This window comes from Pantoea sp. X-Soil-ISGK-285 (assembly GCF_059730815.1).
On the sequence record NZ_AP035938.1, the window covers coordinates 1,711,566 to 1,940,694 of the forward strand.

Annotated in this window: 213 protein-coding genes, 3 tRNA genes, 1 other RNA gene, 3 pseudogenes and 1 other annotated feature (2 of these 221 only partly in view); of the genes and pseudogenes, 130 read left to right on the forward strand and 90 right to left on the reverse strand. The window is 55.5% G+C overall.

The window, feature by feature from the left end; translation table 11 throughout:
- The 27 genes from AC6I8B_RS08200 to AC6I8B_RS08330 all read left to right on the forward strand — a co-directional run.
- A protein-coding gene (locus tag AC6I8B_RS08200) for a lysozyme inhibitor LprI family protein (protein ID WP_232526423.1) crosses the window boundary here: on the forward strand, positions 1-112 show its 3' portion. It extends 269 nt beyond the left edge of the window; only the last 112 of its 381 coding nucleotides appear in the window; the start codon falls outside the window, past its left edge; the stop codon is at positions 110-112.
- Between the two features lie 391 nt (positions 113-503).
- Complete coding sequence (tagH, locus tag AC6I8B_RS08205) at positions 504-2,375, forward strand: type VI secretion system-associated FHA domain protein TagH (protein WP_497817694.1); 1,872 nt, start codon at positions 504-506, stop codon at positions 2,373-2,375.
- The gene (locus AC6I8B_RS08210; RefSeq protein ID WP_010246078.1) at positions 2,372-3,163 is read left to right on the forward strand and encodes a PP2C family protein-serine/threonine phosphatase; all 792 of its coding nucleotides are present in this window, start codon (positions 2,372-2,374) and stop codon (positions 3,161-3,163) included. Before tagH (AC6I8B_RS08205) ends, AC6I8B_RS08210 begins: the two co-directional genes overlap by 4 nt.
- A 10-nt stretch (positions 3,164-3,173) precedes the next feature.
- On the forward strand, positions 3,174-4,148 hold the full coding sequence (locus tag AC6I8B_RS08215; protein ID WP_157351898.1) for a hypothetical protein: 975 nt from the start codon (positions 3,174-3,176) through the stop codon (positions 4,146-4,148).
- Between the two features lie 16 nt (positions 4,149-4,164).
- A complete protein-coding gene (locus AC6I8B_RS08220) occupies positions 4,165-4,992 on the forward strand; it encodes a type VI secretion system accessory protein TagJ (RefSeq protein ID WP_157351899.1) in 828 nt (275 codons plus the stop codon).
- Entirely contained in the window at positions 4,982-5,557 is a 576-nt protein-coding gene (tssE, locus tag AC6I8B_RS08225; protein WP_010246069.1) for a type VI secretion system baseplate subunit TssE, read from the forward strand. Before AC6I8B_RS08220 ends, tssE begins: the two co-directional genes overlap by 11 nt.
- 2 nt (positions 5,558-5,559) lie before the next feature.
- A complete protein-coding gene (tssF, locus tag AC6I8B_RS08230) occupies positions 5,560-7,431 on the forward strand; it encodes a type VI secretion system baseplate subunit TssF (protein ID WP_010669908.1) in 1,872 nt (623 codons plus the stop codon).
- Entirely contained in the window at positions 7,428-8,474 is a 1,047-nt protein-coding gene (gene tssG / locus AC6I8B_RS08235; protein ID WP_157351900.1) for a type VI secretion system baseplate subunit TssG, read from the forward strand. Before tssF ends, tssG begins: the two co-directional genes overlap by 4 nt.
- Positions 8,475-8,528: 54 nt before the next feature.
- Positions 8,529-11,138 (forward strand): type VI secretion system ATPase TssH, encoded by a 2,610-nt coding sequence (gene tssH / locus AC6I8B_RS08240; protein ID WP_157351901.1) that lies wholly within the window; start codon positions 8,529-8,531, stop codon positions 11,136-11,138.
- A gap of 27 nt (positions 11,139-11,165) precedes the next feature.
- Complete coding sequence (locus AC6I8B_RS08245) at positions 11,166-12,671, forward strand: serine/threonine protein kinase (protein WP_157351903.1); 1,506 nt, start codon at positions 11,166-11,168, stop codon at positions 12,669-12,671.
- Between the two features lie 16 nt (positions 12,672-12,687).
- Positions 12,688-14,835: a type VI secretion system Vgr family protein gene (locus AC6I8B_RS08250; protein ID WP_497817695.1), complete on the forward strand. Its 2,148-nt coding sequence runs from the start codon at positions 12,688-12,690 to the stop codon at positions 14,833-14,835.
- Between the two features lie 2 nt (positions 14,836-14,837).
- Entirely contained in the window at positions 14,838-15,992 is a 1,155-nt protein-coding gene (locus AC6I8B_RS08255; RefSeq protein WP_010246052.1) for a DUF2169 family type VI secretion system accessory protein, read from the forward strand.
- Entirely contained in the window at positions 15,985-17,247 is a 1,263-nt protein-coding gene (locus AC6I8B_RS08260; protein ID WP_157351905.1) for a Tle-like phospholipase domain-containing protein, read from the forward strand. The genes AC6I8B_RS08255 and AC6I8B_RS08260 overlap by 8 nt, the downstream gene beginning before the upstream one ends.
- Positions 17,244-17,972: an ankyrin repeat domain-containing protein gene (locus tag AC6I8B_RS08265; RefSeq protein WP_232526424.1), complete on the forward strand. Its 729-nt coding sequence runs from the start codon at positions 17,244-17,246 to the stop codon at positions 17,970-17,972. Before AC6I8B_RS08260 ends, AC6I8B_RS08265 begins: the two co-directional genes overlap by 4 nt.
- Before the next feature lie 328 nt (positions 17,973-18,300).
- Positions 18,301-22,218 (forward strand): RHS repeat-associated core domain-containing protein, encoded by a 3,918-nt coding sequence (locus AC6I8B_RS08270; protein ID WP_497817696.1) that lies wholly within the window; start codon positions 18,301-18,303, stop codon positions 22,216-22,218.
- Positions 22,190-22,795, forward strand: coding sequence for a hypothetical protein (locus tag AC6I8B_RS08275; RefSeq protein ID WP_010246040.1), 606 nt, complete (start codon positions 22,190-22,192; stop codon positions 22,793-22,795). Before AC6I8B_RS08270 ends, AC6I8B_RS08275 begins: the two co-directional genes overlap by 29 nt.
- Positions 22,796-23,009: 214 nt before the next feature.
- Complete coding sequence (locus AC6I8B_RS08280; RefSeq protein WP_033786097.1) at positions 23,010-23,306, forward strand: hypothetical protein; 297 nt, start codon at positions 23,010-23,012, stop codon at positions 23,304-23,306.
- 208 nt (positions 23,307-23,514) lie between these two features.
- Positions 23,515-23,880 carry an immunity protein Tsi6 family protein gene (locus tag AC6I8B_RS08285; RefSeq protein WP_157351911.1) on the forward strand — a complete coding sequence of 122 codons (366 nt, stop codon included), beginning with the start codon at positions 23,515-23,517 and terminating at the stop codon, positions 23,878-23,880.
- Positions 23,881-24,461: 581 nt separating this feature from the next.
- Positions 24,462-24,926, forward strand: a complete 465-nt coding sequence (locus tag AC6I8B_RS08290) for a hypothetical protein (RefSeq protein WP_157351918.1) — start codon at positions 24,462-24,464, stop codon at positions 24,924-24,926.
- 539 nt (positions 24,927-25,465) lie between these two features.
- On the forward strand, positions 25,466-28,051 hold the full coding sequence (locus AC6I8B_RS08295; RefSeq protein WP_497817697.1) for a type VI secretion system Vgr family protein: 2,586 nt from the start codon (positions 25,466-25,468) through the stop codon (positions 28,049-28,051).
- A gap of 1 nt (position 28,052) precedes the next feature.
- Positions 28,053-28,832, forward strand: a complete 780-nt coding sequence (locus tag AC6I8B_RS08300; RefSeq protein WP_089414274.1) for an Ivy family c-type lysozyme inhibitor — start codon at positions 28,053-28,055, stop codon at positions 28,830-28,832.
- A 428-nt stretch (positions 28,833-29,260) separates the two neighbouring features.
- On the forward strand, positions 29,261-29,977 hold the full coding sequence (locus AC6I8B_RS08305; RefSeq protein ID WP_232526425.1) for a hypothetical protein: 717 nt from the start codon (positions 29,261-29,263) through the stop codon (positions 29,975-29,977).
- A 221-nt stretch (positions 29,978-30,198) separates the two neighbouring features.
- Entirely contained in the window at positions 30,199-31,044 is an 846-nt protein-coding gene (locus tag AC6I8B_RS08310) for a hypothetical protein (protein ID WP_157351925.1), read from the forward strand.
- A 17-nt stretch (positions 31,045-31,061) separates the two neighbouring features.
- On the forward strand, positions 31,062-31,502 hold the full coding sequence (locus tag AC6I8B_RS08315; RefSeq protein WP_010246011.1) for a DcrB-related protein: 441 nt from the start codon (positions 31,062-31,064) through the stop codon (positions 31,500-31,502).
- Positions 31,503-31,505: 3 nt separating this feature from the next.
- Entirely contained in the window at positions 31,506-36,011 is a 4,506-nt protein-coding gene (locus AC6I8B_RS08320) for an RHS repeat-associated core domain-containing protein (RefSeq protein ID WP_157351927.1), read from the forward strand.
- A 15-nt stretch (positions 36,012-36,026) separates the two neighbouring features.
- Positions 36,027-36,233, forward strand: coding sequence for a hypothetical protein (locus tag AC6I8B_RS08325; protein ID WP_061901529.1), 207 nt, complete (start codon positions 36,027-36,029; stop codon positions 36,231-36,233).
- Between the two features lie 399 nt (positions 36,234-36,632).
- On the forward strand, positions 36,633-36,902 hold the full coding sequence (locus AC6I8B_RS08330) for a hypothetical protein (protein WP_157351929.1): 270 nt from the start codon (positions 36,633-36,635) through the stop codon (positions 36,900-36,902).
- 40 nt (positions 36,903-36,942) lie between these two features.
- On the opposite strand, the gene AC6I8B_RS08335 is transcribed toward AC6I8B_RS08330, so the two are convergent.
- A complete protein-coding gene (locus AC6I8B_RS08335) occupies positions 36,943-37,047 on the reverse strand; it encodes a SymE family type I addiction module toxin (protein WP_080669892.1) in 105 nt (34 codons plus the stop codon).
- Positions 37,048-37,076: 29 nt separating this feature from the next.
- Between AC6I8B_RS08335 and AC6I8B_RS08340 the strand changes: the two are divergent.
- Positions 37,077-38,114: pseudogene (locus AC6I8B_RS08340) on the forward strand (RHS repeat domain-containing protein); the annotation flags it as partial.
- A gap of 2 nt (positions 38,115-38,116) precedes the next feature.
- Positions 38,117-38,404, forward strand: a complete 288-nt coding sequence (locus AC6I8B_RS08345; RefSeq protein ID WP_029519555.1) for a hypothetical protein — start codon at positions 38,117-38,119, stop codon at positions 38,402-38,404.
- Positions 38,405-38,450: 46 nt separating this feature from the next.
- On the opposite strand, the gene AC6I8B_RS08350 is transcribed toward AC6I8B_RS08345, so the two are convergent.
- Entirely contained in the window at positions 38,451-38,528 is a 78-nt protein-coding gene (locus AC6I8B_RS08350; protein WP_430624016.1) for a hypothetical protein, read from the reverse strand.
- A 346-nt stretch (positions 38,529-38,874) separates the two neighbouring features.
- Here AC6I8B_RS08350 and AC6I8B_RS08355 point away from each other — a divergent pair, with 346 nt between their 5' ends.
- The 18 genes and pseudogenes from AC6I8B_RS08355 (at position 38,875) to AC6I8B_RS08440 (ending at position 55,383) form a co-directional block, all read left to right on the forward strand.
- Positions 38,875-39,114: a hypothetical protein gene (locus AC6I8B_RS08355; RefSeq protein WP_064691216.1), complete on the forward strand. Its 240-nt coding sequence runs from the start codon at positions 38,875-38,877 to the stop codon at positions 39,112-39,114.
- Positions 39,115-39,162: 48 nt separating this feature from the next.
- A pseudogene (locus AC6I8B_RS08360) lies at positions 39,163-40,484 on the forward strand (RHS repeat-associated core domain-containing protein); the annotation flags it as partial.
- A complete protein-coding gene (locus tag AC6I8B_RS08365) occupies positions 40,473-40,922 on the forward strand; it encodes a type IV secretion protein Rhs (RefSeq protein WP_232526443.1) in 450 nt (149 codons plus the stop codon). The pseudogene AC6I8B_RS08360 and the gene AC6I8B_RS08365, both read left to right, overlap by 12 nt.
- Before the next feature lie 19 nt (positions 40,923-40,941).
- Entirely contained in the window at positions 40,942-41,247 is a 306-nt protein-coding gene (locus AC6I8B_RS08370; protein ID WP_223564752.1) for a hypothetical protein, read from the forward strand.
- A gap of 141 nt (positions 41,248-41,388) precedes the next feature.
- Positions 41,389-41,827 (forward strand): annotated as a pseudogene (locus tag AC6I8B_RS08375) (RHS repeat-associated core domain-containing protein); the annotation flags it as partial.
- A 29-nt stretch (positions 41,828-41,856) separates the two neighbouring features.
- Positions 41,857-42,153, forward strand: coding sequence for a hypothetical protein (locus AC6I8B_RS08380; protein WP_487345333.1), 297 nt, complete (start codon positions 41,857-41,859; stop codon positions 42,151-42,153).
- Positions 42,150-42,623 carry a hypothetical protein gene (locus AC6I8B_RS08385; RefSeq protein ID WP_050679903.1) on the forward strand — a complete coding sequence of 158 codons (474 nt, stop codon included), beginning with the start codon at positions 42,150-42,152 and terminating at the stop codon, positions 42,621-42,623. The genes AC6I8B_RS08380 and AC6I8B_RS08385 overlap by 4 nt, the downstream gene beginning before the upstream one ends.
- Positions 42,624-43,077: 454 nt before the next feature.
- Positions 43,078-44,040: an Ssp4 family T6SS effector gene (ssp4, locus tag AC6I8B_RS08390; RefSeq protein ID WP_157351933.1), complete on the forward strand. Its 963-nt coding sequence runs from the start codon at positions 43,078-43,080 to the stop codon at positions 44,038-44,040.
- Positions 44,040-44,621: an immunity protein Sip4 gene (gene ssi4 / locus AC6I8B_RS08395; protein ID WP_157351935.1), complete on the forward strand. Its 582-nt coding sequence runs from the start codon at positions 44,040-44,042 to the stop codon at positions 44,619-44,621. Before ssp4 ends, ssi4 begins: the two co-directional genes overlap by 1 nt.
- A gap of 268 nt (positions 44,622-44,889) precedes the next feature.
- Positions 44,890-45,897: an N-acetyltransferase DgcN gene (gene dgcN, locus AC6I8B_RS08400; RefSeq protein ID WP_157351937.1), complete on the forward strand. Its 1,008-nt coding sequence runs from the start codon at positions 44,890-44,892 to the stop codon at positions 45,895-45,897.
- Between the two features lies 1 nt (position 45,898).
- A complete protein-coding gene (gene dgcA / locus AC6I8B_RS08405; RefSeq protein WP_157351940.1) occupies positions 45,899-46,864 on the forward strand; it encodes an N-acetyl-D-Glu racemase DgcA in 966 nt (321 codons plus the stop codon).
- 15 nt (positions 46,865-46,879) lie between these two features.
- Complete coding sequence (locus tag AC6I8B_RS08410) at positions 46,880-48,745, forward strand: ABC transporter ATP-binding protein (protein WP_157351942.1); 1,866 nt, start codon at positions 46,880-46,882, stop codon at positions 48,743-48,745.
- 22 nt (positions 48,746-48,767) lie between these two features.
- The gene (locus AC6I8B_RS08415) at positions 48,768-50,309 is read left to right on the forward strand and encodes a glutathione ABC transporter substrate-binding protein (protein ID WP_157351944.1); all 1,542 of its coding nucleotides are present in this window, start codon (positions 48,768-48,770) and stop codon (positions 50,307-50,309) included.
- A gap of 82 nt (positions 50,310-50,391) precedes the next feature.
- Complete coding sequence (locus tag AC6I8B_RS08420; protein ID WP_060680040.1) at positions 50,392-51,324, forward strand: ABC transporter permease; 933 nt, start codon at positions 50,392-50,394, stop codon at positions 51,322-51,324.
- Entirely contained in the window at positions 51,321-52,205 is an 885-nt protein-coding gene (locus AC6I8B_RS08425) for an ABC transporter permease subunit (protein WP_033786129.1), read from the forward strand. Before AC6I8B_RS08420 ends, AC6I8B_RS08425 begins: the two co-directional genes overlap by 4 nt.
- A 2-nt stretch (positions 52,206-52,207) precedes the next feature.
- Entirely contained in the window at positions 52,208-53,251 is a 1,044-nt protein-coding gene (locus AC6I8B_RS08430) for a DmpA family aminopeptidase (protein ID WP_157351946.1), read from the forward strand.
- Positions 53,248-54,069 (forward strand): M55 family metallopeptidase, encoded by an 822-nt coding sequence (locus tag AC6I8B_RS08435; protein WP_010245956.1) that lies wholly within the window; start codon positions 53,248-53,250, stop codon positions 54,067-54,069. The genes AC6I8B_RS08430 and AC6I8B_RS08435 overlap by 4 nt, the downstream gene beginning before the upstream one ends.
- 405 nt (positions 54,070-54,474) lie before the next feature.
- On the forward strand, positions 54,475-55,383 hold the full coding sequence (locus AC6I8B_RS08440; protein ID WP_157351948.1) for a LysR family transcriptional regulator: 909 nt from the start codon (positions 54,475-54,477) through the stop codon (positions 55,381-55,383).
- 260 nt (positions 55,384-55,643) lie between these two features.
- Here the strand turns inward: AC6I8B_RS08440 and ychF are convergent, their stop codons facing one another.
- Both ychF and pth read right to left on the reverse strand, forming a co-directional pair.
- Positions 55,644-56,735, reverse strand: a complete 1,092-nt coding sequence (gene ychF, locus AC6I8B_RS08445) for a redox-regulated ATPase YchF (protein WP_010245885.1) — start codon at positions 56,733-56,735, stop codon at positions 55,644-55,646.
- Between the two features lie 108 nt (positions 56,736-56,843).
- Positions 56,844-57,431, reverse strand: a complete 588-nt coding sequence (gene pth, locus AC6I8B_RS08450) for an aminoacyl-tRNA hydrolase (RefSeq protein WP_010245882.1) — start codon at positions 57,429-57,431, stop codon at positions 56,844-56,846.
- A 255-nt stretch (positions 57,432-57,686) separates the two neighbouring features.
- Between pth and ychH the strand changes: the two genes are divergently transcribed.
- Complete coding sequence (gene ychH / locus AC6I8B_RS08455) at positions 57,687-57,962, forward strand: stress-induced protein YchH (RefSeq protein WP_010245880.1); 276 nt, start codon at positions 57,687-57,689, stop codon at positions 57,960-57,962.
- Here the strand turns inward: ychH and AC6I8B_RS08460 are convergent.
- The 4 genes from AC6I8B_RS08460 to lolB form a co-directional block, all read right to left on the reverse strand.
- The gene (locus tag AC6I8B_RS08460; protein WP_157351952.1) at positions 57,959-59,110 is read right to left on the reverse strand and encodes a GGDEF domain-containing protein; all 1,152 of its coding nucleotides are present in this window, start codon (positions 59,108-59,110) and stop codon (positions 57,959-57,961) included. The genes ychH and AC6I8B_RS08460 overlap by 4 nt on opposite strands.
- A gap of 214 nt (positions 59,111-59,324) precedes the next feature.
- Entirely contained in the window at positions 59,325-60,272 is a 948-nt protein-coding gene (gene prs, locus AC6I8B_RS08465) for a ribose-phosphate diphosphokinase (protein WP_010245874.1), read from the reverse strand.
- Positions 60,273-60,408: 136 nt separating this feature from the next.
- Entirely contained in the window at positions 60,409-61,266 is an 858-nt protein-coding gene (gene ispE, locus AC6I8B_RS08470; RefSeq protein WP_010669983.1) for a 4-(cytidine 5'-diphospho)-2-C-methyl-D-erythritol kinase, read from the reverse strand.
- Positions 61,263-61,886, reverse strand: a complete 624-nt coding sequence (lolB, locus tag AC6I8B_RS08475) for a lipoprotein insertase outer membrane protein LolB (protein ID WP_010669984.1) — start codon at positions 61,884-61,886, stop codon at positions 61,263-61,265. Before lolB ends, ispE begins: the two co-directional genes overlap by 4 nt.
- Before the next feature lie 216 nt (positions 61,887-62,102).
- Here lolB and hemA point away from each other — a divergent pair, with 216 nt between their 5' ends.
- The 6 genes from hemA to kdsA are packed head-to-tail and all read left to right on the forward strand — an operon-like array spanning position 62,103 to position 67,424.
- Positions 62,103-63,359: a glutamyl-tRNA reductase gene (hemA, locus tag AC6I8B_RS08480; protein WP_010669985.1), complete on the forward strand. Its 1,257-nt coding sequence runs from the start codon at positions 62,103-62,105 to the stop codon at positions 63,357-63,359.
- Positions 63,360-63,401: 42 nt separating this feature from the next.
- Positions 63,402-64,484 carry a peptide chain release factor 1 gene (gene prfA / locus AC6I8B_RS08485; protein ID WP_010245863.1) on the forward strand — a complete coding sequence of 361 codons (1,083 nt, stop codon included), beginning with the start codon at positions 63,402-63,404 and terminating at the stop codon, positions 64,482-64,484.
- Positions 64,484-65,317 (forward strand): peptide chain release factor N(5)-glutamine methyltransferase, encoded by an 834-nt coding sequence (gene prmC / locus AC6I8B_RS08490; RefSeq protein WP_061704036.1) that lies wholly within the window; start codon positions 64,484-64,486, stop codon positions 65,315-65,317. Before prfA ends, prmC begins: the two co-directional genes overlap by 1 nt.
- Positions 65,318-65,340: 23 nt before the next feature.
- On the forward strand, positions 65,341-65,733 hold the full coding sequence (locus tag AC6I8B_RS08495; protein ID WP_022625782.1) for a SirB2 family protein: 393 nt from the start codon (positions 65,341-65,343) through the stop codon (positions 65,731-65,733).
- Position 65,734: 1 nt separating this feature from the next.
- Positions 65,735-66,544, forward strand: a complete 810-nt coding sequence (gene sirB1, locus AC6I8B_RS08500; protein ID WP_010669988.1) for an invasion regulator SirB1 — start codon at positions 65,735-65,737, stop codon at positions 66,542-66,544.
- A 25-nt stretch (positions 66,545-66,569) separates the two neighbouring features.
- Positions 66,570-67,424, forward strand: a complete 855-nt coding sequence (gene kdsA / locus AC6I8B_RS08505) for a 3-deoxy-8-phosphooctulonate synthase (RefSeq protein WP_010669989.1) — start codon at positions 66,570-66,572, stop codon at positions 67,422-67,424.
- A gap of 290 nt (positions 67,425-67,714) precedes the next feature.
- On the opposite strand, the gene chaA is transcribed toward kdsA, so the two are convergent.
- Entirely contained in the window at positions 67,715-68,806 is a 1,092-nt protein-coding gene (gene chaA, locus AC6I8B_RS08510; RefSeq protein ID WP_010669990.1) for a sodium-potassium/proton antiporter ChaA, read from the reverse strand.
- Between the two features lie 373 nt (positions 68,807-69,179).
- Between chaA and chaB the strand changes: the two genes are divergently transcribed.
- Together chaB and AC6I8B_RS08520 are read left to right on the forward strand one after the other, a co-directional pair.
- On the forward strand, positions 69,180-69,410 hold the full coding sequence (gene chaB / locus AC6I8B_RS08515; protein WP_010245846.1) for a putative cation transport regulator ChaB: 231 nt from the start codon (positions 69,180-69,182) through the stop codon (positions 69,408-69,410).
- Between the two features lie 226 nt (positions 69,411-69,636).
- Positions 69,637-70,311 carry a gamma-glutamylcyclotransferase gene (locus AC6I8B_RS08520; protein ID WP_164480396.1) on the forward strand — a complete coding sequence of 225 codons (675 nt, stop codon included), beginning with the start codon at positions 69,637-69,639 and terminating at the stop codon, positions 70,309-70,311.
- Between the two features lie 73 nt (positions 70,312-70,384).
- On the opposite strand, the gene AC6I8B_RS08525 is transcribed toward AC6I8B_RS08520, so the two are convergent.
- The 8 genes from AC6I8B_RS08525 to AC6I8B_RS08560 form a co-directional block, all read right to left on the reverse strand.
- The gene (locus AC6I8B_RS08525; protein ID WP_157351954.1) at positions 70,385-71,812 is read right to left on the reverse strand and encodes a serine/threonine protein kinase; all 1,428 of its coding nucleotides are present in this window, start codon (positions 71,810-71,812) and stop codon (positions 70,385-70,387) included.
- A gap of 44 nt (positions 71,813-71,856) precedes the next feature.
- Positions 71,857-72,810, reverse strand: a complete 954-nt coding sequence (locus tag AC6I8B_RS08530) for a hypothetical protein (RefSeq protein WP_010245838.1) — start codon at positions 72,808-72,810, stop codon at positions 71,857-71,859.
- A gap of 14 nt (positions 72,811-72,824) precedes the next feature.
- Positions 72,825-73,601: a PP2C family protein-serine/threonine phosphatase gene (locus AC6I8B_RS08535; protein WP_010669994.1), complete on the reverse strand. Its 777-nt coding sequence runs from the start codon at positions 73,599-73,601 to the stop codon at positions 72,825-72,827.
- Positions 73,598-74,734: a type VI secretion system-associated FHA domain protein TagH gene (gene tagH, locus AC6I8B_RS08540; RefSeq protein ID WP_010245831.1), complete on the reverse strand. Its 1,137-nt coding sequence runs from the start codon at positions 74,732-74,734 to the stop codon at positions 73,598-73,600. The genes AC6I8B_RS08535 and tagH (AC6I8B_RS08540) overlap by 4 nt, the downstream gene beginning before the upstream one ends.
- Positions 74,735-74,770: 36 nt before the next feature.
- Positions 74,771-75,469 carry a type VI secretion system-associated protein TagF gene (tagF, locus tag AC6I8B_RS08545; RefSeq protein ID WP_010245828.1) on the reverse strand — a complete coding sequence of 233 codons (699 nt, stop codon included), beginning with the start codon at positions 75,467-75,469 and terminating at the stop codon, positions 74,771-74,773.
- A gap of 13 nt (positions 75,470-75,482) precedes the next feature.
- On the reverse strand, positions 75,483-77,597 hold the full coding sequence (gene tssM / locus AC6I8B_RS08550; protein WP_157351956.1) for a type VI secretion system membrane subunit TssM: 2,115 nt from the start codon (positions 77,595-77,597) through the stop codon (positions 75,483-75,485).
- Entirely contained in the window at positions 77,597-78,814 is a 1,218-nt protein-coding gene (icmH, locus tag AC6I8B_RS08555) for a type IVB secretion system protein IcmH/DotU (protein WP_010669997.1), read from the reverse strand. Before icmH ends, tssM begins: the two co-directional genes overlap by 1 nt.
- Before the next feature lie 85 nt (positions 78,815-78,899).
- Entirely contained in the window at positions 78,900-79,391 is a 492-nt protein-coding gene (locus AC6I8B_RS08560; protein ID WP_010245819.1) for a hypothetical protein, read from the reverse strand.
- A gap of 488 nt (positions 79,392-79,879) precedes the next feature.
- On the opposite strand from AC6I8B_RS08560, the gene AC6I8B_RS08565 reads away from it, so the two are divergent.
- The 7 genes from AC6I8B_RS08565 (at position 79,880) to cobA (ending at position 91,819) form a co-directional block, all read left to right on the forward strand.
- Positions 79,880-81,094, forward strand: coding sequence for a nitrate regulatory protein (locus AC6I8B_RS08565; RefSeq protein WP_157351958.1), 1,215 nt, complete (start codon positions 79,880-79,882; stop codon positions 81,092-81,094).
- A gap of 262 nt (positions 81,095-81,356) precedes the next feature.
- Positions 81,357-82,607 carry a CmpA/NrtA family ABC transporter substrate-binding protein gene (locus AC6I8B_RS08570; RefSeq protein WP_010245814.1) on the forward strand — a complete coding sequence of 417 codons (1,251 nt, stop codon included), beginning with the start codon at positions 81,357-81,359 and terminating at the stop codon, positions 82,605-82,607.
- A gap of 11 nt (positions 82,608-82,618) precedes the next feature.
- The gene (ntrB, locus tag AC6I8B_RS08575) at positions 82,619-83,491 is read left to right on the forward strand and encodes a nitrate ABC transporter permease (protein ID WP_010245811.1); all 873 of its coding nucleotides are present in this window, start codon (positions 82,619-82,621) and stop codon (positions 83,489-83,491) included.
- Between the two features lie 10 nt (positions 83,492-83,501).
- Positions 83,502-84,290: an ABC transporter ATP-binding protein gene (locus tag AC6I8B_RS08580; RefSeq protein WP_010245808.1), complete on the forward strand. Its 789-nt coding sequence runs from the start codon at positions 83,502-83,504 to the stop codon at positions 84,288-84,290.
- A gap of 10 nt (positions 84,291-84,300) precedes the next feature.
- Positions 84,301-88,365 (forward strand): nitrite reductase large subunit NirB, encoded by a 4,065-nt coding sequence (gene nirB / locus AC6I8B_RS08585; protein ID WP_157351961.1) that lies wholly within the window; start codon positions 84,301-84,303, stop codon positions 88,363-88,365.
- The gene (locus AC6I8B_RS08590) at positions 88,362-90,980 is read left to right on the forward strand and encodes a nitrate reductase (protein WP_157351963.1); all 2,619 of its coding nucleotides are present in this window, start codon (positions 88,362-88,364) and stop codon (positions 90,978-90,980) included. Before nirB ends, AC6I8B_RS08590 begins: the two co-directional genes overlap by 4 nt.
- Positions 90,980-91,819, forward strand: coding sequence for a uroporphyrinogen-III C-methyltransferase (cobA, locus tag AC6I8B_RS08595; RefSeq protein ID WP_157352874.1), 840 nt, complete (start codon positions 90,980-90,982; stop codon positions 91,817-91,819). The genes AC6I8B_RS08590 and cobA overlap by 1 nt, the downstream gene beginning before the upstream one ends.
- A 406-nt stretch (positions 91,820-92,225) precedes the next feature.
- Here the strand turns inward: cobA and AC6I8B_RS08600 are convergent, their stop codons facing one another.
- Both AC6I8B_RS08600 and AC6I8B_RS08605 read right to left on the reverse strand, forming a co-directional pair.
- The gene (locus AC6I8B_RS08600; protein ID WP_031292988.1) at positions 92,226-92,579 is read right to left on the reverse strand and encodes a DUF6404 family protein; all 354 of its coding nucleotides are present in this window, start codon (positions 92,577-92,579) and stop codon (positions 92,226-92,228) included.
- 109 nt (positions 92,580-92,688) lie between these two features.
- Entirely contained in the window at positions 92,689-93,501 is an 813-nt protein-coding gene (locus AC6I8B_RS08605) for a DeoR/GlpR family DNA-binding transcription regulator (protein ID WP_010245789.1), read from the reverse strand.
- 352 nt (positions 93,502-93,853) lie between these two features.
- Here AC6I8B_RS08605 and AC6I8B_RS08610 point away from each other — a divergent pair, with 352 nt between their 5' ends.
- The 7 genes from AC6I8B_RS08610 (at position 93,854) to AC6I8B_RS08640 (ending at position 101,553) form a co-directional block, all read left to right on the forward strand.
- Complete coding sequence (locus tag AC6I8B_RS08610) at positions 93,854-94,651, forward strand: GolD/DthD family dehydrogenase (protein WP_033771597.1); 798 nt, start codon at positions 93,854-93,856, stop codon at positions 94,649-94,651.
- Between the two features lie 55 nt (positions 94,652-94,706).
- Positions 94,707-95,642: a D-ribose ABC transporter substrate-binding protein gene (locus tag AC6I8B_RS08615; RefSeq protein ID WP_157351966.1), complete on the forward strand. Its 936-nt coding sequence runs from the start codon at positions 94,707-94,709 to the stop codon at positions 95,640-95,642.
- Between the two features lie 45 nt (positions 95,643-95,687).
- Positions 95,688-96,299, forward strand: coding sequence for a DUF2291 family protein (locus AC6I8B_RS08620; RefSeq protein WP_010245779.1), 612 nt, complete (start codon positions 95,688-95,690; stop codon positions 96,297-96,299).
- A gap of 10 nt (positions 96,300-96,309) precedes the next feature.
- Positions 96,310-97,842: a sugar ABC transporter ATP-binding protein gene (locus AC6I8B_RS08625; RefSeq protein ID WP_157351968.1), complete on the forward strand. Its 1,533-nt coding sequence runs from the start codon at positions 96,310-96,312 to the stop codon at positions 97,840-97,842.
- A gap of 227 nt (positions 97,843-98,069) precedes the next feature.
- Positions 98,070-99,137: an ABC transporter permease gene (locus AC6I8B_RS08630; RefSeq protein ID WP_497817698.1), complete on the forward strand. Its 1,068-nt coding sequence runs from the start codon at positions 98,070-98,072 to the stop codon at positions 99,135-99,137.
- Positions 99,138-99,148: 11 nt separating this feature from the next.
- Positions 99,149-99,946 (forward strand): SDR family oxidoreductase, encoded by a 798-nt coding sequence (locus AC6I8B_RS08635; protein ID WP_010245769.1) that lies wholly within the window; start codon positions 99,149-99,151, stop codon positions 99,944-99,946.
- Between the two features lie 173 nt (positions 99,947-100,119).
- A complete protein-coding gene (locus AC6I8B_RS08640) occupies positions 100,120-101,553 on the forward strand; it encodes a YchO/YchP family invasin (RefSeq protein WP_171820329.1) in 1,434 nt (477 codons plus the stop codon).
- A gap of 271 nt (positions 101,554-101,824) precedes the next feature.
- Here the strand turns inward: AC6I8B_RS08640 and AC6I8B_RS08645 are convergent, their stop codons facing one another.
- From AC6I8B_RS08645 to AC6I8B_RS08655, 3 genes are all read right to left on the reverse strand, one after another.
- Positions 101,825-102,025 carry a hypothetical protein gene (locus AC6I8B_RS08645; protein ID WP_194709459.1) on the reverse strand — a complete coding sequence of 67 codons (201 nt, stop codon included), beginning with the start codon at positions 102,023-102,025 and terminating at the stop codon, positions 101,825-101,827.
- A gap of 102 nt (positions 102,026-102,127) precedes the next feature.
- A complete protein-coding gene (locus tag AC6I8B_RS08650; protein WP_157351971.1) occupies positions 102,128-102,622 on the reverse strand; it encodes a MarR family winged helix-turn-helix transcriptional regulator in 495 nt (164 codons plus the stop codon).
- A gap of 321 nt (positions 102,623-102,943) precedes the next feature.
- Positions 102,944-104,488, reverse strand: coding sequence for a methyl-accepting chemotaxis protein (locus AC6I8B_RS08655; RefSeq protein ID WP_157351973.1), 1,545 nt, complete (start codon positions 104,486-104,488; stop codon positions 102,944-102,946).
- Positions 104,489-105,040: 552 nt separating this feature from the next.
- Between AC6I8B_RS08655 and AC6I8B_RS08660 the strand changes: the two genes are divergently transcribed.
- A complete protein-coding gene (locus AC6I8B_RS08660) occupies positions 105,041-106,597 on the forward strand; it encodes a putative bifunctional diguanylate cyclase/phosphodiesterase (RefSeq protein WP_157351978.1) in 1,557 nt (518 codons plus the stop codon).
- 76 nt (positions 106,598-106,673) lie between these two features.
- Here AC6I8B_RS08660 and AC6I8B_RS08665 read toward each other — a convergent pair whose 3' ends face one another.
- The gene (locus AC6I8B_RS08665; RefSeq protein WP_010245750.1) at positions 106,674-107,747 is read right to left on the reverse strand and encodes a porin; all 1,074 of its coding nucleotides are present in this window, start codon (positions 107,745-107,747) and stop codon (positions 106,674-106,676) included.
- A gap of 929 nt (positions 107,748-108,676) precedes the next feature.
- Between AC6I8B_RS08665 and AC6I8B_RS08670 the strand changes: the two genes are divergently transcribed.
- The 6 genes from AC6I8B_RS08670 to spy all read left to right on the forward strand — a co-directional run bounded on the left by AC6I8B_RS08670 (position 108,677) and on the right by spy (position 115,565).
- A complete protein-coding gene (locus tag AC6I8B_RS08670; RefSeq protein WP_010245746.1) occupies positions 108,677-109,897 on the forward strand; it encodes an aspartate aminotransferase family protein in 1,221 nt (406 codons plus the stop codon).
- Positions 109,894-110,925, forward strand: coding sequence for an arginine N-succinyltransferase (gene astA, locus AC6I8B_RS08675; protein ID WP_010245743.1), 1,032 nt, complete (start codon positions 109,894-109,896; stop codon positions 110,923-110,925). Before AC6I8B_RS08670 ends, astA begins: the two co-directional genes overlap by 4 nt.
- A complete protein-coding gene (gene astD, locus AC6I8B_RS08680) occupies positions 110,922-112,391 on the forward strand; it encodes a succinylglutamate-semialdehyde dehydrogenase (RefSeq protein WP_157351980.1) in 1,470 nt (489 codons plus the stop codon). The genes astA and astD overlap by 4 nt, the downstream gene beginning before the upstream one ends.
- Entirely contained in the window at positions 112,388-113,716 is a 1,329-nt protein-coding gene (gene astB, locus AC6I8B_RS08685; protein ID WP_033786170.1) for an N-succinylarginine dihydrolase, read from the forward strand. The genes astD and astB overlap by 4 nt, the downstream gene beginning before the upstream one ends.
- A 50-nt stretch (positions 113,717-113,766) precedes the next feature.
- Positions 113,767-114,762, forward strand: a complete 996-nt coding sequence (gene astE, locus AC6I8B_RS08690) for a succinylglutamate desuccinylase (protein WP_064691251.1) — start codon at positions 113,767-113,769, stop codon at positions 114,760-114,762.
- Between the two features lie 308 nt (positions 114,763-115,070).
- Entirely contained in the window at positions 115,071-115,565 is a 495-nt protein-coding gene (gene spy / locus AC6I8B_RS08695; protein ID WP_010245731.1) for an ATP-independent periplasmic protein-refolding chaperone Spy, read from the forward strand.
- Positions 115,566-115,638: 73 nt separating this feature from the next.
- Here the strand turns inward: spy and cho are convergent, their stop codons facing one another.
- From cho to AC6I8B_RS08715, 4 genes are all read right to left on the reverse strand, one after another.
- Entirely contained in the window at positions 115,639-116,499 is an 861-nt protein-coding gene (cho, locus tag AC6I8B_RS08700; RefSeq protein ID WP_010245728.1) for an excinuclease Cho, read from the reverse strand.
- 67 nt (positions 116,500-116,566) lie between these two features.
- Positions 116,567-117,457 carry an aromatic amino acid DMT transporter YddG gene (gene yddG, locus AC6I8B_RS08705; protein ID WP_061704022.1) on the reverse strand — a complete coding sequence of 297 codons (891 nt, stop codon included), beginning with the start codon at positions 117,455-117,457 and terminating at the stop codon, positions 116,567-116,569.
- A 60-nt stretch (positions 117,458-117,517) separates the two neighbouring features.
- A complete protein-coding gene (gene nadE, locus AC6I8B_RS08710) occupies positions 117,518-118,342 on the reverse strand; it encodes an NAD(+) synthase (RefSeq protein WP_010670018.1) in 825 nt (274 codons plus the stop codon).
- 118 nt (positions 118,343-118,460) lie between these two features.
- Complete coding sequence (locus AC6I8B_RS08715) at positions 118,461-119,663, reverse strand: multidrug effflux MFS transporter (RefSeq protein WP_033757466.1); 1,203 nt, start codon at positions 119,661-119,663, stop codon at positions 118,461-118,463.
- 302 nt (positions 119,664-119,965) lie between these two features.
- On the opposite strand from AC6I8B_RS08715, the gene osmE reads away from it, so the two are divergent.
- Positions 119,966-120,301: an osmotically-inducible lipoprotein OsmE gene (gene osmE, locus AC6I8B_RS08720; protein WP_010245718.1), complete on the forward strand. Its 336-nt coding sequence runs from the start codon at positions 119,966-119,968 to the stop codon at positions 120,299-120,301.
- A gap of 66 nt (positions 120,302-120,367) precedes the next feature.
- On the opposite strand, the gene AC6I8B_RS08725 is transcribed toward osmE, so the two are convergent.
- The 6 genes from AC6I8B_RS08725 to hxpB form a co-directional block, all read right to left on the reverse strand.
- Complete coding sequence (locus AC6I8B_RS08725) at positions 120,368-120,760, reverse strand: DUF6515 family protein (RefSeq protein WP_157351986.1); 393 nt, start codon at positions 120,758-120,760, stop codon at positions 120,368-120,370.
- Positions 120,761-120,948: 188 nt separating this feature from the next.
- Positions 120,949-122,340 (reverse strand): L-cystine transporter, encoded by a 1,392-nt coding sequence (locus tag AC6I8B_RS08730; protein WP_010245712.1) that lies wholly within the window; start codon positions 122,338-122,340, stop codon positions 120,949-120,951.
- A 151-nt stretch (positions 122,341-122,491) separates the two neighbouring features.
- Positions 122,492-123,082 carry a metal-dependent hydrolase gene (locus tag AC6I8B_RS08735; RefSeq protein WP_010245708.1) on the reverse strand — a complete coding sequence of 197 codons (591 nt, stop codon included), beginning with the start codon at positions 123,080-123,082 and terminating at the stop codon, positions 122,492-122,494.
- 140 nt (positions 123,083-123,222) lie between these two features.
- Positions 123,223-123,984: a 2-dehydro-3-deoxy-D-gluconate 5-dehydrogenase KduD gene (gene kduD, locus AC6I8B_RS08740; protein ID WP_010245706.1), complete on the reverse strand. Its 762-nt coding sequence runs from the start codon at positions 123,982-123,984 to the stop codon at positions 123,223-123,225.
- 16 nt (positions 123,985-124,000) lie between these two features.
- Complete coding sequence (gene kduI / locus AC6I8B_RS08745) at positions 124,001-124,837, reverse strand: 5-dehydro-4-deoxy-D-glucuronate isomerase (RefSeq protein ID WP_010245701.1); 837 nt, start codon at positions 124,835-124,837, stop codon at positions 124,001-124,003.
- A gap of 173 nt (positions 124,838-125,010) precedes the next feature.
- Positions 125,011-125,679, reverse strand: a complete 669-nt coding sequence (hxpB, locus tag AC6I8B_RS08750) for a hexitol phosphatase HxpB (protein WP_157351989.1) — start codon at positions 125,677-125,679, stop codon at positions 125,011-125,013.
- A gap of 146 nt (positions 125,680-125,825) precedes the next feature.
- Between hxpB and AC6I8B_RS08755 the strand changes: the two genes are divergently transcribed.
- The gene (locus AC6I8B_RS08755; RefSeq protein WP_010245694.1) at positions 125,826-126,362 is read left to right on the forward strand and encodes a YniB family protein; all 537 of its coding nucleotides are present in this window, start codon (positions 125,826-125,828) and stop codon (positions 126,360-126,362) included.
- A gap of 12 nt (positions 126,363-126,374) precedes the next feature.
- Here AC6I8B_RS08755 and AC6I8B_RS08760 read toward each other — a convergent pair whose 3' ends face one another.
- Both AC6I8B_RS08760 and ghoS read right to left on the reverse strand, forming a co-directional pair.
- Positions 126,375-127,268: a fructosamine kinase family protein gene (locus AC6I8B_RS08760; protein WP_010670024.1), complete on the reverse strand. Its 894-nt coding sequence runs from the start codon at positions 127,266-127,268 to the stop codon at positions 126,375-126,377.
- Positions 127,269-127,346: 78 nt separating this feature from the next.
- Entirely contained in the window at positions 127,347-127,664 is a 318-nt protein-coding gene (gene ghoS, locus AC6I8B_RS08765) for a type V toxin-antitoxin system endoribonuclease antitoxin GhoS (protein WP_010245691.1), read from the reverse strand.
- 350 nt (positions 127,665-128,014) lie between these two features.
- Between ghoS and AC6I8B_RS08770 the strand changes: the two genes are divergently transcribed.
- The 15 genes from AC6I8B_RS08770 (at position 128,015) to AC6I8B_RS08840 (ending at position 141,819) form a co-directional block, all read left to right on the forward strand.
- Positions 128,015-128,776 (forward strand): DUF481 domain-containing protein, encoded by a 762-nt coding sequence (locus AC6I8B_RS08770; RefSeq protein WP_010245689.1) that lies wholly within the window; start codon positions 128,015-128,017, stop codon positions 128,774-128,776.
- Between the two features lie 246 nt (positions 128,777-129,022).
- Complete coding sequence (gene thrS / locus AC6I8B_RS08775) at positions 129,023-130,951, forward strand: threonine--tRNA ligase (RefSeq protein WP_010245687.1); 1,929 nt, start codon at positions 129,023-129,025, stop codon at positions 130,949-130,951.
- A gap of 3 nt (positions 130,952-130,954) precedes the next feature.
- On the forward strand, positions 130,955-131,506 hold the full coding sequence (gene infC / locus AC6I8B_RS08780; protein WP_029519030.1) for a translation initiation factor IF-3: 552 nt from the start codon (positions 130,955-130,957) through the stop codon (positions 131,504-131,506).
- Between the two features lie 99 nt (positions 131,507-131,605).
- Positions 131,606-131,803: a 50S ribosomal protein L35 gene (rpmI, locus tag AC6I8B_RS08785; protein ID WP_010245683.1), complete on the forward strand. Its 198-nt coding sequence runs from the start codon at positions 131,606-131,608 to the stop codon at positions 131,801-131,803.
- Positions 131,804-131,845: 42 nt separating this feature from the next.
- Positions 131,846-132,202 (forward strand): 50S ribosomal protein L20, encoded by a 357-nt coding sequence (gene rplT, locus AC6I8B_RS08790; RefSeq protein WP_003853267.1) that lies wholly within the window; start codon positions 131,846-131,848, stop codon positions 132,200-132,202.
- A gap of 117 nt (positions 132,203-132,319) precedes the next feature.
- Positions 132,320-132,445: a sequence feature (Phe leader region), on the forward strand.
- Complete coding sequence (pheM, locus tag AC6I8B_RS08795) at positions 132,325-132,369, forward strand: pheST operon leader peptide PheM (RefSeq protein WP_106120997.1); 45 nt, start codon at positions 132,325-132,327, stop codon at positions 132,367-132,369. Its footprint overlaps the feature before it by 45 nt.
- A 71-nt stretch (positions 132,446-132,516) precedes the next feature.
- Positions 132,517-133,500, forward strand: coding sequence for a phenylalanine--tRNA ligase subunit alpha (pheS, locus tag AC6I8B_RS08800; RefSeq protein WP_010245680.1), 984 nt, complete (start codon positions 132,517-132,519; stop codon positions 133,498-133,500).
- A 14-nt stretch (positions 133,501-133,514) separates the two neighbouring features.
- Positions 133,515-135,902 carry a phenylalanine--tRNA ligase subunit beta gene (gene pheT / locus AC6I8B_RS08805; RefSeq protein ID WP_497817699.1) on the forward strand — a complete coding sequence of 796 codons (2,388 nt, stop codon included), beginning with the start codon at positions 133,515-133,517 and terminating at the stop codon, positions 135,900-135,902.
- A gap of 4 nt (positions 135,903-135,906) precedes the next feature.
- On the forward strand, positions 135,907-136,209 hold the full coding sequence (gene ihfA, locus AC6I8B_RS08810; RefSeq protein WP_003853259.1) for an integration host factor subunit alpha: 303 nt from the start codon (positions 135,907-135,909) through the stop codon (positions 136,207-136,209).
- A gap of 179 nt (positions 136,210-136,388) precedes the next feature.
- Entirely contained in the window at positions 136,389-137,372 is a 984-nt protein-coding gene (btuC, locus tag AC6I8B_RS08815) for a vitamin B12 ABC transporter permease BtuC (RefSeq protein WP_157351992.1), read from the forward strand.
- 50 nt (positions 137,373-137,422) lie between these two features.
- Positions 137,423-137,968, forward strand: a complete 546-nt coding sequence (locus tag AC6I8B_RS08820; RefSeq protein WP_010670029.1) for a glutathione peroxidase — start codon at positions 137,423-137,425, stop codon at positions 137,966-137,968.
- Positions 137,969-138,718: a vitamin B12 ABC transporter ATP-binding protein BtuD gene (btuD, locus tag AC6I8B_RS08825; RefSeq protein WP_157351994.1), complete on the forward strand. Its 750-nt coding sequence runs from the start codon at positions 137,969-137,971 to the stop codon at positions 138,716-138,718.
- Between the two features lie 68 nt (positions 138,719-138,786).
- Positions 138,787-139,245: a C40 family peptidase gene (locus AC6I8B_RS08830; protein ID WP_010245666.1), complete on the forward strand. Its 459-nt coding sequence runs from the start codon at positions 138,787-138,789 to the stop codon at positions 139,243-139,245.
- Positions 139,246-139,540: 295 nt separating this feature from the next.
- Complete coding sequence (locus AC6I8B_RS08835) at positions 139,541-140,287, forward strand: EAL domain-containing protein (protein WP_010670031.1); 747 nt, start codon at positions 139,541-139,543, stop codon at positions 140,285-140,287.
- A gap of 80 nt (positions 140,288-140,367) precedes the next feature.
- On the forward strand, positions 140,368-141,819 hold the full coding sequence (locus AC6I8B_RS08840) for a protein adenylyltransferase SelO (RefSeq protein ID WP_010245658.1): 1,452 nt from the start codon (positions 140,368-140,370) through the stop codon (positions 141,817-141,819).
- Between the two features lie 7 nt (positions 141,820-141,826).
- Here the strand turns inward: AC6I8B_RS08840 and AC6I8B_RS08845 are convergent, their stop codons facing one another.
- Complete coding sequence (locus tag AC6I8B_RS08845; protein WP_157351996.1) at positions 141,827-142,873, reverse strand: 3-deoxy-7-phosphoheptulonate synthase; 1,047 nt, start codon at positions 142,871-142,873, stop codon at positions 141,827-141,829.
- Positions 142,874-143,024: 151 nt separating this feature from the next.
- Positions 143,025-143,852: a posphoenolpyruvate synthetase regulatory kinase/phosphorylase PpsR gene (gene ppsR, locus AC6I8B_RS08850; RefSeq protein ID WP_010245652.1), complete on the reverse strand. Its 828-nt coding sequence runs from the start codon at positions 143,850-143,852 to the stop codon at positions 143,025-143,027.
- Positions 143,853-144,289: 437 nt separating this feature from the next.
- On the opposite strand from ppsR, the gene ppsA reads away from it, so the two are divergent.
- Positions 144,290-146,674, forward strand: coding sequence for a phosphoenolpyruvate synthase (gene ppsA / locus AC6I8B_RS08855; protein WP_497817700.1), 2,385 nt, complete (start codon positions 144,290-144,292; stop codon positions 146,672-146,674).
- Between the two features lie 69 nt (positions 146,675-146,743).
- Here ppsA and rprA read toward each other — a convergent pair.
- Together rprA and ydiK are read right to left on the reverse strand one after the other, a co-directional pair.
- Positions 146,744-146,851: antisense sRNA RprA (gene rprA / locus AC6I8B_RS08860), an RNA gene on the reverse strand.
- Positions 146,852-147,143: 292 nt separating this feature from the next.
- Positions 147,144-148,262 (reverse strand): AI-2E family transporter YdiK, encoded by a 1,119-nt coding sequence (gene ydiK / locus AC6I8B_RS08865; RefSeq protein ID WP_010670033.1) that lies wholly within the window; start codon positions 148,260-148,262, stop codon positions 147,144-147,146.
- Positions 148,263-148,467: 205 nt separating this feature from the next.
- On the opposite strand from ydiK, the gene ydiJ reads away from it, so the two are divergent.
- Positions 148,468-151,521: a D-2-hydroxyglutarate dehydrogenase YdiJ gene (gene ydiJ, locus AC6I8B_RS08870; RefSeq protein ID WP_157352001.1), complete on the forward strand. Its 3,054-nt coding sequence runs from the start codon at positions 148,468-148,470 to the stop codon at positions 151,519-151,521.
- 33 nt (positions 151,522-151,554) lie between these two features.
- On the opposite strand, the gene AC6I8B_RS08875 is transcribed toward ydiJ, so the two are convergent.
- Positions 151,555-151,959 carry a hypothetical protein gene (locus AC6I8B_RS08875; RefSeq protein WP_010670035.1) on the reverse strand — a complete coding sequence of 135 codons (405 nt, stop codon included), beginning with the start codon at positions 151,957-151,959 and terminating at the stop codon, positions 151,555-151,557.
- Positions 151,960-152,347: 388 nt separating this feature from the next.
- On the opposite strand from AC6I8B_RS08875, the gene sufA reads away from it, so the two are divergent.
- From sufA to AC6I8B_RS08910, 7 genes are read left to right on the forward strand one after another with little or no spacing between them, the layout of a single operon-like run.
- Positions 152,348-152,722, forward strand: coding sequence for a Fe-S cluster assembly scaffold SufA (sufA, locus tag AC6I8B_RS08880; protein WP_010245637.1), 375 nt, complete (start codon positions 152,348-152,350; stop codon positions 152,720-152,722).
- A 7-nt stretch (positions 152,723-152,729) separates the two neighbouring features.
- A complete protein-coding gene (gene sufB / locus AC6I8B_RS08885; protein ID WP_010245634.1) occupies positions 152,730-154,223 on the forward strand; it encodes a Fe-S cluster assembly protein SufB in 1,494 nt (497 codons plus the stop codon).
- Positions 154,224-154,265: 42 nt separating this feature from the next.
- Positions 154,266-155,012, forward strand: a complete 747-nt coding sequence (gene sufC / locus AC6I8B_RS08890; RefSeq protein WP_010245631.1) for a Fe-S cluster assembly ATPase SufC — start codon at positions 154,266-154,268, stop codon at positions 155,010-155,012.
- Positions 154,987-156,267, forward strand: coding sequence for a Fe-S cluster assembly protein SufD (gene sufD / locus AC6I8B_RS08895; RefSeq protein ID WP_052271702.1), 1,281 nt, complete (start codon positions 154,987-154,989; stop codon positions 156,265-156,267). Before sufC ends, sufD begins: the two co-directional genes overlap by 26 nt.
- A complete protein-coding gene (sufS, locus tag AC6I8B_RS08900; RefSeq protein WP_157352878.1) occupies positions 156,267-157,490 on the forward strand; it encodes a cysteine desulfurase SufS in 1,224 nt (407 codons plus the stop codon). The genes sufD and sufS overlap by 1 nt, the downstream gene beginning before the upstream one ends.
- A gap of 21 nt (positions 157,491-157,511) precedes the next feature.
- Complete coding sequence (gene sufE / locus AC6I8B_RS08905; RefSeq protein ID WP_010245623.1) at positions 157,512-157,928, forward strand: cysteine desulfuration protein SufE; 417 nt, start codon at positions 157,512-157,514, stop codon at positions 157,926-157,928.
- Between the two features lie 56 nt (positions 157,929-157,984).
- Positions 157,985-159,010, forward strand: a complete 1,026-nt coding sequence (locus tag AC6I8B_RS08910) for a L,D-transpeptidase family protein (protein ID WP_157352004.1) — start codon at positions 157,985-157,987, stop codon at positions 159,008-159,010.
- Positions 159,011-159,091: 81 nt separating this feature from the next.
- Here the strand turns inward: AC6I8B_RS08910 and AC6I8B_RS08915 are convergent, their stop codons facing one another.
- The 6 genes from AC6I8B_RS08915 to AC6I8B_RS08940 all read right to left on the reverse strand — a co-directional run bounded on the left by AC6I8B_RS08915 (position 159,092) and on the right by AC6I8B_RS08940 (position 163,160).
- A complete protein-coding gene (locus AC6I8B_RS08915) occupies positions 159,092-159,328 on the reverse strand; it encodes a major outer membrane lipoprotein (RefSeq protein WP_009090492.1) in 237 nt (78 codons plus the stop codon).
- Positions 159,329-159,632: 304 nt separating this feature from the next.
- Positions 159,633-161,045 carry a pyruvate kinase PykF gene (gene pykF / locus AC6I8B_RS08920; protein ID WP_010245613.1) on the reverse strand — a complete coding sequence of 471 codons (1,413 nt, stop codon included), beginning with the start codon at positions 161,043-161,045 and terminating at the stop codon, positions 159,633-159,635.
- Between the two features lie 344 nt (positions 161,046-161,389).
- Positions 161,390-161,466: transfer RNA gene (locus AC6I8B_RS08925), tRNA-Val, on the reverse strand.
- 11 nt (positions 161,467-161,477) lie between these two features.
- Positions 161,478-161,554, reverse strand: a tRNA-Val gene (locus AC6I8B_RS08930).
- 3 nt (positions 161,555-161,557) lie between these two features.
- Positions 161,558-161,634: transfer RNA gene (locus AC6I8B_RS08935), tRNA-Val, on the reverse strand.
- Between the two features lie 152 nt (positions 161,635-161,786).
- A complete protein-coding gene (locus AC6I8B_RS08940) occupies positions 161,787-163,160 on the reverse strand; it encodes an MATE family efflux transporter (RefSeq protein ID WP_022625743.1) in 1,374 nt (457 codons plus the stop codon).
- A 202-nt stretch (positions 163,161-163,362) separates the two neighbouring features.
- Between AC6I8B_RS08940 and AC6I8B_RS08945 the strand changes: the two genes are divergently transcribed.
- Positions 163,363-164,022 (forward strand): riboflavin synthase, encoded by a 660-nt coding sequence (locus AC6I8B_RS08945; RefSeq protein ID WP_010245607.1) that lies wholly within the window; start codon positions 163,363-163,365, stop codon positions 164,020-164,022.
- Positions 164,023-164,358: 336 nt separating this feature from the next.
- Here AC6I8B_RS08945 and cfa read toward each other — a convergent pair whose 3' ends face one another.
- Together cfa and punC are read right to left on the reverse strand one after the other, a co-directional pair.
- Positions 164,359-165,507 carry a cyclopropane fatty acyl phospholipid synthase gene (gene cfa / locus AC6I8B_RS08950; protein WP_033786194.1) on the reverse strand — a complete coding sequence of 383 codons (1,149 nt, stop codon included), beginning with the start codon at positions 165,505-165,507 and terminating at the stop codon, positions 164,359-164,361.
- Positions 165,508-165,817: 310 nt separating this feature from the next.
- A complete protein-coding gene (gene punC, locus AC6I8B_RS08955; RefSeq protein ID WP_062757543.1) occupies positions 165,818-167,020 on the reverse strand; it encodes a purine nucleoside transporter PunC in 1,203 nt (400 codons plus the stop codon).
- A gap of 107 nt (positions 167,021-167,127) precedes the next feature.
- Here punC and punR point away from each other — a divergent pair, with 107 nt between their 5' ends.
- On the forward strand, positions 167,128-168,033 hold the full coding sequence (punR, locus tag AC6I8B_RS08960; protein WP_010245598.1) for a DNA-binding transcriptional activator PunR: 906 nt from the start codon (positions 167,128-167,130) through the stop codon (positions 168,031-168,033).
- On the opposite strand, the gene purR is transcribed toward punR, so the two are convergent.
- Positions 168,030-169,055 (reverse strand): HTH-type transcriptional repressor PurR, encoded by a 1,026-nt coding sequence (gene purR, locus AC6I8B_RS08965; RefSeq protein ID WP_010245595.1) that lies wholly within the window; start codon positions 169,053-169,055, stop codon positions 168,030-168,032. The genes punR and purR overlap by 4 nt on opposite strands.
- A 281-nt stretch (positions 169,056-169,336) precedes the next feature.
- Here purR and cydH point away from each other — a divergent pair, with 281 nt between their 5' ends.
- The gene (cydH, locus tag AC6I8B_RS08970; RefSeq protein WP_010245592.1) at positions 169,337-169,426 is read left to right on the forward strand and encodes a cytochrome bd-I oxidase subunit CydH; all 90 of its coding nucleotides are present in this window, start codon (positions 169,337-169,339) and stop codon (positions 169,424-169,426) included.
- A gap of 45 nt (positions 169,427-169,471) precedes the next feature.
- On the opposite strand, the gene AC6I8B_RS08975 is transcribed toward cydH, so the two are convergent.
- Entirely contained in the window at positions 169,472-170,269 is a 798-nt protein-coding gene (locus AC6I8B_RS08975) for a C40 family peptidase (protein WP_010245589.1), read from the reverse strand.
- A gap of 365 nt (positions 170,270-170,634) precedes the next feature.
- Between AC6I8B_RS08975 and AC6I8B_RS08980 the strand changes: the two genes are divergently transcribed.
- On the forward strand, positions 170,635-170,970 hold the full coding sequence (locus AC6I8B_RS08980; RefSeq protein ID WP_170933470.1) for a Grx4 family monothiol glutaredoxin: 336 nt from the start codon (positions 170,635-170,637) through the stop codon (positions 170,968-170,970).
- 42 nt (positions 170,971-171,012) lie between these two features.
- Here the strand turns inward: AC6I8B_RS08980 and rnt are convergent, their stop codons facing one another.
- From rnt to AC6I8B_RS09000, 4 genes are all read right to left on the reverse strand, one after another.
- Positions 171,013-171,681 (reverse strand): ribonuclease T, encoded by a 669-nt coding sequence (gene rnt, locus AC6I8B_RS08985; RefSeq protein ID WP_157352006.1) that lies wholly within the window; start codon positions 171,679-171,681, stop codon positions 171,013-171,015.
- A 120-nt stretch (positions 171,682-171,801) separates the two neighbouring features.
- Positions 171,802-172,209, reverse strand: a complete 408-nt coding sequence (gene gloA / locus AC6I8B_RS08990) for a lactoylglutathione lyase (protein WP_010245580.1) — start codon at positions 172,207-172,209, stop codon at positions 171,802-171,804.
- Positions 172,210-172,325: 116 nt separating this feature from the next.
- Positions 172,326-173,423: an alkene reductase gene (locus AC6I8B_RS08995; RefSeq protein ID WP_010245578.1), complete on the reverse strand. Its 1,098-nt coding sequence runs from the start codon at positions 173,421-173,423 to the stop codon at positions 172,326-172,328.
- A 50-nt stretch (positions 173,424-173,473) separates the two neighbouring features.
- On the reverse strand, positions 173,474-174,070 hold the full coding sequence (locus tag AC6I8B_RS09000) for a TetR/AcrR family transcriptional regulator (protein ID WP_010245576.1): 597 nt from the start codon (positions 174,068-174,070) through the stop codon (positions 173,474-173,476).
- Positions 174,071-174,244: 174 nt separating this feature from the next.
- Between AC6I8B_RS09000 and AC6I8B_RS09005 the strand changes: the two genes are divergently transcribed.
- From AC6I8B_RS09005 to AC6I8B_RS09020, 4 genes are all read left to right on the forward strand, one after another.
- The gene (locus AC6I8B_RS09005) at positions 174,245-174,484 is read left to right on the forward strand and encodes a DUF1289 domain-containing protein (RefSeq protein WP_010245573.1); all 240 of its coding nucleotides are present in this window, start codon (positions 174,245-174,247) and stop codon (positions 174,482-174,484) included.
- A 68-nt stretch (positions 174,485-174,552) separates the two neighbouring features.
- The gene (locus AC6I8B_RS09010) at positions 174,553-175,449 is read left to right on the forward strand and encodes an aldo/keto reductase (RefSeq protein ID WP_033757493.1); all 897 of its coding nucleotides are present in this window, start codon (positions 174,553-174,555) and stop codon (positions 175,447-175,449) included.
- Positions 175,450-175,533: 84 nt separating this feature from the next.
- The gene (gene sodC / locus AC6I8B_RS09015; protein WP_010245567.1) at positions 175,534-176,052 is read left to right on the forward strand and encodes a superoxide dismutase family protein; all 519 of its coding nucleotides are present in this window, start codon (positions 175,534-175,536) and stop codon (positions 176,050-176,052) included.
- Between the two features lie 130 nt (positions 176,053-176,182).
- Positions 176,183-176,650, forward strand: coding sequence for a hypothetical protein (locus AC6I8B_RS09020; protein WP_010245563.1), 468 nt, complete (start codon positions 176,183-176,185; stop codon positions 176,648-176,650).
- On the opposite strand, the gene AC6I8B_RS09025 is transcribed toward AC6I8B_RS09020, so the two are convergent.
- Genes AC6I8B_RS09025 through AC6I8B_RS09035 form a run of 3 tightly spaced genes read right to left on the reverse strand, consistent with a single transcriptional unit; the run spans position 176,651 to position 179,747 of the window.
- The gene (locus tag AC6I8B_RS09025) at positions 176,651-178,651 is read right to left on the reverse strand and encodes an FUSC family protein (RefSeq protein WP_157352008.1); all 2,001 of its coding nucleotides are present in this window, start codon (positions 178,649-178,651) and stop codon (positions 176,651-176,653) included.
- Positions 178,648-179,505, reverse strand: a complete 858-nt coding sequence (locus AC6I8B_RS09030; RefSeq protein ID WP_157352010.1) for an efflux RND transporter periplasmic adaptor subunit — start codon at positions 179,503-179,505, stop codon at positions 178,648-178,650. Before AC6I8B_RS09030 ends, AC6I8B_RS09025 begins: the two co-directional genes overlap by 4 nt.
- Before the next feature lie 5 nt (positions 179,506-179,510).
- On the reverse strand, positions 179,511-179,747 hold the full coding sequence (locus AC6I8B_RS09035; RefSeq protein ID WP_010245554.1) for a DUF1656 domain-containing protein: 237 nt from the start codon (positions 179,745-179,747) through the stop codon (positions 179,511-179,513).
- 150 nt (positions 179,748-179,897) lie between these two features.
- Between AC6I8B_RS09035 and slyA the strand changes: the two genes are divergently transcribed.
- On the forward strand, positions 179,898-180,335 hold the full coding sequence (slyA, locus tag AC6I8B_RS09040; protein ID WP_010245551.1) for a transcriptional regulator SlyA: 438 nt from the start codon (positions 179,898-179,900) through the stop codon (positions 180,333-180,335).
- Positions 180,336-180,375: 40 nt separating this feature from the next.
- Here the strand turns inward: slyA and slyB are convergent, their stop codons facing one another.
- A complete protein-coding gene (gene slyB / locus AC6I8B_RS09045) occupies positions 180,376-180,843 on the reverse strand; it encodes an outer membrane lipoprotein SlyB (RefSeq protein WP_010245548.1) in 468 nt (155 codons plus the stop codon).
- Positions 180,844-181,125: 282 nt separating this feature from the next.
- Between slyB and anmK the strand changes: the two genes are divergently transcribed.
- Entirely contained in the window at positions 181,126-182,247 is a 1,122-nt protein-coding gene (gene anmK / locus AC6I8B_RS09050) for an anhydro-N-acetylmuramic acid kinase (RefSeq protein WP_157352881.1), read from the forward strand.
- Between the two features lie 46 nt (positions 182,248-182,293).
- On the opposite strand, the gene AC6I8B_RS09055 is transcribed toward anmK, so the two are convergent.
- The 3 genes from AC6I8B_RS09055 to AC6I8B_RS09065 form a co-directional block, all read right to left on the reverse strand.
- Positions 182,294-182,527: a DUF4060 family protein gene (locus AC6I8B_RS09055; RefSeq protein ID WP_010245542.1), complete on the reverse strand. Its 234-nt coding sequence runs from the start codon at positions 182,525-182,527 to the stop codon at positions 182,294-182,296.
- A 229-nt stretch (positions 182,528-182,756) separates the two neighbouring features.
- Positions 182,757-183,968, reverse strand: a complete 1,212-nt coding sequence (locus AC6I8B_RS09060; protein ID WP_157352012.1) for a diguanylate phosphodiesterase — start codon at positions 183,966-183,968, stop codon at positions 182,757-182,759.
- Positions 183,969-184,068: 100 nt separating this feature from the next.
- On the reverse strand, positions 184,069-184,590 hold the full coding sequence (locus AC6I8B_RS09065) for a GNAT family N-acetyltransferase (protein WP_157352014.1): 522 nt from the start codon (positions 184,588-184,590) through the stop codon (positions 184,069-184,071).
- 289 nt (positions 184,591-184,879) lie between these two features.
- On the opposite strand from AC6I8B_RS09065, the gene AC6I8B_RS09070 reads away from it, so the two are divergent.
- Positions 184,880-185,113 carry a hypothetical protein gene (locus tag AC6I8B_RS09070; protein ID WP_010670048.1) on the forward strand — a complete coding sequence of 78 codons (234 nt, stop codon included), beginning with the start codon at positions 184,880-184,882 and terminating at the stop codon, positions 185,111-185,113.
- 151 nt (positions 185,114-185,264) lie between these two features.
- On the opposite strand, the gene AC6I8B_RS09075 is transcribed toward AC6I8B_RS09070, so the two are convergent.
- The 3 genes from AC6I8B_RS09075 to AC6I8B_RS09085 are packed head-to-tail and all read right to left on the reverse strand — an operon-like array spanning position 185,265 to position 187,111.
- Entirely contained in the window at positions 185,265-186,413 is a 1,149-nt protein-coding gene (locus tag AC6I8B_RS09075; protein ID WP_157352016.1) for an MFS transporter, read from the reverse strand.
- Positions 186,410-186,949, reverse strand: a complete 540-nt coding sequence (locus AC6I8B_RS09080) for a TetR/AcrR family transcriptional regulator (RefSeq protein ID WP_157352019.1) — start codon at positions 186,947-186,949, stop codon at positions 186,410-186,412. Before AC6I8B_RS09080 ends, AC6I8B_RS09075 begins: the two co-directional genes overlap by 4 nt.
- A 3-nt stretch (positions 186,950-186,952) precedes the next feature.
- A complete protein-coding gene (locus AC6I8B_RS09085; RefSeq protein WP_022625733.1) occupies positions 186,953-187,111 on the reverse strand; it encodes a hypothetical protein in 159 nt (52 codons plus the stop codon).
- A 380-nt stretch (positions 187,112-187,491) separates the two neighbouring features.
- Between AC6I8B_RS09085 and AC6I8B_RS09090 the strand changes: the two genes are divergently transcribed.
- Entirely contained in the window at positions 187,492-187,764 is a 273-nt protein-coding gene (locus AC6I8B_RS09090; protein ID WP_010245525.1) for a hypothetical protein, read from the forward strand.
- Between the two features lie 114 nt (positions 187,765-187,878).
- Here the strand turns inward: AC6I8B_RS09090 and budC are convergent, their stop codons facing one another.
- The 4 genes from budC to treZ all read right to left on the reverse strand — a co-directional run bounded on the left by budC (position 187,879) and on the right by treZ (position 195,214).
- Positions 187,879-188,643: a meso-2,3-butanediol dehydrogenase gene (budC, locus tag AC6I8B_RS09095; protein ID WP_010245522.1), complete on the reverse strand. Its 765-nt coding sequence runs from the start codon at positions 188,641-188,643 to the stop codon at positions 187,879-187,881.
- Between the two features lie 126 nt (positions 188,644-188,769).
- Complete coding sequence (glgX, locus tag AC6I8B_RS09100; protein WP_033779271.1) at positions 188,770-190,845, reverse strand: glycogen debranching protein GlgX; 2,076 nt, start codon at positions 190,843-190,845, stop codon at positions 188,770-188,772.
- Positions 190,846-190,904: 59 nt separating this feature from the next.
- Complete coding sequence (gene treY / locus AC6I8B_RS09105; protein ID WP_497817701.1) at positions 190,905-193,433, reverse strand: malto-oligosyltrehalose synthase; 2,529 nt, start codon at positions 193,431-193,433, stop codon at positions 190,905-190,907.
- Positions 193,430-195,214: a malto-oligosyltrehalose trehalohydrolase gene (gene treZ, locus AC6I8B_RS09110; RefSeq protein ID WP_497817702.1), complete on the reverse strand. Its 1,785-nt coding sequence runs from the start codon at positions 195,212-195,214 to the stop codon at positions 193,430-193,432. Before treZ ends, treY begins: the two co-directional genes overlap by 4 nt.
- Positions 195,215-195,639: 425 nt before the next feature.
- Between treZ and AC6I8B_RS09115 the strand changes: the two genes are divergently transcribed.
- Positions 195,640-195,936 carry a hypothetical protein gene (locus AC6I8B_RS09115; RefSeq protein ID WP_033767119.1) on the forward strand — a complete coding sequence of 99 codons (297 nt, stop codon included), beginning with the start codon at positions 195,640-195,642 and terminating at the stop codon, positions 195,934-195,936.
- 54 nt (positions 195,937-195,990) lie between these two features.
- On the opposite strand, the gene AC6I8B_RS09120 is transcribed toward AC6I8B_RS09115, so the two are convergent.
- Entirely contained in the window at positions 195,991-197,247 is a 1,257-nt protein-coding gene (locus tag AC6I8B_RS09120) for a mechanosensitive ion channel family protein (RefSeq protein ID WP_010245507.1), read from the reverse strand.
- Between the two features lie 222 nt (positions 197,248-197,469).
- Between AC6I8B_RS09120 and AC6I8B_RS09125 the strand changes: the two genes are divergently transcribed.
- Positions 197,470-199,128: a methyl-accepting chemotaxis protein gene (locus AC6I8B_RS09125; RefSeq protein ID WP_157352025.1), complete on the forward strand. Its 1,659-nt coding sequence runs from the start codon at positions 197,470-197,472 to the stop codon at positions 199,126-199,128.
- 69 nt (positions 199,129-199,197) lie between these two features.
- Here the strand turns inward: AC6I8B_RS09125 and katE are convergent, their stop codons facing one another.
- A complete protein-coding gene (gene katE / locus AC6I8B_RS09130; RefSeq protein WP_157352028.1) occupies positions 199,198-201,462 on the reverse strand; it encodes a catalase HPII in 2,265 nt (754 codons plus the stop codon).
- Between the two features lie 389 nt (positions 201,463-201,851).
- Between katE and zinT the strand changes: the two genes are divergently transcribed.
- Positions 201,852-202,499, forward strand: a complete 648-nt coding sequence (gene zinT / locus AC6I8B_RS09135; RefSeq protein WP_157352883.1) for a metal-binding protein ZinT — start codon at positions 201,852-201,854, stop codon at positions 202,497-202,499.
- Positions 202,500-202,592: 93 nt separating this feature from the next.
- Here the strand turns inward: zinT and AC6I8B_RS09140 are convergent, their stop codons facing one another.
- The gene (locus tag AC6I8B_RS09140) at positions 202,593-202,958 is read right to left on the reverse strand and encodes an MmcQ/YjbR family DNA-binding protein (protein WP_010245482.1); all 366 of its coding nucleotides are present in this window, start codon (positions 202,956-202,958) and stop codon (positions 202,593-202,595) included.
- Positions 202,959-203,059: 101 nt separating this feature from the next.
- Between AC6I8B_RS09140 and AC6I8B_RS09145 the strand changes: the two genes are divergently transcribed.
- Positions 203,060-204,070 (forward strand): apurinic/apyrimidinic endonuclease family protein, encoded by a 1,011-nt coding sequence (locus tag AC6I8B_RS09145; protein ID WP_157352030.1) that lies wholly within the window; start codon positions 203,060-203,062, stop codon positions 204,068-204,070.
- Here the strand turns inward: AC6I8B_RS09145 and AC6I8B_RS09150 are convergent.
- From AC6I8B_RS09150 to AC6I8B_RS09160, 3 genes are all read right to left on the reverse strand, one after another.
- On the reverse strand, positions 204,063-204,926 hold the full coding sequence (locus AC6I8B_RS09150; protein ID WP_157352032.1) for an SDR family oxidoreductase: 864 nt from the start codon (positions 204,924-204,926) through the stop codon (positions 204,063-204,065). The genes AC6I8B_RS09145 and AC6I8B_RS09150 overlap by 8 nt on opposite strands.
- A gap of 89 nt (positions 204,927-205,015) precedes the next feature.
- Complete coding sequence (locus AC6I8B_RS09155; protein WP_010670061.1) at positions 205,016-205,864, reverse strand: manganese catalase family protein; 849 nt, start codon at positions 205,862-205,864, stop codon at positions 205,016-205,018.
- A gap of 289 nt (positions 205,865-206,153) precedes the next feature.
- A complete protein-coding gene (locus tag AC6I8B_RS09160; protein ID WP_022625723.1) occupies positions 206,154-206,411 on the reverse strand; it encodes a biofilm development regulator YmgB/AriR family protein in 258 nt (85 codons plus the stop codon).
- A 540-nt stretch (positions 206,412-206,951) separates the two neighbouring features.
- Here AC6I8B_RS09160 and AC6I8B_RS09165 point away from each other — a divergent pair.
- Positions 206,952-207,176, forward strand: coding sequence for a hypothetical protein (locus tag AC6I8B_RS09165; RefSeq protein ID WP_010245468.1), 225 nt, complete (start codon positions 206,952-206,954; stop codon positions 207,174-207,176).
- Positions 207,177-207,285: 109 nt separating this feature from the next.
- Here the strand turns inward: AC6I8B_RS09165 and AC6I8B_RS09170 are convergent, their stop codons facing one another.
- Positions 207,286-207,537, reverse strand: a complete 252-nt coding sequence (locus AC6I8B_RS09170; protein WP_010670062.1) for a hypothetical protein — start codon at positions 207,535-207,537, stop codon at positions 207,286-207,288.
- Between the two features lie 335 nt (positions 207,538-207,872).
- On the opposite strand from AC6I8B_RS09170, the gene umuD reads away from it, so the two are divergent.
- From umuD to AC6I8B_RS09195, 5 genes are all read left to right on the forward strand, one after another.
- Entirely contained in the window at positions 207,873-208,292 is a 420-nt protein-coding gene (gene umuD / locus AC6I8B_RS09175; RefSeq protein WP_010245460.1) for a translesion error-prone DNA polymerase V autoproteolytic subunit, read from the forward strand.
- A gap of 2 nt (positions 208,293-208,294) precedes the next feature.
- Positions 208,295-209,563, forward strand: coding sequence for a translesion error-prone DNA polymerase V subunit UmuC (umuC, locus tag AC6I8B_RS09180; RefSeq protein ID WP_157352035.1), 1,269 nt, complete (start codon positions 208,295-208,297; stop codon positions 209,561-209,563).
- Between the two features lie 151 nt (positions 209,564-209,714).
- Positions 209,715-209,990, forward strand: coding sequence for a hypothetical protein (locus AC6I8B_RS09185; protein WP_033767133.1), 276 nt, complete (start codon positions 209,715-209,717; stop codon positions 209,988-209,990).
- A gap of 186 nt (positions 209,991-210,176) precedes the next feature.
- Complete coding sequence (locus tag AC6I8B_RS09190; protein WP_157352037.1) at positions 210,177-210,791, forward strand: TetR/AcrR family transcriptional regulator; 615 nt, start codon at positions 210,177-210,179, stop codon at positions 210,789-210,791.
- A gap of 145 nt (positions 210,792-210,936) precedes the next feature.
- Complete coding sequence (locus tag AC6I8B_RS09195) at positions 210,937-211,077, forward strand: hypothetical protein (protein ID WP_223563798.1); 141 nt, start codon at positions 210,937-210,939, stop codon at positions 211,075-211,077.
- A 265-nt stretch (positions 211,078-211,342) separates the two neighbouring features.
- On the opposite strand, the gene AC6I8B_RS09200 is transcribed toward AC6I8B_RS09195, so the two are convergent.
- From AC6I8B_RS09200 to AC6I8B_RS09220, 5 genes are all read right to left on the reverse strand, one after another.
- Complete coding sequence (locus AC6I8B_RS09200) at positions 211,343-211,615, reverse strand: hypothetical protein (protein WP_022625718.1); 273 nt, start codon at positions 211,613-211,615, stop codon at positions 211,343-211,345.
- Positions 211,616-211,751: 136 nt separating this feature from the next.
- The gene (locus AC6I8B_RS09205) at positions 211,752-212,024 is read right to left on the reverse strand and encodes a hypothetical protein (RefSeq protein ID WP_111533763.1); all 273 of its coding nucleotides are present in this window, start codon (positions 212,022-212,024) and stop codon (positions 211,752-211,754) included.
- Between the two features lie 34 nt (positions 212,025-212,058).
- The gene (locus AC6I8B_RS09210) at positions 212,059-212,289 is read right to left on the reverse strand and encodes a YgdI/YgdR family lipoprotein (RefSeq protein ID WP_010245445.1); all 231 of its coding nucleotides are present in this window, start codon (positions 212,287-212,289) and stop codon (positions 212,059-212,061) included.
- 15 nt (positions 212,290-212,304) lie between these two features.
- Positions 212,305-212,538 (reverse strand): YgdI/YgdR family lipoprotein, encoded by a 234-nt coding sequence (locus AC6I8B_RS09215; protein WP_010245442.1) that lies wholly within the window; start codon positions 212,536-212,538, stop codon positions 212,305-212,307.
- A 367-nt stretch (positions 212,539-212,905) separates the two neighbouring features.
- Complete coding sequence (locus AC6I8B_RS09220; RefSeq protein WP_003848989.1) at positions 212,906-213,109, reverse strand: hypothetical protein; 204 nt, start codon at positions 213,107-213,109, stop codon at positions 212,906-212,908.
- Positions 213,110-213,298: 189 nt separating this feature from the next.
- Here AC6I8B_RS09220 and AC6I8B_RS09225 point away from each other — a divergent pair, with 189 nt between their 5' ends.
- The 4 genes from AC6I8B_RS09225 (at position 213,299) to pdxY (ending at position 216,627) form a co-directional block, all read left to right on the forward strand.
- Positions 213,299-213,613, forward strand: coding sequence for an MliC family protein (locus tag AC6I8B_RS09225; protein WP_010245432.1), 315 nt, complete (start codon positions 213,299-213,301; stop codon positions 213,611-213,613).
- Between the two features lie 25 nt (positions 213,614-213,638).
- On the forward strand, positions 213,639-214,295 hold the full coding sequence (pdxH, locus tag AC6I8B_RS09230) for a pyridoxamine 5'-phosphate oxidase (protein WP_010245431.1): 657 nt from the start codon (positions 213,639-213,641) through the stop codon (positions 214,293-214,295).
- A gap of 140 nt (positions 214,296-214,435) precedes the next feature.
- A complete protein-coding gene (gene tyrS / locus AC6I8B_RS09235) occupies positions 214,436-215,710 on the forward strand; it encodes a tyrosine--tRNA ligase (protein ID WP_010245429.1) in 1,275 nt (424 codons plus the stop codon).
- A 56-nt stretch (positions 215,711-215,766) separates the two neighbouring features.
- Positions 215,767-216,627, forward strand: a complete 861-nt coding sequence (gene pdxY / locus AC6I8B_RS09240) for a pyridoxal kinase PdxY (RefSeq protein WP_010245428.1) — start codon at positions 215,767-215,769, stop codon at positions 216,625-216,627.
- 32 nt (positions 216,628-216,659) lie between these two features.
- Here pdxY and gstA read toward each other — a convergent pair whose 3' ends face one another.
- On the reverse strand, positions 216,660-217,265 hold the full coding sequence (gene gstA / locus AC6I8B_RS09245; protein WP_033757533.1) for a glutathione transferase GstA: 606 nt from the start codon (positions 217,263-217,265) through the stop codon (positions 216,660-216,662).
- Between the two features lie 151 nt (positions 217,266-217,416).
- Complete coding sequence (dtpA, locus tag AC6I8B_RS09250) at positions 217,417-218,913, reverse strand: dipeptide/tripeptide permease DtpA (RefSeq protein ID WP_010245419.1); 1,497 nt, start codon at positions 218,911-218,913, stop codon at positions 217,417-217,419.
- Between the two features lie 669 nt (positions 218,914-219,582).
- Here dtpA and AC6I8B_RS09255 point away from each other — a divergent pair.
- Positions 219,583-220,278 (forward strand): CTP synthase C-terminal region-related (seleno)protein, encoded by a 696-nt coding sequence (locus tag AC6I8B_RS09255; protein WP_497817703.1) that lies wholly within the window; start codon positions 219,583-219,585, stop codon positions 220,276-220,278.
- A gap of 39 nt (positions 220,279-220,317) precedes the next feature.
- Here the strand turns inward: AC6I8B_RS09255 and AC6I8B_RS09260 are convergent, their stop codons facing one another.
- The 8 genes from AC6I8B_RS09260 to rsxC all read right to left on the reverse strand — a co-directional run.
- Positions 220,318-221,661 carry an enolase C-terminal domain-like protein gene (locus AC6I8B_RS09260; RefSeq protein ID WP_033767139.1) on the reverse strand — a complete coding sequence of 448 codons (1,344 nt, stop codon included), beginning with the start codon at positions 221,659-221,661 and terminating at the stop codon, positions 220,318-220,320.
- The gene (locus tag AC6I8B_RS09265) at positions 221,639-222,982 is read right to left on the reverse strand and encodes an MFS transporter (protein ID WP_010670073.1); all 1,344 of its coding nucleotides are present in this window, start codon (positions 222,980-222,982) and stop codon (positions 221,639-221,641) included. Before AC6I8B_RS09265 ends, AC6I8B_RS09260 begins: the two co-directional genes overlap by 23 nt.
- A 257-nt stretch (positions 222,983-223,239) precedes the next feature.
- Positions 223,240-223,959: an HPP family protein gene (locus tag AC6I8B_RS09270; RefSeq protein ID WP_010670074.1), complete on the reverse strand. Its 720-nt coding sequence runs from the start codon at positions 223,957-223,959 to the stop codon at positions 223,240-223,242.
- 206 nt (positions 223,960-224,165) lie between these two features.
- Complete coding sequence (gene nth, locus AC6I8B_RS09275) at positions 224,166-224,798, reverse strand: endonuclease III (RefSeq protein WP_010245402.1); 633 nt, start codon at positions 224,796-224,798, stop codon at positions 224,166-224,168.
- Positions 224,795-225,499 carry an electron transport complex subunit E gene (locus AC6I8B_RS09280; protein WP_010245400.1) on the reverse strand — a complete coding sequence of 235 codons (705 nt, stop codon included), beginning with the start codon at positions 225,497-225,499 and terminating at the stop codon, positions 224,795-224,797. The genes nth and AC6I8B_RS09280 overlap by 4 nt, the downstream gene beginning before the upstream one ends.
- Positions 225,492-226,124 carry an electron transport complex subunit RsxG gene (gene rsxG, locus AC6I8B_RS09285; RefSeq protein ID WP_010670075.1) on the reverse strand — a complete coding sequence of 211 codons (633 nt, stop codon included), beginning with the start codon at positions 226,122-226,124 and terminating at the stop codon, positions 225,492-225,494. Before rsxG ends, AC6I8B_RS09280 begins: the two co-directional genes overlap by 8 nt.
- Positions 226,125-226,127: 3 nt before the next feature.
- Positions 226,128-227,186 carry an electron transport complex subunit RsxD gene (gene rsxD / locus AC6I8B_RS09290; protein ID WP_033786237.1) on the reverse strand — a complete coding sequence of 353 codons (1,059 nt, stop codon included), beginning with the start codon at positions 227,184-227,186 and terminating at the stop codon, positions 226,128-226,130.
- Positions 227,187-229,129: the 3' portion of an electron transport complex subunit RsxC gene (gene rsxC / locus AC6I8B_RS09295; RefSeq protein ID WP_497817704.1), read on the reverse strand. 760 nt of this gene lie beyond the right edge of the window; 1,943 of the gene's 2,703 nt are visible here — the last part of the coding sequence; its start codon lies off the right edge, out of view — the gene reads right to left on this strand; its stop codon occupies positions 227,187-227,189.

The following is a 229,129-nucleotide window of genomic DNA, read 5'->3' on the forward strand; positions in this document are numbered from 1 at the left end:
GGAAGCTTTTGCCGCTGAAGAAGGCAGCAATGCGAATGCGGTTGCCACCAACCTCTGTGTTATCCGCATCGACAAAGAACGCACTGCTATTCTGAAGCAACTGCCTTACTGATTATGTCGTCGTGCTTAGGGTTTACAGGCTGGGCACGACATTCTCTATGAATATCACTCTCTGCATTACGCTGTAATCCCGTTTTTTCAATACTGGTAAATAATTCTGTATAAATGATATTTCAGCAGAGTGGTTTCTGGTGATTGTAATGCAATCATCTTTGCAACTATTTTAATTTTTACTCTGTATATTATTTAAAAATAAGCCGTTAACGCAGCTTCATCTTTTTAAATAAATATAAATTTTCTCTGTTTAAAGAATTGAATTAATCCAGTGACACAGTATTTAAAAAACAACTCCCAAAATTAAATCCCCCCGCTTTCTATACCCCGCGCCTTTCCCCGAGAGGTGCGCGGTATAGATGCCGAACCGCTAACCGCAGGAATCCGTTATGCGCTTTACGATAATAACGACTAAACCCGGCCAACAGCCGCCGCAAACTCATTGTGATTTCTTTCCGCCTGGCGGCACCATTGGTCGTGGTGTGGATAATAACCTGGTGCTGCCGGATGACGATCGCACACTCTCCCGCCTGCAGGCGATTGTGCACATCACGGCAAATGGCGAATGTCGCCTGACCAACCGTGGCAATGTGACGCGCGTGTTACTCAACGATATTCCGCTGGAACGCGGACGTCAGGTTGAGCTGCAGGATGGAGACATACTGGGCATCGATGATTACCAATTGCTGGTCAGCGATCTCAACAGTGCACAGCAACCGCAGAGTGAAAGAGCTGTTCCGCGTCCTGAGCCGGTGCAGCCCGTAGCACCCGCTCGCGAACCGGCAGCGGAAAAAGCCAGCACCACCGCCGCCATTCCCAGCGAAATCTGGGACAGCCTGGCGAAAGAGTTTTCGATTTCGGACGATCTCTCTAAACGCAAAGCTGCGCCAGAGATGCCTGAGGCCCATCCGCTGACTGCGCCCGCTCGTCCTGACCGAAATCCGGAAGATCCGCTGGCTCAGCTGATTAACGACGCGCCGCTGGATTATGGGCAGCAGCCAAAAAACAGCAGCCTGTTTGATGAAGGCGATGCGCTGTTCGGGCAGCAGAGTATTTTTGACGACCGGACGCCAAGCACGCTGTCTGCTCAGCAGAACACGGCGCCACCGCAGGCTGAAACGCCTGCCGCTGAACTTGATCCGCTGAGCCTGTTTGACGGCGAGAGCAGCGTGGATGCGCGCAACCATGATGATCCGCTGGGTCTGATGATGGGGAATGCGGTGCCGCTGGCCCAGCCGGAGCTGACGACGCCGAAACCGGCCACGTTGCATGTGCCACCTCAACCGGTGGCAAAAACTGAGCCGATGGCCGCACGTTCACCGGAGCAGGCTCCCGCCAGCCTGACCGACATGGATCACTCACCGCTGTTCAGCTTCGACGAATCACAGCATGAGACTCACAGCCAGCCTCACTCTGAGGCACAGCAGCAGTCGCCGCTGATTGACGAGGCGCTGCCCGGCCAGTCTGACGCGATAAATCCACAGATCGACTACGGCGGAATTACGCTGCCCACGCCGCAGGCGGTAGAGCGTACGCCATCCCCGACGCCGAAAGGGCGGTTGCGCATCGATCCCGTTGCTTCCGGTCGCCACCATGCCGCCGCTGCGCACCCGACGACACCCAGCGAGAGCAGCGGTGATGCCCTTAAAGGCGAACTGCTGGATGCGTTGCTGGAGGGAATGGGTCTGCGCGACCTGCAACCGACGCCGCAATTTGACCGTGAGCAGATGCTGCAATTCGGGCAGATGCTGAGCATGTTTTCGCAGGGTACGGTGGCGCTGCTCTCTTCGCGTTCGATCCTCAAGCGCGGGGTAAAGGCTGACATGACGGTGATCCTCGACGACGCCAACAACCCGTTCAAGCTGCTGCCTTCAGGCAAAACCGTCTTAATGCAGATGTTTGGCAGCCGGATGCCGGGCTTTATGCCGCCGCGTCAGGCTGTGCGTGATGCGCTGATCGATCTGCAGGCGCACCAGCTGGGCATGATCGCCGGTATCCGCGCCATCATCGCCTCAATGCTGCAATCCTTTAACCCGGAGCAGCTGGAGGAGGAGGCGCGTCAGGCGGGATCGGTGTCACGTATCGGCCTGCCGGGCAGCCGTAAAGCGGCGCTCTGGGAGCATTTTGTTGAGCGCTACGGCGAGACGGCAGGCGAGATCGAAGACGATTTCCACACCCTGTTCGGCGAAGCGTTCCTGCACGCCTATGACCTGGAAGTTAATCAGTACAAAGACTCACAAACCCACACGGATGACGCATGAATATCACTATTGCCTCGACGTCGAATCAGGGCGATCGCGCCAGTAATCAGGATCAGATCGGTGATGTCATCGGTAAGCGCTCGGCCTGCTTTGTGGTCTGCGACGGTGTAGCCGGATTTCCCGGCGGGGATATCGCGGCATCGATTGCCCGTAGCAGCCTGCTGCAGTCGTTTGATGGCGATGCGCATCTCAATGCGCAGTCGATTCGTAACTACGTCAATCAGGCGAATCACGCCATCCGTCAGCAGCAGAAAGCCAGCAGCGAACACAGCCGGATGGGCACTACGCTGGTCAGCCTGTTTATTGACCGCGACTACCATCTGGCCTGCTGGGCCCATGCAGGCGACAGCCGCCTCTATCTGTTCCGTCGCGGCTATCTCTATCTCGTGACCACCGACCACAGCCTGGTGCAGCAGATGAAAGATGCCGGACATCGCACCGAAGGCATCAACAGCAATTTGCTCTATTTTGCGCTGGGGATGGGCGATGAGCAGCGCGACGCCAGCTACAGCGAGGTGGTCGGGATTGAAGATGGCGACGCCTTTTTACTCTGCACCGATGGTTTCTGGCACGGCGTGACGCTGGAACAGATGCAGCAGTCGCTGCACATGGTGAATACGCCGGAAGAGTGGCTGACGCTGATGCAGCAAATCATCAGAAACGATCAGCCGGATCAGGGGCAGCAGGATAATTTCAGTGCGCTGGCCGTCTGGATTGGATCACCTCAGGACACCACCTTGCTGCACTCGCTCTCTGAAGCGGCGCAGTTCTTCCCTCTGCGAGATTGAGAACGCCAACATGAAATATGGATTACTGGGTCTGGCTGCGCTGCTGCTCAGCACGCAGGCTTATGCTGAAAACTATCGCATCGTACAGTCCCCGGCACAGAAACTGGATGTCTGGATTGATGACGTAAAAAACAATCAGCTGTCGAGCTGGTGTAACAGCACCATTAACCTGCGCATCGTCACTCTGGGCGAAAAAAACGCCGCGGTGCTGAAAGATTTTCTGCCGCGCGTTGCCGGACTGATGGCGTCGCAGTGTAAACCGCTGCAACAGTTGCACTGGCAACTGACCGATGCGCAGGGGAGTGAAATTGCTACTGGCAGCGCCGCCCGTGCGCAGCAGTGGAAAACCGTGGTGACGCCGCCCGCGACGCAGCCGGTCCAGCCGACGGCTATAGCGGTCCCCGCAGATGCACTGCGCAACGCCGCTCAGGCCGACACGTCGCCGTGGCTGCAATTCAGCCTGCTCGACGGCTGCCATTTCCGCACCTGGTGGCAGCACCCGGCGCAGGGCAGCGCGCTGTTTGTTCCGGCAAATCAGGGGCTGGTGTGTGGTTCCGATGGCTGGCTCAGCGGACACAGCCGACTGACGCAACAGGGTAACGGCGCACCTGCGGCAGTCGGCGTGACCTTCCTGCAGGGTTTTCCGGTGATGGGGTTGAGCAATCAGTCGCCCACAGCCGAACTGCACATCACCACGGTCAACAGTGAACGCATGGTGCTGAGCAATGAAAAATCCCCGGACAGCTGGCTGATTCTGCCGTTCAGCAACCGCTTTAACGGCTGGCAGGCAACGCGTCAGGTGGTGGTGCAGATGCCCGTCAGCGAAGCCGCCGATCAGAGTGCGCTGCAGGCGCGTCTGCAGGAAGTCCGTAAAGTCTGGTCGCCGTGGATCAGCGGCGATGCCGCGCTGAGCGTGCAGCTGGTGGAAAAACTGCATCCTGAACTGAAAGATCCCGCCGCTGCGGTCTACCGCACCCTTAACTGACGCAAAAGGAGTTTGCATGGAATCCTTACAACACCGTCTGGCCAGCGCCACCCTCGGCGAGACGCTCGCTGACGTGACCCGCCAGATTCAGGCGAATCCGGCGAATGCTGACCTGCGGGCCGCCTTTGTGCAGCTGCTCTGTCTTTCAGGCAACTGGGCGCGCGCGCAGACGCAGCTGCAATCCTGGCTGGCGTTAAGCCCGCAGGCGCAACCGACAGTTAATCTGCTGCAACAGGCGATCGCCGGTGAGCTGCAGCGTGACGCGGTGCTGCGTGGCCAGGCCGACCCGGTGCTGCCGGGCAGCGCCTGGCACTGGTGCGACACGCTGCTGGCCGCCTTGCAGGCCGAAACGGCGGGTGATGTCGCGCGCGGCAGCACGCTGCGGGCTGAAGCGCTTGAGCTCGCGGCGGCCAACCCCGGCACCGCGACGCAGCAGGATCAGCCCACCGCATTCAGCTGGCTGATGGATGGCGACAGCCGTTTCGGGCCAGTGTGTGAAGTCATCAGTCAGGGCCGTTATTACTGGATCCCGTTTGCCGCCATTCGTGAGATGCAGTTTCAGGCACCCGCCAGCGTCACCGATCTGGTGTGGCGTCACACGCGTGTGCAGCTGGTTGATGGCAGTGAGCAGGTGTGCCAGATCCCGGCGCGCTATCCGTTGCTGGCGGCATCTGACGAACGTTTTCTGCGCGCCAGCGTCACCGAATGGCAGCCACTGGGCGACGATCCGGACCAGTTCATCGGTCAGGGGCAAAAAATGTGGCTCAGCGACAGCGCGGAATTTTCGCTGCTGAGCCTGCAGCAGATCGCGTTTGACAGCGTTGAGTCCGCCGATGAGCCATGATTCAGGCGCGCAAAACGACGGCTATGCCCAGCTGCATGGCGGCTTTCGCGCGCGTAAAAAACGCGATGCGTTAACCGCCCGCGACAAGCTGCAATCCTCGCTGTTGGATCGCCTGACCGACAACGCGCCGGATAAACAGCAGGAAGCGGACAACAGCATGCTGATCACTCACAGCACGCTGCGCCGCCACGTACTGCGCGATCTGCAGTGGCTGTTCAACACCATCAACAATGAAGCGCAGCAGGATCTCAGCGGCTTTGACCAGGTGCAGCGCTCTGTCTGGAACTTCGGTGTGGCACCGCTGGCCGGGCAGAACGTCTCCGATATCGAATGGCAGGATATGCAGCGCAAAATGACCAACGCCATTCTGCACTTCGAGCCGCGCATCCTGCCGCAGGGTTTACAGGTGCGCTGCGTCAGCGATCTCGGCTCGCTCAGCCTGCACAACGTGCTGTCGATTGAGATCAAAGGGCGGCTCTGGTGCGTGCCTTATCCGCTGGCGTTTCTGTTCCGCACTCAGGTTGATCTGGAGAGCGGCCATTTCGAACTACAGGATGCAGGGTAATCATGGACAGCAATCTGCTCGACTATTACAACCGTGAACTCGCCTACCTGCGTGAGATGGGGGCCGAGTTCGCTGCGCGCTACCCTAAAGTGGCAGGACGTCTTGGCATGCGTGGCATTGACGTGGCGGACCCCTATGTCGAGCGGCTGATGGAAGGTTTTGCCTTCCTGACGTCGCGCGTGCAGCTGAAGATGGATGCGGAGTTTCCGCGTTTCTCGCAGCGTCTGCTGGAGATGATTGCGCCATCCTATCTCTCGCCAACGCCGTCAATGGCGATCGCTCAGCTGACGCCGGACAGCCGCAAAGGCGACATCACCCAGGGCTTTCGCGTGCCGCGCGGCACCATGATGGAGAGCCAGAACCTGAAAAAAACCGGCGTGACCTGCAGCTACACCACCGCGCACGATGTGGTACTGCATCCGCTGCGCATCAGTGAAGCCAGTCTCGGCGGCGTGCCCGGCGATCTGCCCTCTGGCGAGCTGAAACTCGGCGGTCTGGGCGCGGTCAGTGCGCTGCGTATCCGCATCAGCTGCGAAGGGATCTCCTCGCTCAGTCAGCTCAGCGTGGACGATTTGATGCTGTTTCTCAGCGGCCCGGATATCCAGGCGCTTAAACTGCTGGAGTTGCTGATGCAGCACCGGGTGGGCATCGTGCTGCAGTCGGTAGAGAAGCGGCCACAGCGTCAGGTGCTGACAGATGACGCGTTACAGCAGCAGGGCTTTGCGCCCGAACAGGCGCTGCTGCCGGACGATCTGCGCAACTTTGACGGCTATCGTCTGTTGCAGGAGTATTTCGCCTTTCCGGCGCGCTTCCAGTTTATCAGTTTGAGCCAGTTGGCCCCGTTTCTGCGCCGCTGCGACAACGCCATGGCGTTCGACATCATCATTCTGCTCGATAAAGCGGACAGCGCGCTGGAAAGCGTGGTCGATCACAGCCATCTGGCGCTGCACTGCACGCCTGTCATCAATCTGTTTCCGAAAACCGCCGAGCGCCTGAAGGTCAGCGACAGCCAGCATGAATATCATCTGGTGGTAGATAACATCCGGCCGCTGGATTATGAGGTGCACTCGGTACAGCGGCTGTTCGCTACGGTAGAGGGCAAGCGGGAAGAGCAGGTTTTCCGTCCGTTCTGGAGCACCTTCAGCGGTGACCAGGGCGATTACGGTGCCTATTTTTCACTGCGCCGCGAACAGCGCACGCTGTCAGAGCAGGCGCAGCGCTACGGTACGCGCACCGGCTATATCGGTTCAGAAGTCTTTCTGTCGCTGGTGGATGAGCATCACGCGCCGTGGCACGACGAGGTGCGCTATCTCTCCGCTGACGTGATGTGCACCAGCCGCGATCTGCCGCTGATGCTGCAGCAGGATCAGGGTAATTTCGTGATGCCGGACTCCATTCCGGTATCGGAGCTGAAGCTGTGCAAAGGGCCGACGCCTCCGCGTCCGGCGCTGGCCGAGGGACTTTCCGCGTGGCGGCTGATCAGCCATCTGCAGATGAACTACCTCAGCCTGATGGACAGCAGCGACGGAGAAGGCGCGGCGGCGCTGCGCCAGCTGCTGAGCCTCTACGCCAACCTGGCGGAAGCGCCGGTCGCACGTCAGATTGACGGCATCCGCCACTGTACGCTCAGCGCGGTCAACCGCCGCGTGCCGGAACCGGGTCCGGTGGTGTTTGCGCGCGGCGTCAGCATCACGCTGGAAGTAGATGAGCAGGCGTTTTCGGGTGCCAGCCCGTGGCTGTTCGGCAGCGTGCTGGAGCGGGTCTGTGGCCGCCTCGTGGCGCTCAACAGTTTCACGGAGTTCACCCTGAACAGCCAGCAGCGCGGAGAAGTGGGCTACTGGCCGCCGCGCATGGGCCGGAAAGCGCTGATATGAGTGGCGAAAAGGTGATTTCGCTGCCCCGGCTCACCCGTCTGCCGGATGATTTCTGGCAGCGGGTGATGGCCGCGCCGTGGCGCTACGATCTGTTCCAGCTGCTGCGGCGGCTGGATGCGCAGGGCGGTCAGCGCTATCCGCTGGGCCGTGCGCCGCTGCCGAAGTTCGAATCGGTGCGTATTGGTCAGACGCCGTCACTGGCGTTTGCGCCCGCCACCGTCGCCAATGCCACGCCGCGTGACGAGGCGGGACGTCATGAGCTCTCCATCTACAGCTTCGGCCTGTTTGGCCCCAACGGCCCGCTGCCGACCCATCTGACCGAATATGTGCATGAACGTATCGTGCATCATCAGGATCACAGCCTGTCGGCGTTTGCTGACCTGTTTCACCATCGCGCCACGCTGCTTTTTTATCGTGCCTGGGCCGATGCGCAGCCGACCGTGTCGCTGGATCGCCCCGACGACAGTCGCTTTCTGAACTATCTCGCCTGCCTGGCGGGCATCGGCTTACCGGCCCAGCAGCAGGCCAGCTCGCTCAGCCTCCATGCCCGGCTGATGCTGGTGGGTCACCTCAGCCGTCACGGCCACGATGCCGAAGGGCTGGTGCGCATTCTGCGCCACTACTTTGGCGTGCCGGTCAGGCTGACGCAGAACCTGCCGCACTGGCTGACGCTGGACAGCCGCGATCAGGCCCGGCTGTGCGCGGGACGCCATATGCCCCGGCTGGGCGCTTCTGCGTTTCTCGGCGTGGCGGTGCGCGACGTGCAGCACCGTTTTCGCCTGCACCTGGGACCGCTCAGCGCCGCGCAGTATGCCCGTTTTCTGCCCGATGCCCCCGGCGCGCGTGAAGTACGCGACTGGGTGCGTCACTACCTCGGCATCGAAATGCAGTGGGATCTCAGCCTGATCCTGGCCGCTGACGAGGTACAGGGTGTGGCGCTGGGTGGCACTGCCCGACTCGGCTATACCAGCTGGCTGGGGCATGCGCCGCAGCCGCAAGATCGTGAAGATTTTATGTTTGAGGTTGAGGCTGCTTCGCGCTAGCCCAGCCGCTTTTCCTGTTACACAGCCTGCGTCTTTCATTGAAGAGAGCCCCCTATGTCAGAAATCAGCCGTGCCGTGCTATTCGGCAAACTGGATACGCTGTTATTTACCTCGCTGGAAAGCGCCACCGCCTTTTGCAAACTGCGCGGCAATCCCTATGTTGAGCTGGTGCACTGGCTGCATCAGCTGATGCAGCAGCAGGATGGCGACTTACAGCAGGTCATCACACATTTTTCACTGGATGAAAAGGCCCTGACTCAGGACATCGTTGCCGCGCTGGATCGCCTGCCGCGCGGTGCCAGTGCGGTCTCCGACCTCTCCGAGCATATCGACAGTGCCGTTGAACGGGCGTGGGTTTACGCCTCGCTGAAATATGGCGCGACCCGCATTCGCGGCGGCCATCTGCTGATCGGCATGCTGAAAACCTTCAACCTGGCCAGCGTGCTGAAAGGCATCTCCGGTCAGTTCAGCCGCGTCAACGCCGATGCGCTGCTGGCGGAATTCGACACGCTGCTCGGCAATAGCAAAGAAGCGCAGCAGGCGCTGAGCGCACCGGCGGATGCTGGCGGTGCACCGCCCGCCGCCAGTGGCAGCACGCTGGCACAATATGCGCAGGACCTGACGGCGCGCGCCCGTGAAGGCCGCATTGATCCGGTAACCGGACGTGACGACGAAATCCGCCAGATGGTCGATATCCTGATGCGTCGCCGCCAGAACAACCCGCTGCTGACCGGCGAAGCGGGCGTCGGCAAAACCGCGGTGGTCGAAGGCCTCGCGCTGCGTATCGCGGCGGGCGATGTGCCTGCGCCGCTACGCGATGTGCAGCTCTGGCTGCTGGACATCGGCATGCTGCAGGCGGGTGCCGGCATGAAAGGGGAGTTTGAAGCGCGACTGCAGGCGCTGATCAATGAGGTGCAGTCCAGCCCGACGCCGATTGTGCTGTTTGTTGATGAGATCCACACCCTGGTCGGGGCAGGCGGTCAGCAGGGCACCGGTGATGCCGCCAACCTGCTGAAACCGGCGCTGGCACGTGGACAGCTGCGCACCATTGGCGCGACCACCTGGGCCGAATACAAAAAGTACATCGAGAAAGATCCAGCGCTGACCCGTCGCTTCCAGACCGTGCAGGTGCAGGAGCCGGATGAAGCCAAAGCGATTCTGATGCTGCGCAGCACCGTCAGCGCGCTGGAGAAACATCATCGGGTGCTGCTGCTGGATGATGCGGTCAGTGCGGCGGTGAAACTGTCGCATCGCTACATTCCGGCGCGCCAGCTGCCTGACAAAGCGGTGGCGCTGCTGGATACCGCCTGCGCCCGCGTGGCAGTTAGCCAGGGCGCGCAGCCCGCGGCGCTGGAAGATTGTCTTCACCGTCTGGCGGCGCTGGAGATTGAAGCGGAGATCATCGAACGTGAAATCCGGGTGGGCCTGGGCGACGCCACCCGCCAGCAGGCGATTGCAGCGCAGCGCACTGCGCTGGAAGCCGAGCGGGAAGCGCTGCAACAGCGCTGGCTGCAGGAGCGCGAACTGGTCGAGACACTGATTGCGTTGCGCGCCCGCTGTGTGACAGAAGAGGATGCGGCGCTGCGTGAACAGCGTGATGCGACGCAGCAGCAGCTTACTGCGCTGCAGGGCGACACGCCGCTGCTGTTTGCCGCCGTCGATGCGGGCGTGGTGGCTGCCGTGGTGTCGGACTGGACCGGCATTCCGCTGGGCAGAATGGTGAAGAATGAGATCGACGCGGTGCTGAATCTGGCCGACACCCTGAACCAGCGGGTCATCGGCCAGCGTCACGGTCTGGATCTGATCGCCAGACGGGTACGCACCTCGCGCGCGCGTCTTGATAATCCCAACAAGCCGGTCGGCGTGTTTATGCTGTGCGGCCCTTCCGGCGTCGGTAAAACCGAGACCGCGCTGGCGCTGGCCGAGTCGCTGTACGGCGGCGAGCAGAACATCATCACCATCAACATGAGTGAGTTTCAGGAAGCGCACACCGTCTCGACGCTGAAAGGCGCACCGCCGGGCTACGTCGGCTACGGCGAGGGCGGCGTGCTGACCGAAGCCGTTCGCCGTCGTCCCTACAGTGTGGTGCTGCTGGATGAGATTGAGAAAGCCCATCCGGATGTGCATGAGCTCTTCTTCCAGGTGTTTGATAAAGGCTGGATGGAGGATGGCGAAGGCCGGCACATCGATTTCCGCAACACCATCATCATTCTGACCTCCAATGTCGGAACGCAGTTAATCAGCGCGATGTGTGCCGATCCTGAACTGATGCCCGATCCCGATGCTCTGAGCACCGCGCTGCGTAAGCCGCTGCTGGAGGTGTTCCCGCCTGCGCTGCTGGGCCGCCTGCTGGTGGTGCCTTACTACCCGCTCAGCGATGCGATGCTGGCGGAGATTGTGCGGCTGCAGCTGGCGCGCATTGTGCGTCGTCTGGCCGAGAACCACGGCATTGAAGCGCAGATCGACGAGTCGGTGGTGAGCCAGATCGTTCAGCGCTGCACCGAGGTAGAGTCGGGCGGTCGCATGGTGGATGCCATCCTTACCAACACGCTGTTGCCACAGATGAGCCAGATCCTGCTGAGCGCCCACGCCCGTGATGAACGCTATCGCCGCGTCGATGTGCGTTGTGAGCAGGGTGAATTTGTCTGCCAGTTCGCGGTTTAAAGCCTGGCTATCAGAGAGTAATCGAATATGTCGGAACATGATCAACCCCTGAATGTCCCCAACGCCTTGCCGCTGGGTTACCGCTTCAATGAGTTTGAAATCAAAGAGGTCATCGGCGGTGGCGGCTTTGGCATCGTCTATCGCGCCTGGGATCACCAGCTGGAACGTGATATCGCCATCAAAGAGTTTATGCCCGCCTCACTGGCAGTGCGCAGCGATGACCTCAACCTGGTGCTGCGCAGCGAACGGTTCAGCAAAACCTTTCACGCCGGACTGAACAGCTTTATCCAGGAGGCGCGGCTGCTGGCGCGCTTTAACCATCCCAACCTGCTGCACGTACTGCGTTTCTGGGTGCAGAACGACACCGCCTACATGGGCACGGTGTTCTACAGCGGCACCACACTCTCGAACTTCAGCGAACGTAATCCGCAGTCGGTAAATGAGGCCTGGATCCGTCGCATGTTGCCACCGCTGCTGGGCGCGATCAAAACCATCCATGAAGCGGGCTATCTGCACCGCGATATCTCGCTGGATAACATCCAGATCCAGAGCAGCGGGGAGCCGATCCTGCTGGACTTCGGGTCGGCGCGTAAAACCATCGGCAATCTGTCGGATGAGAGCGAGACGATGCTGCGTCCCGGCTATGCGCCGATTGAGCAGTACAGCGACAATGATGAGAGTGAGCAGGGCGCGTGGACCGATATTTACGCGCTGGGCGCGGTGCTGCATACCCTGATCACCGGTGCGCCACCGCCGGTCAGCGTGGTGCGCAGCATCGAAGATAACTACCAGCCGCTGGTGCAGCGTCGTCTGGCAGGCTACTCGACTGCACTACTCAGCGCCGTCGATCGCGCGCTGGCGCTGAAACCGGAAGATCGTCCGCAGAGCATTGATGATTTTGCTGCGCTGATGGCGCTGCCGGAACGTGAACCGGAACCGCTGCTTAGCGCAAAAATCAGCGGGCCGGGCACCATGCTGGTGCCGATTGAAGAAGAAGAGGAGGTGATCAAACCCGCCTCGAAACTGAAAACGCTGCTGGAACACCGCTTTGCACTGCCAGGCCTGGTTGCCGCTGGCGTGCTGGTCGGCCTGGGCGCCGGTCTGCTGATGTCACGCGGTAACGAACAGTCACCGCCGGCTGAGACCGCACAGAACGACGCGCCTGCCGTCACCGTCGCGCCGGTTAACCAGCCGGTTGCCGCGCCACCGACCCAGGCTGACGCCTCACCGGATACGGTTGCCAGCACTCCGGCTCAGACTGCTGAGCCGGTGCAGACCGCCGCACGTGAACCCGATCCACAACCGGCACCACCGCCCGCGCCGGTCGCCCAGGTCTATATCCGTCTGCAGCAGGGTGAACGCGTTCAGGTGAACGGTCAGCCGCAGGCGCTGGTGCCGGCGGTGAATGGCTTCGCCACGCTGCAACTGGCACCGGGCAACTACACCTTTGCCATCAGCGGCCAGAGTGGCACCCGCGAACAAACGCTGAACATCAGTGAAGAAGGTGTCTGGTTGCTCGATCCACACAGTTAATAGTCAGGGATTACTTATGTTCTCACGCATTACCGCACAGCTGCCGGCGGACGGCCTGCTGTTCCATACGCTTAAGGGCACCGAGACGCTGTCCCGTCCGTTTGTGCTCACCGCTGAACTGCTGGCCACCGACGCGCGCATCGACCGCCACGCCCTGCTGGGGAAGCCGGTGACGTTTACGCTGCCGACCGACGGGCTGATGAACGCGCTGAGCCCGCGCTACCTTAACGGCAAAATCACCCGGGTGGCGGTGCGCAGCCAGGAGCTGAGCGGCACCCGCTACGCGATCTATGAGCTGACGGTCGAGCCTGATCTGTGGCCGATGAAGCGCGACCGCAACCTGCGCATCTTCCAGAGCCAGACGGTGCCGCAGATTGTGCAGACGCTGCTGAAGGAGTACGGGGTCAATGTGGAGACGCGCCTGGCGGGCAGCTACCGGGTGTGGGAGTACTGCGTGCAGTATCAGGAGAGCAGCCTGGACTTTATCAGCCGCCTGATGGAGCTGGAGGGGATTTACTACTTCTTCCGCCACGAGGCGGACAAACACACGCTGGTGCTGTGCGACGCGCCGGACCAGCATCAGGCGTTTCCGGGCTATGAGACCATTGCCTATCACGTCACCCCGTCGGGCGGCGTGGTCACTGAAGAGGGCATCAGCCAGTGGTCGCTGGCGGAAAGCGTGACGCCGGGCATCTACAGCACCGACGACTACGACTTCCGCAAGCCGAACGCCTGGATGCTGCAGGCGCGGCAGAATCCGGCGTCGCCGGTGCCGGGCTCGGTGGACGTTTACGACTGGCCGGGCCATTTTGTCGACCACAGCCACGGTGAGTCCTACGCGCGCATCCGTCAGGAAGTGTGGCAGGCCGAGCACCACAGCGTCAGCGGGTCGGGCACGGCCACCGGCATCGCGCCGGGCTTTACCTTCTCGATCATCAACGCGCCGCACTTCAGCGACAACGGCGAGTATCTGGTGACCTCGGCGACCTATGACTTTGCCGAAAACAGTTACGCCAGCGGCGACACCGGCGACAGCCGTCACAACATCCACTTCACGGTGCTGCCGTCGTCAGTGACCTACCGCACGCCGCCGGAAACGGCGTGGCCGAAAACGCACGGCCCGCAGACGGCGAAGGTGGTGGGACCCAAAGGCGAGTCGATCTGGACCGACCGCTATGGGCGGGTGAAGGTGAAGTTTCACTGGGACCGGCTGGCGAAGGGCGACGATACCAGCTCCTGCTGGGTGCGCGTCTCCAGCGCCTGGGCGGGCCAGGGATTTGGCGGGGTGCAGATCCCGCGAGTGAACGACGAAGTGGTGGTGGACTTCATCAACGGCGATCCGGATCGTCCGCTGATCATCGGCCGGGTTTACAACGAGGCAAGCATGCCGCCGTGGGCGCTGCCGGCAGCGGCGACGCAGATGGGCTTTCTGAGCCGGTCGAAGGATGGCACGGCGGACACCGCGAACGCGCTGAGGTTTGAGGATAAGTCGGGTGAGGAACAGGTCTGGCTGCATGCCGAGAAGAACATGGACACTGAGGTTGAGAACAATGAAACCCACAGCGTCGGCAGCAACCGGACTAAAACCATCGGCGGCAATGAAACCACCGAGGTGAAGAAAAATCGCACAGAAACGGTTGATCAAAATGAAACCATTACCGTTCATCAGAATCGTACTGAAACGGTGGATGGTAATGAAACAATCACTGTACACAGTAACCGCACTGAAATAGTCGATCAGAATGAGAAAGTGCGGATTGGTCAGAATCAGTCGGTAACGATTAATGGCAACCAGACACTGAAAGTGGATAGGGCGAAAGCTGAAACCATTGCACTGGCTTCAATGCTCAATGTCGGTCTGGCGCAGAACACCAATATTGGCGCGGCATACATGCTAAACGTTGGTGGCGGCTGGATGACTAATGTCGGCGGAATGCAGGCACACCATGTCGGCATGAAATATTCGCTCAATACCGGGCGGGATATGGCATTGACTGCCGGGACTACTGCGGAGTTCAGTGCCGAAGACAAAATCACCATGGTATGTGGCGAATCGATGATTGTGCTTGAGCAGAATGGCACCATCACCATCAGCGCGAACAAGATCAAGCTGGTCGGTGAGAAGGTGATTGATATCGACGGAACACAGATAGACATCAACTGATTATGGAAAACTTTGCCAATTTAACTGCCTTTCCTGCATTACTCTTTGATTCCTTAGATCAACACGACCATGGCTTTTCAACAGTCGTTGCCCGTCTTAGCTATGATCTGGATATAAAAAGTGGTGAACTGGTTCTCTGTGAGGATCAGGGGGAACTGGTTGAGCAGGATAGTTATTTTGCTGAGCAGGGCCGGAGTAGTGTCCGATTTGAAAGCGATTTAGCTCCCTATAAACCACGCCTGGATGTGGTCATTAATGCGACGGCCTGGGCACCTGAAGATAAGCCGGTGAAAAGTTTTACCGCTGGCGTTCAGTTGGGGGATTTTACCCGTCTCATTAAAATTAATGGACCGCGTGAATGGCGAAAGATGATTGCGACCTGGCAGCTAAGTGAATCTCAACCGATAACATCGCTGGATCTTCGCTACGAATACGCCGCGGGGGGATTCTACTCCTTAGAAGGTGAAAAAATTATTGCCTCTCCGGTAAACAGTGTTGGGATGGGATGGTATCCTCCCGAAGTACTGAAAAACCTGAACGCCCAGCGCCTGACAGCCCCACAGATCGAGTGGCCAACACAGCCAGTACAAAAAATTGATCAAAAGTCATCACCTGCGGGTTTTGGCTTTTTTGGCCGGGGCTGGCAAGGAAGGATTGAACTGGCAGGACGTTACGATGAAAAATGGCGAAAAGAGCGTCATCCTTTGCTGCCGCAGGATTTTAACTTTGCTTACTGGAATGGCGCGCATCCCTTAATGCAATTTCCCTTACCGGAACCACTCAAAAGTGTACCTGTAACGCTGCGTTATTTTATTTCATCCCGTGTGATTGAGAATCAGCAAATTCATTTGCAGGTACCCGTGGAGTCACTTTTTGTATTTATTACCACGGAGAAAGGGGCTGGAGTGGCAAAAGATATGGTCCTTGATACGTTGGTTATCGACCTAAATGAGCGAAAAGTACATTGTAGCTATCGTACTGTAATTTCGGAACTTATGGAGTCGGTGATGACCGAACTGCGTTTCATCAAAGCGGAACAACGCCAGCAACAGCTTGAGCTTGCCGCAAGCCATAATAGTCACTCTGCTTCACGCCAGTTTGTGCCTTTACCACCGAGTCTGTTGGCGAAATTACACCAGGTGAAAACGAATGGCTGAAAATTACGCTGCCCGTAAAGATGGTGCATACAAAGTAGTAGGCATGGCACCTGATCTTTGTTTTACGCCGGGATCGCAATCTCCGGTTCCCTATCCCATACAGACCACGCTTGACTCATCTGCATCCACAATTAATTCTGTCAAATTTAATGGTCATCCAGCCTTTGTATTCAATCAAAGTTTTGTGCCCAAAACGATTGGAGATGCAGCAGGAACGAACAAGGGTGTTACCAGCGGAACGGTAGAGGGGAATTGTTGGCCGATTGAACACAGTCCTGATACCAACATAGGCGGTTTCAGAATTATCAGAGTTCAGGATATGTTTTTCATGAATGGCAGTTTCTTGCCAGGCATGCTCGGCATGTCCAAAAGTGAAAGATGGAAATACCGTAAGCATCTTATCGAATTGGGAAAGAACAGTAGCGACAAGGATGTGCAGGCTGCAGCAAATCGTCTCGAACTGGATAACACTGCCGTTGAAAAAGCCCGTTTAGCCTCAGTAATCTATGACGGAGGGGAACCATCTGAACCAACCCCCGGTATGCCTGAAGGATGGACTGATATAAGTAATGATTCAGAGGCTTTAAAGAAGATAAATTTGAAACCTGAAAATCTTAATGCTGACGGCTCTCCTGGTTTCAGAGCCAGAGTTTATGCGCCGGATCCGGCTGTATTTGGCGATGATATGAAAACATCTGTGGTTTTTCGAGGTACAAGGCAGAGTGAGATTGAAGACTGGAAGGCAAATTTCAATCAGGGAGTTGACAAAGAAACGGGCTATTATAGTCAGGCGGTTAAGATCGGCTCGCGTTTATCTACAACGGATAACGTTGACGTTGTCGGGCACTCTCTGGGCGGTGGGTTAGCGTCTTCTGCATCAGAAGCGGGAAAGGTTAAAGGGTGGACATTTAATGCTGCAGGATTAAACAAAAATACCGTCTCACGATATTCCGGTTCACCGGGTTCCGGGGATGCAAAGAATATCGATGCATTCAGAGTGAAAGGAGAGATACTGACTGATGTTCAGGAGAATAGTCCTGGAAGGTTGCTGGAATTTGGAATGAAGTATGGCCCTGGGCTGACTGCATTGAAGGCGTATATTGCAGGAAAGGCGCCCGACTCTTTAGGTATCAGGCACAATCTATCCGGCGGAGAGGGCAATCCTGTCACGTTGCACGGCATGGAGCAGGTGATACATTGTCTGGAGTTAGAAAAGAGCCACGATATAGCAACGATTACAGGAGGAAAAATTTGAACATTCTAAGAAAGATGATTTTTTTGCTTTTTTTATTTTCGTTTTTAACATTACAGGCTTGTGGTGATATGAAAAAGATCCATCCGGAAGAATATTTCTCAGGAAGCCAGTTACAACTCGCGCAGGCAATTGAAGATGGTAATGTTGATGAGGTGGAGAAATTATCAGCTCAGACTGATCTTAATAAACCTGGTGAGAAGGGATTGACGTTTTTGTATTATGCCCTCAGTGAAGCTTCAAAAAAGGACGTTAACAGACTCAATGTAATGAGTGTTTTAGTAAAGCATGGCGCTGATCCTCTACAATACGTTGCCGATATGGGATCTGTGGCAACTAATACAGCGGGATATTCAGACCCTATTTTTATCAAGGCATTGATTAAGGGAGGGATGGATAAAAATGCGAGCTTTAAAAGCACGCCAATAATATTTTATGCAACTAATGAAAAAGCCTTCCCGACTCTAAAATATCTTGTAGAGATTGGTACAGACGTCAATGCCAAAGATGGTCTTGGACAAACGGCAATATTTGAAGGGATATATGGCGAGCAATATGATCAGGTTGAATACCTTCTAAATCATGGCGCTGATGCAAATATTACTGATGTTAACAATGTAACTTTTAATCAGCTACTGGATAAAGTAATGAGTAATACAAATAAAGATAATGTAAAAGCTATTGATAAGCTGAAAGAGATAAAAGCGCTGGCACAAGCAAACCCATAGGGTTTTGGGACAGGCTGAGTGGTATGGGTTAGTTGCACTAAAATCGTCAGACGATTTTAGTGCAACTAACCCATACCACTATAGTCAGACTAAAAAACAGCGTCACTGTCACTATTCGGAATAAGTTCTTTGAGTCTGCATCGGCTAGCCTTTGTGACAAACCCTGGTTACTGCGCTTTTATTCTCACCTCACTCCCGCAATGATCAAGTTCAGACTGGGCTGACTTTTCATATTATTGCGCCGCCTGATGTGATCACTTATTTCCGGGTAAATTCGTTTTATCAATAACTTTATTTTTCATCCTGTAAATGTTCGCACGGAGCTCCAATGGCAACCGGAAATACGATTGGTAAATTACAATATGCGCCTGCGCCACAAGGCCATGTGGCGGCGGGCAGTGCCAACCCGCCGAAAAAGAAAAGCTGGTGGAGCAGTTATGGCGACTGGGTCCATACCGGTCTGGACGTGTTAGGCGCAGTTCCGATTGTCGGCACGGTGGCTGACGGCGCGAACGCGGCCATTTACACCGCAGAAGGCGATTATGGTAACGCAGCACTTTCAGCTGCTTCGGCGGCAGCTAACTTTGTACCCGGTGGTGGGGCGGCATTTAAAGCCGGTAAGCTGGCAGCAAAGGCTGGCAAAGCAGTAGAAGCCGCGAAAGTGGGCAAAGGTATTGCAAAAGAAGGTGCTGAACTGGCAGAAAAAGCAGCCGTCAAGGCTGAAACAACCGCCGCTCAAGCTGAAGCTAAAGCCACCAAAAAAGAAGCTGATGAAGTTATCAGTGCTAAGAAAGCGGGCAGTGAAAAGGGAGGCAGTGACAAAGGACATGCGCAGAAAAAGACTGAGCCATGCAAAATTCCGGCAAGGCCTCTGCCGCAGGTCGATATGGCGATTGGTAGTCCGGTTAACCCTGTACTGGGGATCAAACTGCTGTTCGGCCCTGAAGATAATGATTTCTCTTTTCCAGCCTCGGTCCCCCTTAACTGGCAACGCTACTATTTTTCCGATGAAATCGGCAATGGCTGGCTGGGACAGGGCTGGTCACTGCCCATTTCACAGGAAGTACGCAGGAAAGCGGGTCTGCTGGTCTTAATGGATGAACAGGGTCGCGAAATTGAGTTCCCCTATCCGGAAGCGGGCCGCCAGCCTCAGCTTCATCGCTATGAGCAACTCTACCTCTCGCAGCCGCAGCCTGAGGAATTTTGTATTTCGGCCGCGGATGAAAGCCAGCACTGGCACTTCAGTCATAAAGTTGAATCTGACCGCTGGTTGTTGTCTGCCATCAGCGATCGTCATGGCAACCGGCTGATGCTCCGTTATGATATCCGGCATCTGCCGGTGCAGATTGAAGATAGCGCTGGCCGTCGATTCAATATCAACTTCTCACGTTTTGAATCGGACGCGGGCATCGCTTTTTTCCGCATCACCAGCGTCAGCGTCTGTTATCCCTCCGATCCTCTGAATGCTGAAACCCTGTGTCGCTACGATTATTCAACTCAGGGTGACCTGATTGCCGTGCGTAACGAGCTCAATGAGGTGCTGCGTGAATTTCGTTACCGTAACCATATTATGGTGGCGCATCGTCGTGCGGGCGAAATGGAGTGTTTTTATCATTACGATAAATATTCCCCTGGAGGAAAAGTTCTGGCACATCGTGACAGCCTCGGCGGGGAATGGCGTTTTGAGTATGGCGGTCAGACCACAACGGTTGTTGACGCTCTGGGACGCGTGACACGTTACGACTTCGACGATAACCAGGAACTTATCGGCTATCGGGATGCGATGGAAGGAACCATTCGTATCAAACGTAATGTCCGCGGTCAGATGACACAACTTACTGATCAGTGTGGCCGGATAACGCGTTACCGCTATGATGAACGCGGCAACTGTACGGCAGTCATTGAGCCGGACGGTCAGACTACACGTTTTGATTATCACGAACGCTGGAACACACCGGTCCGTGTGACCAACATGCTGGGCGGCTCGCGGGAATTTATCTACGACACAGCAGGAAACTTAATCCGCTTTACGGATGAGATCGGACGCATCACGGAATACAACCATGACGACCGTGGCAATCTGGTCAGGGTGCGTGATGCTGCGGCGGGCGTACAAAAGTTTTGCTGGAACCAGTCCAACTTCCTTATCAGTCATACCGACTGCTCTGGGCGCACAGCGACATTTGACTATGACAAATATGGCTGGCTGAAGCAGCAGACGGATGCCGCAGGCAACCAGACGCTGTTCTATAACCGATGGAATGGCCTGCCTCAGTGTATTGTGCAAGCCGATGGTGGAACGGAAAGCTTTGAGTTTGACCGCTGGAAACGTCTGATTGCCTGGCAGGATCCTCAGGGGCAGGTTACGCGCTGGAGGCTTGCCGCTGATGGCTTGCCGTTATCACGCACTGATGCACTCGGCCATAGCATTGGCTACGAATACGATCTGGCCCGTCGCCTGACCGCACTGATTAATGAGAACGGTGCGCGATATAAATTCCGCTACGACGCCCGGGATAACCGGGTGGAGGAGCGTGGCTTTGATGGTTGTAAAACGCGTTATGAATATGATGACAGTGGCTGGCTGCTTGCTCGTATTGAAGAAGGCGATGGCAGCGTGTCAGTAATTCACTCGCACTATCAACGGGATCCGGCCGGACGATTGCTGGAAAAACTGGTGTCGCGCGGCGGAGATGCTACATGGCAACGTACCCGCTATCGTTACGATGAGCTGGGGCGCCTCAAGGCCGGTGTCAATCACGGCGGACGCTCTGAACTCGAATGGGATGATGCCGGACAACTGCTCGCAGAGCGGACGCTGGTTCGGGGTCATCGTTATGAACTGCGCCACAGCTATGATGAGCTGGGTAACCGGACGCACACCACTTTACCCGATGGTCGTGAACTGAAGCAGTTCTACTACGGCAGCGGGCATCGGGTGCAGGTGAACTTTGGTAACCGTGTCATCAGCGAAAGCGAACGTGACGTCCTGCACCGTGAAGTGCGCCGCACTCAGGGTGCAATCACCAGTGAATATCTTCACGACGAAATGGGACGGCTGATAAGCCAGCGGGCGGGTCGTGGAGCGCAGTCAGCGGTGGCACGCGAGTACGTCTGGCGGCGCGATGGCCAACTGACGCAGATGACAGATAAATACACGGGCGATTATCGTTACGAATATGACGCGCTGGGACGGATGACGCGGGCGCGTGATGAGCATTTCGCCTTTGACCCGGCGCATAATCTGCTGAGTGAGGCTCAGACGCAGCCCTTACAGGATAACCGACTCAGGGTTTATGAAGACAAGCGCTGGACCTATGACGGCTTCGGTAATGTGACGCGCAAACAGAGTGGCCGCCACACAGATCAGCTCTTTATCTGGAACGCTGAACATCAGCTGACCGAATCAGTAAGCGCCCGCAACGGGACCGAGCAGCGAACCACCTACGGCTATGATGCGTTTGGCCGCCGAAGCTGGAAACGCGATGCCTTTGGTATCACGCGCTTCATCTGGGAAGGCAATCGCCTGCTGAGTGAGGTGAGAGGCTCGCGTCAGCACATCTGGGTTTATGAGGATGACAGCTTTGCTCCGCTGGCGCAGCTAAGTCTGCAGCAGGGTGAAACGGAGCATGAAGCTCAGATCTTCTGGTATCACAACGACGTGTCTGGCCTGCCACGGGAGTTGACTGGTGCTGATGGGAGTGTGGTCTGGCGTGCCGTCTATCGTGCCTGGGGCAATACGCTGCGCACAGAGCAGGCAGCAGTGGAGAATGCAGAACCGTTCTATCAGCCGCTGCGCTATCAGGGTCAGTACTTCGATGCGGAAACAGGTTTGCACTATAACCGCTTTCGCTATTATGATCCGGATGCGGGCAGGTTTGTGAGCCAGGATCCGATAGGGCTTGCTGGTGGGGTTAACCTTTATCAGTATGCGCCGAATCCGTTGAGTTGGGTGGATCCGCTGGGGCTCTCCAAATGCCATCTGGATAACCCTAAGAAAAAAGTAAATAGCGCTGAAATAGGAGATATTGTCAGAACCCCAACATCGCATCCGGAAGACTTTATTAAAGTTAAAGGAGGAGATTATAAGAACAACCACACTAACGAAATTTGGAGTAAAAGTAATACTTCGCATAGTGACAAGCAAGGTGAATGGAAAGTTGGTATAGGTAAGTCAGCACCAAAACCAAGGCATAAAATAACTATAGGTATGAGTGATGGTAAAATTATCAAAGTTGACAAGTAGTTTTTCACTAAGTGATATCAATTTTTCTGGTTTTAGTCAGTCAGAAAATTGGGTTGGTTATTTTGAAAAAAAAGGTGCTTTTTCATATGACTTAATTGATAAGGCAATCAATTTATTTGAGGGGTTTTTCGGGGCTAGTGGTGATGAGGGTATTATTCTGGTTGCACTTTCATTCAATGATGAAAGAGAGGATGACGTTGATACTATAAAAAAATATGGGAAGTTATACGAGGATGTAAAAGATAAAGGGTTAGTATTTCCTATGAATGATGATTTTGAAAGCTATCTATATGGGGACTCCTGTTTACCTGCAAGTTCTTTAAAGTTGAGTTTTGATGCTAATGACTTCAAAGATCTTTCTCGATTGTTAATGTGTCACGCGGGAGTAATTGGCCAGGTCTGTTTTTATATTAATTTATCAAAAAATGTGGCTATTTATCCTCATGATGATGTTGGGTTCGGATGTATTGCTCTCAATTCTGATACGAACACAAGCAAGTCTTTCCTTAGTTATTGTTCGAAAGATATGGATTTTGAAGTTTTCCTTAACGAAGATGATGTGGTGCAGAAGATTTAAAATAAGGATGTCGTGAATCATCAGTGAAGAGATTACAGGAATTGTTTAACTTACTATCAAATCCGTGGAGATAAGAATGAATTTAGATCAAGAGTTCTCATTGAATATGGATAAGTTTCATCCCAAGCCAAGAATAATTAATGAATGGGAGCAAATTGCTGATGTGCTCTCTGAGTCATTTAATTGGAAAGGCTAAAAAATAGACTGGAAGTGTTTGGGATTACATATTGAAAAGCCGATTGATTTCAAATCTACACAAATTGAAAAAGAAGTTGAAGGGTTCATTAAGGAAAGTGGGTTATATGAATTTATAAATGAGGGTGAGATAGTTTATTATGTTAATGATTCGTCGCTTGATTTTGCAGTTTCGCTTGATTCGAAAATATTCTTGTCTTTTGTAATTTATGTAATAAATAACACCCCTCAGCATCATTATTTTTTTGATGAGGAAGTGAGTTGGTGTTTTGCTATTACTGCAGAGGGTTATCTTGACTTTGGTATTAAGGGTTAATTTTTTTGTTGATATTTAAAAAAGTAAAATCTTGAGGTTGTTATTAACTTCGTTGCGACTAATCACCTCTTTAGAGAGTTAATTCTCATGTGTTTTCTATTAAAGTTACTATAGAGTGCGTTTTTGGTTGGTCTCTATATATAAATAAGGTGGGTCCAATAAGTTCTAATTTAGATCTGCCTTTGCTCTCAAACGAGAATGATGCATTTTGGTTATAATAAATAAAGACGAATATAACGCTCTTGACTACATTAATGATGCTATTGATATAACTAATCAAAGAGCCATGGAAAAGCCGGAGTTTACAGTTTTTCAGGTTGCTCTGAAGCAGCTTATTTATGTAAAAAAAATACTAACTGGTGAAGAGAAAGATAAAAGTGTCCTGCATAGCATGAGTCTGGGAAGTTTGGCTTCCAAAGAGTTTGATACAACTGATCCAGAGCTTGCTAAACATCTTTCAAACGCAAATTATATTGCATCTCAAATAGGTGCGGGACTCAAGGTTATTCTTCCTCATCAAACCGATCCTGAATATGAAAAGCGTAAAAAAAGATATTTAAAATTTCATAAGTAAATGGGTGTTGGCCTATTTTACTCAGTCTTTATTGGTTGATATCCAGATCACATATTAAATGAAAAAGTTACTCTATTAACTATGTCCATAGATTTTGCTTTTTTTAGGCAGGAGTCTGTGTAGAAAGATAATTTCATCCTGACACCTGTTACTTCTAATCATAAGATACTTTTAGTAAAAATCATTTCCCTTCAACTTTAACTGGCTCGCTTCACTGGCTGTACGGATGAACCATGTTCCCGCGCATTACTTCACCGCAGCTGGCCTGCTGTTCGATACGCTTATGGGCACCGAAATGCTGGTTGTCCGTTTGTGCTCACCGTCGAACTGCTGTTCACCTACGCGCGTATCGACCATCACGCTTTGGTGGGCAAGCAGGTGACTTTTACGCTACCGACCCATGGCCTGATGAACGCGCTTAGTCTGCGCTAACTTAACGGCAAAATCACCCGCTGACGGTGCGCAGCCAGGAGCTAAGCGGCACACGATATGCGGTCTATTAACTGACGGCCGAGCCTGACCTGTGACCGTTGAAAAGTGACCGCTATCATTAGCGCTTCTAAAACGATTCTGGCTGGCAAATGATTTTTAAAAGAGATGACAATAGCGTGGAAATCATTGCATTTTTATTGTTTTTATTAGTGACGGAGTTTTTTATCTGGAGCAGTAAGATTTCCTATGGGAGAAAAACGCTGGCTGGTCTAGGTAAAGCTTTTGTCGGTGTTTTTATCGCCATTATCGCTATCGGGTTCGTGCTTAAAGGACTGGCAGCGATAATGCCAGGTTTTACCAGGGACGCCGCAGGGGATTTAATGGAGGCGTTAGGTTCGTCATTATTTTTTATATGGGGTATGAGGTTTATACTTGTTGGGTTGTGCAATATATTTGGCAATATTATGGATTTTCACAAGAAATATAATGCTGATAATTACAGGAGGTTTTCACCAGCTATCAATAAACTGGCGCCAGGGCTGTTCGTTTTTTCAAAGGTCATTCTTTCTCTTGGATCTATAGTGATTTATTATGGTATCTGGCTGGCTAATTAAATTAAGAAGGGAAACAGGCTGTAAATTTTGATACGGACTTTGGTTTGCCCCTTAAGCCGGGTTTCTCTAGAGAAACGATCGAACAGCGCTTCTGGACATGCCTCTATACTCCGGCCAGAAAAAAATGCTGCATTACTAAGTTGTGTTATCAAAAACCCCAAGCTAGCGGAACTGATACCGGTTGCCTTTCCAGATATCTGTTTAACCCATATCGGACACTACTTAACCACATATGACTCATCCTGTCCGGGAGTTTGGGCCGCGTATGAAGGTTGCCAGTGTGAGATAAATGCGTCTGACTGGCTGTTAAAAAAGCCTGCCATGACGGGCTTAAAGTCCCGCACCGCCACAGGAGCTAATACGGGACGGTGCGCTGTCTGTATAGCGGGTTGTAAAAGGTGGGTGAAAGCAGCAGCGCGACACGCATTACCTGTCGACCGCGGGGGGTGGCTGGAAGCCGCTGGTGCACATCGATACGCTGGATGACAGCGCCATGATGTACTGGTACCCATTCTCTAATATAAGCACGGAATCTGATTATGTTCTCACGCATTACCGCACAGCTGCCGGCGGACGGCCTGCTGTTCCATACGCTTAAGGGGACCGAGACGCTGTCCCGTCCGTTTGTGCTCACCGCTGAACTGCTGGCCACCGACGCGCGCATCGACCGCCACGCCCTGCTGGGGAAGCCGGTGACGTTTACGCTGCCGACCGACGGGCTGATGAACGCGCTGAGCCCGCGCTACCTTAACGGCAAAATCACCCGGGTGGCGGTGCGCAGCCAGGAGCTGAGCGGCACCCGCTACGCGATCTATGAGCTGACGGTCGAGCCTGATCTGTGGCCGATGAAGCGCGACCGCAACCTGCGCATCTTCCAGAGCCAGACGGTGCCGCAGATTGTGCAGACGCTGCTGAAGGAGTACGGGGTCAATGTGGAGACGCGCCTGGCGGGCAGCTACCGGGTGTGGGAGTACTGCGTGCAGTATCAGGAGAGCAGCCTGGACTTTATCAGCCGCCTGATGGAGCTGGAGGGGATTTACTACTTCTTCCGCCACGAGGCGGACAAACACACGCTGGTGCTGTGCGACGCGCCGGACCAGCATCAGGCGTTTCCGGGCTATGAGACCATTGCCTATCACGTCACCCCGTCGGGCGGCGTGGTCACTGAAGAGGGCATCAGCCAGTGGTCGCTGGCGGAAAGCGTGACGCCGGGCATCTACAGCACCGACGACTACGACTTCCGCAAGCCGAACGCCTGGATGCTGCAGGCGCGGCAGAATCCGGCGTCGCCGGTGCCGGGCTCGGTGGACGTTTACGACTGGCCGGGCCATTTTGTCGACCACAGCCACGGTGAGTCCTACGCGCGCATCCGTCAGGAAGTGTGGCAGGCCGAGCACCACAGCGTCAGCGGGTCGGGCACGGCCACCGGCATCGCGCCGGGCTTTACCTTCTCGATCATCAACGCGCCGCACTTCAGCGACAACGGCGAGTATCTGGTGACCTCGGCGACCTATGACTTTGCCGAGAACGCCTACGCCAGCGGCGACACCGGCGACAGCCGTCACAACATCCACTTCACGGTGCTGCCGTCGTCAGTGACCTACCGCACGCCGCCGGAAACGGCGTGGCCGAAAACGCACGGCCCGCAGACGGCGAAGGTGGTGGGACCCAAAGGCGAGTCGATCTGGACCGACCGCTACGGGCGGGTGAAGGTGAAGTTTCACTGGGACCGGCTGGCGAAGGGCGATGACACCAGCTCCTGCTGGGTGCGCGTCTCCAGCGCCTGGGCGGGCCAGGGATTTGGCGGGGTGCAGATCCCGCGTGTTAACGACGAAGTGGTGGTGGACTTCATCAACGGCGATCCGGATCGTCCGCTGATCATCGGCCGGGTTTACAACGAGGCAAGCATGCCGCCGTGGGCGCTGCCGGCAGCGGCGACGCAGATGGGGTTTTTGAGCCGGTCGAAGGATGGCACGGCGGACACCGCGAACGCGCTGAGGTTTGAGGATAAGTCGGGTGAGGAACATCTGTGGATTCAGGCGCAGAAGAACATGGATACGCATGTTAAAAACGACGCCAGCCATTCAGTCGCCAACAATCACAGCCATTATGCGGGCGGCAATGAGCTCTACCGTGTCGAAACCAACCGTGTCCACGGTGTAAAAGGGGGCGAAGAGCGGCTGACCGGTAAAGGCAAACTCGATGCGGTGGTCGATACCTATGTAGTGGGTTCGGGGACTAAACTTCGCCTTGAATGCGGAGAGAGTGCTATCGAACTGAATGCGAACGGCCAGATTAATATTGTGGGCAAGGGGTTCAATATTTTCGTGCAGGGCGATGGCCATATCACCACCTCTGGCGGCAAACTGAACCTGAACACGGATGGCGCCAAGCCGGGCACAAGCGCACCGGGATCCAGTCATAAACAAAACATCAGCCAGGCCTTAGAGAATCTGTTCCCGCCAAAACAGAAAGGACAGGCGGCTCCGGCTGCGCCAAAAGCTGCGGCGGCACCGGCGAAAGGGGCGGCTGCACCGTTAAAACAAACCGCTAATTCGGATGACGCTAAGAAACTTGATGACAGTGTTGTTCGATCAATTATGAAGTCAGAAGGAGCGGGTGGTGAACAGGGCGGTGTTCCGGAAATGTACGGTTTCAGAAAAGGATTTGGGCCTGCATATAAAGATATCGCAGCCGCCAGGAAGAAGTATGGTCAGGGGAGTGATGAAGAATTTGAGGTGGTGTCAAAATATATGAACCAGACAGCCCAAAAAGCCGGGGCGCTTAATTTTAGTGATCCAGGAAAACAAGCAGCCGTTATGTCATTAGCACACATGAGAGGAGTGGGAGGTGCTCAGGCTATACTCAATTCTATGAGTGGTGATGATATCGTCAAATCTTCACAACTCACTGAAAAATCTATTGACTATGTTGAAAAAATGGGTTCTTCTGAATTCCAAAATGACCTTGTCAGCGCCAGATTGAATTATGACAAGGCTATATATGGTTCAACCACTACGGTGAAAAATGGTGTTTCATATAACTGGTGGGATCATTATTCAACCGGTTTGACTAAGCGCTATACCAATGAAGCTGCTGAATTTTTGAAGTTTTCAGGTGAATGAAATGAATCTATTTATTAAGTTATTTTTTCTGGTTGTTTTTACAGGTGGCTCAATAGGTGTTGCAACAGCATCGGATACTCAGACGGCTTATTCTCAGTATAATAACCTGAATAGTGTTTCAGCTATTTTTAATGACCAGAAAGTAGTTTCCAGTTTAAAATCTGTTTTAGGCAGCGAGTACAGTGACTTTAGCCAGAATTTTGATGTATTTGGCGAGCCTCACAAAACAGCTAAGGGGGGTATATTTGTCGAGGGCTGGTTAAAAGATCTTTATCTTGAGCAGGCTTCAGCATTTGTTATACAGCCTGACGGTAAAGTGTATGCTGCATGGATGCTGCCTGAAGATAATAAAATACATTATGTAAGCAATGATCGTGCAAATAATAAAATGCAGGAAGATATTGCGAGTTGGGCAAAGCGTTTTGATAAAAAACAGTCAGTTACTCCTGCTAAAAACCAAAAAGAAATGCAAAGCAATGGCGAGAAAGTTTTCGAGACGGAAAAATTCAAAATCAGAATAACGTCGCTTTGCCCTGTGGGTTCGGAGTGTAATGACGTTAGTTATGAGGGTGTAAGGAAATCAGATGGGGCAGTTGTCAGATTAAAAGGCAAAGCCATGAAAAGTGATTGTGGTCAAGCATCCTGCCCGGTGTTGAGTTATAAATTCCGTAATCATGATGCAACCTATATTATCAATAATGTAATTAGTAATCTTACTGTTGTTGTTAATAATAAAATCGTACTATCTGAAGACGGAAAATGGAAGAGTGATTCCGAGTAATTAAATTTCTGTGTGATGGTGTGCTAATTTTACGCACTATCACACACGATTTTTGCACATCATATATAAATGGATTTTTAAAGTGGCAGATCTTAAATATAATTTATTTTTCGATTAGGTGTGCTGCTGTCTGTTATTTTTTTTATGCTCATTGTGTAATGGCGGATTATTTCACTACTGAACTAAATGCCTCTGACTTTCGTGTAATTATTAATCATCATTGTTTTGCTTTAGGTGAAGATTGTAGCAGTTAAACTCAGAAGCAGGCGGGCACGCAGATAAGTGAAAACTTTGACAATGACAATAACCTAATCTGTGAAAAGCGTGATGACAACTCGCTCAGTCAGGCGCTGTAACTCTAAATTTACCTAATCTTAACGGCTGGATTAATAGGGTTAATGATTTTCTGGATTTTAAAGGTTAATCAAATGAATAAAGTTGGATTTAGCTTGGCGGTTTTGTTGTCAATTTCTTCATTATCCTTGTTTGCTTCTGATAATTTTACTGGTCAGTGGAGTGGGCAAGAGAAAAATGATAATGGATCATTATATTCCACTCTAACATTAAAATTAAAACAGAATAATAATAACATAACGGGTATTTATTGTTATGTGACAAGGGGCGGAAACAAAATAGATTGCCCTGATGATAATGACAGCAATCTCAAAGGTACTGCAAACGGTAAAAATGCTTTGATTGAATTTGATTCTTCATTTGGCGGAGTGAAGGGTAAAGCAAATTTAGAACTTAAAGATAATAAAGTTTTATGGGAATTAATCAAAGACCCTGAGAATAGGGGGTTTTATGCGCCAAAAACTTATAATCTTGACAAAGATGTTAGTGAAGGGGATTTAAAATCAGATATGAAGGTTTTGTCTACATCTGATTTTACGATTACTTTATTGAATAGCTGTGGGGGTTTTTATACTGTGTGTGATAAGGTTAAATACATAGGCCTCAGAAATAAAGATGGAAAACAAATTACTCTTGAAGGTAAAACTACGCAGCCTGTAAACTCAAATAAAGCTGAAGGGATGCTTTTCAATAATAGCGGTGTAGATTATGTTGTGAGCTTTAATCCGCTTGAATTGAAGGTGGTACAGGGTAATAAAACGCTTGTTAAGCAAGGTGGCAAGTGGGAATGATAATTTTCATTATCACTCAAGTGAGATTTTTACTGTATTTCAAGTAATAAGAATGACATTATAATAATGTTATGGGTTTTATTAGGGTGGTGATATGTACTCTCCACCCCACATAATGTTGAAGTGTGAGTAATTTTTTAATTTAAAAGATTTTAATTACGTTGCTCTTAGTGATTAAATACCCTTCTTGTTTTCTATTGTCAACCCCCGATAAAAACACAATGATTGTAAATCGTTTTTTCACCAGCCTTATATTTGTGTCTGTTCTCATGGTTTTATCCTGCATTGCAAGGGCTGAATCCAGCACGGAATCGACCATTCCTGCCCTTAACGAGGGCGATTTTTCCGTTCTGCTAAACGACTATGCTTTCACTCCCGGAGACACATGGAGCAATGAAAGCTTCGTACGGGCTGGTAAGGCTCTGAGTTCAGTTCTGGCCGGAGAAGTGGCTATCAATAACCAGCAGTACAACTACTTCCAGCATAGCTATGACGGCTTTGAGTTGTTCAGCGCGGCGGCGGTGGGAGATGCCAGCCACACGGTTCTGGCTGAGATCCTACTGGAAAATGCCAATGTGCCGACGTCCCGAAATATAAAGGTAGGCGATAGCCTGGAACAGGTTCAGCAAGCCTATGGACCCGGAAAAGAAGATAACAGTGATAATCAGCATTGGCTTGTCTACCCGTCTGGCGGAAAACAGTTGATGTTTCAGATTGACCAGGGAAAGGTCAGTTGCATCATGTTGAAAACAGACATGGGGGCAGAGCAAAGCGAAATCAGCGCTGACCAGGCTATCAGCGCTGCAACCGAAGCAATTCATACCTGGCAACTGACCACCCTCGATGATAAATGCCTGCGATACGATCTTGACGACAGCAGTGATGAAAGTTTCTTTGTTATTACGGTTCGTGAAGATAATCACGACGCCAGTTGCGGTGGCGATCCTGATATTACGCATCGACTTTTCGACATTAAAGTTGCGCGTGATAATACACAGATACTCACTAATGCCGATAGCGTTGATGGCGAATACCATAACCTTATTCCACCCGCCACAAACAATTAATAAAACGGATACCCAATATGCATTACCAATTCAATGAGGGCGCCTTTGCGCTTTTTCCTGCTGCCTGGCAGGACACCACCATGAATATTCTCCGCGATGAAGCCAGTGGGCTGGCCTGGGTTGTGAGCCGTGGTGTTATTTCTGAGGGCAGTGATGCGGAAAAAGAGTTCCAGCGTCAGTGGGACACATTGCGGAGTCAGATGGGCCATATCCAGCAGACTGAATTTGTACGTTTGATGGCAGGTGTGGATAACACATTACACGCGGTAGAAGTTGAAACCGTATTTGACCGTAACGGGCAGGCAGTGTGGCAGAAACAGCTGGCTACACAGGTGCCTGACTCGAACATCTTAATGATTTTTACGCTCTCAGCCATGCGTCCATTCAATGAAGAGGATGGACAGCGCTGGAGTGCATTTAAACAAAGCCTGAGTCTGAACAATCCACGGAAAGCATAACCTATGGATAACCCTGCTGCCCGCGTGGGCGACGAGATCATTCACTCCAGCATTTTCGCTGATATCACGAGCATTGTTGCGGAAGGTGCGGCCTATGCCGTCATTGGTGCCGCAGTGGGTGCTGCTATCGTCTCGGCAGCGCCCCTGCTAGGCACAGGGGCGGCAGCGGCGAGTGTGGCAGCCGTGGGTAACAGTTGCCTGCTCAGCGGTATTCTGGGTGGTGTACTGGCCAATGCCGTTGGTCTGTCACAAGAGATCAGCAAAGCGGCCGATGGGCTGGGAAACATGATATTCCCGCCGTCACCTGCCGGAGTAATCGCCACTGGATCAGTGAATGTCTACGTTAATGGTCTTTTAGCCGCACGCGCGGCCGGGATGCTCACGCCCGGCGAGACACCGCCACCGGAACCACAATCGCCGCAGAGCTTCGCCGACTATGGCGGCATGTTGCTCTCTGCGGTCGGCCAGTTTGGCAGTGCAATGTGGCAGCCCACGGTAGCCTCCGCTGATGCGGGCACCTCTCCGCTGGAGCAGGACAAAGTGGCTTGTGAAAAACACAGTGCACCGCAATATCTGGCTCAGGGGTCGAAAAGCGTCTTTATCAATGGCCAGCCTGCGGTGCGCGCAAAGGATAAAACCACCTGTGACGCCACCGTGAGCGACGATGTTTCCCCCAATGTCATCATTGGTGGTCAAACCGTCACGGTCAGAGAGATCAAAAGCGGCAAGGTGCCAGGCCTGGCCGTGATGATGATCGGCCTTTCCCTCATCCGTGGTCGCCCCAGTCAGATCCTGAAAAACATGCCCTGCGCGCTGGCCGGTGCCGTGGGCGGTATGGCGGCGGACATGGCTATCAATGCGGCCTTCTCGTCGCTGTTTCCGGTTCATGCGGCGACCGGCGTCAAAGTCCTTAATGATGATGCCGAGCGTGATTTTTCCCTCCCCGGACGTTTCCCGCTCAGTTTTCAGCGCAGCTATAACAGTCTGACCCAGCGCGCTGGCCTGTTTGGTCAGGGCTGGGCCACGGTGTTTGACAGCTACCTGACGCTGGAAGGGAATCGGGCAACCTGGTTTGATGACAACGGGCGCGAACTGAGTTTTGACGTTCCCGGTGAAAAAGAGGTGCTCTACAGCATCAGCGAAGGGCTGATGGTGCGCCGCAACGAGTCTGGCGATATCGCCATTGCCGATGATGACGGTGCGGTATGGCGTCTTTACAGGCGCACGGCCGCTGATCCGCAGGTGCTGCGCCTGGCTTCACTGAGCGACGAGTACGGTAATGCGCTGGAGATGGGCTGGGATGAACAGGCCCGCCTGGTGCGTATCCATGACGCGCCGCTGGCGATTGACGTCACGCTGCACTACGACGACAAACAGCACGCGCGGCGTCCGACATCAGCCAGCCATTTTGATGGCGATCAGCACTGGCCTCTCACGCGCTGGACCTACAATGATCGGGGCCAGCTTACCAGCGTTACTGATGCCGCAGGCGTTGTCTCACGACGCTTCCGTTACAACGACGATGGATTGATGGTCTGGCACCAACTGCCGGGCGGGCTGGAGAGTGAATATCGCTGGCAGAAGCTGGATCACTGGCGCGTTATAGAAAACCGCACCAACAGCGGTGATGGCTGCCACATGCATTACGATCTTGAGGCGGGCATCACGCGCGTGTCGACCTATGACGGTCAGCAGCGCGAACACCACTGGAATGCCGCGGGCCTCATCACCTGTTTTATCGACGAGCGCGGCGAGAAGTGGCGCTACGAGTGGGATGAAAACGAACTCCTGACGCGTCGCATCGATCCGCTGGGCAACGCGGTGAGCTTCACCTATGACGATCTGGGCAACCGTGTTGAAGAGAAGGATGCTGACGGTGGTGTGCAGGCGGTGCAATGGCTGTCACACCGTTCGTTGCCCACGGTTGTTGCCGGAGCAGACGGTTCCACAACGAAATACTATTACGATCCCCATCACGGCCTTAAACGCGTTGTTGATGCGCTCGGGCAAAGCACGCTCTATCAGCGGGATGAGTTCGGACTGGTTGTCGAAGAGACTGACGCAGCAGGTAATAGCTACCGCCGTGAGTTTAATGATGCCGGCCAGGTTATCCGTGAAACCGACTGTTCAGGGCTGACCACGCGCTACCGTTATCATCCCCTGGGCTGGCTCAGCTGTGTCATCGCGCCGGATGGTGAAGAAACCCGTTATCACTATGATGCAGCAGGCCGTCCTCTTCAGCTGGAACGTGCAGAAGGATGGGAAGAGCGGTTGCACTGGAGTGAAAACGGACTGCCGCTGGCCTATGAGTCGGCTGATGGTAAGCGCAGTGAATTCCGTTACGACAATGTCGGGCGATTGATCGCCAACCGTAATGCGCAGGGTGAGACGGTACAGCGAAGCTGGGACAGCCGTGGCCGGTTGACGGCGCTGCAAAATGAGAACGGCGAGCAGTATCAGTTCGAGTGGGGCGCAGATTCTCTGTTGCTGGCCCAGGTCGGGCTGGATGGTGTTGCCACGCGATATGACTATGATGCGGCGGGCCGCACGGTATTACGCACCTTTGCCGCCGGGCATCCTCAGTCCATTACCCATAGCTATCACTGGAGCCGTGCGGGGCAACTGCTGGCGCGGACCACGCCGGAAGGCCAGACGCGCTATCACTACAGCGGTGGGGGACAACTGAGTAAAGTGTCGCAGCATCTGCCGCTGTCTGACACCGAGTGGAGCCAGCAGGCCGAGCAGGAGATTACCTTTAAGTATGATGCGCTGGGCCGCATTGTTGCTGAGCAGGGGGAGCAGGGCGAACTGGCGTGGGAGTATGACGCGCTGGGTAACTGTACTGCCCTGACGCTGCCGGATGGCCGCAACCTGAAGCAGCTTTATTACGGTAGCGGGCATCTGCTGAGCATTGCATTAGACAACCTGCCGGTTACGGAATTTACCCGTGACACGCTGCATCGGGAGCTGAGCCGGACGCAGGGCGGCCTGACCATGCGCAGTGAGTATGATCGCTTAGGCAGACTGCGCCGACGTGACGTGTTTAAGGGTGACTCACAGCGACCTGCACCGCGCGTCTGGTCCCGCCGGCGCGACTTCGATTACGGCAACAACCTGATTCGTGAAGAGCGCGACGATAATGCGTTCAGCCAGACATTATGGAACTACGATAACGCCGGCCGGCTGTTGTCACAGGACGGTGCGCAGCCGGGTAATGAACAGTGGCGCTGGGATGGCGCAGGCAACCCGCTGGATCGCCATAGTGCCGCCCATGTCATGCATAACCGTGTCACAGAACTGAACGGTATCCGCTGGCAGTACGATATTCATGGCCGTACCACTGAGAAAGATGACGGCCATACCCGCTGGCGTTATCGCTATGATGGGGAGCATCGCCTGACGGATGTGATCAGCGAGCCGCGGGACCGCAATAGGCCGCGCACTAAGGTGAGTTTCCGCTACGATCCGCTTGGGCGCCGCATCAGTAAAACCAGCCAGCAGCTGTTGCAGGGAAGACCGTCGGGGAACGCCGTCACGACGCGCTTTGTGTGGGAAGGCTACCGCCTGCTGCAGGAAATCCATGACGGGATCCCGCTGACCTACGTCTACAGCGACAGTCAGAGCTATGAGCCGCTGGCCCGTATTGATGGTGTTGAAAGCCCGGACATTTACTGGTTCCATAATGCGGCCAACGGAATGCCGGAGCTGCTGACTGACGGTGAAGGGCAAAAAGCCTGGGAAGGTATCAACAGCCCGTGGGGCAAGCTGCTGCGTGAATCCAGCCAGCGGATGCCGGTCGTTCAGCAGAACCTGCGTATGCAGGGCCAGTACCTGGACCGGGAAACCGGACTGCACTACAATCTGTTTCGTTATTATGACCCGGACAGCGGACGATTTATCCAGCAGGACCCGATAGGGCTGGCGGGCGGGATCAACCTTTACCAGTATGCGCCGAACGCGCTGGGTTGGGTGGATCCGTGGGGGCTGAGTTGTAAGAATGCGTGGAATGCATTCCAGAAAAACACTAAAGGTGTATTCTCAAGTAGAGGGTGGGCGGCAAAAGCTTATAAGGCAGTTCGCGGTAGGGATAAAGTTAACAATCCTTTCCCTAATCCTAAAACTTACCTTGAACCTGCTTATGTGGCTGAGCATTTATCAAAGTTCGAAGGGGGTGTGTCAAAAATCGCGTGGGGAGTAAATCCAAAGTATTCAGAGATTGGACCGCAAGGAGGGCATTTTGTTATGCCTAAATCAGTTGCAGATGATGTAATTAGTCGAGCTGGCGGTCATGTGCCTACAATTGAGAAATTGTTAGGATTGCCGAAAGGAGAATTGGGAAATGCGCCAGTGAGGATCGACATACCCAATCCAACAGGATTACGTATGCCATCTGGCAATGAGTTGGGTGCAAATGATTTTTGGGTGCCTGGTGGGTATACATCAGGAGGGATTCCGGAAGCAGCTATTGATCCTACACCACTCGCGAAGGCAATAATTAGTAAAATATAATTTAAGGGGGAAGTCATGGAAAAGCTTATATTTAGTGGTTATGGTATGTTTATCACTCATGAGGATGGGAGATACTATATAAATTATGATGCAGGTGGAATTGTCAATAAAGATGTTAAATATGAAATAAGTGAAGAAGAATCACATAAAGCACAACAAAGCGGGCAAGATGCATATGATGTTATGTTACTTACGCAAGTAAGAGAAAAAAATCGTAGGTAATGATCTTTTTGTTTTACATTTCATAACATCATTAATCCTAAAGGATTTTTGTCGGGTTAATAGAGCGCAGAGGAAATAATTATTTGACTCTGTAGAATTTGAAAATTTATCCATGTAAAAGGTTGGAAATAATTAGTTTGGGACACAGTCCCATGATTATGGAAAGGCAGCCAAAGCTAAGGAGCAATATTTTTTAAACCTTTACTTCGCAGATGAATAGAGCTGGTTTGGCATTGCCTCCAGAATGAAATGGTATGACTGCAATAAAAAATGGCAGATAGCTCCAAGTATAACAATAATCAAAGGTAGAGCAGCTGCGCAATCTGAATATGGCACTCAGTACAATGATAGTGCAGATTAATTTTTTATTGTTCAATCTTGGAAATATGGGAATTTATTGTGAAGTCTACTTCTGAATTATTATTGAATGACGCCCTCAAAAAGGTAGTTGACGCTATTAGTCGGCATGAACGCAATGAGAAAGCACCTCTTTCTATCCATGCGTTGACTCAGGTAAAAAAAGAACTGGAAGAAATGATTAGGGTAATGAATCCAAAGGTTTATATGCCTGCGTATCCACGTTTTATTATCGATTGGCCAGGCGAAGATATACTGATAAAAGAATTAGTTCATATTGCCGGTCTATACGAAAAAATAAGGAAAAACTAAAAAACCGGAAGTGATCCCAGCGATCCTTACGGCTTTTACTTTAGCAGTCCGCCGCCAGGGTAATACAGCCTGCTCCAACCCTAACTCTGACCGCCTGCCCCGTCTCAAACCCTGCCTCCCTTAGCCACTTACCGGACAGGACCATCGACGGCGTGTAACTGTCAGTATTATCACCAGCCCCGCTGGCGATATCGCTACGATGGTGAGCATCGCCTGACGGACGTCATCAGCGAGCCACGGGACCGTAATAAGCCGCGCACTAAGGTGAGTTTCCGCTACGATCCGCTTGGGCGCCGCATCAGTAAAACCAGCCAGCAGCTGTTACAGGGAAGGCCGTCCGGGAACGCCGTCACGACGCGCTTTGTGTGGGAAGGCTACCGCCTGTTGCAGGAAATCCACGACGGCACTCCGCTGACCTACGTTTACAGCGACAGCCAGAGCTATGAACCGCTGGCCCGTATTGATGGTGTTGAAAGCCCGGAGATTTACTGGTTCCATAATGCTGCCAACGGAATGCCGGAGCTGCTGACTGACGGTGAAGGGCAAAAAGCCTGGGAAGGTATCAACAGCCCGTGGGGCAAGCTGCTGCGCGAGTCGAGCCAGCGTGTTCCTGTGGTGGAGCAGAACCTGCGTATGCAGGGCCAGTACCTGGACCGGGAAACCGGACTGCACTACAATCTGTTTCGTTATTATGACCCGGACAGCGGACGGTTTACCCAGCAGGATCCGATAGGGCTGGCGGGCGGGATCAACCTTTACCAGTATGCTCCGAACGCGTTCAGCTGGATTGATCCGCTGGGGCTGAGTAAATGTAAGGGCCGCAGCAAGTCAGATCCATATAAAGGTGTAAAGGATGCGTCGGCTTATTTAAAAAAAGTCGGCACTCCGAGAAAATTTAGAAAGCAAACGTTGGAGTCATTCGAAATAGATTCAATCAGAGTTCGTAAAGCGACTGACTCAGAATACGGGTTAAGATATTATGATGGTGTCGATGCTAAGGCGAGAGGTAGATATATTTTTGAGACATTCCCTGCTACCCGAGAAAGCCTGGCAGTGAAGACACAATGGAATCAGATGACCAATGTGTCTCAGTTTAAAGTTAAGCCGGGTTCTGTCATTCTTGAAGGAAGGGCATCATCTCAGGGAGTCGGTTTGCCCGGTGGGCAGATACAAAAATACATAACTGATCTCAATAACTTATTAGATTTATGAAAATGACAAAAGTAAAAAAAGCAGTTGTAAAGATACAAAAAGCTATAGATGAGCTTGAGAAAGCTATTATCACTCAAGATATAAAAGTGTTATCTGTAAGTTCCGTATCTCAACTTACAAAATTTAAGGAAACTTTTTCTAATATATTAACGATAATTAAATCGGATAATCTTCCTCCTAAGAATGAAAGGGTTATAGGTATATCAAGGGTTATAGTTGATCAATGGCCTTTTGATCTTGAGTTGGGAGTTATAATTATCGATGCAGAACAAGCTTATAAGGAAATATAGTTAAAAAAGCCGGAGGTGGTCTGAATGATACTTTCGGCTTTTAACTTCATCCGCCCGTCGTCAGTGTAAGACAGCCCGCCTCCCCTCGGACGATAACAGCCTGGCCGGTCTCAAGTCCCGTCACGGCCAGCCACCTACCCGCGATGCTGCACTGAGCGGTAATAAAGGGTGCCCGCCTTTCATCACCGAGTTAAAACCGGCTTAGCCCAGCACGCGCTTTGCTTGGTGCTGCAGTACATCGCGTCAAGGAACGATGCCATCGGCATCTGTTCTTCTTAGTCCCTCTACCTGACTGCTTCCAACCTTCAAACCTCAAAAAGGAACATGGGTCACTGAGGGTACTGCTGCTCCGCAAATAAGTACTAATAGATTGGAAGTTCTGGAAGGCGGAGGCTATTAAGGACTGATAAGTATCAAGGAATTAGCAAAATCCACGATAATTAGAACAGACAGAGTGAGTTTCTAATAATATGAATATACAAAAAGCTATTGAAATTTTAATTGAACTGATCGACTTAGTAGAAAGGAAAAATAAATCACAAGGAAAGGAATTGTATAAGTCAGCATTGGATGTTTTAAAAAATGAAAATTGTTCAAATATTGATTTAGAGCTTTTGTACAGGAATTTTTGTGGGTATCTGGCTCATGGTGAGTTTGATGAAGAAGAATATCAAAAGGTGTTGCAACTGATCAGTATTTTAAATAAATAAAATCTCATTTACTCATCGCTGTCACTACCCTGATGAGGGTGACAGGGCCTGAGTAAAGTATCGCAGTATCTGCCGCTGTCGGACACGGAGTGGAGCCAGCAGGGCGAACTGGCCTGGGAGTATGACGTGCTGGGCAACTGTACTGCCCTGCGCTGCCGGATGGCCGCAACCTGAAGCAGCTTTATTATGGTAGCGGCCATCTGCTGAGCATCGCGCTGGACAACCTGCCGGTCACGGAATTTACCCGCGACACGCTGCACCGGGAGCTAAGCCGGACGCAGGGCGGCCTGACCATGCGCAGTGAATATGACCGGTTAGGCAGACTGCGCCGCCGTGACGTGTTTAAGGGTGACTCACAGCGACCTGCACCGCGCGTCTGGTCCCGTCGACGCGACTTCGATTACGGCAACAACCTGATCCGTGAAGAGCGTGACGATAATCCGTTCAGCCAGACATTATGGAACTACGATAACGCCGGGCGGCTGTTGTCTCAGGACGGTGCGCAGCCGGGTAATGAGCAGTGGCGCTGGGATGGCGCAGGTAACCCGCTGGATCGCCATAGTGCCGCTCATGTCATGCATAACCGCGTCACCGAACTGAATGGTATCCGCTGGCAGTACGATATCCATGGCCGTACCACTGAGAAAGATGACGGTCACACCCGCTGGCGTTATCGCTATAGTGGTGAGCATCGCCTGACAGACGTCATCAGCGAGCCGCGGGACCGTAATAAGCCACGCACTAAGGTGAGTTTCCGCTACGATCCGCTTGGGCGCCGCATCAGTAAAACCAGCCAGCAGCTGTTGCAGGGAAGACCGTCGGGCAATGCCGTCACGACGCGCTTTGTGTGGGAAGGCTACCGCCTGCTGCAGGAAATCCACGACGGGATCCCGCTGACCTACGTTTACAGCGACAGCCAGAGCTATGAGCCGCTGGCCCGTATTGATGGTGTTGAAAGCCCGGAGATTTACTGGTTCCATAATGCGGCCAACGGAATGCCGGAGCTGCTGACTGACGGTGTAGGGCAAAAAGCCTGGGAAGGCATTAACAGCCCGTGGGGCAAGCTGCTGCGCGAGTCCAGCCAGCGTGTTCCTGTTGTGGAGCAGAACCTGCGTATGCAGGGCCAGTACCTGGACCGGGACAAATTTGCATAAGCAAATTTGAACATCGCTTCAGCGATGGCCCCAGGGAGGTGAGGCACCGCAGGGGCCGAATCAACCGGACTGCACTACAATCTGTTTCGTTATTATGATCCGGACAGCGGACGGTTTACCCAGCAGGACCCGATAGGGTTGGCGGGCGGGATCAACCTTTACCAGTATGCCCCGAATGCGCTGGGTTGGGTGGATCCGTGGGGGTTGAGTAAGTGTAGTGTTAAGCAAGCTCGTAAACGCCAGCATGATATGCTAAAAAACTCTAATGAAGGCTACAATATAAGCCCCACATCTTGGGATGCTTATCCTGCTATAGGTAGAGACGGTACTTTCATTAGTGACAAACAAGGTGTAATGAAATATTTTCCTGATGCCGGAAACGCCCAAGAAATTACAATAACAAGAGCTAAAGCTAGAGTAATTGAAAGGGACATGGGGCTTTATAAAGACTCGTTATTAGGCGGTTTTAAAGTTAGAAGAATAAGTGGTATCAGAGACCTTGAACCACGTAGCCCTCTGGGCGGGAATGATTACTTTAAAGGGCCAGGACAGCATTTACCAGGCGGAGCACCTGAGATGGTGATAAATTCCCAGTCTACTACTGATAATCCCGTAGTTAATACCATATTGAAAGTTAATGTAGGAAATATTTAGAATGTTAAATTGCATCTTAGTGACGATCTTAGAGCCGAAAAGAATTGTAGTTCAATTGAAAGGGGTGGTTAATGAAGAGTCTAAATTGAAAAGCCTCGGTTTTTCTAAAAAAGGAGATTGTTACAATGTTGATTTTGAAGATGAAAAAAAACAGTTTTTTTTGATAGAAAAACTGGCAGGAATGGGAGCATTATTTTCATATGGACAGGGTTGGGCACCTTCTCAGGTTATGGATTACTTGAAAGAAAAAGGGAAAGTTAATTTTTCATATAAAGAAATCATGTGGCGCTCCCCAGATAATTACGAAATTATAGAGCATAAATGAAAATGCTTGTAACTAATTAAATGATTTCATTACTTTTTGAATATCCTTCTAAGCTTTGAAATCAAAGATTACTCATGAGTTTTTATCTTCGATAAATATAGTTGTTCGAAGATCTGAGATAATAATTATAGATTAATGTCCTTACTGACTGATAGTGAAGGCCATAAAAGCTTGGGAAGATATCAATAATCCGTGGGGCAAGCTGCTGCGCGAGTTGAGCCAGCATGTTCCTGTGGTGGAGCAGAACCTGCGTATGCAGGGCCAGTACCTGGACCGGGACAAATTTGCATAAGCAAATTTGAACATCGCTTCAGCGATGGCCCCAAGGGGGTGAGGCACCGCAGGGGCCGAATCAACCGGACTGCACTACAATCTGTTTCGTTATTATGACCCGGACAGCGGACGGTTTACCCAGCAGGATCCGATAGGGCTGGCGGGCGGGATCAACCTCTACCAGTATGCGCCGAACGCGCTGGGTTGGGTGGATCAATGGGGGTTGATGAAATGTAAAGACCCTGTGAAAGAAGCGACGAAGTGGCAGGGACCAGGGAATAAAACTTATCCAGGCATCGATGTTTAAGAGAATACAGTGATAAAAAAAAAGGGACGATTCTTTATGCCCTTTATCCTAATGGAGATCAGTTACCTGCTTATACTGTAAGTCATCCTACAGTCAAACAACATAAAGGTGATCCACTTGGCTACCATGAAGCTTTGCAAGTTGAGTTGAACCCAGCATATCCAATGCGTTCAAAGGTGAGAGCTTATTACGTTACAGAAGATATATTTGTAGCCAGAGGACGTGCTGAAGCCAATCCTAAACATGGGGAAGGGGGAGGGCTGCAGTTCTTTATACCGGAAGAAGCTCGGCTTAAACTGAAACCTGGAAAAGTAATTGACATATGAAAATAATGAATTTAGACGAGTCAAATGGAGCTTTACATATTGATGGGAGTGAAATAGATCTTTCATCTTACGAGGCTTTTACTAAATCCTTGTTTTTTAATTCAGTTGATGATCTGACACCAGTTGGAAAATATCGTTTTTTTTCAGAGGACGTCAGTTGGCACGATGAACCATTTACTGTGGAATTCAATCCGGCTGTTTTTTCTTTTAAAGCGCTTGTTTTCCTCACCAGTAAAACAGGTGATTTTTATAAAAGTCTATCTGATTGGGAAAAAAGAGCAAATGTAAAGGCTTTAAAGGAAGAAGAAAAAAGAATGTTTGCATGGATGCTAAATAGATATCCCAATAATTATAAGGGTGAATTAAAGGATCCCCCTTATGGACACGTTTGGGGTTTTGAATGGGGGAAAGTAACGGTACAATCGGAAGAGAGATCATTTAATTGTGGGATATATATTGTGTGGTATTGATTGTAAATCATCAGTTCTATGAAGAAGTTATTTTATAATTTTAGCTAAATGGCATTTTAACAAAGCTATAACATTTATATGTTAGTCGTAGATAATGAATGTGGATTTATGATATCAATGTATAATTTATTCCCGTACTGCTGGCAGAAATGATAAAAGATCCGCTGGTGATATTTTCACGATGATGAGGATTTTCTGGTGAATGTTATTTCATATGGTAATTAATCTGCTAAAGACTTTTTCTTTTTGAATGTGGTTCTGCTATTAATTATCATTATTGATGTGTTGATAAATGGTATGGTTGATATTTTTCGGTTAATCAAAGGATGATGATTTTTTCGTGTATCACCTGCATATTGATATATTGTTCTGATGCGATAATAATGGTTTTTCCATTTCGAATTTCAATGTATTAAAACTCTATTTTATCATTATGAGCCTATAAGGAGATAAAATGAACATGCCACGAATGAATCCCGAGAATAACTTACCGGGTTATGACATCGCGAGGATGACCGGTTATGGGGCACCTGATTTTGATTTCAAAGCGCTGGGTGCAGCAATGGATTGCACTCGGGAGTTTTATCAGGCTGGCATCATCTATGCAGATGGCGCACAGCGTTATCTTGTTCGGCCTGGCCAGCGTCATCCTAATGGTCAAAGTGGTATCGTTACACATCTGATTGTGACCAAAACGCCTAAGCAAGCCACAGCGTCTAATACGGGCAAGTCACTTAGTGAAGCAGTAAGCGTAACCTCAATGGGAACGGAGATTGCCTCGACCGTGCTTTCTTGTGGTGCAATGATTATCACCGCTGGCGTAGCGGTTATCGGCGCTTCAGCAACGCCTATAACCGCTGGCAGTAGCGGCGTGCTTGTTGCTATTGGTTATGCTGGCGCTGCCGCAACAGGCGTGCAATGTGTCAATGGTATTTACCGGGTTTATGATCTCGTCGAAAACGGTGGTGAAAACGTAGCGTGGCTGGACTCTCAGGATTGGTACGTTGCCACTTCAACGTCCCTTGACCTTATTTCACTAGCCAGTGTGGGCGGTGCGTTAAAAGAAGCCCTGGCAACATGGCGAGCGATGAAATCAGTCTCTTCTTTAAAAGCAACGGAGTGGCTCCGGAACTATCCAAGGCAGGACCGGGCTCGCCTTACTGAATTAATCATTAAGGCACAAAACCCAGGTATAAGTAATAAAGAGCTTAAAGCCGCCATCCGTGCAGGACTTTATCCAAAGCGTTTCCCTGTAGAGTCGGTGCAAAAAGAACTTGTTAAGCAACTCGCGCAGGTCGTTACGAGCGCAGCGGCTGTGGCAGGCAGTGCTGTCAGTGGTATCATTGCTGCTCCAGGTAATGTGCCGCGCTCCGGGCGTTATATTGTGGGAACAATTCAATCACTGGCGGTATTTTAATGCAATTTCTATCATGGCTTGTCGGGCCAAATATCACTGAACTACTGCAACATGGACGCGAAATAGATCAGGCAATCGCACGGCAGGATGATTCGATACTTGCCCGTTCCACTTCAGAGCTCGAGCGCTATTTTAAACAGCCTTCTGAGGCGCTGCCCCGGCAAAATGGCTTCCCCGTTGCAATCGTGCTGATGCTGTTGCTGGCTGCATTTGCATTTAATTTGCTGACGTTTCTGCACGCTCTACCTCCGCTCAGTCCACAGATACATGCGTTGAGTTTTTTTGTTCCCTCAATCGTCGTTATAGGCGTGATACTCACGGCCAGTTACCTGCTTGCGCGAGGCCATACAGCCGGTGTGGCGGGGCTGGCTTACGTCTGTGCGATGTTGCTTATATCGACCGTTTTACTCTTGAGCTACAGCGTAGTTATGGGTAGCCACTCGGGTCTGTGGCTGATTCTGGCACTCGCGGCTTTGGTGGGTGCGCGCTGGATACTTAATGGGCAGGCTTTCATCCTGTTTGCCATTTACTGCCGGACACAACGTCTCGCCAGCGTCGCCCGGCAGCGTCGCATGAAATAACCCATACTGATCTGTAGTACTATTATCGCGGAATACCCATTCCGCGACTCTCTTTTATTTTTCTCTCAACACGATCTTTTTCCTATGACCCACTCCTTCTTTTAATCCATACCCTGTCCAAACCCCCTGAAAAACCCATCCATCATCACTATTACCTCTGGCTATAACCTGCCGTTATACCCTCCTGCTAAACAAGCATTCGTCACCTTTCAGAACGCATGAAATAGTGGTTTCAGAACCTGATCTTTTGGCTGAAACGAGAGACAACATGCTAATCCCACAACCCTATTTACTCTTTCTTGGCGATGTTACCGATCCCCTTGCGGCAAAAACGGCGCGCGGTATTCATATCTGGCGGCCGGAGCAGTGCGTTGGCGAAATTAAACTGCCGGGCTGCACGGTCAGTCTGGGTCTGGATGAACTGGATATTCCCGGCGCCAAAGCGCGCGGCGCAAAAACGCTGGTGCTTGGCACTGCCAATGCCGGGGGTTATCTGCCAGCGCACTGGCTGGAAACGATCAAAGGTGCCATTAAAGCAGGCATGAATGTGGCCAGTGGTCTGCACCATCGGCTGGTAGACGAACCGGAACTGGTGACGCTTGCACAGGCTTCGGGCGTTGAGCTTTTTGACCTGCGTCATATGCGTCCAGCGCTCAGTGTGGGCAGCGGTAAGAAGCGTTCAGGTAAGCGGATACTGACCGTCGGTACGGACTGCTCAGTGGGCAAGATGTACACCTCACTGGCGCTGGAAGCGGCGATGCGTGCACGCGGCCTGAAAGCTGATTTTCGTGCCACGGGGCAGACCGGCATTCTGGTCGCAGGGGAGGGCATCGCTGTCGATGCGGTCATCGCTGATTTTATTGCCGGTGCAGCAGAAGCGCTTTCACCGGCGAATGACGAGGACCACTGGGATATCGTTGAAGGCCAGGGCTCACTGTTCCATCCCTCCTATGCGGGCGTGAGTATGGGGCTGATGCACGGTGCGCAACCACACTGGCTGGTCATGTGCCATGAAATGGGACGACCCCATATGCGTCATTTGCCACACCAGCCCATGGTCAGCCTGCAGGCGTGCGTTGAAGCCAATCTGCGAGCCGCGCAGGTGACCAGTGAGTCTGTTCAACTCGCTGGCTTTGCTATCAATACCTCCAATTACAGCGAAGAAGAGGCGCTCGCTTATTGCGCCGAAATCAGCGCTGAGTTCGGCTTACCGGCAACGGATCCTGTGCGTTTTGGTATTGATGAGATCGCCGCACTGCTTCAGGAGCGTGGCTGAAATGAGAAAGTTGCAGATTGATGTGGTGGAGCTGCCGCTGGCGCGACCCTTTGCTATCGCACGCGGTACCCGTACCGCCGTGACGGTCATCCGTGTCACCCTGGAGCAGGAGGGATTCATCGGGCAGGGCGAATGCACACCAACGGCCCGCTACGATGAGACGCCGGATAGCGTTCAGGCCATGCTCGAAGCGGTACGCACTGACATTGAGTCGGGCCTCAGCCATCATGATCTGCAACACCGCTTACCCGCCGGTTCAGCGCGCAACGTGCTGGACTGTGCGCTATGGCGACTTGATGGCGCACGGGCTAATCAAACGCTGTGGCAAAAGAGCACCTGCTCTCAGCCTGAGTCAGTCATTACGGCAGAAACCCTTAGCCTGGATACGCAGGAAAATATGGCTCTCGCAGCGGCGGATGCCGTGTCACGAGGCGCCATCCTGCTCAAAATTAAGCTCGACCGTAATGCGATTCTGGAAAAAGTAGCAGCGATTCGCGCGGCGGCACCCCATGCCACGCTCATTATCGATGCCAATGAAGCCTGGGCGGGTCTGGAACTGGAAAGCCTGCTGGTGGCACTGAAGGCATTCAAAATCGCGATGGTGGAGCAACCCCTTCCCGCCGGACAGGACCATGACCTGTTACGTTTCAAACATCCCATACCGGTCTGTGCCGATGAGAGCTGCCATACGCGGGCGGATATTGCCGGATTACGCGATCGCTACGAGATGATCAATATCAAGCTGGATAAGTGCGGTGGCCTGACTGAAGCGCTGGCGATGGTGGATGAAGCCCGGACGCTCAATATGCGCATTATGGTCGGTTGCATGCTGGGCTCGTCACTGGCCATGGAGGCCGCATTGCCCGTCGCGGTTAACGCTGAGTTCGTCGATCTGGATGGCCCCATCTGGCTAGCCGCCGACAGTTCTCCTTTCCTGAGCTACTCCCAAGGCCGTATCTGGCTATAACTCTGTGAGGCGACGATGACGGACACACAACGTACTTCCCCTGCAACCCGCGCTGCCTCTGCCTCTCCCGTGCTGGCGATTCAGGATCTCAGCGTCTCGTTTCATGGACGCAGCGGTGAGAATCAGGCACTCAAAGGCATCAGTTTTGCCATTCATCCAGGTGAAATCGTCGCCGTCGTGGGTGAAAGCGGCTCAGGTAAATCTGTCACGTCGCTGGCTGTGATGGGCTTGCTGGCAAACAACGGCCGTGTCGATGGCGGCAGCATGCAGTTCCGCGAACGCAGCGGAAAAATGCATGCGTTAGAAAAGCTGGATGACGCTCAGCGCCGCACGTTGCGTGGCCGTGAAATGGCGATGATCTTTCAGGAGCCCATGACCTCGCTGAATCCGGTGCTGCGCATTGATGATCAACTTACCGAGGCATTACGCGATCATCAACAGTGCGACAGAAAGCAGGCCCATGCGCGGGTGCGTGAATTGCTGCGACAGGTGCGTATCGCCGATGTGGATCGCGTCATGAAAAGCTATCCTCACTCGCTGTCAGGCGGCATGCGGCAGCGTGTGATGATTGCGCAGGCCCTTGCCTGTGACCCACAACTCCTGATTGCCGACGAGCCTACCACAGCGCTGGATGTCACCGTACAGGCGCGCATTCTCCATATTCTGCGTGAGCTGCAACGTGAGAAACAAATGGCGGTGCTGTTTATCACTCATGATATGGGCGTGGTAGCGGAAATCGCCGATCGCGTGGTGGTCATGCTGCGTGGCGAAGTGGTAGAGCAGGGAACCGTGTCTGAGATTTTTGCCGCCCCGCAGCATGCGTATACCAAAGCGTTACTGGCGGCAGTACCAAAACTCGGTGATATGCGGGAACACATGTGGCCGCAACGCTTTCCTCTGCCCGGTGCCCGCGAGGCTGTGCAAGGCGAACAGCATACCGCTCGCTATGACGTGGCGCCGCTGCTGGATGTGCGCGGATTAAAAGTCTATTACCCGATTCGCAGCGGCATCTTATCGAGCCTTACGCATCACGTGCATGCGGTTGAGCAGATTGATTTCAGTCTGTGGCCAGGTGAAACCCTGGCCATCGTGGGTGAAAGCGGCTGCGGCAAATCGACAACCGGACGGGCGCTGATGCGCCTCATCAACAGTCAAGCTGAAAGTATTCACTTTGAAGGGAAGGAAATCTCTGACCTGAAAGAGGCAGAATTCCAGCCGCTCCGCCGTGAAATTCAGATGGTGTTTCAGGATCCCTATGCGTCACTGAACCCCCGCCTGACAGTGGGTTTCACCATTGCCGAGCCGTTGCTGTTACATGGCATGGTCTCTTCGCTTGAACAGGCTTCCCCACAGATAGATGCGCTGCTGAAGAGCGTCGGTCTCCTGCCAGAGCACGCGCGTCGTTATCCGCACGAATTTTCTGGCGGTCAGCGTCAGCGTATTGCCATTGCCCGCGCGATGGCGCTGAAACCGAAAGTGATTATTGCGGATGAAGCGGTATCGGCCCTTGATGTCTCGATTCAGGCGCAGGTGGTCAATCTGATGATGGACCTGCAGCAGCAAACGGGCGTGGCATGGATTTTCATCTCTCACGATATGGCGGTCGTCGAGCGTATTGCTAATCGCGTCGCGGTGATGTACCTCGGCCAGATTGTGGAGCTTGGACCGCGTCAGTCGGTATTTAATCAGCCGCAACACCCCTATACCCAACGACTGCTGGCCTCCGTGCCGGTAGCGGATCCTGAAAACCGTCAGCCCCGTATTTTCGATGACAGCGAAATCCCCTCGCCGTTGCGTAAGGTGGGTGAAACGGTCACTAAAACCCGATATCGGCAGGTTGCCCCCCAGCACTGGGTAGCTGACGGCATTGCATTGCAATAATCCTTAACGACCAGGAGAATTTATGAAAACGCTGTTTCGCCGTACTTCGTTCGCCCTCGCATTGACGACGACGCTGGTCATGACTGCGCAGGCACAGGATCTGCGCATTTCAATGTATGCCGATATCACGGGGCTGGATCCGCACGACACCTCGGATAATGTCAGCTACTCGGTTCAGAGCGGCATCTTTGAGCGCCTGTTCCAGTTTGATTCCCGGATGAAGCTGCAACCCTGGCTGGCGACCGGTTATACCTCTAATGACAGTGCCACCGAATTTACGCTGACGCTGCGCAAAGGCGTTACCTTCCAGGACGGTACCCCTTTTGATGCAGACGCCGTCAAAGCGAACCTTGATCGTCTGGCAGATCAGAAAAAAGGGCTGAAGCGTAACAGCCTCTACAAAATGATTGATAAGGTCACGGTGCTGGCACCCGACCAGGTAAAAATCGATCTGAATCAGTCGTTCGGAGCCTTTATCAACACCCTGGCGCATCCTTCCGCGGTGATGTGGAGCCCGTCAATTCTTAAGCAATATCCGGACGAAGCGCAGTTGCGACTGCATCCGGTGGGAACCGGTCCGTTTACCTTTGTCGACTGGAAACCGGGCAAAGCGGTTACGCTGGTCAGATATGCAGGTTACTGGCAGCAGGGATGGCCTAAAGTCGACCATGTCATCTTCTCTCCAAGTCCCGAAGATGCGACACGGGTGGCAGCGTTGAAGTCGGGGCAGGTGGATGCCATCTGGCCATTGCCTTCAGACCTCATCGCAGCCGTTCAGCAGGACAGCCACCTCTCCATTCAGCGCGATCCGAGCATTTATCTTTATTACATGGCGATCAACACGCAGCACAAGCCGCTGGCCGATGTTCGGGTGCGTCAGGCAATCAACTATGCGATTGACCGTAATCTGTGGCTGAAAGTGGCCTTTGCCGGTCTGGGTAAACCTGCCACATCCGCGATCCCGGAAGGCGTACAGTTCTATCAGAAACAGGGCGATCCTGATTACGGCTATGCGCCGGATAAGGCCAAAGCCTTGCTGAAAGCGGCGGGTTATCCGGAGGGACTGGATCTTAAGCTCTGGGTGACCAACGCCACGGCCAGCGTCCGTGCCGCTCAGGTGCTGAAAGCGCAACTGGCCACGGCAGGCATTCGAGCCACGGTAACACCGATGGATTCCGGCACGCGCAACGCTAAGTTGTGGGGCGTTCAGGACCCGAAAAAGGCGGAGTTTGACCTCTATTATGGCGGCTGGTCGACCTCTACAGGGGATGCCGACTGGGCGCTGCGTCCGCTGTTTGCTACCGAGTCCTGGGTTCCGACCTCGTATAATGTCTCCTACTTCAGTAACCCTGATGCAGACAAAGCGATTGCTGCCGGGCTGGCGACGGCCGATCCGGCAAAGCGTGGCATCGCCTATGCACAAGCGCAAAAGGTGTTGTGGAAAGAAGCACCGGTGGCGTTTCTTGGCACGCCAGACAATCTGGTCGGCAAACGCAACACGCTGAGCGGCGTTTCGATGCTGCCTGATGGCAATTTACTGTTCACTCAGGCGTCCTTTAAATAAGACGGTCTCTTCTTCCTCGTCCCCTGTCCGGAACGGATGAGGGACGCGAGGAGGCCAGTCGCATCTCATTTCAGGGAATGGCATGTTTGCATACATCATTCGCCGATTGCTGGAGATGATCCCGGTTTTGCTGGTGGTCTCGTTGCTGGTTTTCGGATTTATCAAGCTCATGCCGGGCGACCCGGCGCGTATTTATGCCGGACCGGATGCGCCAGTTGAGGCGATCGAAGCGGCGCGTCAGCACCTCGGGCTTAACGATCCGCTGCCGCAGCAGTATCTCCACTGGATCGGCAGCCTGCTGCAGGGCGATCTGGGCACCACGTATCGCACCCAGCAACCGGTGCTGGAGGTGATCAAAGAGGGCTTCATGCCGACGCTGTGGCTCGCCTTAGCGGGTTTTACCTGGTCCGTCATTCTCGGTTTGTTATTCGGCGTTATGGCTGCACTGAAACGTGGAAGATGGCAGGACTGGACGCTGATGAGCGTGGCGGTCGGCGGCATTTCGATGCCAGCCTTCTGGCTGGGGCTGTTGCTCATCCAGTTCGTTGCGATGCCTTTTGGGCTGTTCTCGGTCAGCGGCTTTAACAGGGCCAGCGATATAGTCCTGCCCGCCATCACGCTGGGTTCTTCGGTTGCGGCGGTAATGGCGCGCTTTACCCGTTCGGCCTTTCTTGAGGTGGCGCAGGAAGATTACGTGCGTACCGCCAAAGCCAAAGGGCTGCGTAACCGCCTGGTGACGTGGAAACATGTGATGCGTAATGCGCTCATTCCGGTGATTACCATGCTGGGCTTGCAGTTCGGTTTTCTGCTGGGCGGATCCATCGTGGTGGAGAGCGTTTTCAACTGGCCAGGATTAGGCTGGTTATTGATTGAGTCGATCAAAGCGCAGGATCAGCCGGTGATTCAGGCGCTGGTGATGCTGTTCGTGTTTGAATTTATTGTGATTAATCTGCTGGTCGATCTGCTTTACGCGGTGGTTAATCCGGCCATTCGTCTGCGACAGGAGCCAAAATGAGTATTCAATCGCTGACTGAAAATCCGCCTCAGATTATTCGTTCGCCGTGGCGCGATTTCCTGCATGCTCTTGTGCGTAACCCTCTGGCGCTGGTCTCAGGCGGGTTTGTGCTGCTGTTGATTGTGGTGGCGATTTTTGCGCCCTGGCTGGCGCCATGGGATCCCATGGCTCCGGACTGGATGGCGTTATCGTCACCGCCAACGGCGGCACACTGGATGGGGACCGACGAACTGGGGCGCGACCTGCTCAGCCGCATTATCTATGGCGCGCGGATCTCGCTCTATATCGGCGTGCTGTCGGTGACGATCGGCATGCTGGTCGGGGTCATGCTGGGCTTACTGGCGGGCTATTACGGCGGTTGGGTCGATATGCTGATCATGCGCGGTGCCGACGTATTATTCGCGTTTCCCGGCATGTTGCTGGCCATTGCGGTGGTGGCGCTGCTGGGGACGGGTCTGAACAATGTCATTATCGCAGTCGCGGTATTCAGCGTGCCGGTATTTGCCCGCATCGTGCGGGCTTCGACGCTCTCTCTGAAACAGGCTGCCTATGTTGAAGCCGTGCGCTGTGCCGGTGCACCAGACAGCGTCATTATCCTGCGGCATATTCTGCCCGGCACGCTTTCCAGCGTGATTGTCTATTTCACTATGCGCATTGGCACCAGTATTCTGACAGCCGCGGGCCTGAGTTTTATTGGACTGGGTCCGGAGCCTGACGTGCCTGAATGGGGCAATATTCTGGCGATGAGCCGAAGTATGATGATGGCCGGATCGTGGCACATGAGCGTATTTCCGGGACTGGCGATCTTTATTACCGTGCTGGCATTCAATCTGCTTGGGGATGCGCTGCGCGACACGCTCGATCCAAAACTCAAGGGCTGACTATGGATTTCCAACAATTGCAGCGTGAACTGCTGCTGAACCGCTGGCGTGATCTGCGTCAGCTCGGGCAGCCGCGAAGCGCCTGCGGACCCACTAATCGAATCAGCGATGTTTCGGGCGTGCGTGTCGGACATTGCACGCTGAATGAAGGCGAAAAGCAGACTGGCGTAACCGCTATCGTACCGTCGGGCGGCAATCTGTTTCTCACGCCGCTGCCGTGTGGGGTGGAGGTCCTGAACGGCTTTGCGAAACCCATCGGACTGGTTCAGATAGAGGAGCTTGGCGTGCTTCAGACGCCGATTCTGCTCGGTAACACGCTGGCGGTCGGCACGCTGTTTACCACGCTGGTGCGGGATGCCATCCGTCGTAACCCGGAACTGGGACGAACACTGCCCACGGTCAATCCGCTGGTGCTGGAGTGCAACGATGGCTGGCTGAATGATATCCAGGCGCTGGCCATCACTGAAGCGATGGCGCAGGAGGCATTGCAGACGGCCTCAGCGGACTTCGCGCGCGGCAGCGTCGGCGCGGGGCGCGGGATGAGCTGTTTCAGCCTGAAAGGGGGCATCGGAACCGCCTCGCGGGTTATTTCCTCGCTCAACGCCACGCTTGGCGTGCTGGTGCTGGCCAATTTCGGCGCACTGGAGGCATTAACGCTCGATGGCGTTCGGGCTGGCGAGATGATTGCGCCGCTGCTGGCCGGGGAGACGCCGCAGCTGGATGCCGGTTCTGTCATCATCATCATGGCGACGGATGCACCGCTGGACGCACGTCAGTTAAAGCGCATCGCGAAGCGAGCCGGTGCCGGCCTGGGACGGCTGGGCAGTTACTGGGGCCACGGCTCAGGCGACATTGCAGTGGCGTTTTCAACGCAACCTCTGCCGCAACCGCCACAGGACGACACGCTGGAGCCGCTGCTTGCTGCAGCGGCAGATGCAACTGAACAGGCTGTACTGGATGCTTTGCTGAGCGCTGAGGCTGTTACCGGCTTTCGCGGTCATCATCGCCCCTCACTGATGCAGATTCTGGATAGATTAACGACATGAAAATTTTTATCTCGGCCGACATTGAAGGCATCGCGGGTGTCATGCGCCCGGAGCAATGTACACCCGGCCACCCGGAACATCAGCTGGCCCGTGGTCTGATGGAGCAGGAAGTGAATGCTGCGATTGAGGGGGCTTTTGCAGGTGGGGCAACGGAAGTGGTGGTGGCAGACAGCCATGCGCAGATGACCAATTTGCGTGCGGAAAATATCGATCCCCGCGCCCGGCTGGTGCAGGGAAAACCCCGTGTCCTGTCGATGGTGGAAGGGATAGAGCAGCAGACGTTCGACGGGCTGTTTCTGGTGGGATTTCACAGCGCAGCAGGTGAACCCGGCGTACTGGCGCATACCATCAACGGCCGGGCATTCTGGCGTATCCATATCAATGGTCTGGTGATGGGAGAAACCGATATTTATGCGGCCGCCGCTGCTGAGCACGGCACGCCATTGCTGCTGGTCACCGGCGACGATCAGTTACAGAGCTGGATTGCGGAACACTACTCAGCAGTTAATTACATCTGTGTAAAACGCGCCATTTCTCATACCTGCGCGGAATCAATCAGCCCACAAGCGGCACAGCGTGCGATCGCTGCCGCAGCAAGCGCCGCACTGCAACATCCCCCTCAGGTGAGCACGAGCCGCCTGACGGCACCTTACGCTATGCGCCTTCAGGCCACTAAACCGGTGCTGGCCGATCTGTTCAGCCTGATCCCCGGCGTCACGCGCCTGGATGCCGTTACCGTGGCGTATCAGGCGGAGAATATGGAGACGTTAATCAGCTTACTCAGTGCATTCTCCTATCTGGCGAGCACACAGTCATAGCGAAATTATCCCGGGCTGCATGCAACGTCAGCCCGTTAAGCCCGCCTTTACTGTTCTCCTGAAACCACGCTGCCAGGCACACGCCTGTAGTGCGGGCTGTGCATGCGCATCCTCCCTCTGGCGAGTCAGAATCGTTGCTGGCTTAAATCCGCTCAACCCACGCTGCTGACCAGCGCTCCTTTAACTGCACCACGGCAGCGCGAGACCCGCTCCCTGCAGAGGCTTCAGTCAGGACTACCGGGTGCGGATAGGAGCGAGACAGGCAACTGAGCCTGCACCGGTTTTGCGGTACAGTTTTTGCAACAGGATAATGATTGCTCTCTCACCCTCCGCCTGCACCTGCACCTGATCGTACAGCCTGTCGGAGAGGCCTTCGTTTTCGGTATTCATCCAGGGTAAATAGTCATGCGGCTCCGCCATATAGAGGTCTTTCAGGCCATCGTACAGACCGGCAGCATCAGCGCTGCGGCGCGCTTGCTCAATGTCTCGCAGCCGAATATCAGCCGTGTTCTGAATCATGCTGAACAGCAATTGGGATTTGCGCTGTTTGAGCGACGTATACAGGGAATGAGTGTGACGGCAGAAGGACGACGTCTGCTGCCTGAAATAGACGATCTCTGCCAGCGCCTGCAATCTATCACCCAGCTTACCGAACAGCTGCGGCGGGGCGAAGGGCAATTAGTTCGCGTCGGCGCGGCTCACGCTTTTGGTCAGATGGTTTTGGCGCCCGCATTGGTCACCTGGCGGCAACAGATGGCCTCGGTCAGTGTCGAACTGGTCACCGAGCACTTTAATACCTTATGCCAGATGATTCTGGATAATCAGCTCGATTTCGCGCTGGTTTTTGGTCAGCAGGTCGATGCGGATCTTCTGGCTGAACCACTGTTTCAGTCTTCGATGGTCGCGTTGTTACCGCTCAATCATCCCCGTAATGAACCCGTTACGCTTGCGTGGTTATGCAACAATAATTTACTGATGATGCAGGCTCAGGATCCGCTTGGACGCGTACTTCACCGAGCGTTGCGCGATAAAAAATTGAATCCCGCCGTGTCGTTGTCGATTAAAACCTATTCGGTCATTGCGGATATGGTGCTGGCAGGCGGCGGTACGGGCGTCGTGGATCTCTTCACCGCCTGTCGCTATGCCGAACAGCTAAAGCTGCTACCCATTGCGCAACCCTTGCCGTTTGAAGTGATGCTGATTAGCCGCCGTGACCAGCCACAGTCGCAGTCCACTCTGCAACTTAAGCAGGTCATCCGTAACAGACTGTGGGAGATCGCCCGGCAGTGCGAAACGCAGTTTATGGGTGGCTGAATAAGCGCCGCTTTCAGGTGAAGAGCAGGGGAAAGGGGGTGCTCAGGCAGCATCAGATTCGTTCGCTGACTTTTGCACCAGAAAGAGCGGAGCTCGAGCAATAAACCTTTTTAAGGTAATGATTGCGGCATTGTTGAAATGTGCTGACAGAGACTATTGAGACGGCGTTGAAATGAAAAATCCACGCAAATGCGTGGATTTAATTGTTTTCTGTGATGGTCATGAGATTCAGTAAAACCCCATGAGACAACAATTTTTAATCAGACGTTGAACAGGAAGTTCATCACATCGCCATCTTTCACGATGTACTCTTTACCTTCTGAACGCATCTTGCCGGCTTCTTTAGCACCTTGCTCGCCTTTATAAGCGATGAAATCTTCAAACGCGATGGTCTGGGCGCGGATAAAGCCTTTCTCGAAGTCAGTGTGGATTTTACCGGCTGCCTGCGGAGCTGTCGCGCCAACCGGGATGGTCCAGGCACGTACTTCTTTTACGCCAGCGGTGAAGTAGGTCTGCAGGTTCAGCAGGGAGTAACCGGCGCGGATAACGCGGTTCAGGCCTGGCTCTTCCAGTCCCAGCTCTGCCATGAACTCGTCACGGTCTTCATCTTCCAGCTCAGCAATGTCCGACTCAACGGCGGCGCACACTGGCACCACGACTGAACCTTCCGCTTCGGCGATAGCGCGCACCTGATCCAGGTACGGGTTGTTCTCGAAACCATCTTCATTGACGTTAGCTATGTACATGGTAGGTTTCAGAGTCAGGAAGCTCAGATAGCGGATTGCCGCTTTGTCGTCCTCATCCAGATTCAGTGAACGCAGCATGCCCGCTTCAGAAAGATGCGGCAGACACTTCTCCAGCGCAGCCAGCTCAGCCTTAGCATCTTTGTCGCCGCCTTTGGCTTTCTTCTGCACGCGCTGAATCGCACGTTCACAGGTTTCAAGATCGGACAGCGCCAGCTCGGTGTTGATCACATCAATATCTTCAGCCGGGTTAACTTTGCCCGCCACGTGGATGATGTTGTCGTTTTCAAAGCAGCGCACCACGTGGCCGATCGCTTCGGTTTCACGGATGTTGGTCAGGAACTGGTTGCCCAGACCTTCACCTTTTGACGCGCCTTTTACCAGACCGGCGATATCGACGAATTCCATGGTAGTCGGCACCACGCGCTGCGGCTTAACAATCTCAGAAAGCTGGTCGAGACGCAGGTCAGGCATCGGCACCACGCCCGTGTTTGGCTCAATGGTGCAGAAGGGGAAGTTAGCCGCTTCGATGCCCGCTTTAGTCAGCGCGTTAAACAGAGTGGATTTACCGACGTTCGGCAGGCCCACGATACCGCATTTGAATCCCATGGTTTGATACCCTTTATAACTGGATGGACAGTGCGCCAGAAGGCGGACTGTCGGAGACGAATTGAAAAATTTCGCGCATTATACACGGAATCACGACGATTCGGGCGTTTAAGCAGGCTTGAAGGCGTGCAGCCGGTTCATCGCCTTGATACGATCCTCTTTCAGCCACAGTTCGGTGCAGCGCGCCGCCTCATCAATGGCATCATCAATCAGCTTCTGCTCACTGGCGGGCGGCTTGCCCAGCACAAATCCGGTCACCTTGTTGCGATCGCCGGGATGCCCGATACCGATGCGCAGCCGATGGAAATTGTTGTTGTTGCCCAGTTTGCTGATGATATCTTTCAGCCCGTTATGGCCGCCATGCCCGCCGCCCTGCTTGAACTTCGCCACGCCGGGTGGCAGATCGAGTTCATCATGCGCCACCAGGATCTCTTCTGGCGCGATGCGATAAAAGGTCGCCATCGCCGCCACGGCTTTCCCGCTCAGGTTCATAAAGGTGGTCGGCACCAGCAGGCGCACATCCTCTCCGGCTATCGCCAGGCGCGCGGTATAGCCATAGAATTTGCCTTCCTCTTTCAGTGACTGATTGTGGCGCTCAGCCAGTAAATCCAGATACCAGGCACCCGCATTGTGGCGCGTGGCGGCATATTCAGCGCCTGGATTGGCAAGGCCCACAATCAGTTTAATGCTGCTCACAATGATTATCCTGCTGTTATCGCGAAAGGGCGTTAGTTTACTTCGCCACGGGCGAGATGACAAAGTACAAGCATCGAAATGGTTCATGACGGTGATTAATCATTTTCTATCGAAATCAACAGGCTGCAATCAGGGCCAGTTAATTATTTATGGCTGATGTGTGATCCAGTCCGCAACGTTATCTTCACCCATTGCCTAAGCTTATGGCACTTAACATTGTGTGCGGTTATTGACTCATATGGATGGAGGTGCAGCATGAAACATCAACACTGCCGCGTAGCGGGTAACAGCTTGATGGTACTGGGATTAGTCACAATGGTGCTGGGCGTGGGTTTCTCAATTATGAACCAGCTTCCCTCGCTTGATCTGCCAGATGCGCTGGCGCAGGGCGCAATCCTCGGCATCTTTGTTGGTGCAATGATGTGGCTGGTCGGGGCGGGTCTGAGTGGTCGTGAAAAGGTTGAAGATCGTTATTACTGGCATCGTCACTATGACAAACGTTGTCGCCGGTCACACAATTCTCACCATTAACTGATGCCAGCAGTGACCGGATGCTGCGCGATGCGGTTCCGGCCGCTGGCCTTGGCGTGATAGAGCGCTTTATCCGCCAGTGCGAGTAAATCGTCAAAACCCTGCTGCTGATGTGTGACCGTGGCAAACCCAATGCTTACCGAATAGGCAATTGAATTGGGTTGTGACGCACAGACCTCCCGCCGAATCGTCTCGCACCAGGCCTCTGCCTCTGTTGCCGCCGCCGGAATTATCGCCGCAAACTCCTCTCCGCCCAGTCGTGCAAAACGCCCCTCAGCCGGTATCAGCCCTCTGACAATGTCGCAAAAGTGAATCAATATCTGGTCGCCCTGTTGATGGCCATACCGATCATTAATGCTCTTAAAATGATCCAGATCGAACAGTATCGCGCTAAAAGGTCGGTTCTGACGGCGGCATCGCGCCACAATCTTCTCTGCTTCATTAAATAAAGCCCGACGATTCCAGACGCTGGTCAGAGGATCGTGCATCGAGGCATGCTCTAAGACTGACTGCATCCGTTCATTCACCATGGCCAGGATAGTAAATGTCAGACCGATGACAAACAGAATCGATTCCAGGATGACGTAAATCGAGAAGTTTGATCCGCCAATGGCGCCAGGCAGCGTGCTGGGAATCGCGCTGTCCAGAAACAGGCGAGCCAGGTGAAACAGCAAATGGATCCACAGCAGCAGCTGTGCAGGCCAGAAGGTCACCTTTAGCGTGGCACGCGCCAGCCAGACCAGCTGGATCAGTGCCGCGGTATAGACGATGCAGGCGATGCAGAGCACCAGCACCCGTTTGGGTAAGCTGTAATAGAATGCCGGGAAACAGCAGAGGAGTGCCCAGAGCAGGGCGCCCAGCAGCCAGTGAGTGCCGATGGGCTTACCGCAGAAGCGCCGGAACGCATTTAACAATCCGCCGTAAGCCAGCATCACTAAAACGTTACCCACTGCAACGGGCAGGAAATGCAGGCCACTGCTGCGCAGGCTACTTAAGAATACGGCAATCAGGGTGAAAACCAGCGACAGGCAGGTGAAGCCGAGAACGCGATCATACTGCGATCCGATCCAGGCAAAAAACATGATGATGCTCAGAAAACCCAGCACATAAAGCTCGCAGACAAATAACGTATAGATATCGAGGCTCATGGCGGTCAGGGTTCTTATGAGAAGTGCGCTGCAAATTACCACTTAACGGCACAGGGCAGAAGCGGGGAACGCGGCGTTTTATCAAAAGAGTGGGTGGCGTTGAAAACAGGCGATTTTGGGGAAATTTATCGCGAAAATATCAGAAAAAGAAGCGCGTTAATCGGGCGCCCGGCAGGCATAAAAAAACCGGGCACAGGGCCCGGTTCCGCAAAGATTAATGCTCGAACATTGCCGAGATTGACTCTTCGTTACTGATGCGGCGAATGGCTTCGGCCAGCATGCCAGATAAGGTCAGCGTGCGCACATTCGGCAGTGACTTAATCTCCTGAGAGAGTGGGATGGTATCGCAGACGATTACCTGGTCGAGCACAGATTTACGCAGGTTTTCAACCGCATTGCCGGAGAAGATCGGGTGGGTCGCGTAAGCAAATACGCGTTTAGCACCACGCTCTTTCAGCGCTTCAGCCGCTTTGCACAGCGTGCCGCCGGTGTCGATCATGTCGTCGACCAGCACGCAGTCGCGGCCAGCAACGTCACCAATGATGTGCATCACCTGAGAAACGTTCGCGCGAGGGCGGCGTTTATCGATGATGGCCATATCGGTGTCGTTCAGCAGTTTAGCGATAGCACGGGCACGTACTACGCCACCAATATCGGGAGAAACAACAATCGGGTTTTCCAGACCGATCTGCATCATATCTTCCAGCAGGATCGGACTGCCAAATACGTTATCAACCGGGACGTCGAAGAAGCCCTGGATCTGCTCGGCGTGCAGGTCAACCGTCAGAACACGGTCAACACCGACGCTGGAAAGGAAGTCTGCCACTACTTTAGCGGTGATAGGCACACGCGCGGAACGCACGCGGCGATCCTGACGGGCATAACCAAAGTAGGGGATGACTGCGGTAATACGACCAGCAGAAGCACGACGCAGCGCGTCGACCATCACAACCAGTTCCATCAGATTATCGTTGGTGGGGGCACAGGTGGACTGGATGATGAAAATATCACCACCGCGTACATTTTCGTTGATCTGTACGCTCACTTCACCATCACTGAAACGTCCTACAGCGGCGTCTCCCAGGCTGGTGTAAAGGCGGTTGGCAATACGTTGTGCTAGTTCCGGGGTGGCGTTACCAGCAAATAGCTTCATATCAGGCACGAGAAGAACCTCAGGCTTTGCGTCCAGAGAATGAACGGCATGACTGTAACCGGCGCGTACGGTCATGTGCGTTCACACGGGTGTGTTGATGCGAAACGTGCAGTGTCCGGAACGTGGTGACACTGTCACGCATTCGCTAATCGCCTCGCAGGGTACGCTGTAGCGGCGAAACATTTACGCCCCGGGCTACAAATGCGCGTACCCCATTCGGGGCAAGCTCCAGCACCTGGCGGGCAGCAGACTCGGTGTCGAATTCAGCAAACACACAAGCGCCCGTGCCAGTCAGGCGTGACGGCGCGTATTCTAGCAGCCAGGAAACAAGCTCATCAACCTCACGAAAACGTTTTCTTACCACTGCTTCACAATCATTGGTGAAGGGTGATGCTAAAAGCGTCGATAAACTGCGCGATGGAGTATCTCGCGTCAGTTCGGGGTCGTTGAATACTACTGGGGTGCTGATATTCACGCCGGGATGGGCGACAAGATACCACTTTTCTTCCGGCTCTGCGGGATGAAGTTGTTCACCCACCCCCTGGGCGAAGGCCGCGAAGCCTTGGACAAACACCGGCACATCCGCGCCCAGCTTCACGCCCATCGCTGCCAGCTCATCCGGCGTGAAGCCGGTTTGCCACAGATGATTCAGCGCCACCAGTACGGTTGCCGCATCAGAGGAGCCGCCACCGAGACCGCCACCCATGGGCAGGTTTTTCTCAACGGCAATCTGCGCGCCCGCGTGAGCGGACAGGCGATTGTTATCCTGCGCCGCCTGTTTCAGCATGTTTGCGGCGCGGACAATCAGGTTATCCGCATCCGCAACGCCTGCCACGGGCGTTAACAGAGTAATCGAGCCGCTTTGATCGACAGTAATCTGCAGCTGGTCACCGTAATCAAGAAACTGAAACAGCGTCTGCAGGTTGTGATAGCCGTCGGGACGACGGCCGGTGATGTAGAGAAAAAGATTCAGTTTTGCCGGGGCAGGCCAGTGGGTGATCATTGAACGGTCCAGCCGTCCATACGCAGTTTAATCCGCTGGTCACCCTCTTTCAGCTCCAGGCTCGAAGGCAGCGGCGGGGTGACTTTGCTGTCGTAGCCCGCAATAGAGACCTGCCAGTTCTGACCGTCGCGGCTGTAGTTCAGGCTGCTCAGCTGATAGCTCTCATTGAGCTGATAGTCGGTGGCATCGCCTGGCAGACCCATCATCCACTGGCGCAGATTCGCCAGCGGAATGTTCATGCCGGTCAGCTGCGAAATCATTTTCTGCGCATCGTTGCTGACGTAACGCTTGCCTTTGTTATCGACGATCTGTACCACCGAGCCCTGCGCATCCAGCTGCAGTTCGGTGCTGCCCAGCGGATTGGTCAGCAGCAGGCGATAGCGATCGGGCGCGGTCTGCTGCCAGTTGAAGCGGGCATAGACTTTCTGCTTGTCAGAAAGATAGGCAAAGGCGCCGCGGGTCTGATAGTGCGTGACCTTTGAGACCGCCTGCTGATGCTGTTGCCACTGTGGCGCGGTAACGCTGGGGCCCGGGCCTTGCGGTTTGTTGACGCTACAGGCTGCCAGCAGCACGCTGGCAAGGGGCAAAAGGCGCAACAGATTGCGTGGTGAATTAAGCATCAAGTGGTCATCTCCTCGGACACATTTATTATTCGTAACGGATAACGCTAACCGTCCCGGTTTTAACCGTCAATGCTGTTATGCAGCAAATTGAGCACGATCGGGTTAATCTTATTACAGTCATAGGCTTTGTATGGCTTTTCTTGATCTGCCGCATCTTGTAGAATGCGCCTCACAAAACCCTGACATTATTGGGACATCCCAACCAAAACCGCTATGACGCTGCTCGCTCTCGGAATCAATCACAAGACAGCCCCCATTGCTCTGCGCGAACGCGTCTCGTTCGGGCCGGAGACGCTTGAGCAGGCGTTAAACAGCCTGTTATCACAGCCAATGGTGCAGAGCGGCGTGGTGTTGTCCACCTGTAACCGGACTGAACTCTACCTGAGTGTAGAGCAGCAGGCCGATTTACAGGCGCGTCTGGTGAGCTGGTTATGCAATTATCATCAGCTGGATGAAGAGGATGTGCGAAACAGCCTCTACTGGCATCAGGATAACGAGGCGGTCAGCCACCTGATGCGCGTCGCCAGCGGACTCGACTCACTGGTGCTGGGCGAACCGCAAATCCTCGGTCAGGTCAAAAAAGCCTTTGCCGACTCCTCACGCGGTCAGGCGCTGAGCAGTGAACTGGAACGCATGTTCCAGAAAACCTTCTCGGTTGCCAAACGCGTACGTACGGAAACCGATATCGGTGCCAACGCGGTGTCGGTGGCGTTTGCCGCCTGTACGCTGGCCCGTCAGATCTTCGAATCGCTCTCCTCCGTCAATGTCTTACTGGTTGGCGCAGGTGAGACCATTGAGCTGGTGGCGCGTCATCTGCGTGAACATCAGGTCAAAAATCTGATCATCGCCAACCGTACCCGCGAACGCGCCGAAACGCTGGCGTCGGAAGTGGGTGCAGAGGTGATCACCCTGGCGGAGATCGACGCCCGTCTGGCAGAAGCCGACATTATTATCTCGTCAACCTCCAGTCCGCTACCGATTATCGGTAAGGGGATGATGGAGCGCGCGCTGAAAGCGCGACGTAACAAGCCAATGCTGCTGGTCGATATTGCGGTTCCGCGCGACGTAGAGCCGGAAGTGGGCGACCTGCCTAACGCCTATCTCTACAGCGTGGATGACCTGCAGGCGATCATCGAGCAGAACCTGGCGCAGCGCAAAGCGGCCGCGGTTCAGGCCGAAAGCATCGTGGTTCAGGAAAGCAGCGAATTCATGGCGTGGCTGCGCTCACAGGGCGCGGTGAATACGATTCGTGAATATCGTTCTCAGGCGGAAGAGATCCGCGCTGAGCTGGAAGGCCGTGCGCTGCAGGCGCTGCAGCAGGGTGCCGATCCGCAGAAAGTCATGCAGGAACTGGCGCACAAGCTGACCAACCGTTTAATACACGCTCCAACTAAATCACTTCAGCAGGCCGCCCGCGACGGCGATAATGAACGCCTGCAGATTTTACGCGACAGCCTGGGTCTCGATTAGGCACACTGCTGTCGCCACCTGTTACGGGAATCCCACATTTAAATGAAAACCTCTATAGTTGCCAAACTGGAAGCCCTGCAGGAGCGCCACGAAGAAGTGGAAGCGATGCTGGGCGATGCAGGCGTGATCGCCGATCAGGAGCGTTTCCGTGCGCTGTCACGCGAATATGCTCAGCTGACCGATGTGACCCGTTGCTTCCGCGACTGGCAGCAGGTGCAGGAAGATATCGAAACCGCGCAGCAGATGCTCGACGATCCTGAAATGCGTGACATGGCGCAGGAAGAGTTACAGGAAGCGCGTGAGAAGAGTGACGTGCTGGAGCAGCAGTTGCAGGTTCTGTTGCTGCCGAAAGATCCCGACGATGAGCGCGCCTGTTTTATCGAAGTGCGCGCCGGAACCGGCGGCGATGAAGCGGCGATTTTCGCCGGCGATCTGTTTCGCATGTACAGCCGCTATGCCGAAGCGCGTCGCTGGCGCGTGGAGATCATCAGCGCCAATGAAGGCGAGCATGGCGGTTACAAAGAAGTGATTGCCCGCGTCACCGGCGAAGGTGCCTATGGACGCCTGAAGTTTGAGTCAGGCGGCCATCGCGTGCAGCGCGTGCCGGAGACCGAATCCCAGGGCCGCATTCACACCTCAGCCTGTACCGTTGCCGTGATGCCGGAAATCCCGGAAGCGGAACTGCCGGAAATCAATGCGGGCGATCTGAAGATCGATACTTTCCGCTCATCCGGCGCAGGCGGTCAGCACGTTAACACCACCGACTCCGCTATTCGTATTACCCACCTGCCAACCGGTATCGTGGTGGAGTGTCAGGACGAACGTTCACAGCATAAAAACAAAGCCAAAGCGCTGGCGGTGCTGGGCTCGCGTATTCATGCTGCAGAGATGGCCCGCCGTCACGCCGCCGAAGCCAGTACCCGACGCAACCTGCTGGGCAGCGGCGATCGTTCTGACCGTAACCGCACCTACAACTTCCCGCAGGGCCGCGTGACCGATCACCGGATCAACCTGACCATCTACCGTCTGGATGAAGTGATGGAAGGGAAACTCGACAGCCTGATTGAGCCGATTGTTCAGGAGTACCAGGCCGATCAGCTGGCGGCGCTGGCTGGTCAGGATTAATGGATATTCGTCACTGGCTGAAACAGGCGATCGCCACGCTGTGCGGTGGTGACAGTCCGAAGCGTGACGCAGAGATCCTGTTAGGTTTTGTGACCAGCAAATCACGCAGCTGGTTAATCGCCTTTGATGAAACGGTGCTCAGCGATGAGCAGCTGACGCAGCTGGATAGCCTGCTGGCGCGTCGCGCCCGCGGTGAGCCGGTGGCGCATCTGGTGGGCGAACGCGAGTTCTGGTCGCTGCCATTGCGCGTCAATGACGCCACGCTGATCCCGCGCCCGGATACCGAACTGCTGGTTGAACAGGCGCTGGCGCATCTGCCCGCGACACCGGCAACCATTCTGGACATGGGCACCGGCACCGGAGCGATTGCGCTGGCGCTGGCCAGCGAGCGTCCCGATTGTCAGGTCACCGGCGTGGATCGCATTGAAGCCGCCGTTGAGCTGGCGAACAGTAATGCGCAGCAGCTCAGCCTCACCAACACCACCTTTCTGCTCAGTCACTGGTTCCAGGCGCTGACGCCACAGCGCTTTACCCTCATTGTCAGCAACCCACCCTATATAGATGCCAGCGATGTTCATCTGGAGCAGGGCGATGTGCGCTTTGAACCGCGCAGCGCGCTGGTGGCGGATGAAGCGGGACTGGCGGATCTGCGTACGCTGATCGAGCAGGCACCCACGTGGCTGCTGCCGGGTGGCTGGCTGCTGCTGGAACATGGCTGGCAGCAGGGCGAGGCGGTGGCCACGCTGATGCGGCAAAAAGGCTATCACGCCGTGGAAACCGTCGATGATTACGGTGGCAATCCGCGTGTGACCTTAGGTCAGCTCCCTTCATAAAAGCGCTTTGAAAAGGATTCATGATGTTCGCCTTTTATCCCCTGATTAAAAATCTGCACATCTTAACGGTGGTGCTTACCGTGACGCTGTTCCTGCTGCGGTTTTACTGGCTGCGCCGTGGATCGGCAATGATGACGAAACGCTGGGTGCGCATCCTGCCGCACGCTAACGACACCCTGTTACTGGTGACCGGCGTCTCGCTGGTGATGATTACCCACTTCTATCCCTTTACACCGCAAGGAAGCTGGCTGACGGAGAAGCTTTTAGCGGTTATCATCTACATCGCCTTAGGATTTGTGGCATTGAGTCGCCGTCCACGCACTGATCGCACCCGCTGGATCGCTTTTCTGGTAGCGTTAATCGCCCTGGTGGCCATCATTAAGCTGGCGCTGACCAAAATGCCGTTATGGGGATAGCATGACCTCGACCGAACAATTAGATTTCAGCCAGACACCGCTGTGTGAAGCGGTGATTGGTGCCACGCTTGCCATCCGCGCCGATTTCCCGGCGTTGTCGGTGGAAGCACAACTTGCGGCGTTAGTCGCCGAAGCACGTGACTATGTCAGCCATACCGAAGATGCTGACATGCAGCTCGAAAAGCTGCTGGAACTGTTCTATCGCCAGTGGGGATTTTGCGGTGCCAGTGGCGTCTACAATCTTTCTGATGCCCTCTGGATCGACAATGTGCTGAAGACCCGTCGGGGCACGGCGGTGTCACTGGGCGTTATCCTGCTGCACATCGCCGCCGAGCTGGAACTGCCGTTGATGCCGGTGATCTTCCCGACGCAGCTGATTCTGCGCGCCGACTGGATTGATGGCGATAAGTGGATGATCAACCCGTTTAATGGCGAAACCCTTGACCGGCACACGCTGGAAGTGTGGCTCAAAGGCAATATCAGCCCGACAGCGCGTCTGTATGACGACGATCTCGACGAAGCCAAAACCGTCACCGTGATGCGCAAGATGCTCGACACGCTGAAAGCGGCGTTGATGGAAGAGAAGAAGATGGAGCTGGCGCTGAACGTCAGTCAGGTGCTGTTGCGTATCGATCCTGACGATCCCTACGAAATTCGCGATCGCGGTTTGATCTACGCGCAGCTGGAGTGCGAACATATCGCCCTGAATGATTTAACGTACTTCGTTGAGCAGTGTCCTGAAGACCCGGTCAGCGAAATGATCAAAGTTCAGATTCACGCAATCGAACAAAAACAGGTCACGCTGCACTAAGCGGACCCACTGAAAAGGAAAGGGCATGACACAGAAAGTCGTGAGTATTGGCGATATCAAAGTTGCAAACGATCTGCCATTTGTACTGTTTGGCGGGATGAACGTTCTGGAGTCGCGCGACCTGGCGATGCGCATCTGCGAACACTACGTTACCGTCACCAGTAAGCTTGGTATTCCTTACGTATTCAAAGCGTCATTTGATAAAGCGAACCGCTCCTCTATTCACTCCTATCGTGGCCCTGGCCTGGAAGAGGGGATGAAGATTTTCCAGGAGCTGAAGCAGGCTTTCGGCGTCAAAATTATCACTGATGTGCATGAAGCGTCCCAGGCGCAGCCGGTCTCTGAAGTGGTTGATGTGATCCAGCTGCCCGCGTTCCTGGCGCGTCAGACTGACCTGGTGGAAGCGATGGCGAAAACCGGCGCGGTCATTAACGTCAAGAAGCCCCAGTTCGTCAGCCCGGGTCAGATGGGCAACATCGTTGATAAGTTCGCTGAAGGTGGCAACGAGCAGGTCATCCTGTGCGATCGCGGCAGCAATTTCGGCTACGACAATCTGGTTGTCGACATGCTCGGCTTTAACGTGATGAAGAAAGTCACCAAAAACAGCCCGGTGATTTTCGATGTCACCCATGCGCTGCAGACGCGCGATCCGTTTGGCGCAGCATCAGGCGGTCGTCGTGCTCAGGTGGCTGAGCTGGCGCGTGCCGGTATGGCGGTCGGCATTGCCGGTCTGTTTATCGAAGCGCACCCGGATCCTGAACACGCCCTGTGTGACGGCCCGTCCGCGTTACCGCTGGATAAGCTGGAGCCATTCCTGGTGCAGATGAAAGCGATTGACGATCTGGTGAAAAGCTTCCCGGAACTCGATACCAGCAAATAAGTTTGCAGTAAAAAAGAGCACTGAGTCGCTTAATAAGATTGTGGGAAAGTGCTGCTGGATTCGCTGTGAAATTGAGCCAGTTCAGAGAACAGGGGCAGATCGAAAAGACGCTAAAGCCATCCATGGCCGCTCGGCCCGCGCCGTCCCTGGCGCGGGACGCTTTTCTCCTCTGCCCCTGTTCCCTTCACGTCGAGTTCATCTGTTGCTGCCAGATGTATTCTGACCTGGGTTTTCAACGACAAAAAAAGAGCGATGATTCGCTCTTTTTTTTCGCCTGAAATCCGGTGACGTTACAGCATGATGGTCATCAGATAACCGATAAACAACGCCAGATGCGCGGCTCCATTTAGTACATTTGTGCGTCCGGTCGAGAAGGAGAGCTGACAGAGAATCAGCGACGCCATCATAATCACCATCTGCGGCGGCTCCAGACCAAATATCAGCTCCTGTCCGGTCAGGGTGGCGATAATGGTTACCGCCGGTACCGTGAGTGAGATGGTCGCCAGCACTGAACCAAAGAAGAGGTTCATGGCGCGCTGCACCTGATTCATCAGCACGGCCCTGATCGCCCCCAGGCCTTCCGGTGAGAGGATCAGCAAGGCCACCAGGAAACCGGTAAACTGTGCCGGTGCATTCAGATCCGTCAGCAGGCTTTCCAGCGTATTAGCATTCATCTTGGTCACGGCAATGACCGCAATCAGATGCACGATCAGCCAGCTGGTATGCCAGAAGCTGCTGTGGGCAGACGGTTTGCCATGATGCGGGTCGCCATCATCGCTCTCATCTTCATGCTCATAGACAAACAGGCTCTGGTGGGTTTTGGTCTGAATCAGCAGGAACACGCCATACATCGCCGCTGAAATCGCCGCGATCAGCAGTGCCTGAGTGACAGAGAAATTACCGCCCGGCAGTGCGTTGGGAAACACCAGCACCAGAATCGCCAGTGGAAAGATAGCGATCAGATATTGCTTCACGCCCGCCAGATTCACGTATTGCGTCGCAAACTTATTACCGCCCAGCAGCAGCGCAAAGCCAACCAGTCCACCGGTTACAATCATCACGATCGAATAGAGCGTATCGCGCATCAGCCCGGGTGCGGCATCGCCGGTCGCCATCAGCGCCGAGATCAGGCTCACTTCCAGAATCACCACGGACAGACTCAGGATCAGAGAGCCATAGGGCTCGCCCAGCCGGTGCGCCAGCACGTCGGCATGCCGTACAACGCTAAAGGCGCTGCTCAGAATGGCAACCAGCGCCACTAAGTTGATACCGACTACAATCGGAAATGATGTGGTTGCACCAAAAAAATAGAGTATACCCAGCGTGATAAGGGGAAGTATCAGCGAGAATTCCTTGTGACGTGTTTTTTCATGTGAAGGCATTCACCATCCTCTCTGGTTAATGATTATCCGGACACAGCGAGTGCTGCTGTTAGAAATATAATCAGTTTTAGGGCAGGGCGCAGTTTATCTTTTCACCGGTCCGAACGGGAAAAATTTACTGCTTTTTACTTAAATGCAATAAATGGTCGAAACGGTATTAACCTGAAGTTATCTCAAATATTGCAATATTAATCAGGCCACAACAATTTCTCTTTACCCACCTATCTGACCGTCAAAAGCCGGAAAATCTGCTTATCATTGTAACTTGTGTGGCCTGTTTCTGGTTTTTAATTTGAAGGGGAGATAAGTGGCTGTTTGTATTTTCGTTCTGTTGCGCCAGGCTTAACAGGAATCCATAAACTGAGGAGCCGTTATGCCTTACTCTAAACGAACCGACTTACCTGACAACGTAAAACACGTGCTTCCCGCGCATGCGCAGGATATCTATCAGCAGGCATTTAACAGCGCGTGGGAAGAATATAAAGAGGCTAAGGATCGACGCGGCGATGATTCGCGGGAAGAGGTGGCGCACAAAGTCGCCTGGGCAGCCGTGAAAAAAGAGTATGAGAAAGGTGATGACGATAAGTGGCATCCTAAACGTTAACGCCGTCGCTAGCCTGTTCACGCCAAAGGGCCAGGATTATCTGGCCCTTTTTTTCATCTTCGCTATAAGGTTTATCTGGTTTTTTTTAACCTGCGACCGGAATCACGCTTGTAACCCCGCGCGGAAATAGATTAATGTCAATTTGATGAACGAAACGCAGCGCCGTTTTGGAGATCATGTTACAGGAGCCATTCTGCAGGACGCCGTTGATGTTGAGGAGGTCGCATTGCTTACCCGGGAATTTCTATTAAAAGCGGATTGTAAAACGTCGTTCGGGGATATCGAAGAGGCGTTGCTCTGGAGTTGCGAGCAGCGCGCGGCCTCGCTGGCAGCCACGCTGGCCTGTCGTCCCGATCACAGCCCGGTATGGATCTTTGGTTACGGCTCTCTGATGTGGAACCCGATTTTTGAGGCGGATGAAGTGGCGTCCGGTTCGCTGGAGGGCTGGCACCGTGCTTTCTGCCTGCGGCTGATTGCCGGACGTGGCACCGCCACGCATCCCGGCCGCATGCTGGCGCTGAAGCAGGGCGGCAGAACCACGGGTCTGGCGTTTCGTCTGCCGGAAGAGCGGCTGCATGAAGAGCTGGCGCTGCTGTGGAAGCGTGAGATGATCACCGGCTGCTATCTTCCAACCTGGTGTGAATTACAGCTGGAGGATGGTCGCAGCGTCACTGCGCTGACCTTTATTATGGATCCGCGTCATCCGCTGTATGAATCGGACTCCTGCCCGGAGGCGATTGCGCCATTAATCGCCGCGGCCAGTGGCCCGCTCGGCTCGAATGCGCAATATCTGTTTGCTCTGGAAGAGGAGCTGACCCGGCGCGGCATGGAGGAGGAAAGTCTGAGCCGGCTGGCCCATCAGGTGCGGACACTGCAGCAAGCCTGCCTGAAGCAGGCCTGAACCGGGGCTTAACCAGAATAAAAGGGCGCGACAGGGTCGCGCCCTTTTACGATCCGGCTGCAGTTTACCGGGCTTAATTACCCGGATTAATCAGCCAGGTGCCGGGCTTATCGATGGTCAGGGATTGTGTATGCGTCTCACTGCCATTCTTAACATCAATTTTGTACTGTCCCGCCGCCAGATTCAGCGCGGCAAATCCACTGCTGCCCGGTTTTACCTCGACCGGCTGTCCGTTAAGCACCACGCTTTCACCGCTCTCCAGCTTAAGATAGACGGTCGCCAGCGCGGCCGGAACGGCAGCGGCTGACGGAATCGATGCGGGCGCCTGCGTCATGGCTGAGCTGTTGTTAACCACCTCTGGTGTGGCACTGTGGCGATTCGCCAGCCAGGTGGCGACAACCACGGCCAGAATGGCCACGGCAGCCAGGCCCAGCAATCCAGGCGACAGTTTACGCACCGTGCGCGGTGTCACCGGCTCGGCGGACGCGGCGGCATGATTCATCGCCATTATCACCGGCGCAGCAGCCTCAACCGGCTCCTCGACCGGCAGAGCAGGCGGCTCGCCCGGCACCGGGAAGCTGTTTACCACCGCTTCCACATCACTGACCGGCAGATCAATCAACGCGGCAAAGGCATCAATCGTTTGTGGGCGATCGCCTGGCTTCATTGCCAGCGCGCAGTCAATGGCATGCAGCAGCGGCAGTGAGTAGCCTTCGGGCTGGCGTTCCACCAGCGGCTGATAATTATCTTCAATGCAGCGCACCACGCTGACCGGCGGCGGATTACCGGTAATCAGGTTATGCAGCACCGCGCCCAGGGCGTAGATATCGGTCCACGGCCCCTGTTCAACTTCACCCTCTTCGCTGTACTGCTCAATCGGCGCAAAGCCAGGTTTAAGCATGATTTCCGTTTCGTCAGAGAGGTTGCCAATCTCTTTACGCGCCGAGCCAAAATCGAGCAGAACCGGCAGCTGGTTCTCCTGAATCTGAATATTGTCGAGCGAGATATCGCGATGCAGATAGCCGGCCTGATGGATGGTGCTGATGGCACCCAACAGCGGCGGCAGCAGGCGGCGGATCCAGGCTTCAGTGATCGACGCCGGGCTGGTGACCTGCCACTCTTTCAGCGTCATACCGCTGTAGTAGAGCGTGCCCATATAGGCTGTGCCGTTCTGCTCCCAGAAGCGCAGCACGTGCAGCAGTCCCGGATGATTAAAGCGAGCCAGCAGACGCGCTTCCTGAATAAAGCTGGTGAGCCCGGCATTAAACAGCTTCTGGAAACGCTCACCGCGCAGCTCCAGCGTTAAATCGGCGGCACGGACTGCCAGCGACACCGGCATGTACTCTTTGATTGCAATAGTGCGTTCAAGCTGGTGATCCCACGCGCGATAGACGATGCCGAAGCCGCCGCCTCCGATCACTTCCTTGATCTCAAACTCATTGAAACGGTATCCGTCAGGCAGGGCATTCGGAACGGTTTTCGGATTATCATTTGCCGACATAGTGAACTCTCTGTACACGGCCTGCTCGCCAGGCTGCGCGGTAATTAATTGATGTTACGCCAGGCACCAATGGCAGGATCAACCAGATCCGCGTGCAGGGTGTCGATGAGTAACACATTCACTTTTTGCTGTGGCATGAAATAGGGCGCCCAGTGGCTGCGCAACGTATCAACTCGCGATTTCACAGCGTCAGCATCCTGCTGCGCAGCATTCTTATCCATCTTTATCAACAGGGCACCATTGAAGCGCCAGACATGTTGTTTGGCATCAAAGGGCAGCACCAGCCAGCTATCATTCGCATCCGGGCGTGTCACAATCATGCGCTGATTGTTCGCGGCGATAACCTCCAGCTTGCTGTCCGGGATCGTCAGATTGGCGATGGGATAGCCCTGATAAAAGGTGACTGCCACCGGCGTTGGGTGGTCAGGGGTCGCCAGCATCAGCTCACTTTTGCCTTCTGCCCAGCCATCCGGTGAGCACTGCTGCTTGCTGACATCCGGGATAAACAGGGTCTGGGCATTTTCATCCCAGGCGGTGCGAAAATGGCAGCCGCTGGGGAGATCAAAATGTTGCAGCGGCGTACTGTTGGCGGGCCGAGACAGGTCAAGCGGTGCAGCATTACTCTCACTTGCGCTGGCGGTGGCATCTGCCATCACGATAGGACGCCAGTTCTGCAGCTTACTGGCGCTGCCGCTGGCCAGTACGCCACCCTCTTTACTGGTCATCTGCCAGGGCAGCTCGTCCAGTAATCCGCACTGATTAGCGAGCAGGGTGCCGACGCGCGGTAAAAAGGTGGTCAGCACCGCCGAATCCTTACTTTTGCCGGAGACGATGCGCAGTGGCAGCGTCTCTTTGCACCAGTCGTCAGGCGCTTTACTCACCACATTATCGATATAGACCTCCAGCGCCAGGCTGGGGGAGTAGACAACCCGATAATTTTCAGCCTGGGCGTGAAAGGCAATCAGCAGGGTGATGATGCCGGGCAACCACAGTTTCATAAGGATCCTTGGAATCAAAAACGAGGCGGCAGAAAGCGCGCCGAATCAGCCAGTGAATAGAGCAGCGTTGCCTCCTCCGGCTCACCAATCCAGACCGCCAGTGCGCTGAGATTATCTTTCTTAACGTTGCGGCTTACCGCCTGTTCCATCAGAGCCAGCCACTCTTCGCAGGCATTCACCATGCGCAGCGCCTGTTCCATTTCATGACTGGCCAGATTCAGCCAGAAGCCATCGGTGCAGACCAGAAACGCGTCGCCATCCTCCAGCGCAATCTCCTGCGAAAAGCTTACTAAGCGAGGCGGTTCAGCGCCGAGCGCATTATAGAGTAAATTACTGTTAATGCCGGTATTTTCATAGCCCGCTTCTTTAAGCTGCTGGGCCAGACTGTGATCGCGAGTGACCTCATGAAGCACGCCGCGGCGGAAGTGGTAAACCCGGCTGTCACCGGCATGCGCCCACCATGCGCGCTGTTTTTCGCGGTCAATAAACAGGGCCGCCAGCGTGGTGCTCATGCGTGAATATTTCGGATTTTTACCCTGTGCCTCATGCAGCGCTAAGCGGCACTGTTCAATCGCCTGATGGGTTATCTCCGGCGTCAGGTCGGCGTGCGCCTGTAACTGGCTCAGCAGGGTGTCACGCACCAGCTGTGCCGCCATCTCGCCGCCGGGCAGACCGGCCACGCCATCGCAGACCACAAAGCAGGCTTTACGCTCATCCAGCTCTGCGCCGGTGCGATCCTGATTCTCATCGCGTAGCCCCTGCTGGCAGCGGCTGGCAAAAACGATTTTCATGGTTCATCTACCCGCGTCTGAGAGTCCTTATACTGATTCACCTCCATGTCATAGGCATGGAGAAAGGCCTCGCCAAACAGCGTATGGAAATCATCTTCGATCTCTCCGGCCGTACGCTGATAATTACGGGTGAAGTAGTCCCACAGCGCCGCCTTCTTCATGGCGGAAAAGGGCATTTTTGACACCACGCCATCGGCACGCGCCTGCTCCTCCAGCCGCTGCGGATTAAAGGATTGCAGCATCGCTGCAATAATGGCGCGGATACCGGCAATCATCCCCAGCTGGTGGGCCTGCAAATCGACCAGGGCATCGCGTACCGCCTGTTCCGGCGGCATAAACCCGGGCATCTGGCTCTGGTACATCTGCATCAGCACGGTTTTGCCGGAGGGCAGGATCTTGAACGGATTGTTGGCCTCATTCAGGATCATCGTCATGTCCGCTTTGACACCACGCTTGAGAATGGATCGCGAAGAGAGCAGCGCGACGGTGCCCTGGGAAAAGAGGCTCAGCATCCGGCCAGTAATGCGCATCTGCTCTTCATCCACCGGCGTGGCGTGACCGTTGCTCAGCCCCATCCCCTCCAGCAGTGCGGCGATCAGCCGATCCTGATCCACCGGCTGCGCCGTCAGCGCCCGACGCGGTTCGCTGGCCTGGGGGTCGATAGCCAGTCGCGCATCGTTGTGGCGCTCGTGGCGTGAGGGCGTGACCTCACTGACCAGCAGCCGGTCCTCAACCTCATGATGTTCGTGAATGCCCAGCGGATTCGCGGGCTGAGCGCTGTCGCCAGCAAACAGCGCCAGCGGATCGCTCTGCGTGTCGTGGCAGGCGGGGTCTCGTACTTCCAGCGCATAGTCACCGATGCGCAGCGCATCGCCATGCTTCAGCACGACCTGCATGCCGCGACCCAGGGTAATGCCGTTATGCTCCACCGGGGTCACGCTGCCCTGGTTCGTCAGACGGCACTCCCCGTCATGCGACAGGTGAACCAGCGCCTGCAGACGCGAAATGGCCCGAGTCTCATCTGGCAGCACCAGATCGTTGTCCTGACTGCGGCCAATGGTGCCGCCAGGCGGTTGAAACGCGACGCTTCTGACCGGAACATCCGTAGTGCATTGCACAATGGTAAATTGCATGAGTTATCCCAGATTGAACGGCAAACGCTTCCGGCCTCACTCGAACATGGGAGGATAGAGGCCATTACGTCCCGGCTGTGAACCTGCCGCCGGGTTAAACAGTAACGAAAACAGTTGCGCGGTGAGGTTGCCGCTGTGCTTGTGGGTCGCGTGGGCAAAACCATCACTGCGGTTACTCCACCAGTAGCTCATATGCTGCTGAGGGTCGAAACGTTCAGCCACTTCACGCCAGCTCAGCGTGCAGGGCAGATCCTGAAAACCGATCACATCCATGATTTCAGAGGGCTTCCTGGCCGGCACCAGCAGCGGTGGTAAAGCCTGTATCTGCTGCTCTAACTGCTCGCCGTTCAGCGGTGTCTGAACCGCCCGTAACAGTGTCGCGCCCAGATCCTGAAACCAGTCGCCGGAAATGGTCAGCTGAGCAGGATGCCACTGAGCCAGCGTGAAGCTGTGCAGGGCCAGCAGCGGCCAGGCGCGTCCGACGCGGTCACAGGAGGGCAGCAGACAGCCCATCTGTATCTGCGGCCGGGTCGCGGTAACCGGCAGCACAAAGTTCCACACCGGCGCATGGAGAAAGTCCGCGCTGTAGGAATACGCCTGCTGATGCCAGTGCATTAATCCCTGCTGGAACCAGTGATTCCACGGGCTAATCTGTTGCTCGCTCAGTCGATGGTGCAGAAAGTCACCGGTCGACGGCAGCTTGCCATACCAGCCGGGGGCCGTGTAAGCAGCCATGTTCACCTCACCATTACTCGCTATGCGAGTTTGATTGCGGGGCCGGGTGCCGCGGCGCTACCGCCAGCATGCCGCCCGCCTGGTCCGCAATTTTCAGATTCTCTGCAAGCTTGCGCATCATCAGTGCATTATCACGTGCATAAGGCGACGACTGAATCTGCTGATCCAGCAGCTGGCTCAGGTGCCAGTCAAGCTGCTGCAGGTCACGGGCGCTTACCGTATCGGGCAGTGAGCGCTGTAAATTTTGCAGCAGCCAGGCCCGTAAAAATTCGCCATCATAATTACGCGGTTGATAGAGCATCTGATAGGCGCGCAGCGCATTGCGGCTGTAGGCGTTATCATCACCCGGGTCGTTGCGCAGGATATTCGTGATCTGCTGCGCCACACGCGGCAGCAACAAAGACTTAAGCGCATTTTGATAAAGCACCCAGGCGGCATCGCTAATCTGATTACCCCGGTATAAGCCCGCCCGCATAGTAAGCGGCGGATTATCGAGGGAAAAGCGCGCCGAGAGCGGCAACTTCACCAGGTTATTCAGAAAGGGTAGCAGATCAAAAATATTATCAGCAGGCTGATGAATCACCTGCTGACTTTGCTCACGGATAAGTGGTACCCGTGCGGCAACCTGCTGCAGATACTGTTGATTCTGGTAGTAACTGATGCCCCACAGGCTGGAGGCGATCAGCAGGGCGCCTGCCAGCACGCCGTAGCCAATCCAGTGGAACAGCTGATTACGGTACTCCCAGCGGCGATTACTGCCGGCCAGGCCGCTCTCTTTGAATATCAGATCGCTGAGCAGGTCACGAATAAAGAAGCTCTGGCCTTTGTTGCCGGGAATTGGACTGTTGCGATTAACGCTGTCCCAGGCCGCAATTGAGTGATCGCCCGCCTGACGCAACTGCAGTTTGCGGCTCAGTTCACCCATCACCCGATCAAACGGCAGGCCTTCCTGGGTGCCGCTGGTGAAGAAGAGGCCGCGCGGGCTCCAGGCGACCGCATCCTGATGATCAGAAAAAACGATATCCAGATATTCGTTCAGCAGTGGACGCAGCGAGGCGAACTCCTGCGGGAAGAGGAAGCACTCAGCGCGCTCGTTCAGGTCGCGCTCATGGGTCATCTGCTCCGCCAGTTGCTGCTGGAGCTGCAGTTCCAGCCGCTGAAACTGCTGGCCAAAATGGCGATGCCAGTCATCTTTGTGCGGCTTGCCCAGCTCCCAGTTAAACGTGAAGCCCCAGATAGCATCTCGCCGCGCTTTATCAATCGAGCCGAAGTAGCTCATAAAGCCTTTCAGCAGATCGGTTTTGGTGACCATCACATAAACCGGGAAGTGAATACCGGTCTGCTGATGCAGTTCTGCCATGCGCTCTCGCAGCGCGCTGGCCTGGGCGAAACGCGCTTCGGCTGAATCACTCAGCAGATCGGCGACGCTGATGGTCATGATCACACCGTTAATCGGCTGGCGGGTGCGATAGCGTTTCAGCAGATTGATAAAACTGTGCCATTCCGCGGCATCTCGCACGCGCTGGCTCTCCTGCAACGCATAACGACCGGCGGTATCAATCAGCACCGCGCTGTCAGTAAACCACCAGTCACAGTTGCGGGTGCCCCCGACGCCGCGAACCGCATTTTTGCCCAGCGTATCGGTCAGCGGGAAATCGAGGCCGGCATTAAACAGTGCGGTGGTTTTACCAGCGCCGGGCGCACCCATGACCAGGTACCAGGGCAGCTGATAGAGATAATTAGCGTTAAAGCGTGAGAGCAGGTTCCCGCTGTGACGACGGCCAAACTGGGTGCGTTTCAGCTGCATCGCAGCTTCGCTGAAGCGCTGGTTGAGCCGCTCTTCGGTCATCTGACGTTCCGCCGGGTCGTCGTTGCCCGACAGCTGAAGCTGGGTCAGTAAGCGGTTGTTGAACCAGGCACGATAGAGCGACGGGATCAGCTGGAACAGGATCCAGAGAAAATAGAGGGCGCTCACGGTGAGCTGGCGAGGCAGCACGGGTTCCAGTGGGCGCGATTCGCCCCATGACCAGAACGGCCCCAGCATCCAGACCAGACAGCTCAGCGCCGTGACGCCAATAAAGCTCCACAGCAGGCGATGCGTTAGCAGCAGGCGAAGGGAGGCGCGCATTATTGTGCTCCTTGATGATTACTGAGCGTTTCAGGCGCGGCAAACAGGGTGATTTCAACGCGGCGGTTGCGGGTCCGGTTTTCGCTGCTGTCGTTGGGCAGCAGCGGATCGCTGTCGCCGCGGCCTTCAGAGCGAACCGTATGACCGTCAGCCAGTTGCAGTTGTAACAACTGGGTGATGGCGCGGGCGCGGGCAAATGAGAACTCATAGCTGGAGGCAAAGCGGCTGTTATCCACCGGATGATCATCGGTAAACACCGACACCAGAATGGTCCCTTTGACATCTTTCATCGCGGTTGAGACGCGGGCCAGCAGGGCGCGCCCCACCGGATTGATCACCGTGCCCTGTTCGGCGAACAGTTTGTCTGCGGGGATGATCACTTTGCTGCCAAAGGCACCATCGCTGACCTCGAGCTGCCCGGCTGCAATCACATCATTCAGGCGCTGACGCAGATCGAGCAGCGCCTGCGGGGAAGAGGGACGACGGCCCGCGGTAATCTGCGGCAGCGGCGTCTGATAGATGGTACGCAGCAGCGGTTCGGCGGCATTGCCGAGACGCCAGTTCAGGCCGCTGTAGATCAGGCAGCCGATCAGCGCGACCAGCATGGCACAGGCCCAGAGCGGCACCATCGGGCGGGCGAGGGTGCTAACCAGCGGATGCACTTCAACCAGTGGCGGTTGCGCTGTCTGGCGCTGGGCACGCGTTTCGTCAATCAGGGTTTTCAGGCGTTTACGGATACCATCGCACTGGGCGCGACCATTTTCACTGCCGCGATAGCGGCCTTCATAGCCCAGCAGCAGGCAGTATTGCACCACTTCCAGCAGCCAGAGGTGTTGTTGCGGGCTTTGTGAAATGCGCGACAGCAGTTGAAAGAATTTCTCGCCGCCCCAGCTTTCATTATGGAAGGTCACCAGCATGCCGTTGCCAGACCAGACGCCGCGCGTGCCCCATGGGGTTTGCGCCGCCGCTTCATCGAGCGCGCTGCAGATGCAGTAACGCGCGCCGATAATCATCTCAAACGGCAGCCCTGCCTGTTTACAGCGTTGTTCAAACTGGCGGATTTCATCGATCAGAGACTGGCGCAGACCCGCAGGGTCATCGTGGGTGGCTGCCTGACGAATTTGCACCACCGCGTTCAGCAGTGGCGCCGCAGCCTGAAGTAAGAGATTCTCATTGCCTGAGGGGGTCGCCTCACGCGCAGGGGATTCCACAGTCATTAATTCGTGATCTTCCAGCCAATGGCAAATCCCTGTACCCGCAGCCCGGGACGGTTCTGCGGGCAATATGCGCCGGATTTCATATTCAGTCTAAGATCCAGGTCGCGGTATCGTTAGTCCGGCAGGCTTTGCTGGCGCCGCCGACGGCCACACAGACCTGTTTCGTTTTGCGGGGACGGGGACGATCGCTCTGCACGGTGGCATCATAACGGCTGCTCTCTACACCCGCTTTTAATGGCACATAACCGATCAGTGGGCCGTCAGCCTGGTCAGCAATCGCCAGCCAGCTGTGTTCCACATTACCTAATACTTCGAACGGTTTACCCGTTTCGAGATAGCGAACCACTTTGCCGCCGTAATCAGGCGAGGTCATGACGGATGCGCCATAAAGCGCCCGCCAGGTCTGATTGACCGGCTCAAATTCAGTCGGTGCCGCGACAGCGTGTCGATGGACCAGTTTGACGCCGTTAATTTCGCTGGTAACCAGCGTATCGTCAGTGACGGGCGGCGGCGGGGCCTTACAGCCTGCCAGGGTAAGAACCGCCAGCAGCGTTAACGCAAGACTCTTTTTCACCATGTTCCTCGTGATCTCATCAAAGTATCTGCATATTGCCAGGCCCGATGCCAGGAGGCGATCTTTATCGCGCCGCATCGTGCCGAAATTCTGTTTTTAAAAAAAGGGTCAGATTACATCGGGATAGTAACGCATTCAGTTTACCTAAGACTTTTGAGAATTCAAACCATTGCACCCGCGGCTGATGCGTGATAGCAGGCGCTTTACGGGCGGGTTTCGGTATAAGAAAAGCGCCAGGTAATGTGATAGTTAAATCGAACTGAATTATCGCAGAGACAAACTGGTTGAGAACAGTGCCGCGCATTCTGACACGCAATGAATCCGATTGGAAACTATTAAGATTTACTAATAACTTGTTGCCGAAAAAATTTATCAGTTTGCGTTAAGAAACTTATCAAAATCAGATTTTACGCCCCTGCTCAGACCCTCTTTTTTCAGGAAAGCGGCACGCCTTTTGCTTCTGAAAGGTTTTAACCGCACTGAGGTGAGCAATGAGGGACGCCCTGACCTGGCTGCAGGCATCACGCGCGAGCGATATCGCCAGCCTGCAACGTCTTCTGGAAACCGGCGAGCTGATGGCTGCCGTCAGTGAACTGGTCCATCGGTTGCAGCGGGAACGTGGCGCAAACAATCTCTGGATCTGCTCTGACGGAGCGCTGTTCAGCGCCGAACGTCATGCCCGCCAGCAGGAGGTCAGCGCCGGCCTGGAGCATTTTTATCAGGCGCTGCCGCCCGCCATAGCGCAGCCCGGCTACAGCCGCTTCTGCAACCTGATTGCCGCTGCCCTACAGGCGCTGGCCGGACTGCCTGCGCTGCGTCAGCAAATCAGCCAGCATGAGCTTGATCAGGCCGCGGCGATGGCCGCCTTTAACCAGGTCATCCGTACTTTACTCAATCTGGTGTTTGAGGCGGCCGACACCGCCAGCTATCCCGGCATCTCCCGTGCACTGATCGCTCTGTTCAGTTTTATGCAGGGCAAAGAACTGGCCGGGCAGGAGCGGGCCATCGGCTCAGCCGGCTTTGCGGCGCGTCAGTTCACCCCCGACCAGCGCAGCCAGATGGTCGCCCTGATTGCGGCACAGGAGCAGAGCTTTATCACCTTCCGGGAGTTTGCTGACAGCGCCGCGTGTGAATCCTGGCAGCCGCTGGCTCAGGCCAGCCGCGACATCGAACGCCTTCGTCGCATCGCCTGCACCGGCGGCCGTTGTGATGAGACCGGCGCGCTGCACTGGTTTTCCCTGCTCTCTGAGCGGCTGGATCAGATGAAAATGCTGGAGGATGCCCTGACGGCGACATTGATGCAGCGCTGCCGGGCTGCCATTGATCAGGCACAACAGCAGGCGGCAGGAACAGTGGTGCAGGGCGACAGCAATTTTTCGCTTTACGTCTCCGGGGCGGACTGGCTGCCTGGCGCGGCGGCGCTCGACAGCGACGGTCTGGCCCCGCAGCTGGGGCGCTCGGTGCTATCGCTGATTGGCGAACAGTCGCAGCGTTTGCAGCAGCAGGCGGATGAACTGGCGGCGATGCGCGCCTCACTGGACGAGCGGCGGGTGATCGATCAGGCCAAACACTGGCTGATGCAGCAGCAGGGTTTCACAGAAGAGGCCGCCTGGCAGGCATTACGCAAAAGTGCGATGAATCAGAATAAGCGGGTACTGGAGATCGCGCAGGCGGTACTGGCGGTAGCGAAGACCCTGAGCAACTAACCCGGATGAGGTAGCTGCACAACCTTTGTGCGTGATCTGCGTCAGAAACGTGCAAAAACGGTTAATTTTTCAACAGTGCGTCACCGCAGATCGGCATTAAGGCTGTTTCGGCGATCTGGCACATCCTTTGCTTAATCCCTATAGAGAGTACGCATTGCTCCCGCCAATGGCGGTGGGGTCAGTGCTTTGGATAAAGGCGTCCATCCGCAGGCTTCGGCTTGTCGGAGGACGCCTTTTTTTATTTCTGTTCAGGGGCAACAAGATGAGCAAAACGCCATTTTCACTGACACGACGTCAGGCGCTGATCTCCGGCGCCGCGCTGGGTGCGGCCTGGATCGTTCCGGGATTACGAAATGCGGTCTGGGCAGCGGGATCAGATGCGCCAGAAAAAGCGCAGGTGCGGGTCGGCTTTATCCCGCTCACTGACTGCGCGCCGGTGGTGATGGCCTCTGTGAAAGGCTTCGACAAAAAGTATGGTCTCACATTGCAGGTCAGCAAAGAGGCGAGCTGGGCGGCGGTGCGCGACAAACTGACCTCCGGTGAGCTGGATGCGGCGCATGTGCTCTACGGCATGATCTACGCCCTGCAACTGGGCGTAGCGGGTCCGCAGCACGACATGGCGAACCTGATGACGCTCAACCATAACGGCCAGGCGATCACCCTGTCGAACCAGCTGAAAGCCAGTGGGGTCACCGATGCGGCCAGCCTGAAAAAGGCCATTGATGGCAGCGCCAAAGGCAGCTTTACCTTCGCCCATACCTTTCCGACCAGCACCCATGCCATGTGGCTCTATTACTGGCTCGCCAATGCGGGCATCCACCCGTTTGATGACGTGCGCACCGTGGTCGTGCCGCCGCCGCAGATGGTGATGAACATGAAAATTGGCAACATGAGCGGCTTCTGCGTTGGTGAGCCGTGGAACCAGCGCGCCATCAGCGACAACATCGGTTTTACCGCCGCCACCAGCCAGCAGATCTGGCCGGAGCATCCGGAAAAAGTGCTCGGCACCCGCGCAGAGTGGGTGAAAGAGAACCCCAACACGGCCCGTGCACTCACCGCCGCTGTGCTGGAGGCCGCGCGCTGGATTGATGCCTCGGACGACAACCGCCGCGAAACCGCGCAGGTGTTAGCCGGCCGCGCCTGGATCAATACCAAAGTGGAGACGTTACAGGGTCGGATGCTCGGTCAGTATCAGAACGGCCTGGGGCAGTCGTGGCAGGACGCTCACCCGATGCGCTTCTTTGACAACGGCAACGTCAGTTTTCCCTGGCTCTCAGACGGCATGTGGTTCCTGACCCAGATGAAACGCTGGGGCCTGCTTGCCAGCGATCCCGACTACCTCGCGGTGGCGCGCCAGATCAACCGCATCGACATCTACAAACAGGCCGCCAGCGCAGTCGGACAGGTTGCACTGCCCGCCAGTGAAATGCGCAGCAGTACCTTCATCGACGGCAAGGTCTGGGATGGCAGCGATCCTGCCGCCTATGCCGCCAGTTTCGCTATCAAACGTTAAGAGAGGTTGCTATGAAAACTGACGCGCGCGCCCTGGCGCAGCCGGTGCAGAGTCACAACAGTGCCACCGTTATTCCGTTACAGGTCACCCCGAAAGCCGCAGCCCGTCCGGCGCGTCTGCGTCCGCTGTTGCAGCGCGCCATTCCCGCCACCGGTGGCCTGTTATTAATGCTGCTGGTGTGGCAGATCGCGGCGCTGTCGCAACCGGGTTTCCCTTCGCCTTACGCCACCTGGCAGGCCGCTCAGGTCCTGTTCGCTGACCCGTTCTACAGCAACGGCCCCAACGATCAGGGCATCGGCTGGAACGTGCTGGCGTCGCTGCAACGCGTCGGCATTGGATTCGGCCTGGCCGCGCTGGTCGGCATTCCGGCGGGCTTTTTAATCGGTCGCTTTAGCTTTATGGCGCAGATGTTCAATCCCGTCATCGCCCTGCTGCGGCCGGTGAGTCCGCTGGCCTGGCTGCCGATTGGCCTGCTGCTGTTTCAGCGCGCCGAGCCTGCCGCCAGCTGGACCATTTTTATCTGTTCGATCTGGCCAATGATCATTAACACCGCCGAAGGGGTACAGCGTATTCCGCAGGATTACCTCAACGTGGCGCGGGTGTTACAGCTTTCTGAGTGGACGGTGATGCGCCGGATCCTGCTGCCCGCCGTGCTGCCCGCGGTGCTGACCGGGGTCCGTCTCTCTATCGGCATCGCCTGGCTGGTGATCGTCGCCGCCGAAATGCTGACCGGCGGACTGGGCATCGGCTTCTGGATCTGGAATGAGTGGAACAACCTCAACGTGGAAAACATTCTGGTCGCCATTCTGGTCATCGGCGTAATCGGGCTGCTGCTGGAACAGGGGCTGATGCTGCTGGTCCGTCGTTTTAGCTGGGATAAATAAGGAGAGCACGATGCAACAGATCATTCGCGTCCAGCAGGTCAGCCAGCGTTTTGCCACCGCCAGCGGCGAGTTTCTGGCGCTGGACAATGTCAGTTTTGATATTCACGAAGGGGAAACCCTGAGCCTGATCGGCCACTCCGGCTGCGGCAAATCGACGCTGCTGAACCTGATTGCCGGTTTAACCCGGCCCAGCAGCGGCGTGCTGCTGTGTGATAACCGCGAAATCACTGGCCCCGGTCCGGAGCGCGCGGTGGTGTTTCAGAACCATTCGCTGCTGCCGTGGCTGACGGCATTTCAGAATGTCGAGCTGGCGGTGCAACAGGTGTTTAAAGGGCGCTTCAGCAAAGCGGAGATGCGTGACTGGATCGAGCACAACCTTAACCGGGTGCAGATGAGCCATGCCATGCACAAGCGGCCCGGCGAAATATCCGGCGGTATGAAGCAACGCGTCGGTATTGCGCGGGCGCTGGCGATGAAGCCACGCGTGCTGCTGCTGGATGAGCCGTTTGGCGCGCTGGACGCCTTAACCCGCGCCCATCTGCAGGACAGCGTGATGCGCATTCAGCAGGAGCTGAACACCACCATCGTGCTGATTACCCATGACGTGGATGAAGCCGTGCTGCTGTCAGATCGGGTGCTGATGATGACTAACGGCCCGGCGGCGCAGGTTGGCGAGATCCTCACTGTTGATCTGCCACGTCCGCGTTCACGGGTGGCACTGGCGGATGAGCCGCGCTACCACCAGTTGCGACAGAAAGTGCTGCATTTCCTCTATGAAAAACAGACCACTGCGGCGTAAGGAACAGACCATGAAGCAACGGTTGCTGGTGATAGGTAATGGCATGGCGGGAATGCAGATGGTGGAAAGCCTGCTGCAACGTGCGCCGCAGTGCTTCGCCATCACGGTCATTGGCCGAGAGCCGCACGGCAATTACAACCGTGTGCTGCTGTCGCCGGTGCTGGCGGGTGAAACGCCGTTCAGTGAAACGCTGATCCACGATCGCGACTGGTATGAGCGGCACGGCGTCACGCTGCTGAACGGCGAAACCGTGCTGCAGGTCGATCTGGCGGCACGTACAGTGCAGACCGATTATCGCCAGCTGGGCTGGGATCGGCTGGTGTTTGCCACCGGTTCACAGCCCCGTTTGCCCGCCATTCCCGGCATCAACGCGGATTGCGTACTGGGTTTTCGCAATATTGCCGACGTCCGGCAACTCCTGACGGGCCAGGGACCGGTGGTGGTGTTGGGCGGCGGTTTTCTCGGCATTGAAGCGGCGGCGGCACTCTGTGCCCGTGGGCGTGAGGTTACGCTGGTTCATCACAAACCCTGGCTGCTGGATCGCCAGCTGGATGCAAAGGCGGGCGAGCTGTTGCTGACGGCACTCCAGCAGCGCGGTATCCGCTGCGTGCTGAACAGCGGACTCACGGCGATTAACGAGGCGGGTGTGACGCTGACCAGCGGGCGTCACTGCGCCGCCACGCAGGTGGTGATTGCCATCGGCGTTCAGCCGGAGATAACGCTGGCGCAGGCGGCGGGTCTGCCGTGTCAGCGCGGCATTCTGGTCGATGGGCAGTTACGCACAGCGGTCCCGTCGGTGTACGCCGTAGGCGAGTGCTGCGAAATTGCCGGCGAAACCTTTGGCCTGGTCGCACCCTGCCTGACGCAGGCGCAGATTCTGGCCGCACAGCTGGCGGGGTCGCCACTGGCGGATTTTGTCAGCCAGCCGCAGGCGACGCGGCTCAAAGTCAGTGGCATTTCGCTGTTCAGCGCCGGGGATGTCAGTGAGGCACCCTCCATCAGCAGTTTTGATCCGATCTCCGGCGACTACCGCCGTCTGTTTCTTCGTCAGGGCCGCCTCTGTGGCGTATTGCTCTCTGGCGACACCCGGCAGGGTCCCGCGCTGCTGGCGCGTCTGCTGCACACCGAAGCTGTCACGCTCGAAGCCCTGTTCGATTCCCGTCAACCTGAACCGCAGCCGCAGGCTGCAGAGAGTCCTGAGATGAGTAAACCGGTATTAGCCGTGGTGGGTCACGGCATGGTCAGTCACCACTTTCTTGAACAGCTGGTTGCCCGCGAACTGCATCAGCACTACCACATCGTGGTTTACGGCGAGGAGCGTCAGCAGGCTTACGATCGGGTGCATCTGTCGGACTATTTCAACGGCAAAACGGCCGACGATCTGTCGCTGGTCAGCGCGGACTTTTTTACCCTGCACGGCATCGAACTGCGCAGCGGCTGCGCAGTCGTAGCGATCGATCGTCAGCAGCGCAGTCTGCGTGACAGCGCGGGCAATGAGCTGGCGTGGGATAAGCTGGTGCTGGCCACCGGCTCGCGTGCTTTTGTGCCGCCGGTACCGGGCCACGACGAGGAACGCTGCTTTGTCTACCGCACGCTGGATGACCTTGATGCCATTGCCGCATGCGCCCGCCACAGCCAGCGCGGCATCGTGATTGGCGGCGGCCTGCTGGGTCTGGAGGCGGCGAATGCGCTGCGGCAGCTCGGACTCGAAACGCATGTGGTGGAGTTTGCGCCACGCCTGATGGCAGTGCAGCTCGATGAGGGCGGTGCGCTGATGCTGCGCCAGAAGATCGATGCGCTGGGCGTCACGGTTCACACCTCAAAACAGACCGAACTGATTGAGCGTCAGACCGACGGTAGCGTGGTGCTGCGCTTTGCTGACGGCAGCAGTTTACCCGGCGATCTGGTGCTGTTCTCCGCCGGTATCCGGCCGCGCGATGAGCTGGCACGTGAAGCGGGCCTGACGCTGGGACCGCGCGGCGGCATTGAGATTAACGATCGCTGCCAGACCAGCGATGAAGAGGTGTTTGCCATTGGTGAATGCGCACTGTGGAACGGTCAGATCTTTGGTCTGGTCGCGCCAGGCTATCAGATGGCACGCGTGCTGGCCGGGCATCTGGCGGCTGAATCCACCGCCTTCAGCGGCGCGGACATGAGTACCAGACTGAAACTGCTGGGGGTGGAGGTGGCGTCGTTTGGTGACGCGCATGGCCGCACGCCGGGCAGTCAGCACTATCACTGGACCGACGGGCCAAAAGGCATCTACAAGAAAATCGTGGTTTCTGCCGACAGCACCCGGCTGCTGGGCGGCGTGCTGGTCGGTGACAGCAGCGACTACGCCACGCTGCTGCAGATGATGCTCAATGAGTTACCGCTGCCCACCGCGCCAGAGAGCCTGATCCTGCCTGCGCTGTCGGGGGCACCGAAAGCGCCAGGCGTCGCGGCATTGCCTGACAGCGCCCAGGTCTGCTCCTGTCACAACGTCAGCAAGGGCGAAATCTGCGCGGCGGTGAAAGGCGGATGCGGTGAGATGAGCAGCATTAAGAGCTGCACCAAAGCGGCCACGGGCTGCGGCGGCTGTGCGGCACTGGTAAAACAGGTGATGGAGTTTCAGCTGGAAAATCTCGGTGTCGAGGTAAAAAAAGATATCTGTGAACATTTCAGCTATTCGCGCCAGGAACTTTATCACCTGGTGCGGGCCGGTGAGTTCAGAACCTTTGATGCGCTGCTGGCGTCGCATGGGCGGGGGCAGGGCTGCGAAGTGTGCAAACCGCTGGTGGCGTCACTGCTCGCCTCATGCTGGAACGACTATCTGCTAAAACCGGCGCATCTGCCGTTGCAGGACACCAACGACCGCTATTTCGCCAATATCCAGAAAGATGGCACCTATTCGGTGGTGCCGCGCGTCCCGGCGGGCGAAATCACGCCGCAGGGGTTGATCGCGATTGGCGAGGTGGCGGCGCGTTACGATCTTTACACCAAAATCACCGGCGGTCAGCGTATCGATCTGTTTGGCGCGCGGCTCGATCAACTGCCCGATATCTGGCAGACGCTGCTGGCGGCGGGTTTTGAAACCGGTCACGCCTACGGCAAGTCGCTGCGCACCGTGAAGTCCTGTGTGGGGTCGACCTGGTGCCGCTACGGCGTGCAGGATTCAACCGCTTTCGCCATTGCGCTGGAGAACCGCTACAAAGGGCTGCGCGCCCCACACAAGATCAAGATGGCGGTATCGGGCTGTACCCGCGAATGTGCGGAAGCGCAGAGCAAAGATATCGGGGTGATCGCCACGGAAAAGGGCTGGAATCTCTATGTGTGTGGCAATGGCGGCATGAAGCCGCGCCACGCCGACCTGTTCGCCAGCGATCTCGATGATGCCACGCTGCTGCGTTATGTCGACCGCCTGCTGATGTTCTATATCCGCACCGCAGACAGGCTGCAGCGCACCAGCGTCTGGATGGACAATCTGGAAGGCGGCCTGGACTATCTGCGTCAGGTGGTGATTGAGGATAGCCTCGGTCTGGGCGAGACGCTGGAGCAGGAGATGCAGCGGGTGGTGGACGCGTATCAGTGCGAGTGGCAGACCACGCTGGCGGATCCTTCACGACTTGCGCTGTTTACCCCTACGGTCAACAGCGATCGCCCGGATGAGACGCTGCACTACAGCCGGGTGCGCGGTCAGCGTCAGCCGGAGGCCGTTACCGATCGTCCGCTGTTACCGCCGCCAGCCGAGCCGTGGAGCGCGGTGTGTACACTGGAGGCGATTCCTCAGCAGGCGGGGATCGGGGCGCGACTGGGTAGCGAACGTGTTGCGCTGTTCCGCTTTGGCGATGCGCTTTTTGCGCTGGAAGACCGCGAACCCGGCAGCGACGCCAGCGTGCTCTCACGTGGGATCCTTGGCGATGTGGGCGGCGAGCCGGTGGTGATCTCCCCGCTCTATAAGCAGCGGATACGGTTGCGTGACGGACAGAGCCTGGATAACCCGCAGCATCAGCTGCGCTGCTGGCCGGTGAAGTTGGAAGCGGGTCAGATCTGGCTGGCAAATCGTCCGCTGGATCAGCTGGCGCAGGCATCATGAACAGTACCTGTCCCTATTGCGGCGTCGGCTGTGGCGTCTGCGTCACCCCGCAGGGGGCGCATCAGGCAACCGTGATCGGCGATCCGCACCATCCCGCGAATGCAGGTCGGTTGTGCGTAAAAGGCGCAGCGCTGGGCCAGACCCTGACGCCGCAAGGGCGTTTGCTGAACGCCGAGGTTAACGGGCAGCGCGTCAGCCTGGACGCTGCGCTGGATGCGGCGGCGGCGGGATTGCGGGCGGTTATCGATCAGTATGGCCCGCAGGCGGTGGCGTTTTACGGCTCCGGCCAGCTATTGACCGAGGATTACTACGTCGCCAATAAGCTGATGAAGGGCTACATCGGTGCAGCCAACATCGATACGAATTCGCGGCTCTGCATGGCGTCGGCGGTGGTCGGTTATAAGCGGGCGCTGGGGGCCGATGCGGTGCCCTGCTGCTATGAGGATCTGGAGCAGGCCGACCTGGTGCTGCTGGTGGGGTCTAATGCTGCCTGGGCGCATCCGGTGGTGTGGCAGCGGCTGATGCAGGCGAAGCTGCAACGTCCGGCGATGTGTATTGTCGTTATCGATCCGCGGCGTACGGCGAGTTGCGATCAGGCCGATCTCCACCTGCCGTTGCGGCCCGGCAGCGATACGGCGTTGTTTTCCGGTCTGCTGCACTGGCTGGCGCAGCAGGATGGCATTGATGCCAGCATGTTGCCGCACCTGAATGGTGTGGACGAGACGCTGACCGCCGCAGCGCAGTGGGGTGTGGCGCGAGTGGCAGAGGCATGTGACTTAACCGTGCAGCAGGTCGCGCACTTTTTCCAGCTTTTCAGCCAGCACGATCGGGTGCTGACGCTATGGTGCATGGGGATTAATCAGTCCGCCACCGGCAGCGACAATAACCAGGCGATTCTTAATCTGCATCTGCTGACGGGCAAAATAGGCCGCGCGGGCTGTGGTCCTTTTTCGCTGACCGGACAGCCAAATGCCATGGGCGGACGGGAGGTGGGTGGCCTGGCGAATCAGCTGGCGGCGCATATGAATTTTACTGAAGCGGATTGCGAACGGGTGCAGCGTTTCTGGCGCAGTCCGGCCATTGCCCGGGAACCGGGACTGACTGCACTGGATCTTTTCCGGGCACTGGCGGATGGCACGGTGAAAGCAGTGTGGATTATGGGCACCAATCCGGCGGTGTCGATGCCTGAGGGCAACCGCGTCGCGCAGGCGCTGGCGGCCTGTCCGCTGGTGATTGTATCAGATGTGATGGCGCAGACCGATACCAGCGCCTTTGCCAATATTCTGCTGCCCGCCCAGGGGTGGGGCGAGAAGAACGGCACGGTGACCAATTCCGAGCGGCGTATTTCACGTCAGCGCGCTTTTGCCGCCGCACCCGGTGACGCCCGGCCTGACTGGTGGTTGCTGTCGCAGGTGGCCAGGCGTTTAGGGTTTGATGAAGGCTTTAACTGGCAGCATCCGGCAGAGATTTTCCGTGAGCATGCGGCGTTGTCAGGTTTCGAGAACCGGGGCGCCAGGGCGTTTGATATCAGCGGCCTGGCGCAATTGAGTAATGCTGACTGGGATGCGCTGCGTCCGGTGCAGTGGCCGGTTAACGCGGCCTGTCCGCAGGGCTGCGCCCGGCTGTTTGGCAATCGTCGGTTTTTTCATCCGGATGGTAAGGCCCGGTTGCGGGTGCCGGCCACGCCGGTTGTCGCCCCGCGCGAACCGGCGTATCCGTTGTTGATGAATACCGGACGGGTGCGCGATCAGTGGCACACCATGACGCGTACCGGGCTGGTGCCGCGTCTGATGCAGCATTGCGATGAACCGTTTGTCGCGCTGCATCCGGCGGATGCGGCAACGTATGGCGTGACGGCGGGCGGACTGGCGCGGGTGCAGTCTGTTCAGGGCTGGATTAGCGTGCGGGTGCGTGTCGATGCCGGGATGCGGTGCGGCGAGCTGTTTGTGCCGATGCACTGGAACCGGCAGTTCAGTCAGCAGAGTCACGTCGATTTACTGGTGGCCGCCCGCGCCTGTCCGTTTTCGGGGCAGCCCGCGCTGAAGCAGACGTCGGTGCGGATTCTGCCGTTGAGGGTGAGCTGGCAGGGCTGGCTATGGCAGCGCGAGATAGCGCAGCCCACAGGGTTGCGTTACTGGGCGCGTACCCCCTATCCGGCGGTGCAGCGTTATGCGGTGGCGGGCGAGGGCTCGCCGCAGGTCTGGCTGGACGGGCAGGTTGTTCTTTCAGGCTGTCACAGGCAGGTTGCGACCGGCAGCGGCAATGATTACCGGTTGCTGGCATGGCGTGACGGCGAGTTGCAGCTGGCGTTTTATGCCGGCTCCGTGTTGCCGTCGATTGATAGTGCGTGGGTCGCCGAGGCCTTTAGTCATGCGCCGCAGGATGCGGCAGGGCGGCACAGTGTTCTGGCAGGACAGCCCGCGCAGGGCGCGGCCACGGGACGGATTATTTGCAGTTGTATGGCGGTGGGTGAGCAGACGATTTTACAGGCGGTGGCGCAGGGTTGTCGTACAACTCAGGCGTTGGGCGAAAAGCTAAAGTGCGGCACGCAGTGCGGCTCCTGTATTCCGGAGCTGAAGCAGTTGTTGCTGTCCGAAGTGATGTCGGAGGAATGATGACACGAGCAATTGATTCTCTGGATAAGTTACTGGCCCCGGTGGATGCCGTGTCGCAACAGGGCGCGGTGTGGCTGGTGGGTGCGGGCCCAGGCGATGTGGAACTGCTGACCGTTAAGGCGTTGCGGTTGCTGCAGCGTGCTGAGGTGGTGGTATATGACCGGCTGGTGAGTGACGCGGTGATGGCGGAGGTGCCGGAGCAGGCGTTGTGTATTGATGTGGGTAAGCAGCCGGGGCAGCATGGTCTGAAGCAGGCGCAGATTAATCAGTTGCTGGTGGAACTGGCGCGCAGTGGACGCAATGTAATCCGGCTGAAGGGGGGCGATCCGTTTGTTTTTGGTCGCGGAGGCGAGGAGATGGTGAGCGTGCAGCAGGCCGGGATTCGCTGTGAGGTCGTGCCAGGGATTACGGCGGCTGTGGGCTGTGCGGCAGCCAGCGGAATTCCGTTGACGCATCGGGATTGCGCGCAGTCTTTGCGGTTGATTACCGGGCATGGGCGGAACGGCGAGCCGCAGCTGGGGGCGGCTGCGCTGACGGCGGTGAATCAGACGCTGGTGTTTTATATGGGGTTGAGCTGGAGTGCGTCGATCAGTGCGCAGTTGCAGGCGCAGGGACGTGATGCGGAGACGCCGGTGGCGATTATTGAGAATGGGACCCGGCCCGATCAGCGGGTGTTGATTACCACGCTGGGGGGATTAGCGGAGACGGTGGCGCGGGATAAGCCGGTGTCTCCGTCGTTGCTGATGGTGGGTGAAGTGGTGCGGTTTTATCGGGCGGATTTGCAGGTGCGGGGTGGGGAGACGGTGAGCCGGTGCGTCGTGCAGGAAAGACCTGCCTGATCGCAAAGGGATCCCGCATCCCTGCGGACTGAGCTCGCCATCCCTGGCTCGCACACTTTGCTCTTCAGGCAGGGCTTACCTGCACTGTTGGCATTGGTGCGGTTTTTTTTGGGATCAGATCTGGATTGAGTGCGGTTGATGAGAGTGGAAGTGCCCGAGCAGGACGAAAAGAGCAGTCCAGTGTGGGAAGGCAGGTGAGGGTTGGTAAGACGGTGCGTCGTGCAGGAAAGGCCTGCCTGATCGCAAAGGGATCCCGCATCCCTGCGGACTGGGCTCGCCATCCCTGGCTCGCACACTTTGCTCTTCAGGCAGGCCTTACCTGCACGATTAGCGATAGTACGTGCTTACAGTGGAGGCACCATCGTGCAGGTGCACTGTATAAAAGACGATGGAGCTTTAGCTGGCTTTAAAGCTCCTCCCACACAGGCAGGTTGTGAACCTTTTTTCGATATGCGTGAAACAGTGCCATTGTCGTACCGAAGAACAGACCTGCGATCAGATTGGGTATCAGCGAATAGTTGTCGTCAGACACGCCCGGAAGAGAAGGCAATAAGAGCAGCAGTGGCATCATAAGCGTGTACATGCTGGCAAACACCACAAGATTGAGCCAGAAAGGAGTGAAACTCGGGGGTGGAAGATGGATATTCATTTTCCATAACAAACGATGTAATGGCGGAGCAGAGTTACTCGGCCATATTTTCTTCGCTGCCATCAGGGCTAAAGCCCGCGCTTTCCTGCGCTCGAAAATCTCGTTTTTCATCGTTTTATCATCCGTTACATCCCTGCTTAGCATTCGCTCTGGAGCGTAACTTAATCCTGTGGCTGTCTGATGACAGCGAGTGGCTGAATCGATGTTGTTTCAACAAGCATTACATCGCCCGCTTCAGCGGCAGCGGGGCCACCAGCACTTTCACGCCTAGTGCTTCAAACGCTTTGACCTGCGCAGTGCTGATGCCGCTGTCGGTGATCAGGTAGTGGATATTGCTCCAGTCACAGGGCAGCGCGAACATCGAAACCTTGTCGATTTTGCTGGAGTCAGCGACCACGTAAACCGTGCTGGCGGATTTGATCATCGCCAGCTTTACCTTGATGTCGGTTTCACTGGGGAAGCTCAGGCCCAGACGCGGTGAGATGCAGGCGGTCGCCAGGAAGAGTTTACCGGCCAGCACGTTTTCGAAGAAGCTGGCCGCCTTTTCGCCGGAGGTAGAGAGCGTCGGAAATTTAAAGGTACCGCCGGTCAGCAGGATGTTGATCCCCGGCTCGCCGCCCAGTTTCAGGGCGATATTCACCGCGGTTGTCACGACCGACAGGCGGCGGATGTGGCTGATGGCATCGGTGATCGCGGTGGTCGTGGTGCCGGAATCGAAAATCACCGTGTCGCCATTTTCGATATGCTGCGCCGCCAGCCGGCCAATCGCCTCTTTCTCTTCCAGATGTGTCTGCCGCTCCAGCAGCATCGCCCCGGTATTCTGTTTGCCCGTCATCAGCGTCGCGCCACCATGGTAGCGCTGCACAAAGCCCTGTTTTTGCAGCATGCGAAGGTCGCTGCGTAAGGTGGCTTCGGTCAGTCCAAAGGTCTCCGTCAAAGCTTTCACCGTGACCGTGCCATCCTCACGGATCATCTCCAGAATTTTCTCGCGGCGTTGCTGCATGTCAGCGAACTGCTCACTTTTGCTTTTCAATCGAAATGCTCCCTTTTCCAATAACCTGAGAAGTCGGGCGAACAAGGTCTTTGTGGCTGAGTTTAACGCGCCATTTTTATGAATGCGAGATAGCCTGATCTGCCTTTGGTTTTCGAACGAAAATATAAAATGTGCAGGTTATTGAATCTCTCACGCTTTCCGGATTGCAACCAGCTGCCTTTATTTCGGGACTGGAAGCCAGATCACGTCTTTTCAATCAGATAAGCCGCTTTGCAGGGCAGATGGTCGAAATTTGATCTGCTCCACACAACATTTCTTTTCGATAGCTTATATTTTTGTTCGAAAATGAGTGAGTCAACGGCATCGGCAAAAATCTGAGGGGAAGAGTGGGATGAGTGGTGAATATGACGTAAACCTGCGCTACGGCGTGGATACCGCAATGAATCTGGCCGGCAAAGTGGCCGTCGTGACCGGCGGGCTGGGCGGTATCGCGATGGCGACCAATGGCATGTTGCTGGAGAAGGGCGCGAGTCTGGCACTACTCTATCCGCCGTTTGAAGCAGAGAAGGTGGCCAGCCTGAGGGCAGATTTCCCCGTCGAGCGGGTGCAGTTTGTCTGCTGTGACGTTACCGATCCTGCGTCGGTTGAACAGGCTTTTGACGATGTGGTTTCCCACTATGGCCGGATCGATATCCTGGTGAATTGCGCAGGCTACGTGATGCTGCAGCCGGTGATCGAAACCGATTTTGACGAGTGGCAGAAGCAGATTGCGGTGAATCTCACCGGGCCTTTTCTCTGCTCACAGGCCGCCGCACGGCTGATGATCCGTGCCGGTGCGGGCGGCAAAATTATTAATATCGCCTCCCAGGCGGCATCCATCGCTATCGACAACCATGTCGCCTACACCTCAGCCAAAGCGGGCCTGCTGGGCATGACCAAAGTGATGGCCAAAGAGTTTGCCCCGCATCGCATTAACGTTAACACCCTGTCGCCCACCGTGGTGCTGACGCCGATGGGCGAAAAGGCCTGGCGCGGCGAGAAGGGCGAGCAGATGAAGAAGCTGATTCCGCTCGGACGCTTTGCCTATACCGATGAGATCGCCGCTGCGGTGCTGTTTTTCGCCAGCAACGGCAGCGACATGATCACCGGCGCCGATTTGATGATCGATGGGGGCTTTACTATCTGGTAAGGCCAATCCAGCACCCGGGAATTCATACCCTGCCATAACGATAAGAGAGAACATCATGAAAAACCGTACCTTGCTGTGCACTGCCGTGGCTGCCTGTCTGGTTTCGCAGGCGGCGTTTGCCGCCGAAAAGGGCACCATTATGATTCTGGTTAACTCACTCGATAATCCCTACTACGCCTCCGAAGCCAAAGGCGCCAATCTCAAAGCGCAGGAGCTGGGTTACAAAACAACGGTGCTGTCGCACGGCGAAGATGTGAAAAAGCAGAGCGAACTGATCGACGCCGCTATCGGTAAAAAAGTACAGGGCATCGTGCTGGATAACGCCGACTCCACCGCCAGCGTGGCGGCGATTAAAAAAGCCAAAGATGCCGGGATCCCGGTGGTGCTGATCAACCGCGAAATTCCGGTGGATGACGTGGCGCTGGCGCAGATCACCCACAACAACTTCCAGGCGGGTTCAGACGTTGCCAACGTCTTTGTTGAAAAGATGGGCGAAAAGGGCAAATACGCCGAACTCGCCTGTAACCTGGCGGATAACAACTGCGTGACACGCTCGAAATCGTTCCATCAGGTGCTGGATCAGTATCCTGATATGCAGAGCGTGGCGCGTCAGGATGCCAAAGGCACGCTGATCGACGGCAAGCGCATTATGGACAGCATCCTGCAGGCGCATCCGGATGTGAAAGGGGTGATCTGCGGTAACGGCCCGGTGGCGCTGGGCGCCATTGCCGCGCTGAAGGCGGCCGGTCGCAACGATGTCATCGTGGTGGGGATTGATGGCAGCAACGACGAACGCGATGCAGTGAAAGCGGGCACGCTGAAAGCCACGGTCATGTTGCAGGCGCAGGCGATTGCCGCTGAAGGGGTGACCGATCTCGATAACTTCATTCAGAAGGGCGTGAAGCCGGAAAAACAGCGGGTGATGTTCCGCGGCATTCTGATTACCCCGGAAAACGCTACAGGTGTACAGGACTTTAACTACAAGTCGTAATTAAACGCTGTCGCGCCTGCGAAAGCGGGCGCCAGGGAGAAGATGATGTCCCGAAGAGTCTGGCTGACGCTGGTGGTCTTGCTGTTAAGCGGCTGCAAAATTGTGTCGCAGCAGGAGCTGGCTGCCCTGAAAAATCCCCCCAATCCGAAAATGGCAAACATCGACCAGCTCTGGCAGCAGAAACTGGTGCCGCAGGTTCAGGCAGAGGCTAAACCGCTGGCGACGCTGATGAAGTCGCTGCAGTCTGCTAAAGACTTCGACAGTGCCTGTCAGAGCTACGGCTATCGCAGTCAGGCTGAGAATCCCTGTGTCTTCAGCGTCTCGGTTAGCGGCGAGGTGACCGCCGTAAATACCACGTCACGCAGCGGGAAGATGACCGTGAAAGATGAATCAGGTGACAGCGTCACAATTCAGGTGGGGCCAATCATTCGTGGCACCGCTTTGCGGGATGTCTACAAAGGCGTGAGCTATCAGGACTTCAATGACCAGGTGCTGTTTGGTGATTACGGCAAGGCGATTAACCAGCACGCCTCCACTCTGATGCAGCAGTTTGCGCCGAAGGTGGGCGATAAAGTGAGGGTTTCCGGCGTGTTCAGCAGCTGGGACATTCCGCAGCAGCTGCCGGATATCACTCCGGCTGCGATCACCCGGCAATAAGGAGCGGCAGATGCAAAATCCTCAACCGCAACAGTCCGGCGACGTGATTATCGAAACGCGCAACGTGTCGCGTCTTTATCCCGGCGTGACCGCGCTCGATCAGGTCAGTTATCGGGTCTACCGCAATAAAGTTAACGTGCTGATCGGTGAGAACGGCGCCGGTAAGTCCACCATGATGAAGATGCTGGCGGGTGTAGAGACGCCGTCGTCGGGCGAGATTCTGCTGGATGGCAAGGTGGTGTCTCTGAACTCCACGCATCAGGCGGAGAAGCAGGGGATCAGCATCATTTTTCAGGAGCTGAATCTGTTTCCCAACATGAACGTGATGGACAACATCTTTATCGCCAATGAGTATTTCCAGCGCGGGGTGATCAATGAAAAGTATCAGTACGCGCTGGCAAAGTCGCTGCTGGAGCGGCTGCAGCTGGATGTCGATCCTTACGCGCCGCTGGGTGAGTTGGGTATTGGTCATCAGCAGCTGGTGGAGATTGCCCGGGCGCTGTCGAAGGATACCCGGGTACTTATCATGGATGAACCGACCAGCGCCCTGAGCCAGTCTGAAGTGAAAGTGCTGTTTAACGTCATCGATCAGCTTAAGCGGCGTGGGGTCACCATTATCTACATCTCTCACCGGCTGGAAGAGCTGATGGAGATTGGCGATCACATCACCATTTTCCGCGATGGCCGTTTTATCAGTGAGCGCGAGGTACGGGACGCCAGCGTGCCGTGGATTATCGCCCAGATGGTGGGTGACAAGAAAAAGCAGTTCGACTATCAGCCTGCGCCACAGGGGGAAACGGTGCTGGAGGTAGAGGGCCTGACTGCGCTGCATCAGAACGGCGGTTACAAGCTGAATGACGTCAGTTTTACGCTGCGCAAAGGCGAGGTGATCGGCATTTATGGTCTGCTGGGTGCCGGACGCACCGAGCTGTTCAAGGGGCTGATTGGCCTGATGCCCTGTCAGTCGGGCCGGGTACGTTTAGCGGGCAGGGATCTGGTGAAACGCAGCTTCCAGCAGCGGCTGAAAAGTGGCATAGCGCTGGTGCCCGAAGATCGCAAAGGCGAAGGGGTGATTGAACTGATGTCGGTCACCGCCAACATGACGCTCTCTGACTTCAGCCTGCGCGGTTTTCGACGTGCGCTGGGGCTGTTAAATCCTGCCAGGGAGCAGCAGCGGGTCAGTGAGATGATCGGCCATCTGGCGATTAAAGTCAGCGATCCCGATCTGCCGGTTACGGCGCTGAGCGGCGGTAATCAGCAGAAGGTGGTGCTGGGTAAAGCGCTGATGACCGGGCCGCAGGTGGTGCTGCTGGATGAGCCAACGCGCGGTATCGACGTGGGTGCCAAAACCGACGTCTATCACCTGATTGGCAGTCTGGCACAGCAGGGGCTGGCAGTGATGTTCTCCTCCTCTGAACTGGATGAGGTGATGGCGCTGGCGGACCGCATTTTAGTGATGGCCGATGGCCGGATAACTGCCGATCTGCCGCGCGCAGCGGCGACGCGAGAACATCTGATTGCGGCATCAACCCCGCAGGATTAAGAGCCTGACCCATCAGGCTACTTTATTTGTCCGTCTGAACCTGGGCAGTGGTCACACAGGCTGCTTTAGCAACCTGAACGCCCGTCAGGGCGGCCCTGAAGGGGCGAGCACAGCGAGTAATCCTGACGTACTGCGTGTACGTGCCGGTTGTTCCGCGCTGTCCGTGTCCAGACTGCCTGAAACCATTACGCCTGGCGGGCCAGGCTCTAAGCTGGCCGGAGAATTTCATGAACCAAAAATATCTGCTCTATATGTACCTGCTCAAGGCCCGCACCTTTATTGCGTTGCTGATTGTGGTCGGCTTTTTCAGCGTGATGGTGCCGAACTTTCTTACCCCCTCTAACCTGCTGATCATGACGCAGCACGTGGCGATTACCGGCCTGCTGGCCATTGGTATGACGCTGGTGATCCTGACCGGCGGTATCGATCTCTCGGTGGGTGCGGTCGCCGGGATCTGCGGCATGGTGGCGGGCGCACTGCTCACCAATGGCATCCCGTTGTGGGGCGGCAATACGCTGTTTCTCAACGTGCCTGAAGTGATTCTGGTGGTGGCCATCTTTGGCGTGCTGGTAGGACTGATTAACGGCACGGTGATCACCCGACTGGGCGTCGCACCCTTTATCTGCACCTTGGGCATGATGTATGTGGCGCGCGGTGCGGCGTTGCTGTTCAACGACGGCGGCACTTACGCCAACCTGGTGGGAGTGCCCGCGCTGGGCAACACCGGCTTTTCGCTGCTCGGCTCCGGCACCGTACTGGACGTTTATCTGCCAATCTGGCTGATGCTCGGCTTTTTACTGCTCGGCCTCTACCTGACGCGCAAAACCCCGCTGGGTCGTTACATCTACGCCATTGGCGGCAATGAGTCCGCCGCGCGACTGGCGGGCGTGCCGATTATCAAGGTGAAAGTCTTTGTCTACGCCTTTTCCGGCCTCTGCGCGGGACTCGTCGGGCTGGTGGTGGCCTCTCAGTTGCAGACCGCGCACCCGATGACCGGCAACATGTTTGAGATGGATGCTATTGGTGCCACCGTGCTGGGCGGCACGGCGCTGGCAGGTGGACGTGGTCGGGTTTCCGGCTCGATTATTGGCGCTTTCGTTATCGTCTTCCTGGCGGATGGCATGGTGATGATGGGCGTCAGCGATTTCTGGCAGATGGTAATTAAAGGTCTGGTGATTGTGACTGCGGTAGTCATCGACCAGTTCCAGCAACGTCTGCAAAGCAAAGTGGTGCTGCTGCGTCGCCATGAAAAAAAGCAGCAGGCAGCCCCCCTTACTGATGTTCGTCACAGTTAACAGGAGCGATTATGAGCCGCGAACAACGTGGAAAAACAGTGGTGATAACCGGTGCCTGTCGTGGCATCGGGGCCGGGATCGCGGCGCGTTTCGCCCGCGACGGGGCCAGGCTGGTGATGGTGTCGAATGCTGACCGGGTGTTCGCTACAGCCGACCAGCTTCAGCAGCAGTATGGCAGTGAGATTCTGGCGCTGCAGGTCGATATCACGGATGAAGCTGCGGTGCAGCAGCTCTATCAGCAGGCCTTTGAACGCTTTGGTCAGATCGACGTCTCGATACAGAATGCGGGCGTGATCACCATCGACCGCTTCGACACCATGCCGAAAAGCGACTTTGAGCGGATTCTGGCGGTTAACACCACCGGCGTCTGGCTTTGCTGCCGTGAAGCGGCGAAATATATGGTGCAGCAGCGCAGTGGCAGCCTGATCAACACCTCATCGGGGCAGGGACGACAGGGCTTTATTTACACGCCGCACTACGCCGCCAGCAAAATGGGGGTGATAGGCATTACCCAGAGTCTGGCGCTGGAGCTGGCGCCGTGGAACATTACGGTCAACGCTTTTTGCCCTGGCATCATTGAGAGTGAGATGTGGGATTACAACGATCGCGTCTGGGGCGAGATCCTCAGCAGCGAGGAGAAAACCTACGGTAAAGGGGAGCTGATGGCGGAGTGGGTGAAAAACATTCCGCTGAAGCGTGCCGGTCAGCCGGAAGATGTCGCCGGACTGGTGGCCTTTCTGGCATCAGAGGATGCGCGATACATCACCGGGCAGACCATCAATGTGGATGGCGGGTTGATCTTCTCCTGATGCGGTGAGAGATCGCAGGCCTGCTGTAAACGCAGGCCTTTTTCTGACCCGGACTTTTCTGTTATATGCACAATTCGCCGCTGCTGTCCTGCATCGCCGTCACAATATGTTAAGGTAATAGCTGATGATTTTTGTTTAATTGCAGCTACGAACTAATCAATGTGCCGGGTGACATGATACGGAAAACAGGGGTTCTCTCTTTGATTGCGCTGTCGCTGACTGCCACGCAGAGCGCCCGCGCCTTCCAGACTGAAACAGCGGTGTCAGAGACGCCATTCGACAATCCTGCGCGCTACAGTCAGTCGCTGCCGACGCTCGGCGGTGCCAGCGATCAGGATGAAGAGTGGAGCAAAAAGCTGGCGGCCGTGGCCAAAAGTATCGGTGAAGCGAGTAACAACAGCGACAGCAATGTCACGTTTGGTCAGCAGGCGGGCGTCTGGGCGTTCAATCATCTGCGCGATGAAGTGGCCGATCGGGTTGAGAGCGAAGGGCAGTCACTGCTTTCCCCTTACGGCACCGCGCAGCTGGATCTGAAAGTCGACATGAACGGAAACTTTACCGGCACCGGCGGCGATCTCTTCAGCGCACTGGCCGACGAAAACAGCCGGCTCACCTTCAGCCAGCTTGGTCTGCACGATACCGGCGATGGCCTGGTTGGCAATGCAGGACTGGGGCAACGCTGGGATGCCGGTGACTGGCTGCTGGGTTACAACGGCTTTGTTGACCGCGTGTTCAGCAGCGGCCTGCAACGCGCCTCTGTGGGCACGGAAGCGTGGAGCGATTCAATGCGCTTCTCGGCCAACTACTATCAGCCGCTTTCCGGCTGGAAAAATCTGGGCGATTCGCAGCAGCAGCGCATGGCGCGCGGCTACGATATTACCAGCCAGAGCTATCTGCCCTTTTATCGTCAGCTGGGCGTTTCGGTGAGCTATCAGCAATATCTGGGTGAGAATGTCGATCTGTTTAACAGCGGCAACCGCTATCACAATCCCTCCGCCATGTCGTTTGGCCTCTCTTACACTCCCGTGCCGCTGGTGACGCTGTCCGCTACCCATAAAACCAGCAGCGCCGGTGAGAGTCAGGATCAGCTGGGGCTGAAACTCAACTATCGCTTTGGCGTGGCGCTGCGACGTCAGCTCGATGCCGGAAACGTCGCGGAGGCGCACTCTCTGCGCGGCAGCCGTTACGATACCGTCACCCGCAGCGATACGCCGGTGCTCGCCTTCCGTCAGCGCAAAACGCTGTCCGTGTTTCTGGCAACCCCGCCCTGGCAGTTAAGCAGTGGCGAGAGTCTGCCGCTGAAGCTGCAGGTGCGCGCCAGCAATGCTATCAAGGCGGTAAGCTGGCAGGGCGATACGCAGGCGCTGAGCCTGACACCTCCGGCCAATAACGCCGATCCGCAGGGCTGGAGTGTGATCTTACCGCAATGGGATCCGTCGCCAGACGCCAGCAACGAATATCGCCTGTCGGTAACGCTGGAGGATAGCAAGCAGCAGCGTGTGACCTCTAACTGGATCACCCTGAAAATTCAGCCACCGATGACCGTGGACGAGGCCCCGCAGAACGATCGTTATGATTTGATGGCACCCGGCGGCACCACACTTTAGTTGGGATGCTTTACTGCACAGAAAGGATTGGGGGGAGTGAATAGCGGTGGTGGTGTGCAGACGGCGTTGTTAACGTCTGCAGGCCCGACAGCGGTTACTGGCAGAGATAAGTTGTCGGGATGACGAAGGCGCGGCAGAGTGACATCACTATTGATCCTGAAATGAGAGCGGGAACCACTGGGTGAAAGCAGGAACGACGCTGCGCTGCGGGCAGGGTATTGATATTAAGAAGGCGCGGGCAGCGCCGCCATTTAGCACAGCGGCCCGGTTATCAGTTAACCATGCTCATCACAATACGCACCGCTCTGGCGTAGACTTCTCGCTGACCGTTTACCGACCGTGCCTGCTGATGCTGCAGGAATGCAATTATGTCCTGTAAGCCTGCCGTCTTGCCTGACTTCAGCAGGCTCGACACGGCCTGCCCTACAACGGCATGGACGTCAGCCATATCTGCCGGTTTATCGGTACTCAATTGAAACTCCAGCGCAACCGTTCTGTTGAATAGCACCTGAAGAGGCAACACTCAGGCGATTCAGCTTTATCAGCCTGGTCACAGGTTTTTTATAAGCCAGCATCATGGCAGGGCCTTAAGCAGCTTTTCACGCAGCGTTGCCACCTGGGTTGTCAGGTCACCAAGTTCACTACAGGCGGTATCCATCACCGAGATCATATCAGCCGGGACGCCAGCCGCCGCGACTTTAAGCTGGTGGCCCTGTTCTGTCAGGGAGATCAGTACCCGGCGCTCATCATTTCCCGTGTCACGCTGGCGGCAGATAATGCCCCCGCTTTCAAGCCGCTTCAGAAGCTGGCTGAGCGTGCCGGAATCAAGCCGGACACGTGCACCAATATCAGAGACGGTCAGGCAATCTTTCTCCCACAGCACCAGCAGCACCAGATATTGCGGATAGGTCAGACCCAGCGGTTTTAACCGCGACTGATAGAGCTTTGTCATGGCAAGTGAGGCGGAATAGAGCGCAAAGCAGAGAAACTGGTCGATGGTTTCAGGCGCTGCACTGGCGGGAGGCGTATCGGAGATCCCCGCGGGTTCGTCATTCATATCTTTACTCATTCTGAGTCCGGGGTGGGACAGCCAGACCCCAGGCTGTTGGTCAGCCGTGAAGTCTCGCGAATAGTATCTCGGGGAGATGTTGATTTCGGCAGCATCTCTTTCTGGTGTAAGACACCAGACTTTTAAGCGCTATCGCAGCGGGAGAAAAAGCCTTTAGCTGCGCCGCCGATTGAAAGTCGGCACAGTATTGAGTCAAATTAAATTGAAGTCAACATAACCGGTCGCAACCCTTGCGCACAACGTGCGCCGGGTGCAACGCAGCTAAGATCGGCAGGACAATTTCAGCATTTAACCCAGGCTGAAGCCGCCCGCCGATACGGCTTATACGGTGAAGGTCTCTACCATACCGCGCAGGTCGCGCGCCTGGGCCAGCAGTGACTGCGATGCAGAAGAGGACTCTTCCACCAGCGCGGCGTTATTCTGCGTGACGCCATCCATCTGACTCACCGCAATACTGACCTGGGAGATGCCCTGCATCTGTTCACCGGAGGAGAGGGAGAGGTTGTCCATAGCATCGGCCAGTTCACCGACGCGGCTGACAATCTTCAGGATGCGCTCACCCGTTCCGGCCGCTACGGTCACGCCATCCTCGACCTGCGTCACGGCCTGCTCAATCAGCTGCTTAATGTCGCGTGCTGCGGTGGCGCTGCGCTGGGCCAGTGAGCGGACTTCACCCGCGACCACGGCAAATCCGCGGCCCTCTTCACCGGCGCGCGCCGCTTCGACGGCGGCGTTGAGCGCCAGAATATTGGTCTGGAAAGCGATGCCTTCAATCACCGACGTAATATCGCGTACCCGAACGGCACTCAGCGAAATGTCATGCATGGTTTCTGACAGGCGCTGGACATCTGCTTCGCCCGCCTGGGCCAGGGTGGCGGCCTCGCGCGCTGAACCGGCAGTCTGCTGCGCGCCCGCGGCGTTGCTTTTTACCGTGGCGGTGAGCTGCTCCATGCTGGCGGCCGTTTCCTGCAACGCAGCAGCCTGCTGCTCGGTACGGGATGAAAGCTCGGTATTGCCCTGCGAAATCTCATCGGCCGCTAGCGCCACCGAGGCGGATGCCCCTTTGATCTGCGTAACCAGTTCGCGCAGGTTGGTCTGCATGCCGCTGAGCGACGCAAGCAGGCTGGTGCTGTCGCCACGGCGCAGCGTGACCGGCGAGGTGAGATCACCGGCGGCAATCGCAGCAGCCAGCGTCTGAGCCTGCACCGGTTCGCCGCCCAGCTGGCGCATCAGTATCCGCACAATAAACGCGCAGGTGACGACGGCAGCCAGCACGGAGAGCACCGCCAGGATGATCAGTATCCAGGTGGTGCGGGCGATAGCGATGCCGTTATCCACTACCGCATCACGGCTGCTGCGCATCTCAAGCTCGGTCAGATCGTTTATCGCCTTCAGCAGGCTCTGCTGAGCCGGACGCGCCACCTTTAACAGATAGTCGGTGACCTCCTGCTGACGATTTTCCATCCCCAGTTTCCCGGCGGTCATCAGCGTGGAGAGAGCGGCTTCTTCAGTGGACTCGATTCTGCTCATCGCCTCCCGTCCTGCCTGTCCGGGGTCGGTCTGCATCATGCCTGAGAGTACTTCGCGGTTGCTGATGTAGAGCGTCCGCTGTTTTTGCAGACGTTCCCATTCTGGCTTCATGGCAACGGGATCGGTCAGCAGAGCAAGGTTACGCACCGCGATTGCCATATCCCGCACGCCACCGCGCATATCCAGCACCGTCTGGTACTTTTTCAAACGGACATTAACCACCTCGTCCATACCATCGCGAGCGCTATCCAGCGCGTGAATCGCGGTGCCGGTACAGATAATAAACAGCAGAATAAGCAAGCCAAAACCTGCGCTAAGGCGCGTTGAAATTTTCATCTCTCGTTCCGAAAGAGTTCATTGGGTAAACCGGTATCGGCAGGAGAGAGAACTTCTGGAGAGTTACGTTTAACTAAATTGTTCGCTATTTAATTTAACGAAATTAAAAATTGCACGTATACCCACCCCGTTATGCCACAAAAATCGTAACGGGAGTGATAACGAAATTCCGGCCAATATCCTGATAAATCGCTTTTTATCGCCTGACGAGTGTGCGCCTTTTCGCGCGGTGCAGCCGCGCGATACGCCAGCGTCATAACCCGTCAAAAACACCGGAATGCACAAATTTAACCGGACGGGCCTGTTAATCTGGCTGCTGCTGCCGATAGAACACTATTCGACATTGATGACGTAACCGACACGCATCGGGCTCCGCAGAACGTCTGCCTCATTGCCGTAAGGCGAGTGAGAACGTGCGAATGCGATGAGTAAAAATAGCGGAGGGGTGATAATTGTCGGCAGCTTAGCAGACATTGTATGAGAAGTACGCCCCGGTTTTTTACTGAAAATTAAAACAAAACTCTGACACTTTCCATCACCGGGAACTAACGCATGCGCCTGAAACTTTTCTGGCTCGCAATGCTGAATATTGCGACCATCATTTTACTCTCCACGCTGTGGGAATTCGGGCTCGAGGCGTGGATCTCCAGCCTGCTGGGCCTGAGCTATGATCCCGATTTTGAAACCAGTGAGCGGCTGCGGTTTATCCTGACCTCCACCTCGTTTGCCGGACTGGCAATGATTATTCCGGCGCTGCTTATTGCGGGTCTGATCCGCAACACGCTGCGTGCGGAAAAAAACGCGCTCAGGCTGGCCGGAACTGATGCGCTGACGGGGGTCATGAACCGCCGATCGTTCACAGCACACATTGCTTCGCTTGATGCCGACGGGACGCCCTACACACTGACGCTGCTCGACATCAATGACTTTAAGAATATCAATGACCTGAACGGTCATCGTCAGGGCGACGCCACGCTGGTCGCGCTGGCCAATCTGCTGATCGCTTCGGCGGGTACCGGGAGTCAGGTGTTTCGCATCGGTGGGGATGAATTTGCCATTGTTGCCCAGGCTTCACAGGCAGAGCAGGCACTGGCCGCCGCCGAAAGCTTCTGCCAGCATGCGGCATCCATCCGGACCGGTCCGCACACCTTCCTCAGCCTTTCAGCAGGCATTGCCAGCTCAGCCTGCACGGGTCAGGCTGATGTCGTGCGGGCGGCGGATCTGGCGCTGTACGAGGCGAAGCAGGATAAGTGCGCCTGTCTGGCACGATTCTCCCCGGACATGGAGCTGCGCTTTCGCCAGCGGGAAAGGCTGGAGCAGGAGGTTGTTGCCGCTGTAAGCGGTCACGCCATCGTTCCCTTTCTGCAGCCGCTGGTTTCACTGCGCACCGGTAACATTACCGGCTTTGAGATACTGGCGCGCTGGATCACTGCGTCCGGTCAGACGGTTTCACCTGCAGAGTTTCTGCCAGTGGTGGAGCGGCTGGGGTTGATGGACAGCATGACCGTGGCGCTGCTGCAGGATGCTGTCAGTGCAACCCGGGCATGGCCAGCCGGGCTCTGCCTGTCGCTGAACATTACCCCGGAGCAGTTGCTGAGACCGTCGCTGACCAGCTGTTTGTCCAGCATTATGCAGCATGCCGGGCCGGTAATGCTGGAACTTGAAATCACCGAACAGAATGTCATGGCCATTTCTGACGATGCCCGCCAGGCGATCCGTCTGCTGAAAGAGGCCGGTATCGGAGTGGTGCTGGATGATTTTGGCACCGGCTACTCCAACCTGTCGGTTTTGCTGGGGCTGGGTATTACCAAAATCAAAATTGACCAGACGTTTATCGCCGGAATCGTGACCGGATCTGAGCAGCGAAAAGTGGTGGAAACGCTGCTGGCACTCTGTCAGGGGCTTAATGTGATCATTACTGCAGAGGGCATTGAGGATGTCGCCACGCTGAGGTGGCTGAGAAAGCGCGGCTGTGATTACGGTCAGGGATATCTCTTCAGCCGTCCGGTTCCTGCCGGGCAGGCCACCACGTTGCTGGCGTCCGCTAACGTGGAGGAATTGATGCAGGAAGAGGCGATGGCCGTTAGCTTAGTCAGGTCGCTGGGCTGAAAGCGCGCAACACTCTCTGTGGCCGGGATTAAAACAATAAACGGGCCCGGCGGTCAGAGCCGGGCCCGCTGTCACATCAGAACTGGTAAATCAGACCCAGGGCTGTGATGTCGTCGGTCGGCAGGCGAAGCGGATTGTTATCTTTCAACAGGTTGATGCGGTATTCACCATAGACCGACATGTTCTTGTTGAAGTAGTAAGTGGCACCCACGGCGGTGTATTTAATGATGTCGGCATCGCCGATATTCTCAATTTCCTTGCCTTTGGATGAGACGTAACCCACGGACGGACGGAAGCCGTTCAGGAACTGATACTGCGCCACGGCTTCAAAGTTCTGCGCTTTGTTAGCGAAACCGCCAGTAATTGGCGTGGCGTTCAGAGTTTCACCGTACATGGCAGCCAGATAGACCTGGTTCGCATCATATTTCACCGAGGTCGCCCAGTGCTGGGCTTTTTCGCCTTCTCCGCGTGCGGCAGCATTCTGCGCCGTTGTGCGATCCAGGCTGGCAAACGCGCCGGCAAAGCTCAGGCCGAAATCGAAGTCATAGGAAGCGGAGAGGGCGAAGCCGTCGCCGTTGGAACGACGCACGCCGTCAATGTTACTGCTGCGATCGTTTTTGCCCTGATACTGCGCGGCAAGGTTTAAGCCGTCGACCAGACCAAAGAAATTGCTGTTACGCCAGGTCAGTACACCGGTTGAGCGGCCAGAGAGAAAGGCGTCGGTATAACCGGAGTCGCCGCCGAAGAACGGCAGCATATCGGTATAACTCAGCACGTCATAGACCAGGCCGTAGTTACGTCCGTAATCCAGCGAACCTGCCTCGCCAAACTTCAGGCCAGCATAGCCCAGACGGGTACGGTTGGTGGCCTGGGCGTCACTGCCCTCGGAGTTATGCAGACTGTACTGATACTGCCAGAAACCGTAGCCGGTAAGCTGGTCAGTAATCTTTGTCTCGCCTTTAAAGCCAAAGCGGGCATAAGAGGAGGTATCACCATCGTTGTTGTTATCGTCAGAAAAGAGGTGTGACACGTTAATCTTGCCGACCAGATCCAGCTTATTGCCATCCTTGTTATAAACTTCTGCGGCCTGCGCGGAGGAGAGACCGATCAGTAACGGCATGACAGCCGCCAGTAAAGTGCGCTTCATCATTTAATTATTACCCTGTATTCATTAATTATTATTCCCCTGATGTGGGGTGAAAAGAAAATGACACAAAAAGGTAAAACTACAAAGTGCAATAAAAGTAACAAAATGTGATGTCTATATTCAGCTGATGGATAACAGCGAGGAACAGAAGATTAAATTGTAAAGTAATAAGATTTTCTTCTAATAAGTAATTATGAGTTATCTGATTTTATATCTCTATTTATCAATGCATTATGTTTGTATGTAGTGATCTTAAATGGGCTTTTTTTGTACATTTTTAAATCAATATAACCCCTGGTTTAATTATGGCTGATTATCTGCTAAGAATAGCCTTATAAGGCTTTTATCCTAACCATTAGTCTGCGTATTAATATTTGTTCATCTTTCTGGAATATTCTTTCTGGCCCGATGATCACCTCCGGAATAATAGTCAGAGTCGCTGATTAAATATTGATCAGCCTGTTTATAAAATAGCCTGAAAAAGATACGCAGATTAATGTGTCTGCAGGGGGAAATGAAAAACATTTGTTAAATAAAGCCAGGGTGTTCTGACATTTTCGGGCGAGTTCCCCGCGTAATCGCTGCACCAGCGCGAGGCAAACTGCGCTAAAACAGGGCAGTGGAGGGGCTTTTCTGGAGTGATAATTTATCAGCGATCACAAAAGCGATATTTCATCCCGTGAATGCATAATTCTGCTGTTTAAAACCCGGTTCTGGCGCTGCAATCAGACAACTATTCACTATATATGCAAATTAAGTGAATATTGTCAGCATCTAACTCATTGATATTACGTCGTGAAGACCATTTTATGCATTAATTCTCTGGCTGGCACGTTAACTGCAATCTACAGTAGGGCTGCACTACAACATCTTTTAACAATTTTAAAACATAAGCTTTACCCGGCCGGTAAAGTAAAGCAGGAGAGTGGGTTATGGCACTGCACGTTTCACGTCACGATTTCGATCAATGGATGATGCCGGTTTATGCGCCTGCGACTTTTATACCGGTTCGCGCGGAAGGCTCCACCGTCTGGGATCAAAACGGCAAAGATTATATCGACTTCGCCGGTGGCATCGCCGTCAATGCGTTAGGGCATGCGCATCCGGCATTACAACAGGCGCTGCAGGAACAGGCCGCACGTTTATGGCATACCGGTAATGGCTACACCAACGAACCGATCCTGCGGCTGGCGAAGCAGTTGATCGATGCCACCTTCGCTGACCGGGTGTTCTTCTGTAACTCCGGGGCGGAGGCGAACGAAGCGGCGCTGAAACTGGCGCGCAAGGTGGCGCATGATCGTGTGGGTCCGCATAAAAGTGGCATCGTGGCGTTTAAGAATGCATTTCATGGCCGCACCCTGTTTACGGTAACAGCCGGTGGTCAGCCCGCTTACTCAAAAGATTTTGCGCCGCTGCCGCCAGAGATCCAGCATGCCCCGTTTAACGATCTGGCGGCGGCGGCTGAACTGATTAATGACCATACCTGCGCAGTCATTGTTGAACCGATTCAGGGTGAAGGTGGCGTGCTGCCTGCCGATCCGGCGTTCCTGCGTGGATTGCGAGAACTCTGTGATAAGCATCAGGCTCTGCTGATTTTTGATGAAGTGCAGAGTGGCGTTGGCCGTACCGGTTCGCTTTATGCCTACATGCATTATGGCGTCACGCCGGATGTGCTCACCAGCGCCAAAGCGCTGGGCGGCGGCTTCCCGATTGGTGCGATGCTGACGCGCGAAGATCTGGCGCTGGTGATGGGCGTTGGCACCCACGGCACCACCTATGGCGGCAATCCGCTGGCGGGCGCAGTGGCAGGTAAAGTCATGGAGCTGATCAACCAGCCTGAACTGATGGCGGGTGTAACAGAACGTCACCAGTGGATTGTTGCGGCACTGGATGAGATCAACCAGCGTCTGCATCTGTTCAAAGAAGTGCGCGGTCTTGGCCTGCTGATTGGCGCGGTGCTCAGCGACGATTTTGCCGGTAAAGCCAAAGCGATCAACCTTGCCGCCGCGGAAATGGGCGTCATGGTGCTGATTGCGGGTGCCAATGTGGTGCGTTTTGCCCCGGCGCTGAATATCAGTGAGCAGGAAGTGAAGCTGGGCATGGCCCGCTTTGCCGAAGTGTGTGAAAGCCTGGTGCGAGGGTCAACATCATGATGGTAATCCGTCCGGTTGAACGCGATGACTTAAGCCAGCTGATGGCGCTGGCGGGCAAAACCGGTGGCGGGCTGACCTCGTTGCCGGTTGATAGCGCGACGCTTCAGGCGCGTATCGATCGATCGCTGCAGACCTGGGAGGATTCTCTGCCACGTGCCGAACAGGGCTATGTCTTTGTGCTGGCCGATAGCGAAGATAACCGCGCCGTCGGCATCTGCGCCATTGAGGTGGCGGTGGGGCTGCAGGATCCCTGGTACAATTTTCGCGTCGGTACCCAGGTGCACGCCTCAAAAGAGCTGAATGTTTATGCCGCGCTGCCTACCCTGTCGCTGAGTAACGACCATACCGGCAGCAGTGAGCTCTGCACGCTGTTTCTCGATCCCGATTACCGTGATGGCAAAAACGGCTATCTGCTGTCGAAGTCACGCTTCCTGTTTATGGCCAGTTTCCGTGAGCGTTTTACCAACCGGGTGGTGGCCGAGATGCGTGGCGTCAGCGATGAGCAGGGCCATTCGCCGTTCTGGGAGAGCGTCGGCAGCCGCTTCTTCTCTATGGAATTCAGCAAAGCGGACTTCCTTAGTGGCACCGGACAGAAATCGTTTATCGCTGAACTGATGCCGAAACATCCGCTCTACATCGACTACCTGACACCGGAAGCGCAGGCGGTGATTGGACAGGTCCATCCGCAAACCGCGCCTGCACGGGCGGTACTGGAAGCAGAGGGCTTCCGCTACCTCAATTATGTCGACATTTTTGATGGCGGCCCGACGCTGGAGTGCGATATCGATCATATCCGCGCCGTGCGTAAAAGCCGTCTGCGCAGCGCAGAACGGGGCGAAAACCCGGCTGATGCACCGCTCTGTCTGGTTGCCAATAGCGATTATCGCCAGTTCCGTGTAGCGCTGATTCCGGCAAAGGCTGACAGCGACAGCGTGCAACTCACGGATGAACAGATGCGGGCGCTCCATTGCCAGCCGGGCGACAGCCTGCGCGTGGTGACGCTCTGCAAAGAGGAGAAAACAGCATGACACATCTGATAAATGGACAATGGCTGAACGGTGAAGCTGAGATTCTGACGAAAGCGGATCCGGTCAGCGGCGAGACGTTATGGCAGGGTCACGCGGCATCAGCCGCTCAGGTCACCGCAGCCTGTGAGGCGGCGCGCGACGCATTTCCAGCCTGGGCCAGACGCCCGCTGGCGGAACGGCAGGCGATCGTTGAGAAATTTGCCGCCGGGCTTGAGGCGCATAAAACGGCGCTGGCGGAAACCATCGCCCGTGAAACCGGCAAGCCGCGCTGGGAAGCGCTGACCGAAGTGGGCGCGATGATCAACAAAATCGGCTTTTCGGTGAAGGCATACCATAGCCGCACCGGTGAACAGCATGAAGGCGAAAGCTCGCTGCGCCACCGCCCGCATGGGGTACTGGCGGTGTTTGGTCCCTATAACTTCCCGGGACATCTGCCAAACGGCCATATCGTTCCGGCGCTGCTGGCGGGCAACTGCGTGGTATTTAAACCCAGCGAACTGACGCCGCTGACCGCCGAAAAAACCGTTGAGCTCTGGCTGGCTGCGGGCCTGCCTGCCGGCGTGCTGGCACTGTTACAGGGCGGACGTGAGACTGGTCAGGCGCTGGCCAACTGTCAGCAGATTGATGGCCTGCTGTTTACCGGCAGCGCCCATACCGGCTATCAGCTGCATCGCCAGTTTGCCGGTCAGCCTGAAAAGATGCTGGCGCTGGAGATGGGCGGTAACAATGCCCTGATTGTTGAAGATCCGGCGGACACTGATGCGGCTGTCAACATCACGTTGCAGTCAGCCTTTATAACCGCCGGTCAGCGCTGCACCTGCGCGCGGCGTCTGCTGGTCAAACGCGGCGATGCAGGGGATGCGTTTCTGCGGCGGCTGGTGGAGGTGGCGGGGCGACTGCAACCCGCCGCCTGGAATGCTGAACCGCAGCCGTTTATGGGCAGCGTGATCTCCACCGGCGCGGCAGAGAAGATTATGGGTGAGTGGCAACGGCGGGTTGAGGCGGGCGGCGAGGTGCTGCTGGCGATGCGCTGGCCGGATCGCCACAGTGCCATCCTGACGCCAGGTATTATCGATTTAACCGGCGTGCAGGGCATTCCGGATGAAGAGGTCTTTGGTCCGCTGTTAGGCATAGTCCGCTATGAGACATTTGAAGAGGCGATAGCGCTGGCTAACCAGACCCGTTATGGCCTGTCGTGCGGATTGATCTCGCCTTCACGCCAGCAGTTTGATCAGCTGCTGCTTGAAGCGCGTGCCGGTATCGTCAACTGGAACAAACCGCTGACCGGCGCAGCCAGTACCGCACCGTTTGGCGGCATTGGTGCCTCGGGCAACCATCGCGCCAGCGCCTGGTATGCGGCGGACTACTGCGCCTGGCCGATGGCCTCGCTGGAGACGCCTGACCTGACGCTGCCCGCCACGCTGTCGCCGGGCCTCGATTTCTCCACCCAGGAGACGACGTCATGAAGGCAACCGAGGCCAACTTTGATGGGCTGGTGGGGTTAACACACCACTATGCCGGGCTGTCGTTTGGCAACGAAGCCTCGACCCGCAATCAGCTGCAGCCGTCGAATCCCCGTCTGGCGGCAAAGCAGGGGTTGCTCAAGATGAAAGCGCTGGCCGATATGGGCTACGTTCAGGGGGTGATTCCGCCGCATGAGCGGCCCAATATTGCGGCGCTGCGCCAGCTCGGCTTTGGTGGCAGCGATGAGCAGGTGCTGGCTGCGGCCGGCAAAACTGCGCCGGGATTACTCTCCGCCGTCAGTTCAGCCTCGGCGATGTGGGTCGCCAATGCTGCCACGGTCTCGCCGTCAGCGGACAGCCTTGATGGCCGGGTTCACCTGACGGTGGCGAACCTTAACAACAAATTCCACCGTGCGATAGAAGCGCCGGAAACGGCCTGGCTGCTGCGTTCCATCTTCCGCGACGATCGCCATTTTGCGGTGCATGATGCCTTGCCGCAGGTGGCGATGTTTGGCGATGAAGGGGCGGCGAACCATAACCGGCTGGGCGGCGCTTATGGTGAGCGCGGCGTGCAGCTGTTTGTCTATGGCCGCGACAGCAGCCATGAGGGCAAAACCCCGCAGCGTTATCCGGCACGTCAGACCCGGGAAGCCAGCGAGGCGGTCGCCCGTCTGCATCAGCTCTCACCGGAAAGCGTGCTGTATGCGCAGCAGAATCCTGCGGTGATCGATCAGGGCGTGTTCCATAACGATGTGATTGCGGTGAGTAACCAGCAGATGCTCTTCTGTCACCAGCACGCCTTTGTTAATCAGCCTGAACTGCTGGCGCAGCTTCGGTCGCGCGTTCCCGGTTTTGTGGCGCTGGAAGTGCCGGAAAATCGGGTGTCAGTGAAAGATGCGGTAGAGACCTATCTGTTTAACAGTCAGTTGCTGAGCCGTCCCGACGGCACCATGATGCTGGTGCTGCCGGAGGAGTCACGTCAGCATCCGGGTGTCTGGCGCTACCTGTGTGAACAGGTTGAGGCTGACACGCCACTCAAAGCCCTGAAGGTGTTTGATCTGCGCGAAAGCATGTATAACGGGGGTGGTCCAGCCTGCCTGCGTTTGCGGGTGGTGCTGACACCACAGGAGCAGCAGGCAGTGAATCCGGCGGTGCTGATGAACGATCGGCTCTTCAGCACGCTGAATAACTGGGTTGACCGTCATTACCGCGATCGCCTGACCCAGGCCGATCTGGTCGACCCACAATTGCTGCGTGAGGGACGCGACGCGCTGGATGAACTGACGAAGCTGCTAGACTTAGGAAATGTATATGCATTTCAGCAGTGAAGGAGGGGGCAGCACAGGCTGCCGCCTGCTCAGGGCGAAAAGGAGGAACGATGCAGGACTTTTTACAGCAAACGCTCTCCGGCGAGGTGCCGCGTAAGCGTAGTGGTGAAACGGCGCATCTTCGCTGGCAATGGTTGTATCACGGCATACTGTTGATGGAGCCGACGGTGCCGGTTAAACAGGCGCTGGTGCTCTCTGCCGGGATCCACGGCAATGAAACGGCCCCGGTAGAAATGGTGAACCAGCTGGTTAATCCGCTGCTGCGGGGCGAAAAGCCATTACAGCAGCGCATGCTGGTGATTCTGGGTAATCCCTCAGCGCTACGCGCCGGTAAGCGCTATGTGCGTTATGACATTAACCGGCTGTTTGGCGGACGCTGGCAGCAGATTGATGATGGTGATGAGGCCCGCCGCGTGCTGCGGCTGGAGCAGACGCTGGAGACCTTCTGGCAGCTGGGCGAGTGCGATGAGACGCGCTGGCATCTCGACATGCACACGGCTATTCGTGGCTCTTATCATCCTCAGTTCGGCGTAATGCCGCACAATGAACGCCCCTGGCCGCCCGCGTTTCTTGACTGGCTGGCCGCTGCCGGGCTGGAAGCGCTGGTGTTCCATCGCTCGCCGGGCGGCACCTTTACCCACTTCAGCTGCGAGCACTTCGGTGCGGCCAGCTGTACCCTGGAGCTGGGCAAAGCGCTGCCGTTTGGCGAAAACGATCTCAGTCAGTTCAGTGCGGCACAGCAGGCGCTGGCGTCTTTACTCTATGGCGAAGCGCTGCCTGCGGCGGCGGTCAGACCGCGTCACTATCGGGTCGCGCAGCAGATCACCCGACTGAGTGAGCACTTTACGCTGCATATGTCGCCGGAAACGCTGAACTTTACCGCGTTTCCACAGGGGACGTTGCTGGCGGAAGATGGTAGCACCCGCTATTACGTGCAGCAGGCGCGGGAGTATGTGCTGTTCCCTAACCCTAACGTGGCCGCCGGGCTGCGTGCCGGACTGATGCTGATTGAAGAGAGCGAACAGACTCAGGCGCTGCCGGTCTGATAGCGGTTGTTAACAGCGCAGACCATCGGCGCTAAAAAACCGACAGGAAAAGTGGAAGATCGGCTTCCGCTTTCCTGTCGTAACCCTTACACTCCTCCATGATTTCTGCCAAATTCGCTTTAAATTCATAAACATTTTCAATTCCTCACGCCTTTCTTCTTATTCTCTTCATGATTGCCCGATTTTTATCTTTTATGCTTTCACGGCTTTACTCAGGCTCTGAGTAGTTGACGTTCAGCGTCGTATGCTTGTTTCCGAAGACGCGACAGAGTGCTGTCGTCATTATCATGAATTATAAGGACACTATTATGCGCAAACTGACTTCCCTTTTACTGGCTTCCTCGCTGGCGTTTGGTGCAGCCAGCGCCGTCCATGCAGCCGCTGACAACCTGACTCCACCGCCAGCAGGCAGCGAAAAAGCGATGCACAAGCCGCCAATGCGCCACGGCATGGAGATGATGTTTAAAGGTCTGAACCTGACCGACGCGCAGAAAACTCAGATGCGCGACATCATGAAAGAGAGCCACAAAGATATGAAACGCCCGTCACTGGACGAGCGTCGTGCGGCCCACAGCATTATTGCCTCTGACAGCTTCGACCAGAGCAAAGCAGAAGCACAGGCAGAGAAGATGTCCGCCAATGCCAAAGAGCATGCGCTGAAGATGCTGGAAACCCAGAACAAGCTCTATAACGTGCTGACGCCGGAGCAGAAGAAACAGTACAACGCTAACTTTGAAAAGCGTCTGACTGAGAAAGGCCCGCACGAGGGCAAAATGGCACCGCCAGCAGAACCGGCTGAATAACACTCGTTAAGCGAACGGTCTGAGACCGCCGGCGCTGTCCACTGAAGGTGAGTGGGCAGCGTCGGCGGTTTTTTTATAGCGGCAGAATAGGGTAGGCACCTGACAGAATCGGGCGGCAGAGGATTTTGTAGCCGTCGTGATCAAAACCGCCTTTGGGCCGCTGCAGTTTTCTGGCCTCATCCATGCTGCTGACCGAACCGAGATAGAACCAGTGGTCGATAACGTGGATCTGCGTCATCTCTTTGCCTTCCTCCACCAGCCCCACGGCACCCTGCCATGGCCAGCAGAACACCCGCACATTTTCCAGCGCCTCCAGCAGTCGATCCTGATGATCGCTGACCGGCTCTTTACCACAGCAGGCCCCGGCGCAACGGCGCAGTGCCGAGCGGAAGCAGCCTCGCCCCGCACTCAGCGCTTCCAGACCCAGCAGGCCATGACAGAGCTGATACTCATCCGCGAGCTGCTTGAGCCGTTCCAGCGCGGCGAAGCGACTGCGATAGAGCCCAAACAGGTTGGGGGACTGGCTGAAATCGAGGTCTTTTGCGTAGACCACATTCGGTTTGCCGTCGGTAATCTGCAATGAACAGAGCTGCCGGTTTTTGCGCAGTCGCTTATTAAACAGTGGCTGCTGGGTTTTGATCATCTGCGCTTCCAGCAGCAGCGCGCCGAGGTCGCCCGCGGTAGGGATCCAGCTTACACGCCGCGACTGGCGTAGCATTTTCGCCTCATCCGGGGTGCGGAAATGGGACATCACCCGCGAACGCAGATTCACACTTTTACCGATATAGAGCGGCAGCGACTCACTTTCGCCATGAAAGGTATAGACGCCAGGATGATTTGGCAGGCCTTCCAGCCATTCACGCAGGTGTTCGGGATATTGATAAATTGCATTCGCGTCGGGTTCGGGGCGAAGTATGGCAGAACGTCTGACCAAGATGGACTCCATTTACTGGTTGTCCATACAGCATAACAGGCAGGTGAAATGATCGCCAGCCGTCTGGTTACAGAGACCGTGTTGCCCGCCAGCAGATCAGCGAGCCGAGCGTGATCATCGCCACGCCCTGCCAGAAGGCCAGCGGCGGCGTCAGGCCGAGCCACAGTGATCCCATCAGGGCCGACAGCACCGGCGTAAAGTAGGAGGCGGTGGCCAGCAGCGTCAGATTGCCCTGCTGAATCCCGTGATTCCAGGCGGAATAGGCGATGGCGGTGGAGAGCCCGACAAACAGCACCTCCAGCAGCGGCACCAGCGTAAAGGCCATCGGCACAGTGTGATCGCTGAAGGCATATTTCAGCCACAGCGCCAGTGCAGTCAGGATAAAAAACAGCGTGACGCCATTGGAACCACGGGCAAAGCGGCGGGTGAGATTATTGTAGAGCGCCCAGGTCAGGGCGGCGATAAAGGCCAGTGCATAGGCGACCGGGTTGCGCAGCATATTCTGCCACAACAGCGCCGGCGATCCGCTGCCGCTGCCTTTCATTACCCAGACGATCCCCAGCAGCGACAGCAGCAGTCCTGGCCACAGCCAGACACGGAAACGCTGCTGATTAAATGGGATCGCCAGCACGATGGTCAGACAGGGCCAGAGATAGTTAATCATCCCCAGCTCCAGCGACTGGCTGCGATCGCTGGCCAGCCCGATGGCCAGTGCCAGACAGATTTCATAGCCGACAAAGAGTACGCCGCCCAACCACAGGTAGATGGCTGGCATCGCGCCGGGTCTGGGCAGGCCCCGGGTCAGGCAAAGGAGACACGCCGTGGTGGTGTAGATCAGCGCCGCACCACCGGTGGCGCCAAAGGCTTCACTGACGCTGCGCAGCAGGCCAACGGTCGTACTCCAGAGCAGAATGGCGACAAGCCCGATGAGGGTCGCGCGCGAAACGGTGGCAGGCATGCAGCGATCAACAAAGTCAGTGAGAGAAGCCTCCCTTGCCGCGGCAAGGGAGGGGCAGGATTACTTCCAGAAGTCGTCGAATACCGTGATCGGCGGACGACGTTTGTGCTCGGTTTTCTGATACCAGCCTTCGATGATACGGGCGCTGTCAGGATTGATGCTTTTGCCTTCCAGGTAGTCATCAATCATCTCATAGGTGACGCCCAGCGCCACTTCATCCTGCAGGCCTGGACGATCATCTTCCAGATCGGCAGTCGGTTTCTTCAGATAGAGATGCTCCGGGCAGCCAAGGTGTTTCAGCAACTGCTTGCCCTGACGCTTGTTCAGGCGGAACAGGGGATTGATGTCCGTGCCGCCATCGCCATACTTGGTGAAGAAACCGGTCACAGCTTCAGCCGCGTGATCGGTGCCGACCACCACGCCTTTGGTCATGCCGGCGATGCTGTATTGCGCTTTCATCCGCTCGCGGGCTTTTTCATTGCCGCGGACAAAATCGGAAAGCGTAATACCCGCCTCTTTCAGCGCGCGCTCACTGGCCAGCACCGACTCTTTGATGTTTACCACCAGCGAACGGTCGGGTTTGATAAAGGCCAGCGCGTCCTGACAATCCTGCTCATCCGCCTGCACACCATAGGGCAGACGCACGGCAATAAAGGTGTAGTCGTTATCACCGCTCTCCTGACGCAGTTCGGTGATCGCCCGCTGCGCCAGCGCGCCCGCCAGGGTTGAATCCTGACCGCCGCTGATCCCCAGCACCAGCGTTTTCAGTCCGCTGTGGCGTTTCAGGTAGGCTTTAAGAAAATCGATGCTGACACGCACTTCCTGGTCAGCGTCGATAGTGGGCTTCACACCCAGGGCTTCAATAATTTCCTGCTGCAGTGACATGAACTTCTCCTCAGGTCAGTGGCCTGTCGGCTCGATGCGAACGTTTTATTAAAGCTAACGTGCCTTAGCGAAAACAACAAGCCAAAGCGGTAACTGATTGCCGTGAAACGTTGCGAAATCAGTGAGTTTTTACCTGCGGCAGCGGTTTTTTCGCCAGCACGGTAAACATCAGAATCGCCGTCATAAAGCAGCCAAAAATGGTGGCGCACATGCTCAGCACCGAGGTGCCGCCGATGCCGGTAATCGGCACGGTAATCGCACCCAGCGTGAACATCGTGACGCCAATCACCGCGGAGGCGCTGCCAGCGCGATGGCCCTGACTCTGCATCGCCAGGGACGAGGCGGTGGTAGCGATAACGCCGTTGCTGGCAATGGTAAAGAACAGTGCCACCAGCAGCAGCGCTAAGGGAGCATGCAGCAGCGCGGCCAGCAGCAGCAGACTGGAGGCGACAAAGGCCAGCGTCAGTCCGCCTTTCAGCACCCGATATTCGCCCCACAATGGACAGAGGCGGGCGCTGGTCTGTGAAGCAATCACCAGGCCAAACCCGTTGGCCGCAAAGCAGAAGCTAAAGGCCTGGGGGGAAAGACCATAGAGTTGCTGCAGCACGAACGGCGAGGCACCGATGTAGGCGAACATGCCGGACATCATAAATCCCTGGGTCAGGCAGAAGCCCATGAAGGGGCGATGGGTAATCACCTGACCCAATGCCGCGTAGGCGGAGAATATTGATCCTTTACTGCGGCGTGCCTCAGGCAGGGTTTCATGCAGCTTCCAGCGCGCCAGCAGGATCAGCAGAATGGCAATGCCGCCCAGTACCATGAAGATGCCGCGCCAGTTTAAAATCGTCATGAGCACGCCGCCTAATACCGGTGCGCCGATCGGTGCCAGACCGTTGACCAGCATCAGCAGAGCGAAGAATCGCGTCAGCTCATGGCCACTGTACATATCGCGTGCAATCGCCCGTGACAGCACCGCGCCGCCCGCACCTGCTAACCCTTCGAACAGCCGCGCCAGCAGCAGCTGGTTAATATCCTGCGCCAGCGCACAGCCCATCGAGGCGATAAACAGCAACACCAGTGACAGGGTCAGCGGGCGCAGGCGGCCGAACTTATCGCTCATCGGGCCAAAGAGCAGCTGGCCAAAGCCGAGACCTAACAGGCCAGCGGTCAGACTCAGCTGCGCGGTAGCGGTTTCGGTATGCAGGTCCTGGGCCATTTGTGGTAGTGCAGGCAGATAGAGGTCGATGCAGAGCGGGCCCAGCGCGGCCAGCAGGCCCAGCGTAATGGCATAAACCAGGCGATTGGAGTGTACAGGGGTCATTTATCCTCGGGATTGTCAGCGATGGGGTAAACAGAAAGCGGGTAAGGCTGCGAAAAACAGCGTCCGGTAACGCGACATTCACGCCGATCTGCGTCTGCGCGGATGACGGTGCGGTCTCTGAAAACGGGGCGCTATCGGGTGCCTGTTTTGCCGGGCAGTATACGTCTGCGTTGACAGCAAAACAGCCTTCTTTACGAAATCCTGACATTTGACAGGCCACTAATTGTTCGTCATAAACTTGATAAATCAGCATTTATGTTCCAGGCTTGTTTCCACATGGACAATAAATGAGGAACAACAAGATGAATAAAGTGATGGGATGTATCGCTGCGGCGCTGACGCTGGCTGCACTGTCTGGTTGTACGACTTACGATCGTGCGGAAAGCTACGTGACTAAGCCAGTGGTAAAGGATGTTAAAAAGGGTATGACCCGTGATCAGGTTCGTCAGATCGCCGGTACGCCTTCTACTGAAATCACCATGGTTCACGCGCGCGGCACCTGCCAGACTTATGTACTGGGTCAGCGCGACGGTAAAGCTCAGACTTACTTCGTGAGCTATAACGACACTGGCCGTGTCATGAACTACGGCTTCCAGAGCTGTGCGGAATATGACACCGATCCGCAGGTTCAGCAGTAACTCATAGCACCCCTGAATAGCAAACGGCCCGTCATTATGACGGGCCGTTTTTCGTTGTGGCGCTGACTACAAACCTGCCGGGCGCGGCACCTCAACATAATCGCCATCTATCTGTCGCTGGTAGAAGTGGCCAGCCTGCACATAGAAGCGTTTGCCGTTAAAGTCGAGTACCCGCATTTCACTGCTGACCCGCGACTCTGCAGGCGGCTCTGTCACCACATACTCATCGCCGTGACGCTGATAATAATTGCCGTTGAGCAGATAATAGGTCAGTCCGCCTATCAGCACCGCGGTTGCGGCTTCAGGCAAAAAGCGCACCGGCCCGGGTCCGCCCCAGTGTGGCCCGTGGCCGCCATGTCGACCCCATCCACCCGGCGTGCCCCAGTCGCCAGGATGAGCGAAAGCCAGAGTGGGTGTCAAAAGCGTCAGCGTCAGAAGCGAGGCGATTATCTTTTTCATCAGGTGTTCTCCTCATAAGACTGGATGCAGAATTCGCTTTTTACCCGGCAAAGACAAGCACTAAAGCGGCGATTTTTCGCCTGTTTACCATGCTTAACGCTTTCTTAACGGCGTTGCCATTAATGGGGGAGATTATGGAGAAGAAGGGCGGGAATAACCTGGCGCGTGCGCGCCAGGTTCAAAGCAGATTAGCGGTGCGCCAGTTCGGCGTTGTCGTCGCTTTCCAGGACGCGCTTATCGGTCATACCTAACCAGCGACTGGTGAGAGAACCGGCGGTCATGGAACCGTTGACGTTCAGGGCTGTACGACCCATATCGATCAGCGGCTCAATGGAGATCAGCAGCGCCACCAGGGTGACCGGCAGGCCCATCGCAGGCAGGACAATCAGTGCCGCGAAGGTTGCACCACCGCCGACACCGGCAACGCCTGCTGAGCTCAGCGTTACGATCCCGACCAGTGTCGCAATCCACAGTGGGTCAAACGGGTTGATCCCGACGGTTGGCGCAACCATCACTGCCAGCATAGTTGGATAGAGACCGGCACAGCCGTTCTGGCCGATAGTGGCACCAAAAGAGGCCGCGAAGCTGGCAATCGACTCAGGCACGCCAAGACGACGGGTCTGGGTTTCCACGCTCAGCGGGATGCTGGCTGCGCTGGAGCGGCTGGTAAAGGCGAAGGTAATAACCGGCCACACTTTACGGAAGAAGCGCATCGGGTTGATACCATTTACCGACAGCAGCAGGGCGTGGACACCAAACATGATGGCCAGACCGAGGTAAGAGGCGACCACAAAGCTGCCCAGCTTGATGATGTCCTGCAGGTTAGAACCGGCAACCACTTTGGTCATCAGCGCCAGCACACCATAAGGCGTCAGCTTCATCACTAAACGCACCAGCTTCATGACCCAGGACTGCAGCGTATCGATCGCGACCAGCACGCGCTGACCTTTAACTTCATCATCTTTCAGCAACTGCAGTGCAGCCACGCCCAGGAAGGCGGCGAAGATGACGACGCTGATAATCGAGGTCGGACTGGCTCCGGTCAGATCGGCAAACGGGTTTTTCGGGATAAAGGAGAGCACCAGTTGCGGCACGGTCAGGTCAGCCACTTTGCCGACATAGTTGCTCTGGATCGCACTGAGACGCGCAGTCTCCTGCACGCCCTGAACCAGACCTTCAGCGCTCAGGCCAAACAGGCCGGTCACGAAGACGCCGACCAGCGCCGAGATCGCGGTGGTAAACAGCAGTACGCCAATCGTCAGTACGCTGATTTTTCCCAGCGACGAGGCGTTATGCAGACGGGCAACCGCACTCAGAATGGAAACGAACACCAGCGGCATTACGACCATCTGCAGCAACTGGACATAGCCATTACCGACGATGTTAAACCAGCTGATAGACTCTTTGACCACTGCGCTGTTTTCGCCGTAGATCAACTGCAAAACCAGGCCGAACAGTACGCCGATTACCAGACCGGTCAGCACTTTTTTCGACAGGCTCCAGTTCTGACGGCTGAAGCGAGAGAGCAATACCAGCAGCACCACAAAGGCTACGATATTAAGCGTAAGAGGAAGGTCCATACTGAAACTCCAGAGTAATGCGGCCTTTCGCTCTGGAAAGGCCGCATAATGTTAATCACGAATTAAGACAGCAGGAATGGTAACAGCAGGCGAAGAGGGTGCCTTATATCCAAATGGCATGGTTTATAACTTAAAGGCGTTTTGTGCTGATTTATTGCGCAGTATGACTGGAAATCAACCGTCCGACGCCATTTTGTAGCGTATCGAACAGCTGTGACGGCCAGCCGTTTGCACCAAAAGATGGCATGCCCACCGGAAACCAGAGCGCATATCCCACCAGTCCCAGGCACAATGCCCGTTCAAGCTGGTTGCCTTTCTGACTGCGCAGAATCGGCAACCGGAAGCGCCAGCGGCAGGGCCACAGCAGCGGAACCCCGGCAGGCGTCAGCATATCGGCCACAATATGGCTAAGGTAGCCCAGCGTCAGACCCTGCAGGACATCAGGCGGTATCGGCGACGACTGGGGCAGGTTTATCTGAAAAAGCCATAAACCGGCGGCTATCGCCAGCAAACTGTGGGTAAAGCCGCGATGGCCGAACGCGCGCGCAATAGGATGAGAGAGCCAGCGCAGTCGCTGTCCCAGCAGAGATTTAGGGTGATCGATATCGGGCAACAGACATGTCAGCAGCGCTGAGGGAACAAGATGCCACCAGTCGGCCTGCGCCAGCACCGGTGTCAGCTCAGCACGCTTCGCAAAGATAGCGCTGGCAATGGCAAAAATGATGTGGCCTTCGCCCGTCATGATAGAACCTGGTTGCAAAGAAAACTGTCGATGCATCCAGTATAGGGATTTATCCAGTAAATGAGAACATGTGACGCTGTAACGAAGCATGAATATTATTAACAAGGCGGACAGCGATGAAACACTGTCCGCCAGTAAGATTAACGCGCCAGCCAGCCGCCATCCACCGCCAGGGTGTAGCCATTCACGTAGTCAGACGCGGAAGAGGCCAGGAAGACTACCGGGCCCATCATGTCATCCGGCACGCCCCAGCGGCCTGCCGGAATACGCCCCAGAATCTCTTCACTGCGCGACTCATCATTACGAAGCTGTTCCGTATTGTTGGTGGCCATGTAACCGGGAGCGATGGCATTGACGTTAATGCCATGTTTTGCCCACTCGTTCGCCATCAGACGGGTCAGCCCCATCACGGCACTTTTCGACGCTGTATAAGAGGGCACCCGGATACCGCCCTGGAAGGAGAGCATGGAGGCGATATTGATGATCTTGCCGCCATTACCCTGCGCGATAAACTGACGGGCAACCTGCTGCGACAGGAAAAACAGGCTCTTGCTGTTAAGGTTCATCACGTCATCCCAGTCCTGCTCGCTGAAATTCAGTGCGTCCTCACGGCGGATAATGCCGGCATTGTTGACCAGAATGTCAATTTTACCGGCAGCGGCCAGCGCCTGTTCAACCACTGAGGCCACCACGCTGGTCTGCATCAGATCGGCCTGCACCGGCCAGAACCGGCGACCCAGCGCCTCCACTTTACTTTGGGTATCATCCGGGCCATCACGGTTAACGCCGACGATATCACAACCCGCCTGGGCCAGACCCAGCGCCATACCTTGCCCTAAACCGGTGTTACAGCCGGTCACCAGCGCGACTTTACCTTCCAGGTTAAACGTACTCAGTACCATGGTATTTCTCCTCTGCTCAGCGCAGTTCACTGATTTTGACGTGGTCCATGTCATCAAAGACCTGATTCTCACCCACCATGCCCCAGATAAAGGTGTAACGCTGGGTGCCGACACCGGCGTGAATTGACCAGCTGGGTGAGATCACCGCCTGCTCGTTGTGTACCAGCAGATGGCGGGTTTGCTGCGGTTGCCCCATCATGTGGAAGACGGCGCACTCTTCGCTCATATCGAAGTAGAAATAGACTTCCATGCGGCGTTCGTGGGTGTGGCAGGGCATGGTGTTCCACAGGCTGCCTTCATCCAGTTTGGTTAAGCCCATGGTGAGCTGGCAGGTGGGCAACACATCCGGCACGATAAATTTGTTAATGGTGCGGCGATTGGAGGTCGCGGCATCACCCAGCGTCGCGGTGGCCGCTTCCTGCAGCGTGATCTTCTTGTCCGGGAAGGTGCTGTGTGCTGGCGCACTGTTGTAATAGAATTTGGCCGGCTGTGCCGGGTTCAGGCTGCGGAACAGCAGGTTGCGCGCACCTTTGCCGATGTAAAGTGCCTCTTCGTGACCGATTTCCCACGCTTTACCGTCAACTTCTACCAGACCCGGGCCGCCAATATTGATCATACCCAGCTCGCGGCGTTCAAGAAAATAAGCGACGCCCAGCTGTTTTCCCATCTCATCACCGATAGTGACCGGATTATTCACCGGCATGACGCCGCCAATAATGATGCGGTCGATATGGCTGTAGGTCAGGGTGTAATCATCGGCAGTAAATATCTTCTCAATCAGGAACTCGCGGCGCAGTGCTTCAGTATCGAGTTGCTTAGCGTGATCGCTGTGAATGCTTTGACGAACGTCCATCTCAGGCCTCTCTGCAGGTCAGGTTATTCATGCCCCAAACGGGGACGCTTTTGGCATCTTAGGCAGAGCGGGATGGGAATTCAATAAAAATGAAACGTTGTTTTATTTTTTGCGGGTCAGATCAAGTGGCAGGTGCAACAGGCAATAAAAAGCCCGCCATAAGCGGGCTGTTATTATCCCTGCAGATGCTGCAGGCTAAGCTGGGTCAGATTGTCCAGCCGGACATCCGCCAGCGCCCAGCGGGGATCGGCACGGTGTTCAGCGGCGGGCACCACAATCGATCGCATACGCGCTGCTTTGGTGGCGATCATGCCGTTAAACGAATCTTCCAGCGTGACGCAGTTGAGCGGATCGATCGCAAGGCTGGCGGCGGCGTTGAGATAGACCTGGGGATGGGGCTTGCTGTAGGGCAGCGCTTCTGCTGAAGCCAGCACATCGAAATAAGGACGCAGATTGAAGATCTCCAGCACCTGTTCCAGCATCTTTAGCGGTGATGCGGAGGCAAGGCCGATTTTCAGCCCCTGTTCCCGGCACAGTTGCAGCGCCGTTTCCACGCCCGGCAGCAGTGGCCGCGTCTGATCCACCAGCGTCATGGCGCGCGTAATAATCCGCTCAGTGACCTCCTGCTGAGAGGGGCCATGCCAGGGCAGCGTTTCGTACCACATCCGTACAGTCTGATCGATGCGCAGACCCAGGGTATCGGGCATTTCACTGCGACGTGACAGGTCAACATCCAGCGTTGAAAAGATATCCAGCTCAGCCTGATCCCACAGAGGCTCAGAATCGATCAGTAAGCCATCCATATCAAACAGGGCAGCAAGGACAGGGCGGTGATAAGGCATCAGGGGGTCTCCTTTTAAAGTCAGCTTTACCTTAACATCATTCTTTGCTGGCGCACGCTCTGCCCGACAGGCCACGCTTTATTTGGGAAATTTCACCGTTGGCAGGTAAACTGACGGCAAATTGGATTCCGGGTTCAGGAGATATTATGACCTATCAACAGGCTGGCCGTATCGCCATCCTCAAGCGAGTGGCAGGCTGGGTGCTCTTTTTAGTGGCGCTGCTGTCGACCATTATTTCTGTATTGAGCTTTATGTTTAAGCACAGCGAAAAGCAGCCAGGCATTGATGCCGTCATGCTCGATTTCGTCCACGTCATTGTCGATATGCTGCGCTTTAATACGCCATTCCTGAATGTCTTCTGGCATAACTCGCCGGTACCGGAATTTAACGGTCAGATGAACCTGGGTTTCTGGCTGATCTATATTCTGATTTTTGTCGGGCTGGCGCTGGAGTCGTCAGGCGCGCGGATGGGACGTCAGGCGCGTCACGTCAAAGAAGGCATTGAGGATCAGATGATTCTGGAGCAGGCAAAAGGCAGTGAAGGGCGTAGCCGTCAGCAACTGGAAGAGAAGGTGCGCGTACCTCGCCACACCATCTTCCTGCAGATCTTCCCGCTCTATGTCCTGCCGGTGGTGATTGCGATAGCCGGTTATTTTGCGCTGTCGCTGCTGGGCTTTATCTGACCGCGAGCTTTGTCAGGCCGGTCTGGCCTGACTGGCGCCCAGCGCATCCTCATCCAGCAACTGGCCAATGGCGAACTGTGCATCGCCTGGCCAGTGTCCGCCAAAGACGTTAGCCCGGTTGAGCAGATAATAGAGCTGGTAGACCGGCAGACGCTGCGAAAAACCATCCGGTAGCGGCCACACCGATTGATAACCGTCGTAAATCTGGCGAGGCAGGTCAGGGTACCAGCTCAGCATGGCTAAATCGCACTCACGGTCGCCCCAGTAGCAGGCAGGGTCGAACAGCCAGGGGCCACTCTCACTGCTGGCGCAGTTAGCCGGCCAGAGGTCGCCATGCAGCAGCGACGGTTGCGGATGATGTGACGCGAGCACCCGCTGCACGCAGGCAACGATCAGCTCTGTATCCCCGTACTGAATTCCCTTTTCCGCTGCCAGTTGCAGCTGCCAGCCAATGCGCTGTTCAGCAAAAAAAACCGACCAGCGTCGCAGCCAGCTATTGGGTTGGGGCGTCGTGGTGATGTTATTGTCGAAATCGAGGCCGAACTGCGTCTGCTCGCTCCACTGATGCAGATGCGCCAGTTGCTGACCGAGCTGATATGCACTCTGCTCATCAAGCGGCTGTGGCCTGATATATTCCAGCAGCAGAAAGCTCTCCTCGCGATGATGACCCACACCATAGACTTTAGGCACCCGAACCGTGCCGGTGCGCGCCAGCAAATCCAGCTGGTCTGCTTCCCAGGTAAAGAGCGACAGCATATCGCGGCTGTTACTTTTGACGAAGACGTCGTGATCACCGTAGCGGATCTGCCAGGTGGGATGGATATCACCCCCCGCGAGGGCGTGACGTTGAGTGATTTCGGCGTTGCCTAACTGCTCGCTTAACAGACGACTAATGGCTGACCACATTGGGCTATCCTCGTTATTCGCTGCGTAAGTTCGATTGTATTGCGTAAATATTCACCAAAAACCGCGCAATTGCACCCTTTATTCTGGCGCTGAGGTGGCAGGGCGATGATCGGCAGCATCGCGCAGATACTCTTCGAAGGTCGTGACGGTCACCTCGGGTTCCTGACCCAGCGCGCTTTCACCGGCCGCAGTGACCTGCTGCCGCAGATCCTCAGCCTCCAGCGTGCTGACGATGCCATAGCTGTTCGTACCGAGTTCATGCGGATGGCCGTCGTCATCTGTCATCGTGGTCGTGAAACCTGCGGCGGTCATTGCGCTGGTCAGTTCCAGGATGTCACTTAAGCCCGACTCCTGATAGTGAAAGGTCACGATATAGCGGGTTAAGGTGTTGCTCATGAGGCACCTCCGGGGAAGGGAAACTGAACTGAGCGTAGACCATGGTGAAAAATCAGGCGAATTATGAAGGAGATGCTGCGTGTGTGACGTGATGCATAGCGTAAATTCGTGTCAGGAGCCAGCAGCATAACGTAAAAATCTTCTGCCGTTGCGTCTGGCTTTTCATTTGGGCAGCACTATAATGCGCCACGTTAATAAGATGAGTCCCAATTAACAGGGGTTGTCAGGGCGATTCCAGGCATTTTGTGTAAGTTAATAATTTTTTACAAAACTTACCGTAAATTGCATTGAATGCCCGGCAAAACGCTTCAGACTCTCCGTTTTTTAAACAGTCGCACGGATCACATTTAATGAAAGCCTATAACAAGCTGTCTGCTGTTCTTTTGCTCTCCGCCGGAGCTTTTTGTCACCAGGCAATGGCCGATAACGCCGTATTTACGTCAATGGATGACCCTTCAACAGCTAAAAAGCCGTTTGAAGGTTCTGCTGCTGCGGGATATCTGGCGCAAACCGGTAACACCACCAGTTCATCAATGACGGCTCAGACCAATATGACCTGGTATCAGTCATCTATGGCTTACAGCTTGTGGGGTAACGCAGCCAACACCTCGTCAAACGATGAGCGCTCTTCTGAAACTTACAACATCGGTGGTCGTTCACGTTACAACCTCAACTCGTATGACTACCTGTTTGGACAGGCGAGCTGGTTAAGCGATCGTTTCAATGGTTACGATTCACGCGACGTGCTGACAGCCGGTTACGGTCGTCAGATTCTGAATGGACCGGTGCACTCGCTGCGTGCGGAATTGGGTCCGGGTGTACGTTATGACGATTATCACGCGGGTGGTCATCAGACCAAAGCGCTGGGCTATGGCGCAGTCAGCTATCAGTGGCAGCTGACCGACACCACTAAATTTATTCAGGGCGTGTCAGTGCTGAGCAGCTTTGGAGAAGACACCACGGTGAACTCCGAAACTGGTCTGCAGGTGGCGATCAATAGCCACTTCGCGCTGAAGCTGGCTTACAACGTCAGCTGGAACAACAATCCGGCGGAATCTGCGCCTGATCGCACCGATACCAAAACCTCAATCATGCTCTCTTACGCTATGTAAGCGCATTTTTGCAGCAGCATTCACAGCGGCCTGACAGTGTGTCAGGCCGCTTTTTTTTGATTTCTCCAGGGCTTAGCGAAAAAGGCATGGGTTTTTCTCGCCGGGGAAAACTGCTATCATCAGCCCCGCACTGAAATCCTGGCGACATTCCGACAATGTGGGTCTGATATCACGCCAGGTCACTAATTTTACATTACGTTGCATGTAGGCTTTCGTGTGGCTTACCACTGCAAATAAGGATATGAAATGCCTGTAATTACGCTTCCTGATGGCAGCCAGCGCGTGTTTGACCGCCCTGTCAGTGTGATGGATATTGCGCTGGACATCGGTCCTGGTCTGGCGAAAGCCTGTATCGCTGGCCGTGTTAACGGTGAACTGGTTGATGCTGTTGATCCCATCACTGAAGATGCCGCCGTAGCGATCATTACCGCTAAAGATGAAGCGGGTCTGGAAATCATCCGTCACTCCTGTGCGCACCTGTTAGGGCATGCGATTAAACAGCTGTGGCCGGATACCAAAATGGCGATTGGCCCGGTCATTGATAACGGCTTCTATTATGATGTCGACATCGATCGTACCCTGACCCAGGAAGATATCGACCTGCTGGAAAAACGCATGCATCAGTTGGCTGAAACCAACTACGATGTGGTGAAGAAGAAGGTCAGCTGGCAGGAAGCTCGCGACGTCTTTGCGGCGCGCGGCGAAATTTACAAGACCACCATTCTTGATGAAAACATCAGCCATGACGATAAGCCTGGCCTGTATCATCACGAAGAATATGTCGACATGTGCCGCGGTCCGCACGTGCCGAACATGCGGTTCTGCCATCATTTTAAACTGCAGAAGATCTCCGGTGCCTACTGGCGCGGCGACAGCAACAACAAAATGCTGCAGCGTATTTATGGCACCGCATGGGCAGACAAAAAGCAGCTGGCAGCCTATCTGCAGCGTCTGGAAGAGGCGGCGAAGCGTGACCATCGTAAGATTGGTAAGCAGCTGGATCTCTACCACATGCAGGAAGAAGCACCAGGCATGGTCTTCTGGCATAATGACGGCTGGACCATCTTCCGCGAGCTGGAAGTGTTTGTCCGCAGCAAGTTAAAAGAGTACCAGTACCAGGAAGTTAAAGGTCCATTCATGATGGATCGCGTCCTGTGGGAAAAAACCGGGCACTGGGAAAACTATAAAGAAGCAATGTTCACCACCTCATCTGAGAACCGTGAATATTGCATCAAACCGATGAACTGTCCTGGGCATGTTCAGATCTTTAATCAGGGTCTGAAATCCTACCGTGACCTGCCGCTGCGTATGGCAGAGTTCGGCAGCTGTCACCGTAATGAACCCTCAGGCGCACTGCACGGCCTGATGCGTGTTCGTGGCTTTACCCAGGATGATGCACACGTCTTCTGTACTGAAGAGCAGGTGCGTGACGAAGTGAACAGCTGTATCCGCATGGTTTATGACATGTACAGCACCTTCGGTTTTGAAAAGATTGTGGTGAAGTTATCCACCCGTCCTGAGAAGCGCATCGGTACGGATGAGATGTGGGATCGTGCCGAGGAAGATCTGGCTGCGGCGCTGAACGAAAACAATATTGAGTTTGAGTTCCAGCCAGGCGAAGGCGCGTTCTACGGTCCTAAAATTGAGTTTACTTTGTACGATTGTCTTGATCGCGCCTGGCAGTGCGGAACAGTTCAGCTAGACTTCTCCCTGCCAAAACGCCTTGAAGCAACCTACGTGGGTGAAAACAATGATCGTCAGACGCCAGTGATGATTCACCGTGCGATTCTGGGGTCAATGGAGCGTTTCATCGGTATTCTGACCGAAGAATTCGCCGGTTTCTTCCCAACCTGGCTGGCACCGCTGCAAGTCGTGGTAATGAATATTACCGACGGACAAGCAGAATATGTTGAGTCTTTGACGCGTAAGCTGCAGAATGCTGGCATTCGTGTGAAGGCAGACTTGAGAAATGAGAAGATAGGCTTTAAAATCCGCGAGCACACATTACGTCGCGTCCCTTATATGTTGGTCTGCGGTGATAAAGAGGTGGAATCTGGCAAAGTTGCCGTTCGCACCCGCCGTGGTAAAGACCTTGGGTCGATGGATGTCGATGTGTTTGTTGAGAAACTTCAACAAGAGATTCGCAGCCGAAATCTTCAACAATTGGAGGAATAAAGTATTAAAGGCGGAAAACGAGTACTACCGACGCGTCCGAACAAAATCAACAGTGAAATCCGCGCAACTGAAGTGCGCTTAACAGGCATGGATGGCGAGCCGATTGGCATTGTCACATTACGCGAAGCTTTGGAAAAAGCCGAGGAAGCGGGCGGCGACTTAGTCGAAATCAGCCCGAATGCCGAACCGCCGGTCTGCCGCATCATGGATTACGGCAAGTTCCTCTATGAAAAAAGCAAATCTTCTAAGGAACAGAAGAAGAAGCAAAAAGTTATTCAGGTTAAGGAAATCAAATTCCGTCCTGGAACCGATGATGGCGACTATCAGGTCAAACTACGCAACCTGATTCGCTTTCTGGAAGAAGGCGATAAAGCCAAAATCACGCTGCGTTTCCGCGGTCGTGAGATGGCGCACCAGCAGATCGGTATGGAAGTGCTTAACCGCGTCCGTAAAGACCTGTGTGAAGATCTGGATTTGGCCATTGTCGAATCCTTCCCTTCGAAGATCGAAGGCCGCCAGATGATCATGGTGCTCGCTCCTAAGAAGAAACAGTAGGCTTTCAAGTAACACTAACCGCGCAGCGTTCGCGCTGTGCGGTTAACTGTTCGCCTGTCTGGGTCATGTTATTAACAATGCGAAGTGGATATTTTTAAAATGCCAAAGATTAAAACTGTACGTGGTGCGGCTAAGCGCTTCCGCAAGACCGCTTCTGGCGGCTTCAAGCGTAAACACGCAAACCTGCGTCATATTCTGACCAAAAAATCTACTAAGCGTAAACGTCACCTGCGCCCTAAAGGCATGGTGTCAAAAGGCGATCTGGGTCTGGTAATTGCCTGCCTGCCGTACGCATAAGTAATTTTTTCATTAAATCAGAATATTAAACAGGAGAGCTAAATGGCTCGTGTAAAACGTGGTGTAGTTGCTCGCGCACGTCACAAAAAAATCTTAAAACAAGCTAAAGGCTATTACGGTGCACGTTCACGTGTTTACCGCGTTGCCTTCCAGGCTGTTATCAAAGCTGGTCAGTATGCTTACCGTGACCGTCGTCAACGTAAGCGTCAGTTCCGTCAGCTGTGGATCGCGCGTATCAACGCAGCGGCTCGTCAGAACGGCATGTCTTACAGCCGTTTCATCAATGGTCTGAAAAAAGCAGCCATTGAGATTGACCGTAAGATCCTGGCCGACATCGCGGTATTCGATAAAGTGGCATTCTCTGCACTGGTCGAAAAAGCGAAATCAGCCCTGGCGTAAGTCAGATGGAAAAGGGAGCTTGCTCCCTTTTTTATTGCCTGTAACTTACGCAAAAGATTGACATTTTCGTCGCTGAGCATTTCAATAGACCCCCTGTATCGCATGACAAGGTAACCGCAAGCATGAACGCTGCTATTTTCCGTTTCTTTTTTTACTTTAGCGCCTGACATCCAGGGGCTTTTGCGCATAAGAAAAGAAACGAAAAATCGCGCTAAAAGCCTCCCTCGTGGAGGCTTTTTTGTTTCTGGCGCTAGCATATTGGACCGGCAGGTCCCAACGAGAACTGACCAGCCTGACTGGAAAAAGAGGAAACTATGTCCCAACTCGCAGAACTGGTGGCCAGCGCCACGGCGGCCATCGACGGGGCGACGGATATCGCCGCCCTTGACGCGGTGCGCGTCGAATACCTGGGTAAGAAAGGACATCTGACACTGCAGATGACTACGTTACGCGAGCTGCCAGCCGAAGAGCGCCCGGCAGCGGGTGCGGTAATCAATGAAGCGAAGCAGCAGGTGACTGAGCGTCTGAATGCGCGCAAAGATGCCCTGGAAGCTGCGGTGCTGAATGCCCGTCTGGCTGAAGAGACCATTGATGTCTCTCTGCCTGGTCGTCGCATTGAGAATGGCGGCCTGCATCCGGTAACCCGCACCATGGATCGCATTGAGACCTTCTTTGGTGAGTTAGGCTTTGGCGTCGTAACCGGTCCAGAAATTGAAGATGATTATCATAACTTCGATGCGCTGAATATTCCTGCCCATCACCCGGCCCGTGCCGATCACGATACCTTCTGGTTTGACGCCACGCGCCTGCTGCGTACCCAGACGTCCGGCGTGCAGATCCGTACCATGAAGGCTCAGCAGCCGCCGATTCGCATTATTGCGCCAGGCCGCGTCTACCGTAACGATTACGATCAGACCCATACCCCGATGTTCCATCAGATGGAAGGGCTGATTGTGGATAAAAATATCAGCTTTACCAATCTGAAAGGCACGCTGCACGATTTCCTGAACAACTTCTTCGAAGAAGATCTGCAGATTCGTTTCCGTCCTTCCTATTTCCCGTTTACTGAGCCATCAGCAGAAGTAGACGTCATGGGTAAAAACGGCAAGTGGCTGGAAGTGCTGGGTTGCGGCATGGTTCACCCTAACGTGCTGCGTAATGTCGGCATCGATCCGGAAGTCTACTCCGGTTTCGCCTTTGGTATGGGCATGGAGCGTCTGACCATGTTGCGCTACGGCGTGACCGATCTGCGTGCCTTCTTTGAAAATGATTTACGTTTCCTCAAACAATTTAAGTAAGGGCAGGATATCCAATGAAATTCAGTGAACTCTGGTTACGCGAATGGGTAAATCCAGCCCTGGACAGCGCTGCGCTGTCTGAACAAATCACTATGGCCGGTCTGGAAGTTGACGGCGTTGATCCGGTTGCCGGTGCGTTCCACGGCGTCGTGGTCGGGGAAGTGGTGGAGTGCGGCCAGCACCCGAATGCAGACAAGCTGCGTGTGACCAAAATCAATGTGGGCGGCGATCGCCTGCTGGATATCGTCTGTGGCGCGCCGAACTGCCGTCAGGGACTGAAAGTCGCGGTTGCCACCGTCGGCGCCGTGCTGCCAGGTGATTTCAAAATCAAAGCGGCCAAACTGCGTGGCGAGCCGTCTGAAGGCATGCTCTGCTCTTTCTCCGAGCTGGGGATTTCCGACGACCACAACGGCATCATCGAACTGCCAGCCGATGCGCCGATTGGCACCGACATCCGCGCCTACCTGCAGCTTGATGACAACACCATCGAAATCAGCGTCACGCCTAACCGCGCTGACTGTCTGGGTCTGATCGGTATCGCCCGTGATGTCGCCGTCCTCAACGGTTTGCCACTGAACGTGCCGGAGATGCAGCCGGTCGCTGCGACGCTGAACGACACTTTCCCGATTCAGGTTGACGCGACAGAAGCCTGTCCACGCTATCTGGGCCGTGTAGTAAAAGGCATAAACGTTGCTGCTGCCACGCCATTGTGGATGAAAGAGAAGCTGCGTCGTTGTGGTATTCGTTCTATCGATCCGGTGGTGGATATCACTAACTACGTTCTGCTGGAGCTGGGTCAGCCGATGCACGCCTTCGATCTCGACCGCATCGACGGTGGTATCGTGGTGCGTATGGCGAAAGAGGGCGAAAAGCTGACGCTGCTGGATGGCACTGAAGCCAGCCTGCAGAGTGATACCTTAGTGATCGCCGATCATCAGAAAGCGCTGGCGATGGCTGGTATCTTTGGTGGCGAACATTCGGGCGTGAACGGCGAAACGCAGAATATCCTGTTCGAGTGCGCTTACTTTGATCCGCTCTCTATTACCGGCCGCGCCCGTCGTCATGGTCTGCATACCGACGCGTCACATCGCTACGAGCGTGGTGTTGACCCGGCGCTGCAACACACCACACTGGAGCGTGCTACCCAGCTGCTGCTGTCAATCTGCGGCGGTGAAGCGGGCCCGATCATCGATCAGACTCATCAGGCAGCCCTGCCTGTGCCAGCGACGATCCCGCTGCGTCGTGAAAAGCTGGACCGTCTGATTGGCCACGTGATCGCGGATGAGCAGGTGACTGACATTCTGACGCGTCTCGGCTGTGAAGTGACCGTGGGAGAAGGGCAGTGGCAGGCCGTCGCCCCGAGCTGGCGCTTCGATATGGCGATTGAAGAAGATCTGGTTGAAGAAGTGGCCCGTATTTATGGCTACAACAACATTCCGGATGTGCCGGTACAGGCGGGTCTGGTGATGACTCAGCATCGCGAAGCGAATCTGTCGCTGAAGCGCGCGAAAAACCTGCTGGTGGATAAGGGCTATCAGGAAGCGATTACCTATAGCTTCGTCGATCCGAAAATTCAGCAGCTGCTGCACCCGGGTGAAGAGGCGCTGTTGCTGCCGAGCCCAATCTCCAGCGATATGTCGACCATGCGTCTCTCACTCTGGACCGGCCTGCTCAGCGCGGTAGTCTACAACCAGAACCGTCAGCAGAGCCGCGTGCGCCTGTTTGAGAGCGGCTTACGCTTTGTGCCGGATACCCAGGCAGATTTGGGCATCCGTCAGGATCTTATGCTGGCTGGCGTCATCAGCGGTAACCGCGTTGAAGAGCACTGGGATCTGGCGCGTCAGACAGTTGACTTCTATGATTTGAAAGGCGATTTAGAATCGCTGCTCGATTTAACCGGCAAACTGGATGACATCAGCTTCCGTGCTGAAGCGAATCCGGCGTTGCATCCAGGACAGAGCGCGGCGATTTATTTGCATGATGAACATATCGGATTTATCGGCGTGGTTCATCCTGAGCTGGAACGTAAGCTTGATCTCAATGGCCGCACCTTAGTCTTTGAACTGCTTTGGAATAAGGTCGCAGACCGCGTCCTGCCTGACGCGCGCGAGATTTCTCGCTTCCCGGCGAACCGTCGTGATATTGCCGTTGTGGTGGCTGAAAACGTCCCCGCAGCAGATATCATCGCGGAGTGTAAGAAAGTTGGCGTAAATCAGGTAGTTGGCGTAAACTTGTTTGACGTGTACCGCGGTAAGGGCGTTTCTGAGGGCTACAAGAGCCTCGCAATCAGCCTGATTTTGCAGGATACCAGCCGGACACTCGAAGAAGAGGAGATTGCCGCGACCGTTGGCAAATGCGTTGCGGCATTAAAAGAGCGATTCCAGGCAACCTTGAGGGATTGAACCTATGGCGCTTACAAAAGCTGAGATGTCAGAGTACCTGTTTGAGAAACTCGGGCTGAGCAAACGCGATGCCAAAGAGTTAGTTGAGCTGTTTTTCGAAGAGGTACGTCGCGCTTTGGAGAATGGAGAACAGGTAAAACTGTCTGGGTTTGGTAATTTTGACCTGCGTGACAAAAACCAGCGTCCTGGCAGAAACCCGAAAACGGGTGAAGATATTCCGATTACTGCGCGTCGCGTAGTAACGTTCCGCCCAGGACAGAAGCTGAAAAGCCGCGTAGAGAACGCTACACCCAAAGAGACTGACTGAATTTCAGCGTTTCAAAAAGGCCGCGCAAGCGGCCTTTTTTCATGGTTTCAGTACGCAGTAATCCCGCTTCCCGCGCCCGTTAATCTCCCTGACGGCAAAGAGCAAACCGCCTCATCTGCCTTTCTTTTTTCTGCAATCCCTCTACAATCAAATCTCTGTTTTCTCAGCTAATCCCGCTTATGTCTCTGCTCGACCAGCTCGCGCGCCAGGCCGACCAGCGCGGCCAGAAATGGCTTATTGTGTTAGCACTTATGCTCTCGGCACTGCTCTGTCTCAGCCTGTGTGCCGGTGACAGCTGGATCGCGCCCTCAGACTGGTTCACGGAAAGCGGCAGGCTCTTTGTCTGGCAGTTGCGGCTGCCCCGCAGCCTGGCGGTGGTGCTGGTCGGTGCGTCGCTGGCGGTATGCGGTGTGGTGATGCAGGCGCTGTTTACAAATCCGCTGGCGGAGCCCGGCCTGCTCGGCGTCTCGAACGGTGCCGGTATTGGCCTGGTGCTTGGCGTGCTGCTGGGCAGCGGCTCGCTGTGGAGCCTTGGGCTGGCGGCGATGGCCGGTGCGCTGATTATTACGCTCATCCTGCTGCATTTTGCCCATCGTCAGCTCTCGGTCACCCGACTGTTGCTTACCGGCGTGGCGCTGGGGATTATCTGTAGTGCCATCATGACCTGGGCGGTCTACTTCAGCACCAGCCTCGATCTGCGTCAGTTGATGTACTGGATGATGGGGGGATTCAGCGGGATTGACTGGCGCTATGGCTGCATGATGCTGGCGCTGCTGCCGGTGATGCTGGCCCTGGGGGCGACCGGGCAGATTCTTAATCTGCTGGCGCTGGGCGAGACATCTGCCCGCCAGCTCGGACTGTCTCTCTTCTACTGGCGTAACCTGCTGGTGCTCGCCATGGGCTGGCTGGTCGGCATCAGCGTCGCGATGGCCGGTGCTATTGGCTTTGTCGGACTGGTGATCCCGCATCTGCTGCGTATGAGCGGCATCAGCGATCACCGTTATCTGCTGCCGGCATCGGCGCTGGCTGGCGCCGGTGTATTACTGGCAGCCGATATTGTGGCACGCCTGGCGCTGACGTCGGCGGAATTACCGATAGGCGTCGTGACGGCGACCCTGGGCGCGCCGCTGTTTATTATTTTACTGGTGAAATCTTCACGCTAGTTTCGGCTGGCGACTCTGCATCCACAACAGCATCCACAACAGGAAACAGCATGAACATTTATCAAACTGAACTGGTTACGCTCGATGGGGAAAAAACCACGCTGTCACAATGGCAGGGCAAGGTACTGCTGGTGGTCAATGTTGCCTCGAAATGTGGTCTGACGCCGCAATATGAAGAGCTGGAGAATCTGCAGAAAGCCTGGCAGGATCAGGGCTTCAGCGTACTCGGTTTTCCCTGCAACCAGTTTCTGGAGCAGGAGCCGGGCAGCAGTGAGGAGATTAAAACCTTCTGCAGCACCACGTATGGCGTCACGTTCCCGATGTTTGCCAAAACCGAGGTGAATGGCGCAGGCCGTCATCCGCTCTATGCTCAGCTGATCGCTGCCCGACCTGACGCGGTGCGCCCGGAAGGCAGCGGCTTTTACGAGCGTATGGAGAGCAAAGGACGCGCGCCGAAAGAGCAGGGCGACATTCTGTGGAACTTCGAAAAATTCCTTATTGGCCGTGACGGCAGCGTGATCCAGCGTTTTGCACCTGACATGACGCCGGAAGATCCGATCATTCTGGAAACCATTAAGCAGGCGCTGGCAAAATAGATGCTGTTGCGCCTGCAACAGGCCGCCGTCCCCGGACGGCTGCTGCCACTGACCGGTGAGCTTGCCGCCGGTCAGCTGCTGCACGTGGCAGGCCCGAACGGTGCAGGCAAAAGCACCTTACTCAGTGTGATTGCGGGACTGCAACCCGCCTCCGGCACGGTGCTGCTGGACGAACAGCCGCTGAGTGACTGGAACGGCGCGGCGATGGCCCGGGTTCGCGGCTGGCTGCCTCAGCAGCAGGCACCGCTGAGTCAGATGCCGGTCTGGCACTATTTGCGTCTGCATCTGAAACAGGCGGCGGGGCAGACAGACGATCGCCTCAGCACGCTGCTGAAACGGCTTCAGCTGCAGGATAAGTTATCGCGTTCACTGACCCGGCTCTCCGGTGGTGAATGGCAGCGCGTCAGGCTGGCGGCGGTCTTTATGCAGATTGATCCTCACATCAATCCACACGGGCGGCTGCTGATCCTTGATGAGCCCATGACCGCGCTGGATATCGCCCAGCAAAAAGCGGTGGACGATCTGATTGCCGACCTGTGCGCGGCGGGCATCAGCGTTATCGCCAGCAGTCACGACCTCAACCACAGCCTGCAACAGGCGGATCGGGTCTGGTTGATGGATCAGGGAGCGTTGATAGCCCAGGGTGAACCGGCTGAGGTTCTGACGCCGCAGCGCCTGACACCGCTCTACCAGATTGCTTTCCGGCAGCTTGAACTTGAAGGACGCACGCTGCTGACCGTATTGCCCTGACACTTGCTACCCGGCGGGCTTTACCGCTACATTAAGCCGGTTGCAACTTCTGATAAGGACATTTGGCGATGCGCCTGGGTTTGCTGATTTTAGTTCTGCTGCTGACGGGATGCAGTCATCACGCTCCGCCGATTAATGGCCGTCTTTCCGATTCGATCACCGTGATTGCGGAACTGAACGATCAGCTCGGTAACTGGCGTGGTACGCCTTATCGCTATGGCGGCATGAGTCGTAACGGGGTTGACTGCTCCGGCTTTGTCTATCTGACTTTCCGCGATAAATTTGCGCTGCAACTGCCGCGCACCACCTCAGCTCAAAGCGATATCGGCACCCGAATCAGCAAAGACGAGCTGCTGCCAGGCGATCTGGTCTTCTTCAAAACCGGTCGCGGGGAGAATGGCCTGCATGTGGGCATTTATGACACCGATAACGCCTTTATTCATGCCTCAACCAGCCAGGGCGTCATCCGCTCCTCGCTCGACAATGTCTACTGGCGAAAAGTGTTCTGGCAGGCGCGTCGTATTTAAACGCAGGTCCGGGGAATCAGACTTAAGTCCAATTTTAAATAGAGTTAAAACAGAGAGTAAAAGGTTTATTTTAAATGACAGTTATTGAGCGTGGGTTTTAATAAACATAATAAACGCTTATTTAATTCCACTAATAACCGCTGTTTTATCGCTACTATTTGGCTTAAGGGTGATCGCCTGCTGCCAAACGGCAATGGAAGAGTAAAGAAGTTCGTCTCTTCAATGATTTGGCACTATTGCCTGCGCCTGACCATTACTATACGATATCCCCATCGCCGCATATTCTGGCATTAAAATGAAAATTCATCTTTCGGCCGACTATCAGTCGGAAATCTGGTTTTATCCTGTCTGTGATGTTAATGGGCGACTGACTGCTGTCGAGCTGGTCACGCAGTTTGTGCATGAAAGTGCCCCCATCACCCTGCCGCAGGATCTGTTGCTGCCGCAGCTCGATGAGTCGCAGCAGCTGCGCCTGCTGCAAAGTCAGATTGGATTGCTGGAGCAGAATCGCGGCTTTTTTGAAGCGCATTCCGTGTCAGCATTTATACGTATTGATGAAGGCATGGCCCGGACGCTGCTGGCCAGCGAATTAGTGATGCGCAAAATAAAGCAGTTGCCATTCATTCTGTTGAATATCACTGAAACGTTTCCGCAACTAAAACTGGGAAAAAATAATCCCCTGCTGGCAAGCCTGCATGCTGAGTTTAATTTAGCGATTTCTCATTTCGGCGCGGGTAAGACCCCCTCTAATGCAGTCTACGATAATTTATTCAGCTGTATCTGCCTGGACAAAGAGTTTATTCATTCGCTGGCAAAGCGCGCTTCATTCGTGCCATTTATTCAGAGCATTATCGATAATTTCCGCGCCCATTGTGACCGGCTCATTATTTGTGGCATTGATGACGACGTGCTGCTGGATAAAGTCAGCCAGCTGAGCGGTGCTGAGTTTCAGGGTGCGCTCTTCCCGGTGGTAAAATCTGACGCGCTGCGTTCGCTGATCTGCGCCGACGATCGTGTGCCATCCGCGCAGCATCCCGGCTGATACTTCCTGTTAATCCCCGCTATCAGCGTTACACTAGAGGACTAACCTTAAGTAACGCTGAGCATCGCATGGGAGAAACAATGTCCTCAGGCAAGGCCTCTTTTGACAACACCTGGTTCCGTGAACTTACCGGGTGTTACACCGCGCTGAACCCCACGCCACTGGCAGGCGGACGCCTGCTGTATCATAACGCACCGCTTGCAGCCTCAATGGGGCTGGATAGCGCGCTCTTTGCCGATAAGGGGCATGCCGTCTGGCACGGTGCCGCACTGCTGCCCGGCATGCAGCCGCTGGCGCAGGTCTACAGCGGCCATCAGTTTGGCGTCTGGGCGGGCCAGCTTGGCGACGGGCGCGGCATTCTGCTGGGTGAGCAGCGTCTGGAGGATGGCAGCAAGCTGGACTGGCATCTCAAGGGCGCAGGCCTGACGCCTTATTCCCGCATGGGGGATGGTCGTGCCGTGATCCGTTCCAGCGTGCGTGAGTTTCTCGCCTCGGAAGCGCTGCATCATCTGGGCATTCCCACCACGCGTGCGCTGACGCTGTCGATAGGTGATGAGCCGGTCTACCGCGAAACAACAGAGCGTGGCGCGATGCTGATGCGCATTTCACCGAGTCATCTGCGTTTCGGTCATTTCGAGCATTTCTTTTACAGCCAGCAGCAGGAGAAAGTGCAGCAACTGGCCGACTACGCCATTCGCCATCACTGGCCGCATCTGGACGCTGAAGCAGACCGCTATCAACAGTGGTTTACCGACATTGTGTTACGCACTGCGCGTCTGATTGCGCTGTGGCAGAGCGTGGGCTTTGCTCATGGAGTGATGAACACGGACAACATGTCGATTCTGGGCCTGACCATCGACTATGGCCCCTTTGGTTTTCTGGATGATTATCAGCCTGACTTCATCTGTAATCACAGCGACTATCAGGGGCGCTACAGCTTTGAAAATCAGCCAATGATCGGTATGTGGAATCTTAACCGGCTGGCACATGCGCTGTCGGGTCTGCTGACCACCGAGCAGTTGCGGACGGCACTGAGCGCCTACGAACCTGAACTGATGCGGGTCTGGGGCGAACGGATGCGGGCGAAACTCGGTCTGCTGACGCAGCAGAGCAGCGATAATGAGATTCTGACCGATCTGCTGGCACTGATGACGCAGGAGCATAGCGATTACACCCTGACGTTCCGCCTGCTCAGTGAGACGCAACAGGCTGACAGCCGTTCACCGCTGCGGGATGAGTTTATCGATCGTGAGGCGTTTGATAGCTGGTATCAGCGCTACCGCAGCCGTCTGATGGATGAGCAGGTCAGCGATGCAGAACGTCAGGCCGTGATGAAGGCGGCCAATCCGGCGGTGATTCTGCGCAACTATCTGGCTCAGCAGGCGATTGAAGAGGCGGAGCGGGGAGAGCAGGGGGCGCTGGCACGTCTGCATCAGGCGTTACAGCAACCCTTTAGCGATCAGACAGCCGCTGAATATCGTCAGCGGCCGCCAGACTGGGGCAAAACCCTGGAAGTGAGCTGCTCCAGCTGATGCAGACTCAGAGGCGGTGAGAAACCGCCTCGGCCAGCAGGGCGAGCACCTTTTCGCTCTCCTGCCAGCCGAGGCAGGGATCGGTAATCGACTTGCCATAGACCAGCGGTTCGCCGCTGACGACTTTCTGATTGCCCTCTTCCAGGAAGCTTTCAATCATCACACCGGCAACGGCCTGCGATCCCGCTTTAATCTGTTCTGCCACCTCTGCCGCGACATCCATCTGACGACGATGCTGCTTCAGGCAGTTACCGTGACTGAAGTCGATCACCAGCTGCTGAGGCAGATTAAACGCCCACAGACTTTCGGCTGCGGCGGCGACATCACTGGCATGATAGTTAGGCTGTTTGCCGCCACGCAGGATCACATGACCATGCGGGTTGCCGCTGGTCTGATAGATAGTCATCTGGCCCAGCTTATCGGGCGAAAGGAACATGTGGCTGGCGCGCGCGGCGCGAATCGCATCCACGGCAATCTGTACGTTACCATCGGTGCCGTTTTTAAAGCCGACCGGGCAGGAGAGGGCCGATGCCATTTCGCGGTGAATCTGGCTTTCGGTGGTGCGTGCGCCAATCGCGCCCCAGCTAATCAGATCGGCAATAAACTGGCCGATCACCATATCCAGGAATTCCGTGGCGGTAGGCAGGCCCAGCGCGTTGATATCAATCAGCAGCTGGCGGGCGATGCCTATGCCGCGGTTCACATCGTAGCTCCCATCCAGATCCGGATCGGAGATTAAGCCTTTCCAGCCCACTACGGTGCGCGGCTTTTCAAAGTAGGCGCGCATCACAATCTCCAGCCGATCTTCATAGCGGCTGCGTAACGCGTTCAGACGCTCAGCATATTCCAGCGCCGCTTTCGGGTCGTGCAGCGAGCAGGGGCCAATCACCACCAGCAGGCGGGGATCTTCACCCGTCAGAATACGGGCAATACGTTTACGGGCAGCGGTGACATTGTCGGCAATTGCCGGAGAGACAGGATGCTCAGCCGCCAGGCTGGCGGGGGTAATCAGACTACCAATGCGTGCGGTACGCAGTTCGTCGGTTTTGTTCATGGGTTTCTCGAAAACGGTTCTTCGCAGCGGTGAAATACCGGGAAGTGATGGTGGTCACAATAAACCATTAGTCTGCGAATTCAACCCGGAATTTAATAATGAAATCAAAAGCGACGGCAGCGCCGCTTTACAGTTCAGCGCCGGTTACCCATCAGTACATGCGGCGAGTCAGGCCCATAATGTCGAGAATTTTGGTCGCAATCTCCTCCACGGAGTAGTTGGTGCTGTTGAGATAGCGGATCTGATGAGTGCGAAACAGCGCTTCCACTTCGCCCACCTCCAGCCGGCACTGACGCATCGAGGCGTAACGGGTATTTTCCGCCCGCTCCTGACGTATCGCAGCCAGCCGTTCCGGGTCGATGGTCAGCCCGAACAGTTTATTCTGATGCGCGCGCAGCGCGGGCGGGAGTTTAAGGTTATCCATATCGTCGGCAATGAATGGATAGTTGGCGGCGCGAATACCAAACTGCATTGCCAGATAGAGGCTGGTGGGGGTTTTGCCACAGCGCGAGACGCCTAACAGAATCACCTGCGCATCTTCCAGCCCGCGCAGCGAGATGCCGTCATCATGCGCCAGGGTGTAATCGATGGCCGCGATACGTGCGTCATATTTACCCAGGTTACTGGCATCCAGTCCATGGGTACGGTGTGCCACCGGCGCGGGCGATAACCCCAGCTCCTGCTGAAGCGGGGCGACCAGCGCCTGGACGATATCCTGACAAAAGCCGTCACTCTGTACGATGATGTCGCGCACTTCCGGCGTCACGATGGAGAAAAAGACCAGCGGCCGGACACCGCTCTGCTGATAGAGCGCGTTAATCTGGGCTTTAACCGCCAGCGCCCGCTGAACATTTTCCACAAACGGCAGCGTCAGGCTGGTGATATTGACCGGAAACTGCGACAGCACCGCATGACCCAGCACCTCAGCCGTAATGGCCGTACCATCGGAGATATAAAAAACGCTTCTGTCAGTTGTCATAACGAAATCAGCCTCAGACAAGAGTGAGCATTCAGCATGGGCCATGCGATTAAATAAATCATCTCTGATTTTAATTTCTGGAATGTCTGTCCGGATTATTTGTCTGTCGTTTCATCACGATACTAAAAATGAAAGGGTGGCTCGTTGAGCCAGCATTCTTTTTAATCTGTCGTTAAGCCGCAAGTAGCCACGCAGTTGTTGCGCAACAAAACAGAATGCTTAAGTGGCTGAAAATCTGCCATTTCCTGTGGCATCAATCATTTAGAGAAAAAAGGCGACTTTGCGCAACAGCAAAATAATGCGCTCACAATTCCGAAACTGTGGCTGAAATTCTGCTTTAACGATTCAACAGATCGTTATTGAGAGGGTGATATGCCAGGCTGAAGACAGATTACTCCCTGTGTCCATTCATTGATAATTGATAAAGGATAAGCTCAATGTCCAGTAAAGGCGAACAGCCACTCGTGCTCTGGTATAACCAGCTTGGCATGCATGATGTTGACCGGGTGGGGGGCAAAAATGCCTCTCTGGGTGAAATGATTACTAATCTGTCGTCGCTGGGCGTTTCCGTGCCCAATGGTTTCGCGACCACATCCTACGCCTTTAACCTGTTCCTCGATCAAAGCGGGCTGAATCAGCGTATTTATGCGCTGCTGGATGAGACCGATATTGATGACGTTGATGCGCTGGCAAAAGCGGGTAAGCAGATTCGTCAGTGGGTCGTGGAGACACCGTTCCTGCCCGAGCTGGAGGCCGCCATTCTGGACGCCTATAAGCAGCTTTCTGCTGATGATGATGCCGCGTCGTTTGCCGTGCGCTCCTCTGCAACCGCAGAAGATATGCCTGACGCCTCTTTTGCCGGCCAGCAGGAAACCTTCCTGAATGTACAGGGCATCGACGCCGTCATGGTGGCGGTAAAGCATGTCTTCGCCTCGCTGTTTAATGACCGCGCTATCTCCTACCGTGTGCATCAGGGCTATGACCATCGTGGCGTTGCGCTCTCAGCGGGAATACAGCGCATGGTGCGTTCAGACCTGGCCGCCTCGGGTGTGATGTTCACCATTGATACCGAGTCCGGCTTTGATCAGGTGGTCTTTATCACCGCCGCACTGGGGCTGGGGGAAATGGTGGTGCAGGGTGCCGTTAACCCGGATGAGTTCTATGTGCACAAGCCAACCCTGGCAGCCGATCGTCCGTCGATTGTGCGCCGCAATATGGGCTCGAAAAAGGTTCGCATGGTCTATGCCGATTCCCAGGCGCATGGCGAGCAGGTGCGGATCGAAGATGTGCCTGAGGCCGAACGCGACCGTTTCTGCCTGAGCGATGAGGAAGTGCAGGCGCTGGCGAAGCAGGCGGTGCTGATTGAACAGCATTATCAGCGCCCGATGGATATTGAGTGGGCCAAAGATGGGCACACCGGCAAACTGTTTATTGTTCAGGCGCGCCCTGAAACCGTACGCTCAAATGGTCAGGTAATGGAGCGTTACACGCTGCAGGGGCAGGGCAGCGTCGTCGTGGAAGGTCGTGCTATCGGTCATCGTATTGGCGCAGGCGTGGTGAAGGTCATCCACGATATCAGCGAAATGAATCGCATTGAAAAAGGCGATGTGCTGGTGACCGACATGACCGACCCGGACTGGGAACCGATCATGAAAAAAGCATCAGCGATTGTGACTAACCGTGGCGGACGGACCTGTCATGCTGCGATCATCGCGCGTGAGCTGGGCATTCCGGCAGTGGTGGGCTGTGGTGACGCCACCGACCGGCTGAAAGAGGGGCATAACGTCACGGTCTCATGTGCCGAAGGTGATACCGGCTACGTCTATGATCAACTGCTCGACTTCGACGTCACCAGTTCGCAGGTCGATTCACTGCCTGAACTGCCGCTGAAGATCATGATGAACGTGGGCAACCCCGATCGCGCCTTTGATTTCGCCTGTCTGCCTAACGAAGGCGTGGGTCTGGCGCGGCTGGAATTTATCATTAACCGTATGATCGGCGTCCACCCTAAAGCGCTGCTGGAGTTTGACCAACAGACGCCGGAGCTGCAGCAGCAGATCCGTAAAATGATGAAAGGATTTGATGATCCGGTGGAGTTTTATATCGCTCGCCTGACTGAAGGAATTGCCACGCTTGGCGCCGCTTTTGCGCCGAAACGCGTAATTGTCCGACTTTCTGACTTTAAAACCAATGAATATGCCAACCTGGTGGGTGGAGAACGCTACGAGCCGGAAGAGGAAAACCCGATGCTGGGATTCCGGGGTGCGGGTCGCTATGTCGCTGACAGCTTCCGGGACTGCTTTGCACTGGAGTGCGAAGCGGTGAAACGTGTTCGCAACGAGATGGGCCTGACAAACGTCGAGATTATGGTTCCGTTTGTGCGCACCGTTGAGCAGGCGAAGGCTGTGGTGGAAGAGCTGGGGCGTCAGGGACTGAAGCGCGGCGAGAACGGGCTCAAGATCATTATGATGTGCGAGATCCCGTCCAATGCCCTGCTGGCGGATCAGTTCCTGGAGCACTTCGATGGCTTCTCTATTGGCTCAAACGACATGACTCAGCTGACGCTGGGGCTGGACCGCGACTCTGGCGTCGTCTCCGCGCTGTTTGACGAGCGTAACGAAGCCGTGAAGATGCTGCTTTCAATGGCGATAAGGGCGGCGAAGCAGAAGGGGAAATATGTCGGAATCTGCGGGCAGGGACCGTCAGACCATCAGGATTTCGCCGCATGGCTGATGGTAGAGGGCATCGACAGTCTGTCACTGAACCCGGACACGGTGGTGGAGACCTGGGTGAGTCTGGCACAGTTAAATAAAACAGCCTGATACGGGTTGTTAGCACTCTTCAGGGCCCGCTATGCGGGCCTTTTCTGTTTATATCTGGTCAGATTCAGGCAAAAAAAAAGCCCATCACAGGGGATGGGCAAAGACTACACACAGCAATTCTTTACTCTACTCAGGGGAATGAGATTGTCTGAAAATCATCAGGTTGATTTCGAACATAGGAAACATGTTATTCATACGGCTGGCTGGCGTCTTTAAGAATCCTCTTATTAGTTTAAAGCCAATAATCTTTTGTGACCTTTACTTCGCCATTTGGCTTAAGAAACAGTGCAGAAAGTAATCTTTTTTGGCCCGAAAAGGTCACTTTCAGGCCAAAGGTGGCTTTTTTCTTAAAAATCGCTAATGGAAAACAGAATTTATCTGATCTGAGAGAAGGGGTGCGGTTAATCATCATTAACCGCACTAATCAATGCTTATGGGGGGTAGCGGCGCAGCGGGTTATTGCATCCCATCATACAGCAGGCGGGGTATCATCGTGATCCGCCAGGGCATCAGCCACGGCCAGTTGGTCACTATCCGGGGCAGGCGCTTCATGAACCCAGACGGAAACCAGACGATAAGAGACCGCCAGAACCACTGGCCCGATAAACAGACCAATCATCCCGAACGCAAACAGTCCACCAATAACACCAGAAAGAATCAGGATCATCGGCAGATCGGCACCCATACGGATCAGCATCGGGCGCAGCACGTTATCCATCGTGCCGACCACACAGCTCCAGACCAGCAGCACCGTTCCCCATGTCGTATCTCCGCTCCAGTAGAGGTAGATAATGGCGGGAACCAGCACCAGTAGCGGGCCGAGCTGTACCAGACAGCAGAGGATCATCAGTACCGTCAACAGCGTGGCGTAAGGAATGCCGGAGATCGCCAGACCGATACCGCCCAGCACGCCCTGCACCAGCGCCGTCACCACTACGCCAAGCGCCACGGCACGAATGGACTGCGCCGCCAGCAGTACGGCGGCATCACCGCGCCGTCCCGCCATGCGGAAAGCAAAGTGACGAATGCCCTGGGCAGCCTGTTCGCCACGCCAGTAAAGCAGCACGCTGAACAGTAACATCACGCCCAGATGGATCATAAAGCGTCCGAAATGACCGGCCTGCGCGACAAAAAAGCCGGTGGTACGGCCGATATAGGGCTGTATTTTCGCCATGACGCCGGCACCGCCGCTCGCCACCAGCGTGTCATAACTGACATAAAGCTTCTTGCCGACCATCGGGACATCGTTGAGCCATAACAGTCGCGGCATCATATGCCCCTGGGTAACCCAGGCAATCACCGGCGCGCTGTTATCAATCAGGCTGCTGACCAGCAGGGCGATAGGGATAATAAACAGCAGCAGCAGCAGCAGTGTCATCACGATCACCGCCAGGGAACGGCGTCCCCATAACAGTCGCTGGAATTTCAGCATCAATGGCCAGGTGGCAATCACCACCATGCTGGCCCAGGCAAAGCCCAGAATAAACGGCTGCACGACCCATAAACAGGCGACAATCAGCAGCAAGATGAACATCAGGGTGAAGAGTATTTGCGGTAAATCCATATCCCGGTACTGGCTTTTCATCATTGACTCATAACCTCGTCTTAATCCTTCATTTTCAGGCATTCGGATGCCCGTTTTTATCATGATCTATTTGCTGAGGTTTAAACAGAGTTGCGGAGAAAGGTTTTTGCCTTTTCTGAAAAAAGGGCAGGCGCAGGAAAAATATGATAAAACGAGAAATCGCTAATCTATAAACGCAAACGTTTACAACACCTTCGGTCAGACAATCATGATCCCACAGATTTCGCAGGCACCGGGCCTCGTTCAACTGGTGCTGACGTTCCTTGAGTCGTTGAAAGAGCAGGGTTTTACCGGTGACATGGCAACCAGCTATGCCGACCGTCTCTCACTCTCCACCGATAACAGCATCTATCAATTGCTGCCCGACGCGGCGCTCTTTCCGCGCTCGACTGCGGATGTTGCGCTGCTCGCCCGCGTGGCCGGAGAAGCGCGCTTTGCCAGTCTGGTATTTACCCCGCGCGGCGGCGGTACCGGCACCAACGGTCAGTCGCTGAATCAGGGGATTGTGGTGGATATGTCGCGCTACATGAACCGTATCCTGGAGATCAATACGGATGAGGGCTGGGTGCGGGTTGAAGCGGGGGTGATCAAAGATCAGCTTAACGCCTGGCTGAAGCCATTCGGCTTTTTCTTCTCGCCGGAGTTATCCACCAGTAACCGTGCCACGCTGGGCGGCATGATTAATACCGATGCGTCCGGCCAGGGCTCACTGGTCTATGGCAAAACCTCGGACCATGTGCTGGGCCTGCGCGCCGTGCTGCTGGGCGGCGATATCCTTGATACGCGTCCAATGGCCACCGCGCTGGCTGAAACCCTGGCGCAGACGGCGACGCCCGAAGGCCGGCTCTATCAGCAGGTGCTGACGCGCTGCCGCGAGCATCGTGCGCTGATTCTGGAAAAGTTTCCAAAGCTGAATCGGTTCCTGACCGGATATGACCTGCGCCATGTCTTCAGCGACGATATGCAAACCTTTGACCTGACGCGCCTGCTGTGCGGCGCAGAGGGCACGCTGGCCTTTGTCACGGAAGCGCGGCTTGATATCACGCCGCTGCCTAAAGTGCGCCGACTGGTAAATATCAAATATGACTCCTTTGACTCCGCTCTGCGCAATGCGCCTTTTATGGTGGAAGCGCAGGCGCTCTCGGTAGAGACCGTTGACTCTAAGGTGCTGAACCTGGCGCGCGAAGACATTGTCTGGCACTCGGTGCGCGAATTGATCGCCGATGTACCCGACAAAGAGATGCTGGGTCTGAATATTGTTGAGTTTGCCGGCGACAACGCCGCGCTGATCGATCAGCAGATTGAACAGCTTTGTGGCCGCCTTGACGCACTGATGGCGCAGCAGCAGGGCGGTGTGATTGGCTATCAGTTCTGTAACGACTTGGATGGCATTGAGCGTATCTATAACATGCGTAAAAAAGCGGTGGGTCTGTTGGGAAATGCCAAAGGCCGGGCTAAACCGATTCCCTTTGTGGAAGATACCGCGGTTCCACCGGAAAAACTGGCGGACTACATCGTCGAGTTTCGCGCGCTGCTCGACAGCCACGGGCTGAGCTACGGCATGTTTGGCCATGTCGATGCAGGCGTACTGCATGTGCGTCCGGCGCTGGATATGTGTGATCCGCAGCAGGAGATGATGATGAAGCAGATCTCCGACGAAGTCGTAGCGCTGACAGCGCGCTACGGCGGCCTGCTGTGGGGTGAACATGGCAAAGGGTTTCGAGCCCAGTACAGTCCGGCATTCTTCGGTGAGACGCTGTTTAACGAATTGCGCCGCATCAAAGCGGCCTTTGATCCGCTCAATCGCCTGAACCCGGGCAAGATCTGTACGCCATACAACAGTAATGATGAAATGATGCAGGTCGATGCGGTGAAGCGCGGAACCTATGATCGTCAGATCCCGTTAACGGTCCGGGATGAATGGCGAGGCGCGATGGAGTGTAACGGCAATGGGTTGTGTTTTAACTTTGATGCCCGCAGCCCGATGTGTCCCTCCATGAAGATCACCCGCAACCGCATTCACTCGCCCAAAGGGCGGGCAACACTGACGCGGGAGTGGCTGCGGCTGCTGGCCGGGCAGGGCGTCGATCCGCTCACCCTGGAAAAGCAGCTGCCTGAAAATCGGCTGTCGCTTCGCACCCTTATTACCCGTACCCGCAATAGCTGGCACGCCAGCAAAGGGGAGTATGACTTCTCGCACGAGGTGAAAGAGGCGATGTCGGGCTGTCTGGCCTGCAAAGCCTGCTCCACCCAGTGTCCGATTAAAATTGACGTGCCCGCTTTCCGCTCGCGCTTCTTACAGCTTTACCATACCCGTTATCTGCGTCCGGTCAGCGATCACCTGGTGGCTGCAGTGGAGGGCTACGCGCCGCTGATGGCAAAAGCACCGAAAGTGTTTAACTTCTTCCTGCGCCAGCCGTGGCTGAAAGAGATAAGTAAAACCCATATCGGTATGGTCGATCTGCCTCTGCTTTCGGCCCCAAATCTGAAACAGCAGCTCAGTGGTCATCCCGCCATGAACATGACGCTGGAGCAGATGGAAGGGCTGTCAGCCGCTGAACGCGCAAACTGTGTGCTGGTGGTGCAGGATCCCTTTACCAGCTTCTATGAGGCGCAGCTGGTTAACGATTTTGTCAGGCTGATTGAGAAACTGGGCTATCGGCCCGTGCTCCTGCCATTCTCGCCAAATGGCAAAGCGCAACATGTGAAAGGCTTCCTGCAACGTTTCGCCCGCACGGCGTCCCGCACCGCCGATTTCCTGAATCGGGTGGCAAAACTGGGGTTGCCCATGGTCGGTGTCGATCCGGCTACGGTGCTCTGCTATCGTGATGAGTATCGTCAGACGCTGGGCGAATCACGCGGCGACTTTAACGTCCTGCTGGTACATGAGTGGTTAGAGCGTGCACTGGCAGAGCGTGACGTGCAGGCCACGGGCGGAGAATCCTGGTATCTGTTTGCGCACTGCACCGAGGTGACCGCGCTGCCCTCCACCCCGAATCAGTGGCAGGCGATCTTCTCCCGTTTTGGCGCGAAGCTGGAGAACATCAATGTTGGCTGCTGCGGTATGGCTGGCACATACGGTCACGAAAGTAAGAACCTTGAAAACTCGCTGGGGATCTACGCGCTCTCCTGGCATCCCCAGCTTCAGCGCCTGCCACGCCAGCGCTGCCTGGCCACTGGCTATTCGTGCCGCAGTCAGGTCAAGCGTGTAGAGGGCAACGGAATGCGTCATCCACTTCAGGCATTGTTAGAGCTAATGTAAAAAAATTGTGCGCGACGTCACGCCCTGGCTGGATTAGAATATCCAGCCTGCGTGACGCATGAAGTCACTTTGCAGCGCAGTGGCCTGGTTCCACTCCCCGACCATTGCCAGTTGATGGCAGAGGCGGGTCAGGGACAATCGCGCCAGTTGATAAGCCTGAAGGCGAAACAGGCGATCGCGATCGCTGTTTCCCATCTCCTGCACCAGTCGGTGATGCAGTTTACCCATGGCATGCAGGTAACTCTGGTCGTCACCGTTCAACTGGCAGATTTCTGCCATATCCTGACAGGCATCGTTAAACTGACGTAGCTGATGAATCGTGCAGTCGGCCCGGTCGAGCTTTGCCTGCGCCATATAAAAGTCGACGGTGATATCACGCACCGCAAACTGATATTCGTCGATTTTGTGCTGCAGCCAGGCTGAGACAGAAAGCGTCATAACGCCACCCTGAATGTGAATGATAATAATTATCATATTCAATTGAGCTGTGATTGCAATTGGCGGGCAGAAAAATTTATCGATTTATCCTGCCTGTCGGTATAATCGGAAATAACAATCTGTTTACATCGCAGAAAGGCGTAACCTATCAATAAGCATTTTTATCAAAAATAGTTATTTAAAAAAGAGTGATTTATTAATAGGTTAACACTGGCTTATTTATGCTGACGCGCTCACCACAAGGTGAGCTGAAGAGGCTATGCTTAATAATTAAGCAAATAAAACCGCACAAGATGATTATCCCTGCAAAACAAGAGGTTGAAGTGATTGGTCAGATCACTACCATAGGGGGATAGCCTGAAAAGGTCCGGACTCAAGAGGTATCAACATGGCATCCGTTAATACAGACTCTTTCTCACCCGACGATTTTGTCTGGAAAGGGCTGACGCTGACTGAAACCGCAGCGCAACAAATTCTCAATCTGGCGGCTCAGGACCCCGATGTCAAGGGTCTGCGGCTCGGCGTAAAACAATCCGGCTGCGCCGGGTTTGGTTACGTCATGGATCTGGTGAAAGAGCCAGTCGAGGATGATTTGCAGTTCTCATTCCATGGCGCAACGCTGTTTGTGCCGCTACAGGCGATGCCATTCGTTGATGGCACCGAACTGGACTACGTTCGTGAAGGCCTGAATCAGATTTTTAAATTCAATAACCCTAAAGCTCAGCACGCCTGCGGGTGCGGTGAGAGCTTTGGCGTCGAGTAAGTGAAATATGTCACGACACAGCGAAACATCTGACGATGTACAAATCTGGGAAGGCAAGCTCAACTACAAAGAGGGCTTCTTTACCCAACTGCAAACCGAAGAATTTGCCAACGGCATCAATGAAGATGTGGTGCGGGCGATCTCGGCCAAGCGTAACGAGCCAGAGTGGATGCTGGAGTTTCGTCTTAAAGCGTTTCGTGCCTGGCTTGAAATGGAAGAGCCACACTGGCTGAAAGCGCACTACGAAAAACTCGACTACCAGGATTACAGCTACTACTCCGCGCCTTCCTGCGGCAACTGTGATGACAGTTGTGCGTCAGAACCCGGTGCACTGCAGGCTTCAGGCAGCGCGCCAGCCAGCGATTATCTGACGCAGGAAGTGGAAAACGCCTTTAATCAGCTGGGTGTCCCGGTGCGCGAAGGCCGTGAAGTGGCGGTTGACGCCATTTTTGACTCCGTTTCGGTGGCGACCACCTATCGCGGCAAGCTGGCGGAGCAGGGGATTATCTTCTGTTCCTTTGGCGAAGCGATCCAGGAGCACCCGGAGCTGGTGAAGCAGTATCTCGGCACGGTTGTTCCGGCGAACGATAACTTCTTTGCGGCGCTGAACTCGGCGGTCGCCTCTGACGGCACCTTCGTTTATATCCCGAAAGGGGTGCGTTGCCCGATGGAGTTGTCGACCTATTTCCGCATCAACGCAGCGAAAACCGGTCAGTTCGAACGCACCATCCTGATTGCCGATGAAGACAGCTACGTCAGCTACATCGAAGGCTGTTCAGCGCCAGTGCGTGACACCTATCAGCTGCACGCGGCCGTGGTGGAAGTCATCATCCACAAAAATGCCGAAGTGAAATATTCGACGGTTCAGAACTGGTTCCCAGGCGGCGAAGGTGAGGGGGGTATCCTGAACTTCGTAACCAAGCGCGCGCTGTGTGAAGGCGACCATAGCAAGATGTCCTGGACACAGTCTGAAACCGGCTCTGCTATCACCTGGAAATACCCAAGCTGCATTCTGCGCGGGGACTATTCAGTGGGTGAATTCTACTCAGTGGCACTGACCAGTGGTCGTCAGCAGGCCGATACCGGCACCAAGATGATCCACATTGGTAAAAACACCAAATCGACCATCATCTCCAAAGGGATTTCGGCCGGTAAAAGTCAGAACACCTATCGCGGGCTGGTGAAAATCATGCCAACCGCGACCAATGCCCGTAACTTTACGCAGTGTGACTCGATGCTGATCGGTCCTGATTGCGGCGCACATACTTTCCCGTATGTGGAGACCCGCAACAATACTGCTCAGCTTGAGCATGAAGCTACGACATCACGTATCGGCGAAGATCAGATGTTCTACTGTCTGCAACGCGGTATCAGTGAAGAAGACGCCATCTCGATGATCGTGAACGGCTTCTGTAAAGACGTATTCTCGGAGTTGCCACTGGAATTTGCTGTGGAAGCCCAGAAATTGTTAGCCATCAGCCTTGAGCACAGTGTGGGCTGATGCCGTCACACGCGTTGCCGGAAGCAATGTGAAGGAATAAGTATGTTAAGCATTAAAGATTTGCAGGTCAGTGTTGAAGATAAAGCCATTCTGCGTGGCCTGAATCTCGAAATTAAACCCGGCGAAGTACATGCCATCATGGGCCCGAACGGCTCAGGTAAAAGCACCCTGTCAGCGACGCTGGCAGGCCGTGAAGATTATGAAGTAACCGGCGGTTCGGTCAGCTTCAAAGGTAAAGATCTGCTGGAACTGGCCCCTGAAGAGCGCGCCGGTGAAGGCATCTTTATGGCATTCCAGTATCCGGTAGAAATTCCGGGCGTCAGCAACCAGTTCTTTTTACAGACCTCGGTCAATGCGGTACGCAAATATCGTCAGCAGGAAGAGCTGGATCGCTTCGATTTCCAGGACTTCATTGAAGAGAAAATTGAGCTGCTGAAGATGCCCGCAGATCTGCTGACCCGCTCAGTCAACGTTGGTTTCTCCGGCGGTGAGAAGAAGCGTAACGACATCCTGCAGATGGCGGCACTGGAGCCAGAGCTCTGCATCCTGGATGAGACCGACTCAGGCCTGGATATCGATGCGCTGAAAATCGTGGCGAATGGCGTAAACAGCCTGCGCGACGAGAAGCGTGCCTTTATCATCGTGACCCACTACCAGCGTATTCTGGATTACATCAAGCCAGACTTCGTTCATGTTCTGTATCAGGGCAAAATCGTGAAATCTGGCGACTTCTCGCTGGTGAAACAGCTGGAGGAGCAAGGTTATGGCTGGCTTACCGACGAAGAGTGATTCTGCGCTGCAACAGTGGCATCACCTGTTTGAGTCGCGTGGCGACGTGCGTTCTCTGCAGGCACAGCAGCACTGGCAGCAACTGATGCGCGTTGGCCTGCCAACCCGCAAGCACGAAAACTGGAAGTACACGCCGCTGGACACCTTACTGTCACAGCAGTTTGTACTGCCTGACGCGCCGCAGACCCTGAGCGCTGAACAGGTTGATGCACTGGCGCTGCCGCTGGATGCGATCCGTCTGGTCTATGTTGACGGTCAGTTCCAGCCAGCCTTCAGCAGTCGCGACTGCGAACTGTTTGAGGTTCAGCACAGCGTGGCCGCCGAGCGCCGTCCGCTGCCTGCTGCGGTTCAGCCTGAAGTCTTCCTGCATCTGACAGAGAGTCTGGCTGAAGAGGTGACGACCCTGCGTCTGGCACGCGGTAAATCCGCTGCGCGTCCGGTCTATCTGCTGCATATCACCAGCGGTCAGCAGACGGGTATGAACACAGTTCACTATCGTCATCACCTGCAGCTGGAAGAGAGTGCCGAAGCGGAAGTGATTGAGCACTACGTTTCACTGGATGAGCGCGCCCATTTCACCGGCACGCGCTTTACCTTTGCGGTAGGCGACAATGCAAAACTGACGCACACGAAGCTGGCCTTTGAAAGCAGCGCCAGCTATCACTTTGCGCATAACGATCTGGTCATTGGCAACGATGGCCAGGTCAGCAGCACCAGCTTCCTGCTGGGTGCCGGACTGTCGCGTCACAACACCAGTACCCAGCTGAACGGCGAAAACACCACGCTGGCGATCAACAGCCTGGTGCTGCCGGTGAAACAGGAAGTGGCGGATACCCGTACTTACCTGGAGCACAACAAGGGCCACTGCGTCAGCCGCCAGATGCATAAAACCATCGTGCGCGACAAAGGCCGTGCGGTGTTTAACGGCCACATTAAAGTGGCACAGCATGCGCTGAAGACAGACGGGCAGATGACCAACAACAACCTGTTGCTGGGCAAGCTCTCAGAAGTCGATACCAAACCGCAGCTGGAAATTTATGCGGATGACGTCAAGTGCAGCCACGGTGCCACCATCGGTCGTATTGATGATGAGCAGATGTTCTACCTGCGTTCGCGCGGTATTGAGCAGGATGCTGCACAGACCATGATTATTCATGCTTTTGCCGCAGAACTGACCGAAACACTGGAAAATGAGGTGATGCGTCAGGCCGTGCTGCAGCGTATCGCGCAACGTTTTCCCGGAGGCGACATATGATGAACTTCGATCTCGAACGCGTCAGGGCTGATTTTCCTATCCTGAAGCGTGAGGTCAACGGTCATCCGCTGGCCTATCTTGACAGTGCGGCCAGCGCACAGCGTCCACTCTCGGTGATTAACGCCGAGAGTCATTTCTATCAGCACGGCTATGCGGCCGTGCATCGTGGTATCCATACGCTGAGCCAGCAGGCGACCAGCGACATGGAGAACGTGCGCGATCAGGCTGCCCGTTTTATCAATGCGCAGTCACAGGAAGAGATTGTCTTCGTCAAAGGCACCACCGAAGGCATCAATCTGGTGGCGAACACCTGGGGCAGCAGTAACCTCCAGGCTGGCGATAACCTGATCATCACTGAGATGGAGCATCACGCCAATATCGTTCCATGGCAGATGCTGGCCCAGCGCACCGGCGCAGAAGTGCGTGTCCTGCCATTAAATGACAACGGTGAGCTGGCGCTGGAGCAATTGGCGGGGCTGATCGACAGCCGTACGCGGTTGCTGGCGGTGACGCATGTTTCAAACGTGCTCGGCACGGTTAATCCGGTTAAGGCGATCGTTGCTCAGGCAAAAGCCGCTGGCGTGGTAACGCTGGTGGATGGTGCCCAGGCGGTGATGCATGACAAGGTTGATGTGCAGGATATCGGCTGCGACTTCTACGCCTTCTCCAGCCATAAACTCTATGGACCGAACGGCGTGGGTATTCTCTACGGCTGCAAAGCGCTGCTGGATGAGATGCCACCATGGGAAGGGGGCGGTTCAATGATTGAGCGCGTCATGCTGCCTACCGGCACCACCTGGAACAGTGCGCCGTGGCGCTTTGAAGCGGGTACGCCGAATACCGGCGGTATTATCGGCTTTGGTGCGGCGATGGCCTATGTGCAGGCGCTGGGACTGGATACGATTCATCAGCGCGAGACGGCACTGATGAACTATGCGCTCGATAAGCTGGGCACCGTTCCGGATATCCAGATCTACGGTCCGCAGTCACGAGCTGGCGTTATCGCCTTCAATCTCGGTAAACACCACGCCTACGATGTTGGCAGCTTCCTGGATCAATATGGCATTGCCATCCGCACCGGACATCACTGCGCGATGCCGCTTATGCAGCATTACAATGTACCGGCGATGTGCCGTGCCTCCTTCACGTTCTACAACAGTGAAGAGGAAGTAGATCGTCTGGCTGCCGGTTTGACGCGCATTCATCGTCTGCTGGGCGGCTGAACAGTTTTAACGGAGTCCCTGATGGCGAATTTGCCTGAAAAAGAGAAACTGGTTCGCAACTTCAACCGTTGTGCTAACTGGGAAGAGAAGTACCTCTACATTATTGAGCTGGGTTCAAAGCTTCCGGAATCTTCTGAAACCTTACACCAGCCGGAGAACGTGATTTCGGGTTGTCAGAGTCAGGTGTGGATCAGAATGACCCCGCAGGCGGATGGTTCCATTGCGTTTGAAGGCGACAGCGATGCCGCTATTGTTAAAGGTTTGATTGCTATCGTATTTAGCCTCTATCAGAACCTGCCGCCCGCCGATATCCTGGCGCTGGATGTGCGCCACTGGTTTGGCGAACTGGCACTGATGCAGCACCTGACGCCCACCCGGTCGCAGGGGCTGGAGGCGATGATTCGGTCTATTCGCCATACCGCTCAGAACCTCAGCTAAGTTACACTCCACAGACGCCATCCGGCGTCTGTTTTTTTATCTGACGAGAAAATTGCATGAAACCTGCTTTACGTTTAGCCGGTGCATTGCTGCTGACCTGCTTTGGGCTCTCTGCACCCGCGTTCGCCACCGAATATCCGCTGCCACCACCTGACAGTCGCCTGATTGGCGAAAACGTCGTGACTCAGGTTCCTGACAATAATCAACCTCTGGAAGCGATTGCGGCGCGCTACCAGGTCGGCCTGCTGAGCATGCTGGAGGCAAATCCCGGTACCGATCCCTGGCTGCCCAAAGCGGGCACCCAGCTGACGGTGCCGCTACAGATGATCCTGCCCGATACGCCGCGCGAAGGGATTGTGGTGAATCTGGCCGAGCTGCGTCTCTACTACTATCCCAAAGGGGAGGATAAGGTCATTGTCTATCCCATCGGCATTGGCCAGCTGGGTGCGGCCACGCCAGTGATGGTGACGCAGATCAGCCAGAAGATCCCTAATCCCACCTGGACGCCCACGGCGAACATCCGCAAACGCTACGCCAAAGAGGGCATTACGCTGCCTGGCGTGGTCCCCGCCGGACCGGATAACCCGATGGGGCAGTTTGCCATGCGTCTGGCGCGCGGCACCGGCCAGTATCTGATCCATGGCACTAATGCGAAATTCGGCATCGGCATGCGCGTCAGTTCAGGCTGCATCCGTCTGCGTTCAGAAGATATCGAAGCGCTGTTTAACTCAGCCCCGAAAGGGACGCGGGTACAGATCATCAATCAGCCGGTGAAGTACGCTGTAGAACCGGATGGGAAACGCTACGTGGAAGTGCATCAGCCGCTGTCACGCAACGACAAGGACGATCCACAGACCATGCCGATTGCACTCACTGCCGGAGTGAAGCAGTTTATGAAAAGTGAGAAGAGTGATAGTGCGCTGATTAAAGCCAGCTTAGCGCGACGCTCAGGCATGCCTGTGCTAGTCAGCAGTGGGGAGCCGGTGCAGAGTGATACGGTGCCGCCTGCAGGGCTGGAGAGCGCGTCTGTGGGGGCTGATAGCCCGGTGACACAGGCTGAGGGCAACGCGGTTCAGCCCTGAACGGATAAGTGCCTGTGAAGGGCACTGAATTCGGAGCAAAAAAAATGGCGCCATAAAGGCGCCATTTTTAAACCAGAACTCTTACTTACGGTAAGAGTGAGCCTGGTTGTCCAGACGCTGGTTAGCGCGTGCTGCGTCATCTTTAGCAGCCTGAACGTCTGAACGCACTGCGTTCACGTCGTTGCTCAGCTGGTCAACTTTAGCGTTCAGAGTCTGAACGTCTGAAGACAGCTGGTCGATTTTAGCGTTGCTTGAGCAACCAGCCAGCAGAGTTGAAGCCAGAACTACCGCGCCCAGTACCAGTTTAGTACGATTCATTATTTATACCCTCTAGATTGAGTTAATCTCCATGTAGCGTTACAAGTATTACACAAAGCTTTTTAAGTTGAGAATAAATTTTTGATGAGAAGATGCTTAAATTTGATCGTTCGCTCAAAGAAGCAGCGAATCACAGAATATGATAAAAAAATTTAGCGAAAACAGAGAGATTTAATCGGATTAACCTTAATATTAAGAGTATTTGAATAGTTATTTTCGATTGGAATTTTCTGACATTTGGTTTAAGTAGAAATAAAAAAAAGCGCCCGATAAAGGCGCTTCAAAATAATGGTCAGAGAGCGTTTTACAGAACGTGTACAGAAGCAGTGTTGGTAGTTCCGCTTGGTACTAATGCACCTGACACCAGCACCACGACATCGCCTTTCTGGCCGTAGCCACTTTCCAGCGCCGCTTCTTTACCCAGACGATAGAAATCGTCGGTTGAAGCGATCTCAGTCACCAGACGTGTCTCAATCCCTTTGCTCAGGATCAGCTGACGGGCAGTCATCGGATTGGTGGTCAGCGCCAGGATGGTCGCGTTCGGGAAGTATTTACGCACGGCTTTAGCAGACTTACCCCCTTCGGTAGCAACCACAATCAGTGGCGCTTCCAGCTTCTCAGCGGTCTCTACCGCACCACGGCAGACGGCTTCTGTGATACGCATTTTGCGGTTATCACTCTGGCTGTCGATGCGGGACTTCATCACGCGATCGGTACGCTCACAGATGGTCGCCATGATGGTGACTGACTCCAGCGGATAACGGCCTTTGGCACTCTCACCTGACAGCATGACAGCATCGGTACCGTCAAGAATGGCGTTTGCCACGTCACCGGCTTCTGCGCGGGTAGGGCGCGGGTTCTTGATCATGGAATCGAGCATCTGGGTAGCCGTGATGACCACTTTGCGTGCTTTATTACATTTTTTGATCATCATCTTCTGCGCGAAGATCACTTCTTCAACCGGGATCTCAACGCCCAGATCGCCACGCGCAACCATGATGCCGTCTGAGGCTTCGAGGATTTCGTCGAAGTTGTTCAGGCCTTCCTGGTTTTCGATTTTGGAGATGATCTGGATATGCTCGCCGCCGTTCTGTTTCAGGTGCTCGCGAATTTCCAGCACGTCTGAACGTTTACGGATGAAAGAGGCGGCGACGAAGTCTACGCCCTGCTCACAACCAAAAATCAGGTCGCGCTTATCTTTTTCGGCCAGTGCTGGCAGCTGGATAGAGACGCCTGGCAGGTTAACGCCTTTGTTTTCGCCCAGATCGCCATTGTTCAGGACTTTACACACCACGGTATTTTCAGTGACTTCGGTCACTTCCATACCAATCAGGCCATCATCGACCAGCACCGTGTTGCCGATTTTCAGGTCAGCAGTGAAACCCGGGTAGGTCACCGCAACGCGCTCGCTGTTGCCAATCACGCTCTGGTCTGTAGTAAAGGTAAAGGTCTGACCCGCTTTCAGAGCCGCATCGTTGCCGCCTTCCAGTTTCATGGTGCGGATTTCAGGGCCTTTGGTATCCAGCAGAATAGCGGCCTGACGGCCGGTTTTTTGCATAACGGCACGCATGTTGGTGATGCGTTGGCCATGCTCAGCGTAGTCGCCGTGAGAGAAGTTAAGACGCATAACATTCATGCCAGCTTCAAGCAGCTGAGTCAGCATCTCTTCGGATTCGGTTTTCGGGCCGATTGTACAAACGATTTTAGTCTTTTTCATGACGGATTTTCTGTAAGTTGTGATGGATGAATAAGGGCGGAATCCGATGGCAGCGCATCGAAGTGAAATTTCTGATTGAGACTGAAAAGGGCAGTACTGAGTAAGAATAGGTGACGAAGGCCAGGCGTGCAGGGAAGTTGTGCGGTTACGGTTGGTAACCACCACGCTGTTGTTGCGCAAATCATTTGAGTTATCGCAGTAAGCACGTGATCGCTGAAACCTTTCAAGTAAGCAACGCGGAACAGTATAGACGCTAAGTATGCGAAAACCAATCAAAAAGCAGAAGGGGGAAGCGATGCAGATCAATAAAAGTGGAGTTGCGCAAGCTGAAGGAATTCTGAAAGTGGTGCGCTCTAATGGACTCGAACCATCGACCCCCACCATGTCAAGGTGGTGCTCTAACCAACTGAGCTAAGAGCGCATACTGAATATTGGTGCGTCCGAGTGGACTCGAACCACCGACCCCCACCATGTCAAGGTGGTGCTCTAACCAACTGAGCTACGGACGCACTTGGTGCGCTCTAATGGACTCGAACCATCGACCCCCACCATGTCAAGGTGGTGCTCTAACCAACTGAGCTAAGAGCGCAACATGCTGTCAGGGCGACAGCGGGGACGAATATTAACGGCAGCGTGTGAGGCTGGCAAGGGGAAAATAGTTTTTTCGCCATGACTGCACAGCAACTGTGCTAACCGTCGTTTTTTTCGTCATTGCGGGCCATGAATGACCCGCCTCGAACGTTATCGCGCTGCACGCGTCAGGATAATTTCCGCCGGTGATTGCTGTAACCGTCTGATGCGCCATATCATCATCACCGCAGCCGAGGTCAGGCCGATAATAAAGCCGCACCAGAAGCCCGCAGGTCCCATGCGCGGCACCACCCAGTCGGTCAGCGCCAGCAGATAACCGGCTGGCAGCCCCAGCAGCCAGTAAGCAATAAAGGTAATAAAGAAAATCGACCGCGTATCTTTATAGCCGCGCAGGATCCCGCTGCCAATCACCTGTATCGAGTCTGAGAACTGATAAATTGCCGCCAGCAACATCAGCTGTGCCGCCAGCGTCACCACTTCAGGGTTGTCGTTATAGAGCAGGGCAATCTGATGACGGAACGTCACGGTAAAAATGGCGGTTAGCGCCGCCATGCTGATGCCTACACCCTGTGCGGTCCAGGCCGCGACCCGTGCCTGCTCGGTGGAGCCCTGGCCCAGACGATAACCGACGCGGATGGTGGTCGCGACACCCAGCGACAGCGGCAATACGAACATCAGTGAACTGAAATTGAGCGCAATCTGGTGACCGGCCACGTTAACGATGCCCAGTGGCGAAACCAGCAGGGCGACAACGGCGAACAGCGTGACCTCAAAGAAGAGTGCCAGCGCCACCGGCAATCCCAGCGTCATCAGGCGGCTCAGAATCGGACGGGAAGGGGGTGACCAGCGGCTCTCCATACGGATATCGCGCATGCTACCCATCCGGCGCACCCAGAAGCGCATGCAGATAAACATCACCCAGTAGACCGAGGCGGTCGCCACGCCGCAGCCGACACCGCCCAGGGCTGGCATGCCGAAGTGGCCATAGATAAAGACATAGTTAAGCGGGATGTTGAACATCAGGCCTAAAAAGCCCAGCACCATGCCGGGTTTGGTTTTCGACAGCCCCTCGCATTGATTGCGGAGCACCTGGAAGAAGAGGTAGCCAGGCGCGCCGAACAGCAGGGCATGCAGATAGCCTTCTGCCTTCAGCGCCAGCACTGGATCAATGTCATGCATCGCCCGGATAAGATAACCGGCATGCCACAACAGCACCATAATCAGCAGGGAGACGAAAAAGGCGAGCCAGTATCCCTGGCGGATCTGTTCACCGATGCGTTCGCGGCGGCCAGAACCATTGAGTTGCGCAACGGTGGGCGTCAATGCAAGCAGAAGACCATGACCAAACAGGATGGCCGGTAGCCAGACAGAGGTGCCGACAGCAACGGCGGCCATATCCGTGGCGCTGACTGCGCCGGCCATAATGGTATCCACAAATCCCATTGCGGTTTGAGCCACCTGAGCAAGGATGACCGGAATCGCAAGGGCCAGCAATTGACGCGCTTCTGTTAAATACTTCTGCACGTTAACACCTGACTTATTGAATGAATTAAAAGGGGCAGGAAGCCCGGGGAATTTCGCGAGCTAGTGTAACTGGCGTAACAGAATTCGCCAATCTTTGTCACACAATGCGGTTTGCTCCGCTATAAAGCGGCGGTGCGGGCTGAAATCTAACAGCCGACCTGAGCTGTGATAAACTAGCGTAAACTTCGCAGAGGCAAAGACTATGTTTACCGGTATTGTGCAGGGCACCGCAGAAATCGTGTCCATTGAAGAGAAAGAACTGTTTCGCACCCACACTGTCCGCCTGCCGGAAGAGCTCTTACCGGGTCTGGCGCTGGGCGCATCCGTAGCCCATAACGGTTGCTGTTTAACCGTAACGGCAATTGAAGGCGACCGCGTCAGTTTTGATTTAATTAAAGAGACATTGCGGGTGACTAACCTTGGCGATTTACGTCAGGGCGATGTGGTCAATATTGAGCGTGCAGCGAAATTCAGCGATGAAATAGGCGGACATCTGATGTCTGGTCATATTATGACCACCGCTGAAATCTGCAAGATTATCCAGTCAGAACATAACCGCGAGGTCTGGTTTAAAATCCAGGATGCGGCGCAGATGAAATATATTCTGCATAAAGGGTTTGTCGGCATCGACGGTATCAGCCTGACGGTAGGCGATGTGACTAAGACTAAGTTCTGCGTCTATCTGATCCCGGAAACGCTTGAGCGTACCACGCTGGGGGCGAAGACCTTTGGCGATCGGGTGAATATTGAAATCGATCCGCACACGCAGGCAATCGTGGAGACCGTTGAGCGGGTGTTAGCACAGCGCGATGCCGCGGCGGCGATGAGCATGCTGACCGGCCAGTCAAAGACAGAGAGTTAATAAAAGGCGCGTAAGCACCGCAGACAGCCCAATCGGTTTTACTCTGTCAGCATTATAAAAGCGCAGGGCGCCGGCTCAGAAGAGGAAAGCGTCCCGCCGCCCGGATAAAAACGCCGGGAGCGTTTTTGAACAACGCAAAGCGTTGGCCCGGCAACGGGCGTACCTCAGGGATGAGGTGCGTAATCGCGTGGGCCGGGCGTGTCAGGGATGACGGGTTTTGCGACTTTCCGATCTGACCCCGTTCCTTGCGCAACGCTCCCTGTTAAAGCAAAACAGGCCCTTCTTTTCAAGTGTTCAGCCGGGGCAGCGCCTTCTTAATTGCCCGCTTTTTAACCCCTACCGCGCCACCCGTAATCCCCCCTCAACACCGCGACTGAACACGATCTGCCACAGCTGAATATCACGCGCCCGGAAGGCACCGGCACAGGCATTCAGATAATAGGAGAACATCCGTTTAAAGCGTTCGCCATATTTATCGGCCAGCTCTGGCCAGGCCTGCAAAAAGCGTTCATGCCAGGCCATCAGTGTTTTATCGTAGTCTGCGCCGAAGTTGTGCCAGTCTTCCAGAATAAAATGGGGTTCGCTGGCATCGGCCACATGGCGCACCGAAGGCAGGCAGCCGTTGGGGAAGATATATTTATCGATCCAGGGATCGACACTCATATCGGTTTTAATCGCGCCGATGGTGTGAAGCAGGAAAATACCGTCAGGCTTTAAATTACGATCGACCACGTCAAAATAGGTCGCGTAATTTTTCGGTCCGACATGTTCAAACATACCCACCGACACAATACGATCAAACTGCTCATTCAGATCGCGATAATCCTGCAACAGAATCGTGACGTCTAATCCGCTGCAGCGCTGCTGCGCCAGTTTCTGTTGTTCGGCGGAAATCGTCACGCCATGCACTTTAACGCCATAATAACGTGCGGCAAATTCCGCGAGTCCGCCCCAGCCACAGCCGATATCCAGCAGTGACATTCCGGGTTCCAGCGCTAATTTACGGCAGATCATATCCAGCTTGGCTTCCTGCGCCGTCGCCAGTGTCGTCGCCTCTTTCCAGTAGCCACAGGAGTATTGCATATAGGGATCGAGCATCAGTGAAAAGAGGTCGTTGCCCAGGTCGTAATGCTCTTTACCGACAATCCACGCCCGTTTTTTTGACTGCAGATTGGTTAAGCGTGCGGCGGCAATGCGCAGCGTATCTTTGAAGTGATGAGGCAGCTGCTGATCGAGTTTATGTTTAAGTACCTGGTGGAAGAAAATATCCAGCCGGTCACACTCCCACCATCCATCCATATAGCTCTCACCGAGCCCAAGAGAGCCCTCCTGCAGAACACGTTTAAAAAAACCAGGATGATTAATATGAATATCCCAGGGACGTGAACCATTAATTTCGATATCCGCTTTTTCCAGCAGTTCATGAACGATGCGATACCAATGGTTTTCTTCGAGGCTCACTTCTTCTGCATAAGATGAACTCATAGATTTTCCACCACCTGTCCAATCTGAACCTGAACAAAGAGTAGCCAATTTATTCAGGCAATGAGAAACGATGCGGATGGCTCCGCAAACCGGTTATCTGTGTGATACAGAGGACTGGAACAGCCTGCAGCAGGTCGGGTAAGGTGAGAATAACGCGCGCGAATACCATCCCGGCAGCAAGGTGCCAATCAGATTATTACGTTATTATATTGTTGATTTATTACAGATTTGTTGACCCGGATGAGTATATGCTCACGCGGGTCAATATTCAATAACTTATTGTTAGGGCGCTAACTAAAAAGTCAGTGTGTCACTGATTATCCTGGCAGGCAGTTTGCGCAGAGGCAACAACAGTTTGTGCGCTTGCGGCACGCTGCATGGCGTAACCCATCAGCGCCAGCACAATTGTCACCGTCATCATCAGTGTGGTGGTAAATAGCGCCTGAGTTAAGCCGGCCGACACCGCCAAACTGGCAGCGAAACAGAGTCCTAACTGCAGTGTATTCTGCAACGCGGCGGCTTTACCGGTAGCGGTCGGAAAGGGCATCAGCGCACTGGACACCACAATCGGATAGATCGCGCCGTTAGCCAGCGCCATACCGCAGAACGGTACCATCAGACTCACCAGCGTGCTGCTGCCAGCAAGCGCAACAGCAAACAGCGCCAGAATGCTCAGGCTGTAAACGGCCAGCAGCCAGGGCAGCAACTGTGCGCCGTTAAAGCGGTTGAGCAGGGTGCGACAGCCGAAGCCGCCAATTAAAAAGGCGAGCGTCTGGGGCACATAACTCAGACCGATATCGGCGGGCGACAGACCCAGATCCGCCAGAATAAAGGGCGATCCGGTCAGCCAGGCAAAGAAGCTGGCTGAGCAGGCGGAGTAGATCAGCACGTTGCCGCTGTAGACCCGGGATTTAAGCAGCGTGAAAAAGCCGGGCTGCGCACCTTTTTCTCCCGCGGCCTTGCGCACGGTGGGCAGACGCAGCGTGGTCAGAATCAACGCCACCGCAATCAGGGTCAGCACCAGGAAAATCGAACGCCAGTGGAAGTGGCCGATCAGCCAGGCACCCAGTAGCGGAGCCAGCGCCGGAGAGAGCGCAACCAGCGGCATAATGGTGGCAAAGACTTTGTTAGCGCGCGCTGCAGGGTAGCGATCCACCACCAGCGCCTGCCAGCTTACGGCAGCGGCACAGACGCCAATCGCCTGGACAAAACGCAGCGCCAGCATCAGATAGATATCATTCACCCACAGCATGCCTGCGCAGCCAGCGCCAAACATGGCCAGTCCGGACAGCAGCACCGGTTTACGACCGATGCGATCGGAAAGCGGTCCCCAGAAGAGCTGACCCACGGCGAAGCCGCCCAGGAAGAGACTCATACTGGCGCTGATCAGACCGGGTGAAGTGTTAAAGGTTTGCTGCATCGCACCAAAGGCGGGCAGGTACATATCAGTGGCTAAAAAGCCCAGCATGCTCAGCAGGGCAAGGTAGGGCATAAACCCTTTATTCGACAGCATCTGATTCTCATTTTTGCAGGATAAACGCGGCAGAGTGTAAAAGGTGCGTTTGCTGCTGTGAAACGGTAATATTTGCCGATTGCTGTTAAAATTTTTGAAGGCAGATTATGTGGTCAGAATATGCATTAGAAGTGGTTGACGCTGTCGCCCGTGGGGGGAGCTTCAGCGCCGCCGCGCAGGAGTTGCATCGGGTGCCCTCTGCCATCAGCTATACGGTGCGTCAGCTGGAAAACTGGCTGGCGGTACCGCTGTTTGAACGGCAGCATCGCGAAGTGGTTCTGACCCCGGCGGGTGAGCATTTTGTCCGGGAAGGACGCAGCGTCATCAAAAAAATGCTTGCCACCCGGCGACAGTGTCAGCAGCTGGCTAACGGCTGGCGCGGCCAGCTAAGCATAGCCGTTGACCGTATCGCTAAACCTCAGCGCACCCGGCAGCTGGTCAAAGATTTCTATCGCCACTTTCCTGATATGGAGCTGATCATCAGCTATGAAGTCTTTAACGGCGTCTGGGATGCGCTGGCCGATGGCCGGGTGGAAGTGGCGATTGGTGCCACTCAGGCGATACCGGTGGGCGGACGTTTTGCTTTTCGGGATATGGGCACGCTTAACTGGCGCTGCGTGGTTGCGCCCGACCATCCTCTGACACAGGCGAGCCAGATAGATGATGACACGCTGCGGAGCTGGCCATCCCTGGTGCTGGAAGATACTTCTCGCGCACTGCCGCGTCGTATGACATGGACGCTGGATAACCAGCGCCGGCTGGTGGTGCCGGAGTGGCAAACCGGGCTCGAGTGCGTGCAGGCGGGATTGTGTGTGGCGATGGTGCCGGGCCATCTGGCCAGGCCACTGCTCGACAGCGGCGAGCTGGTTGAACTGACGCTGCCGGTGGCGTTTCCGGACAGCCCATGCTGCGTCAGCTGGGCAGAGGATCGCGCATCACCGGCGACAGGCTGGTTGCTCAGCTATCTGGGTGATGCGCAAACGCTTAATCAGGAGTGGTTAAGCGAGCATTAACGGCGATAGTCGCGGAACGGGCCATCGGCCACGGAACGGCGCTCAATCAGCGTGGGATGGACCTCAATCGTTTGTGACACTTCGCGTTTACTGGTAATGCGGTCCAGCAGCATTTCCAGCGCTTTCTCACCCAGCTGGGCTTTAGGCTGATGCACTGTGGTCAGGGCCGGTGCAAAATAACGGGCGTTGCGCACATTGTCATAGCCGATCACCGAAATATCCTGGGGGACGCGTAAACCCATCTCGTCGGCGGCGCAAATCGCGCCCATCGCCATGATGTCACCGCCACAGAACACCGCCGTGGGACGCTGCTTCTGCGACAGGATCTGCTGCATCGCCTGATAGCCCGACTCCGGCTCAAAGTCACCCTGCACAATCCACTCGGCGCGTGGCTGAATACCCGCTTCTTCCATCGCCTTCAGGAAACCGGCATGACGTCCGCCACCGGTGTTACGCTCCATCTGGCCGGGGATTGCACCAATATCCCGGTGTCCGCGTTCAATCAGATAGCGTCCCGCCAGATAGCCGCCCTGGAAAGCATTATCCAGTACCGTGTCGGTGAAGTCGGCGCGCGATTCACCCCAGTCCATCACCACCATCGGGATATTGCGGTTCTCTTCCAGCATCTGCAGCAGATCGTCCGGATATTCAGAGCACATCACCAGCAGCCCATCGACGCGTTTCTGCGCCATCATGCTGAGATAGGCGCGCTGTTTTTGCAGATCGTTATGCGCATTACCCAGAATCAGCGTATAGCCTTTGTCAAAGCAGTGATTTTCAACCGCTTCGATAATTTCAGCGAAATAGGGCGCTTCGCTGGAGGTGGCAAGCAGGCCCAGCGTTTTGGTGTGGTTCACTTTCAGGCTGCGCGCCACGGCGCTCGGCGAGTAGTGCAGTTCTTTAATCGCCTGCCAGACCGCGTTGCGCGTCTCTTCAGCCACAAAGCGGGTTTTATTGATGACGTGCGAAACGGTGGTCGTTGAGACGCCAGCGCGTTTCGCCACATCTTTAATTGTTGCCATGAAAATCGGACTCCAGTGCTTATCTAACTCTATGATAAGCGTAGTGTTAAACGTTTGCGTCTGTTCAGGTTTTTTTCCGCAAAAATGCAGCATTCATGGCCAGGAAACAGGCCGCTGGCGGCGTAAAAGCGCCTGAAAACGTGCGCAAACGGAATCAGGGTTGCGCGCGTTGCGCAACAAAGGCGGGATTCTAACAAGGCTGAACGGATAAAACGAGATTTTTACCGGGCCCTGTGGGAAAATGCGATACCCCTGCTAATTGTGTGACTAAGGAGCAAGCAATGAGTACCGATCTTAAACTGGCTTTAATGACCACCGCGGGCTGTCTGCTGATGATTGTGGCCTTTAGTTTTACCGCTATTCTGCACTAAAAAAAAGCCGGGATTATCCCGGCTCTCTTCTGGTTGTTCTGCTGCTCAGCGTATGGTTTTTGGCGTCATCACCCGACGGGCACCAATATAGTGGCGCTGCCAGTAATCTTCTCCTAACGCGCTGATCTGAATATCTTTGCCGGTGCGTGGCGACTGGATAAACTTGCCATCACCCAGGTAAACGCCGACATGGTCCGCAGTACCGCGTCCATTGATACGGAAGAAGACCAGATCGCCTTTCTCCAGCGACTCACGCTTGATCGGCGCGGCATCACGCAGGTGGTACATCTCGTTAGCAGTACGTGGGATCTTAAACTTCACCAGATCTTTATAGGCGTACCAGACCAGGCCGCTGCAATCGAAACCGGTATGGGGAGAGGTGCCGCCCCACTGATAGGGTTTACCCAACTGACCCATCAGCTTGGTCATCGCGGTTTCGCGGGCCTTCTGGTAGCGCTGACGGTGAGATTTGCTCATCTTAATCGTGCCGGTCTCGCTGGTGGTGACCTCAGCGGTTTTCAGCAGGCGCTGATGACCATAACGTTTTTTCTCTTTGTTCTTACTGAGACGGGCGGTTTTTAGCGAGGTCTTTTTAGCAGGCGTCTGTTTCGCGGTGAGTTCGACTTTTTTCAGTTTTTTTGTTTTTAGTTTTTGAACCGGGCTGAGGCGAGTCTTTTTCGTCACCGTTTTGACCGGGCGACGCTTGCGACGCTCATCGTCGCGCGCACTCTTTTTCTCTGCTTTATGCGTACTGACGTTCACCGGCGCGTGAGGCGACGCAGCGGCGATGTTGAAAAACAGTTGCGCAAAGGCCAGCATGAAAAACGTAATGATTAAACGCATAGTCCGTTGATTAGTTAAGTTGTCAGGGCCACTACGCACCGCGACAAAGTTGAGATTAATCTGATCCAGGATCAGCGCCCAGGCCATTCTAGTCCAGTTCTTTTAAAAACTGTAATGCCTTTTAATATTAATCTTTGCAACCCACGCAATTGTGCTGAAAATGAACATTTTCAGCGTCTTATATCAACGAAATTATTACGAATTATTAATCTGTTACCTGCTGTTAATAATCAGGAATTCAGGTGTCCCGGAGCAGGACTTAACAATGATGGCGATTTAATCGGGCAGCGATCAAAATCTCGTTTTCAGTCACGCTGCGAAGTCGCTACAATAAACAAACACGATGTGACGAATTAAGGAAGGCAATTATGAGTACTGTAGAAAAAATTCAGCGCCAGATCGCAGAAAACCCGATCCTGCTGTACATGAAAGGTTCCCCGAAACTGCCAAGCTGCGGTTTCTCTGCACAGGCGGTGCAGGCGCTGTCAGCCTGCGGTGAGCGTTTTGCTTACGTGGATATTCTGCAGAACCCGGACATTCGTGCCGAGATGCCGAAATTCGCTAACTGGCCAACTTTCCCGCAGCTGTGGGTTGATGGCGAGCTGGTCGGTGGATGCGACATCATCGTTGAGATGTTACAGCGTGGTGAACTGCAGACGCTGATCAAAGAGACCGCAGAAAAATTTAAAGAAGCAGAATAAAAAAAGGCCGACATCACGTCGGCCTTTTCATTGCGGCATCCCTTATGCGGATGTCGTGGCTTCTGCATCGCCTTCCGTGAAGGGCAGTGGCCAGCCGCCTAACCGCTTCCAGCGGTTCACCAGCTCGCAGAACAGCGTTGCCGTCTGCTGAGTATCATAAAGCGCCGAATGCGCCTGCGTGCTGTCAAACTCCATTCCCGCCGCAATACAGGCCTTCGCCAGCACCGTCTGACCCAAAACCAGTCCGCTCAGGGCCGCGGTGTCAAAGGTGGCAAACGGGTGAAACGGGTTGCGCTTCAGGCTGGCTCGTTCCGCCGCCGCTGACATAAAGTTCAGGTCGAAGGTGGCATTGTGCGCCACCATAATGGCGCGATTGCAGCCGCTGTCTTTAATGCCCTTGCGCACCATTTTGAAAATGGCGTGCAGCGCCTCATATTCACTGACCGCGCCGCGCAGCGGATTGCTGGGATCGATGCCGGTAAAGGCCAGGGCTTCGGGATGCAGCAGCGATCCGACAAAAGGTTCGACGTTGAAATGCAGCGTCTGGTCAATCTGAATCCATCCCTCTTCATCCATTTTCAGCGTGATAGCGGCAATCTCCAGTAACGCATCGGTTTGCGCATTGAAACCCGCGGTTTCAACGTCGATCACCACCGGATAGAAGCCACGGAAACGTTGATTGAGTGCATTAGGGGAATTCGATTCAGACATCAGGATCTCGTTGCAGAAAAAGGGCAGCGCGTATTATGGCAAAAAACGGGGCCGGGTGCAGCAGATGAAGCGCAGAGAAGGGGATTCAGCCCACCCGACCGGGCGGGCTGACAGGCAGGTTTAGTTGCCGAGGCCGTTACCGGCATCTTTGTTTTCGATCAGCTCGATTTTGTAACCATCGGGATCTTCAACAAAGGCAATAATGGTGGAGCCGCCTTTAACCGGGCCAGCTTCACGCGTCACGTTGCCGCCATCTTTGCGGATACGTTCGCAGGCCGCTGCTGCGTCATCAACGCCCAGCGCAATATGACCATAGGCATCACCGAGATCATACTTATCGACGCCCCAGTTGTAGGTCAGTTCGATCACCGCACCTTCGCTCTCGTCGGTGTAGCCCACAAATGCCAGGGTATATTTGTATTCGGTGTTTTCGCTCTGACGCAACACGCGCATGCCCAGCACACGGGTGTAGAAATCGATTGAACGTTGCAGATCGCCAACGCGCAGCATGGTATGAAGTAAACGCATAACATCCTCTTTTAAATAAAACGCCATCGCCCGATGACTCAGGCGCTAAGTATAGCGATGAAAATCGCTATTGAATAATGGCTGCCGTCATCATCCCGGACGGCAGCCCGAACCGGTTACAGCGTCGGGTAGTCGATATAACCTTCCGCGCCGCCGCCGTAGAAGCTTTCCGGACGCTGTGGATTGAGTGGGGCGTCCTGCTGCAGACGCTCAACCAGATCCGGGTTAGCAATGTAATCGCGACCAAACGCAACCGCATCGATCAGACCGCGACCAATCAGGTCATCCGCTTTCTCAACGGTATAGGCACCGGCACCAATGATGGCACCCGGGAAGAGATCACGCACTTTCTGACGGAAAGCGTCGGTATAAGGCTGACCGCCGGCCCAGTCTGGCTCAGAGAGGTGCAGATAGGCGATGTTGCGTTTTGCCAGCTCGCCGATATACCACAGCGCCGCTTCCTCTTCATCCGGGCCGTTGTCCAGATTCTGGAAGCTGCCGATAGGTGAGACGCGAATACCAATGCGATCGGCTGACCAGTTAGCGATCACCGCATCAACCACTTCCAGCGCAAAGCGACCGCGTTTTTCGATGCTGCCGCCATATTCATCAGTACGCTGGTTTGAGCCAGGAGCCAGGAACTGGTGCATCAGGTAACCGTGCGCCGAGTGCAGCTCAAGCAGGTCAAAGTCCGCTTCACGCGCGTTGGCCGCAGCCTGGCCAAAATCTGCCACGATCTGCTTAATCTCTGGCACTGTCAGCTCACGCGGCGTTGAGGTATCTTCGCGATAGACGCTGCCATCTTCAGCACGCAGTGAGGTACGGGTGCCAGCGGCAATCGCCGATGGCGCAACCGGTGCTTTGCCTTCCGGCTGCACGCTGTTATGTGAGATACGACCGGTGTGCCATAACTGTACTGCGGTGTGACCGCCAGCCTGATGCACGCCTTCGTTAATCGCTTTCCACGCTGCAATCTGTGGCTGAGTATGTAAGCCTGGCGCACCGGCATAGCCTTTCGCCTGGAAAGAGATCTGGGTCGCTTCGGTGATGATCAAACCGGCGCTGGCGCGCTGGCGATAATATTCAGCCATCATCGGGGTAGGGATGTCGCCTGGCTCAATGCTGCGCAGACGGGTCAGCGGTGCCATAAATACGCGGTTTGGGACGGTAATTGCACCGACTTTTAGCGGACGAAACAGCTGGGTACTCGCCATAATAGCTCCTGATTAGTAGACCAGTCGTCTACAAACATGTTTTTTAAAAATCAGCGGCGTTCAAGCCACTGTTCGATGGTACTCAATGCCAGACGCAGTGGCTGCGCCTCGCGGGAAATTTTGCTCTGCAGGCTGGCACCTAGCCACAGCAGCGACAGCAATTCCGCCATCTGCGCGGGGGGCTGCGGCAGGCTCAGCGACTCCTGCTGCTCTGCGGCAATCAGGGTCCGGGCGTAGAGTGCCGTGATCTTTCCGGCACCCTGCTGCAGTGCATCACGCATCGGCTCTGAGAGATCGCACACCTCCGCGGAGACTTTGACGCCCAGACAGCCTACGATGTGGCCCTGCTGAACAAACAGATCAACGGCAGCACGAAAGTGGTTAAGCAGACGCTCACGCGGCGTGCCTTCGGTCTGGTTAAGCTGCAACGCTACATCCTGCAGGAAACGCGCAAAATAGCGCTCCAGTAACGCCACGCCAAACGCCTCTTTAGAACGGAAGTAGTAGTAGAAGGAGCCTTTCGGCACCGCCGCCTGCGTCAGCAGTTCGCTGAGGCCCATTCCGGTAAAACCGCGTTGCAGACAGAGTTGCTCACCTGTCTGGAGCAGGTGTTCGCGGGTTTCGTTGCGTTGTAGCGTCTTATTCATGGCAGTGAGATTAGTAGACCAGTCGGTCTAATGCAACGCAACCCTCTCTATTTGGCACAGAGTGTTCACTCCTGAGTCAAAGAACAGGATAATTCTGGCCGGGTGGGGCTTACTTCCTGCGCAACCAGGCTACGCTTTTTACTGGACTGTTTATTCTGTGAATCCGGAGGCGTGGTGGCCGAGCAGCTTGAGTTTTTCCCGGTTCCCAGCCCCTGTCGCGGCATCTGCCAGACGGATGCGCGCGGCTACTGCCTGGGATGTTTACGCAGCCGCGATGAGCGGTTCAACTGGCTGCGCTTCAGCGATGCGCAAAAGCGTGAGGTCATTCGTCTTTGTCAGCAGCGGCGTCAGCGTCTGCAACGGCAACAGAAAGGTGAGGAGCCACACGCGCCACAACAGCCGGAGTTATTCTGACGACTTTGCGCTTTCCGTTATACTCTCTGACACGCTAATTTCAGCCAACGCGCAACAGGGAGAACGTCATGTTAGAACCGCAAGCCATCGCTTCACAGGGGCCCGATTTTTCACCGCTGGTCATGGGGTACTGGCGTCTGATGGAGTGGGGGATGTCGCCACAGGAACGGGTCGCCTTTATTGAGCACCATGTGAGGCTCGGCATCACCACCGTTGACCATGCGGACATCTACGGTGACTACCAGTGTGAGGCGGCGTTTGGCGAGGCACTGAAACTGGCACCCGGCTTGCGCGACCAGCTACAGATTGTCACCAAGTGCGGCATCGCCACCCGCGCCCAGCCTGAGCATCAGATAGGCCACTACATTACCGACAAACGTCATATCCTGCAGAGTGCTGAAAACTCACTGCGCCATATCCATACCGATCGTCTCGACCTGCTGCTGATCCATCGTCCCGATCCGCTGATGGAGGCTGACGAGGTGGCCGAAGCCTTTATGGCGCTGCATCACAGCGGCAAGGTTCTGCATTTTGGCGTCTCTAACTTCACACCATCACAGTTTTCCCTGCTGCAATCCCGTCTGCCGTTCTCGCTGGTGACAAATCAGCTGGAGATCTCACCCGTGCAGCAAAGTGTGCTGCTGGATGGATCGCTGGATCAGTGTCAGCAGCTGCGTATTCGTCCGATGGCCTGGTCCTGTCTGGGTGGCGGTCGCCTGTTTAACGATCCCCATTTCCAGCCGCTGCGAGACGAACTGGAAGCCGTGCGGCAGGAAACCGGTGCCACCAGCCTTGAGCAGGTGGTCTATGCCTGGATACTGATGCTGCCATCACGCCCGCTGCCAATCATCGGCTCAGGTAAAACGGCGCGGGTCAGCGAAGCCGCCGGAGCACTGAACTTATCCCTGTCGCGTCAGCAGTGGTTCCGTATTCGCAAGGCGGCGCTGGGATTTGATGTGCCCTGAAGCGTAAAACTGCGTCAATCTCCGGCAAAATAGTGCAACAGCGACCAGACTTATCTCAAACCCTGGTATGCAAATGGAGTCACCATGAAAATGAAAGCAGTTGCCCTATTCGCACTGATCGCCTGCGGCTCAGCACAGGCTGCCAGCGAGCAGGTTACGATCCATCAGGTTACCGCTGAAGGGATTGGGAAATCGCTGGGCACCGTTAAGATTGACGAGACACAGTATGGTCTGCAGTTCACGCCGGATCTGCAGGGCCTTCAGCCGGGCATTCATGGTTTCCATGTTCATGCTAAAGGCAGCTGTGAACCGGGCGAGTCTGAAGGCAAAGTGGTCGCCGCCGGTGCGGCGGGTGGTCACCTTGATCCGGCCAACAGCGGCAAACATCTGGGGCCTTATGCAGAGGGGCACCTGGGCGACCTGCCCGCGGTCTATGTCGATGACAAAGGCAGCGCCACTTATCCGGTGCTGGCGCCGCGTCTGAAATCGTTAAAAGAGATCAAAGGCAAAGCGCTGATGGTGCACGTCGGCGGTGACAATCATGCTGACCATCCTAAACCGCTGGGCGGTGGCGGGGCACGCTACGCCTGCGGTGTAATCTGAGTTTCCGGGCGGCAGGCGATGGCCGCCCGCTTTTCTCCTGCCTGTTTATGAATTGTTGTACCATCCCTGACATTTCCCCCCTATGATATTGATTCAGGTAAGAAAGCGTGATGGGGAAAGGAGCAGGAAAATGAAATTCAAGGGCGCATTACTGCTGTGTCTGCTGCTGGTGGGATGCGATAAACCCAATGATACGCAACTGGTCACCGAAACCGGACGCGAACTGCAGCGCACCATCGATACCAACCCAATGCGTATCACCTGTGAAAAGATCGCGAAGGGTCGTGAATGGCTGAGCCGCAACATGGTGCGTAAGCTGGAAGCGCAGGGTTGCGATCAGGTCTTTCGCAGCGCCACCGAAACCAATTTCACGGATAGCACTATTTATCGCCGTACCATGACTATGGTGTGCGGTGGCATTCATGGTCAGAGTTTTACCGGTACCGAACTGACACGCCGGTTTATCTTCTCACCCGATGAGAAAGTGCTGGTGATTGAACCGATGACCGAAATGGATAAAACCCGCTTCGAAGGCCATAAAACGCTGCAACAGCTGCAGGATGATTTTAACCGGCAACAGCAGCAATATTGCCAGTGATCACTCCGGCACCGCCTGCTTCAGCTGTGCCAGTGAACAGCGTAACCGCCAGATAATCCCCGCCAGCTCGCTGGCCTCGTTGCTTTCCAGTGCCAGTAACGCGGTGATGGTCTCCTCCAGTTGCGTCAGCATTCGATCCAGCGAGCTGTGGCGCACGCCGCGGCTGCTGATAATCTGCTGTAAGTCTTGCAGGCAGTGATCGCGAAACCCCATCAGTGCGGCTGAACCGGCGCGCCATTCACGCAGCTGCCAGACGATATGCGAGCAGTTGAGCAGCACCACGCCCCAGCGCAGTAGCCAGACGCGTGCCTGCTCGTCCCGGCTGTGACTGAGCTGGCTGATACGGTGGTAAATCTGCGATTCGAAGCGGCTCTCGCTGAGCCGGGGCCGCTGCCGCAGCTGATCGAGAAACGCCAGCCGCAGCGCCCGGATATGCCGTCGGCTGCGCCGCGCATCGGAGCTGGGTCGCAGAATCTGGAACGCCAGCCAGGCGAGCAGCACCCCGCAGACTTTGGCGATGTTATCGTTAAAGAAATCCTGATAATCCCAGGAGGGCGGGTTAGTCACCGCAATAAACGAACCCATAAAGACGATGAACTGTCCCCACATCCCGGCGCGCTGCTTCTGCTGCAGCTTAAAGAGTTGCAGCGTCACCAGCAGCGGGAACAGAAACAGCAAAAACTGCCACAGCTGACTGATCTGCACCATCAGCCCAAACTTCATCACAAAACTAAACGCAAACAGCCACAGCAGGGTCTTCAGCAGCAGCGTGACGCTGCCGCCAGGTGAAGGTGATGAAGCGTAGAGCACACAGGCTATGGCGGTTAAGGTGAGCGCGGCTGCACCTGAAGACCATTGCGTATTGATCCAGAAGGCGCAGCCCAGCACGATAACGCTGAAGGTACGCAGGGCGCTCCAGCCCGCCTCGGCGCTGTCACTGTCGCGCGCCAGCGCCGGAACCGGCGGTGGCTGAAAACGGGTGTCGGCATCGGCGCGATCCAGCAGGCGGATCCAGCGCTGCACGTTGAGGTACATCCAGCAGAAGTAGCGCAGCCGCTGACAAAAAGCGCGCTGCCGGTAGTCGCCATCCGCTGCCGGGGTCACGCTGCGCAGGATTTGTGCCAGACGATATTTATCACACGCCGGTTTCGCCAGCTCCGCCATCAGTTGTTGCAGCGCCTCAAACAGCGCCTCAGGCGCGTCGGGCCAGTTCAGCAGCATGCGTCGCAGGCTGGAGAGCACGCTGGTGAGTCGCAGCTGCTGGTGCAGCACATAGTTCAGCACGTTGTTCTGTCGGCGAAAGCGGTAGTGGCTCCAGAACGCCTGAATCCGCAGCAGATTCATGGTCAGGATCTGGCTGATGACATTTTCATGCGCGGTCCGGATGGTCTCGCTGGCTGAGGGCTGCAGCAGTAACACCGCATGTTCCAGCAACCGGGCATGCATCTGTTTCAGTGAGGTAATCAGCGTCTCACCATCGGAGGTACTCGGCAGTACCATCATCATCAATCCGGCGCAGAGAATGCCGGAGATCACCTCGCAAACCCGTGCCTGAGCGATAGTCCATAGCGAGGTGATATCGGTGATATTAACGCTGCTAAAGGCGATGATGGCGGCGGTGTAGCCCGCCAGCGAAAAGGCGTAGGCAACGTTATTCTGGTAGTGATTCGCTATGCCGGTACAGAGCGCCAGCCAGCCGGCAATGGCAAAGGTAAACAGCCACGGCTCATTAAGCGTATGTCCGGCGATCAGCAGCGCAGCGCTGGCCCCCACCAGACTGCCAACGATGCGCCCCAGACTTTTACTGATCGCGCCGCCGACGGTGGGAAAACTAATCACGGCGGCAGAGGTCATTGCCCAGTAGGGCTCATCCAGATCCAGTGCGTAGGCGATGCTCAGCGCCAGGCACATCGCAATAGCGTTGCGCAACGCATAACGCCACTGGCCGGCGTTCGCCTTAATCCAGGGCAGTTGATCCCAGGCCAGCCACTGAAAATTCATGGCTGGATGGTGATGGTGCAGCTGGTTCCCGCCACCAGCTCTGCATCGGCAGGGAGCGGATCGAGACGAATGCGCACCGGCACCCGCTGCGCCAGCCGCACCCAGGGCACGTTAGGTTTGATATCGGGCACCAGACCGCTGTCGGTCTCAATGCTCTGGTCATAGATGGCGCGGCCAATGCTATCCACCTGACCCTGCAGCCGCATACCATTGCTGTAGAGCACCACCTGGGCCGCTGCGCCTGGGTGAATGTGGCGCAGTTTGGTCTCTTCGAAGTAGCCCATTACGTAGTAAGAGTGGCTGTCGACCAGGGCAAACAGAGGCGAACCCGCGGTGGCATAGTTGCCGGGACGCAGCGTCAGATTGGTGATCCAGCCATCCGCCGGTGCGGTCAGCGTCGTCTGCTGCAGATTCCAGCGCGCCCGTTCCCACTCCGCCTGTGCCGCTTTGGTGCTGGCGGCCGCCGCGCCGGCGCTTAATCGCGCGGCATCAAGGTCCTCTGCGGAGATGATGTTGCGCGGCAGGCTGCTGCGACGGTTAAATTCATGCTGCGCTTTCGCGAGATCCGCCTGCGCTTTGCTGAGCTGGGCGGCGGCATTGTCGAGCGCGATCTGCCACGGCACCGGGTCCAGCGTTAACAGCTGCTGGCCCTGATGCACAAACTGATTGTCTTTGACCTTCAGTTGCGTAATTCGTCCCGACACCTGAGGCGTGATATCCACCAGCTCTGCCCGTACTTTCCCGTCACGGGCCCAGGGCGACTGCATGTAGTAGTTCCAGAGCCAGCCAGCGGCCAGCAGCGCCAGGGCAAACACGATCAGCGTGGAGAAGTATTTTACCGCGTTAAATTTCATATCGATTATCCGTGACCGATGAGCCAGAGTGCGGCGGTAACGCACAGCACAAACAGGGAGAGATCAAACAGGGTGGGATGCCAGACATCGCCGGAGTAGATCCAGCCACGCACCAGAGGGTGGATCAGCAGCCAGAAAAAGAAGCCGAGGATCACCGCTTTGAATATCGGCGGGAAAAACAGTGAGGCGCCCACCACCAGATCGGTCAGCGGATTCGCACCTGAAAAAGCAGGAGTGAGCACGTGATAACATCCTTCGTTAACCCAAACAGCAGAGTGAAAGCGCTGCCACGTTATGGTGGCCTGGTCCGGGATTTGTAATTTGTCCTGTAAACTCGCAGAATAGTGTAAAATCTGGCTTGATAGCTAGCAAGCTAATTATAAGGAGATGAAATGGATACGCCCCTCGGAACGGATTTATCTCGCCTGGTGCGCATCTGGCGCGCGTTGATTGATCAGCGGCTGAAGCCGCTTGAGCTGACTCAGACTCACTGGGTGACGTTGCACAATATTCATCAACTGCCGCCCGAACAGTCCCAGATTCAGTTAGCCAAGGCGATTGGTATTGAACAGCCTTCGCTGGTGCGCACGCTGGATCAGCTGGAAGAGAAAGGATTAATCACCCGTTCGACCTGCGCCAACGATCGTCGTGCCAAGCGCATTAAGCTGACGCAGCAGGCCGAGCCGATTATCGAACAGGTTGAGAGTGTGATTGATGAGACGCGGGATGACATTTTGTCCGGCATCAGTCGGGAAGAGATCAGTCAGATGGTGACGCTGATCGCCCGGCTTGAAAAAAACATTCTCGAACTTCAGCATAAAGAGAAATAAAAAAACCGACGCCCAGGCGTCGGTTTTTTGTTTAGCTTCATTAGCGAGGTGAAACCGTCACCTGGCTGCCGTTGGATGCCATCACAACACGCTGGCCAACAGAGTAACGCGTGGCGGCCTGTTTCTGAACCACCATGATGGTGTTGCCATCATCCTTACGGATTTCCAGCTCAACGCCATCGGTTTTATTGACTGCGCCCTGTACGCCCTGGCCTGCTACGCCACCCAGAACCGCACCACCGGCTGTCGCCAGGCTACGTCCGCTGCCGCCACCAATGGTGTTACCCAGGAAGCCACCCAGCACCGCACCACCGATAGCACCGATGACATTGCTCTCATCGCCGCCCTGGATTTTCACCGGACGTACCGAGACTAAGGTACCGTACGAAACGCTCTGCACCTGCTTAGCTTCACTGGCACTGTAGGTATCACCCGACAGCGTACTGGTATTGCTACAACCTGCCAGCATCACACCGGCCAGAGCGACCACAATTACACGCTTAATCATTTGAAACTCCTTTAGTCGAGAAGGTGCCACGTTTACCGCTGTATCCTGCTCACAGTATAAGACACAAACCTGGCAAATTAATCCCTGTCCGAATAAAACACGGCTGGACGAAGCATAGACTATGCAGGATCAACAATAATTCAATCGTGGATTAAAAATAGTCCCATTACGTTATCAGTCAGCACGATTGGATAAAAAGAATTTAATCATAGAATTAGCGATCATTATTTGTCAGGCTAACCGCAGATGAATCGCACTTCCCGCCGGAAGTAAGGAATGGCTATGAAATCAGGACGCTATATTGGGGTAATGTCAGGCACCAGCCTGGATGGAGTGGATGTGGTGCTGGCTGCCATTGATGAAAATATGGTGGCGCAGCAGGCGAGCTACTGCCATCCGATGCCACCAGAACTGCGTCAGGCGATTCTGGCGATATGTCAGGGACAGTCCCTGACGCTGTCGCAGCTCGGCCAGCTTGATACCCGCCTCGGCCAGCTGTTTGCTGAAGCGGTAGTGACATTAATGAAGCGCGAATCGCTTGAAGCCAGCGATATCACGGCGATTGGCTGTCATGGTCAGACCGTCTGGCATGAGCCACAGAGTGACGCACCCAATACGCTGCAGATTGGCGATAATAATCAGATCGTGGCGGCCACCGGCGTCACTGTGGTAGGAGATTTCCGCCGCCGTGACATGGCGCTGGGCGGGCAGGGCGCGCCGCTGGTGCCTGCCTTTCATCAGGCGCTGCTGATGGATGCTACTGAACGCCGCATGGTGCTGAATATTGGCGGCATCGCCAATCTCTCGCTGCTGATCCCGGGTCAACCGGTGCGCGGCTTCGATACCGGCCCCGGCAATATGCTACTGGACGCCTGGATCTGGCGCAATCAGGCTCAGCCGTATGATAAAGATGCGCAGTGGGCGCGCAGCGGGTCGGTGATTCCGGCACTGCTGGAGGCGCTGCTACGTGAGCCCTGGTTTGCGTTGCCGCCGCCGAAAAGCACCGGGCGCGAACACTTCAACCTCAGCTGGCTGGAGCAGCATCTGCGCTATTTCCCGGGTCTGGCTGCGCAGGACGTGCAGGCTACGCTGGTCGAGCTGACCGCCATCACCATCACGCAGCAGGTGTTACTCAATGATGGCTGCGACCGTCTGCTGGTGTGTGGCGGCGGCAGCCGCAATCCGCTGCTGATGGCACGACTGGCAGCGCATCTTCCGGGAACGGAAGTAACGACTACCGATGCGGCGGGTGTCAGTGGTGACGATATGGAGGCGCTGGCGTTTGCCTGGCTGGCTTTCCGCACGCTCTCCGGCCTGCCGGGCAATCTGCCTGCGGTAACGGGCGCACGGGAAAAAAGCGTGATTGGCGCAATCTTTCCGGCGAATTCACTCTATCGACGCTAAGCGCGGAGTCGGGGGCAATCTGCCCCCGCAGGATGACAGGTGGCCGTCAGGCGGCGCCGGAGAGATGCGTCAGGTTGCGAACGCCAGTAATCACCGAGGCAACCATGGTTTCACGTCGGGTAATCACCTCAACCTGATAAAACCGGCTGCGGTAGGCGATGGAATAGATAACGGGATGGTACTTATTACCTTCTCCGTAGCGGGAGTAGTGCGCTTCAAGCGCACGAGTCGCTGCGAGAATATGGGAAGGTTCTTTATCACCGCGGATGATTTGCTTCATTCAGTTCCTCAAATGCTGTCCCTGGAGTCACGTCGCACGCATGGCGCGTAGCGCTGGCCTAAACACTGAACATCTGACTGCTAAACATTTAATCACTGACTGGGTAATGACTGACTCTGCCGCGGGAAGATGACAGAAAGATGATCCCCCGGGGCTGTTAATTATTTAGCAGCCGCCGGGGGATCCAGCAAGGCAGGAAATCGCAAATTCATCCAAATCGCAGAGGCGGTCAGATCAGCTCTGGCCAGGCCACGGCGGCAACGCCATTGAGTACAGGTTTTGAGAACAGAAAGCCCTGAAACTGGGTCACGCCTGCCGCTTCAAGCCACATCCACTCTTCCGGCTGTTCAATGCCCTCGGCGATAACACCGATCTCCAGCGAGGAGCAGCATTTCAGAATGGCATGAATGATCGCCTGCTTCGGCCCACTTTTATGCACATCAGCGATGATGGTTCGGTCGATTTTAATCTTGTCAGGCTGAATGCGCGTCAGCAGCGACAGGCCGGCAAAACCGGCACCGAAATCATCCAGCGCCAGGCTGATGCCGGCCGCCTTCAGCTGCCTGATGGCGGCTTCAAAGGCCTCAGGCTGCGAGATAATTTCATTCTCGGTGAATTCAACCATGATCTGCTCTGGCACCAGTCCCTGCACAGCAATCTCATCCAGCAAAAACGGGACGGCGTCGGGCACTTCCACCAGCGTCATCGGCAGCAGATTGATCGACAGAGTCATGCCCTCAATCCCCAGTTGCTTCGCCTGGGCGAAGGCGATCTTTTTCGACCTCAGATCGAGCTGATAGAGCTGCTCACGTGACAGTCGGGCAAAATAGTCGAGTGGCGGTTCACCCTGCGGGCCGCGCAGCAGCGCTTCCAGCGAGACGATTTCGCAGGCGAAGGGGTCAACGATCGGCTGAAAAGCAAAGCTGACCTCATCCGCTGCCACCAGCGATGCGTTGCCTGCACGCTGTTCTGACTCGTCACGGATAAACGTCCAGCCGCTGGCGGCCGGGATCTCAAAATAGTTCTCTTTTTCCCGCGCTTCGACAAAGGTGCGCAGGAACTGCAGTGCGCGATCGGCATAGGTCATCTGATACTTTGTGGTGCACTTTGCCAGCACCGCCTCCAGTACCGTCTCTTTATCATGCAGTCGCAGATCGAACAGCTCCATACCGACGTGGCCAAAACGGCGTGCCGGGGCGTAATCGCGCAGCAGTTCGACCAGATTATGGTGGCGTGGATCCTGGCAAATCCGGCTGTAGACTGCATTGACCGCCGCCTCGGGGCCTTCCAGCAGCTGGAAAAAATGCGTGCCATTGAATAATAAAATTCCGGTGATGCTGGAGGATTTATTGATTTTATTCGCTTTCCGCGCCAAACCATTCAGGATCTCAAGCGGCACATGTTCGGTAATGTGGCTGCGATAGATGATTGTCGACAACATAAAGGTTTCCGGAATTTTTTATTTTTTGTTATGGCACCTTACCAGAAGCTTCTTCCGGGGAAAACGAGGGCCAGTACGTCTTTCTCACTCTGACTCTGTTTTAATCAACCGGCAGCGTGGTATCGCCCGTTCCCAGAGAGCGCTGCATAAAAACGGTATCCAGCCAGCGACCCTGTTTGAAACCTACCGAGCGCAGGATGCCTGTCATCTCAAAGCCTGCGGCGCGATGTACGGCAATCGAGCCCTGGTTCTCGCTGTCGCCGACGTTGGCGATCAACTGGCGGAACCCTGCCTGCTCAGCCCAGCGGATTGCATGGTTTAACAGGCGCGAACCGGCTCCGCGCTTCTGAAATCCGGGATCGATATAAATTGAGTCCTCCAGCGTATGCCGGTAGGCATGGCGCGGGCGATAAGGCGTCAGATAGCAGAACCCACGTACTTCTCCGTCGCTGACAGCGATAAACCACGGCAGGCGCGCCTGCTGAATCTTCCGCATCCGCTCGCCGATCTCTGCCGCGTCGGGCGGCACTGTCTCAAATGAGCCGGTGCCGTTAAGGACATCCCAGGCGTAGATCTGCTGAATCGCCATGATGTGGCGTTCATCTGCCTCAAAAATTTCCATTATGCGGTTTTGCCCCGAAAGTCTGCACCTGGTGGAAAAACAACGGTATAGCGGGCGATGTGAGGGCGCAATATAAATATTACTCGCTCATGAAATTTTATGAGTGCGTCATTCGCCAGGATTATTCCTGGCAGGAAGCAGATAAAAAATCACGTCGGTTTAGTGCCACTACTGAATGGTAATTAAGCCTATTCTGAAAACAGCGTCAGCCGGATGATCCGGGCCTGCGTTAAGGCTATTATCTTCGCGATTCTGATGGAGTTGATTTATTAACTGGAGGCGCAGCGTGATGCGATTTGTTGATTTTCTGAATAGTAAGCAGGGGCTGCGTGCAGCAAGAAATCACTGCTTTGAATTAAATGGTGTGGTACTGGGCCATTTTACTGCGTTATTCCTGCATGATAACCAGATTATTTTTACCAAAGATGGTAAGCAGTGTGCTGTGCCTTATTATCTGGGTCCCGAAGAAGATTTGCTTCAGCAGAAAATAAATCCACGCATTAAAAATATTCGCGCGATCTGAATGGACGCCGCGATGAGTTTATCGCTTCAGCCATAACACCTGCGTAATATTTCCTCATTCCCCGGGCGATAATATTGGCACTGTCTGGTAAATAGCATCGACGCTATTTCTAACTTCCCTGTTTTCTGCCAACCCATTCGTTTACGCCTGCTTATTTACCCGACTCGCTGCTGTTCTGCGCGGGTGCAATAAACAGCAGCAGCAGGGCGCTGAACGCAAACAGCGTTAATGCCGTACTGGCTCCCAAAGAGGCGTAGAGCTGACCAAACAGCAGCGATCCCGCTACCTGGCCCACCGCCAGCATAAAGAACAGGATGCCGACGCCAGTCGCCGGATCTTCAGCAGTGGCGCGCGCGCCCCACACCAGCAGCACGCCCGATAGGGTGACGTAACCTGCGCCACAGCAGGCAACCGCGATCGCTAAGCCGGTGGATTCGCCCCGACTCCAGGCCAGCACCAGCAGTGGCACTGCCATCCCGCACAGTGAGAATCGGTATACACCCTTCAGCCCGATACGGGCAGCGACCGGCCCGGTTGCCGCACCCACGATGCCTGCGCCTCCGGCAATCAGCCAGAGTAAGCGGGCGGTCTCCTCATCAACACCGACATGCTGTCGCAGCAGCGCTGACCCAAAGCTCCACCAGGCTGCACTGACCAGACCCGAAATCAAGGCAATACTCATCAGCCGATGCATGGAGCGGCGATACAGCCGCTGGTGCCAGTGACGCACTCTGGTGGGGCGACTGGCGGCGTGACCCGATAACACGCGCATCACCGGCAGCACACAGGCCAGCGACAGCAGAGCGAACAGCAGACAGGCGGCACGCCAGCCGCCGGGCAGAACGCTCAGGATGACCACCGTCAGGATAATGCCCGCGCTGGTGCCGGCATTGATCAGGGTATTGATGCGCGGCTGACCCGCAGCAGGAATTCGATCACTGACCGCCGCCGCCAGAGCAGGTGAAGCCAGACCGGCACTCAATCCGGCAATAAAGAGTCCGGCCGCCAGCAGCAGCGTTGATGAGGCACAGGCGAGCAGCAGCAGACCCGCCGTCGCACTGAGTGAGGCCAGCAGCGCCGTCAGCCGGGTGCCATAGCGATCCGCCAGCGCGGCTGCGGTAAGAATGGTGAGGCAATATGCCACAAAGCTGCAGGCTGACAGCATACCCGCCTGCTGCGGGTTGAACGGGATCTCCGCTGAGATAGCGGGCAGCATCAATCCCCATGAGAAGCGCGCCATGCCATAGGTCACGGCGATCAGGCTGAAGCCGGTCAGCGCCAGCGCGATGGGCGATCTCATCCTGTCGCCCTGTTCTGAAGTAACTGACTGACGACCTGCGCCGCCTGTTGAGCAGCGGCGGGACCGGTAATCAGCGCCGTGGTAATGGCACCCTCAAAGAGTATCCAGATAGCATCACTCAGCGACTTATTTTCAGCACCGCGCAGATGCGTCACACAATGGGTGATATAAGCCCGCATCGTGGCCCGGAAGGCTAGCGCCTGAGCGGCCAGTTCACTGTCCCGCTCGGCATACTCTCCCCAGGCTTTAAGAAAGAAGCAGCCACGGGCACCGTTCGCTGCCGTCCACTCGCCCAGCATCCTGAACAGATGCGCTATCGCATCAGGCTGTTGCGGTGGCAGCAGATCGGCCATAAAGCGCTGCTCGCGCGCGTCGAGTACCGCTGCGGTCAGCGCTTCGCGTGAGGCGAAGTGATGATAGAGCGTGCGGGTAGAGACGCCCGCTTCGCGACAGATATTGTCGGTGCTGGTGGCGTGGAAACCGTGGGTGTAGAAGAGCCGCTCGGCGGCCTGGATGATATCGTTTCTCTTTTTCATGCTTTAAAAGTAAACCGATCGTTTTACTTTTTCAAGCCGGTCGCTGTTAATTACGCCCGCTGGTATTGATAAATCCCTGATGCCAGGGGAGCTGGCGTTCCGCTTAAAGGCACGCTGTGCACCACTTTCACTCTTATTCAGGTTCAGTTTATCAATACTCATAAATACCCCTGCGGGGATGATATTTTTCAGCTTCTGCTCTAATCATATCTGAGTAGCGCGTCACCCCTGGCGCGCAGGTTGATTTTATAAGGTATTGTTTTTAAGGTATTGTTTTGATTTTTGCTTTTTTAATGATGCATTAGCAGTATAAATGTAAGCGGAGCGACAGTGAGGGTGAGGGCGTTACAGCGCGTGGAATGCCTGAAGCGACATAAGCAATGAAAAAGGGCATATTCTCAAAGTCAGCCAGACTCACGCAATAAAGTGGTTTTAGGGATAATTCTCAGTTAGTTTAATAAAGCTTCAGATTACAAAAAAAACCTCTTACGAATTTTGGTTCGTTTTTTAAGATACATACAGCAACTATCAGGATGACTACCATGCTCAAAGCCAGCTACTATTATCTGTGCCCGCGTCCCATGGGTGGATGGATTTTACACAAAGAAGGTTGCGTTAATCTGTCAAAGAACGATAAACGCGTTTTTATTGGTTCGCTTTATACCCGCCAGCAGGCGCTGGCCGTGGCGAAAGTCCATCACGCTAATGCCATACTCTGTAATGCCTGCCTGAGCACTTTTATTTGCCCGACCAGCAGCACGGCAATTAAACCGGCACGCGCGGCAACGCCAACCCGCCATACGCCAAAACATTAATTTGTATGCAGGCAGTTATTGTTCTGCTGTGGCAGAAGGATAATAAAGGGAATTAATGCTGCGGGCCGGTTAGAATAAAAAAAGGCAGCGTAAAGACGCTGCCCTGTTCTTTATTTAAGCCTGTTTAGGCTGGCCATTTGAAGCGGTAATTCCGCCATCAACCGGCAGATTAACGCCGGTAATATAACTGGCTTCATCGCTGGCAATAAAGAGAATGGCACGGGCGATATCATCCGCTTCACCGGCCCGGCGCAGTGGAATACGGTCGTAAAAGCGCTCCAGCAGCGCCTGATCCTGTTTGGCATCTTCGGTCAGATCGGTAAAGGTAAAGCCGGGACAGATTGCATTGACTCGTACGCCATCTGCGCCGTAGTCCATCGCCAGCGCACGGGTGAAGTTGGTAATCGCCCCTTTGGCCGCGTTGTAGATGCTCATGCCCCAGTCGCCGCCTAAACCGGAAACGGAAGAGATGTTAACCACGTTGCCTTTGCTCTTTAACAGGGCAGGCATGAAATAGTGTACGCCGTGGAAAACTCCATCAAGGTCAGTTTTCATCAGGGTTTTCCATGCGTCGAGATCGACCTCATGGATGCGGCCCTGCACGATGACGCCGGCATTATTTACCAGCACGTCAACACGGCCATACTTCTTCAGCACGGTTTCTGACAGCTGTTTAACCTGTGCGGCTTCTGAGACGTCGCAGGCAGCCACCAGGTGATCGCCTGGCGTCATGTCGGCCAGCGTCTCTTCCAGTTTCTGCGCGGTACGGCCCACCAGCACCACTGATGCACCCTCTTCAGCGAAGCGTTTTGCGCTGGCTTCGCCAATGCCGGATCCGGCACCTGTCACAACCACAACTTTCTGCGTAAATCTGGACATTATGCCTCCTTTTCAGCATCAATTCTCACTGTTAACAACCGGTTAAGCCTGGCAGCGATCGCCAGAAACACAAGCGCAGCGCGAAATGCGCTGCGCCAGATGACTGCTTTTTAACCGGGTCAGCGGCTATGGACGTCTGAACAGGGCGAAGCTGCGTCCTTCCAGTTCGAAATCCTTCTCCTTGGTGATCACCAGACCGCGCTTCGCGGTGTCGCTGGTGGTCAGTTCCAGCACCCAGCCGCCTTCACCAAACTGCGGGATCTGGAACGGTACATTGCCTTCAAACGGATTGAACAGCATCAGGACGTCGTGCCAGATGCCTTCCTCGGTCTGGAGGTCCGGTCGGCCGATATAAACCCCCAGCGTTGAGCCTTCATCCCACTGCTCAGCCTGCTGGAAGCCGCCACCGGCGTTAAACCATTTGATATCCATGCCATCACGCCAGTTTTCACGGCGCAGTAACGGCTGCTGAGCACGTAACGTCAGGATCTGGCGGGTGAACTCGCGCAGCGCCTCGGCAGATTCCGGCAGGTTATCCCAGTGTACCCAGGAGATTTCGCTGTCCTGGCAGTAGCCATTGTTGTTGCCCATCTGGCTGCGGCCAAACTCGTCGCCCGCCAGCAGCATTGGCGTACCGTGTGAGAAGATCAGCGTGGCGAGGAAGTTGCGCTTCTGACGCTCACGCACCGCGTTGATGCTTTCATCATCGGTCGGGCCTTCAACCCCGTAGTTGTAAGAGCGGTTGTCGTTGTGGCCGTCGTTGTTGTCTTCGCCATTCTCCGCGTTATGTTTGTCGTTGTACGACACCAGATCGTTGAGGGTGAAGCCATCGTGCGCGGTGATAAAGTTGACGCTGGCCCATGGACGACGACCGTGCTGATCGTAGAGATCGCCGGAACCCAGCAGGCGGGCGGCAAAGTCTGTGGAGACGTTGTTGCCTTTCCAGTAGTCACGCACCGTATCGCGATACTGATCGTTCCATTCTGCCCAGCCTGGCGGGAAGCTGCCCACCTGATAGCCGCCCGGACCGATATCCCAGGGTTCACCAATCAGCTTTTTCTGCGACAGGACCGGGTCCTGCATGATGGCATCGAAGAAGCCGCCGCGCGGGTCAAAACCATCAGGCTCGCGACCGAGAATGGTACCCAGATCGAAACGGAAGCCGTCGATATGCATTGATTCTGACCAGTAACGCAGCGAATCGAGCACCATCTGCAGCACACGCGGATGCGAGGTGTTGACGGTGTTACCGGTACCGGTGTCGTTGATGTAATAGCGATGCTGGTCTGGCAACGTACGGTAATAGGAGAAGTTATCGATGCCTTTAAACGACAGCGTTGGCCCCAGCTCATTCCCCTCGGCGGTGTGGTTGTAAACCACGTCGAGGATCACCTCAATACCGGCATCATGGAAGGCTCGCACCATGTCACGGAAGCCCTGAATGCCGCGCGGCCCAAAGTAGCGGGTGGCGGGGGCAAAGAAGTTCAGCGTGTTATATCCCCAGAAGTTTTTCAGCCCTTTATCCAGCAGGTGCTGGTCATCCGGGAACCAGTGTACCGGCAGCAGTTCGACCGAGGTAATGCCCAGGCTTTTGATGTAGTCGACGGTCGATTTGTGGCTCATGCCGTCAAAGGTGCCGCGCATTTCAGGTGGCAGGGCGGTGTTGAGCTGCGTGAAGCCCTTAACGTGGGTTTCATAGATGACGGTTTTCGGCCACGGCACATTCGGGCGGTTTTTATCCTGCCAGTCGAATTCGTTGGGATCGATCACCCGGCACTTTGGCGTAAACGGCGCGCTGTCGCGGCTGTCGAAGGTCAGATCTTTATCGTCATGATAGAGATCGTAAGCGAAGTGCGCCTCGTTCCACGCGATGTCTCCCGCCAGTTCACGGGCGTAGGGATCGAGCAGCAGCTTGTTCGGGTTAAAGCGATGACCATTTTCCGGGTCATAAGGGCCATAAACGCGATAGCCATAGAGCGCGCCGGGCTGCAGGCCCGGAATATAGCCGTGCCATACTTCATGGGTATATTCCGGCAGCTCCAGACGGGCAATTTCCGTTTTACCGCTGGGATCGTACAGACAGAGTTCAACCCGCTCGGCGTGGGCGCTGAACAGGGCGAAGTTCACGCCCTGACCATCAAAGTTGGCCCCCAGTAAATGGCTGTATCCCGCCGTAATTTCAAAACGCTGACTGTTTGACATTTATGCCTCGTTATTCAATGAACAGATTGACGCGTAATAAAAAAAGTTCTTTCCGGAATTCACTGTGCCACCAGCACGGCACACCACTGCGATGCCAGCCCGGTAAGCGGCAACTGGTCGCCCGCAGCCACCGTTTTACCGGTCAGCACATCCTGGTAGCGGCGCTGGCCCAGTGCGGTGGGCAGCGCAATGACCGTGTCAGCCCAGCGCGCAGCGGGCGGCTGGTCGAGATTCTCCGGCAACTGGTTAAAGACCCGGCGTGACACAACCACTATCACCGCCTGATCCTGTCCGGTGCGGGCAAAGGCCAGCACATTATTCTGCTGCTCGCCCTCTGCCGACAGTGCCAGATAGTCACCGTGGCGGAACAGGGCAGGCTGCTGCTGACGCAGCGTCAGCAGCTTCACAATCGCCTGCTGATTGACCTGACCGCGCAGCCAGTGCGCCTCGCTGCCGTCGTGCTGTGGCGCGTTAAGCATCGCCGCCAGCGCGTCGAAATCGGGTTCGCGGCGGTTATCGGGATCGACCAGGCTGAAGTCCAGCGCCTCGCTGCCCTGATAAATATCGGGTACGCCAGGCGCCGTAAGCTTCACCACAGTCTGGGTCAGACTGTTGACCAGACCGGCACGCATAAAGGGTTGCAGCGACTGGCAGAAGTCACTGAGGAAGGTGCTGTTGGCGGGCGCAAGCAGGTGACGGGCATAGTCCAGCACTGCCTCTTCATAGGCGTCGTTGTTGTCGGCCCAGTCGGTACGCAGCTTGGCTTCACGCAGCGCTTTTTCCACATAGACCACAAAGCGGGCTTCCAGCGCCGCCAGACCTTCCGCATCCTGCGGCTGCAGGGTGGTTGGCCAGACGCCCGCCAGCGCTTCATACAGCATCCACTCCACGGCCGGTTCGGGTGCCGGACCATCTTTCAGGCGTACGACCTGATCGTGGTTCATCTCCCGCCAGCGGTTGACGCAATCCGCCCAGCGTTGCGGCGCTTCGGTAAGGGTATAGAGTCGCGCACGCGCATCTTCACCGCGCTTGGTGTCGTGCGTAGAGGTGCCCGACAGCGCATCGGGCTGATGTTCGCGCCGCGCCTGCATTTCAGCGTGAAACTGATCCAGCGAGAAGTGGCGCGCCAGCGGTTCAGCGCCGACTTCATTCAGCGCCAGCGCCATGTGCTGACGGAAGAAGAGGGTATCTTCCACCGATTTCGCCATCAGCGGTCCGGTCAGCTGCTGGAAGCGGGTGCGGAATTGCGTGGCATCGTCGCGAGCGGAGTCGGCAACCTCTGCGCGCAGAATATGGGTCAGGAAATCAAGCGCCTGGCTGTCGGGCGCATGGGCACTGGCTTTCACCTCGCTGACCACCTGTTGCAACAGCGCGGTGTCGGCTGGGGTCAGGCCCTGCGGCGTACCGTAGGTGCGATAGACCGGGAACGCCACCAGCAGTTCACGCAGCGCATTCTTCAGTTCCGCTTCCGGCTGTGGCGTGCCTTCTGCGTCGGCAATCTTCAGTGCCAGCTGCAGTAACCGGTTAAATTCACCGGCAAAATTGCGGTTTGCCATCAACAGTTTGGCGGCGCGCAGCTCCGCTTTCATATCAACGGTTTTACCGATGACGGCCTGATACGCTTTGCGCAGTCCGCTCAGCTGATCGCTGTCGACCAGCAGATTGGCGAGTGCGGCCATAAATTCATATCCGGTGGTGCCGGAAACGGGCCATGCATCAGGCAGCTGTTCATTGTCACCCAGGATTTTCTCCACGGTGAGATAGCAGTCGGGACCGGCAGCCTGGCGTAACTGTTCCAGATAGCCGTGCGGATCGGCCAGGCCATCCACGTGGTCGACGCGTAATCCCTGCACCGCACCGCTGTGAACCAGTTCCAGGATCAGCTGATGCGCGGCATCGAAGACCGTTTTGTCTTCCACGCGCACGCCTGCCAGACCGGTCACTTCAAAGAAGCGGCGGTAGGAGAGATTGTTGGGCGCATCGCGCCACGACATCAGCCGCCACGGCTGCTGCTCATGCAGTTCAGCAATCTCCGCCGCGTCGCGCAGGGCGAGCACCGCTTCTTCCCGATCCTGCCAGGTCTCAGGTGCCAGCGGATAGAAATTGTCGAAGTAGGCCAGCGCCGGTTTGCCGGTCTGCGGATCGCGCTTCACGCTGATCTCGCCGTTGGCCAGCACCGCCTCAAAGGTGTCACCGAGGAACGGCAGCGTCAGGCGGCGTGACCAGTCGATATCAAAGTAATGCGCATAGCGGCTCTGTTCGCCATGCTCAATGACGTCGCGCCACCACGGGTTCTCCAGCGAGGCGGCCATATGGTTGGGCACGATGTCGAGGATCAGTCCCAGCCCGGCCGCTTTCAGCGCGGCAGCCATGCGATCGAATCCTTCACGGCCGCCAATCGACGGCTCGATCTGGTTAACGTCGGTCACGTCATAGCCGTGGGTCGATTCAGCAGTAGCGCTGAAGATCGGTGACGCGTAAAGATGGCTGATACCCAGCTGTTTCAGGTAGGGCACCAGCGCCGCCGCACGGTCAAACGTCATGCCGTTGCGGAACTGAATGCGGTACGTTGCGGTTGGAATATTCATTCTGCTTCTCTCTTAGCCAGGCGAACCACGATAGCGTTGGGAATCAGTTCGCTGGCGGCCTGCGGCCAGGCAAACAGCGTTTCGCCTGGCAGATCGGGGATCGGCTGTGTGCTGTTGCCGACGTTCAGCGCCAGTGACAGCGTGCCCTGCGGGAAGTCCCAGCGCACCGCGAGGAAACCTTCCGCCGTTTTCACCACCTGACCGGCATCGCCACCGGCGGTCTGCAGCAGCGGCACGATATGTTGCTGACGCAGGGCCAGCAGCTGACGCGTCAGCGCCAGCCACTGCTGACCTTCCGGCGTTTCTGTTCGCTGCCAGTTAAGCTTCGACTGTTCAAAGGTGGTGACATCGTTAGGATCCGGCACGGTTTCGCCGTGACCGGCATGGCCTTCAAACTCTCTGGCGCGACCTTCACGCACCGCTTTGGCCAGATCGCCGTGGAAATCGGTGAAGAACAGGAACGGCCGGGTTTCGCCATACTCTTCACCCATAAACAGCAGCGGAATATGAGGCGAGACCAGTAACATCGCCAGCAGCACCTGGGTGCGCTCTGCGCCGGCCAGGCTGATGAGCCTTTCGCCCTGCGCACGGTTGCCCGTCTGGTCATGGTTCTGGATGAAGTCGACAAAGGCGACCGGCGGCTGGCTGCTGCTTTTCACGCCGCGTGGCTCGCCCGACTGCGGCGAGACTTCGCCCTGATAGACAAAGCCTTCTGCCAGCGCCCGCGCTACCCGCTGTTCCGGCTGGTCGGCGAAATCCTGGTAATAGGCGTGGCTTTCACCGGTTGCCAGCACATGCACGGCGTTGTGGAAGTCATCGTTCCATTCGCCGGTAAACAGCGGAGCGTCCCCGTTTTCGTCACGCGGATGCAGGAAGGTGACGTTACGGCAATCTTCGGTGGTCAGATGAATAGGGCGATCGGTAATCGAGGCGCGGATGCGCTCAGCAATGTCAATCAGCACATGCTTGTCGCTGGGATCGTCAATCTGATCGATGGCGTCAAAGCGCAGGCCATCCAGATTAAACTCCTGCAGCCAGTAGAGCGGCGCTTCCACGATATAGCGGCGCACCGCATCAACGTCATAGGCGATACCGGCGCCCCACGGCGTCTGGCGCGCTTTGTGGAAGAAGTCTGGTGAGAGCAGCGGCAGATAGTTGCCCTCCGGGCCGAAGTGGTTCAGCACGATATCCAGCACTACCGACAGACCGTGGCCGTGTGCTGCGTCAATAAAGGCTTTAAAATCATCGGGTGTGCCGTAGGTGGCATGCGGTGCATAGAGCAGCACGCCATCGTAGCCCCAGCCGCGATTACCACCGAACTGCGACACCGGCAGCACTTCAATCATGGTAATGCCGGTTTCAGCCAGCGTTGGCAGCTTCTCAATCGCCGCCCGGAAGGTGCCCTCAGGCGTAAAAGTGCCGATGTGCAGTTCATACACCACCGACTCCTGCCATGGACGACCCTTCCAGCTCGTGTTCTGCCACTGATAAGCGTCAGGATCGATCACCAGCGAGGGGCCATTGACCTCTGCTTTCTGAGCGCGGGCGGCGGGATCGGGCACCGCTGTACCATCGGCCAGCACATAATCATATTCGGCATTGGCTGCCACACCAGCGACCTGAGTTTCAAACCAGCCGTCAGCCTGCGGCGTCATCTCAATGTCTTTACCGGAGAGCCGCAGCGTCACGCGTTGCTGACCGGTTGCCCAGAGGCGGAAACGCACCTCGTCGCTGGCAACCCGTTCAGCGCCCCAACTTTTAAAAAAAGATTTGGATTCCATTCAGTTGCCTCATTTAGCCTGGAAATGCGCGATGGTGGCCACCGCACGAAAAGGATGTCGATGACGCAAGCGTCAAAAATCTTAAAGCTATCAGCGAGACCAGGAGGCCAGGTGGGCTGGCGCGTCTCTTCAGTCAGAAAGCCGGACTGGTATTCAGCGTGGTGTGGCGGAAAACGGGCCGTGAGACCGCTTCCACGCGGCATACAGAGAGTAATCATAGACTAAGATGTTGCAATCGCAGGGCGGCGGGAGGTGGAGAGGCATTAATTTGCGTTAATTGCTGTGAATCTGCATCCGGCGGGGCGAAAGCAGGAGCCAGGCGCAGAAAAGCCTGCCGGATGGCGCCGATTCGCTATAAGCTTATGCGCGATGGCGCAGGTCGCTCCGGATGACCTGCGGCGCTGAACACTTCAGAAGGATGTTACGTGAGGAAAAGAGTTCTGTTAGCCGCGTTGTTGTTGCTGGTCTCCGCCTGTTCTAACCGGGTCGGACACAGGCTGGACAGCAGTAATCTGCAGCAAATTCATGCCGGTCAGACCACCAAAGCCCAGCTGATCGCGCTGTTTGGTCAGCCTGACAGTGAAACGCCTTACCCGGACGGGCAGCGGTTGCTGAAGTGGACCTACAGCGAGGCGCGCACCCTGAACACCACCGAAGGGCAGACGCTGACCGTGCAGATGAAAAATGACAAAGTGCTGAACTATGCGCTGAGTAAAAGTTAATGCGCTGAGCAAACGTGAATCACGGCGGCGGCAGATCGCCACCGCGCATTCTGGTTACTGCCCGCCGCTCTGCTGTGCATCCCGGCTGTCGGGGCGCGGCTGAGCCAGACGGGCAAAATCGGATCCTGCCGGATGCTGATAAATCTGCAGCTCAAAGTGGCGGGCCATCGCGTAGATATACTCAAAAATCGCTGCCTGAGTATTTTCATAATCGGCCCAGAAAATAGAGGAGGTGAAGCAGTAGATCTCCACCGGCAATCCATCCGGTGACGGTTTCAGCGGTCGCACCACGATATACATCTCTTTCTGAATGTCGTCACGCTGCGCCAGCCAGGCGGTCAGGTATTTACGGAACACCATCAGATTGGTGATGCCGTTCTCCATAAACCAGCGGTCGCCCACGGCATTGATATCACGTCCATCCAGCAGCTCAGTGATCGATTCGCCAGCGAGGCGGATCTGGCTCATCGCCTGCAGCATCTCCTGATTCACAAAGGTGATCGACTTCTGATCAAGATAAAAGCTGCGCATGATGCGGCGTGCGCCCGAGGAGAACATCGCCTGCCAGTTGGTGTAGGTCTCGGTCAGGAAGTTCTTGGTCGGGATGCGCGAAATGGTGTTGTCCCAGTTGCGGATGGTGATGGTATGCAGAGCAATATCGATCACTTCACCACTGATATTTCTGTCCGGCATCTCAATCCAGTCGCCCAGTTGCAGCACATCGTTAGAGGAGAGCTGAATATTCGCCACCAGCGACAGCAGCGTATGCTGGAAAATCAGCATCAGCACCGCGGCGACCGCACCCAGCGAGGAGATGATAATCGCCGGCGACTTGTTGGACATAATCGCCAGAATCATGATCGCGGCGATAATATGCACCAGAATTTTGCCGATCTGGATATAGCCTTTGATCGAGTGATTCTTGCGTTTTGATTTGCGCGAATAGGAGTTGTTAACAATCTCCAGCACTTCGTTGAAGAAGATCGACAGATAGACAAAAAACAGGATGCCGCAGATGGTCTGAATCGCCACTTTCAGATTTTCAGGCAGGCCCGGCATAAACTGCAGGAAATTGTAGACCACAATCACCGGCACAAAATTTGACAGCTTCTGAGAGAGGCGGACATCTTTATCCAGCGGCACGCCCTTTTTGTGGCTGCTGAAAAAGACCTTCCTGATCACTTTGACGATGAAAAATTTGCAGATCAGGTGAGTGACCATCCCGGCCATAATCAGCAGCAACAGGCTGAAGCTGATCGACAGTACCCTGTTTCCCTCAATAAAACTCATCAGACTCTGAATGTAATGCATGATAACCACGTGCAAAAAAGATAAGGGGCGAATTCAACCACAGCACGGGGACGGTTGTTAAGCGCCGAATGCGTTCAGGCTGAGCCGCACCGCTTTTTTTGCGTAACGGCGCGCTGACAGCACCCTCCATCCTGCGGATTGTTACCTTCTCTGGTGCAACACTCAGATAAACGCCGCGCTGGCCGATAACAGCTTTATCTCCTCTGATATGAGCCTGCGGACATGCTTAAAAATCTTAAAATCACTCACGGTATCGCTGCTGTTCTGGTGGTCTTTGTGACGTTACTGACCCTGACCGGATTTCTGTTCTATAACGGCGTCTCAAAAGCCGACAAAAACTTCGTGGCGGCAGAGCAGCTTACGCTGCAGCAGCAGCACCTGAGTGACGCGGTAAAAACCTTGATCAAAACCCGCGTCACCATCAACCGCGTGGCAATCCGTTTCCTGAAAAATCAGCAGGATCCAAAATCACTGGCAGCCATGGCTGCGCTGCTGGAGCTGGCTGGAAAGTCTGCTGCTGCCGCCGATGCGGACTTCAAAGCCTGGCAGGCGCTGCCGCGCAAAGAGGGCCAGGGTGAAGCCCAGGCGACGCAGGTGCAGACCGCCTACCAGCAGATGCGTGACACCATGCTGGCCTCCATTACCTTTCTGAAGCAGGGCAACTATGCGGGCTATGGCAACCTTGAAGCGCAGGCGGCGCAGGACCAGCTCGACAGTGCTTATGAGGCCTGGCGTGCAGTGAACATCCAGCTGATGAAAGCGTCCTCGGAGCATAACCAGCGTAGCCTGACGGATGCGCTCTGGGCGCTGCTGACTATTGGCCTGATTACCGGCGTGATTGGGGTCGCGGTCTGGATTGGGCTGCAGAAATTGCTGATTGGCCCACTGGGCAGGCTGACCGGCCATATGCGCGCCATTTCGGGCGGTGATCTGACCTCCGATATTCAGCACGAAGGCCGCAATGAGATGGGTCTGCTGATTCAGGAGCTGCAACAGATGCGCGATGCGCTGGTGGTGACCATTACCTCGGTCGATGACGCCACCCGCTCTATCTTTACCGGTGCAGCGGAAATCTCTGCGGGCAGCACCGATCTCTCTTCCCGTACCGAACAGCAGGCTGCCGCGCTGGAACAGACCGCAGCCAGTATGGAGCAGCTCACCTCAACGGTGAAACTCAATGCAGACAATGCGCAGCAGGCGACCACGGTAGCGAAAGAGGCTTCAGCCACGGCCATGCAGGGCGGTGAGACTGTCGCCCGGGTCATCGCCAATATGGATCAGATCAGCGAAAGCTCGAATCAGATCGCCGGTATTATCGCCATTATCGACAGTATCGCCTTCCAGACCAATATTCTGGCGCTGAACGCCGCCGTTGAAGCCGCGCGTGCCGGTGAGCAGGGTCGTGGATTTGCAGTGGTAGCGGGTGAAGTGCGCTCGCTGGCCGGACGCAGCGCCAGCGCCGCGCAGGAGATCCGGGGACTGATCGACCGCTCAGCTGAGCGAATTAAAACCGGTGCCGGTCATGCTTCTCAGGCGGGCGTCGCGATGGAGAGCATCGTGACGTCGGTGAGTCGTGTCACCCAACTGATCGAAGAGATCGCGGCCTCCTCGACTGAACAGACCCGTGGCATTGAGCAGGTCTGCAAAGCGGTCTCGGAAATGGATGGTGTGACGCAGCAGAACGCCGCGCTGGTGGAGGAGTCCGCGACTGCCGCCGCCTCACTGGAAGAGCAGGCGAGCTACCTGCGTAAAACGGTATCGGTATTCAAAACCGGCACTTTGCAGGTGGCGTTCTCTGCTGCGCCGGTGGCGAAAGCCCTTGCCGTGCCAAAACTTCAGCCTGCCCGCCTGGCGGACAATGATAACTGGCAGACCTTCTGATAAAAAAAAACCGCCCCGAAGGGCGGTTTTTTATTTTGTGACGCGGCATGCAGCATCATGCCGCTGACATCAGGCCGGGACGGACTGTGCCTTCTGGCTGCGCGACCAGACGCGGTGCGCTTTCATCGCCTGAGTGAACTCAGACATCAGCGCGCTCTCCGCCGAGTCGCCCTGCACAATACCTTCTTCCTGATCCGCATCTTCCAGACCGAACTGCGCTTTAAAGCGACGCGCTTCGCCCACCAGACCAATCACCTTGAGGTGCTTGTAGGCTTCCAGCAGGAAGTAACGGGCATCGCCGCTCAGCAGCAGGGCATCGATATTGCCATCCGGCACCATCACCGCATCAAAGGTCAGAGAGGGCAGACCGGCGAACGTCGCATCGACCGGCAGCACTGAACCATCATCGGCGCGCACCTGGCCCATATGCGGAGCCAGCAGTTTGGCGTGAACACCCACCGCTTTCAGCGCCTGCAAAATCGCCAGCACATCAGCCGCCTTCACACCATCGCTGAGCAGCAGTGCGACCTGGCGACCTTTAATCTCGCCATCCGGAATGGCGTAGAGGCTCAGGCTGTCATCTTTAGTCAGGCCATTCACTGGTGCAGGCGGCTGAATGTTGAGCTGCTCATCCGTCAGAGCGAGTCCCAGGTTATCCGCCACGCCCTGCGCCAGTTTAGTATCGATGCGTGCCAGATGATCCACCACACGCTCACGGATATAAGCACGCGCCACTTTACTCAGTTCAAACGAGTAGGCGCCAATGATGTGCTGCTGCTCGACTTCAGTCTGGCTCAGCCAGAACAGGCGCGGCTGCGCATAGTACTCACCAAATGAGGGGCTGCGCTCGCGCACTTTATGGCCCTCAATCCGCTCCTGATAGCTCTCGAAGCCGCCGCCTTCTGCAGCAGGTGGGGTTTCACGCGGCCAGTTATCGTTGATCGAGTTCGGCTCGTAGTTCGCCGGATTGGTGTCGATATCCTGACGATGCATGCCCTGACGCTGGAAGTTATGGTACGGGCAGGTCGGACGGTTGATCGGGATCTCATGGAAGTTCGGTCCGCCCAGACGACTGATCTGCGTATCGGTATAGGAGAACAGACGCCCCTGCAGCAGCGGATCGTTGGAGAAATCGAGGCCCGGCACGATATGGCCTGGGTGGAACGCCACCTGCTCGGTTTCAGCAAAGAAGTTGTCCGGGTTACGGTTAAGTACCATCTTGCCGACAATCTCAACCGGCACCAGCGCTTCCGGGATCAGCTTGGTTGCATCCAGAATATCGAAGTCAAATTTGAACTCATCCTCTTCCGGGATCAGCTGCAGGCCCAGTTCATATTCCGGGAAATCGCCCGCTTCAATGGCTTCCCACAGATCGCGGCGATGGAAATCGGGATCGCGACCGGTCAGTTTCTGCGACTCGTCCCACAGCAGCGACGCTTTACCGGCCACCGGCTTCCAGTGGAAACGGACAAAGGTCGCTTTACCTTCAGCGTTAATCAGGCGGAAGGTGTGAATACCAAAACCTTCCATAGTGCGATAGCTGCGCGGAATACCCCGGTCAGACATCGCCCAGATAACGTTGTGCATGGTTTCCGGCTGCAGAGAGACGTAATCCCAGAAGGTGTCATGGGCACTCTGGCCCTGCGGGATTTCGTTATGCGGTTCCGGCTTAACGGCATGCACAAAGTCAGGGAATTTATGCGCATCCTGAATAAAGAACACCGGTGTGTTGTTGCCCACCAGGTCAAAGACACCCTCTTCGGTGTAGAACTTGGCGGCGAAACCGCGAATGTCACGCACGGTATCAGCCGATCCGGCACCGCCCTGAACCGTGGAGAAACGCACGAAAACCGGCGTGGTCTGCTCGGGATCGCTGAGGAACTGCGCTTTGGTCAGATCTTTCAGGGAGCGGTAAGGCTGAAAATAGCCATGTGCGGCTGAGCCACGGGCATGAACAATACGTTCCGGGATACGCTCATGGTCAAAGTGCGTGATTTTCTCACGCATAATAAAGTCTTCCAGCAGCGTCGGACCGCGCGAACCGGCACGCAGTGAGTTTTGATCGTTGGCGATGCGTGTGCCCTGGTTGGTGGTGAGGGCGCGGTCGGTGCCGTTTTTGCGGCTGGCTTCAAGCTGGTCAAGTTTGGCGTTGTGCGTCTGAGGCGCTTTCAGGCTGCCTGGGGCGGTGGGCTGCTTGCCTGGCGGAGTCGGTTCGGCTGGGGGCTGATGCGAACCATCTTTTGGTGCCAGTGAACCCAGACCCGGCTCTGAGGATTCCGGACCGGTGGTCGGGGCGTGCTCGCTCAGGGGTTTCTTCTCTGTTTCTTTCGACATTAATTCATGCTCCAGCTGTTATTTTACTTTCGACGACACTAAATATAGAACAACCTGAACAATACTGAGGTTAAATCGGGCATTTAACTGTTACGACTGTGCCTTTTTTGTCCGCCAGAAAAGCGCACTTATCTCTCAATCCGGATTATCGCTTCGCTTATTCATACCTTGTGCCGTCTGGCTTAACGGCGTTCCAGCCCGCGCCTGCTATACGGAAAGTGAGCTTTCAGAGGATGCAGAATCTGCCGCCGCAGGAGGCGCTCATTGCCTGATGCAGGGCATTAACCGATTAATAAAATTAATGCTGGCGTTTGCTGCTTTTGGTTGAAGTTGGAAATGTTATATCATAACATTTCATTTTGTAACGTTGACCGGGGTATCAGACTTTGATGAATCATGCAGGTAAATGGATTGGGCTACTGGGCGCACTGTTAGTCAGCCAGCCGTCGCTGGCACACGGCACGCATGCACATGGAAAACCGTTGTCAGCCCTGGAGCAGAAAGCGGCAGAAGGAGTTTTTGCTGACAGCGATGTGAAAGATCGTCCGCTCGCTGACTGGGATGGCCTGTGGCAGTCGGTTTATCCGCTGCTGCAAAACGGGGAGCTGGACCCGGTCTGGCAGAAGAAAGCGCAGCAGGATCACAGCAAAACGGCAGAGGAGTATAAAGCGTATTACCGCAAGGGCTACGCCACCGACGTCGATACCATCGGTATTGAAAATGGCGTGATGGAGTTCCACATCGGCGACCAGGTCAGCGCCTGCCACTACCGGTATGCGGGCCACAAAATCCTGACCTATGCCTCAGGTAAAAAAGGGGTGCGCTACCTGTTTGAATGCCAGGACGCGGGCAGCAAAGCGCCGAAATATGTGCAGTTCAGCGACCACACCATCGGGCCGCGTAAATCTGCCCATTTCCATATCTTTATGGGCAACGATTCTCAGCAAGCCCTGCTGGCAGAGATGGATAACTGGCCGACCTATTACCCTTACCAGATGATGAACTCACAGGTCGTGGATGAGATGCTGCACCACTGAGTGCCGTGATCGGATGACCCGCTGTTCAGGGCGGGTTTTTAATGCTTATCAGGCGCAGCTTGTATCCAGCCACACGCACCCCCTCCACGGGTTTTATCCCACCCAGGCCGGGCGGCGCGAGGCGGGTATACCTTTAACCACACGCTGATACGAATCCTCAACCAGCTGCTGAATCAAGCCAGGCGAGAGGTCGTCACCGGGATAGGCCGTGATCCAGTGACGTTTATTCATATGATAACCGGCGGTGATCGAGGGATAAATCACCCGGTGCAGCTCCGCCTGCTGCGGTTCGCATTTCAGGGTGATAATCGGCACACCCCGTAGTTCGGTCAGCAGTAAAAACACTTTTCCACACACTTTATAGACCTGATGTTCCGGCCCGAATGGATAGCTGCATTCAGCGGCGGGCAGCCGCTCAGCCGCTTCAATGGCGATGCGCTGGATCTCATGGCCCTGCATAGTGAGTCTCCCTGTAATTATTCAGCCTGAGTCTGCGGCCCGCGACTGGCTGGTCGCCAGGGGCCTGTTACACTTCTGATAAGCATAAATCAGGAGCAGACATGAAATTAGGCTTTGCATGTAAGTATCTCAACAGCGATGGCAAACAGTTTTTCCCGTTTCGCGCCACCACCCGTAAACGGTTTCTGAGTTTATCGCACGATGAACGCAATCAGCTGATCTATGAGATTACCGTCACCAACCTCAACAATCTCTACCTGACGCTTGAGCATCTGGCCACCTTACCTGAGCCACTCAGGATGATGCGTATTGGCAGCGATCTGTTACCGCTCTATACGGTTCCCGAGGCCACGCCACTGTTCACCGAATTTCTGCCCGAACTCTATCCGCTCTTTGCCCGCTGTGGCGAGCTGGCGCGGGCGCATCACATCCGTCTCTCATTCCATCCAGGACAATATACCGTGCTCGCCTCCGATAATCCCGATGTGGTGGTGCGCGCGCTGGAGGATGTGGAGTATCACACGCTCTGCGCCTGTCTGATGGGATATGGCAAGACCTTCCAGGATTTTAAAATCAACATTCATATGAACGGCAAGGCGGGATTCGACGGCTTCAAACGGTCGTTTAATCAGCTCAGCCCGGAAGCGCGGCGGATGCTGACGGTGGAGAATGATGAGATCTCCTGCTCGCTGGATGACGTGCTGCAGGCAGCGCCGCTCTGTCCGGTGGTGCTGGATATTCACCATCACTGGGTAAAAGAGAGTGAGTTTATTCAGCCGGATGACGCGCGTGTAGCCAGAGTGATCGAATCCTGGCGCGGCGTGCGGCCGGTGCTGCACTATTCGATTTCGCAGGAGGGGATGATTCCGCAGGAGGGCTGGCCCGATCAGCAGCAGCTGGGCGTGAGCAAAAGCAAACTGCGGGCGCACTCTGACTACTTCTTTAATCCGACGCTGAATGCGTGGGCACTGTCGTTTCAGGATTTCGATATCATGTGCGAAGTGAAAATGAAGAATCTGGCGCGGGAACAACTCTACCAGTGGGGGATAACACAGAAGCTGATAGCTAATCCCCTGGCCGAAGCGACCAGGGAATCGGCGAACGTTAAATAATGGCCACACCGCCCGTCACGGCGATGGTCGCTCCTGAAATGTAGCTGGCTTCATCACTGGCCAGCATCACATAGGTTGGCGCCAGTTCAGCAGGCTGACCGGCACGCTGCAGCGGCACTTCGCTGCCAAATTTCTTCACCTGTTCAACCGGCATGGTCGACGGGATCAGTGGCGTCCAGATGGGGCCAGGCGCGACCGCATTGGCACGGATACCTTTTTCAGCCAGTAAGGCTGCCAGGCCGCCAGAGAAATTAACGATGGCGGCTTTGGTGGCGGAGTAGGCGAGCAGCTTCGGTTTCGGCTGGTCAGCATTGATCGAGGCCGTATTAATGATCGATCCACCAGCAGGCATATGCCGTGTTGCCGCTTTAGTGATGTAAAACATCGCGTAAAGGTTGGTCTTCATGGTCCGGTCAAACTCTTCGTCGCTGATCTCATCCAGCGATTCGCGCGTCATCTGATACGCCGCGTTGTTCACCAGAATATTAATCTCACCAAAGGCTTCGACGGCTTTATCGACCAGGGCGTTGCAGTGTGACGCCTCAGTAATATCGCCAGGCACCAGAACCGCTTTCTGTCCCGCTTCTTCAACCAGCCGGGCGGTATCCTGCGCATCCTCATGTTCATCAAGATAAGAGATCAGGACATCGGCCCCTTCCCGGGCAAAGGCAATGGCGACGGCCCGGCCAATGCCGGAATCGCCACCGGTAATAATGGCTTTCTTACCCGCCAGACGGCCTGAACCCTGATAACTCTCTTCGCCGTGATCGGGCTGAGGCTGCATCGCCGCGGTTTTACCCGGTGGCGTTTGTTGCTGTTCGGCAAAAGGGGGTTGCGGGCGTTGAGTCGATGACATGAATATTCCTCCATAAAAATCCGTTAGCGTAAAACAACCGGTCCGGGTCACACCGCGCGGTGTGGCCCGGACCGGCACGCCTGTGTCAGTTAAGGCTTCGGTGACGTAATGCCGTCAATCTGCTCTGACTGCGCACCAGAACCGGGACGCGCATTGCCGAGCAGCGGCTCATCACCCAGAATCTCTGGCTGCTGTTTCGCGCTGAACTGACCATGGCCATCGTAAGCCGGGCCACTGCTCCAGCGACCTTCCGGCAGCGGTTTATCCAGCGAAGTATTCAGACAGTAGTAAGAGTGCTCCTGCGCCTCATGCTCCTGCGGGAAGCTGTTCGGGATCGGCAGCGACGCGTTCAGTCCGCCCATCTCTTCGATCACCGCCAGCCACTGCTGCTGGTGCATAGTGTCACGGGCGATCAGGAAGGAGAGGAAGTCCTTCATGCCCTTGTCTTCCGTCATGTTATAGAGGCGGGTAGCCAGTACGCGGCCCGTGGCTTCTGCGGTGACGTTAGCCAGCATATCGGCCGCCACGTTGCCGGACGCATAGATATGACTCATATCAAAAGGCATGCCGTTGGCGTTAACCGGCATCGCTGCCAGACCGGAAGAGAGGATATGGCGCGGGTTCATTCCACCCAGAATTGCATTAACTACCGGATCTTTCGCTGACGCTTCCTGGTAAGAGAGCGGGGCGCCTTCAAGGTTAAGCGCCACGGCGTAGCCCAGCATTTCGATATGGCTCAGCTCTTCGGTAGCGGTCGAGATCAGCAGATCACGAATCCGCACATCACCGCGCGCGCCCATCGCCTGGAAAAAGTATTGCATCGCTACACGAATCTCACCTTCGACGCCGCCGATGGCCTGCTGGAGCAGCATGGCAAATTCTGGATCGGGTTTCTCTACACGAACCGGGAATTGAAGTTTTGATGAATGATGAAACATGATTATTTTCCTCGTCTGTGTTTGCAGTGGATGCAGAAAAAGCCTGGACACAGATATCGGATAAATAAAGCGAAACGACAGCAATTAACCGGAATTTCAGGTTGAATAAATGGCGAAAACGGTGTTTTCCGGAGCTATATCTGGTCCGGCGGGGCAGGCAATCTTAGCGGTGAGAAGGGGACAAGTGATTCAGAGCAGAAGAAATAAAAAAAGCCCCATAACAGGGGCTGATTCCGGACGGGAAAAGCATCCATGCTAATTCGCGTTCCCTCATAACAGACACAGATTTTTAGCTGTCGCTGGTCGCCGAAGCGCGCTGCAGAACATGTTCAAGCGCCTGACGGTAAATATCCTGCTTAACCACGTCACGCTCACTCTCCAGGCGGTGAATCAGGCCCAGCACAATGTCTTTATCGGAGACATGGGTTTTCGCATGGGCAAGTTCGGCATGGACTGCGGCGATAACCTGTTTTTCAGTGGTCAGCGCTGTGCCAGAGTTCATGAAGTAATCAGAAATCTGAGACTCTGTATTCATCGTTGTTTGCATGTCAGGCCTCATAAGAAATGGGGGGAAGAACGCGTCGATTCAGATCCGGTCACCGGCTGACGCAAAAAAAAATGCATCTGAAGGTGGAAATCCACAACACCTTCAGATGCGGTGCAAAGCACCTTTCGTTACAAGTGATTTAACATCACGAGACAAAGTTATACAAGAATCGCAAAGTTGTACAATGAAATTTGACAAAATTTAACTGGTCGGTGGTGTATGTAAAAAGCATGTTTAAAGTGAAAAAAGAGGTTTTTGATGGTTAATTTAATAAATACAGTGAGTTGGTGAGGTTTTCAGAGGGGTGGCGATTTTCAGACCAGGAGGCTGAGAATTGGGCTGACGACACATCAACGTGTTAAAACCGCTTTATTCCGCAGATTTCAGCCAAAGTTGTACAGGTTTCAGCGCTGGAAAAGTGGTGGGTGCGATTGTGCTGCTGCAATCCTGGCCGTCTGACAGGCCATGCCGCATAATTCACTTCCCACGCCTGATGCAGAAGGCTAAGGTTGACCCCTTATTTATCACAAGGAAATGATCATGGTTCACGACTATTTCGCAATTCCGCCTGCGGGCATGACTCAGGAACAACATAAACGTTCGGTCGCCGTGGCTGCTGCTCTGTCAGTGGCAAAAGAGTCCGTCAGCGCCTCCACCTCTGCAACCGGCTCAAAAACCGCCTGGGATCTGCAGGCCGTGGCGAATGAAGTTGCTAATCTGGCCGACGCGATTCAGGATGCGCTGGAGAGTGACAGCGAGGTGTAAATACTAACCGGTATCGTCTGAGGCTGCTGCGGAGGCGGTGCAGGACAGGGCGGTGGCAGCGTTCAGGAGCCGGTAAAGTCCGGCAATCGGACGCTGCCGGAAAATCCGCTTATTCCATTGCGGGTGGCTCATATTTAATATACTGACGCAGGGCATCATGGATAGCCTGGTTATTGCCCTCTTCCAGACCGCGTTCGGCATACTCTTTCGCCAGCGCCGCCAGTACATCGTCAAACTTCCCTTTGTAATTGAGATTATTCAGCGCAATTTGCTGACCGAGTATCGCTTTTAATACCGTAGTCTCAACCCTTAACTGCGCAACTGCCTCTTCAAGATGTTTGATTCGATCGTCGTCTGCCATAATCCCTCCATGCTTAAAAAAGCAGAATAACCAGCCCGCCCGTAATATTCAAACCTCTCCGAATGCCAGAGAAGCGTTGTCAGATTTTCCTTAAGTAAAAATAATCAGCCGGTGAATTTATAAGATTCTTTACTGTAAGAAGAAATCGACGATATTCAGGCGGTGCGGCGAAAGTAACCCGTTTCCGCTTACTCTGACGGCAATGCGAAAAAACGTTTAAAAAAAAGTGCATTACCATCAACCCTTTCGCTTAAAGATGTTCCATGTCACTTGATTAAAAGGGGGATTAGCTATTACTGTGTTTATATACAGTAATCTGAAAAAGGAGCGAAATTATGGAATTCATTAAACCTGCGGACATTCGTGCCGTTATGCCTTTACCGCTATATATCGAACGTGTGCCGTGCGGGTTTCCATCCCCGGCGCAGGATTATGTCGAACAACGTATTGATCTCAATGCGCTGATGGTCCAGCACCCCAGCGCCACCTATTTTGTCCGGGTCAGCGGCGAGTCAATGATTGAGGCGGGCATCAATGATGGTGACATGCTGGTGGTCGACAGTTCACTCACCGCCTCACACGGCGATATTGTGGTCGCCGCGGTCGAAGGTGAATTCACCGTTAAACGTCTCCAGCTTCATCCCTGTCTGCAACTGATGCCGATGAATACCAAATTTAAACCGATCGCTATCCAGACCGAAGATGCGCTGGAGGTGTTTGGCGTTGTGACCTTTGTTATTAAAGCGACCCACTGACCATGTTCGCGCTGGTCGACGTAAACAGCTTTTACGCGTCGTGTGAGACCGTTTTCCGGCCCGATCTTAAAGGTAAACCGGTAGTAGTGCTGTCGAACAACGACGGCTGCGTGATTGCGCGCAGCGCCGAGGCAAAGAAAGCCGGCATCAAAATGGGCACGCCCTATTTTAAAATGCGTGAAGAACTAACGCGTCACGCGGTGCAGGTCTTCAGCTCAAATTATGCGCTCTACGCCGACATGAGCCATCGGGTGATGACCATACTGGAAGAGATGGCGCCGTCGGTGGAGATCTACTCGATCGACGAGGCCTTTATGGATCTCACCGGCGTGCAGAACTGTATGGCGCTGGAGACCTTTGGTCGCCAGGTCAGAGAACGAATAGGCAAAGAGACCCATCTGACGGTGGGCGTCGGCATTGCACAGACTAAAACGCTGGCCAAGCTGGCGAATTTTGCGGCCAAAAAGTGGAGCAAAACCGGCGGCATTGTCGACCTGTCGGACCCTGAACGACAAAAAAAGCTGCTGGCGCTGATTGATGTGGCGGAAGTCTGGGGCGTGGGTCATCGGATCGGCAAACGGCTCAACGCTATGGGCGTTATGACGGCGAAAGATCTGGCCGATCAAAGCACCGAGGCCATCCGCAAACAGTTCAGCGTCGTGCTGGAGCGCACTGTCAGAGAGCTGCGTGGCGAATCCTGTCTGGAGCTGGAGTCAGTGACGCCGGTAAAACAGCAAATCATGTGTTCGCGCTCGTTTGGCAGCCGTATCTCCGACTACGATCAGATGCGCGAGGCTGTCTGCGCGTATGCCGAGCGCGCGGCGGAGAAGCTGCGCCGTGAGAATCAATATTGTCGTCAGGTAGGGGTATTTGTACGCACCAGTCCGCATGCGACTGACGAACCCTTTTATGGCAATCAGTCGATGGAGCAACTGCTGATTCCGACGCAGGACACACGCGACATCATCAGAGTTGCAATGGCGTGCCTGGATAACATCTGGATTGAGGGACATCGCTATATGAAGGCCGGCATCGTGCTGGGGGATTTTTTCAGCCAGGGCGTGGCTCAGTTTGATCTGTTTGACGAACATCAGCCACGCCGCAATAGCGAAGAGCTGATGAAGCTGATCGACACAGTCAATAAGCTCGGCAGCGGGAAGCTGTGGTTTGCCGGGCAGGGGATCAACAAAGCCTGGTCGATGAAACGCGAGATGCTGTCGCCTGCCTATACCACCCGGATAACCGATCTACCTGTGGTTGCGCTTAAGTGAAGGCTGACCCGATGTTCCTCTGCTGCTGAAGCCGCGGCCTCTGCTAAAAGCTTTTTTTATCACGCGATTAAAGTGGCAGGAAGTTATGCTTTGCCTGACCCGGTGAGTAGTTTTTCATCGGGTAATTTAAGCAAATTACCAGGTAAATATAATGGATTTCAGGCAGTTTGAAGCCAGAGTGATGCTCTGGCCCGCAATACATTTCACAGCAATCATAAAATCCCGCCATCATGACGAATATGAGATTTATGCGATCGACGATAACAGCAATATAAAAACCCGACTCTTTTTATGTTTTGCTGACAATGAAAACCACGCCAGCCTGCTTATTAAGCAATTTACGTTATGGCTGATAAAAATAAACGCGCTGAAGCGCAGCCAGCAGCGGGAAAAAGGCCGCACAGAGACAACATCCTTATCTGAATGAATCGCGTCCGGCTTGCACCGCAGACCAGACGGCGGCTGGTCAGACAGCGGCGAATCATATTAATGCGTCCGGGAAATAACGGGCCGTCTGCGCGTGACGGGCGACGGACGGCCTGGCTTGTTACCCGCGCCTGGGATAGAATCGCCATTGATTTTGACAGCAACACACCTCCCCAGGCCGGTAACAATGACCACGACAGCCACAACGTATAAAAACAAAGAGCGGGGACGCCCCAGAGAGTTCGGGATCGAACAGGCTCTGGATCACGCCATGATCGTTTTCCGGCAAAAAGGGTATCATGCGGCCTCAATGAACGATCTGGGTGAGGCGATGCATCTCTCCGCAGGCAGCATCTATAAGGCGTTTAAAGATAAGCGCTCGCTCTTCCTGCTGGTATTCGAACGCTATCTGTTGCTGAGAAATAGTGAGTTGCACCGTCGTCTGGCACCCTGTGCCAGCGGGCGGGGGAAAATAACCGAGCTATTGCAATTCTACCTGGATTCGGCACGTGCCACAGAAGGGCGTTGCGGCTGTCTGGTCGTCGCCAGCGCGATTGCGCTGCAGACGATGGATCAGCCACTCGCGCAGCGCATTGATGAGGTCGTTCAGCGTAATCAACGCTTCCTGGTCTCGCTGCTGGAGCTGGGACAACAGGATGGATCTATCAATAACACGCTGGACAGCGAGGCAGCAGCCGGTTTAATTCTCTGTATTGCTTTTGGATTGCGCGTGGCAGGTAAGGTCAGCGATGTGACTAACGAAGAAAAGACGCTGGCGCTGGCATTGAAAGTACTGGGGTAACCAGGCAAGGCCGCTCAATCAGTAAACAGACTTCCCGGACATGGGCTTCCAGACAGAGAAATTCTGCACTTTCCTTTCCCCTCATCTGATTATGTGCCAGGCTTTCACGCTTTATCCTGTAGCGAAGAAAATTAAGGCGCGTTTCGTGAAAACCTCAATCTTACTGACACTCGTGGCAGCCATTGGCTGTTCTGTTTTTGCTGCCCGTGGTGGGTTTGAAACCACTACAGCGAAACATCCAAAAACGCTGCAGGTGACTGAAAACGGGGAGCCGCTGACGCGCTGACCGTGACGGCAGGTGGGGAGAAGCCGACGAAGGCCGGTTAACGGCCAGATGGCCGGCCGATGAGTGCAGAGCAATAGCACTCATCAATCTGCGTGGAAGCCGTTTCAGGCGGACGCAGGAGCCGGGTGCAGAGCGTTGCAATTCACGCTCTGGTCACGTTCTGGCCGACATGCACTATTCCACTGCCACGCAGTCCCAGCGTCTCTGGCTGTGAGGCCAGGCGTGTGCCCGGCACCCTAAAAAAACAGCAATGACCCGCACATAACTAACGATAATCTTTAAGATTAACCGGTGCCTGTCCGGTCTCGACCAGCCAGTTTAATTCGGCACGGTCGCGCGTTGAGGATTCGATAAAACCTTTGAGCCAGTTCCGCGCATCGGCAATCTGCGTGACCCGCTCATCGTTGCGCTCCTGTTCGGCCATTTCGCTCAACTGGCGAATCAGTGCTACCAGCGTAATCTCCTGTTCGTCAAAAGCCAGATTAATTGCAGCTTCACCAAGAATCATATGACCCGTTGTTTTGTCGTGATAAACCATCTGCACCCTCCTGATTAAGTAGCGATATAAAGAGTCTAGTTAAAGGCGCTCTGGACTAAAAGGTGGGAAACAGCAGGGCGCTATGATTAAAATTTACCAAAAATAAAGTGAACCTTTAATCGAGGCGGTAAACCACTCATATCAAAGCATAAAAACAGGCTGAGGTTTTTTGTGAGAAATAAGCTGAGCTATTATGCTGGTTAAAAAAGCTGGGAGTTGCCGGAAATTCAGATAAGGGCGGAACGGCGCATTTCGTTATCAGATTATTATCTGCACCACTATCCGCACGGTTGCCTGCCATATTATGGCCACGCCGCAGCGGATATTTCTGATTTATAAACCACCGGGGAATAAAACCAGGACTGTGCACCACTTCGTGCCAGGCGCAGGCAAAAATAAAGCCGCCCATGGGCGGCTTTATTCATTGGGTAACAGCGATCGGATTATTTCTTCGGTACTTCAGAGACCGCTTTAACGTCCGCTTTATTAATCTGCTGCTTCACGCCATTTGCATCGGTATAAGCCAGCAGGCCGGCATCCGATTCAGAAGGCTTGCCATCACTAATAATGGTGCGTCCATCGTTAGTCTGAATCGCATAACTGGTACGGGTGCAGCCGGTTAATACGGTCATACCAATCAATGCGGCGAGAGGTAAAATCAGCGCTTTTTTCATCTTATTCACCTTATATTAGTTGTCGAGTTCACTCATATTACTGATCTCATTACGATTGATCTGCTCAGTTTTTCCTGTCTGAGCATCGCGGTAAGAAACCAGACCAGTATCTGAATCAATCTGCGGTTTGCCATCGGTGACAATCGTGCGGCCATCGGTGGTCTTAATCGACTGGTTTGAGGCACAACCTGCCAGCGTACCTAAAGAGAGAGCCAGCAACGCAATGGCTGACAGGGATTTCATTTTCATTTTTTCTGCTCCATGAAGTATATCCGAACGTTTACAGCATAGTCGGCTTTATCAGGTTTGCTGGCCCTGTCGCGTCTCGCTGCCTGTTTTTTAAACAAAACCGGAGTGTGTGGTGCTGATTAGGGGGTATGACGGCGTGAAATAGCATTTATTGCAAATGTACCCAGCCGTTCTGTGCCATTTCAGCAGAGGATGCGCTGTATCGAAATAAGATCGATGCTGATGCGGGAAATAAGCACGGCAGCCAGAGCGGATATTTCCGTAAAAGCCAGAATAGCTGTGCGGAAATAGTCAGCATGTGGGTGAATGTCTGGCGGGATTCACAGGTCCGATACCCTGAAGGCTATCGGACCTGTGGAGAAGGGGATCAGAGGATGGAGTCTTCGCCCGCTTTGGCGGCCGCTTTTTCTGCTTTCATGGCGCTGACCGGGTCTGATGCGCTCAGCCAGCGGTCAAATTTCTGGTAGGTGTCGATAAAGGTTTTAAAGTAGCTGCTGGCGATGGTGGCATTCTCTTTGTGGTTCATAAACGCCACTGCCAGCTTAAATGCATCTTCGTTATCAAATTTCATGTTTGTCTTCCTCGCTTAAGATCTATAGAGCGTAGCCTGAGAACGCGGCCTGTGCATTCAGACAACCGTCTGAAAAGGCGCAATAATTCAGCCTGACTGACAGCATCTGCCAGATTGGCGTGGATTCCCACTTACTTCGCGCCCAATCCTTCTTATAATGCCAGCTTCACTCGTGAAGGAGACCCGCTTATGTTGAAAGGATTAACCGTTGCCGCGGTGCTACTGCTGTCAGGCTGTAGCCTGATGCATAAACAGCCGCCGTCGCCGCAGACCCTGCACTATCGCTGCGGAACCATGCCCCTGACCGTGACGCTGGACGAGGCGCAGCAGCAGGTCAGTTTCATCATGGATGGGCAGCCTCTGACGCTGAAGCAGACGGTATCCGCTTCCGGCGCACGCTACAGCGATAACACCTATGTGTTCTGGTCCAAAGGAAACGGCGCATTTATCGAACGTAACGATAAAATTGTCGTGAATGATTGTGAGCTGCAACCTGCCAGCTGACTTGTTATCTGAATAGGCGAGCATTATGAGCGACAGCGAAACGCTACACACCATTGCCCATCTGCGGCGTGAATATACCCGCGGTGGATTGCGTCGTAAGGATCTGCCGGACGATCCGATCGCGCTATTTGAACAGTGGCTAAGCCAGGCCTGCGAGGCAAAACTGCCCGATCCTACCGCCATGACCGTGGCAACCGTGGATGAGCAGGGCCAGCCATGGCAGCGTATCGTGCTGCTGAAGCACTACGATGCGCAGGGCATGGTGTTTTACACCAACCTCGGCAGCCGTAAGGCGCTGCAGCTGGCGCACAATCCGCGCATCTCTCTGCACTTCCCGTGGCACTATCTGGAGCGTCAGGTGATGGTGCTGGGTGAAGTGGAAAAACTGTCGCCCCTCGAGGTGCTGAAATATTTCCACAGTCGTCCGCGCGACAGTCAGATTGGTGCCTGGGTGTCGAAGCAGTCAAGCCGTATTTCGGCACGCGGTATTCTGGAAGGAAAGTTCCTGGAGCTTAAACAGAAGTTCCAGCAGGGCGAAGTGCCGCTGCCCAGCTTCTGGGGTGGCTACCGGGTGAAATTTCACACGATGGAGTTCTGGCAGGGTGGCGAACATCGTCTGCACGATCGTTTCATCTATCAGCGCGATCACGACGGCTGGAAAATCGACCGTCTGGCACCCTGAATCTGCACGATTCGCCCCTATCAGCGCTGGCACAGAAAGCGTCAGCGCTTTATGCTATAGCCCTGATTTTTTTCGATTCCGCAACTCAGCGGAAAGCTGTGTACCAGCATAGGTGCAGTCTGATCAATTTGGAGTCAGTAATGACCAGCAGTAACCTGATACAACAATTGCAGGAGAGGGGCCTAATCGCCCAGGTGACGGATGAAGACGCGTTAACAGAGAAACTGGCGCAGGGGCCAATTTCGCTCTATTGCGGCTTTGACCCCACTGCTGACAGCTTGCATTTGGGCCATCTGGTACCGCTGCTCTGCCTGAAGCGTTTTCAGGATGCCGGCCACAAGCCGGTGGCGCTGGTCGGTGGTGCAACCGGCCTGATTGGTGACCCGAGCTTCAAAGCCGCAGAGCGTAAACTTAATACCAGTGAAACCGTCAACGAATGGGTTGAAAAGATCCGCCAGCAGGTGGCGCCATTCCTCGACTTCGATTGCGGCAGCAACAGCGCCATCGCCGCCAACAACTACGACTGGTTTGGCGGCATGAACGTGCTGACCTTCCTGCGTGATATCGGCAAGCACTTCTCCGTTAACCAGATGATCAACAAAGAAGCGGTGAAGCAGCGTCTGAACCGTGACGATCAGGGCATCTCCTTTACCGAGTTCTCCTATAATCTGCTGCAGGGCTATGACTTCGCCTGTCTGAACGAGCTGCACGGTGTGTCCCTGCAGATTGGTGGTTCTGATCAGTGGGGCAACATCACCTCCGGTATCGATCTGACCCGTCGTCTGCATCAGAACCAGGTCTTTGGCCTGACCGTTCCGCTGATCACCAAGTCTGACGGCACCAAATTCGGTAAAACCGAAGGCGGCGCAGTCTGGCTGGATGCGAAGAAAACCAGCCCGTACAAGTTCTATCAGTTCTGGATCAACACCGCGGATGCTGACGTCTATCGCTTCCTGAAGTTCTTCACCTTCCTGAGCATGGAAGAGATCAACGCGCTGGAAGAAGAGGACAAAAACAGCGGCACCGCGCCACGTGCGCAGTACGTGCTGGCTGAGCAGGTGACGCGTCTGGTGCATGGCGAAGCGGGTCTGTCTGCGGCGAAACGCATTACTGCCAGCCTCTTCTCCGGATCCGTCAGCGAAATGACCGAAGCCGATTTTGAACAGCTGGCGCAGGATGGTATGCCAACTATCGTGCTGGGCGCTGACGATGATCTGCAGCAGGCGCTGGTGAAAGCAGAGCTGGTGCCGTCCCGTGGCCAGGCGCGCACCATGATCGGCTCCAATGCCGTTTCACTGAACGGTGAAAAGCAGTCCGATGCGGAGTACCGCTTCAGCGACAGTGACAAACTGTTTAACCGCTATACGCTGCTGCGTCGCGGCAAGAAACATTACTGCCTGATTAACTGGCAGTAAGATTTCAGGGCCGGTTTCCGGCCCTTTTTTATGGCAAGGCAGGACAGGGCAAACAAGTGAAAAATATTTTAGCGATTCAGTCGCACGTTGTTTTTGGTCACGCCGGTAACGCGGCGGCTGAGTTTCCGATGCGCCGTATGGGCGCAAACGTCTGGCCGCTGAATACCGTGCAGTTTTCCAACCATACGCAATATGGCCACTGGACCGGCACGGTGATGCCTGCAACGCATTTAACCGACATTGTTAAAGGCATTGCTGACATCGACCGCCTGAAGACCTGTGACGCGGTCCTGAGCGGATATCTGGGCTCGGCAGAGCAGGGCGAGCAGATTCTGCAGATTGTCCGTCAGGTCAAAGCGGCCAACCCGAATGCCTGGTACTTCTGCGATCCGGTCATGGGCCATCCGGAGAAAGGCTGCATCGTGGCGCCGGGTGTGGCGGAGTTTCACTGTAAAATGGCGATGCCTGCCAGCGACATTATCGCTCCGAACCTGCTTGAACTGGAGATGCTGAGCGAGCGCACCGTCACAGACGTCGACGCGGCGGTAGACGCTGCGCGGGCACTGATTGCCCAGGGACCACGCGTGGTGCTGGTGAAGCATCTGGCGCGTGCGGGTCGTCGCAGCGATCGCTTTGAAATGCTGCTGGTTACGGCTGAAGATGCCTGGCACATCAGCCGTCCGCTGGTCGATTTCGGTGTCCGTCAGCCGGTCGGCGTGGGCGATCTCACCAGCGGTCTGCTGCTGGTGAATCTGCTACACGGCAAATCATTGCAGGATGCGCTGGAGCATGTCACCGCAGCGGTATACGAGGTGATGCTGAAAACCCATCAGATGGGCGAATATGAACTGCAGCTGGTGGCGGCACAGGATGCCATCGCCACGCCGACGCAGCACTTCGCGGCAGAAAAACTGTAACGCATCAGGGCCGGTTAACCGGCCCTGTTGACTCAGGCTAAGCCTTCCGCTTTAAGCGCCGCCTGCACCGCAGGACGTTCCGCGACACGATCAAACCACGCGCCCAGCGCCGTAAAGCCGGATAAATCCAGTCCCAGCGCTTTTGCCCAGCGCGTCACCACAAACAGATAGGCATCCGCCACGCTGAAATGCAGCCCCATCAGCCACTGTTTGTCGCGCAGTGACTCATCGACATAGCGGAATTTTGCTTCCAGCTGGCTGCGGGTCTGCGCTTTCACCTCATCGGAGTAACCGGGGCGAAACAGTGGCCCAAAGCTTTTATGCAGCTCACTGCCGATGTAGCTGAGCCACTCCACGGTGTGATAACGCGTCAGGCTGCCAACCGGTGCCAGCAGATGGCGATCGGGCTTCAGATCCGCCAGATACTGCACAATGGCGACGCCTTCCGTCAGCACAGAACCGTCGCTGAGCTGCAGCGCGGGCACCTGGCCTTTAGGATTGATTTGGCGGAAATCATCGCCCCGTTCAGTGATTTTTGTGGCCAGATCAACACTCACCTGAGTGAAGTCGAGTCCGCATTCACGCATAACAATATGGGGTGAGAGAGAGCAGGCACCCGCTTTGCAAAACAGTTTCATGACCAGGTACTCCTTGTTGCAATGGGATCCTTGCATAGTAAAGAGTCAAAGCGGGATTACCAGTGACAAAGATCAGGGATCTGCGAAGGGCGTTGCGGCAAGCCATAAAAAAAGCCGGGCAGAGCCCGGCTTAGCTGAAGTGCAGCGTGAATTACGCCTGCACGTTATTTTTTTTCGCGTCCGGATCCTGCGCCATGCGGTTCAGCATCGGCGCCGTAATCAGCATCAGCAGGGCGATCACCGCCGTCACGATACCAATCTGCTGGAATACGCGGCTGTAGGTCGCCAGCGAAATCAGTGGATCGGTGACGTTTTCAGGCACGGCCATCAGGTTTGCCACTTTACCGGCAATCACCGCCGCGCCAGCGGTAGTCAGGAACCAGGAACCCATGATAAAGCCCATCAGACGCTGAGGCACCAGCTGTGCCACCATCGCCAGGCCGAGGCCAGAGATCATCAGCTCACCGATACTCTGCAGCGCATAGCTCAGGATCAGCCAGTTAACGGAAACGATACCGGCATCGCTGGCGAACTTCGCACCCACCGGCAGCACCAGGAACGCAGCGGAGCAGAGCACCATACCAAAGGCAAACTTGTGCGGCATCGGCAGTTTATCGCCCAGCTTGTTGTAGAGCGCCGCCAGCAGCGGACTGGCCAGCATAATCCAGAACGGGTTCAGCGCCTGGAACTGCTCGGGGGCAAAAGTAATGCCGAGAATGGTGTGCTCAACGTTGCGGATAGCAAAGAAGTTGAGTGACGTTGGCATCTGCATATAAAGCACGAAGAACAGAATCGCTTCGACCATCAGCAGGAAGGCAACAATCATCTTACGACGTGCCGCACCCTGCAGTGCAAAGGCCTCTTTGGCAAACACCAGCACGATACCCAGGGCAATCACCGCCAGCACCAGTCGTGCGATAGACTGGTGATGCAGCATCCAGTTGGCCAGTGCGATCAGTACGACGATGCCGACCAGCGTCATCAGCAGTTTTCCGATCTGCAACGGAGCGAAATCGGGTTTAGAACCGTAATCCTTAACCATGCGTTTGCAGAACAGGAAGTTAAACAGGGTGATGATTAGACCGATAACGCACAGTGAGAAGGCTACGCTATAACCATATTTCGCCGCTAACCACGGTGTCAGCATCATTGAGAAGAGTGAACCGATGTTGATCGACATATAGAACATGGTGAAAGCACCGTCGAGACGCGGATCATCTTTGTCATAGCAGGTAGAGAGCAGCGAAGAGGGGTTTGCCTTAAACAGGCCGCTACCCACCGCGATGGTCGCCATACCGATGTAGACAATGCTGACGTTATGACCGGAGAACGCCACCAGCGCATAGCCCAGCGCCAGCACCAGGACACCCAGCACGATGACGCGTTTGGTACCCAGCACCTTATCACCGAGCCAGCCGCCAATCGCGACCAGACCATACACCAGCGCACTGAATGAAGAGAACAGGGTAATGGAGTCTGATTCAGACAACCCCAGTTGCTTCACCAGGTAAACCGCCATAATGGCCTGCAGGCCATAGAAGCCAAAACGTTCCCATAACTCAATCGAGAAGATTAAGTAGAACGCCTTCGGCTGTTTAAACGCATTGAGACTGACAGCCTCATCAGTGTGTTTGTTTGCAGTTGACACATGTACCTCAGTTTTTTCATACCCTGTTTCGGGACAGGAATTAAGTCCGCGTCATGTGAGTTTTCCATGCGCAAGATTGTTATTAGAAGGGAAAAGCGGCGACTAATTTGGCTGATTACGGGCGGCAGGGCAAGAATTTTCTGACAACCCGCCCGACCCTGGAATGTTGGGTTAAAAAACTTATAGCAAACTGTTAATTGGTTTTTAATTTTGAGTGTAGTGAAAATAGCAGCGCATAAACGCTGGATAAGCGCCTTGCACTGGAGAGTATTAACATTAACTGCTAATGCGCGGTTAACCAGATAAATAGTTTGCTGAATGATAATCAGGCAGCACTAACGGCAGGTTGCTGATTAATTCACAGTCAATCTGCCGAATTATCGGACATTACACGCCTGGCATTGCCGCAAAAACCGTCAAATGATGATCCTGTGCACAAACAGATGATTTATTTCAGAAAGGAAAAAAAGAAACCGGTTGCGTTGTCTCGTCTGACGCGGTAGCTGAGGGGGCTCGCAGGCGCTGGCAAGATAAAAATCAGCTCAGCCTGCCGGTGACAAGCCGCCCGTGCGTGTTAAAAAACGTATCGCGATAATCCGCTTTCAGCTCGCCCTCGACAGAAAATTAACATTACTGTAACCTCTCAATTTCCCCGAGAAGGATCTGTTTATGTCGTCCCCCCTGCGTTTATCTCTGGTTGGTGACTACCGCGCCGATGCGGTTGCCCATCAGGCTATCCCCGTTGCTATTGAACGTGCTTCCCGCTGGCTGAATATCACCGCTGAAGCGGAGTGGATCGCCACTGACCGACTGGATGAGTCAGAACTGCAACTCAGCGACGCCGTCTGGGTGGTGCCCGGTAGCCCCTATCGAAATGATGCCGGCGTGTTTGACACACTCCGCTGGGTGCGTGAAACCGGAAAGCCTTTTCTTGGCTCCTGCGGTGGATTCCAGTATGCGCTGATCGAATATGCGCGCAACGTACTGGGCTGGCAGGATGCCAGTCATGCCGAGACAGACACCGAGGGAAGGATGGTGATTGCCCCGCTGAGCTGTTCGCTGGTGGAACAGCGCGGCGCGGTGGGGTTCGAACCCGGGTCACGCATTGCCAGAGCCTACGGCGTGCTGGAGAGCGATGAAGGTTATCACTGTAACTTTGGTGTTAACCCGGAATTCAGTGCAGCGCTGGGCGATAATACGCTGCGCATTACTGCCTGGGACAACGCGGGCGATGTGCGTGGCGTCGAGCTTCCGGATCACCCATTCTATGTCGCCACGCTGTTTCAGTCGGAACGCGCCGCCCTGCAGGACAAAGATTCTCCGCTGGTGATTGCCTGGATGCAGGCGGCGCTGGCGCAACGCTAAACGCAATCATCCTGTGACACTGTCACAGGACGATGTGTATCAGCGCAGCATGGCCGGACGTTTTGCGTTAAAGGACCAGTTATCGATCAGAAACTGCATGCCCAGCGCATCGTTTCGGTTTTTGTCCGGTAGGGAGTTGTAGAGCGCATGTGCCGCTTCAACCCGTTCCATATTCAGGGTAATCCCCAGCCCTGGCCCCTCTGGAAGTTCCAGATAGCCATCCCGAATCTGCGGCGCATGCTGCGTCAGCTGCTGCCCATCCTGCCAGATCCAGTGGGTATCAAAGGCGGTCAGGCGATCACCGGGTGCGGCGGCCCCCAGATGCGCCACCATCGCCAGCGACACGTCAAAGTGGTTGTTTGAGTGGCAGCCGGTGGTCAGGCCCCACTCATGGCAGAGCTGCGCCACGGTATGTGCGTTACGCATCGTCCAGAAGTGTGGGTCGGCCAGGGGGATGTCGATGGCATTCAGCTGCAGCGCATGCTGCAACTGTCGCCAGTCATTGGCGATCATATTCGTGGCAACCGGAACGCCGGTGGCCCGCCTGAATTCTGCCAGCGTTTCCCGACCGGAATAGCCATGCTCCGCGCCGCAGGGATCTTCCAGATAGGGAATGCGGCCCGCCAGCTGTTTGCCATAATAAATGGCCTCATCCAGCGACCAGCTGGCGTTAGGATCAACCGTTACCCGCGCCTGCGGGAAGCGCGCCAGCAGGGCATTGACCGTCTCCACTTCCACTTCGCCGTGATGGACTCCGCCCTTGAGTTTGAAATCGCGGAAGCCATAGCGATCCGCTGCCGCCTCCGCCAGCCGCACCACGCCTTCCGCGTCCATCGCTTTCTCATGACGCAGTTGCAGCCAGGCATCACCACCCGCGTGGCCCGCCTGATAGTTCATGCTGGTCAGATTACGGTCGGCGATATAGAACAGATAGCCGAGGACCGGCACCCGATCGCGCTGCTTGCCGCTGGCAAGTAACTCGGCCACCGGCAGATTCAGGTGCTGACCCAGCAGATCAAGCAGCGCCGCTTCAATCGCCGCGGTGGCGTTGTAAAACTTCTCCGGGTTCATCTGCGGAATATGAATGTCGTCGGTATGCGCGGTCTGCTGGTGTCGTGCGTCGCTGGCAAACAGCGTGGCGATAGTGGCATTCAGCCGCAGGAGTTCGCTGCCCTCAATCTGCGGACGAAAGCGCTCAAGCAGCGCCAGCGTTGAAGCGTGACAGGGACTTTCGCCGACGCCGGTACGGCCAGCCGAGTCAGTCAGGATCACCAGGATACGGGTAAAGTAACAGTTGTGTGCGCCGCCAATGTTCAGCAGCATGCTGTCATATCCGGCGACCGGCACTACCCGCATTGTTTTAATGACTGGACTGTCTGACATGTTGATTCTCCATAGGATCGAGGGAAGGCGGGGATGGCTTGCGGCGCAGCAGCAGCCACAGCCCGGTCAGCAGCGAGACGCTGGTCAGGGCATAGAGACCGCCGGTGGTGGAGCCGGTCTTCATCTCCAGATAGCCAAACACCGTCGGCGCGAAGAAGCCGCCAAGGTTGCCAACGGAATTCACCAGCGCAATGCCGGGCGCGACAATCGAGGCGGGCAGCTCTCCCTGTGGCATCGGCCAGAAAAAGGTCGCACTGACTTTCGAGCCGATACAGGCCACGATCATCGCCAGGAAGCCAAACCACGGGGAACCCAGCGTGGCCATAAAGGTGCCGCAGGCCGCGACCAGCATGGCGACACCCAGCGCTTTATCGAGCTTGTCGCGGTGGCGGTCTGAAAAGCGGCTCAGCAGGTTAATGGCAATAATGGCGCACAGCCAGGGCACGGCGGTGAGAATGCCGATGCCAAAACTGCTGAAGCCCTGAATGCGCTGAATAATCTGCGGCAGCCAGAACACCAGCGTATAGCCGGTCATGGTCATAGTGAAAAAGATCGCGCAGAAGAACAGCAGGCTGCGATTACGTAGCAGCGACATTTTGCCTGGCTCGCGGTTAAGCTCGTCACGCTGCGTCTCTTCATTCTGCAGCTGCTGTACCAGCGCCTGTTTCTCCGCGGCACTCAGCCAGCGCGCCTCGCCAGGTCGTGACACCAGCACCCAGGCGGCGAGAATGCCGACCAGCACCGACGCACCGCCTTCGAGAAACATCACCCACTTCCAGCCAGCAATCCCCAGGAAATTGTGCATCATCAGGATCGCGCCGGTGATGGGGCCGGAGAAGAGAAAGGCACCAGCGGTGGCACTCAGCACCATCGCGGTGGCGCGGCCGCGCCAGGCATTGGGCACCCACTGACGGAAATAGAACAGCACGCCAGGAAAGAAGCCTGCTTCCGCTACGCCAAGTAAAAAACGCAGCAGGTAAAACTGGATCGGTGAGGTGACGAAACCGGTCAGGACCACCACCAGTCCCCAGGTAATCATGATGCGCGTCAGCCAGACGCGGGCGCCGAAGCGCTTCATCATCAGGTTGCTCGGCACCTCAAACAGCGCATAGCCGATAAAAAAGAGGCCCGCGCCCAGCCCAAAGGCCGCCGCGCTGATCCCGGCATCGGTGCGCAACTCCGCTTTGATAAAGCCAATATTGGCACGGTCGATCTGGTTAATAATCAGCATCACCACCAGCATCGGGATGATATGGGTGAAGAACTTTTTGATGGCGGAGGCGATCAGCTCATCGTGCTGCGGGGACAAGGCGCTATCCATCGGTCTTCCTCATGAGAAACGTAAAGAAGAGCAAAGTGTAGGGCGCTGAAAAGGCCAGCTCTATGGGCATCCGCCCAGGAGCCGATGGGCGTACGGCCTGGACGGTTGTGTTATCAGTATGTTACGGAGTGAAGTGGGCGAAGCGGCAGAGTAAAACTGTGGCAGCGATCAACTTCTTAAGCCCAGCGTTCAGAGGAGATCTGAATGCCAGAAGTCGCGCCGACACTGAAAGATGTGCCAGTGCGGGCAGACAGGTTTCAGCCACTGAACTGACGGCGCTGGGCAATCTCTTCAGCACGCAGCAGCAGCGCCTGCAAATCATCCTCGTCAATATCCAGCAGTTCACCGTCCTGCAAAGCCTGATGCAGATCGGCGCGCGTCAGCGGGACCGGCATGGCTACCGGATCGGGTTTAACTTCTTCCGGGGCCAGCGGATGCGGATAGCGACGACCGGCAAGATTATTAAACAGCAGAGCCAGCAGGGCGAGGGTCAGTGAATTGAGCAGGATCGGCGTCAGGACAAAGTGATATCCAAGCTGCTGCACCGAAGGGCCGCCCAGAATAGCGGTCAGCGCAACGGCACCGCCGGGCGGATGCAGACAGCGCAGCTGGAACATTAACAGGATCGCCACACAGGCTGCGACGCCGCAGGCAAGGGCAGGATCAGGGATCAGCTGGCTGACGGTAACGCCCGCCAGCGCTGACAGGCTGTTGCCGCCGACGATTGCCCACGGCTGAGCCAGCGGACTGGCGGGCAGACCAAAGAGTAAAACCGCCGAGGCACCGACCGGCGCGACAAACCACAGGTTCAGTTCGCCCAGCACCCAGTGGCTCAGCAGGCTGGTCAGGATCAAGCCGATACCGGCACCCAGTCCGGCGATCACCACATGCTTTTTACTCACTGCCAGCGGATGTGGCCAGAGGCGCGCCAGAAACAGGCGCAGAGGATGGCTTCCGGCAGAAGCGCTTTTGTTCATTACTTTACTCACTGTGTCATAACATTTTCTTATCGTCAGGGGCGGCGATTCTCCATCATCAACATCAATGTAACAACCCGACAAACTGTACCGTTATTCGTAGGAACAGGGAGAGCAGCAAAAGGGGGATCGGGCAGGAGACGCGTTAGCAGAGGTGATCGCCGGATAATAAAAAACCCGCCGCAGCGGGTCTTTCATCAGTGCAATCACTCGACTTTGTCGGGATACTCACAGAGATCTTCAATCAGGCAGGAGCCACAGCGGGGTTTACGCGCTACGCAGGTGTAGCGACCGTGCAGAATCAGCCAGTGATGGCAATCAACCTTATACGCCGCCGGAACCACCTTCAGCAGCTTCTGCTCCACCTCTTCCACATTCTTACCCGGCGCAAATTTCGTCCGGTTGCTGACGCGAAAGATATGGGTATCGACGGCAATCGTCGGCCAGCCAAAGGCGGTGTTGAGCACCACATTGGCGGTTTTACGGCCGACACCGGGCAGGGCTTCCAGTGCCGCACGATCTTCCGGCACTTCGCCGTTGTGCTGCTCAAGCAAAATGCGGCAGGTTTTAATCACATTTTCCGCTTTGCTGTTAAACAGGCCGATGGTTTTAATGTACTCCTTCACGCCATCCACACCCAGCGCCAGCATCGCGGCAGGCGTATTGGCCACCGGATAGAGCTTTGCGGTGGCTTTGTTCACGCTGACATCGGTCGCCTGCGCCGAGAGCAGCACCGCGATCAGCAACTCAAACGGCGTGCTGAAGTTGAGTTCGGTGGTCGGATGCGGATTATTCTGCTGCAGCCGACGGAGAATTTCGGTGCGTTTGGTCTGATTCACACCGGTTTCCCGACAGCGTCCTGAGGCGGCGCGGTTTCAGCCGCCTGAGCACGCAGTGCTGCCCGCTGTTTCATCTTCTGATCGATCAGATATTTTCCGGCCAGCATCATGCCCAGGCCGATAAAGGCGCCTGGCGGCAGCATCGCCAGCAACATTGGCGAGTCGAAATGGACCACTTCGATACGCAGCGACTTCGCCCAGGGACCGAGCAGCTGGTCGGCACCGTTAAACAGCGTGCCACTGCCGATAATTTCGCGCAGCGATCCCAGCACCACCATGGCGCAGGTCGCGCCCATGCCGATGGCGAAGCCATCCAGCGCGGCAAGCGGGATGCTGCTTTTAGAGGCGACGGCTTCAGCACGACCGACCACGATACAGTTGGTCACGATCAGCGGGATAAAAATGCCCAGCGACTGATAAAGACCATAGGCATAGGCGTTGATCAGCATCTGTACGCAGCTCACTACCGAGGCGATGATCATCACATAAATCGGGATACGAATTTCCGATGGCACCCAGCGGCGCGAGGCGGAAATAAAACTGTTGGTCAGGGTCAGCACCAGCGTGGTCGCCAGGCCTAAACCCAGCGCGTTGGTGGCGGTTGCCGTAACCGCCAGCAGCGGACAGAGGCCCAGCAGCTGCACCAGCGCTGAGTTGTTCTTCCATAATCCACCGACCAGCAGGCTTTTAGCTTCACTCATTTGCGTCTCCACATACCGGTAACGAAGAGAGTCTCTCCGGAAGTGTTTTCATTAACAGCGCGGTGCGTTTGGTTGCATTGACCACCGCGCGTGGGGTAATGGTGGCACCGGTGAACTGATCGAATTCACCGCCATCTTTCTTAACCGCAAAAGCTTTATCTGCCGGACCATGAACCACTTTGCCATTAAAGCTGTTGATCCAGTCAGAGATACGCAGTTCGATCTTATCCCCCAGACCGGGCGTTTCGTGGTGTTCAATCACCCGCACGCCCAATACTTTACCCTGGAAATCGGCACCGACCAGCATCTGTATCGCACCAGAATAGCCGTCAGGTGCAGTCGTCTCCAGCGCAGCCGCGACCGGCTGGCCACCTTTACGCGCCAGGAAGAGATGGTGCGGCGCACTGTTGCCCAGCGCTGCATCCGTGACAACGTAACAGTCCTGCTGGATGTTGTTGTCATAAAGCTCAACAGGCACCACCTGGTCCAGCAGGTTTTTCTGCTGCAACAGGGTCTGATGTTCCACCGTCGGCCTGGTTACGGTATTTACCACTGCCGTGGCGGCGGTGGTGATCGCGGCAAAAATCGCCAGCGTTACCCCATTTTTGCGAATCGTCTCCAGCATCGCTTAATCCTTCTGATGGCCGTAAACGCGCGGCTGGGTGTAGTAATCGATGAGCGGCACACAGATGTTCGCCAGCAGCACAGCAAACGCTACGCCATCGGGATAACCGCCAAAGCTGCGGATCAGCCAGACCAGCAGTCCAATCAGCGCGCCATACACCAGGCGGCCACGGTTGGTGGTTGAAGCGGTCACCGGATCGGTGGCAATGAAGAACGCACCCAGCATGGTGGCACCGGAGAAAAGATGAATCAGCGGGCTGTTCAGCGATTCTGGTGAGAAGAACCAGCCCAGCGTCGCGCAGAAGGCCAGTGACAGCAGCATGGCGGCAGGGACATGCCAGCGGATAGCATTTTTCCACAACAGGAACAGGCCGCCGGCCAGATAACCCACGTTAACCCACTGCCAGCCGAGGCCCGCCAGCACGCCGTTGTAAATCGGCTGCGCCAGCAGATGTTCAGCACTGTGACCCGCGCGTAAACCAGTTTTAAACGTATCAAGCGGCGTCGCCTGGCTGATGCCATCAACACCCATCTGTAGCTGCTGCATGGTTTCACCCGCCAGCGTGTGGCCCCGGAACACCATGCTCAGGCTGTCCATCAGCCCGGGTTTGATCGCCTGAAGCGTATCGGGCGGCAACCAGCTGGTCATCTGCACCGGGAAGGAGATGAGCAGGACCACATAGCCGACCATCGCCGGGTTAAACGGGTTCTGGCCCAGTCCGCCATAGAGTTGTTTCGCAATGACGACAGCAAACAGGGTACCGATCACCACCAGCCACCACGGCGCCAGCGGCGGCAGGCTGATACCGATCAGGACGGCGGTCAGCAGCGCCGAGTTATCCGCGAGGGTGCTGGCAACGGGCGCTTTGCGCAGTCGCAGAATCGCTGCCTCTGTCAGCCAGGCGGTCAGCGTCGCCAGTAAGACCTGTAAAAAGGTGCCGTAGCCAAAGAAATAACACTGTGCAGCAAAACCTGGCACCGCGGCCAGCACCACCAGCAGCATGATATTGCCGGTGCTGCGGCGATTATGGGTGTAAGGAGAACTTGCGATACGAAAAGCCATTTAATCCTCAAGCGTCGTAGACGACTGCGCTTTACGCGCTTTGGCACGGGCGATGGCGGCAGCAATAGCGGCCTTGCGCGCATCATCGGGTTGATTCAGTTCAGGTGCCTGTTCAGGTTCTGCATTGGCGTTGTTTGCCTGCTCCTGGGCCTGCTCCGCTTTATCCACCGCAAAATGCGCGGCGGTAGCCAGTGCTGCGGCATCACGTGAAGCGGCATCCGCCTCACTTTCCGCCTGTGCGGCTTTCTTCGCTTTGGCACGGGCGATAGCGGCCTGAACCGCGGCTTTACGCGGATCGCTTTCAGCGGCGGCGTCCGGCACGGCTTCTGTAGCGCTGTCGCCTGCGGCCTGCGGAGCCTCGGCGTTTTCCGCCTGAGCGGCTTTCTTCGCTTTGGCGCGGGCGATGGCGGCCTGAACCGCGGCTTTACGCGGATCGGTTTCAGCGGCGGCGTCCGGCGCGGCTTCTGCAACGGTGTCGGTTGCTGCCTGCGGAGCCTCGGAGCCTTCAGCCTGAGCCGCTTTCTTCGCTTTGGCGCGGGCGATGGCGGCCTGAACCGCGGCTTTACGCGGATCGCTTTCAGCGGCGGCGTCTGCAGCGCTGTCGGTTACGGCCTGCGGTGCCTCGGCGGCTTCAGCCTGAGCGGCTTTCTTCGCTTTGGCGCGGGCGATGGCGGCCTGAACCGCGGCTTTACGCGGATCGGTCTCAGCGGCGGCGTCCGGCGCGGCTTCTGCAGCGCTGTCGGTTGCGGCCTGCGGAGCCTCAGCGCCTTCAGCCTGAGCCGCTTTCTTCGCTTTGGCGCGGGCGATGGCAGCCTGAACCGCGGCTTTACGCGGATCGGTCTCAGCGGCGGCGTCATGTGCGGCGTCTGCAGCGCTGTCGGTTGCGGCCTGTGGTGCCTCGGCGTTTTCCGCCTGCACGGCTTTCTTCGCTTTGGCGCGGGCGATAGTGGCTTCTACTGCGGCTTTACGCGGATCGACACTGGCCTCAGCCTGGTTATCCGCCGCCTCAACCGGCACTGTTTTCTTCGCTTTCGCCCGGGCAATAGCCGCTTCAACCGCCGCTTTACGCGGATCGACGGTCTGACGCGTCACCGGCTGGGTTTCAGCCTGCGCCTCGGCCTGACGCAGACGCGCCTGCGCATGGCGGGCTTCACGCTGGGCTTCAAGCGTTGCCTCATCCGGTTCGGCCGTCTGGCGGGCTTTCACCCGCGCTTTGGCCGCAGCCAGTTCGCTGGTATCGGTGCGGGCAACGCGTTGCTTCGCCTCTTCATGACGCGCTTCACGAGCCTGCTTTTCACGCTCCAGTCGCGCCTGGCGTGCTTCGAAGCGTGCTTTGGCTTCCAGCGTGCGTTTCGCTTCCAGATCGATGGCGCGCAGTTCCGCTTTTTCCTGACGGTAATATTGCACCAGCGGAATATTGCTCGGGCAGACATAGGCGCAGGCACCACATTCGATGCAGTCATTAATATGGTGAGCGCGCGCTTTATCGTGATCGCCGCCCTGGCTGTACCAGTAAAGCTGCTGCGGCAGCAGTTTGGCCGGACAGGCATCGGCACAGGCTGAACAGCGAATGCAGGACTGCTCTTCGTCGTTGTTGCCCATCTCACTGGCAGACGGGGCCAGAATACAGTTGGTGATCTTCACCACCGGCACATCCAGCGATGGCAGGGTAAAGCCCATCAGCGGACCGCCCATGATCACCATCTGACGCGGCGCAGGCGTGAACCCGACCTGGTGCAACAGATGACTGATCGGGGTGCCGAGACGACTCCAGACGTTACGCGGCTGGGCGATCGCCTCGCCGGTCAGCGTCACAACGCGTTCGGTGATCGGTTCACCATTAATAATGGCCCGCTTAACCGCCCAGGCGGTGCCGACGTTCTGCATCAGCACGCCGATATCGGAGGAGCGCCCGCCGTGCGGCACTTCCTTCCCGGTAAGGA

What these genes read in the sequence shown, in the direction of transcription:
- ghoS (WP_010245691.1), bottom strand. Translation starts at nt 127,664, where the DNA reads ATGAGCAACACCTTAACCCGCTATATCGTGACCTTTCACTATCAGGAG.
- AC6I8B_RS09070 (WP_010670048.1), top strand. Translation starts at nt 184,880, where the DNA reads ATGCGATTTGTTGATTTTCTGAATAGTAAGCAGGGGCTGCGTGCAGCA.
- AC6I8B_RS09010 (WP_033757493.1), top strand. Translation starts at nt 174,553, where the DNA reads ATGTTAGAACCGCAAGCCATCGCTTCACAGGGGCCCGATTTTTCACCG.
- AC6I8B_RS08755 (WP_010245694.1), top strand. Translation starts at nt 125,826, where the DNA reads ATGACCTATCAACAGGCTGGCCGTATCGCCATCCTCAAGCGAGTGGCA.
- cfa (WP_033786194.1), bottom strand. Translation starts at nt 165,507, where the DNA reads ATGAGTTCATCTTATGCAGAAGAAGTGAGCCTCGAAGAAAACCATTGG.
- sufC (WP_010245631.1), top strand. Translation starts at nt 154,266, where the DNA reads ATGTTAAGCATTAAAGATTTGCAGGTCAGTGTTGAAGATAAAGCCATT.
- AC6I8B_RS08210 (WP_010246078.1), top strand. Translation starts at nt 2,372, where the DNA reads ATGAATATCACTATTGCCTCGACGTCGAATCAGGGCGATCGCGCCAGT.
- osmE (WP_010245718.1), top strand. Translation starts at nt 119,966, where the DNA reads ATGAATAAAGTGATGGGATGTATCGCTGCGGCGCTGACGCTGGCTGCA.
- tagH (WP_010245831.1), bottom strand. Translation starts at nt 74,734, where the DNA reads ATGCAATTTACCATTGTGCAATGCACTACGGATGTTCCGGTCAGAAGC.
- AC6I8B_RS08665 (WP_010245750.1), bottom strand. Translation starts at nt 107,747, where the DNA reads ATGATGAAGCGCACTTTACTGGCGGCTGTCATGCCGTTACTGATCGGT.
- AC6I8B_RS08580 (WP_010245808.1), top strand. Translation starts at nt 83,502, where the DNA reads ATGCAACAGATCATTCGCGTCCAGCAGGTCAGCCAGCGTTTTGCCACC.
- cydH (WP_010245592.1), top strand. Translation starts at nt 169,337, where the DNA reads ATGAGTACCGATCTTAAACTGGCTTTAATGACCACCGCGGGCTGTCTG.
- AC6I8B_RS09030 (WP_157352010.1), bottom strand. Translation starts at nt 179,505, where the DNA reads ATGAAATTTAACGCGGTAAAATACTTCTCCACGCTGATCGTGTTTGCC.
- dgcN (WP_157351937.1), top strand. Translation starts at nt 44,890, where the DNA reads ATGCTAATCCCACAACCCTATTTACTCTTTCTTGGCGATGTTACCGAT.
- AC6I8B_RS08640 (WP_171820329.1), top strand. Translation starts at nt 100,120, where the DNA reads ATGATACGGAAAACAGGGGTTCTCTCTTTGATTGCGCTGTCGCTGACT.
- AC6I8B_RS08565 (WP_157351958.1), top strand. Translation starts at nt 79,880, where the DNA reads ATGAGGGACGCCCTGACCTGGCTGCAGGCATCACGCGCGAGCGATATC.
- AC6I8B_RS08305 (WP_232526425.1), top strand. Translation starts at nt 29,261, where the DNA reads ATGAATAAAGTTGGATTTAGCTTGGCGGTTTTGTTGTCAATTTCTTCA.
- AC6I8B_RS09080 (WP_157352019.1), bottom strand. Translation starts at nt 186,949, where the DNA reads ATGAAAAAGAGAAACGATATCATCCAGGCCGCCGAGCGGCTCTTCTAC.
- AC6I8B_RS08670 (WP_010245746.1), top strand. Translation starts at nt 108,677, where the DNA reads ATGGCACTGCACGTTTCACGTCACGATTTCGATCAATGGATGATGCCG.
- AC6I8B_RS08425 (WP_033786129.1), top strand. Translation starts at nt 51,321, where the DNA reads ATGAGTATTCAATCGCTGACTGAAAATCCGCCTCAGATTATTCGTTCG.
- glgX (WP_033779271.1), bottom strand. Translation starts at nt 190,845, where the DNA reads ATGTCAAACAGTCAGCGTTTTGAAATTACGGCGGGATACAGCCATTTA.
- tssF (WP_010669908.1), top strand. Translation starts at nt 5,560, where the DNA reads ATGGACAGCAATCTGCTCGACTATTACAACCGTGAACTCGCCTACCTG.
- AC6I8B_RS09200 (WP_022625718.1), bottom strand. Translation starts at nt 211,615, where the DNA reads ATGGTTTATCACGACAAAACAACGGGTCATATGATTCTTGGTGAAGCT.
- AC6I8B_RS08355 (WP_064691216.1), top strand. Translation starts at nt 38,875, where the DNA reads ATGAATATACAAAAAGCTATTGAAATTTTAATTGAACTGATCGACTTA.
- ssp4 (WP_157351933.1), top strand. Translation starts at nt 43,078, where the DNA reads ATGAACATGCCACGAATGAATCCCGAGAATAACTTACCGGGTTATGAC.
- AC6I8B_RS09185 (WP_033767133.1), top strand. Translation starts at nt 209,715, where the DNA reads ATGGATTTCAGGCAGTTTGAAGCCAGAGTGATGCTCTGGCCCGCAATA.
- AC6I8B_RS08635 (WP_010245769.1), top strand. Translation starts at nt 99,149, where the DNA reads ATGAGCCGCGAACAACGTGGAAAAACAGTGGTGATAACCGGTGCCTGT.
- ispE (WP_010669983.1), bottom strand. Translation starts at nt 61,266, where the DNA reads ATGATCACCCACTGGCCTGCCCCGGCAAAACTGAATCTTTTTCTCTAC.
- astD (WP_157351980.1), top strand. Translation starts at nt 110,922, where the DNA reads ATGACACATCTGATAAATGGACAATGGCTGAACGGTGAAGCTGAGATT.
- AC6I8B_RS08655 (WP_157351973.1), bottom strand. Translation starts at nt 104,488, where the DNA reads ATGAAAATTTCAACGCGCCTTAGCGCAGGTTTTGGCTTGCTTATTCTG.
- AC6I8B_RS08310 (WP_157351925.1), top strand. Translation starts at nt 30,199, where the DNA reads ATGATTGTAAATCGTTTTTTCACCAGCCTTATATTTGTGTCTGTTCTC.
- AC6I8B_RS08460 (WP_157351952.1), bottom strand. Translation starts at nt 59,110, where the DNA reads ATGAGCCTCGATATCTATACGTTATTTGTCTGCGAGCTTTATGTGCTG.
- tssM (WP_157351956.1), bottom strand. Translation starts at nt 77,597, where the DNA reads ATGCGCGCCTCCCTTCGCCTGCTGCTAACGCATCGCCTGCTGTGGAGC.
- AC6I8B_RS08435 (WP_010245956.1), top strand. Translation starts at nt 53,248, where the DNA reads ATGAAAATTTTTATCTCGGCCGACATTGAAGGCATCGCGGGTGTCATG.
- AC6I8B_RS08495 (WP_022625782.1), top strand. Translation starts at nt 65,341, where the DNA reads ATGTTCGCCTTTTATCCCCTGATTAAAAATCTGCACATCTTAACGGTG.
- thrS (WP_010245687.1), top strand. Translation starts at nt 129,023, where the DNA reads ATGCCTGTAATTACGCTTCCTGATGGCAGCCAGCGCGTGTTTGACCGC.
- kduI (WP_010245701.1), bottom strand. Translation starts at nt 124,837, where the DNA reads ATGGACGTTCGTCAAAGCATTCACAGCGATCACGCTAAGCAACTCGAT.
- rnt (WP_157352006.1), bottom strand. Translation starts at nt 171,681, where the DNA reads ATGTCTGAATCGAATTCCCCTAATGCACTCAATCAACGTTTCCGTGGC.
- tssG (WP_157351900.1), top strand. Translation starts at nt 7,428, where the DNA reads ATGAGTGGCGAAAAGGTGATTTCGCTGCCCCGGCTCACCCGTCTGCCG.
- sufD (WP_052271702.1), top strand. Translation starts at nt 154,987, where the DNA reads ATGGCTGGCTTACCGACGAAGAGTGATTCTGCGCTGCAACAGTGGCAT.
- slyA (WP_010245551.1), top strand. Translation starts at nt 179,898, where the DNA reads ATGGATACGCCCCTCGGAACGGATTTATCTCGCCTGGTGCGCATCTGG.
- AC6I8B_RS08270 (WP_497817696.1), top strand. Translation starts at nt 18,301, where the DNA reads ATGGCAACCGGAAATACGATTGGTAAATTACAATATGCGCCTGCGCCA.
- AC6I8B_RS08220 (WP_157351899.1), top strand. Translation starts at nt 4,165, where the DNA reads ATGGAATCCTTACAACACCGTCTGGCCAGCGCCACCCTCGGCGAGACG.
- AC6I8B_RS08260 (WP_157351905.1), top strand. Translation starts at nt 15,985, where the DNA reads ATGGCTGAAAATTACGCTGCCCGTAAAGATGGTGCATACAAAGTAGTA.
- astE (WP_064691251.1), top strand. Translation starts at nt 113,767, where the DNA reads ATGCAGGACTTTTTACAGCAAACGCTCTCCGGCGAGGTGCCGCGTAAG.
- tagF (WP_010245828.1), bottom strand. Translation starts at nt 75,469, where the DNA reads ATGGCTGCTTACACGGCCCCCGGCTGGTATGGCAAGCTGCCGTCGACC.
- katE (WP_157352028.1), bottom strand. Translation starts at nt 201,462, where the DNA reads ATGTCGAAAGAAACAGAGAAGAAACCCCTGAGCGAGCACGCCCCGACC.
- treZ (WP_497817702.1), bottom strand. Translation starts at nt 195,214, where the DNA reads ATGGAATCCAAATCTTTTTTTAAAAGTTGGGGCGCTGAACGGGTTGCC.
- AC6I8B_RS08770 (WP_010245689.1), top strand. Translation starts at nt 128,015, where the DNA reads ATGAAAGCCTATAACAAGCTGTCTGCTGTTCTTTTGCTCTCCGCCGGA.
- ychH (WP_010245880.1), top strand. Translation starts at nt 57,687, where the DNA reads ATGAAACATCAACACTGCCGCGTAGCGGGTAACAGCTTGATGGTACTG.
- AC6I8B_RS09255 (WP_497817703.1), top strand. Translation starts at nt 219,583, where the DNA reads ATGTCGTCCCCCCTGCGTTTATCTCTGGTTGGTGACTACCGCGCCGAT.
- AC6I8B_RS09210 (WP_010245445.1), bottom strand. Translation starts at nt 212,289, where the DNA reads ATGAAAAAAGCGCTGATTTTACCTCTCGCCGCATTGATTGGTATGACC.
- AC6I8B_RS08975 (WP_010245589.1), bottom strand. Translation starts at nt 170,269, where the DNA reads ATGCGTTTAATCATTACGTTTTTCATGCTGGCCTTTGCGCAACTGTTT.
- AC6I8B_RS09065 (WP_157352014.1), bottom strand. Translation starts at nt 184,590, where the DNA reads ATGGAAATTTTTGAGGCAGATGAACGCCACATCATGGCGATTCAGCAG.
- ntrB (WP_010245811.1), top strand. Translation starts at nt 82,619, where the DNA reads ATGAAAACTGACGCGCGCGCCCTGGCGCAGCCGGTGCAGAGTCACAAC.
- kdsA (WP_010669989.1), top strand. Translation starts at nt 66,570, where the DNA reads ATGACACAGAAAGTCGTGAGTATTGGCGATATCAAAGTTGCAAACGAT.
- tyrS (WP_010245429.1), top strand. Translation starts at nt 214,436, where the DNA reads ATGACCAGCAGTAACCTGATACAACAATTGCAGGAGAGGGGCCTAATC.
- ppsA (WP_497817700.1), top strand. Translation starts at nt 144,290, where the DNA reads ATGTCCAGTAAAGGCGAACAGCCACTCGTGCTCTGGTATAACCAGCTT.
- hxpB (WP_157351989.1), bottom strand. Translation starts at nt 125,679, where the DNA reads ATGCCTTATCACCGCCCTGTCCTTGCTGCCCTGTTTGATATGGATGGC.
- AC6I8B_RS08410 (WP_157351942.1), top strand. Translation starts at nt 46,880, where the DNA reads ATGACGGACACACAACGTACTTCCCCTGCAACCCGCGCTGCCTCTGCC.
- zinT (WP_157352883.1), top strand. Translation starts at nt 201,852, where the DNA reads ATGAATCATGCAGGTAAATGGATTGGGCTACTGGGCGCACTGTTAGTC.
- ssi4 (WP_157351935.1), top strand. Translation starts at nt 44,040, where the DNA reads ATGCAATTTCTATCATGGCTTGTCGGGCCAAATATCACTGAACTACTG.
- sufS (WP_157352878.1), top strand. Translation starts at nt 156,267, where the DNA reads ATGAACTTCGATCTCGAACGCGTCAGGGCTGATTTTCCTATCCTGAAG.
- pykF (WP_010245613.1), bottom strand. Translation starts at nt 161,045, where the DNA reads ATGAAAAAGACTAAAATCGTTTGTACAATCGGCCCGAAAACCGAATCC.
- purR (WP_010245595.1), bottom strand. Translation starts at nt 169,055, where the DNA reads ATGGCAACAATTAAAGATGTGGCGAAACGCGCTGGCGTCTCAACGACC.
- AC6I8B_RS09145 (WP_157352030.1), top strand. Translation starts at nt 203,060, where the DNA reads ATGAAATTAGGCTTTGCATGTAAGTATCTCAACAGCGATGGCAAACAG.
- astA (WP_010245743.1), top strand. Translation starts at nt 109,894, where the DNA reads ATGATGGTAATCCGTCCGGTTGAACGCGATGACTTAAGCCAGCTGATG.
- budC (WP_010245522.1), bottom strand. Translation starts at nt 188,643, where the DNA reads ATGTCCAGATTTACGCAGAAAGTTGTGGTTGTGACAGGTGCCGGATCC.
- tssH (WP_157351901.1), top strand. Translation starts at nt 8,529, where the DNA reads ATGTCAGAAATCAGCCGTGCCGTGCTATTCGGCAAACTGGATACGCTG.
- AC6I8B_RS08320 (WP_157351927.1), top strand. Translation starts at nt 31,506, where the DNA reads ATGGATAACCCTGCTGCCCGCGTGGGCGACGAGATCATTCACTCCAGC.
- dgcA (WP_157351940.1), top strand. Translation starts at nt 45,899, where the DNA reads ATGAGAAAGTTGCAGATTGATGTGGTGGAGCTGCCGCTGGCGCGACCC.
- AC6I8B_RS09085 (WP_022625733.1), bottom strand. Translation starts at nt 187,111, where the DNA reads ATGAGTATTGATAAACTGAACCTGAATAAGAGTGAAAGTGGTGCACAG.
- gloA (WP_010245580.1), bottom strand. Translation starts at nt 172,209, where the DNA reads ATGCGTTTACTTCATACCATGCTGCGCGTTGGCGATCTGCAACGTTCA.
- astB (WP_033786170.1), top strand. Translation starts at nt 112,388, where the DNA reads ATGAAGGCAACCGAGGCCAACTTTGATGGGCTGGTGGGGTTAACACAC.
- pheS (WP_010245680.1), top strand. Translation starts at nt 132,517, where the DNA reads ATGTCCCAACTCGCAGAACTGGTGGCCAGCGCCACGGCGGCCATCGAC.
- AC6I8B_RS08840 (WP_010245658.1), top strand. Translation starts at nt 140,368, where the DNA reads ATGTCCTCAGGCAAGGCCTCTTTTGACAACACCTGGTTCCGTGAACTT.
- ihfA (WP_003853259.1), top strand. Translation starts at nt 135,907, where the DNA reads ATGGCGCTTACAAAAGCTGAGATGTCAGAGTACCTGTTTGAGAAACTC.
- rsxD (WP_033786237.1), bottom strand. Translation starts at nt 227,186, where the DNA reads ATGGCTTTTCGTATCGCAAGTTCTCCTTACACCCATAATCGCCGCAGC.
- AC6I8B_RS08760 (WP_010670024.1), bottom strand. Translation starts at nt 127,268, where the DNA reads ATGTGGTCAGCCATTAGTCGTCTGTTAAGCGAGCAGTTAGGCAACGCC.
- rpmI (WP_010245683.1), top strand. Translation starts at nt 131,606, where the DNA reads ATGCCAAAGATTAAAACTGTACGTGGTGCGGCTAAGCGCTTCCGCAAG.
- umuD (WP_010245460.1), top strand. Translation starts at nt 207,873, where the DNA reads ATGGAATTCATTAAACCTGCGGACATTCGTGCCGTTATGCCTTTACCG.
- cobA (WP_157352874.1), top strand. Translation starts at nt 90,980, where the DNA reads ATGACACGAGCAATTGATTCTCTGGATAAGTTACTGGCCCCGGTGGAT.
- AC6I8B_RS08830 (WP_010245666.1), top strand. Translation starts at nt 138,787, where the DNA reads ATGCGCCTGGGTTTGCTGATTTTAGTTCTGCTGCTGACGGGATGCAGT.
- umuC (WP_157352035.1), top strand. Translation starts at nt 208,295, where the DNA reads ATGTTCGCGCTGGTCGACGTAAACAGCTTTTACGCGTCGTGTGAGACC.
- AC6I8B_RS09225 (WP_010245432.1), top strand. Translation starts at nt 213,299, where the DNA reads ATGTTGAAAGGATTAACCGTTGCCGCGGTGCTACTGCTGTCAGGCTGT.
- AC6I8B_RS09075 (WP_157352016.1), bottom strand. Translation starts at nt 186,413, where the DNA reads ATGAGATCGCCCATCGCGCTGGCGCTGACCGGCTTCAGCCTGATCGCC.
- AC6I8B_RS08385 (WP_050679903.1), top strand. Translation starts at nt 42,150, where the DNA reads ATGAAAATAATGAATTTAGACGAGTCAAATGGAGCTTTACATATTGAT.
- rsxG (WP_010670075.1), bottom strand. Translation starts at nt 226,124, where the DNA reads ATGCTGGAGACGATTCGCAAAAATGGGGTAACGCTGGCGATTTTTGCC.
- AC6I8B_RS08335 (WP_080669892.1), bottom strand. Translation starts at nt 37,047, where the DNA reads ATGGTCCTGTCCGGTAAGTGGCTAAGGGAGGCAGGGTTTGAGACGGGG.
- AC6I8B_RS08590 (WP_157351963.1), top strand. Translation starts at nt 88,362, where the DNA reads ATGAACAGTACCTGTCCCTATTGCGGCGTCGGCTGTGGCGTCTGCGTC.
- AC6I8B_RS08615 (WP_157351966.1), top strand. Translation starts at nt 94,707, where the DNA reads ATGAAAAACCGTACCTTGCTGTGCACTGCCGTGGCTGCCTGTCTGGTT.
- AC6I8B_RS08910 (WP_157352004.1), top strand. Translation starts at nt 157,985, where the DNA reads ATGAAACCTGCTTTACGTTTAGCCGGTGCATTGCTGCTGACCTGCTTT.
- nadE (WP_010670018.1), bottom strand. Translation starts at nt 118,342, where the DNA reads ATGTCACTGCAGCAGGAAATTATTGAAGCCCTGGGTGTGAAGCCCACT.
- AC6I8B_RS09055 (WP_010245542.1), bottom strand. Translation starts at nt 182,527, where the DNA reads ATGAAGCAAATCATCCGCGGTGATAAAGAACCTTCCCATATTCTCGCA.
- AC6I8B_RS08315 (WP_010246011.1), top strand. Translation starts at nt 31,062, where the DNA reads ATGCATTACCAATTCAATGAGGGCGCCTTTGCGCTTTTTCCTGCTGCC.
- rplT (WP_003853267.1), top strand. Translation starts at nt 131,846, where the DNA reads ATGGCTCGTGTAAAACGTGGTGTAGTTGCTCGCGCACGTCACAAAAAA.
- AC6I8B_RS08625 (WP_157351968.1), top strand. Translation starts at nt 96,310, where the DNA reads ATGCAAAATCCTCAACCGCAACAGTCCGGCGACGTGATTATCGAAACG.
- prfA (WP_010245863.1), top strand. Translation starts at nt 63,402, where the DNA reads ATGAAAACCTCTATAGTTGCCAAACTGGAAGCCCTGCAGGAGCGCCAC.
- AC6I8B_RS09000 (WP_010245576.1), bottom strand. Translation starts at nt 174,070, where the DNA reads ATGAATAAGACGCTACAACGCAACGAAACCCGCGAACACCTGCTCCAG.
- AC6I8B_RS08620 (WP_010245779.1), top strand. Translation starts at nt 95,688, where the DNA reads ATGTCCCGAAGAGTCTGGCTGACGCTGGTGGTCTTGCTGTTAAGCGGC.
- AC6I8B_RS09205 (WP_111533763.1), bottom strand. Translation starts at nt 212,024, where the DNA reads ATGGGCGGCTTTATTTTTGCCTGCGCCTGGCACGAAGTGGTGCACAGT.
- AC6I8B_RS09220 (WP_003848989.1), bottom strand. Translation starts at nt 213,109, where the DNA reads ATGAAATTTGATAACGAAGATGCATTTAAGCTGGCAGTGGCGTTTATG.
- AC6I8B_RS08245 (WP_157351903.1), top strand. Translation starts at nt 11,166, where the DNA reads ATGTCGGAACATGATCAACCCCTGAATGTCCCCAACGCCTTGCCGCTG.
- pdxH (WP_010245431.1), top strand. Translation starts at nt 213,639, where the DNA reads ATGAGCGACAGCGAAACGCTACACACCATTGCCCATCTGCGGCGTGAA.
- AC6I8B_RS09215 (WP_010245442.1), bottom strand. Translation starts at nt 212,538, where the DNA reads ATGAAAATGAAATCCCTGTCAGCCATTGCGTTGCTGGCTCTCTCTTTA.
- chaA (WP_010669990.1), bottom strand. Translation starts at nt 68,806, where the DNA reads ATGCCTTCACATGAAAAAACACGTCACAAGGAATTCTCGCTGATACTT.
- ydiK (WP_010670033.1), bottom strand. Translation starts at nt 148,262, where the DNA reads ATGATGAAAAGCCAGTACCGGGATATGGATTTACCGCAAATACTCTTC.
- sodC (WP_010245567.1), top strand. Translation starts at nt 175,534, where the DNA reads ATGAAAATGAAAGCAGTTGCCCTATTCGCACTGATCGCCTGCGGCTCA.
- AC6I8B_RS08570 (WP_010245814.1), top strand. Translation starts at nt 81,357, where the DNA reads ATGAGCAAAACGCCATTTTCACTGACACGACGTCAGGCGCTGATCTCC.
- ppsR (WP_010245652.1), bottom strand. Translation starts at nt 143,852, where the DNA reads ATGACAACTGACAGAAGCGTTTTTTATATCTCCGATGGTACGGCCATT.
- AC6I8B_RS08845 (WP_157351996.1), bottom strand. Translation starts at nt 142,873, where the DNA reads ATGAACAAAACCGACGAACTGCGTACCGCACGCATTGGTAGTCTGATT.
- AC6I8B_RS08560 (WP_010245819.1), bottom strand. Translation starts at nt 79,391, where the DNA reads ATGGTGAAAAAGAGTCTTGCGTTAACGCTGCTGGCGGTTCTTACCCTG.
- AC6I8B_RS09090 (WP_010245525.1), top strand. Translation starts at nt 187,492, where the DNA reads ATGCTCAAAGCCAGCTACTATTATCTGTGCCCGCGTCCCATGGGTGGA.
- AC6I8B_RS09190 (WP_157352037.1), top strand. Translation starts at nt 210,177, where the DNA reads ATGACCACGACAGCCACAACGTATAAAAACAAAGAGCGGGGACGCCCC.
- AC6I8B_RS08610 (WP_033771597.1), top strand. Translation starts at nt 93,854, where the DNA reads ATGAGTGGTGAATATGACGTAAACCTGCGCTACGGCGTGGATACCGCA.
- btuC (WP_157351992.1), top strand. Translation starts at nt 136,389, where the DNA reads ATGTCTCTGCTCGACCAGCTCGCGCGCCAGGCCGACCAGCGCGGCCAG.
- AC6I8B_RS08660 (WP_157351978.1), top strand. Translation starts at nt 105,041, where the DNA reads ATGCGCCTGAAACTTTTCTGGCTCGCAATGCTGAATATTGCGACCATC.
- AC6I8B_RS08255 (WP_010246052.1), top strand. Translation starts at nt 14,838, where the DNA reads ATGGAAAACTTTGCCAATTTAACTGCCTTTCCTGCATTACTCTTTGAT.
- AC6I8B_RS08440 (WP_157351948.1), top strand. Translation starts at nt 54,475, where the DNA reads ATGCGGCTCCGCCATATAGAGGTCTTTCAGGCCATCGTACAGACCGGC.
- AC6I8B_RS08835 (WP_010670031.1), top strand. Translation starts at nt 139,541, where the DNA reads ATGAAAATTCATCTTTCGGCCGACTATCAGTCGGAAATCTGGTTTTAT.
- slyB (WP_010245548.1), bottom strand. Translation starts at nt 180,843, where the DNA reads ATGATTAAGCGTGTAATTGTGGTCGCTCTGGCCGGTGTGATGCTGGCA.
- AC6I8B_RS08600 (WP_031292988.1), bottom strand. Translation starts at nt 92,579, where the DNA reads ATGAAAAACGAGATTTTCGAGCGCAGGAAAGCGCGGGCTTTAGCCCTG.
- AC6I8B_RS09155 (WP_010670061.1), bottom strand. Translation starts at nt 205,864, where the DNA reads ATGTTTCATCATTCATCAAAACTTCAATTCCCGGTTCGTGTAGAGAAA.
- AC6I8B_RS08345 (WP_029519555.1), top strand. Translation starts at nt 38,117, where the DNA reads ATGACAAAAGTAAAAAAAGCAGTTGTAAAGATACAAAAAGCTATAGAT.
- sufB (WP_010245634.1), top strand. Translation starts at nt 152,730, where the DNA reads ATGTCACGACACAGCGAAACATCTGACGATGTACAAATCTGGGAAGGC.
- AC6I8B_RS08525 (WP_157351954.1), bottom strand. Translation starts at nt 71,812, where the DNA reads ATGTCGGCAAATGATAATCCGAAAACCGTTCCGAATGCCCTGCCTGAC.
- AC6I8B_RS08535 (WP_010669994.1), bottom strand. Translation starts at nt 73,601, where the DNA reads ATGAAAATCGTTTTTGCCAGCCGCTGCCAGCAGGGGCTACGCGATGAG.
- AC6I8B_RS08725 (WP_157351986.1), bottom strand. Translation starts at nt 120,760, where the DNA reads ATGAAAAAGATAATCGCCTCGCTTCTGACGCTGACGCTTTTGACACCC.
- sufE (WP_010245623.1), top strand. Translation starts at nt 157,512, where the DNA reads ATGGCGAATTTGCCTGAAAAAGAGAAACTGGTTCGCAACTTCAACCGT.
- AC6I8B_RS08715 (WP_033757466.1), bottom strand. Translation starts at nt 119,663, where the DNA reads ATGACCCCTGTACACTCCAATCGCCTGGTTTATGCCATTACGCTGGGC.
- nirB (WP_157351961.1), top strand. Translation starts at nt 84,301, where the DNA reads ATGAAGCAACGGTTGCTGGTGATAGGTAATGGCATGGCGGGAATGCAG.
- punR (WP_010245598.1), top strand. Translation starts at nt 167,128, where the DNA reads ATGTGGTCAGAATATGCATTAGAAGTGGTTGACGCTGTCGCCCGTGGG.
- AC6I8B_RS09060 (WP_157352012.1), bottom strand. Translation starts at nt 183,968, where the DNA reads ATGTTGTCGACAATCATCTATCGCAGCCACATTACCGAACATGTGCCG.
- chaB (WP_010245846.1), top strand. Translation starts at nt 69,180, where the DNA reads ATGCCTTACTCTAAACGAACCGACTTACCTGACAACGTAAAACACGTG.
- AC6I8B_RS08300 (WP_089414274.1), top strand. Translation starts at nt 28,053, where the DNA reads ATGAATCTATTTATTAAGTTATTTTTTCTGGTTGTTTTTACAGGTGGC.
- AC6I8B_RS09280 (WP_010245400.1), bottom strand. Translation starts at nt 225,499, where the DNA reads ATGAGTGAAGCTAAAAGCCTGCTGGTCGGTGGATTATGGAAGAACAAC.
- AC6I8B_RS08650 (WP_157351971.1), bottom strand. Translation starts at nt 102,622, where the DNA reads ATGAGTAAAGATATGAATGACGAACCCGCGGGGATCTCCGATACGCCT.
- AC6I8B_RS09150 (WP_157352032.1), bottom strand. Translation starts at nt 204,926, where the DNA reads ATGTCATCGACTCAACGCCCGCAACCCCCTTTTGCCGAACAGCAACAA.
- AC6I8B_RS09165 (WP_010245468.1), top strand. Translation starts at nt 206,952, where the DNA reads ATGGTTCACGACTATTTCGCAATTCCGCCTGCGGGCATGACTCAGGAA.
- AC6I8B_RS08530 (WP_010245838.1), bottom strand. Translation starts at nt 72,810, where the DNA reads ATGAAACTGTGGTTGCCCGGCATCATCACCCTGCTGATTGCCTTTCAC.
- gstA (WP_033757533.1), bottom strand. Translation starts at nt 217,265, where the DNA reads ATGAAACTGTTTTGCAAAGCGGGTGCCTGCTCTCTCTCACCCCATATT.
- treY (WP_497817701.1), bottom strand. Translation starts at nt 193,433, where the DNA reads ATGAATATTCCAACCGCAACGTACCGCATTCAGTTCCGCAACGGCATG.
- AC6I8B_RS09125 (WP_157352025.1), top strand. Translation starts at nt 197,470, where the DNA reads ATGCTTAAAAATCTTAAAATCACTCACGGTATCGCTGCTGTTCTGGTG.
- AC6I8B_RS09260 (WP_033767139.1), bottom strand. Translation starts at nt 221,661, where the DNA reads ATGTCAGACAGTCCAGTCATTAAAACAATGCGGGTAGTGCCGGTCGCC.
- tagH (WP_497817694.1), top strand. Translation starts at nt 504, where the DNA reads ATGCGCTTTACGATAATAACGACTAAACCCGGCCAACAGCCGCCGCAA.
- AC6I8B_RS08915 (WP_009090492.1), bottom strand. Translation starts at nt 159,328, where the DNA reads ATGAATCGTACTAAACTGGTACTGGGCGCGGTAGTTCTGGCTTCAACT.
- AC6I8B_RS09160 (WP_022625723.1), bottom strand. Translation starts at nt 206,411, where the DNA reads ATGCAAACAACGATGAATACAGAGTCTCAGATTTCTGATTACTTCATG.
- AC6I8B_RS08415 (WP_157351944.1), top strand. Translation starts at nt 48,768, where the DNA reads ATGAAAACGCTGTTTCGCCGTACTTCGTTCGCCCTCGCATTGACGACG.
- pheT (WP_497817699.1), top strand. Translation starts at nt 133,515, where the DNA reads ATGAAATTCAGTGAACTCTGGTTACGCGAATGGGTAAATCCAGCCCTG.
- AC6I8B_RS09120 (WP_010245507.1), bottom strand. Translation starts at nt 197,247, where the DNA reads ATGCATTACATTCAGAGTCTGATGAGTTTTATTGAGGGAAACAGGGTA.
- yddG (WP_061704022.1), bottom strand. Translation starts at nt 117,457, where the DNA reads ATGCCTGCCACCGTTTCGCGCGCGACCCTCATCGGGCTTGTCGCCATT.
- kduD (WP_010245706.1), bottom strand. Translation starts at nt 123,984, where the DNA reads ATGGTACTGAGTACGTTTAACCTGGAAGGTAAAGTCGCGCTGGTGACC.
- sirB1 (WP_010669988.1), top strand. Translation starts at nt 65,735, where the DNA reads ATGACCTCGACCGAACAATTAGATTTCAGCCAGACACCGCTGTGTGAA.
- AC6I8B_RS09140 (WP_010245482.1), bottom strand. Translation starts at nt 202,958, where the DNA reads ATGCAGGGCCATGAGATCCAGCGCATCGCCATTGAAGCGGCTGAGCGG.
- AC6I8B_RS08430 (WP_157351946.1), top strand. Translation starts at nt 52,208, where the DNA reads ATGGATTTCCAACAATTGCAGCGTGAACTGCTGCTGAACCGCTGGCGT.
- AC6I8B_RS08875 (WP_010670035.1), bottom strand. Translation starts at nt 151,959, where the DNA reads ATGACGCTTTCTGTCTCAGCCTGGCTGCAGCACAAAATCGACGAATAT.
- AC6I8B_RS08275 (WP_010246040.1), top strand. Translation starts at nt 22,190, where the DNA reads ATGGTAAAATTATCAAAGTTGACAAGTAGTTTTTCACTAAGTGATATC.
- AC6I8B_RS08215 (WP_157351898.1), top strand. Translation starts at nt 3,174, where the DNA reads ATGAAATATGGATTACTGGGTCTGGCTGCGCTGCTGCTCAGCACGCAG.
- anmK (WP_157352881.1), top strand. Translation starts at nt 181,126, where the DNA reads ATGAAATCAGGACGCTATATTGGGGTAATGTCAGGCACCAGCCTGGAT.
- lolB (WP_010669984.1), bottom strand. Translation starts at nt 61,886, where the DNA reads ATGCTTAATTCACCACGCAATCTGTTGCGCCTTTTGCCCCTTGCCAGC.
- prmC (WP_061704036.1), top strand. Translation starts at nt 64,484, where the DNA reads ATGGATATTCGTCACTGGCTGAAACAGGCGATCGCCACGCTGTGCGGT.
- AC6I8B_RS09020 (WP_010245563.1), top strand. Translation starts at nt 176,183, where the DNA reads ATGAAATTCAAGGGCGCATTACTGCTGTGTCTGCTGCTGGTGGGATGC.
- AC6I8B_RS08735 (WP_010245708.1), bottom strand. Translation starts at nt 123,082, where the DNA reads ATGACGGGCGAAGGCCACATCATTTTTGCCATTGCCAGCGCTATCTTT.
- AC6I8B_RS08630 (WP_497817698.1), top strand. Translation starts at nt 98,070, where the DNA reads ATGAACCAAAAATATCTGCTCTATATGTACCTGCTCAAGGCCCGCACC.
- AC6I8B_RS08420 (WP_060680040.1), top strand. Translation starts at nt 50,392, where the DNA reads ATGTTTGCATACATCATTCGCCGATTGCTGGAGATGATCCCGGTTTTG.
- AC6I8B_RS08250 (WP_497817695.1), top strand. Translation starts at nt 12,688, where the DNA reads ATGTTCTCACGCATTACCGCACAGCTGCCGGCGGACGGCCTGCTGTTC.
- sufA (WP_010245637.1), top strand. Translation starts at nt 152,348, where the DNA reads ATGGCATCCGTTAATACAGACTCTTTCTCACCCGACGATTTTGTCTGG.
- AC6I8B_RS08945 (WP_010245607.1), top strand. Translation starts at nt 163,363, where the DNA reads ATGTTTACCGGTATTGTGCAGGGCACCGCAGAAATCGTGTCCATTGAA.
- AC6I8B_RS08995 (WP_010245578.1), bottom strand. Translation starts at nt 173,423, where the DNA reads ATGGCGAGTACCCAGCTGTTTCGTCCGCTAAAAGTCGGTGCAATTACC.
- tssE (WP_010246069.1), top strand. Translation starts at nt 4,982, where the DNA reads ATGAGCCATGATTCAGGCGCGCAAAACGACGGCTATGCCCAGCTGCAT.
- icmH (WP_010669997.1), bottom strand. Translation starts at nt 78,814, where the DNA reads ATGACTGTGGAATCCCCTGCGCGTGAGGCGACCCCCTCAGGCAATGAG.
- ydiJ (WP_157352001.1), top strand. Translation starts at nt 148,468, where the DNA reads ATGATCCCACAGATTTCGCAGGCACCGGGCCTCGTTCAACTGGTGCTG.
- AC6I8B_RS08730 (WP_010245712.1), bottom strand. Translation starts at nt 122,340, where the DNA reads ATGGACCTTCCTCTTACGCTTAATATCGTAGCCTTTGTGGTGCTGCTG.
- AC6I8B_RS09270 (WP_010670074.1), bottom strand. Translation starts at nt 223,959, where the DNA reads ATGAACAAAAGCGCTTCTGCCGGAAGCCATCCTCTGCGCCTGTTTCTG.
- AC6I8B_RS09265 (WP_010670073.1), bottom strand. Translation starts at nt 222,982, where the DNA reads ATGGATAGCGCCTTGTCCCCGCAGCACGATGAGCTGATCGCCTCCGCC.
- spy (WP_010245731.1), top strand. Translation starts at nt 115,071, where the DNA reads ATGCGCAAACTGACTTCCCTTTTACTGGCTTCCTCGCTGGCGTTTGGT.
- AC6I8B_RS09170 (WP_010670062.1), bottom strand. Translation starts at nt 207,537, where the DNA reads ATGGCAGACGACGATCGAATCAAACATCTTGAAGAGGCAGTTGCGCAG.
- AC6I8B_RS08290 (WP_157351918.1), top strand. Translation starts at nt 24,462, where the DNA reads ATGATTTTTAAAAGAGATGACAATAGCGTGGAAATCATTGCATTTTTA.
- AC6I8B_RS08325 (WP_061901529.1), top strand. Translation starts at nt 36,027, where the DNA reads ATGGAAAAGCTTATATTTAGTGGTTATGGTATGTTTATCACTCATGAG.
- btuD (WP_157351994.1), top strand. Translation starts at nt 137,969, where the DNA reads ATGCTGTTGCGCCTGCAACAGGCCGCCGTCCCCGGACGGCTGCTGCCA.
- AC6I8B_RS09025 (WP_157352008.1), bottom strand. Translation starts at nt 178,651, where the DNA reads ATGAATTTTCAGTGGCTGGCCTGGGATCAACTGCCCTGGATTAAGGCG.
- hemA (WP_010669985.1), top strand. Translation starts at nt 62,103, where the DNA reads ATGACGCTGCTCGCTCTCGGAATCAATCACAAGACAGCCCCCATTGCT.
- AC6I8B_RS08820 (WP_010670029.1), top strand. Translation starts at nt 137,423, where the DNA reads ATGAACATTTATCAAACTGAACTGGTTACGCTCGATGGGGAAAAAACC.
- ychF (WP_010245885.1), bottom strand. Translation starts at nt 56,735, where the DNA reads ATGGGATTCAAATGCGGTATCGTGGGCCTGCCGAACGTCGGTAAATCC.
- AC6I8B_RS08295 (WP_497817697.1), top strand. Translation starts at nt 25,466, where the DNA reads ATGTTCTCACGCATTACCGCACAGCTGCCGGCGGACGGCCTGCTGTTC.
- punC (WP_062757543.1), bottom strand. Translation starts at nt 167,020, where the DNA reads ATGCTGTCGAATAAAGGGTTTATGCCCTACCTTGCCCTGCTGAGCATG.